This is a genomic window from Alphaproteobacteria bacterium, assembly GCA_040218575.1.
Taxonomy (GTDB): domain Bacteria; phylum Pseudomonadota; class Alphaproteobacteria; order JAVJRE01; family JAVJRE01; genus JAVJRE01.
Genome location: JAVJRE010000005.1, coordinates 164,811 through 353,242, shown reverse-complemented (window position 1 = coordinate 353,242; position 188,432 = coordinate 164,811). Strand labels below are relative to the sequence as shown.

176 protein-coding genes, 2 tRNA genes, 5 pseudogenes and 1 riboswitch (1 of these 184 only partly in view) are annotated in these 188,432 nt (G+C 66.1%); of the genes and pseudogenes, 81 read left to right on the top strand and 102 right to left on the bottom strand.

From position 1 onward, the window contains the following. Window positions 1–123 precede the first annotated feature (123 nt). The 6 genes and pseudogenes from RIE31_07685 to RIE31_07660 all read right to left on the bottom strand — a co-directional run bounded on the left by RIE31_07685 (window position 124) and on the right by RIE31_07660 (window position 5,755). Window positions 124–597, bottom strand: coding sequence for a DUF2924 domain-containing protein (locus RIE31_07685; GenBank protein ID MEQ8640465.1), 474 nt, complete (start codon window positions 595–597; stop codon window positions 124–126). Between the two features lie 2 nt (window positions 598–599). Continuing rightward, the gene (locus RIE31_07680) at window positions 600–1,163 is read right to left on the bottom strand and encodes a DUF3489 domain-containing protein (GenBank protein ID MEQ8640464.1); all 564 of its coding nucleotides are present in this window, start codon (window positions 1,161–1,163) and stop codon (window positions 600–602) included. A gap of 139 nt (window positions 1,164–1,302) precedes the next feature. Then, complete coding sequence (gene terL, locus RIE31_07675; protein MEQ8640463.1) at window positions 1,303–2,814, bottom strand: phage terminase large subunit; 1,512 nt, start codon at window positions 2,812–2,814, stop codon at window positions 1,303–1,305. Continuing rightward, window positions 2,795–3,307 (bottom strand): DUF5681 domain-containing protein, encoded by a 513-nt coding sequence (locus RIE31_07670; protein MEQ8640462.1) that lies wholly within the window; start codon window positions 3,305–3,307, stop codon window positions 2,795–2,797. The genes terL and RIE31_07670 overlap by 20 nt, the downstream gene beginning before the upstream one ends. Beyond that, window positions 3,297–4,631 carry a DNA methyltransferase gene (locus tag RIE31_07665; protein ID MEQ8640461.1) on the bottom strand — a complete coding sequence of 445 codons (1,335 nt, stop codon included), beginning with the start codon at window positions 4,629–4,631 and terminating at the stop codon, window positions 3,297–3,299. The genes RIE31_07670 and RIE31_07665 overlap by 11 nt, the downstream gene beginning before the upstream one ends. 1,013 nt (window positions 4,632–5,644) lie before the next feature. After that, window positions 5,645–5,755 (bottom strand): annotated as a pseudogene (locus RIE31_07660) (DUF4357 domain-containing protein). A gap of 241 nt (window positions 5,756–5,996) precedes the next feature. On the opposite strand from RIE31_07660, the gene RIE31_07655 reads away from it, so the two are divergent. Then, window positions 5,997–8,213: a tetratricopeptide repeat protein gene (locus RIE31_07655; protein MEQ8640460.1), complete on the top strand. Its 2,217-nt coding sequence runs from the start codon at window positions 5,997–5,999 to the stop codon at window positions 8,211–8,213. Window positions 8,214–8,251: 38 nt separating this feature from the next. On the opposite strand, the gene RIE31_07650 is transcribed toward RIE31_07655, so the two are convergent. Both RIE31_07650 and RIE31_07645 read right to left on the bottom strand, forming a co-directional pair. Continuing rightward, a complete protein-coding gene (locus RIE31_07650; protein MEQ8640459.1) occupies window positions 8,252–9,130 on the bottom strand; it encodes a nucleotidyltransferase in 879 nt (292 codons plus the stop codon). Window positions 9,131–9,140: 10 nt separating this feature from the next. After that, entirely contained in the window at window positions 9,141–10,103 is a 963-nt protein-coding gene (locus RIE31_07645) for a patatin-like phospholipase family protein (GenBank protein MEQ8640458.1), read from the bottom strand. Between the two features lie 48 nt (window positions 10,104–10,151). Between RIE31_07645 and RIE31_07640 the strand changes: the two genes are divergently transcribed. The 10 genes and pseudogenes from RIE31_07640 to RIE31_07595 all read left to right on the top strand — a co-directional run bounded on the left by RIE31_07640 (window position 10,152) and on the right by RIE31_07595 (window position 21,029). Then, the gene (locus tag RIE31_07640; protein MEQ8640457.1) at window positions 10,152–11,987 is read left to right on the top strand and encodes an N-6 DNA methylase; all 1,836 of its coding nucleotides are present in this window, start codon (window positions 10,152–10,154) and stop codon (window positions 11,985–11,987) included. Further along, entirely contained in the window at window positions 11,984–13,261 is a 1,278-nt protein-coding gene (locus RIE31_07635; GenBank protein ID MEQ8640456.1) for a restriction endonuclease subunit S, read from the top strand. The genes RIE31_07640 and RIE31_07635 overlap by 4 nt, the downstream gene beginning before the upstream one ends. Continuing rightward, window positions 13,258–16,209, top strand: a complete 2,952-nt coding sequence (locus RIE31_07630) for an HsdR family type I site-specific deoxyribonuclease (protein ID MEQ8640455.1) — start codon at window positions 13,258–13,260, stop codon at window positions 16,207–16,209. The genes RIE31_07635 and RIE31_07630 overlap by 4 nt, the downstream gene beginning before the upstream one ends. Then, on the top strand, window positions 16,196–16,513 hold the full coding sequence (locus RIE31_07625; protein ID MEQ8640454.1) for a M48 family metallopeptidase: 318 nt from the start codon (window positions 16,196–16,198) through the stop codon (window positions 16,511–16,513). The genes RIE31_07630 and RIE31_07625 overlap by 14 nt, the downstream gene beginning before the upstream one ends. Before the next feature lie 87 nt (window positions 16,514–16,600). After that, window positions 16,601–16,708 (top strand): annotated as a pseudogene (locus RIE31_07620) (IS6 family transposase). Further along, window positions 16,702–16,825 (top strand): annotated as a pseudogene (locus RIE31_07615) (integrase core domain-containing protein). Before RIE31_07620 ends, RIE31_07615 begins: the two co-directional pseudogenes overlap by 7 nt. Before the next feature lie 143 nt (window positions 16,826–16,968). Beyond that, the gene (locus RIE31_07610; GenBank protein ID MEQ8640453.1) at window positions 16,969–18,303 is read left to right on the top strand and encodes a macro domain-containing protein; all 1,335 of its coding nucleotides are present in this window, start codon (window positions 16,969–16,971) and stop codon (window positions 18,301–18,303) included. Continuing rightward, a complete protein-coding gene (locus tag RIE31_07605) occupies window positions 18,304–19,935 on the top strand; it encodes an adenylosuccinate synthetase (GenBank protein ID MEQ8640452.1) in 1,632 nt (543 codons plus the stop codon). It begins immediately after the preceding gene. Next, window positions 19,932–20,600 (top strand): hypothetical protein, encoded by a 669-nt coding sequence (locus RIE31_07600; protein MEQ8640451.1) that lies wholly within the window; start codon window positions 19,932–19,934, stop codon window positions 20,598–20,600. Before RIE31_07605 ends, RIE31_07600 begins: the two co-directional genes overlap by 4 nt. A gap of 107 nt (window positions 20,601–20,707) precedes the next feature. After that, a pseudogene (locus RIE31_07595) lies at window positions 20,708–21,029 on the top strand (transposase). A gap of 86 nt (window positions 21,030–21,115) precedes the next feature. On the opposite strand, the gene RIE31_07590 reads toward RIE31_07595, so the two are convergent. Beyond that, window positions 21,116–22,315, bottom strand: coding sequence for a hypothetical protein (locus RIE31_07590; GenBank protein ID MEQ8640450.1), 1,200 nt, complete (start codon window positions 22,313–22,315; stop codon window positions 21,116–21,118). A 797-nt stretch (window positions 22,316–23,112) separates the two neighbouring features. Here RIE31_07590 and RIE31_07585 point away from each other — a divergent pair. The 3 genes from RIE31_07585 to RIE31_07575 are packed head-to-tail and all read left to right on the top strand — an operon-like array spanning window position 23,113 to window position 27,044. After that, window positions 23,113–25,416 carry an AAA family ATPase gene (locus RIE31_07585; protein ID MEQ8640449.1) on the top strand — a complete coding sequence of 768 codons (2,304 nt, stop codon included), beginning with the start codon at window positions 23,113–23,115 and terminating at the stop codon, window positions 25,414–25,416. Continuing rightward, entirely contained in the window at window positions 25,417–26,124 is a 708-nt protein-coding gene (locus tag RIE31_07580; GenBank protein MEQ8640448.1) for a hypothetical protein, read from the top strand. A 29-nt stretch (window positions 26,125–26,153) separates the two neighbouring features. Next, window positions 26,154–27,044, top strand: a complete 891-nt coding sequence (locus tag RIE31_07575; GenBank protein ID MEQ8640447.1) for a hypothetical protein — start codon at window positions 26,154–26,156, stop codon at window positions 27,042–27,044. A gap of 22 nt (window positions 27,045–27,066) precedes the next feature. Here RIE31_07575 and RIE31_07570 read toward each other — a convergent pair whose 3' ends face one another. The 3 genes from RIE31_07570 to RIE31_07560 all read right to left on the bottom strand — a co-directional run bounded on the left by RIE31_07570 (window position 27,067) and on the right by RIE31_07560 (window position 29,449). Next, window positions 27,067–27,771: a DUF2971 domain-containing protein gene (locus RIE31_07570; GenBank protein ID MEQ8640446.1), complete on the bottom strand. Its 705-nt coding sequence runs from the start codon at window positions 27,769–27,771 to the stop codon at window positions 27,067–27,069. A gap of 470 nt (window positions 27,772–28,241) precedes the next feature. After that, window positions 28,242–28,544: a YciI family protein gene (locus RIE31_07565; protein ID MEQ8640445.1), complete on the bottom strand. Its 303-nt coding sequence runs from the start codon at window positions 28,542–28,544 to the stop codon at window positions 28,242–28,244. After that, entirely contained in the window at window positions 28,532–29,449 is a 918-nt protein-coding gene (locus RIE31_07560) for a TauD/TfdA family dioxygenase (GenBank protein ID MEQ8640444.1), read from the bottom strand. Before RIE31_07560 ends, RIE31_07565 begins: the two co-directional genes overlap by 13 nt. Window positions 29,450–29,665: 216 nt before the next feature. Between RIE31_07560 and RIE31_07555 the strand changes: the two genes are divergently transcribed. Continuing rightward, window positions 29,666–30,577, top strand: a complete 912-nt coding sequence (locus tag RIE31_07555) for an isocitrate lyase/PEP mutase family protein (GenBank protein ID MEQ8640443.1) — start codon at window positions 29,666–29,668, stop codon at window positions 30,575–30,577. Window positions 30,578–30,587: 10 nt separating this feature from the next. On the opposite strand, the gene RIE31_07550 is transcribed toward RIE31_07555, so the two are convergent. From RIE31_07550 to RIE31_07530, 5 genes are all read right to left on the bottom strand, one after another. After that, complete coding sequence (locus RIE31_07550; GenBank protein MEQ8640442.1) at window positions 30,588–31,112, bottom strand: peroxiredoxin-like family protein; 525 nt, start codon at window positions 31,110–31,112, stop codon at window positions 30,588–30,590. A gap of 42 nt (window positions 31,113–31,154) precedes the next feature. Further along, on the bottom strand, window positions 31,155–32,024 hold the full coding sequence (locus RIE31_07545; protein MEQ8640441.1) for a bile acid:sodium symporter family protein: 870 nt from the start codon (window positions 32,022–32,024) through the stop codon (window positions 31,155–31,157). A 139-nt stretch (window positions 32,025–32,163) separates the two neighbouring features. Further along, entirely contained in the window at window positions 32,164–32,832 is a 669-nt protein-coding gene (locus RIE31_07540) for a glutathione S-transferase family protein (protein MEQ8640440.1), read from the bottom strand. A 31-nt stretch (window positions 32,833–32,863) separates the two neighbouring features. Continuing rightward, entirely contained in the window at window positions 32,864–33,559 is a 696-nt protein-coding gene (locus RIE31_07535) for a glutathione S-transferase N-terminal domain-containing protein (GenBank protein MEQ8640439.1), read from the bottom strand. 72 nt (window positions 33,560–33,631) lie between these two features. Then, window positions 33,632–34,069, bottom strand: a complete 438-nt coding sequence (locus RIE31_07530; protein MEQ8640438.1) for a heme-binding protein — start codon at window positions 34,067–34,069, stop codon at window positions 33,632–33,634. A 156-nt stretch (window positions 34,070–34,225) separates the two neighbouring features. Here RIE31_07530 and RIE31_07525 point away from each other — a divergent pair, with 156 nt between their 5' ends. The 4 genes from RIE31_07525 (at window position 34,226) to RIE31_07510 (ending at window position 38,198) form a co-directional block, all read left to right on the top strand. Then, window positions 34,226–35,152 (top strand): methyl-accepting chemotaxis protein, encoded by a 927-nt coding sequence (locus RIE31_07525; protein ID MEQ8640437.1) that lies wholly within the window; start codon window positions 34,226–34,228, stop codon window positions 35,150–35,152. Window positions 35,153–35,240: 88 nt separating this feature from the next. After that, window positions 35,241–36,482, top strand: coding sequence for an amino acid permease (locus RIE31_07520; protein MEQ8640436.1), 1,242 nt, complete (start codon window positions 35,241–35,243; stop codon window positions 36,480–36,482). A 93-nt stretch (window positions 36,483–36,575) separates the two neighbouring features. After that, window positions 36,576–37,715: a GTP-binding protein gene (locus tag RIE31_07515; protein ID MEQ8640435.1), complete on the top strand. Its 1,140-nt coding sequence runs from the start codon at window positions 36,576–36,578 to the stop codon at window positions 37,713–37,715. Between the two features lie 51 nt (window positions 37,716–37,766). Continuing rightward, entirely contained in the window at window positions 37,767–38,198 is a 432-nt protein-coding gene (locus tag RIE31_07510; protein ID MEQ8640434.1) for a peptidylprolyl isomerase, read from the top strand. 61 nt (window positions 38,199–38,259) lie between these two features. On the opposite strand, the gene RIE31_07505 is transcribed toward RIE31_07510, so the two are convergent. The 4 genes from RIE31_07505 to RIE31_07490 all read right to left on the bottom strand — a co-directional run bounded on the left by RIE31_07505 (window position 38,260) and on the right by RIE31_07490 (window position 41,621). Beyond that, the gene (locus RIE31_07505) at window positions 38,260–39,732 is read right to left on the bottom strand and encodes an amidohydrolase family protein (protein MEQ8640433.1); all 1,473 of its coding nucleotides are present in this window, start codon (window positions 39,730–39,732) and stop codon (window positions 38,260–38,262) included. Between the two features lie 94 nt (window positions 39,733–39,826). Further along, window positions 39,827–40,330, bottom strand: a complete 504-nt coding sequence (locus tag RIE31_07500; protein ID MEQ8640432.1) for a hypothetical protein — start codon at window positions 40,328–40,330, stop codon at window positions 39,827–39,829. A gap of 4 nt (window positions 40,331–40,334) precedes the next feature. Continuing rightward, window positions 40,335–40,925 (bottom strand): permease, encoded by a 591-nt coding sequence (locus tag RIE31_07495; GenBank protein MEQ8640431.1) that lies wholly within the window; start codon window positions 40,923–40,925, stop codon window positions 40,335–40,337. Between the two features lie 159 nt (window positions 40,926–41,084). Then, window positions 41,085–41,621, bottom strand: a complete 537-nt coding sequence (locus RIE31_07490; protein ID MEQ8640430.1) for a hypothetical protein — start codon at window positions 41,619–41,621, stop codon at window positions 41,085–41,087. A gap of 356 nt (window positions 41,622–41,977) precedes the next feature. Between RIE31_07490 and RIE31_07485 the strand changes: the two genes are divergently transcribed. Next, the gene (locus RIE31_07485; GenBank protein ID MEQ8640429.1) at window positions 41,978–43,687 is read left to right on the top strand and encodes an EAL domain-containing protein; all 1,710 of its coding nucleotides are present in this window, start codon (window positions 41,978–41,980) and stop codon (window positions 43,685–43,687) included. A 37-nt stretch (window positions 43,688–43,724) separates the two neighbouring features. Here RIE31_07485 and gloB read toward each other — a convergent pair whose 3' ends face one another. Then, window positions 43,725–44,495 carry a hydroxyacylglutathione hydrolase gene (gene gloB, locus RIE31_07480; protein MEQ8640428.1) on the bottom strand — a complete coding sequence of 257 codons (771 nt, stop codon included), beginning with the start codon at window positions 44,493–44,495 and terminating at the stop codon, window positions 43,725–43,727. Window positions 44,496–44,717: 222 nt separating this feature from the next. On the opposite strand from gloB, the gene RIE31_07475 reads away from it, so the two are divergent. Next, a complete protein-coding gene (locus tag RIE31_07475; protein MEQ8640427.1) occupies window positions 44,718–45,761 on the top strand; it encodes an NAD(P)-dependent oxidoreductase in 1,044 nt (347 codons plus the stop codon). A 37-nt stretch (window positions 45,762–45,798) separates the two neighbouring features. Beyond that, complete coding sequence (locus RIE31_07470; protein MEQ8640426.1) at window positions 45,799–46,578, top strand: methyltransferase domain-containing protein; 780 nt, start codon at window positions 45,799–45,801, stop codon at window positions 46,576–46,578. On the opposite strand, the gene metW is transcribed toward RIE31_07470, so the two are convergent. Further along, on the bottom strand, window positions 46,547–47,182 hold the full coding sequence (gene metW / locus RIE31_07465; GenBank protein ID MEQ8640425.1) for a methionine biosynthesis protein MetW: 636 nt from the start codon (window positions 47,180–47,182) through the stop codon (window positions 46,547–46,549). The two genes, RIE31_07470 and metW, sit on opposite strands and share 32 nt — an antisense overlap. Continuing rightward, window positions 47,179–48,402, bottom strand: coding sequence for a homoserine O-acetyltransferase (locus RIE31_07460; protein MEQ8640424.1), 1,224 nt, complete (start codon window positions 48,400–48,402; stop codon window positions 47,179–47,181). Before RIE31_07460 ends, metW begins: the two co-directional genes overlap by 4 nt. 276 nt (window positions 48,403–48,678) lie before the next feature. Between RIE31_07460 and RIE31_07455 the strand changes: the two genes are divergently transcribed. Continuing rightward, a complete protein-coding gene (locus RIE31_07455) occupies window positions 48,679–49,833 on the top strand; it encodes a histidinol-phosphate transaminase (protein MEQ8640423.1) in 1,155 nt (384 codons plus the stop codon). Next, the gene (locus RIE31_07450) at window positions 49,830–50,768 is read left to right on the top strand and encodes a prephenate/arogenate dehydrogenase family protein (protein ID MEQ8640422.1); all 939 of its coding nucleotides are present in this window, start codon (window positions 49,830–49,832) and stop codon (window positions 50,766–50,768) included. Before RIE31_07455 ends, RIE31_07450 begins: the two co-directional genes overlap by 4 nt. Here the strand turns inward: RIE31_07450 and RIE31_07445 are convergent. From RIE31_07445 to ftsE, 6 genes and pseudogenes are all read right to left on the bottom strand, one after another. Then, window positions 50,716–51,783: a DUF2125 domain-containing protein gene (locus tag RIE31_07445; protein MEQ8640421.1), complete on the bottom strand. Its 1,068-nt coding sequence runs from the start codon at window positions 51,781–51,783 to the stop codon at window positions 50,716–50,718. The two genes, RIE31_07450 and RIE31_07445, sit on opposite strands and share 53 nt — an antisense overlap. Before the next feature lie 196 nt (window positions 51,784–51,979). After that, a pseudogene (locus tag RIE31_07440) lies at window positions 51,980–53,764 on the bottom strand (adenosylcobalamin-dependent ribonucleoside-diphosphate reductase). Then, the gene (locus RIE31_07435; protein MEQ8640420.1) at window positions 53,733–54,473 is read right to left on the bottom strand and encodes a lysophospholipid acyltransferase family protein; all 741 of its coding nucleotides are present in this window, start codon (window positions 54,471–54,473) and stop codon (window positions 53,733–53,735) included. The pseudogene RIE31_07440 and the gene RIE31_07435 overlap by 32 nt, the downstream one beginning before the upstream one ends. Window positions 54,474–54,483: 10 nt before the next feature. After that, entirely contained in the window at window positions 54,484–55,146 is a 663-nt protein-coding gene (locus tag RIE31_07430; protein ID MEQ8640419.1) for a YdcF family protein, read from the bottom strand. 10 nt (window positions 55,147–55,156) lie between these two features. Continuing rightward, window positions 55,157–56,068 (bottom strand): hypothetical protein, encoded by a 912-nt coding sequence (locus RIE31_07425; GenBank protein ID MEQ8640418.1) that lies wholly within the window; start codon window positions 56,066–56,068, stop codon window positions 55,157–55,159. A 3-nt stretch (window positions 56,069–56,071) separates the two neighbouring features. Then, a complete protein-coding gene (ftsE, locus tag RIE31_07420) occupies window positions 56,072–56,788 on the bottom strand; it encodes a cell division ATP-binding protein FtsE (protein MEQ8640417.1) in 717 nt (238 codons plus the stop codon). 464 nt (window positions 56,789–57,252) lie between these two features. Between ftsE and RIE31_07415 the strand changes: the two genes are divergently transcribed. Then, a complete protein-coding gene (locus RIE31_07415; GenBank protein MEQ8640416.1) occupies window positions 57,253–57,909 on the top strand; it encodes a DUF3426 domain-containing protein in 657 nt (218 codons plus the stop codon). Window positions 57,910–57,953: 44 nt separating this feature from the next. After that, window positions 57,954–58,319, top strand: coding sequence for a response regulator (locus RIE31_07410; protein ID MEQ8640415.1), 366 nt, complete (start codon window positions 57,954–57,956; stop codon window positions 58,317–58,319). Between the two features lie 51 nt (window positions 58,320–58,370). Here the strand turns inward: RIE31_07410 and RIE31_07405 are convergent, their stop codons facing one another. The 4 genes from RIE31_07405 to argH are packed head-to-tail and all read right to left on the bottom strand — an operon-like array spanning window position 58,371 to window position 64,030. Further along, complete coding sequence (locus RIE31_07405; GenBank protein ID MEQ8640414.1) at window positions 58,371–61,019, bottom strand: TIGR02302 family protein; 2,649 nt, start codon at window positions 61,017–61,019, stop codon at window positions 58,371–58,373. After that, complete coding sequence (lysA, locus tag RIE31_07400) at window positions 61,016–62,368, bottom strand: diaminopimelate decarboxylase (protein ID MEQ8640413.1); 1,353 nt, start codon at window positions 62,366–62,368, stop codon at window positions 61,016–61,018. The genes RIE31_07405 and lysA overlap by 4 nt, the downstream gene beginning before the upstream one ends. Further along, window positions 62,361–62,588 carry a hypothetical protein gene (locus RIE31_07395; GenBank protein ID MEQ8640412.1) on the bottom strand — a complete coding sequence of 76 codons (228 nt, stop codon included), beginning with the start codon at window positions 62,586–62,588 and terminating at the stop codon, window positions 62,361–62,363. Before RIE31_07395 ends, lysA begins: the two co-directional genes overlap by 8 nt. Further along, window positions 62,588–64,030 (bottom strand): argininosuccinate lyase, encoded by a 1,443-nt coding sequence (gene argH, locus RIE31_07390; protein MEQ8640411.1) that lies wholly within the window; start codon window positions 64,028–64,030, stop codon window positions 62,588–62,590. Before argH ends, RIE31_07395 begins: the two co-directional genes overlap by 1 nt. An 18-nt stretch (window positions 64,031–64,048) precedes the next feature. On the opposite strand from argH, the gene RIE31_07385 reads away from it, so the two are divergent. Then, on the top strand, window positions 64,049–64,630 hold the full coding sequence (locus tag RIE31_07385; GenBank protein MEQ8640410.1) for a TlpA disulfide reductase family protein: 582 nt from the start codon (window positions 64,049–64,051) through the stop codon (window positions 64,628–64,630). 3 nt (window positions 64,631–64,633) lie between these two features. On the opposite strand, the gene RIE31_07380 is transcribed toward RIE31_07385, so the two are convergent. From RIE31_07380 to gluQRS, 7 genes are read right to left on the bottom strand one after another with little or no spacing between them, the layout of a single operon-like run. Beyond that, window positions 64,634–64,870: a hypothetical protein gene (locus tag RIE31_07380; protein ID MEQ8640409.1), complete on the bottom strand. Its 237-nt coding sequence runs from the start codon at window positions 64,868–64,870 to the stop codon at window positions 64,634–64,636. A gap of 17 nt (window positions 64,871–64,887) precedes the next feature. Further along, window positions 64,888–65,778: a 3-hydroxybutyryl-CoA dehydrogenase gene (locus RIE31_07375; GenBank protein ID MEQ8640408.1), complete on the bottom strand. Its 891-nt coding sequence runs from the start codon at window positions 65,776–65,778 to the stop codon at window positions 64,888–64,890. A gap of 31 nt (window positions 65,779–65,809) precedes the next feature. Further along, window positions 65,810–66,823 (bottom strand): electron transfer flavoprotein subunit alpha/FixB family protein, encoded by a 1,014-nt coding sequence (locus RIE31_07370; protein MEQ8640407.1) that lies wholly within the window; start codon window positions 66,821–66,823, stop codon window positions 65,810–65,812. 4 nt (window positions 66,824–66,827) lie between these two features. Then, window positions 66,828–67,580: an electron transfer flavoprotein subunit beta/FixA family protein gene (locus RIE31_07365; protein MEQ8640406.1), complete on the bottom strand. Its 753-nt coding sequence runs from the start codon at window positions 67,578–67,580 to the stop codon at window positions 66,828–66,830. A 13-nt stretch (window positions 67,581–67,593) separates the two neighbouring features. Further along, window positions 67,594–68,178, bottom strand: a complete 585-nt coding sequence (locus RIE31_07360) for a cob(I)yrinic acid a,c-diamide adenosyltransferase (GenBank protein MEQ8640405.1) — start codon at window positions 68,176–68,178, stop codon at window positions 67,594–67,596. An 8-nt stretch (window positions 68,179–68,186) separates the two neighbouring features. After that, window positions 68,187–68,381 carry a twin transmembrane helix small protein gene (locus tag RIE31_07355; protein MEQ8640404.1) on the bottom strand — a complete coding sequence of 65 codons (195 nt, stop codon included), beginning with the start codon at window positions 68,379–68,381 and terminating at the stop codon, window positions 68,187–68,189. Then, window positions 68,378–69,316: a tRNA glutamyl-Q(34) synthetase GluQRS gene (gene gluQRS / locus RIE31_07350; protein ID MEQ8640403.1), complete on the bottom strand. Its 939-nt coding sequence runs from the start codon at window positions 69,314–69,316 to the stop codon at window positions 68,378–68,380. Before gluQRS ends, RIE31_07355 begins: the two co-directional genes overlap by 4 nt. A gap of 12 nt (window positions 69,317–69,328) precedes the next feature. On the opposite strand from gluQRS, the gene RIE31_07345 reads away from it, so the two are divergent. Genes RIE31_07345 through RIE31_07335 form a run of 3 tightly spaced genes read left to right on the top strand, consistent with a single transcriptional unit; the run spans window position 69,329 to window position 71,363 of the window. After that, window positions 69,329–70,030, top strand: a complete 702-nt coding sequence (locus RIE31_07345; GenBank protein MEQ8640402.1) for a DNA-3-methyladenine glycosylase 2 family protein — start codon at window positions 69,329–69,331, stop codon at window positions 70,028–70,030. After that, the gene (locus RIE31_07340) at window positions 70,027–70,695 is read left to right on the top strand and encodes a dienelactone hydrolase family protein (GenBank protein ID MEQ8640401.1); all 669 of its coding nucleotides are present in this window, start codon (window positions 70,027–70,029) and stop codon (window positions 70,693–70,695) included. The genes RIE31_07345 and RIE31_07340 overlap by 4 nt, the downstream gene beginning before the upstream one ends. Next, window positions 70,692–71,363: a dienelactone hydrolase family protein gene (locus tag RIE31_07335; GenBank protein ID MEQ8640400.1), complete on the top strand. Its 672-nt coding sequence runs from the start codon at window positions 70,692–70,694 to the stop codon at window positions 71,361–71,363. Before RIE31_07340 ends, RIE31_07335 begins: the two co-directional genes overlap by 4 nt. Here the strand turns inward: RIE31_07335 and RIE31_07330 are convergent. Beyond that, a complete protein-coding gene (locus RIE31_07330) occupies window positions 71,345–72,610 on the bottom strand; it encodes an adenylate/guanylate cyclase domain-containing protein (GenBank protein ID MEQ8640399.1) in 1,266 nt (421 codons plus the stop codon). The two genes, RIE31_07335 and RIE31_07330, sit on opposite strands and share 19 nt — an antisense overlap. 167 nt (window positions 72,611–72,777) lie before the next feature. Between RIE31_07330 and RIE31_07325 the strand changes: the two genes are divergently transcribed. Continuing rightward, a complete protein-coding gene (locus tag RIE31_07325; protein MEQ8640398.1) occupies window positions 72,778–73,338 on the top strand; it encodes an HNH endonuclease in 561 nt (186 codons plus the stop codon). Here RIE31_07325 and RIE31_07320 read toward each other — a convergent pair. The 3 genes from RIE31_07320 to RIE31_07310 form a co-directional block, all read right to left on the bottom strand. Then, entirely contained in the window at window positions 73,335–73,841 is a 507-nt protein-coding gene (locus tag RIE31_07320; protein MEQ8640397.1) for a demethoxyubiquinone hydroxylase family protein, read from the bottom strand. The two genes, RIE31_07325 and RIE31_07320, sit on opposite strands and share 4 nt — an antisense overlap. Before the next feature lie 71 nt (window positions 73,842–73,912). Continuing rightward, entirely contained in the window at window positions 73,913–74,407 is a 495-nt protein-coding gene (locus tag RIE31_07315; protein MEQ8640396.1) for a disulfide bond formation protein B, read from the bottom strand. After that, window positions 74,407–74,985 (bottom strand): YqaA family protein, encoded by a 579-nt coding sequence (locus RIE31_07310; GenBank protein ID MEQ8640395.1) that lies wholly within the window; start codon window positions 74,983–74,985, stop codon window positions 74,407–74,409. Before RIE31_07310 ends, RIE31_07315 begins: the two co-directional genes overlap by 1 nt. Window positions 74,986–75,240: 255 nt before the next feature. Between RIE31_07310 and RIE31_07305 the strand changes: the two genes are divergently transcribed. Both RIE31_07305 and RIE31_07300 read left to right on the top strand, forming a co-directional pair. Then, window positions 75,241–76,587, top strand: a complete 1,347-nt coding sequence (locus RIE31_07305) for an MATE family efflux transporter (GenBank protein ID MEQ8640394.1) — start codon at window positions 75,241–75,243, stop codon at window positions 76,585–76,587. Window positions 76,588–76,651: 64 nt separating this feature from the next. Continuing rightward, window positions 76,652–76,738, top strand: a tRNA-Leu gene (locus RIE31_07300). A gap of 22 nt (window positions 76,739–76,760) precedes the next feature. Here the strand turns inward: RIE31_07300 and hisIE are convergent. From hisIE to RIE31_07260, 8 genes are read right to left on the bottom strand one after another with little or no spacing between them, the layout of a single operon-like run. Continuing rightward, entirely contained in the window at window positions 76,761–77,405 is a 645-nt protein-coding gene (gene hisIE, locus RIE31_07295; GenBank protein ID MEQ8640393.1) for a bifunctional phosphoribosyl-AMP cyclohydrolase/phosphoribosyl-ATP diphosphatase HisIE, read from the bottom strand. Beyond that, window positions 77,402–78,169 carry an imidazole glycerol phosphate synthase subunit HisF gene (hisF, locus tag RIE31_07290; protein ID MEQ8640392.1) on the bottom strand — a complete coding sequence of 256 codons (768 nt, stop codon included), beginning with the start codon at window positions 78,167–78,169 and terminating at the stop codon, window positions 77,402–77,404. Before hisF ends, hisIE begins: the two co-directional genes overlap by 4 nt. Beyond that, window positions 78,163–78,909, bottom strand: a complete 747-nt coding sequence (locus tag RIE31_07285; GenBank protein ID MEQ8640391.1) for a HisA/HisF-related TIM barrel protein — start codon at window positions 78,907–78,909, stop codon at window positions 78,163–78,165. Before RIE31_07285 ends, hisF begins: the two co-directional genes overlap by 7 nt. After that, window positions 78,906–79,502 (bottom strand): imidazole glycerol phosphate synthase subunit HisH, encoded by a 597-nt coding sequence (hisH, locus tag RIE31_07280; protein ID MEQ8640390.1) that lies wholly within the window; start codon window positions 79,500–79,502, stop codon window positions 78,906–78,908. The genes RIE31_07285 and hisH overlap by 4 nt, the downstream gene beginning before the upstream one ends. Before the next feature lie 32 nt (window positions 79,503–79,534). Continuing rightward, on the bottom strand, window positions 79,535–80,746 hold the full coding sequence (locus RIE31_07275) for a bifunctional histidinol-phosphatase/imidazoleglycerol-phosphate dehydratase (GenBank protein ID MEQ8640389.1): 1,212 nt from the start codon (window positions 80,744–80,746) through the stop codon (window positions 79,535–79,537). After that, window positions 80,743–82,053 carry a histidinol dehydrogenase gene (hisD, locus tag RIE31_07270; protein MEQ8640388.1) on the bottom strand — a complete coding sequence of 437 codons (1,311 nt, stop codon included), beginning with the start codon at window positions 82,051–82,053 and terminating at the stop codon, window positions 80,743–80,745. The genes RIE31_07275 and hisD overlap by 4 nt, the downstream gene beginning before the upstream one ends. 3 nt (window positions 82,054–82,056) lie before the next feature. Further along, entirely contained in the window at window positions 82,057–82,941 is an 885-nt protein-coding gene (gene hisG / locus RIE31_07265) for an ATP phosphoribosyltransferase (protein MEQ8640387.1), read from the bottom strand. After that, window positions 82,938–83,285, bottom strand: a complete 348-nt coding sequence (locus tag RIE31_07260; protein ID MEQ8640386.1) for a YerC/YecD family TrpR-related protein — start codon at window positions 83,283–83,285, stop codon at window positions 82,938–82,940. The genes hisG and RIE31_07260 overlap by 4 nt, the downstream gene beginning before the upstream one ends. Window positions 83,286–83,422: 137 nt before the next feature. Between RIE31_07260 and RIE31_07255 the strand changes: the two genes are divergently transcribed. Beyond that, complete coding sequence (locus tag RIE31_07255; protein MEQ8640385.1) at window positions 83,423–84,235, top strand: hypothetical protein; 813 nt, start codon at window positions 83,423–83,425, stop codon at window positions 84,233–84,235. Between the two features lie 10 nt (window positions 84,236–84,245). Here the strand turns inward: RIE31_07255 and RIE31_07250 are convergent, their stop codons facing one another. Further along, window positions 84,246–85,640, bottom strand: a complete 1,395-nt coding sequence (locus tag RIE31_07250; GenBank protein ID MEQ8640384.1) for an amidohydrolase family protein — start codon at window positions 85,638–85,640, stop codon at window positions 84,246–84,248. Between the two features lie 88 nt (window positions 85,641–85,728). On the opposite strand from RIE31_07250, the gene RIE31_07245 reads away from it, so the two are divergent. The 3 genes from RIE31_07245 to RIE31_07235 are packed head-to-tail and all read left to right on the top strand — an operon-like array spanning window position 85,729 to window position 89,440. Beyond that, window positions 85,729–86,442, top strand: a complete 714-nt coding sequence (locus tag RIE31_07245; protein MEQ8640383.1) for a ferredoxin — start codon at window positions 85,729–85,731, stop codon at window positions 86,440–86,442. A gap of 14 nt (window positions 86,443–86,456) precedes the next feature. Beyond that, window positions 86,457–87,908 (top strand): amidase family protein, encoded by a 1,452-nt coding sequence (locus RIE31_07240; GenBank protein MEQ8640382.1) that lies wholly within the window; start codon window positions 86,457–86,459, stop codon window positions 87,906–87,908. Next, window positions 87,905–89,440: a fused MFS/spermidine synthase gene (locus RIE31_07235; protein MEQ8640381.1), complete on the top strand. Its 1,536-nt coding sequence runs from the start codon at window positions 87,905–87,907 to the stop codon at window positions 89,438–89,440. Before RIE31_07240 ends, RIE31_07235 begins: the two co-directional genes overlap by 4 nt. Window positions 89,441–89,473: 33 nt before the next feature. Here the strand turns inward: RIE31_07235 and RIE31_07230 are convergent, their stop codons facing one another. Genes RIE31_07230 through RIE31_07220 form a run of 3 tightly spaced genes read right to left on the bottom strand, consistent with a single transcriptional unit; the run spans window position 89,474 to window position 94,097 of the window. Further along, entirely contained in the window at window positions 89,474–89,887 is a 414-nt protein-coding gene (locus tag RIE31_07230; GenBank protein ID MEQ8640380.1) for an HIT family protein, read from the bottom strand. Beyond that, a complete protein-coding gene (locus RIE31_07225) occupies window positions 89,884–92,991 on the bottom strand; it encodes an efflux RND transporter permease subunit (GenBank protein MEQ8640379.1) in 3,108 nt (1,035 codons plus the stop codon). The genes RIE31_07230 and RIE31_07225 overlap by 4 nt, the downstream gene beginning before the upstream one ends. After that, the gene (locus RIE31_07220; protein MEQ8640378.1) at window positions 92,991–94,097 is read right to left on the bottom strand and encodes an efflux RND transporter periplasmic adaptor subunit; all 1,107 of its coding nucleotides are present in this window, start codon (window positions 94,095–94,097) and stop codon (window positions 92,991–92,993) included. The genes RIE31_07225 and RIE31_07220 overlap by 1 nt, the downstream gene beginning before the upstream one ends. Before the next feature lie 175 nt (window positions 94,098–94,272). Next, window positions 94,273–94,488: riboswitch (cobalamin riboswitch) on the top strand. A 181-nt stretch (window positions 94,489–94,669) separates the two neighbouring features. Between RIE31_07220 and RIE31_07215 the strand changes: the two genes are divergently transcribed. From RIE31_07215 to RIE31_07195, 5 genes are read left to right on the top strand one after another with little or no spacing between them, the layout of a single operon-like run. Next, on the top strand, window positions 94,670–96,754 hold the full coding sequence (locus RIE31_07215; GenBank protein MEQ8640377.1) for a TonB-dependent receptor: 2,085 nt from the start codon (window positions 94,670–94,672) through the stop codon (window positions 96,752–96,754). A 2-nt stretch (window positions 96,755–96,756) separates the two neighbouring features. Next, complete coding sequence (locus RIE31_07210; protein ID MEQ8640376.1) at window positions 96,757–97,653, top strand: ABC transporter substrate-binding protein; 897 nt, start codon at window positions 96,757–96,759, stop codon at window positions 97,651–97,653. Next, window positions 97,650–98,669: an iron ABC transporter permease gene (locus RIE31_07205; GenBank protein MEQ8640375.1), complete on the top strand. Its 1,020-nt coding sequence runs from the start codon at window positions 97,650–97,652 to the stop codon at window positions 98,667–98,669. Before RIE31_07210 ends, RIE31_07205 begins: the two co-directional genes overlap by 4 nt. Next, on the top strand, window positions 98,666–99,469 hold the full coding sequence (locus RIE31_07200; protein ID MEQ8640374.1) for an ABC transporter ATP-binding protein: 804 nt from the start codon (window positions 98,666–98,668) through the stop codon (window positions 99,467–99,469). The genes RIE31_07205 and RIE31_07200 overlap by 4 nt, the downstream gene beginning before the upstream one ends. Then, window positions 99,469–100,275, top strand: coding sequence for an energy transducer TonB (locus tag RIE31_07195; GenBank protein MEQ8640373.1), 807 nt, complete (start codon window positions 99,469–99,471; stop codon window positions 100,273–100,275). The genes RIE31_07200 and RIE31_07195 overlap by 1 nt, the downstream gene beginning before the upstream one ends. Before the next feature lie 72 nt (window positions 100,276–100,347). Here RIE31_07195 and RIE31_07190 read toward each other — a convergent pair whose 3' ends face one another. Together RIE31_07190 and RIE31_07185 are read right to left on the bottom strand one after the other, a co-directional pair. Further along, window positions 100,348–100,584 carry a hypothetical protein gene (locus RIE31_07190; protein MEQ8640372.1) on the bottom strand — a complete coding sequence of 79 codons (237 nt, stop codon included), beginning with the start codon at window positions 100,582–100,584 and terminating at the stop codon, window positions 100,348–100,350. Window positions 100,585–100,718: 134 nt separating this feature from the next. Continuing rightward, window positions 100,719–100,955 (bottom strand): hypothetical protein, encoded by a 237-nt coding sequence (locus tag RIE31_07185; protein ID MEQ8640371.1) that lies wholly within the window; start codon window positions 100,953–100,955, stop codon window positions 100,719–100,721. Window positions 100,956–101,508: 553 nt separating this feature from the next. Between RIE31_07185 and RIE31_07180 the strand changes: the two genes are divergently transcribed. Then, window positions 101,509–102,141 (top strand): PA14 domain-containing protein, encoded by a 633-nt coding sequence (locus RIE31_07180; GenBank protein ID MEQ8640370.1) that lies wholly within the window; start codon window positions 101,509–101,511, stop codon window positions 102,139–102,141. A 7-nt stretch (window positions 102,142–102,148) separates the two neighbouring features. On the opposite strand, the gene RIE31_07175 is transcribed toward RIE31_07180, so the two are convergent. The 4 genes from RIE31_07175 to RIE31_07160 form a co-directional block, all read right to left on the bottom strand. Beyond that, window positions 102,149–103,522 (bottom strand): MFS transporter, encoded by a 1,374-nt coding sequence (locus tag RIE31_07175; GenBank protein ID MEQ8640369.1) that lies wholly within the window; start codon window positions 103,520–103,522, stop codon window positions 102,149–102,151. Next, the gene (locus RIE31_07170) at window positions 103,519–104,469 is read right to left on the bottom strand and encodes a DMT family transporter (GenBank protein ID MEQ8640368.1); all 951 of its coding nucleotides are present in this window, start codon (window positions 104,467–104,469) and stop codon (window positions 103,519–103,521) included. The genes RIE31_07175 and RIE31_07170 overlap by 4 nt, the downstream gene beginning before the upstream one ends. Beyond that, the gene (locus RIE31_07165) at window positions 104,462–105,499 is read right to left on the bottom strand and encodes a glycosyltransferase (GenBank protein MEQ8640367.1); all 1,038 of its coding nucleotides are present in this window, start codon (window positions 105,497–105,499) and stop codon (window positions 104,462–104,464) included. The genes RIE31_07170 and RIE31_07165 overlap by 8 nt, the downstream gene beginning before the upstream one ends. Before the next feature lie 136 nt (window positions 105,500–105,635). Further along, window positions 105,636–105,893 (bottom strand): hypothetical protein, encoded by a 258-nt coding sequence (locus tag RIE31_07160; GenBank protein ID MEQ8640366.1) that lies wholly within the window; start codon window positions 105,891–105,893, stop codon window positions 105,636–105,638. 251 nt (window positions 105,894–106,144) lie between these two features. On the opposite strand from RIE31_07160, the gene RIE31_07155 reads away from it, so the two are divergent. The 10 genes from RIE31_07155 to RIE31_07110 all read left to right on the top strand — a co-directional run bounded on the left by RIE31_07155 (window position 106,145) and on the right by RIE31_07110 (window position 117,970). After that, window positions 106,145–107,116 (top strand): bifunctional riboflavin kinase/FAD synthetase, encoded by a 972-nt coding sequence (locus tag RIE31_07155; GenBank protein ID MEQ8640365.1) that lies wholly within the window; start codon window positions 106,145–106,147, stop codon window positions 107,114–107,116. Window positions 107,117–107,171: 55 nt separating this feature from the next. Continuing rightward, window positions 107,172–107,333, top strand: coding sequence for a hypothetical protein (locus RIE31_07150; protein MEQ8640364.1), 162 nt, complete (start codon window positions 107,172–107,174; stop codon window positions 107,331–107,333). A gap of 114 nt (window positions 107,334–107,447) precedes the next feature. Beyond that, window positions 107,448–110,294, top strand: a complete 2,847-nt coding sequence (gene ileS, locus RIE31_07145) for an isoleucine--tRNA ligase (GenBank protein ID MEQ8640363.1) — start codon at window positions 107,448–107,450, stop codon at window positions 110,292–110,294. Beyond that, window positions 110,294–110,800: a signal peptidase II gene (gene lspA, locus RIE31_07140; GenBank protein ID MEQ8640362.1), complete on the top strand. Its 507-nt coding sequence runs from the start codon at window positions 110,294–110,296 to the stop codon at window positions 110,798–110,800. Before ileS ends, lspA begins: the two co-directional genes overlap by 1 nt. Window positions 110,801–110,873: 73 nt before the next feature. Next, window positions 110,874–111,467, top strand: a complete 594-nt coding sequence (locus RIE31_07135; GenBank protein ID MEQ8640361.1) for a DUF3035 domain-containing protein — start codon at window positions 110,874–110,876, stop codon at window positions 111,465–111,467. 175 nt (window positions 111,468–111,642) lie between these two features. Next, a complete protein-coding gene (locus RIE31_07130; protein ID MEQ8640360.1) occupies window positions 111,643–112,971 on the top strand; it encodes a pitrilysin family protein in 1,329 nt (442 codons plus the stop codon). Continuing rightward, complete coding sequence (locus RIE31_07125) at window positions 112,968–114,317, top strand: pitrilysin family protein (GenBank protein ID MEQ8640359.1); 1,350 nt, start codon at window positions 112,968–112,970, stop codon at window positions 114,315–114,317. The genes RIE31_07130 and RIE31_07125 overlap by 4 nt, the downstream gene beginning before the upstream one ends. Window positions 114,318–114,366: 49 nt before the next feature. After that, on the top strand, window positions 114,367–115,716 hold the full coding sequence (locus RIE31_07120) for a glucose-6-phosphate isomerase (protein ID MEQ8640358.1): 1,350 nt from the start codon (window positions 114,367–114,369) through the stop codon (window positions 115,714–115,716). Continuing rightward, window positions 115,713–117,578, top strand: coding sequence for a DNA mismatch repair endonuclease MutL (gene mutL, locus RIE31_07115; protein MEQ8640357.1), 1,866 nt, complete (start codon window positions 115,713–115,715; stop codon window positions 117,576–117,578). Before RIE31_07120 ends, mutL begins: the two co-directional genes overlap by 4 nt. 8 nt (window positions 117,579–117,586) lie before the next feature. Continuing rightward, window positions 117,587–117,970: a hypothetical protein gene (locus tag RIE31_07110; GenBank protein MEQ8640356.1), complete on the top strand. Its 384-nt coding sequence runs from the start codon at window positions 117,587–117,589 to the stop codon at window positions 117,968–117,970. A gap of 19 nt (window positions 117,971–117,989) precedes the next feature. On the opposite strand, the gene rsmD is transcribed toward RIE31_07110, so the two are convergent. Further along, window positions 117,990–118,619, bottom strand: a complete 630-nt coding sequence (gene rsmD / locus RIE31_07105; protein MEQ8640355.1) for a 16S rRNA (guanine(966)-N(2))-methyltransferase RsmD — start codon at window positions 118,617–118,619, stop codon at window positions 117,990–117,992. After that, the gene (locus RIE31_07100; protein MEQ8640354.1) at window positions 118,576–119,451 is read right to left on the bottom strand and encodes a pseudouridine synthase; all 876 of its coding nucleotides are present in this window, start codon (window positions 119,449–119,451) and stop codon (window positions 118,576–118,578) included. The genes rsmD and RIE31_07100 overlap by 44 nt, the downstream gene beginning before the upstream one ends. 228 nt (window positions 119,452–119,679) lie before the next feature. On the opposite strand from RIE31_07100, the gene RIE31_07095 reads away from it, so the two are divergent. Beyond that, window positions 119,680–120,162: a nucleoside deaminase gene (locus RIE31_07095; GenBank protein ID MEQ8640353.1), complete on the top strand. Its 483-nt coding sequence runs from the start codon at window positions 119,680–119,682 to the stop codon at window positions 120,160–120,162. Window positions 120,163–120,186: 24 nt separating this feature from the next. Here RIE31_07095 and purD read toward each other — a convergent pair whose 3' ends face one another. Further along, on the bottom strand, window positions 120,187–121,461 hold the full coding sequence (gene purD, locus RIE31_07090; protein MEQ8640352.1) for a phosphoribosylamine--glycine ligase: 1,275 nt from the start codon (window positions 121,459–121,461) through the stop codon (window positions 120,187–120,189). Window positions 121,462–121,558: 97 nt separating this feature from the next. On the opposite strand from purD, the gene xseA reads away from it, so the two are divergent. Beyond that, entirely contained in the window at window positions 121,559–123,076 is a 1,518-nt protein-coding gene (gene xseA, locus RIE31_07085; GenBank protein MEQ8640351.1) for an exodeoxyribonuclease VII large subunit, read from the top strand. Window positions 123,077–123,083: 7 nt separating this feature from the next. Here xseA and RIE31_07080 read toward each other — a convergent pair whose 3' ends face one another. The 6 genes from RIE31_07080 to RIE31_07055 all read right to left on the bottom strand — a co-directional run bounded on the left by RIE31_07080 (window position 123,084) and on the right by RIE31_07055 (window position 130,529). Continuing rightward, window positions 123,084–123,992 carry a lysophospholipid acyltransferase family protein gene (locus tag RIE31_07080; GenBank protein ID MEQ8640350.1) on the bottom strand — a complete coding sequence of 303 codons (909 nt, stop codon included), beginning with the start codon at window positions 123,990–123,992 and terminating at the stop codon, window positions 123,084–123,086. Further along, window positions 123,992–125,038, bottom strand: a complete 1,047-nt coding sequence (gene lpxK, locus RIE31_07075; protein ID MEQ8640349.1) for a tetraacyldisaccharide 4'-kinase — start codon at window positions 125,036–125,038, stop codon at window positions 123,992–123,994. Before lpxK ends, RIE31_07080 begins: the two co-directional genes overlap by 1 nt. Then, on the bottom strand, window positions 125,025–126,323 hold the full coding sequence (locus RIE31_07070; protein MEQ8640348.1) for a glycosyltransferase N-terminal domain-containing protein: 1,299 nt from the start codon (window positions 126,321–126,323) through the stop codon (window positions 125,025–125,027). Before RIE31_07070 ends, lpxK begins: the two co-directional genes overlap by 14 nt. Next, window positions 126,320–127,036: a lysophospholipid acyltransferase family protein gene (locus tag RIE31_07065; GenBank protein MEQ8640347.1), complete on the bottom strand. Its 717-nt coding sequence runs from the start codon at window positions 127,034–127,036 to the stop codon at window positions 126,320–126,322. The genes RIE31_07070 and RIE31_07065 overlap by 4 nt, the downstream gene beginning before the upstream one ends. After that, the gene (locus tag RIE31_07060) at window positions 127,033–128,880 is read right to left on the bottom strand and encodes an ABC transporter ATP-binding protein (GenBank protein MEQ8640346.1); all 1,848 of its coding nucleotides are present in this window, start codon (window positions 128,878–128,880) and stop codon (window positions 127,033–127,035) included. The genes RIE31_07065 and RIE31_07060 overlap by 4 nt, the downstream gene beginning before the upstream one ends. 302 nt (window positions 128,881–129,182) lie before the next feature. Next, window positions 129,183–130,529: a TldD/PmbA family protein gene (locus RIE31_07055; protein MEQ8640345.1), complete on the bottom strand. Its 1,347-nt coding sequence runs from the start codon at window positions 130,527–130,529 to the stop codon at window positions 129,183–129,185. 152 nt (window positions 130,530–130,681) lie between these two features. Between RIE31_07055 and RIE31_07050 the strand changes: the two genes are divergently transcribed. After that, window positions 130,682–131,539, top strand: coding sequence for a hypothetical protein (locus tag RIE31_07050; GenBank protein ID MEQ8640344.1), 858 nt, complete (start codon window positions 130,682–130,684; stop codon window positions 131,537–131,539). Here the strand turns inward: RIE31_07050 and ubiA are convergent. Beyond that, window positions 131,536–132,537, bottom strand: coding sequence for a 4-hydroxybenzoate octaprenyltransferase (gene ubiA, locus RIE31_07045; GenBank protein ID MEQ8640343.1), 1,002 nt, complete (start codon window positions 132,535–132,537; stop codon window positions 131,536–131,538). The genes RIE31_07050 and ubiA overlap by 4 nt on opposite strands. A gap of 59 nt (window positions 132,538–132,596) precedes the next feature. On the opposite strand from ubiA, the gene RIE31_07040 reads away from it, so the two are divergent. The 3 genes from RIE31_07040 (at window position 132,597) to RIE31_07030 (ending at window position 135,198) form a co-directional block, all read left to right on the top strand. After that, complete coding sequence (locus tag RIE31_07040; protein MEQ8640342.1) at window positions 132,597–133,391, top strand: 16S rRNA (uracil(1498)-N(3))-methyltransferase; 795 nt, start codon at window positions 132,597–132,599, stop codon at window positions 133,389–133,391. Between the two features lie 71 nt (window positions 133,392–133,462). After that, window positions 133,463–134,827, top strand: coding sequence for a glutamate--cysteine ligase (locus RIE31_07035; protein ID MEQ8640341.1), 1,365 nt, complete (start codon window positions 133,463–133,465; stop codon window positions 134,825–134,827). Between the two features lie 23 nt (window positions 134,828–134,850). Continuing rightward, a complete protein-coding gene (locus tag RIE31_07030; GenBank protein MEQ8640340.1) occupies window positions 134,851–135,198 on the top strand; it encodes a chorismate mutase in 348 nt (115 codons plus the stop codon). Here RIE31_07030 and tldD read toward each other — a convergent pair. Then, on the bottom strand, window positions 135,195–136,634 hold the full coding sequence (tldD, locus tag RIE31_07025; protein ID MEQ8640339.1) for a metalloprotease TldD: 1,440 nt from the start codon (window positions 136,632–136,634) through the stop codon (window positions 135,195–135,197). The genes RIE31_07030 and tldD overlap by 4 nt on opposite strands. A gap of 422 nt (window positions 136,635–137,056) precedes the next feature. On the opposite strand from tldD, the gene coxB reads away from it, so the two are divergent. The 10 genes from coxB to RIE31_06975 all read left to right on the top strand — a co-directional run bounded on the left by coxB (window position 137,057) and on the right by RIE31_06975 (window position 146,350). After that, complete coding sequence (gene coxB / locus RIE31_07020) at window positions 137,057–137,923, top strand: cytochrome c oxidase subunit II (protein ID MEQ8640338.1); 867 nt, start codon at window positions 137,057–137,059, stop codon at window positions 137,921–137,923. A 24-nt stretch (window positions 137,924–137,947) separates the two neighbouring features. Beyond that, window positions 137,948–139,546, top strand: coding sequence for a cytochrome c oxidase subunit I (gene ctaD / locus RIE31_07015; protein ID MEQ8640337.1), 1,599 nt, complete (start codon window positions 137,948–137,950; stop codon window positions 139,544–139,546). 147 nt (window positions 139,547–139,693) lie between these two features. Then, the gene (locus RIE31_07010; GenBank protein MEQ8640336.1) at window positions 139,694–140,548 is read left to right on the top strand and encodes a heme o synthase; all 855 of its coding nucleotides are present in this window, start codon (window positions 139,694–139,696) and stop codon (window positions 140,546–140,548) included. Further along, complete coding sequence (locus RIE31_07005; protein ID MEQ8640335.1) at window positions 140,545–140,682, top strand: hypothetical protein; 138 nt, start codon at window positions 140,545–140,547, stop codon at window positions 140,680–140,682. The genes RIE31_07010 and RIE31_07005 overlap by 4 nt, the downstream gene beginning before the upstream one ends. Window positions 140,683–140,685: 3 nt before the next feature. Beyond that, a complete protein-coding gene (locus RIE31_07000; GenBank protein ID MEQ8640334.1) occupies window positions 140,686–141,315 on the top strand; it encodes a cytochrome c oxidase assembly protein in 630 nt (209 codons plus the stop codon). A 23-nt stretch (window positions 141,316–141,338) separates the two neighbouring features. Then, window positions 141,339–142,169: a cytochrome c oxidase subunit 3 gene (locus tag RIE31_06995; GenBank protein ID MEQ8640333.1), complete on the top strand. Its 831-nt coding sequence runs from the start codon at window positions 141,339–141,341 to the stop codon at window positions 142,167–142,169. 60 nt (window positions 142,170–142,229) lie between these two features. Further along, entirely contained in the window at window positions 142,230–142,946 is a 717-nt protein-coding gene (locus RIE31_06990; GenBank protein MEQ8640332.1) for an SURF1 family protein, read from the top strand. 109 nt (window positions 142,947–143,055) lie between these two features. Then, on the top strand, window positions 143,056–144,465 hold the full coding sequence (thrC, locus tag RIE31_06985; GenBank protein MEQ8640331.1) for a threonine synthase: 1,410 nt from the start codon (window positions 143,056–143,058) through the stop codon (window positions 144,463–144,465). Further along, complete coding sequence (locus RIE31_06980) at window positions 144,462–145,751, top strand: pitrilysin family protein (GenBank protein MEQ8640330.1); 1,290 nt, start codon at window positions 144,462–144,464, stop codon at window positions 145,749–145,751. Before thrC ends, RIE31_06980 begins: the two co-directional genes overlap by 4 nt. Next, entirely contained in the window at window positions 145,739–146,350 is a 612-nt protein-coding gene (locus RIE31_06975) for a GNAT family protein (protein ID MEQ8640329.1), read from the top strand. The genes RIE31_06980 and RIE31_06975 overlap by 13 nt, the downstream gene beginning before the upstream one ends. Before the next feature lie 17 nt (window positions 146,351–146,367). Here RIE31_06975 and RIE31_06970 read toward each other — a convergent pair whose 3' ends face one another. Then, a complete protein-coding gene (locus tag RIE31_06970; GenBank protein MEQ8640328.1) occupies window positions 146,368–146,952 on the bottom strand; it encodes a YqgE/AlgH family protein in 585 nt (194 codons plus the stop codon). A gap of 136 nt (window positions 146,953–147,088) precedes the next feature. Here RIE31_06970 and RIE31_06965 point away from each other — a divergent pair, with 136 nt between their 5' ends. Both RIE31_06965 and RIE31_06960 read left to right on the top strand, forming a co-directional pair. Further along, window positions 147,089–149,317: a protein-disulfide reductase DsbD family protein gene (locus RIE31_06965; GenBank protein ID MEQ8640327.1), complete on the top strand. Its 2,229-nt coding sequence runs from the start codon at window positions 147,089–147,091 to the stop codon at window positions 149,315–149,317. A gap of 100 nt (window positions 149,318–149,417) precedes the next feature. After that, a complete protein-coding gene (locus RIE31_06960; protein ID MEQ8640326.1) occupies window positions 149,418–149,900 on the top strand; it encodes a peroxiredoxin in 483 nt (160 codons plus the stop codon). Here RIE31_06960 and rnhA read toward each other — a convergent pair. The 3 genes from rnhA to ispH are packed head-to-tail and all read right to left on the bottom strand — an operon-like array spanning window position 149,897 to window position 152,324. Next, window positions 149,897–150,409 carry a ribonuclease HI gene (gene rnhA / locus RIE31_06955; protein MEQ8640325.1) on the bottom strand — a complete coding sequence of 171 codons (513 nt, stop codon included), beginning with the start codon at window positions 150,407–150,409 and terminating at the stop codon, window positions 149,897–149,899. The genes RIE31_06960 and rnhA overlap by 4 nt on opposite strands. After that, entirely contained in the window at window positions 150,406–151,365 is a 960-nt protein-coding gene (locus RIE31_06950; GenBank protein MEQ8640324.1) for a homoserine kinase, read from the bottom strand. Before RIE31_06950 ends, rnhA begins: the two co-directional genes overlap by 4 nt. A gap of 14 nt (window positions 151,366–151,379) precedes the next feature. Then, window positions 151,380–152,324 (bottom strand): 4-hydroxy-3-methylbut-2-enyl diphosphate reductase, encoded by a 945-nt coding sequence (gene ispH, locus RIE31_06945; protein ID MEQ8640323.1) that lies wholly within the window; start codon window positions 152,322–152,324, stop codon window positions 151,380–151,382. Window positions 152,325–152,467: 143 nt separating this feature from the next. On the opposite strand from ispH, the gene RIE31_06940 reads away from it, so the two are divergent. Together RIE31_06940 and RIE31_06935 are read left to right on the top strand one after the other, a co-directional pair. Next, complete coding sequence (locus RIE31_06940; GenBank protein MEQ8640322.1) at window positions 152,468–152,716, top strand: CDGSH iron-sulfur domain-containing protein; 249 nt, start codon at window positions 152,468–152,470, stop codon at window positions 152,714–152,716. Window positions 152,717–152,749: 33 nt separating this feature from the next. Then, entirely contained in the window at window positions 152,750–153,277 is a 528-nt protein-coding gene (locus tag RIE31_06935) for a hypothetical protein (GenBank protein MEQ8640321.1), read from the top strand. A gap of 97 nt (window positions 153,278–153,374) precedes the next feature. Here RIE31_06935 and RIE31_06930 read toward each other — a convergent pair whose 3' ends face one another. The 8 genes from RIE31_06930 to RIE31_06895 all read right to left on the bottom strand — a co-directional run bounded on the left by RIE31_06930 (window position 153,375) and on the right by RIE31_06895 (window position 160,890). Next, entirely contained in the window at window positions 153,375–153,872 is a 498-nt protein-coding gene (locus RIE31_06930; protein ID MEQ8640320.1) for a F0F1 ATP synthase subunit B, read from the bottom strand. Between the two features lie 5 nt (window positions 153,873–153,877). Next, window positions 153,878–154,366 carry a F0F1 ATP synthase subunit B' gene (locus RIE31_06925; protein ID MEQ8640319.1) on the bottom strand — a complete coding sequence of 163 codons (489 nt, stop codon included), beginning with the start codon at window positions 154,364–154,366 and terminating at the stop codon, window positions 153,878–153,880. A 53-nt stretch (window positions 154,367–154,419) separates the two neighbouring features. Next, window positions 154,420–154,647 (bottom strand): F0F1 ATP synthase subunit C, encoded by a 228-nt coding sequence (locus RIE31_06920; GenBank protein MEQ8640318.1) that lies wholly within the window; start codon window positions 154,645–154,647, stop codon window positions 154,420–154,422. 48 nt (window positions 154,648–154,695) lie between these two features. After that, complete coding sequence (locus tag RIE31_06915; protein MEQ8640317.1) at window positions 154,696–155,457, bottom strand: F0F1 ATP synthase subunit A; 762 nt, start codon at window positions 155,455–155,457, stop codon at window positions 154,696–154,698. Between the two features lie 45 nt (window positions 155,458–155,502). Further along, window positions 155,503–155,742 (bottom strand): AtpZ/AtpI family protein, encoded by a 240-nt coding sequence (locus RIE31_06910; GenBank protein MEQ8640316.1) that lies wholly within the window; start codon window positions 155,740–155,742, stop codon window positions 155,503–155,505. A gap of 268 nt (window positions 155,743–156,010) precedes the next feature. Further along, the gene (smc, locus tag RIE31_06905; GenBank protein MEQ8640315.1) at window positions 156,011–159,484 is read right to left on the bottom strand and encodes a chromosome segregation protein SMC; all 3,474 of its coding nucleotides are present in this window, start codon (window positions 159,482–159,484) and stop codon (window positions 156,011–156,013) included. A 23-nt stretch (window positions 159,485–159,507) separates the two neighbouring features. After that, on the bottom strand, window positions 159,508–160,167 hold the full coding sequence (locus RIE31_06900; GenBank protein ID MEQ8640314.1) for a DsbA family protein: 660 nt from the start codon (window positions 160,165–160,167) through the stop codon (window positions 159,508–159,510). A gap of 72 nt (window positions 160,168–160,239) precedes the next feature. After that, window positions 160,240–160,890 carry a DciA family protein gene (locus RIE31_06895; GenBank protein ID MEQ8640313.1) on the bottom strand — a complete coding sequence of 217 codons (651 nt, stop codon included), beginning with the start codon at window positions 160,888–160,890 and terminating at the stop codon, window positions 160,240–160,242. A gap of 16 nt (window positions 160,891–160,906) precedes the next feature. Here RIE31_06895 and mutY point away from each other — a divergent pair, with 16 nt between their 5' ends. Further along, entirely contained in the window at window positions 160,907–162,019 is a 1,113-nt protein-coding gene (mutY, locus tag RIE31_06890; protein ID MEQ8640312.1) for an A/G-specific adenine glycosylase, read from the top strand. 22 nt (window positions 162,020–162,041) lie between these two features. On the opposite strand, the gene RIE31_06885 is transcribed toward mutY, so the two are convergent. The 8 genes from RIE31_06885 to RIE31_06850 form a co-directional block, all read right to left on the bottom strand. Then, window positions 162,042–163,187 carry a site-specific DNA-methyltransferase gene (locus tag RIE31_06885; GenBank protein ID MEQ8640311.1) on the bottom strand — a complete coding sequence of 382 codons (1,146 nt, stop codon included), beginning with the start codon at window positions 163,185–163,187 and terminating at the stop codon, window positions 162,042–162,044. A gap of 65 nt (window positions 163,188–163,252) precedes the next feature. Then, entirely contained in the window at window positions 163,253–163,897 is a 645-nt protein-coding gene (locus RIE31_06880; protein MEQ8640310.1) for a ribonuclease HII, read from the bottom strand. Next, on the bottom strand, window positions 163,890–165,200 hold the full coding sequence (locus RIE31_06875; protein ID MEQ8640309.1) for a cation:proton antiporter: 1,311 nt from the start codon (window positions 165,198–165,200) through the stop codon (window positions 163,890–163,892). The genes RIE31_06880 and RIE31_06875 overlap by 8 nt, the downstream gene beginning before the upstream one ends. 161 nt (window positions 165,201–165,361) lie before the next feature. Further along, the gene (locus RIE31_06870; protein ID MEQ8640308.1) at window positions 165,362–166,492 is read right to left on the bottom strand and encodes a PA0069 family radical SAM protein; all 1,131 of its coding nucleotides are present in this window, start codon (window positions 166,490–166,492) and stop codon (window positions 165,362–165,364) included. A 56-nt stretch (window positions 166,493–166,548) separates the two neighbouring features. After that, window positions 166,549–167,604 carry a phosphotransferase gene (locus tag RIE31_06865; protein MEQ8640307.1) on the bottom strand — a complete coding sequence of 352 codons (1,056 nt, stop codon included), beginning with the start codon at window positions 167,602–167,604 and terminating at the stop codon, window positions 166,549–166,551. 40 nt (window positions 167,605–167,644) lie between these two features. Next, on the bottom strand, window positions 167,645–168,178 hold the full coding sequence (gene moaB / locus RIE31_06860; GenBank protein ID MEQ8640306.1) for a molybdenum cofactor biosynthesis protein B: 534 nt from the start codon (window positions 168,176–168,178) through the stop codon (window positions 167,645–167,647). 9 nt (window positions 168,179–168,187) lie between these two features. Further along, window positions 168,188–170,038, bottom strand: coding sequence for a lytic transglycosylase domain-containing protein (locus RIE31_06855; protein ID MEQ8640305.1), 1,851 nt, complete (start codon window positions 170,036–170,038; stop codon window positions 168,188–168,190). A gap of 203 nt (window positions 170,039–170,241) precedes the next feature. Beyond that, window positions 170,242–171,117: a uracil-DNA glycosylase gene (locus RIE31_06850; GenBank protein ID MEQ8640304.1), complete on the bottom strand. Its 876-nt coding sequence runs from the start codon at window positions 171,115–171,117 to the stop codon at window positions 170,242–170,244. A 359-nt stretch (window positions 171,118–171,476) separates the two neighbouring features. Here RIE31_06850 and RIE31_06845 point away from each other — a divergent pair, with 359 nt between their 5' ends. Both RIE31_06845 and RIE31_06840 read left to right on the top strand, forming a co-directional pair. Continuing rightward, the gene (locus RIE31_06845) at window positions 171,477–173,162 is read left to right on the top strand and encodes a tetratricopeptide repeat protein (GenBank protein ID MEQ8640303.1); all 1,686 of its coding nucleotides are present in this window, start codon (window positions 171,477–171,479) and stop codon (window positions 173,160–173,162) included. Beyond that, entirely contained in the window at window positions 173,159–174,067 is a 909-nt protein-coding gene (locus RIE31_06840) for a 4-(cytidine 5'-diphospho)-2-C-methyl-D-erythritol kinase (GenBank protein MEQ8640302.1), read from the top strand. Before RIE31_06845 ends, RIE31_06840 begins: the two co-directional genes overlap by 4 nt. A gap of 31 nt (window positions 174,068–174,098) precedes the next feature. Here the strand turns inward: RIE31_06840 and RIE31_06835 are convergent, their stop codons facing one another. The 3 genes from RIE31_06835 to RIE31_06825 form a co-directional block, all read right to left on the bottom strand. Then, entirely contained in the window at window positions 174,099–175,772 is a 1,674-nt protein-coding gene (locus RIE31_06835; protein ID MEQ8640301.1) for an SEL1-like repeat protein, read from the bottom strand. A gap of 80 nt (window positions 175,773–175,852) precedes the next feature. Further along, window positions 175,853–176,416 carry a hypothetical protein gene (locus RIE31_06830; protein ID MEQ8640300.1) on the bottom strand — a complete coding sequence of 188 codons (564 nt, stop codon included), beginning with the start codon at window positions 176,414–176,416 and terminating at the stop codon, window positions 175,853–175,855. Beyond that, window positions 176,413–176,595 (bottom strand): hypothetical protein, encoded by a 183-nt coding sequence (locus RIE31_06825; GenBank protein ID MEQ8640299.1) that lies wholly within the window; start codon window positions 176,593–176,595, stop codon window positions 176,413–176,415. Before RIE31_06825 ends, RIE31_06830 begins: the two co-directional genes overlap by 4 nt. Before the next feature lie 258 nt (window positions 176,596–176,853). Between RIE31_06825 and gmd the strand changes: the two genes are divergently transcribed. From gmd to RIE31_06805, 4 genes are all read left to right on the top strand, one after another. Then, complete coding sequence (gene gmd, locus RIE31_06820; GenBank protein MEQ8640298.1) at window positions 176,854–177,924, top strand: GDP-mannose 4,6-dehydratase; 1,071 nt, start codon at window positions 176,854–176,856, stop codon at window positions 177,922–177,924. Next, the gene (locus tag RIE31_06815) at window positions 177,921–178,934 is read left to right on the top strand and encodes a GDP-L-fucose synthase (protein ID MEQ8640297.1); all 1,014 of its coding nucleotides are present in this window, start codon (window positions 177,921–177,923) and stop codon (window positions 178,932–178,934) included. The genes gmd and RIE31_06815 overlap by 4 nt, the downstream gene beginning before the upstream one ends. Before the next feature lie 32 nt (window positions 178,935–178,966). Beyond that, window positions 178,967–179,041 (top strand) — tRNA-Gln (locus RIE31_06810). Between the two features lie 83 nt (window positions 179,042–179,124). After that, window positions 179,125–179,850, top strand: coding sequence for a TerC family protein (locus RIE31_06805; GenBank protein MEQ8640296.1), 726 nt, complete (start codon window positions 179,125–179,127; stop codon window positions 179,848–179,850). A 12-nt stretch (window positions 179,851–179,862) separates the two neighbouring features. Here the strand turns inward: RIE31_06805 and RIE31_06800 are convergent, their stop codons facing one another. From RIE31_06800 to RIE31_06780, 5 genes are read right to left on the bottom strand one after another with little or no spacing between them, the layout of a single operon-like run. Further along, complete coding sequence (locus tag RIE31_06800) at window positions 179,863–181,149, bottom strand: adenylate/guanylate cyclase domain-containing protein (protein MEQ8640295.1); 1,287 nt, start codon at window positions 181,147–181,149, stop codon at window positions 179,863–179,865. Then, the gene (locus RIE31_06795; protein MEQ8640294.1) at window positions 181,149–183,230 is read right to left on the bottom strand and encodes a hypothetical protein; all 2,082 of its coding nucleotides are present in this window, start codon (window positions 183,228–183,230) and stop codon (window positions 181,149–181,151) included. Before RIE31_06795 ends, RIE31_06800 begins: the two co-directional genes overlap by 1 nt. A gap of 2 nt (window positions 183,231–183,232) precedes the next feature. Then, window positions 183,233–185,983 (bottom strand): DUF4159 domain-containing protein, encoded by a 2,751-nt coding sequence (locus tag RIE31_06790; GenBank protein ID MEQ8640293.1) that lies wholly within the window; start codon window positions 185,981–185,983, stop codon window positions 183,233–183,235. Between the two features lie 4 nt (window positions 185,984–185,987). Next, complete coding sequence (locus tag RIE31_06785) at window positions 185,988–186,896, bottom strand: DUF58 domain-containing protein (protein ID MEQ8640292.1); 909 nt, start codon at window positions 186,894–186,896, stop codon at window positions 185,988–185,990. 28 nt (window positions 186,897–186,924) lie between these two features. Then, the gene (locus RIE31_06780; protein ID MEQ8640291.1) at window positions 186,925–187,956 is read right to left on the bottom strand and encodes a MoxR family ATPase; all 1,032 of its coding nucleotides are present in this window, start codon (window positions 187,954–187,956) and stop codon (window positions 186,925–186,927) included. 150 nt (window positions 187,957–188,106) lie between these two features. Between RIE31_06780 and RIE31_06775 the strand changes: the two genes are divergently transcribed. After that, window positions 188,107–188,432, top strand: partial view of a CoA pyrophosphatase gene (locus tag RIE31_06775; protein MEQ8640290.1) — the 5' end (the start) only. The gene runs 427 nt beyond the window's last position; only the first 326 of its 753 coding nucleotides appear in the window; it begins with the start codon at window positions 188,107–188,109; its stop codon lies off the right edge, out of view.

Here is a 188,432-nt window from a genome sequence, read left to right as displayed (position 1 = left end):
CCTTCGCCCGCCTGGCTCCTGATATAGGCCGCGCAGGCCTCGCGCTGGGCGTCCAGGGAGTTGAAGTCCTGCTCCAGCCCCTCTTCGGAGGACTTACGGGTATAGACCGCACAGCGTCGGAGCTTAGGCGCGGTCATCACGCCGGCCCTTCAGGCCGAAGAACAATGGCCCGGACCAGCGGCTGCCGGTGATCTCCCGGGCCACGGCAGAGAGCGAGGCCCAGGTCCGGCCGCGGTACTGCACGCCGGTCTCCAGCACGATCACCTCATGGGTGGCACCCTGCCACTCTCGCAGTAGCCGCGTGCCGGGCTTGACTGTAGTCGGGGAGCGAGGCGGCGGGCGGCCGGCGGCGATCTCATCGGCGGCCCGGGCCAGCCGGCGACGGGTCACCGGCCGCAGGCCTCCGAATGCCTGTTCCTGCAGGCGGTAGGCCACGGCTCGGGTCATAATGGCGCGCCCCAGCCGTGACGGCGGCGGAGACCCGTACAGGTCCTGCCACCGCTGTTTGAGCCCGTCGAGCGGCAGTTCGGGCAGGGCCGCCAGGTCCTTGGCAAGGACCTGGCCGGCACCTTGTTTTCGCACCATGCGCCGCCGCACCGTCAGTTCCGTCCAGCGATGCGGTAGACCCGGCCGCGGCCTTCGATCCTCTCCGAGATCACTGCCAGGCCCAGCTTCTTCTTGAGGCTTCCGCTGATGGCGCCGCGAATTGAGTGCGGCTGCCAGCCGGTGGCTTTGACCGCGTCGGAGATTGTAGCGCCGGCCTTGCGCTTTAGCAGGTCGATCAGCAAGGCCTGCTTGGTGCCGGTACGCATACCGGTGGTTGCTGACAGTTTGGTGGTCTTCTTGCGCGGCTTCTTCGGCTTCGATTGGGTCGTGGGATTGGCTGCTTCGGCCGTATCGCCCGGCGTCACGCCGATCGCGTCAAGTCCCGCATTGGTGATGGCAAGTGTAAGGCGCTTGCCGTTGTCCTCTTCGCGCCAGGCCTCTGTACCGGGAGTGGCCGGGTGCTCTTCGACCAGCCCCTTCTTCAGCAGGCTCTGCAGGACGGTCTTGGCCGCTCCGGGATTGAGGGAAAGTGAGGCGGGCATAGGCAGGACGGCGCCATCATCGCGCCTGGCGGCATGGGCCAGGATGACCCGCTGGGTATCGGTGAGTTTGGACATGGGGTGGTTCCTCGTGTCTGGGCCATGGACCACCATGGCCTCCCACCACTCCGAGCCCGGAGGTCCGGGCGGACCACCATGCATGCTTGCTAAACCGTGGAAGTCCAGCCCGAACAAGGCTCCAGGATCTGGTGCCCTGTCAGTACACGTCTCGCACGGGATCACGGTGTAGAAAGAATTCCATTTCATCCCGCCAGTGCGGGTCGTAATAGCGCCCCATGACGGACTCCCGCAGGACGTACGAGCCGGACATATCAACCGGTTGGGCTTTCACGACGTTCCCGAGATACTGCGACAGGCTGTCGACCTGATCGTCAAAGCGCCCGTCGGGGAACTGCAGGACTTCAGTCCGGAAGGTGTCCAGCCAGGGCGCATCCTTCGGCAGATACACGTCGCCGTTTTCGATCTTCAGCGACTGGCCTGCCATGCGGGTCACCTTGTCCGCCTGGGGGTTGATCGCGATGACCCGCATGGTGTTACTGTTGCGCAGATCCTGAATCAGCTGCGTGCCCGAACCCTTGTCTTCAATGAATACGGTGTCTGCCGTGAACGTGGCCTTCAGCTCGCTGATCTTCTTGAGGAGATAGGGATATTCGACCCGACCGCGCCAGACATGAAGCAGGTAGTGCTTTCCGTCTCGCAGCAGCCAGGTGGTACAGACCGACCAGTCGTTGAACTCCGACGCCTTGGACGCCGTATCCCAGCTTTGAATGACCACGTCGCCAGCCACGCGCTCCGGTGCCTGGTCGTAGGACCTGAACCACGCCCAGCGGATCATATTGCCTTCGATGGGTAGCGGGTTCTGCTGGTACTGGGCAGAGAAGTTGTAGCTCCCCAGGCTCCGTCGTATCCGGTCCAGGGTGTCACGCGATTCCCGGTCCTCATGGAGGACCTCTCCCGCGTATCGGCCAAGCGTTCTGCCGTCACTCAGGACAAAGTTCTCGTCAACTTCGGCAATGGCCGGCAGGGAGATGTGCTCCCAGTCCTCGTCGGACTCGAGGAGGTGGCCGACGAGGTCGTTCATGTGCAGACGCTGGGTGACGACGATGATGACATCATTGGCCTTGTCGTCGAGGCGGGAATAGACGGTCCCTGAGAACCACTGGTTGACGGCCGACCTCTGCGCTTCGGACTGGGCGTCGTCGGCCTTCAGGGGGTCGTCGATGATGATGACGTTCGCACCGCGGCCCGTCAGCGTGCCGTTGACCGACGTGGTGTAGCGGTATCCCTGGCGGGTGGTGGTGAAGTCCAGCTCGGCAGAGCGCTTTTGCGACAGGCGGGCGCCAGGGAAGACGCGTTTGTACCAGCCAGACTCCATGACAGAGCGGCAATCACGGGCATGCTTTGCCGCCAGATCGATCGAGTACGAAGCGCAGATAAAGCGCAAAGCGGGATTGTGTCCAAGAAGCCAGGCCGGAAACGCCACTGAAGTGATAATCGACTTCAGATATCGGGGCGGCATCGTAATGATCAGGCGATTGCAGTCACCTGCCGCGCAGCGCGTCAGTGCGTCCGCGACAAGGTCGATGTGCCAGTTGAACAGATAGGCGTCTTTCGGCGATACCGTCTGGAACACACGCTGGACGAAGGTCGCGAAGTCATAGCGGGCGGTCTCGTCCAGGGCGCGGCGGCTAAGGAGATCGACGGGCACGGCGGATGCCTGACCTTGCCTTCCGGGTCTTTGCTTTCGGCGCCTTGGGCTTCGGTTTGTCATGGTGCGGTTTGTCATGGAATGATTCCTTCCTCTTTGATCGACGATTGTTCCCCGCCATCAGATCGGCGAACCTTGTTCTGAGACTGTCGATGAGCGCCTGCTCTTCGGCAGACAAGTGTTCCTGCTCGACCTCCGGCTCGCCATAGCCCGTGACCCGGCCGATGAGGTCGAGGACGCCGTGCAGGGCGCGCAGGTCGCCTTCCACCGCCTTGTTCACATGACGTTTGACGAGGGCCTGCTGCTTGCGGATACGCTTCTCCCTGCCGCCTTCACGTACCGTGATCTGGGCATTCAGCTCTTCTTCCAGGTCAGTGCGCAGGTTGCGGCTCCGCTTCGGCCGGCCGGCCGGGTTGCCGGAACGGCCCTTGCGGAACCGGGTGTGTTTCGGCGGCTTGCCGTAGCCCACCTCATAATCGTCGCTAGTCGCCATGGCTTGCTTCCAGGGTGTGTTCGGATTGGCGGCGATCCCTGACCTCGGCGAAGGTCTGGTTGGTGGTGACGAGCCGTGCCTCTTGCCCGCTCTGGGCCTCCCAGCGGCGGATGATGGTGTCCACATAGGCCGGATCCAGCTCCATGGCGGCACAGCGCCGCCCGGTGATTTCGGCGGCGATGACGGTCGTGCCACTGCCGGCGAAGGGGTCGAGGACGAGATCGTTGGGTCGGGTACAGTCGCGGATCGCATCGCTGACCAGAGCGGTCGGCTTTACCGTCGGATGCATGGCAAGATCGTTCGCTCGACCGGCCCGGAAGGTATTGGCGCCGGCATACTCCCAGACATTGGTGCGATAACGCCCGTGCTTGCCGAGCTGGATAGTGTTGGTGTGGGGGTCAGCGCCGTTCCTGTAGACGAACACCAGCTCGTGCCGGGAGCGGTAGAACGAGCCCATGCCGCCGTTCGACTTGACCCAGACGCAGAGGTTCACGGGCACAAGCTCCGTCTGACGTGCTGCCGCCACCAGCGGGTATTGATGGCGCCAGTCCATGCAGACATAGAGAACGGCACCGCGACGGCAGCGCTGCTTGATCAGACCGAGAGTGGCAGCGAGGAAGTTGGTGAACTCGGCTTCCGAGAGCTCTCCCGAGGCCATGGCGAACTCACGGTGCCGGGCCTTCCCCAGGCCGGAGACATGCCCTTGGACCGGAACGTTGTAAGGTGGATCGGTAAAGCACGCATCGGCCAGGTCTCCGTCCATGAGGCGGGCATAGTCCTTGGCTTGCAACGCATTGCCGCAGAGCAGGCGATGCTTACCGAGCCGCCACAGGTCGCCCACATAGGTGACGATCCTTGCGCCCGGTTCTCCTGCCGGCAGGGAGTCGACATCCGGTTCCGGCTCATCGCCGTCAAGAAGGAGGCGGTCGATCTCGGCAATCTCGAAGCCTGTGAGGGAGAGATCGAAGTCGGTCTCGACCAGGGATTCGAACTCCAGGGCGAGCAGCCTCTCATCCCACCCGGCTTCCGCCGCTATGCGGTTGTCTGCAAGCACATAGGCCCGCTTCTCGGCCGGGCTCAGGTGCTCTATGCAGATCACCGGTATTTCGCTCAGGCCGAGCAGTTTTGCGGCCGCCAGGCGACCGTGGCCCGCCAGGATCATATTGGCATCGTCCATGATCAGTGGGGCCCCGAAGCCGAATTTCTCCAGGCTTCGGGCCAGTTTCTTGATCTGGCTCGGGCTATGGGTTCGCGGGTTCCCGGGATTCGCTTTCAGCAGATCCACAGAAACCATTTGGACTTGGTGATTTTGGCGGTTGAGCATGCATCAACGGATATCGCTCCAAAGCGATGTCCGTCGACTAGGCAACCCTGTCATTTGCATAGACGGAGGAAAACCGATGGAAACTCGTAGTTTCTACAATGCACTGCCGCCCGATACGTTGATTTGTACGATGGAAGACATCGCGAGGTTTTGGGGGGTCTCTTTGTCTACAGCCCACCGCTGGCGCCGTCGGCCGGAAGGTCGATTTTTCGAAACTAAAACGTACCCCAATGCGGGCGGTGGACTTGGTAGGATCGTATGCAGTCGTGCGAATTCACTACAGGCGTATAAGGACGACATGGTCGCTATGACAAGTGAGGCGAGACGCGCCGCCGCCCATCAGCGTTGGGATTCTTGCAACGTGAGTTCCGGGCATGCCTGGAACTACAACGATTGACGATGCCAGGGGCTAGTGTGCTAGCCGTCTTATGATCGCTACAGGATCGGCCCCTAGGACCTTGGCGATTTCCAGGAAATGGTCAACCGAAATTGCCATCACAAATCGGCGGTTGTTATACAAGCAGGGATGGATCACTCGCCGGACACAGGAGCTGCCTAGGAATCGTATCGAGGAGATCAATCTTAGGCAGTCGATCTTGGACCGCATATGGGGAACGGGCCGACTGACCGTCTCTGGCACAGGCGGTGACAAGCCCATAAGGCTCCCCACCATCGATGATCCGATCGCTTTTCGTCGCGCGCTGATGGACGAGATGCCTTAGAACGGTGGACAGATACAACGAGAACTTTGATGGAAGTTCCCAATTCAGCTGATCTGCGGGCCGCTTCGCTACTATAGGGGAAGCCTGGCCTTAAGCAGGGTTCTAGTGTTGCCGCTGCAACGTCACTCGGAATCCAGTGCGCTTGGCTATCGACCGCCGGCGCTACAAGCCAGGTTGCCCCACCCTGCTGTGCCGCCCTACGCTCCGCTTCGGACGGCCCTGCACGGTGGGCCATGACCGCCGGACTCCAACTTAACCGGTGGACCACTCCACGGGGGCAGGTCAGGCCTCCTAGTCGGCATACTTCCGGCCATCAAGCGGTTTCCAACGTATCCACCTGTTCGCGCTTGCTCCGATTACGGTCGCAGCTGCGGCCGAGGCGGAAGAAAAGCCGTAGTCGCTGGTGAAGACAAGTGGTCTGCGCCCGACGGAAGGTTACTGAGTGGATTTCCTTGGGATGGCACGCATGCGAGTCTCGGTGGCATGCGCACCGGGATCTCCATCATCGTCTCGCCGCCGGATCGCGCTACGCTAGTGTGAACGCGAATGTGAGGAGAGCGCATTGGGGCTGTTCGAACATCTCTTCGGCAAGGGGCGTCATCCTACCCCTCCTCGGAAAGCAACACCACGCGTTGTAAGGCAGGTGTGCGTGCCAGGAGATGTCTTGTGCGATGATTACGTGGTCAGGCTCCTCCTTGGACAAGGCGGGATGGGAGAGGTCTATCTCGTCGAACATGTGTCTTCGGGCGATTTGCGCGCTGCCAAGGTCATGCGGATTCGCAGCGGCGCGACCGATGCCGATCTGGTCGGTTTTCGGCGGGAGGCGCTCTCACTGCTGAATCTCGGCAACCACTCTATGGTCGTTCGGCTATTCGACGTGCGGGAAGACGGGCGGGACATCATCTTACTGATGGAGTTTGTGGCTCCTGAGTCCGGCTGTACGACGCTTCAGGACCGCATTGCCAGAACCCAGGACTACAATGACCGCCTCATCGGGGTGTGGTCGGTACAGTTCTGTGTGGGAATGGAACATGCCTTAGCATGCGGGGTGGCGGCGCACCGGGACATTAAACCCGGAAACCTGCTGGTGGGCTCCAGCCCATTTCTTAAGGTGGCGGACTTCGGCCTCGCGCTAGCCGCAAGCCACCATCCTGCGGTTTTTGACGACACGCCCAAACGGGTGTCGCAACTACAATGGCTGAAATCCGCGGACGGTCGCCAGACCTGCGGGACGCCGGGATACATCGCCCCTGAACTGTTCGCGGGAGGCAAGGCATCACCGCAAAGCGACATGTTTAGTTTTGGCGTGACACTGTGGCAATTGGCAGCCAGGTCGCTTGCTCCACCGTATGAGGTCAGTGTCGGTGGTGATCTCATGGAGTACCAGCACGCGATTCTCAAGAAGGCGCATGCTTATGCGGTGAGGCGGGTCGACTCGCCGTACTTTGAAGTCATTCGCCGCTGTCTCGCGCCCGACCCGGAGCGGCGTTATCCCGACTTCCCCGCTTTGCGCGAAGCAATCAAAAGCGCGGCGAAGGCTGCGGGTGTCGGAGCAATGGATTTCATTGTCGCCCCCGGATTTCGCGGAAGCCTAGAGGAATACGTAAACCGGGGGCGATCCTACCTTGTCCTCGGGCGCTATGAACGGGCGTTGCGTATTGTTGAGCAGGCGGTGAAGCACAAGCCGGATTCGCCGGAAGCTCTGGTGGCACAGGGGGAGGCCCTGATTCATCGCGGACAATTCAGACAGGCGTTGCGCGCCTATGAGTCCGCTCATCGTCTAACTCCGGACACCGATGCGCCGTTGACGGGACTCGCATTGGCATGGCTGAACATTGGTAATACGGCGCAGGCTCGCGCCGCGCTTGACCGCGTGCTTTCTCGTCACCCGTCCAATCTCGATGCGCTGCTATTGCGCGCGCGCGTGATGGGCGCGGAAGGAAACAATCGCGGCGCGCTCCGCGCTGTAGAAAAAGTGCTTGCCGCCGACCCACAGGACTGGCGGGCGCACGACTATCACGGGCGCGCATTGTGGAGTTTAGGAAAGCCTGCCGAAGGTGCGAATGCTTTCAGTACGTGCCTGCGCATCAATCCGCTGGCGCTTGACGCGCGCCTAGCGCTTGCATCGCTATTTACCGAGCAGAAAGACCTTGCGGCAGCCGACACCGAATACCAGCTCGGAATTCATCTTTTCAAAGGCAATGTCGAAGCACTCAACAAGATAGCTGCGCATATGGCCGAACACAGCCACGCGAGGAAAGCGATAGACCTATTTCAAGCCATTGCCGCTGCCGAGCCTGACTCCCGATCCATCATGCTGGTGAATATGGGGAATGCTCATCTTCGTTTGGATGACAGGCAATCTGCTATCGACTCTTTTCAGCGGGCAATCAAGGCAGACCCCCAGAACGCGTTGGCCTACAGCCGGCTGGGTGACATGGAGAACGAGAATGGTCGGATAGAGAAAGCAGCCGGCTATTTTGGGCGCGCTTGCGCGCTTGAACCCGAAAATTCCAGCTATCACGCAAGCGCGGGAACGGCCTATATGCAATTAAAAGACAATGACCGGGCCGCGACGCATCTGCGTCGGTCGACTGAGCTTTTCCCGGAGCAACCGCTCACTCTCTACAACCTTGCGGTGGCGCTGCTGTTGACCGACTCTGAAGACGCCGCCATCAAGGAACTAACCAAAGCCGTGCTTATCGACGAAGGATACGCACGGGCATGGTATCTGAAAGCGCAGGTCGAGAAACGCCTGGGACGAACTGGCGACGCGACGGCCTCGGCCCGCCGTGCGGCTGCGAATATCTCAAACCTGGACTCTCACGAGCGAGAAGGATTACGCGCGCTGCTTGGGTGAGAACAATGCGCCCAAACTGCTATGAGTAGCCTGGGCGATCAACTCTCCCAGTACTTTTTGAGCGCGGCGGTGAAGGTCGCGAAGTTCGCCGTAGGCCAGCACACCGACGAATTGTCGCGCACAAGCCAGTAAAGGTCATTCGCGCAAGCGAGGTTCGACGCGTCGGCATTTACAATCCAGTTGTAGCAGGCGACGAACATATCCCCGTAGTCGCCAGTGAAATTGTCGGCCGGGACGTTCCAGAGCATCCCTTCGATGAAATACGAGGGGGCCACGCCGTCGGTGAGGTAGCCCTTCTCAATCATCGTGTTCCGCATTTTCTTGAAGACGCGGACCATCGGCTTGAAGTTTCCGTTGGTCGCTTGGTGCTTCGAGGTGCAGTTCGCCGAGTGCTGTTTAGGGAAGTTGTCGATGCGATTTCCGCCGGAGAAGAACGCCACGCCTTCGTGATAGCGTATATCGCGAGGTTCGTAAGCAATATAACGGCGGAACTGCTGGCAGACGAGAATGTCCGCATTACGGCGTCCGTTGTTACCTGGAACGAACACGGCCTTTCTGACTTGGACACCATTGTAAAGGCGCTTGATGTATCCTTCGGCGTGCGCCTTAAACTGCTCGTAGTCGTACTGAACCCCGCCTCCCGACGCGCGTTCAAAGTTTGCCTTATGCTCTGGCGAAAGTTGGCTTAGATCGAAGTAGTAGGCTCCAGTGTGCCTAAGCACGATGTCCACATCGCTGTCGGCGTAGACGTTCGTGTCGTTGCCGTATGAACCCTGAAGAAAAACTTCAGTATCGGCGATTGGGTACGGCGCACCCGCGTCCAGCAAGTGCCCGCGAATGATGTTGTAGGTGCCGGTGAACTGACCCGTCGGGCCCTGCTTCGCCCACGTCTCAAGCTGCTTTTCCGCGATCGCCACCATACTCTCCCTACAGCAAGAATTTCTTCAAATCGGCCTCCAGATCCCGAGCAGAATCGCGCCCGCGCTGCCACAGCAGGCCAAGCTTCTCCACGTCCACTTCAAGCATGTCCGTCGCAAGCTCCGGCTGCGTGTACTTGTTATGGATGCGGATGGTTGGGACCTCACGGAAGAGCACTTTCCGGAGTTGGTCCATCGACTGCGTACTTATCTCCATCGTCTTCTGGAGAAAGACCATGGAGGGGAGCTTGCTCAGCCACTTTCGCAGGTTCCATGCCGGGAGCTTCGGCGCGGGATACTCGCCGACGCCGATGCTCACCACGCGCACCTCCTTGCGCGCGAAGCCCATCGACTCCGTCGCGTCGACGATGGCGTAGAGGGTCGGGTTGTTTGCCACGAAGCCGCCATCACGGACTTCGATGCGCTCGCCGCGGCTCGTGGTGACAAACTTCTTCTTGAAGAACGGATACGCCGAGCAGGACCCGACCACCGCGTCGCTGATGGTGCAGCCGAAGCCCGGCTCGAAGGTCGACTTGCCGAGGAATGCCTGCCGCCGGTTTGTCTTAAAGATGATCGGCCGCTCTTCCGACCAGCGCGTGCCGACGATGCCCATGTCGGTCTTGAACGCATCGAACTTCAGCTCGCCAAAGACCCGGGCCGCGAGCGCCTCGAGCGCGCCGCTCTTGTTGCGCGGTAGCCAGCGGGACATCACCGCGACGACGTGCGTGCGGTAGAGCTTCTCGATTTCGTCGACTGACTTTCCGAGCCCGAGCAGCGCCGCGATGATGGCGCCGGTCGAAGTCCCGTAGATCAGGTCGAACCTCTCGCAGAGACGACAGCCGACGAGCCCCTCGATCTCCTTCAGGGCGCCGAGCGTGTAGAACCCCTTGGCGCCCCCGCCGTCTAGGGCCAGAACTCGGCAAGGCTTTCCCGAGCCTGAGTTGTCCATCGGGTGCTGCTGCTCCAATCCCATCTCACGAATCGCATTGACAATCTATGCGATATAGCAAATATATCAAATATGACAAAAAAGCAAGCCTTTGCCGCTACCCTCCGCACTATCCGGGCCAAGTTGGACCTAACCCAGGAGCAGCTTGCCGAGCGGTTGGGCGTATCGTTCGCCACAGTCAACCGCTGGGAGGGAGGGACCACTATGCCCCAGAAGGCCGCCCGCGAGACCATTTCGGCCCTCGCCCGCGACGCCGGCGTTGAGCCCATCGAGGACACCGCCGAATCGCCTGGCCCGGCGGCCGATGTTACTCGCCGTCGGCGGGTGGGTGGAACTGCACCGTCCACCAAGTCCATGGAGCAGATGCTGTGGGATGCGGCCTGCTCGATCCGGGGAGAGAAGGACGCGGCCAAGTTCAAGGACTTCCTGCTGCCGCTTCTGTTCCTCAAGCGCCTGTCCGATGTATTCGACGACGAGATCGCGCGCTTGGCCGAGGAATATGGCGACCGCGAAACCGCGCTGGAGATCGCGGAGGAAGATCACGCTCTCCTGCGCTTCTACCTGCCGCCCGAAGCGCGCTGGTCCGTGATCAGCGGACGCGAGCCGTATGATTGGCCGAACGATGAGCAGGGACGCCCCACCCGGCCCAAGGACATCGGCGAGCATCTGACTAAGGCGGTTCGAGCCGTGGTGCGGCAGAACCCGTCCTTGTCTGGCGTCATCGACGTCGTGGACTTCGCAGCGGAGCGGAATGGCGAGCGCGACATCAATCCCGCCAAGCTGCGCGAGGTGGTTGAGACCTTCTCCGATCCGCGCTATCGCCTCGGCCTCGCCGACGTGCAGCCGGATTTCCTGGGCCGCGCCTACGAGTACCTACTGCGGAAATTCGCTGAAGGATCGGGCCAGAGCGCCGGGGAGTTCTTCACGCCGACCGAGGTCGGGTTTCTGATGGCGCAGATCATGCGCCCGAAGCCCGGCGAGGAATGCCACGACTACGCCTGCGGCTCGGCTGGCCTGCTGGTTAAGCTGCAGCTGGTCGCGCGCGAGCTCGACCCCACCAGCAAGGTGCCGCTCCGGCTCTACGCCCAGGAACTGACCGCCGAGAGCTACGCCGTCGCCCAGATGAACGCGATCATCCACGACATGAGCGTCGAGATGGCGCGCGGCGACACGATGATCAATCCGAAGTTCAAGACGCCGGACAGCAATATCCGCACCTACGACATCGTCGTCGCCAACCCGATGTGGAACCAGTCGTTCAACCCGGACATCTTTGCCGACGACCCATTCGACCGGTTCCGTACACAGGGCGGCGCGACCACGGGCAAGGGGGATTGGGCATGGCTCCAGCACACGATGGCCTGCCTCGGCGACCGTGGACGGGCGGCGGTCGTTCTCGACACCGGCGCGGTGACGCGCGGATCGGGGAGCAAGAACGAGGACAAGGAACGGAACATCCGCAGGTGGTTCGTCGAGCACGACCTGATCGACGGCGTGATCCTGCTGCCGGACAACCTGTTCTACAACACCAGCGCCGCCGGCGTGATCGTCGTGCTGTCGAAGCGCAAGCCCGCCGTGCGCAAGGACAAGATCGTGCTCTTGAACGCCTCGCGCCACGTGCAGAAGGGGCGGCCCAAGAACTTCATCCCCGACGACGCTATCCGCCCGCTCGCGGCGGCCTACCTCAAAGGCAAGCCGGTCGAGGGCGAGATCGCCGTCATCACACGCGAGCAGGCGGCCGAGGCGGATTACAACCTCAGCCCTAGCCGGTGGGTTGGCAGTGCTAATGAACAGGACCAGCGACCGATCGCGGAGATTATCGCCGACCTATTCAAGCTGGACGATACCGCGCGTGAGATTGACACCAAGCTCGCCAAGATGCTTGCCCCGCTGGAGGGGCGGAAATGATCCCGGACGGATGGCAGGCAATCCCGTTTTCAGGTCTTGCGGACTACAAGGCAGGCCGAACTCCGGCTCGTGCGAACCCTGTCTTTTGGCAGGGCGCCGGCGATGGCGTTCCGTGGGTCGCGATTTCTGACATGACGGAGTTCGGCACCGTCACAGCGACCAAGGAAAAGATCAGTCAAGTGGCCTTTCGAGAGGTGTTTCGCGGCAAGACCGTGCCCGCAGGGACGCTGATCATGAGCTTCAAGCTCACCATCGGCCGAATGGCGACCCTCGGTGTTGATGCCTGCCACAATGAGGCGATCATCGCAATTTTCCCGCGCAATGGGATTGACCAGCGGTTTCTGGGTTATTTTCTGGCGCAAGTTGACTATGACGGTCTCCAAGATCGGCAGGTGAAGGGCAACACGCTCAATCAAGAGAAGATCGACCGTATCGAAATCTGGCTCCCGCCAGACGATGAGCCGAAGCATATTGCTGACGTTCTGGACCTCGTGCGTCAGGCCATCCAGTTGCAGGATAATGGACTGGCCATCGCCCAGGATCTCAAGCGCGCAGCGATGTATACACTGTTCACGAAGGGCCTGCGGGGCGAGGCGCAGAAGGAAACCGAGATCGGCCCTGTGCCGGAGAGTTGGGAGCTCGGATCGCTTGGCACCCACTTCTCCGTTGTCTCCGGAGGTACCCCGTCACGTCGCAACCCGACCTTCTGGCACGGTGGCGAGATTCCGTGGGCAAAGACGACCGAAGTCAACTACTGCGTCATTCGCGAGACTGAAGAGCATATCACGCCCGCCGGCCTCATCGGATCCGCGGCGAAGCTCTTGCCACCCGGCACGCTGCTTATGGCAATGTATGGTCAAGGGGTAACGCGGGGCAAAGTTGCTATTCTAGGAATCGAAGCTGCCTGCAATCAGGCCTGTGCCGCGATCAGGCCATCTAGTGGCGCAATCGAAACGAGGTTCCTCTACCATTTCTTGGTGTCTCGGTATGAGGAAATCCGCCAGCTTGCTCATGGCGGACAGCAGCAGAACCTCAATCTCGAGATTGTCCGAGGACTTTCCATCTGCTTCCCACCTGAAAAGGCTGAGCAGAATGAGATCGTTGCTGTCCTCGACGCCATCGACCGGAAGATCGATCTGCACCGCCGCAAGCGAGGTGTGCTCGACGACCTCTTCAAGGCGCTGCTGCACAAGCTGATGACCGGCGAAATCCGCGTCGCCGACCTCGACTTCTCGGCGCTGGATGCCAAGCCGGTGGCGGAGGTGGCGGCATGAGCGAACTCAAGATCAGTGAAGCGGGCACCGTCCAGTTCCCGATGGTGGATCACGCCGCAAGCATTGGCTGGACGCCGATCACACCCGAGGTGGCGAAGCAGAAGCGCGGCGGCGAAGCCGGCATGATGCTGCGCGATGAACTGGAGGCGGCGCTCGCCAGGTTCAATCCGTGGATGACTGCCGACGCCATCCGCCAGGTGATCGAGAAGCTGGAGGCGATCCCGCCGACCATCGAAGGCAATCGCGACATGCTCGCCTGGCTGCGCGGCGAGCGGCAATGGTACGACGAAGGCGAGAAGCGACATCGCCACGTCCAGCTCATCGACTTCGAGCATCCGGGCGAGAACGTCTTTCACGTCACCTGGGAATGGAAGCTTAAGCCGCCGGCGCGCAAGAGCAACCGGGCGGATGTGATGTTCGTCATCAACGGGGTGCCCGTCTGCATCGTCGAGCACAAGAACCCCAAGGATGGCGACGCCATCGACCGGGGCGTGATGCAGCTGAAGCGCTACGAGAAGGAGACGCCCGAACTGATCGGCACGCCGCAGCTCTTCAACGTCACCCACCTGCTCGATTACTGGTACGGTGTCACCTGGAACGCCAACCGCCGCTTCATGGCGCGCTGGAAGCAGCAGCCCGAGGAGACCTACAAGTTCGCGGTGCAGGCCTTCTTCGAGCCGACCGATTTCCTGCGCACGCTGCAGCACTGGATTCTGTTTTATGTCGAGGATGGCGAGACCCGCAAATCCATCCTGCGCCAGCACCAGCGCGTTGCCGTCGACAAGATCGTCGAGCGGTGCGAGGACAAGGCCAAGAAGCGCGGGCTCGTCTGGCACACACAGGGCTCGGGCAAGACCTTCACCCTGCTTACCGCCGCACGCCTGATCCTTGAGGACAAGACGCGTTTCCAGAATGCCACCGTCATCCTGGTGGTGGATCGCACCGAGCTCGAAGGTCAGCTCAAGGGCTGGGTCGAGAAGCTGCTCGGCGAGATGCAGCAGCAGGACATTCCCGTCTGGCGGGCGAACTCAAAGACCGAGGTGCAGGATCTGCTCACGACCGACAAACGCGGCCTGATCATCTCGATGATCCACAAGTTCGAGGGCATCGACAAGGACGCCAACATCCGCGAGAACATCTACGTATTCATCGACGAGGCGCACCGATCGGTCGCCAAGGACCTCGGCACCTACATGATGGCCACCGTGCCGAACGCGACCATCATCGGCTTCACCGGCACGCCGATCGCGAAGACGGCGCAGGGTGAAGGCACCTTCAAGATTTTCGGCACCGAGGACGAGCAAAGCTATCTCGACAAATACTCGATCCGCGAGTCGATCGAGGACGAAACCACGCTCCCCATCCGCCACACTATGGCGCCGAGCGAGATGACCGTGCCCGCCGAACGCCTGGACAAGGAGTTCTTCGAGCTCGCCGCCGCAGAGGGCGTGACCGACACCGAAGAGTTGAACAAGGTGCTCGACCGCGCCATCGGCCTGCGCACCTTCCTCACCGCCGACGACCGCATCGAGAAGGTCGCCGCCTTCGTCGCCGAGCACTTCCGCGAGAAGGTCCATCCACTCGGCTATAAGGCGTTTCTGGTTGGCGTGAACCGCGAGGCCTGCGCCAAGTACAAGAAGGCGCTGGACAAGCTGCTGCCGCCAGAGTGGTCGGAGGCCGTCTACACCGAGAACGCGGCCGACGTGGTCGGCCGCCCACTGGTGGCAGAGGTGCAGCTTACGGAGGAGCGCGAGGCGGACGTACGGCTGCTATTCAAAAAGCCAAACGAGGATCCGAAGATCCTGATCGTTACCGACAAGCTGCTGACTGGCTACGACGCGCCGCTGCTTTACTGCATGTATCTCGATAAGCCGATGCGGGACCATGTTCTGCTGCAGGCCATCGCCCGGGTGAACCGGCCCTATGTCGATGCCAATGGCGTCCAGAAGCGCGTGGGCCTCGTCGTCGATTTCGTCGGCGTCCTGCGCGAGTTGAAGAAGGCGTTGGCGTTCGACAGTTCCGACGTTAGCGGCGTGATCGAGGACCTTCACCTTCTGCTCAAGGATTTCCTCGGCAGGATCGAGAAGGCAAAGGCCGATTACCTCGACGCCGGCGACGAGGGCAGCGCTGACGAGAAGCTGGAGAAGCTGGTCTATGGCCGCTTCCTTGACTCAGAGCCGCGCAAAGCGTTTTTCGAGGCCTATAAGGAGATCGAGACCTTGTGGGAAATCCTCTCGCCCTCGCCCGAGTTGCGCGACCACATTACGACCTTCAAACGGCTGGCGCAGCTCTATGCCGCGGTGCGGAACGCTTATGCGGACCATGTCGGCTATCTTGCCGACCTTGCTTACAAGACCCGCCGGCTGGTCGAAGAGAGCGCGACGCAGGAAGGTCTTGGCAAGTTGACCAAGACCGTCACCTTCGACGTTAGGACGCTGGAAGGGTTGCGCGGCGAGCCGGGTTCAGACGAGGGCAAGGTGTTCAACCTCGTGCGCGGGCTCCAGAAGGAGATCGAGGACGAGCCGGATGCCGCGCCCGTCCTGCAATCGTTGAAAGACCGTGCCGAGCGGATCCTCAAGGATATGGAGAACCGGAACACCACGGGCCTCGCCGCCATGGACATGCTTGCCGCGCTCGCTGCGGAAAAAGACGAGGCGATCAAAGCGGCGAAGTACAGCGGCCTGTCGACACGGGCGTTCGGCGTCTACTGGAACCTCAAGGACGACGAATCTCTGCGCGATACCGGCATCTCCGCAATGGAGTTGGCGCGCGACGCCGAGACTGAGATGCATCGGTTCCCGAATGCCCGGGTCAATGACGATGAGCGCCGAAAGCTGCGGGCTACCCTCTACCGCCCACTGCTGGGGCTTGGCAAAGAGGACCGCGGCCGGGTTGTCGATGTGGTTCTGGCGATCCTGATAGACGGCGATCACGATGCGGGCGAGTGAGGATCGCCGGACCCAGCTTCGTCACCGTGTCGAGTACTGGTCCGAGCGTCTGAAAGCGGCGCCCCGCATCGTCCGGATCCAGCGGATGACCCTCAAATGGGGCTCATGTTCGACCAGCGGCATTGTTACGCTCGCCGAGGATCTTGCCGATCAGGAGACGAGTTTCCAAGACTTTGTCATCGCCCACGAACTGCTGCATCTGCGGGTTCCCAACCATGGCAAGGTCTTCAAGGCGCTGATGAGCGTCCATGTGCCGGATTGGCGGGCCCTCGAAGTTTCACGACGTAAGCAGCGCGATGTCTAGTTGTCGACTGGATCAGCCAAACAATGCTGTACGTTGGGCATTGTCAGACCAAACCGGCTTGGGTCTGACAGGGTCGCCGCATAGCCTTTGCGGAGGAAAAACCCGTTTCGCTGTTTCAACTCTTTGCCCGAGATTATCCGTCTGGCGGCGATGCTGTACATCCGCTATCCGCTGTCACTGCGGCAGGTGGTGGACTCCGAGACGAACTCCTGAACATGGAAATCTTCTACACGCTGAAGGAGGCGAAGGTGCTCATCGAACGCTGGCGACAGCGCGACAACACCATCCGACCCCCGCAACTCCCTGGGCTAGCGACCACCAGCCCCAAAAGCTGCCTTGCCGCGCCCGGTTGTGCAGGCCTACGCTACGCTTCAGCCTGAACAACCGGGCGTTAACCCGCGCCAGACTCTCTCATAAAAGCTGGACCACCTAATGGGGGCAGATAGATAGATAAAATGTCTAACGCTCCCTCAATCAACTGGACCAACGCCTCGGTACGGGCATTTGCGAGGAATGCAGACCCACTGGCCGCAATAGAAGATGCAGCGCGCGCGCTCGTGTTGAGAGCGCGCGAGAGGGGTTGGGAAGGCCCACCATTCAACCCTCTTCGCATCGCCGAAATGCTTGAAGTGCAGATTGAGGCCAACTCTAGCGTAGCCGACGCACGACTGGTGGCGACTGAAAGCGGCCCAAAGATCGAATTCAATCCTCAGCAGCCGCGTGAGCGGGTGCGGTTCTCAATCGCTCATGAAATCGCACACCTCCTCTTTCCTGACTGGTCAGAGCAGGTTCGCAATCGCGGTGGTGATAAAGCTGCCGACGACTGGCAGTTGGAAATGTTGTGCAATTTGGCCGCTTCGGAGTTTGTGCTTCCGATCGGCAGTCTATCGGCTGTATCGGACATTCCCCCAATCGAAGACTTAATGCGTCAGCGCCGCAATTACGACGTGTCGGCCGAAGCCTTTCTGACCCGCCTAGCCAAGATATCCGAGAAGCCCATCGGTATCTTCGTTTCATCGCCAATTGTCTGCGAGAACGGTAGGCGGCACTATAAGATCGACTATTTTGTCAGCTCACCAACAGCTCCAAAGATTCGTCTGTCAGGATTGGCGATTCCAGACGAGAGTATTGTGCATCATTGCACTGCCATAGGACACACTGATCGCTCGGTTGAAAGCTGGGTGACGGATGCTCCGACCCAGATCGAGTGTGTTGGTTTGACCGCCTATCCGGGAAGCGTTTACCCGAGGGTGGCTGGGCTGGTCAGATTTGACCGGGCTCAAGAAGACCATTTTCCGATACGACTGCTCCACGGGAGCGTCCTAGAGCCTCGCAACGGCGGTAGAAAGATCATTTGTCAGCTGGTCAACGACAGGGCCGTCAAATGGGGCGGTGGAGTCGCCCGCAAGATTGCGAAGCGTTTCCCGGACGCGGAAGAGTCCTACACCGAACAAGTCATACAGATTCCGCAGCGTGATCGTTTGGGGCGCGTGATTTTTTCGGAAACGAGCGAGGATTTAACCATCGCAAGTCTGATCGGGCAGGAAGGGTTCGGTCCATCACTTTTCCCCCGAGTTAGATACGCGGCATTGCAAACCTGCCTTGAACAAGTTGCCGATCGTGCCGCATCCATTGGGGCAAGTATTCACATGCCCAAGATCGGTACAGGATCTGCAGGAGGCGATTGGTCAACTATAGGAGAGATGCTTGATGATGTGATGGTACGTGCCGGATTGTTTGTAACTGTTTACGATGTCCCGCCGAAGCGGGTGCAACTCGAGTTGCTCTAGGTGGCTATCGGGAGCGCAAATCTTCGTATCGTTCTCCTTTCCGGACCCATCTGCTCCGGCAAGTCCGCCCTGGTGCGACTGCTTAAGGAAAAGCACAGCGCCAAAATCATCAAGACACGCGAGCTAATTCTTAAGAAGGCTCCTAATACCAGGCCCGAGCGCAAATCCTTACAACGGGTGGGCCAGAGACTTGACCGAGAAGACGGCGGCGCATGGGTCGGAGAGGCCCTTCAGCGTACAGTCGACAGCTACGCGACGGGACAGACGCCAAAGGGCCTCTACGTCGTCGACTCGGTCCGCATCTTGGGTCAGATCGAGGCGATCCGACGGGCATACGGCGCCGAAGTTCATCACATCCATCTGACCGCTACAGAAGAGGAACTGCGCGAGCGCTACGAATCACGCAGTAGAGAAGACGACGAAGCGGTCGCCTATGACGAACTGAAGCGAAATCGGACTGAGCGTGCCATCGAGAAACTCTCGGCGGTCGCGGACATCGTCGTCTCTACGGACCGCTGCAGCGAAGAAGCCGTCCTCGTCCGGGCCACCGCGCTTTTGAATCTCTATCCGCGGTCTAACGACGCCCTGGTTGATGTGTTGATTGGCGGTCAGTTCGGAAGCGAGGGTAAGGGGAACATCGTCGGCCACATCGCGCCTGAATATAGTCTTTTGGTGCGTGTGGGTGGACCAAATGCGGGTCACCAGGTTTATGCGGAGCCAAAGCCAGACAAATACTATCACCTGCCGTCGGGCACACGGCGGGCTCCGAATGCGAAGTTGCTCCTAGGTCCAGGAGCTGTGATTTACCCCAAGATGCTCCTTGAAGAGATCGCGGAGCACAAGATCGATGCCGAGAGGCTTACTATCGATCCCCGCGCGATGATCATCACCGACGCGGACCGCAAGGAAGAAAGGAAGCGGTTCGGCAGCATCAGCTCCACAGCGCAGGGCGTGGGACTTGCTTCAGCGCGAAAAATGACGGGCCGGTCAGATTACAAAGACAAAAAAGAAGCGTTCCTCGCCCGCGACTGCGAGGTTCTCCAGCCTTTTCTGGGAAGCGCACGTCAGGTCTTGGCAGACGCGATGGTAGCCGGCAGGCGGATCCTGCTGGAGGGCACGCAGGGCACCGGCCTGAGCCTTCATCACGGTGACTATCCACATGTCACGACGAGGGATACGACTGTGTCGGGTTGTCTGGCTGACGCAGGTATAGCGCCTTCGAATGTGCGGAAGATCATCATGGTCTGTCGCACTTATCCGATCCGGGTGGGTGGGCCATCCGGTCCGATGGCGCACGAGGTCAACATGGCCGAAATCCATAGACGTAGCGGTATTCCGCTAGAGGAACTTGAGCGCACCGAGCGGACTACCACCACCGACCGGCCGCGCCGGATCGCGGAGTTCGACTGGCTTCAGTTTCGTGACTCCGTACAACTAAATGGCCCGACGGACATCGCCCTGACATTTGTCGACTATTTCGACGTGAATAACCGAAAGGCTTTTCGCTTTGAGCAGCTCTCGCAGGAAACGATCAGCTTTGTTGAGGAGATCGAAAGAATATCAGGCCGACCCGTTTCTCTGTTGTCGACGAATTTCAACTGGCGCAACGTCATTGATCGGAGAGCGTGGTGACCGAAGCGGAACTTGAAGAGCTGATCACTGACTGCCCCACGCTGTATCACATGGCGCAGCGGGGCTCATGGGAATCGATCAAGCAATATGGTCTGCTGAGCACCAGTGCGCTCCTGGACCACTACGCGGTTGAGCCACCAAGACGGACCGAGATCGAAAGCCAGCATCGACCGGAGAGCGTTGAAGTGACAGGCGGCGGTCTGCCTCGGGCCGTTGTGCGCGACCAAATCCCAATGAGTGATTCAAGTCTTAGAAGGGCTTTGCCCGACCGCCTTTCTCCGGCGGATTGGTACGAACTGCTGAACGCCAAAGCCTTCTTTTGGCTTTCGGAGGCGCGCCTCCACAAACTGACCAATGCCAAAGCCTATCGCGACCAGGAGCACGATGTTCTTGAAGTCGATACAAGGTCGCTGATTGATGCACATCGGGATACGATTTGGCTCTGTCCGATCAACAGCGGCTGCACCAGGCCGATGCCGCACCCCAGAGATGAGACGATTTTTGCTCGTATTTCCGACTATCCGTATGCGCATTGGCGGGAAAGGCGAGGTCGCCAAGAGCGCGTGGTTGAACTAGCCGTTGATCATTCGGTTGAAGACATCCGTGATCACGTAAGGCGTGTTGTCGTCAAGCGAGGCACTGAGGTTCTTAGCGTACTCGAATGAAGCAGCGAAACAACGCAGCCCGCGATCTCTGGGCGCTGTTTTTAGAAAGGGTGTGCCCCCCCCAATGAAGTGGTCCACCGATATGGTTAGGAAAACGGAGGGCCGACATGGCGAACAAGCGGCATAAGCCAGAAGAGATTGTCACGAAGCTTCTGCAGGTCGAGGTGATTGTCGGCCGTGGAGCGGCACGGGTCGATGCGATCCGCGAGGTTCGTATAACCGAGCAGACTTATTTCCGCTGGCGCAAGCAGTATGGCGGGATGGGAGCCGACCAACTGAAGGAACTCAAGCGGCACCAGAAGGAGAATGAACGCTTGAGGAAGGCAGTGTCGGATCTGACGCCAACAAACTGACTTTGCCGCAAGCTGCAAAGGGAAACTTCTGAGCGCCTCACGTCGTCGTGCCTGGGTTGATCATGTGCGCAGCCAGCTGAAGGGATAGATTTATCACTTTTTGTGCCGCCAACGCTGGCTCCAGAACCCGTCTGGCTCCCGTCGTGGACGGTCTCTCGAGGCTTAGTGGTAGCCTGAATCTCTGGCTGGTTCTTCCTGCCAGAGGAGATCGGTCTCCATAGCGTCGCCGCTGACCAGGGGATCGATTTCGTCGGCGTGGGATAGCGCCCATGTGCGCCAGTGTTCGACCGTGGAGTACTCAGCGGAAAGGTCATCGCTTGCCACTGCCGTGTCGACTGCAGCGACATAATCCCGGATACGGGCGGCGACTTCCCAGGCCTTGACTCTCTGACGAAGGCCAAGCTTTCGGTCACGCTCTGCCCGACGCTTGGTTTCCAGCTTTCTTGCTTCTTCTTCTCTTTCGTCTCGTCGACGTCTCGCGGCCTCGTCGGCTTCGCGCTTTTCCCGGACATAGGCGAGGTTTGTCAGCAGCCCGGCAAGGACACTGGGAAGCTGATCCTCCAGCGGTTTGTCCTCTCTGTCCTGCCAGCTCTTGGATATGTCATCGAGTGCATATCTGGAGAGCTTGAAGATGAGCTGCCCAGTCGGCTCTTTGGTCTGAGTCCATTCCTGCTTTGGATTGAAGTGTCCCGCCTTCTCTTCCTCGGTGAGGCGCCGACGACGTTGACGGATTCGTTCTGAAAACGTGAATTCGACGGCATCACGGCCCAAGCGAATCGAGAGATTGTCCTCGCGAAACTCCTCCGCTTCTACCTTACATCCACGCCGTTCAAGCTCGTGGAAAAGAGCATCAAGAATCCTGAGGCGACGTCGGCCAAGCGACGTGGCGTGTTTTGCAGTAAAGTATGTGTACCCGTGGGGTGCATCTCGCGCCTGCTGCCGATCAGCTGTCTCGCGCTTCAGCCAGCCGGCGATCATAGGGTGTGGGTTTCGGATCTGTGCCTTGACCCGGATCGACCCAATCTCCCGTAGCTGCCTTTCGAAGAATTCTTGATAAGGACTCGGCTCTGCGTCCTTGTCATTCGGACCGGGCCCGCTAGCCCTCCGGACGAAACGCAGGTCGATAACTACCTCGGGTTGCCTGGAACCATCGACATCGAGTAATGGAGAGCGTCTCACCTTGTAGCCTGCCGCTTTCCGGGCCCAGTAGCCGCGAGGTGGTACGGGGATACTATTGCGCTCGCACAACTTGCCCAGGCCACGGCCGGACATGCCAAGCTCCTTGGCAAGGGTGTCAACTGGCGTCTCCCACACAAGATCGTAGAGCTCGCGGCGAGTCAGACGTTGGATTCTCTCAGCCATTTTCTATGCTCCAGCGTTTGCAGCAGACGCTGAAAGCCTGCACCCGAGGAGCGCTCTTCGCTACATGGATTTGGAGGACAAAGACGTCCTGTTTGGTAGTTCAGGTACCCTGATCTAGGTATCGTTTTCCCTGTTATGAGGTATGAAATTCCCTGTTCGGTATGCTAGGGAATTGCTCCGTAAAACATAGGAATAGAGCCAGTATCTAGCCCGAAATAACTGTGCGGCGCTCTCAAATCGGCAAAGTTCCCTGTATCATCCCTGTTTAACAGGGAAATGCGAGAGAGACGGGTTCGCACAAGACTGCGTGCACCGCCAACTAGTCTTTTTTTTCATTGTGTTTTTGGGTAAGCAGAGAACCGGGCGCGCTGTGCCTCGGAATTTCCGGGCCTGTCGCCGGGCGGTCTCGACACAGTGAACCGGAGAATCCGGAAAAGCCGGCTTCTCCACACGTGTAGCGGTTGTATTCTCTGCCGGCGAGTCGGACGGTTCGCTTTCGTCGCGTGCGAGGGTCGGCGACTCTGCTAATTCTGCAGGTTCGCCGAAATAGCTCGCCCAGCGCAAACACGCACTACGCGCCCAACAAAAATGGACTCAGATGGGCGAAAGTTGACCAATAAGCAGGGAGAGAGTGACCTATTGCTCTTTCCCCGAATCTACGGGTTAGGATTCGACTCACCAGACTTTGAACACTCTACTTTATTCTCTAGTTGAGTTCTGCGACAAGGGATAGCGGTGTCCGACGGTATAGTTGTCTACATTCGCAGGGAAGCGTCATAGTCCGCTCGACCTGACCCATGCTAAGCGAAATCAAATTCATTCAGAACATCGGACGTTTTGAAACCGCGAAGCCCACCGCGGGGGCGGTGTTCGGGAAATGCACGCTTGTTTACGGGGAAAACGGCTGGGGCAAGTCCACGCTCGCCGATATCCTCCGCTCCCTGACGACGAACTGTCCCGCCATCCTGGCGGGCCGCAAGACCCTCGACGCCGTAGCCCCGCCAAAGGCCGTCCTGCGCCTTGGTTCCCAAAACGCCATATTCGAAGACGGGGCGTGGACGGGACCGCGCCCGGCAATCGCCGTCTATGACAGTGCGTTCGTCAACGACAACGTATTCTCCGGCGATATCGTGACAGGCGACCATTTGCGCCGCCAATACGGCCTGGTTATCGGCGAAGAGGGCGTCCGCCGTGTCCGGCGCATCGCCGAGCTGGACGAGGAAAACCGAAAGAACAACCAGGAGATCAAGTCGGCCGAGGGCGAGCTACAGGCCGTCATTCGCACGGTCGGTCCGCAATCCATGAAGGTCGAGAACTTCCTTGCCCTCGAAGCGCGGCATGACATAGACGACGCCATCGCCGCGAAGGATACGCAAGTTCAGCAGGCGCGGCGCGCCAAGGAGCTAAAGGCCGCCGCCGAGCCCTCCCTGTACCCGCTGCCAACGCCTACCGACAAATTGCGCGGACTACTGACCCGGTCCATCGACGAGATTGCCGAGAACGCGCTGAATAAGGTGCGCGCCCATATCGCCGCTCATGAGTGCGACCCGGAGGGGCAGGAGGCCTCCCATGAAGGCTGGCTGGAGGCCGGGCAGGCCTTCATGCAAACGGAGGACTGTCCATTTTGCGGCCAGCGCCTCGCCGACCGGAGCCTGGTCGATGCCTACAAGGACATCTTCAGCGACGCCTACAAGGAGCTGGCAGCGTCCGTGAAAAGGGCCCGCGACACGCTTGCCGGGTATGGCAACGGTGAGTTTCGCCAGGCGGTCACGAAGATACACGAACAAAACAGCGGACAGTTCGGATACTGGCGGGAGGCAGGCAAGCTGGACCCGCCGGACATGGAAGCGGCCGCCACTCTGATCACGCCGATGGAGGAAGCGGAAGACCGGCTGGACAAGCTATTCGCGCAAAAACAGGGCAATCTGACCGAGGCCGTCTCCGGCGGCGATATGGATGTCGCCCTCGCGGCCTGGGACTCGGGACGGGCCGCGATCGAGTCGGCCAATGCCCGGATCACGGAGTTTCTCGGACGGATCAAGGCACTGAAAGAGTCACTGGACCCGGCCGCCCTGCCGGGCCTTGAAAACGAGCTGAAGCTGCTCCAGGCGACGAAGCGGCGCCACGAGGACGACATCGCGGCCGTGGCGACCAGGCTTGCCGACTACAAAAAGAAGCGAAAGGAGATCGCAGCGGAAAAGAAGAAGCTGCGCGAAGAGCTGGACGAGCACGACAAGGCCATCACGGGCAATCTCGGCACGGCCATCAACACCTATCTCAAGCGGCTGGCGGCGGGGTTCCGGATTGACTATCGGCCGCCCGATTATCGCGGCAAGGAACCGGCCGCCAGCTACAACATCTTGATCCGGGAAGTGCCAGTATCGCCGCGCAGCGCGCCGGATGAACTCGACAAGCCCAGTTTCCGCAACACGCTTAGCGCCGGCGATAAATCGACCCTGGCGCTCGCGCTTTTTCTCGCCAAGGTGAATTCCGATCCCGATATCGACGATACCATAATCGTTCTCGACGATCCCTTCACCAGCCTGGACAGTTTCCGGCGCCAATTCACCGCCATCGAGATCAGGAAACTATGCGGCCGGGCGGCGCAGACGATCGTGCTCTCGCACGAGAAATCCTTTCTTCGTCTGCTATGGGACAAGATCGACCAGGGCCAGATGGCCTCGCTCGCCCTCCAAACCGGCGCGCCGGGCATGAGCACCATCGCGCCGTTCGACATCGCCGCGGCCACGCAGCCCCGGCATGTGACCGAGCGGATGCAGATCGAGGAGTTCGTCGAGGGCGAACCCCATAAGGAGATTTATATCCGGACACGCCTGCGCACCGTCTGCGAAGCCTTTTACCGCAACGGCGATCCCGGTCTGTTCAGCGAGGCCGCCAGCCTTGAGGAAATCATCCGCATCTTGGAAGACGCGCCGGACGATCACCCCTACAAGGGGGCGCTCGAGGATTTGCGAGATATCAATGAATATTCCCGGGGCGACAGCCACGCCGAGGTCGGCGGCAACCCGGCCGAGGAAACCAGCACAGAGGAACTGAAGGAGTTTTGCCGGCGCGTCCTCGACCTGACGAAGGGGATGTGAATGACGGACGGCCTGATCGGCGCGGCTCTCCTTGCCCTGGCCGGCTTGGCCGGATTCATGCTCCGCAAGTATGTCGGTTCCTATGCCGCCGAGAAGGGCCGTAACCTCGCAACAAAGGAGGATATCGCCGACATCACCTCTCGGCTCGAGGGCGTGAAATCGGACATTCAAATCCTCGGCCGATTGCGGACCGACTACGAGCAACAACGAAGGGACTGGCTGCTGGCGTTTTATGACGCAGCCATCGAGCTGCTGCACGACAGGCTGGCGTTGAATTTCGGGGATACTCCCTACGACGAAGGACGCTCCCTCTTTAATTACCAGCAGGAGTTTCGCGCCAACGTCGCGACGCTGGCGAAGTCATATCAGCGGATCGTCGTCTATTTCGGTCACGACGAGCCCGTCCGTGTTCATGCCGAGGAAGCCCTGAAGGCCGCGCTTGACGCGCGCAAGCTGGTCATCAAGGACATGGGAGAGCTGAAAGCAACCATGATAGAGGAAGGCGCCGCCGTCGGCTCGGGCGACAGGGCGCGCATGGAGGCGGCCGTCGCGGCGTCCAACAGGGCCAACAAGGAATACTGGGACAAGATGCATCCCGCGGCCGACGCCTTCCGGGACGCATTGAGGTCATATCTAACCGCGCTCAACAGCTTTCTGCGCCCGAATGACACATACGACCCGTCCACGGCCCTGGGCGGCCGCGACTAGGCGCGTTGTGCCGGGGACCCGGATAGGCGATGACAACGCTCAGTCTGAATGTCGACGAGGCAATTACCATGGCAACGCGGGCCGGTGACACCCGCGTCACGCGCGCGGCCATGTTGATGGCCTATGGCTGGAACTGTTCCATCGAGGCCAGCGAGGCCGATTTTCATCTCGACGGATTCATTCAGCTTATCAACGCGCCGCGCGATCCGACGCCGACGCAGATGGACGCCTTTCGCGACGACTATCGCGCCTGGATTATCGGCAACGGCTTCCGCGAATTGGTGGCCGCGCTTGAGCCGCTTCTGGACTTCGTGCACATGGTCATCGCCTATGCCGATGCGCGTATGAAAAACAAGCGAAGTAGGGACGCCAACCAGGCATGCGACAAGTTCGAGCGGCATGGCCTGGCACTAAAATTCGACCAGTTGCGCCGGCGCCACGGAATCGATACCCGCCTGTCCGATCATTTCGAGACACTCACTCAGGCACGCAACTGCCTCACCCATCGCGGCGGCATTGTCACCGATAAGGATTGCAACACCGGAGATGGATTGCGGATCACCTGGCTCGGCTTCGACTCCTCGATCACCGAGGGCGGGGGCAGGGAGCATGTTCTGACCCTGGATTCAAAAGGGCCGATCGACAGTTCGAAATTCGAGGGAGAGGATAATCCCAAACTGAATATCGAGTGGGTCAACCGCGAGGCCCTGTTTCGGCCCGGCCGGCGCATTTATCTCCCGCCGCGCACGCTCCAGGAAATCTGCCACATGGGATCACTGGTCTGCGCCGAGTTGAATCGCCACGCGATCAATTGGTTCCTTGACCATGGCGTCAATGTGAATGGCGGTGTTCCGGTCCCGCCACCCAAAGTGGAAATCTATCTGGATGCCATTGATCCGGATGACGGTAACGACAAGTAACCACGGCACTTTGCGGCGAGGGTTAGGGGAGTCGGATGACAAACCCCTTTGGCGGGGCATATAGCAGCGACCGCTTGATCTCGCCCTTGAAACCGGTCTTGGTCCTGATTTCGTCCTTGAAAGTCTCGGCCTCGCTCACCGGTAGCCTCGGATCGATCATGATCTGATCAATCAAGTCATGGGGATCGACACGATAGCGATAAAGCCCGTTCGCCCATTTCTCCTTCTTCTTCTCGAAGTACAGCAGCCTGATCTCGCGCTCATGCTTGAAGGCCCACCGCTTCACCAATAGTGACCGCGCGCATGCTTTTGGTGACAGCCCTCCCTTAAAGACTCTTTCGCTGAATTTCCTTAGCTTGCTTTCCGAGAGATATTCCACCCGGCCGACATAACATTGCATATGTGCCCACTGACCGTGGTGGACAGACAGACCTTGTCCCAGCCGTTTAATGGACGTGCGTATCCGCACCGCGTTCTTCCCGGGCGAATAGATGCGCCACATGGCGTCGGACGATTTATGCAGCGTCCAGCATTGTCCATAGAAGTCGTCATGGAACGAAAAATCGCCCCACTCGCCGGAATTCAGCTGGATCGGCGCGCGCAGGATAAAATTTTCAAACGGATCTTCCCACTTCGAAGGGGCGACCAGGACGTTCTCCCCGTTATCAAAGAGCTGGAAAAGTCGATCCCTTGAAATAATGCGATAGATGAAGCTCTTGTCGCTCAATCCATCTAAATTCAATCTGGTCCATGATTCCAACATATCGTCCCTTTATCGTTGCAAACCGTACAATCCAACAATCCATCGTTCACGAAAAATCAGTCAAACAATCTTTTTGGTACCATTTGCCGTAGTTGGGTTCATTCGCCTGCTTGAGAAAGCATCAATCGAATTGCAGCAGTGCCGTGTTGCAGCGTGCCCCCGATTTGAACCTGCAGGCCACTCGAAGAGCCGTTCCCGTTTGGCAAGTGAGATCCCTGTTCTCGTTCTAAGGGTCCCTGTTCCTTCTGGGAAATTCCCTGTTCAGTCGATTAGGGAATTGGCCGAGAATCGGCTGAAACCAGAGCTATTTCTTGCCCTCTGGACAGGCATTTCTCACTATCGACATAGAGTTCCCTGTATTTTCCCTGTTGAACAGGGAAACTCGGTCAGAGACGGGTTCGCAATAGACTGCCCCCTCCGCCAATTCTCTCTGTCTAGTCCACCTCTGCGCCGGCCAGGATGGCCGGGTGCCAGTAGGTGATCCGGGTCGTGCCGCGCAGGCCGGCTTTGGTCGCGGGGTCGGCCTGGAAGATGGCCAGGGCGTCGGCCCGGGTCGCCACGTCCAGCACCAGCAGGCTGCCGATCTTGGTGATGCCGTCATCGGCCCGCAGGCTGCCCGCCGCCAGAATCTTGTCCTTGATAGAGAGTTCGTGCGCCCAGTGCGCGTCCATCACGGCTGTATCGGCGCGCAGCGCCGGCCCCTTGGGCCCGTCCTCGCTGACAATCATCCAGGCCATGTCCTGTTCTCCTTTGTCTTTATCTGGTGGCGTTGAGCACGCGCTACACCCGCGCTGGCGATGCCATCGGCTTCGACGGCGGATGAGACGATGCTGGCCAGCGTACGCTCCTGCGCATAGGGCCAGGGCTGGCCGCGGTGCAGGGCGGCGCGCTGGTCCCAGATGAGAACATCACCGTCGCGCCAGCAGTGGCTGTATATGTCCTCGGGCCGCGTCACCGCGGCGGTCAGGTCATCCACCAGCGCCCGCCCGGCCGTCGCCGTCATGCCCACAACGGCGCACACATGGCCGCCGATCAGCAGCGCCTCCCGCTGGTTCAGCGGATTGGTCCAGGTAGAGCGCCACGGTTGATCGGGATACTTCGTGAACATCTCCTGGCGGCCGAGGACCGGGTCAATCATCTGGCGTGAATGGGCGTAGCGGTGGATAAACACCTTGTCCCGTGCTGCAGCCCTGAGGGCCGGGTCCATGGCCGCCCAGCCGTTGCGGGTGGAGGCAAACTCCGTATTGCCGCCGCGGTCCGGCAGGACGCAGGCCACCAGCACATTGGAGATGGCCGGCGTCGGCAGAAAGGTGCTGTCGGTATGCCAGATGAAATTGGCCTGAAGATTGAGTAGTTGCAGATCGTCGGCGGCCGCGACGGCGCCACTGTCCTTCAGATTGGAGACCATGGGCCTGGCCGGCGTTGCGCCGGGCGCGGCATCGGTCAGGTCTTCCGGCGGGCCGAACAATGTGGCGATGCGGCGATGCTCCGCCGCATCGAGCGACTGGCCGCGGAACAGCAACAGGGTATGCTCCTCGAAGGCGGCGCGAATCTCCGGATAGAGCCGCTTTGCGGTCACGTCGCGAAGGTCCACGTCGTGGATCTCGATACCGAAATGCTCGTGCAAGGGAGATGTGCGCATAGCGGAACGCCCGGTGACGGGGCCCGCGGCGCGGGCCGGAACAAGGCCGGACTGTGGGCAAAGGCCGGGGCTCTGTCCAGAGTGGCGCGGCGCGGTGGGCGCGGCATGGTGCGGTGGGCGCGGCGTGGCACGGTAGGCGAGGCAGACTGTTCGACCATGCCGGGACAGGCTTTACTGATGGCCGGTCCGCCGCATCCCGCCGCAAGGAGCATCGCCATGACCTCGCCTGCCCCGCCACTCGCCCGCCCGCCCAAGAGCCCGCCCGCCAGCCCGCCGGAGCGATTGCGCGCCCTGCTGGCCGGGCCGGGCCTGGAGATCATGCCGGCGGTGTGGGACGGGCTCACCGCCCGGCTGGTCAGCCGTGCCGGCTTCGCCACCGCCTTCCTGTCCGGCGCCTGCGTCGCCGCCGGCCGCATCGGCGGCCCCGATCTGGACCTGGTGGGTTATGGCGAGATGATGGACGCCCTGGCGCAAGCGCGCGAAGGCGCGCCGGAGCTGTTGATCCTGGCCGACGGCGACCATGGTTATGGCAATGCCATGAATGTGCAGCGGACGGTCAGCGCCTATGGTCGGGCGGGCGCCGCCGCCGTAATGATCGAGGACAAGATCATCCCGCACAGCCTGTCGGTGGGCGACAAGATCGTCCTGCCACGGGATGAGGCGGTTATGAAAATTCGCGCGGCCGTGCAGGCCGCCCGGGACAGCGGCATCCTGGTGCTGGCGCGGACTAATTGCCGGCCGACGCTGGGAATCGATGAGGCGGCGGCGCGCATCACCGCCTTTGCGGCGGAAGGAGCCGATATTCTGTTTCTCGATTCGCCCGGCGATGTGGACGAGATCCGCCGCGCTGTCCAGGCCGCCGGCGGCCGGCCATCCTTTGGCGTGCTGTCGCCCGGCGGGCGCAGCGCCAGCCCGCCGCGGGCGGAGGCCGAAAAACTGGGACTGAGAATCGCCGCCTATCCCTTCAGCCTGCTGGCCCCGGCCGTGGGTGCCATGCAGTCAGCGCTGGCCGCCCTGGCCGGCGGCGCGGACGAGCTGAGCGGCGAGATGACCGTGCGCCAGGTGCAGACCCTGGTCGGCTACTTCGACTATGAGGCGCGGGCGAAGCCCTTTATGGGCGGCCCGTAGGGTCAGACCCTCAGGCCGTGCCGCGCACCGGATAGTCACGGGTGATGGCCGCGTTGAGGCCGCGCAACACGGTGGACCAAGCCGGCCGGATGAACGGCGCGTTGGCGATGTCAATCAGGTGCATGGCGCCACCGGGAGCGATCGCAAAGAGGGCCGGCTCCGGAAACAGGCGGTCGGTCTCCTGCGGCGAACGCGGCGCCGACACATAGAGACCAAGCCGGCGCATGTGGTCCTCTGCCAGGTCATAGGCCACGGGGAAAGTCCAGCCGAACTCCGCCACATCGGCCTGCGCCTTGTGGGCCGGATCGGCCGAGACGGCGATGACTGACACGCCCAACGCCTGGAAGTCCGGCAGCCGTTCCTGCAATTCGCCCAGATAGTCCTTACAGATGGGACAATGGCGGCCGCGATAAACCACCAGCATCCACCAGCCATCCTGTGCGGCGGCATCAAACGTGCCGCCGCCGATGAGCGGCAGGGTCAGGGCGGGAAACGGGCCGCCCGAGACGGGACGGGCTTGCGGGCTGGCGGACATCAGGGTGGCCTCGGGGTGTGACGCGAGCCAGGCGGGCGGCAATCAGGCGGTGGCGCCGGCCGCCCGCCGGCGATTGACCGCGGCGACAAAGAGCAGCGCCGTGGCAAACATAAGCAGGCTGTAGATGGCGGCCGGCACCGTATAGGCGGAGCCGAGGCCGAGGGCGGCGATCACCGCCAGGGCCAGGGTGCCGTTCTGCAGGCCGCACTCCAGCGACAGGGCGATGCGCTGTGGCCGACGGCTGCCGATCAGGGCGGCGCCGAAGAAGGCAATCGCCATCATGGCGATGTTGAGAGCGAGTGTGGCGAGTCCGGCTTGCGCGAAGTAGGTCGTGATATTGCTGCGCTCGACCCATATGGCGGCGGCCAGGACCAGAGCGAAGAGCAGGCTGGCGACGAGCCGTGCCGCGGGCTCTATGCGGCCGGCGAAAGCGGGGGCAAGAGCGCGGATGACCATGCCGACCGCCACCGGTATGGCGACGATGGCGAACATGCTGAGCGCCACACGGGTAATCGACAGATCGGCCGTGGCGGAAGCGCCGACAAAGTGATCGAGCGCGAAGAAGACAATCAGCGGCACCGTGACGATGCTGGCCAGACTGATGACCGCGGTCAGCGACACCGACAGCGCCGTGTCGCCGCCGGCGTAGCGGGTCAGCAGGTTGGAGGTGACACCGCCGGGCGCCGCGGCAATGATAATGAGGCCGACGGCGAAGGCAGGCTGCGGCGCCCAGATCAGGGCAATGGCGAAGGCCACCAGCGGCAGGATCACCATCTGCGACAAGGCACCGGCGATAAAGTCGCGGGGCTGGACGGCGACGCGGCGAAAGTCGGCAGGGCCGAGACCGAGACCCAGACTCAGCATGATGATGAACAGGGCCAGAGGCAGGAATATCTCGGTGGCTATACCCATTGGTTCCCCCTCAGCAGGCCACTGTCCGGACCGGCCATCGCCGACCCTTGCCGTTGAAGGCTAGCGGATCCGCACCGCGAGCGGCAGGGCAGGTGGCGTGTATTGCCACGGTCACGCGACCGTATACAGCCGGCCGCGGTCAGGCCGCCGGCTGTGCCGGCGTCGGCCGGTCCAGTTGCGGCCCCTTGCCGGCAAACCAGCCCATGGCTTCGGCAACGGCCGGCCGCGCCGCCACCCGTTCCATCCAGGCTTCGACGGCGGTCAGGCCATGCAACTGAGGAAAGTCGCGCCAGGCCAGGGCGCACATGGGATAGGTGGAGATGTCGGCGACCGTGTAGTCATCGCCGACCAGCCATGTGCGATTCCTCAGATGATCGTTCAGACGACCGGCGTAGCGTTGCATGCGTTTATCGAAGAGGGCCGGCGCCTTGCCCATTTCCGGCAGCCCGGCCCATTGGAGGAAATACATGGCGGCGAAGGGCGGGTAGAGATCGGTGGCGCCGAACAGGCACCAGTCCATGGCTTCTGCCTTCAGCTTTCCGGTCGATGGGATGAAACGTCCGCACTTCTCCGCCACATACCACACAATGCCTACCGACTGAGTGAGAGTGACCGTCTCGCCGCCCGGTCCGTCATCATCCACCAGGGCCGGCACCTGACCGTTGGGGTTGATCGCCAGATAGTCCGGGGACTTGTGGCCACCGTCCCGCATGCGAATCTCGTGCAGCGTGTAAGGCAGGCCCGATTCCGCGACGATAAGTGCGCCACGCTGGCCATTGGTTGTGGGTGCGGTGTGCAGATGCAGCATGACGAAGCCGGTACCTGTTTGCGACGGGTTTCTAGTGGCGGGTGAACTGGGTCTTGCCGAACAGGTTCTCGCGCTCTTCCTTGCTGAAGGATTGCTGGCGGCGATGCTCGGACATCAGCGCCATGCCACGTTGCACCGCCGGCCGCTCCGCAATGGCATCAAACCAGCGTTTTACATTGGGATAGTCGTCGAACGTCGCCCCTTCGCGGTGCGGCGACTTGCAGCACGGAAAGAGGGCCATGTCAGCAATGGAGTATTCATCGTTCGCCACATAGTCGCGACCTTCCAGGCGGCGATCAAGCACACCATAGAGGCGGTTGGATTCCTTGGCGTAGCGATCCATGGCGTAGGGTATCTTTTCCGGCGCGTATTCCAGGAAATGGTGGGCCTGGCCGAACATGGGGCCGACGCCGCCCATCTGCCACATCAGCCACTGGATGACCTCAAACCGGCGATCCGGTTCGGCCGGGCAGAAGCGGCCGGTCTTTTCCGCCAGGTAAAGCAGAATGGCGCCGGTCTCGAAGACGGAGATGGTCTTGCCATCGGCGCCATCGCTATCAACGATGGCCGGGATCCGGTTGTTGGGGCTGATTTTCAGGAAGGCCGGATCGAACTGCTCGCCCTTGCCGATGTTTACCGGATGGGCGGTATAGGGCAGGTCGAACTCCTCAAGCGCGATATGGATCTTCTGGCCGTTGAAGGTGGGCCAGCTATAGAGATCGATCATGTGCGGTGCCTCCGACCTGTTCCCAGCATGGTGGCGACCGGCAGCGGACCGGTCAATGACCGCTGCCGGCCGTCACTCCGGCGTGTCCGTATCCGCCACCAGGCCAGCCGCCTCGATTGCCTGGATGGCGATTTCTTCGTCGTTGGTGGCATTGGCCACGCCGACCGCGCCGACCCGGCGACCGTACTGGTCCAGCGCCACCACCCCGCCCGGCGAGGCAATCAGGCGGTGCCCGGCCACCATGCCGGTGGCAGCCATCATCCAGTGATCGTGGCCGGCGATCCGTTTCTGCATGGCGCCGGTGGAGCGGCCATAGGCCATGCAACTCCAGGCTTTGTTGATGGCCAGCTCCGTCCGCAGAAAGCCGACCTCGTCCTCCCGCGCCGCCGCCACCAGATGGCCACCTGAATCGACCACCGCGATGGCGATGGGCCGGGCCGCGCACTGCCGGCGAAAAGCCAGCCCCCCGTCGATGGCGCGGCGTGCCTGATCGTGAGTGAAGTCAGCCATGATGTCTCCCTGGCACAGGTTTGTGTCGCCCCATTTTGCGGCATGGGTCCTGAACTGGGGCAATCCGCAGCCAATTAGGCGACAATTAACATCCCTCGGCTAGGCTTCCGTTCCGGCCGCCCTTGGCGGTAATCCGCAGGCAGCAGGATTTTGACCATGCCCGATGATCACGCGCCGCACAGCCGGCTGGTCGGCAGTGAGGCCACAGACGGCGCGCTGCACCGGATGACCGACGAGCTCGAAAGCCTGACCGCCGAGATCACCCGTGTCGGCGATGTCGCCAGCCAGATCCAGATGATTGCCCGGCAGACCAATCTGCTGGCGCTGAACGCCACCATCGAGGCGGCGCGCGCCGGCGACGCGGGTCGCGGATTTGCCGTGGTTGCCGGCGAGGTAAAGCTGCTTGCCGGCCAGACCGCCGAGGCGACCGCACAGATCGACGAAATCGTTGCACGGCTCGGCGAGCGCACGGCAGCCCTGGGCCGTCTGGCCATGGCCGCGCGCAATGGCCGGCCCGACGCCGCGCCGGCAGACGTGGCAGCCTCACATATCTTGCCGGGGTCGCCGGCGGCGCCACAGCGGCATGTCGAGCCAACGCCACAACCGGAAAGCGACGGGACGAATCAGGCGGCCATACTGCCAGGGGTGCCGCTCACGCGCGGTCAGGTGGCCCTGGTGCAGGACTCCTTCGCGCTGCTGCTGCCCAAGGCCGACGACGTAGCGACCCATATGTATCGCCGTCTGTTTGAACTGGACCCCGCACTGGAGCCCCTGTTTGCCAAGAGTGACATGGCTCGTCAGAAGGCCATGCTGATGGGCATGCTGCGGACGGCGGTGGAGAATCTGGATCGGCTGGACGAGCTGTCGCCGGCGGTGGAGGAGCTGGGCCGCCGTCACATCGGATATGGCGTCAAGGAAGCCGACTACGACACCGTGGGCGAGGCCCTGTTGAGCGCCCTGGAACACGGTCTTGGCGGGGACTTTAGCGACGATGTGCGGGACGCCTGGTCAGCCGTCTATGGTGTGCTGGCCATGACCATGATCGCCGCCGCCAAGGAACAGGTGGAGCGCGCCGCCGCCTGAAGCGGACTCTGGTCATGACCGGCGGTCATGACCGGCCGACCGTTGCAGGACGCTTGATTGGCGGGCCCGGCGCAGCGAAAGTAGGCCCATGGCTTCAATCCCGCCGCCGGTCGCCCTTAAACGCAGTCTCGGACTGACGTTGCTGACCCTCTATGGCCTGGGGGTCATGGTCGGCGCCGGCATTTACGTGCTGGTGGGGGAAGTCGCCGCCGCAGCCGGCGCGCTGGCGCCGTTTGCCTTTGTTCTGGCGGCGGTCCTCACAGCCTTCAGCGCGCTGTCCTATGCCGAACTGTCCACCCGCTACCCGGTCAGTGCGGGTGAAGCGGTCTATGTGGCCGAAGGCCTGCGGCAGCGCTGGCTGGCCAGCCTGGTGGGGCTGATGATCATCGCCGCCGGCATTGTCTCCAGCGCCGTTCTGGCACGCGGCCTGGTGGGCTATACGGCGACATTCATCGTCTTGCCGTCGGCGCCGGTAATCATCGCCATCGTCACGCTGCTGACCCTGCTGGCGGTGTGGGGCATCGCTGAATCGGTGTTAGTGGCGGCGATCGCCACGGTGGTGGAGGTTGCGGCGCTGGTTTTCATTGTGGTTGTCGCCGCCGACGACATCGCGCCGGGTTTCGCCGCCATGGGGCACGCGCTGGGCGAGGCCGTGCGGGCGCCATCGCCGGACTTAGCGGCAGGCATGATTACGGCCATGATCCTGGCCTTCTTCGCTTTCATCGGCTTTGAGGACATGGTCAATGTGGCGGAGGAGGTGCACGAGCCCGGACGCACCCTGCCGCGCGCCATCCTGCTGACATTGGTAATCACCACCGTGCTGTATGTGCTGGTGTCACTGGTGGTGGTGGCCTCGCCGGTAGCCGTCGCCGGCGGCGCGCCGCTGGCGCTGATCGCCGACCGGGCGCTGGAGTCGTCCGGCGCCTTTATTGCCCTGGTTGCCATTTTCGCGGTGATCAACGGCGGTCTGATCCAGATCGTCATGGCCTCACGGGTGCTCTATGGCATGGCCAATCAGGGCTGGATGCCGGCCTGGCTGGGGGTGGTCAATGCCCGCACCCGCACACCGGTCGCCGCCACCGTGCTGGTTGGCGGGGTGGTGCTGGTAGCGGCGCTGGCCCTGCCGGTGGCGGCGCTGGCCCAGGCCACCAGCTTCATTCTGTTGCTGGTCTATGCCCTGGTGAACCTGTCGCTGCTGCGCCTGCGGCGGCGGCGGGGTGCGGCGGCGGCGCCGCGCGCCAGATTCACGGTGCCGCTGGTAGTGCCTGTGCTGGGGTGTGTGGGATCCGCCAGTCTGGCCCTGGCGCTGGTTCTGCTGCATCTGGTCTGACCGGCCCGGCGCCGGTCCGTCAGATGCGCCCCACATCGCTCCGGAGCGCGCCGCCGGTTTGCCGCCGCGCCGCCACTTTGACATGATGGAGCCATGAGCCAGGACAATCCCGCCGCCGTTCCCGCGACCGCCGACACGATGGACGCGCCACCGATTCCGGTGACCGTGCTGACCGGCTTTCTCGGCAGCGGCAAGACGACGCTGCTGGCGCGGCTGTTGCGCGATCCGGCGCTGACCAACACGGCGGTGATCGTCAATGAGTTCGGCGAGGTGGGCCTTGACCACCTGCTGCTGGAGCATTCCGGCGAAGACCTGATCGAGCTGGATGGCGGATGCCTGTGCTGCACGGTGCGCGGCGATCTGATCGATACGTTGCGACGCCTGTTGATGCGGCGCGAGCGTGGCGAGGTGGCCGCGTTTGAGCGGGTCATCATCGAAACCACCGGCCTGGCCGACCCGGCGCCGATCCTGCATACCCTGATGGTCGACCCGCAGGTGACCTTCGGCTATCGCCTGGATGGGGTTCTGACGGTGGTGGATGCGGCCAATGGCGACGCCACACTGGATGGTCATGGCGAAAGCGTGCGTCAGGCGGCGGTGGCTGATCTGTTGATCATCAGCAAGGGTGATCTGGTAGCGAAAGAGCACATGGCGGCGTTGCAGGCACGACTGCGCGCGCTCAACCCGGCGGCGCGTCAGGTGCCGGCCGCCAATGGCGCGGTGGATGCGGGGGCTCTGTTCGGCCTCGGTCTCTATAATCCAGAGACCAAGAGTCCCGATGTCAGCCGCTGGCTGAAAGAGGAAGCCTATGCGGCGGCACATGCGGCTGACCATGGCGGTCACGATCACGGCCATCATCACGACGTCAATCGTCATGACGCCCACATCCGGGCCTACTGCGTTACTCTGGACAAGCCCGTCTCCGCCGCCGCCTTCACTTTTTTTCTTGAAAGTCTGATCAACAATCGCGGCCCTGACCTGCTGCGGGTCAAAGGCATCATCCACGTGGCGGAAGAACCGGATCATCCGGCCGTGATCCATGGCGTACAGCACCATTTTCATCCGGTGGTCTGGCTCGATGGCTGGCCGGATGACGACCGGCGCAGTCGTATGGTGTTCATCACTCGCGACATTCCGCAGGCGTGGGTCCAGCAGTTCTTCGATGCGCTGGAACGTGGCGAAGGCAATATCGACGTCGGGCGGGCGCCAGCGCCGCAGCCGGTCGCCGGTTGAACCGGGCGGCGCCGGCGCGTCGTCCTCATAGAAATCCGCAAGGAGAGATCAATGACGGAAGCCAAATCCGGCGACACGGTTCTTGTGCACTACACTGGCCGCCTGGCAGACGGCACACAGTTCGATTCGTCAGACGGCCGTGATCCGCTGGAGTTCACGTTAGGCCAGGGCCAGGTCATTGCCGGCTTCGAACAGGCGGTGACCGGGATGACGCCGGGCGACAGCCAGCAGGTACATATCGAGCCGGCCGAGGCCTATGGCGAGCGCGCCGACGATCTGGTGTTCCAGGTGCCGCGGGAAAACTTCCCCGATGATCTGGACATAGCCCCGGGCATGCGGTTTCGCGCGGCCGATCCCGGCGGTAATGCCATGCCGGTTACGGTGACCGAGGTGGCCGACGGTCAGGTGACGGTGGATGCCAACCCGCCGCTGGCCGGCCAGGTGCTGACCTTCGATATCTCGCTGGTGGAAATCAAGGGCTAGGCGGCCCGGTTGGTATTTCGGCCCGGTTGATATCGGGCCGGTGACCTTACACCCGGTCGCCCTACACCCGATCAACGGTCGGCAGGGAGGTGGGGAAAGCCTGATCGATGGTGCGACCAGCCCAGTCGAGCCCGGCCACCTTCGGTGCGATGGTCGCAAAGCCATCCTGCAGCCGGTCATGGGCGGCGTCGATGTCGAGGGTCAGGGACTGGCCGTCCTCGACGATTTTTGCCCCGTCGCACCATACGTCGCGCACCGGCCGCTCCTGGGCATGGAACATCATGGCGCGCAGCGGGTCGCGGCCCGGCTGTACGGTCCAGTGATTGAGGTCGACAACGGCCATATCGGCCTTTGCGCCGGGCGCCAGGCGGCCGATGTCGTCGCGGCCCAGCGCCTTGGCGCCACCAATGGTGGCAGCATAGAAGATGTCATGGGTGGTCACTGCCTGCTTCCAGCCTTCCGCCACCCGCCCCATGATCAGGGCCCAACGCATCTCCTCCCACATGTTGAGGGGGAAGCTGTCGGTGCCGATGCCCACATTGACCCCATGCTCGCGATAGGTGCGGAAGCTTTGCAGACTGCGGCCATTGTTGAACTGCACCCACGGGCAATGGGCAACGTGGGTGCCGGTGGCGGCCAGCACATCGAGATCACGCTTCGGCGCGGTCCAGTGCAACCACGGGTGATGGTCGAGAAAGATGGCGTGACCGAGGGTGGTGGTAGGCCCGAGGAAGCCCAGGCTTTCCAGCCACTGGGCCGGCGATTTGCCGTGGCGCTTCACCATTTCAAAGAACTCGACGCCGCTCTGTGAGCAGTGGGTGGTGATCGGAATGCGCCGACGGTCGGCTTCCGCCTTGGAGTCCCGCAGCAGTTCTTCGCCGCAAGTATCCACCTGGCCCGGGCCAAGCATGGCGAACAGGCGGCCCGACGGATGGGCCAGCGCCTGGTCCACCGCTTTCAGCGCTACGTCGAAACCGCGCCGGCCGCCTTCCAGATTCCATTCATAGGCCATGGTATGGCCGTCCGGCGTGGCGTGCAGGCCATCCACATACTGCGCGCCGGCGCAGGCCCTCAGGCCCGATCGGGCCAGCGTATCGATCCAGCCATCATAGCCATAGGCCAGGTCCACCACGGTGGTGCAGCCGGCCTTCATCACCTCGCCCAGCGCCGCCTCTAGTTTCGGCACCTTGTAGCCGGGGTCCATGCGGATGAGCCGGTTCCACTCAAACAGCACCGTTGAGCCCATCAGGCGGGATGAGGTTTCCTCCAGCAGGGATTTGTTTTCCAGTATGGCGGAGGCGTGCGTGTGAATGTTGACGGTGCCGGGCAGCAGCATGCGTCCCGTGCAGTCGACCGTTTCGTCCACCGGTTCGTTATGACCAGCCGCGTCACTGTGACGGCCTAGGGCGATGATGGTGTTGCCCCGAATCACCATGTCGCCGTGCGGCAGATAGTAGTGCCGGTCAGCGGCGGCATCCCAGGCGACAATCATGTCGGCGTTGGCGAAACGGATAGTGCGTCCGGCGTCGGTCATTTCTGTCTCCGATTGCGCTGCGGTGGCAAGCGTAGCAGAGCCCTGCTTGCCGGCGACAGGGGCCCTGCCCGGCGGACGGCGCCGGTGCGGCGCTTCACAAAGCGCTGGCGAAAGGCGCCACAAGGGCGGTCAGAAGTCCGGCCAGCGGCGGCAGGACGAGGCTGGCCAGCAGTCGCTGACCGACGAACCGCAGGCCCATGACCGGCGCCTCGAACATGACTGTGCGATAGAGTGCATAGACGCCCCAGCCGGTGATCAGGGCGACCACCTGCGGCGCGCCGGCGCCGGACTGCCACAGGCTCATGGCCAGTGGCCACGAGATGAAAGGCCCACCTGGCAGGGCGCCGCCGATCACCGACGCGATGAGGATGCCGCTAAGGCCGGACTCAGCGCCGACCAGAGCGGTAATCGCGGCGCGGGGCATCAGCTCGGTCATGAAGCCGGCAGCCAGCACCGCCAGCGGAATGAGAATGATGATTCGTCTGGTCATGGCCCAGGCAGCGACCATGCCGGCGGTGAACTGGCCACGACGCCAGGCGAGAACGGTCAGGCCGGCGGCCAGGGCGAACATGATCCAGGTGGCAATGTCCAGATGCATGGCGTCAGATCTTATCGGGCGGGTTGCCCTGATCGGTCGACAGAGCCGGCCGCGCCCACAGACGGGGCACCAGATGGCGCGCGGTCAGACCGGCCAGAATTGGCAGCGGCAGCGATACCAGGACGCGGATGATGACCAGTTCCGGACCGAGGAAGGGCAGCTCCCAGACCAGGATGCGGTTGAGACCCAGCAGAGCCCAACTGGTGACGAAGCAGACCAGAACGCCCATATCGGCACCGGCGCGGGACAACACCAGGACGATGGGAAATGAGGTCAGCGGGCCGCCCGGCATCAAGCCGCCGACAATGGTCGAGATGAACAGTCCCGGCCAGCCGGAGCGGGCGCCGAGCCAGCGCGACACCAGCTCGCGCGGCACCATCACCTGGACCAGCCCGGCAATCACCATGGCCGCCGCCAGGCGGGGCAGCAGGTCGAGCAGGATGGCACCGTCGCGATCCAGTGTCCCGACCAGGCCGGCCGGCCCGTCACGCCACCACAACAACCCGCCGCCGGTCAGCACGAGCAGGCCGATAATGATGTAGGAGGACAGCGCCGTGCCGCTACGCGCGGGCGAGCGCGACGAGGCCTCGCTCATGGTTGTGCGTACAGGAGCGGGCGCCGGCGAGACGGCGCAAGCCATCCGCGACGCACCGAATCATGCCGCGCAGACGGCACTATGATCATGGTGGAAGCCAGAAAGACGACAGATGGGCCGACCCTAGAACCGGCGCACGGCCGGCACAAGCGCCGGGAACTAGGCGGCGACGTCCAGCAGCAGAGGAGCGGGGCTGGCGTTGCCCGCGAAGGTGCCGGCCGCAGCCCGCGTATAACTCGACGCAGTCTCGCGATGGGGATCGAGATGAAGGCCCGTCTGCATCACCTCCTGGGCGATATGCTGGGCCAGGAAGGTAGCGGACGGCAAGAGAGGCAGGCTATCGCCATAACGGCGGCCGTAGGGCGCGCCATAGGCGCTGAACCCGCCAGCGTGAACAGGGCCCCCTGCGGGGCGCATGGTGGTGGCGCTGTTCTCGCCTTCCGCCTGTTCTGACGGATCGGCGCTCAGCCAGCGCTGCGTACGATCACTGGCCGGATGCCGGCCGGCGCCGATACGGCTGCGCGGCGGGTCGCTCAGACGGAATTCCTGCGATGTCTCTGTATCGCCCCGGGTATCGCCTGTACCGGCGGGGCGACGCGGGCCGGCGGCCTCTGGCCGGCGTTCGCCATCGAGGGTTTCCACCCGATAGCGAGCCAGCGCCCCGGCATGGGCGTGTGTTGCGGCGGCTGTAGCCATGTGACGGTCGTCGCCCTCCCGGCGCGTCCGGCGCCCCCACGCCGGTTGTCGCGACTCTACGAGATCATCAGCGAAAGACAATAAAAATATGAAAGATTTTCCGGCAATTTGAATAACAATTTATACAAATACAGTATACCTGTTAACTATGACTATTAAGGTTAACAGATATTTCAAGGTATTCTGCGGTTCAGTGTCCGGCCGCGCCCGCCGCGGGCGACAGCGTCGGTCCGGCGTTGCCGGTTTCAGCTTTCGTTAGGATTCGCCGTGGCACTGTGATGGATGGCGCAGGTAGGTCAGCGCCTTGGTTTGAACCTTCAGGTAGGAGGTGCCGGTCGCATCCGGCAATGCGCCACGTGGTCGAAGATCGCAACTCCATTGACGACTCGGAGTCCGCCGCCCTGCAGGGGCTGAGCGCGGCCGGCGACGTCGTCTATGACTGGAACCTGCTGGACGACACGATCCGCTGGATCGGTCCGGTCGAGGGGCTGTTTGATCTGGCCGACGCCGGCGAGATCGCGTCCGGCGACACCTATCACGGGCGCATCAACCCGGAAGATCTGCCGCAACGCCTGACCGTACTGGCCAACCATTTCGCCTGCGAGCGGCCCTATGACTGTGAATATCGGGTGCGCGGCCAGAACGGCCATTTCCGCTGGGTCCATGACCGCGGGCAGGCGCACTTTTCGCCGGCGGGTCGCGCCATTCGCCTGACCGGCGTCCTGCGCGAAATGACGTCGCGCAAGGTTGATGAGCAGATCCTGAGCTATGCCGCCAACTTCGATGAGCTGACCGGCCACTACAACCGCACGCGCCTGCGCGAGGCTCTGGAGCATGCCATCGCCTATGCCATGCGTTATGGCGCGCCGGGCGCCTATCTGGCGGTGGGTATCGATCAGGTGGCGCTGATGACCGACTCGTTCGACCGTCGCACTACCGACGACATCATCATCGAGATCGGCCATCGCCTGGACAGGTGCCTGCGCGTCAGTGATGTCATCGGCCGTGCCGGCAGCGACCAGTTCGGTGTGGTGCTGACGCAATGCGAGCCGGATGAGATCAGTCGCGTCACCGAGAAGATCCTGGCCGTGGTCCGCGAGTTCACGGTGCCGACGGCGACCGGCGCCATTCCCGTCACGGTGTCCATCGGCGCCGTGAGCTTTCCGGCCAGCGCGCCGACCGCTCATGAGGCCATGGGGCGGGCGGAGTCGGCCCTGCGCGATGCGACGCGCGCCGGCCACGACTGTGCCGTCGTCTACCAGCCGTCAGAGGGGCAGCAGCGCGATCACCACGTCTTCATGGACATTGCCCGCGACGTTCAGGCCGCGTTGAAGGAAGGCCGTCTGGTCCTGGCCTACCAGCCGGTGGTGCATGCCGGGACCAGTGACGTCGCTTATTACGAGTGCCTGGTGCGCATGTTGACGGAGGACGGCTCTGTAGTGCCGGCCGCCGCCTTCATCCCGGTGGTGGAAAAGATGGGGCTGATCCGGGCGGTCGACCAACAGGTACTGGAACTGGGCATTGCCGAGTTGGACGCGGTGCCGGACCTGGTGCTGGCCATTAACATCTCCGGCGCGACGGCGACCGACCGTATCTGGATGCGCAGCGTCGTCGTGCGTTTGCGTGACCGGCCGGACCTGGCCAGCCGACTGATTATCGAGATCACCGAAACCGTTGCCCTGCATGATATTGATGAGACCGCACGAATCGTCGCCGTGCTGCGCGATCTTGGCTGCCGGGTCGCGCTGGATGACTTCGGCGCCGGCTATACCTCGTTCCGCCACCTCAAGGCGCTGGACGTGGACATCATCAAGATCGACGGGTCGTTCGTGCAGGACGTGGCCAATTCCAGCGACAATCAGCTTTTCATCGGCACCATTTTGCGGCTGGCGCGATCCTTCAACCTGATGACCGTGGCCGAATGCGTGGAGACCGAAGCCGATGCCCGGGCCCTGGAGGCGCAGGGGATTCTCTACCTTCAAGGTTATCACTTTGGCCGGCCGGCGCTGACCCATGGCCGCTCGGCGTCGCTATCGCTGACTGGCCGTCACGCCGCCGCATCCTGACGCTGCCCCGACCCGCCACCACCGGCTGGCAGTGGGCCTACCACAGGTCCTTGCGTCGCCTGACTTCGGCGAAGACTTCCACCGCCGGTGCGCCGGCCATGCCCACCGCCGCCGCCACCTCCGCCGCGGTGGCCCGCAGGAAGGGATTGGTCCGTCGCTCCTCGCCCAGGGTCGACGGGACCGTCGACAGGTTCTGTGCCCGCGCCGCCGCCACTTCCGCCATCTTGCGTTTCAGATCGGCGTTGGCCGGATCAACGGTCAGGGCGAAGGCGCCGTTGTTCTGGGTGTATTCATGGGCGCAGTAGATTTGCGCCGTATCGGGCAGAGCGGACAGTTTCGACAGGCTGTCCCACATCTGTGGCGCCGTGCCTTCTGTCAGCCGGCCGCAGCCCATGACGAACAGATGGTCGCCGCAGAACAGGGCGTCGCTGTCGGAGAACCAGAACATGATGTGGCCAAGGGTGTGGCCGTGCACCTCGAACACCCTGGCGGTGGCGTTGCCAACGCGGACGGTATCGTCTTCGCTGACCCCGTGATCGAGACCCGGAATGCGGCCTTCGTCGGCGGCCGGGCCGATGACCGTGCAGCCGGTGGCGCGCTTGACCTCCAGATTGCCCCCAACATGATCCATGTGGTGATGGGTGTTGAGCAGGTGGGTAATGGTCCAGCCACGCGCCCTGGCCGCTTCCAGCGGCGGGCCGGCCACCGCCGGATCGACCACCGCCGTGGCGCCGCTTTCCGCCTCGTGGGCCAGATAGACATAATTGTCGTTCAGGACAGGCACCTGGACGATTTCGAGTCGGGCCATGGCTGCCTCCTCCGGTTCCGGGCCGTGTCCCGAGACTAGCATGGCGACGGCCCGGCGACAGGGCCGGTTGGTTGACGGTTGACCGTGTGCCGTGCCCGGACCATGGTCGCCCCCGCGTATCCTGGAGTCCCGGTGGACCCGGTCGGCAGGCCGAGGCTCACAGGCACAGGGCCCCTGCAGGCAGGGTCCGCAGGCATCTCCCTTGCACGAAAAGGACAGTCCATGACCCTTCTGGTGACCGGCGGCAACGGTTTCGTCATGAGCAATCTGGTGGAAGCGTGGCTGGCTCGCGATGCCGGGGCGAAGGTGGTGGTGCTGGACAATGCGCCGGCCGACGCCCCCATGCAGCGCATCCTTGCCGGTGGCGGCGATCGGGCGGTGTTTCTGCAAGCCGATATCACGCGCCCGGAAACCTGGCGCGACGCGCTCGACAGCCAGGCCATCACCCAGGTGGTGCATGGCGCCACCATGACTCTGTTCGCCCGCGTCCCCGGCGACGACGCGGCGGAAGCGGAACGGGCCATGCCGGCCCGGGTGCTGGAGGTCAACATCATGGGCACGGTCAACCTGCTGGACTGGGCCCGCACGGTCAGGCGGGCGGACGGCCGCCCTCTGCGGTTTCTCAATCTCAGTTCCGGGGCGGTGTATGGCGACGACGGACCGGACACGCCCGGCGACCCGCTGCCCGAAGACGGCTGGATCGATCCGCCGGAGTTCTATGGCATCGGCAAGCTGGCGACCGAACAGATCGCCGCCCGCTATGGCCAGCTGTTCCCTATGGAAACCGCGTCGGTGCGGCTGTCCTATGTCTATGGCCCGATGGATCGCCACACGCCGTCGCGGGTGCATGATTCGGCCATGCAGTCTGCCTGTCGCCTGGCCCTCCGGGGCGAGGTGGCGCGCATTGTCTCGCCGGATGTCATCGCCGACTGGATCTATGTGCGCGATGTGGCGCGCGGGCTGATGGCCCTGCTGGATACCGCATCGCTGGAGCACAAGGCCTATAACTGCTCCTATGGGGCGCCGACAGCGCTGGGGACGGTCCTTGACCTGGTCGGCCAGTTGCGTCCGGGCTTCCGCTGGGAGGTCGTGCCACTGGACCAGGCCAATGCGGTGATGATGGGCGATCCGGAAATGACCGCCGGCCGCTGGGGCGCCTATGACAACAGCCGGCTGCGCGCGGCCGGCTGGTCGCCGCGTCCCTTGCGCGACGGGATTGCCGACTATCTGGACTGGCTGGCACGGGAGACCACGCCGCCCCGCTGAGTCGCTGCTAACGGCCAGCCGGCGGAGGGACAGCACCATGTGGATGGACGTTGTTGATCTCAGAGACTTCTACGCCACCAGTCTGGGCCGGGTGGCGCAGCGCATGATCCGTCGCCGCCTGCGTGAGGAATGGCCGGACGTGCGGGGCCTTTCGGTTCTTGGCTTTGGCTATTGCACGCCCTATTTGCGGCCATTTCTGGATGAGGCCGACCGGGTGGTGGCGGCCATGCCGGCGGCCCAGGGGGTGGTTCACTGGCCGCCTGAGGCGCCGTTCCGCACGGTGCTGGCGGATGATGGCGAACTGCCACTGCCGGACCGGTCGATGGATCGGGTGCTGCTGGTCCACTCGGTCGAGTGCGGTGAGAATCTGCGCCAGATGATGCGCGAGATCTGGCGAGTGATGAGTGATTCCGGCCGCCTGCTGGCCATCGTGCCTAACCGGCGTGGTGTCTGGGCGCGGGTGGACAACAACCCGTTCGGCCATGGCCGGCCCTATACCACGGCGCAGCTTTCCCGCCTGTTGCGCGACAATTTGTTCACGCCCGTTGCGTCCGCCAATGCGTTGTTCATGCCGCCCAGTCGGTCGAGGGTCATGCTCGGCGCGGCCCAGGCATGGGAGAAGCTGGGCGCACGCTGGTTTCCGCGCTTCTCCGGCGTGGTGATGATCGAAGCGACCAAGCAGATCTATGCCGGCGCCGGGGTCAGGGCGCAACGACGGCGCAGTTATGCGGTTGTGCCGCAGGGGCTGGAGCGTCGGCTGCAGCCGCCGGCCCCGCCGCAGCGGGTCATGCCGCCCGGCGGTCGCGACGCAGAATAAAGACGCCCTGGGCCCCCAGAAGATTGGCCAGGGCGCCATCGAAACGGTAGGGCAAGGCCCGCGCCGCCGGGTTCAGAATCAGCGCGTCCTCGATGACGATGCCATCGCCGCGGCATGTCTCCACCAGATCGCGGATGGTGCACAGGTGGATGTTGGGTGTGTCGTGCCAGGCGTCCGGCAGAAGGCCGGTGGTCGGCATGCGGCCGTCGAGCGCGATTTTCAACCGGATGTGCCAGAGGCCGAAGTTGGGAATCGAGACGATGGCCCGCTGGCCGATGCGCACCAGGTGGCGCAGCACGTCCAGCGGCTGACGCATGGCCTGCAAGGTGCGGCTCAGGATGACAAAATCGAAGGCGAGATCGGGATAATCCGCCAGATCCTGGTCGGCGTCCCCTTGAATGACGCTGAGGCCGCGGCTGACGCTGTCATGCACGCCGGCCGGGCTCAGCTCCAGCCCGCGGCCGATAACCTGCTTTTCCGCCACCAGATAGGCCAGCAGCGCGCCGTCGCCGCAACCGATATCGAGCACCCGGCTGCCGGCGGTCACCAGATCAGCGATGCGCCTGAGGTCCTGGCGCAGGGGGAAGGTAGGCGGATGAGTCACGCCGCGCTGCCCGCCGGTAAATCGAGACCGGCCAGCGCCGCCGCGCCGTTGAGAAAGCCGTTGAGGGTGCGGAAGAACTCCGGCTCTTCCAGCAGGAAGGAATCATGGCCCTTATCGGTGACGATCTCGACGAAACTGACATCGGCCGCCGCGGCGTTCAGCGCCTGCACCACTTCACGCGACTCGGCCGTCGGAAACAGCCAGTCCGATGAGAAGGATATGACGCAATAGCGCACCGGTGTGTCGCGGAAGGCATTGGCGAGGACGCCGCCATGCTCCGCCGCCAGATCGAAATAGTCCATGGCCCGGGTAATGTAGAGATAGGAATTGGCATCGAAGCGGTCGACGAAGGTGATGCCTTGATGGCGCAGATAACTCTCTACCTGAAAGTCGGCTTCGAAGCCGTAAGTGACGGACTCGCGATCCTGCAACCGGCGGCCGAACTTGCGGGTCAGCGCCGCCTCCGACAGATAGGTGATGTGCGCGGCCATGCGTGCCACCGCAAGGCCGGCGGTGGGCTTCGTGCCATGCTGCAGATAGGCACCCTGGCGCCAGTCCGGATCGGCCATGATCGCCTGACGGCCGACCTCGTGATAGGCGATGTTCTGCGCGGAATGGCGCGCCGCACCGGCGATGGGCACAGCGGCGAAAACCCGTTCGGGATAGCGTGACGCCCATTCCAGCACCTGCATGGCTCCCATGGAGCCGCCGATCACACAAAACAGCCGGGCGATGCCCAAATGGTCGAGCAGGACCGTCTGCGCCCGCACCATGTCGGCGATGGTGATCACCGGGAAATCCAGGTTCCATGGCTGGCCGGTGGCGGGATTGGTCTCGGGCGGCCCGCTGGACCCCATGCAGCCGCCGATGATGTTGGCGCAAATGACAAAATAGCGGTCTGTATCCACCGGCAGGCCGGGGCCAACCAGGCGTTTCCACCAGCCGGGCCGACCGGTCACCGGATGGTCCTCCACCACATACTGATCGCCGGTCAGGGCATGACAGACCAATACCGCGTTGCTGCGCGCGGCGTTGAGTGTGCCATAGGTGCGGTAAGCAATGGTGTAGGGCGCCAGGATGCCGCCGCTGTCCAGCGCGAGCGGCCGGTCGGCAGGCACCTCCAGACGCTCGCCTGGCAGGCGGCGGGTGTCGACGGGCCGGGCCGGGCCGGGCAAGGCGGAGCCGGGAGACGTTGGGCGAGGATGTGCCGTGTCGGTCATGGTGGTCTCGGGCTAGGCGCCCTTAAGTAGTGGGGCGGAGCGGATTTGGCCGGCCGATGCGGCCGCAGGGCGGCAAGTTGGCGAGCCGGACGGCGCCAAGTCAACCGTTTGCCTGGCAGGTCGGCCGAAAGCAGCACAAGCGGGTCACCGGCACCGGGTGGCTCACGCGCCGGAGTCAGGCTTTATTTTCCCGGGGCGGACCATTACACCCAAGAGCCGGCCCCGGCAATTGCGCCAGATTGCGCCCGCGGCCCACATCGTTTCCTGGATAGGCCCATGCCGCCCGTATCAACCGACAGCCCGCCCCCTCCGTCCTCTGCGGCACGACCGCAGCCGCGTCCAGGCCTGCTGGCGATCGAACCCTATGTGGGCGGTTCATCGCGGCTGCCGGGATTCGCCCGGCCGACCAAGCTGTCGGCCAATGAAAGCGCCTTTGGTCCGAGCCCGAAGGCGGCCGAGGCGGTGCGTCAACTGGCCGGTGAGCTGCACCGCTATCCCGACGGCGATTCGACGGATCTGCGCGCGGCGATTGCCGCCGGCCACGGTGTACCGGCTGAGCATGTTCTGTGCGGCACCGGCTCGGACGAGGTGATCGGCCTGCTGGTCCGGGCCTATGCCGGAGCCGGCGACGAGGTGCTGTTCACGCGCCACGCCTTCGCCATGTATCCCATCGCCACACTGGCCGCCGGCGCGACGCCGGTGACGGTGGAGGAGCGCGACCTGCGGGCCGACGTGGATGCGCTTATCGCCGGTCAGACGGAACGCACACGCATCGTCTGTCTGGCCAACCCGAACAATCCCACGGGCACCTACATACCGGCGGACGAGCTACGCCGACTGCGGCGGGGCCTGCGCGATGATGTTCTGCTGATCATCGATTCGGCCTATGCCGAATACATTCGTCGCGCCGACTATGACGATGGCGCCAGTCTGGTTGCGGCCGGCGACAATACGGTCATGACCCGCACGTTCTCCAAGATCTACGGACTGGGAGCGGTGCGGCTCGGGTGGGCCTATGCGCCCGAAGAGGTGAGCCGCGTCTTTCATCGGGTGCGTAATCCGTTCAACGTCTCCGCCCCTGCACAAGTCGCCGGCGTGGCGGCCCTGGCCGACACGACGTTTATTGAGCAAGCGCGCGATCACAATGATGCCATGTTGCCGTGGTTCGCCGAACGGGTGGCGGGCCTTGGCCTGGGCGCGCCATCCAGCGTGGCCAACTTCCAATTGGTGCGCTTTGCCGACGCCGGCGCCGCGAGAGGCGCTTCTGAGGCGCTGGCCGGAGTTGGCATCATCGCCCGGCCTATGGCGGTCTATGACCTGGCCGACTGTCTGCGCATCACGCTCGGCACCCGGGACGAGATGAACAGAGTGGTGGATGCACTGGCCACCTTCACCCGGTCCAATTCCCGAGCCGCGCTGAAACGGTCATGAGCCGCCTTTTCCAACGGGTGGCGATCATCGGCTGCGGCCTGATCGGCTCGTCGCTGGCCCGTGTCATCCGCCGCGGCCAACTGGCCGGCCATGTGGCGGTGGCCGATGGCAGCGCTGATGTGCGGGCGGTGGTGGAACGATTGAAGCTGGCCGACAGTGTGCATGAGGATAGCGCGGCGGCGGTGGCCGGGGCCGACCTGGTTATGTTGTGTGTGCCGCCGGGGGCCATGGCCGCTGCGGCCGGGGCCATGGCCAGCGGCCTGGCGCCGGGCGCCATTGTCAGTGACGTGGGCTCGACCAAGGCCTCGGTTATCGCCGATGTGGCGCCGCTGTTGCCGGCGGGCGTCGCTCTGGTGCCGGGTCACCCGGTGGCGGGTACGGAGAACTCCGGGCCTGAATCCGGTTTCGCCGCCCTGTTCCAGGATCGCTGGTGCATTCTGACGCCGGGCGATGATGTGCCGGCGGCGGCGGTGGAGTCGGTGGCCGCCCTGTGGCGCGCGGCAGGAATGAATGTGGAGACCATGGATGCGGCCTATCACGACCGCATTCTCGCCATGACCTCGCACCTGCCGCATCTGATCGCCTATTCCATGGTGGCGGCGGCGAGTGATCTGGAAGATCACATGCGCTCGGAAGCGATCAAGTTCTCCGCCGGCGGGTTTCGCGACTTCACCCGTATTGCCGCCTCCGATCCGATCATGTGGCGCGATGTGTTCTTGAAGAACAGCGACGCGGTGCTGGAGATGATCAGCCGTTTCAGTGAAGAGCTGGTATCCTTGCGCCGCGCCATTCGCCATGGCGATGGCGAAATGCTCCATGCCTTCTTCAGCCGCGCCCGCGAATTGCGCCGCGGCGTCATTGCCGCCGGCCAGGCTGGCCGCTTCATTCCGACGGAGACTGAACCCAGCGCAGACGCGGCAAAGTCAGAAGACTGACGGGGCCCAGGCGGACGCGGCCGTCCTGCAGACTAAGTGGCGCTTCCAGACGGCGCTGGCCATTACCGTCCGGCCGGGTGAGGAAAGCAAGCGCCAGCTTGACGGTCTGGGCGTCGCGCGGGTTCATAAGAGAGAGACGCACCAGAAGATCAATCAACCGGTCGGGATTGATCAGACTGAGGGAGAGCGCTCCTACCGGCTGCATGGCGCCATCCAGCGCCAGACTGCCGGCCGCTGTCATCGTGAAGTCGCCAAAGACAAGCTGCAGGGTGTCGATCTCTATAGTGCCGCCTTCCTCACTCCAGCGGGCGAGCGATGCCGGCGGCGGGCCTGACGACAGAGCGCCGAGCAGCCGGCCCTCCATGACCAGGCGCGTCAGCCCGGCGTCGTGCAACGGGCCGGCGGCAGGCGGCAGCACAAGGCCATCAAGATGCAGGGCGAGGCGGCCGGTCTCACCGCGGTGCGGGTCGTCGGCCGGCGGCGGCGCTTCCTCCCGGCTCACCACGGTGAGGTCCAACACAGTCCAGGTGACGCGCTGCTCCTCGCTCATCAGCGTGCCATCAGCGGTGGTCAGGCGCATGGCGCGGGTTGCTCTGCCACCGCCGGCGCCAAGACCGGTAAGCACGATCTGCCCGTCCCGGAGGCGCGCGGTGCCATGGCTCGCCTGGCCAACCGGCCCCAACAGGCTGACCTGCTGCTCGGCCGGCAAGGTCAGCGTCACCCGGTCCAGGCGCGGCACGGCGACGCGCGCTTGCAGGGTGGGGAAGACCCCGGCGACGCGGCCGGCCGGCGTATCCAGCGACAGGCGTACGGACTCGGCCCTGGCCATAAGGGTGAAGGGAAAACCGCTAAGGGTCAGGCTGCTCCAGGCCGCGTCATGGCCGCTGGACTGGCGGAGAGCGGCCCAGTCGTTCAACGCTGTGCGGGCCTGACCGGCCAGAACGAACCAGCCGGCGGTCCAGCCCGTGGCTGCCAGCAGGACGATGACCCCGGTGGTGACAAGGGTTCGGCGCATGGCCGGCCGCCGGCCTGAAGAGTCGTCAGGCACAGGCGGAGAACCCGCATTGGGCGCACACCGCGCAGCTTTCCAAATGCTGAATCGCGGCCTCGCCGCAACGGGGACAGACCGCCGTCGCTACCGGCGGTATGGGCGGCGGCGTACCAGGCGGCGGCACGGCATGGGGGTCGTCAGCGTCGTCCTGGTCCACCGGACTGGCTGTCAGGACTGCACCGGTAATGTCGTTCGGGCGATAGGTGGTGCACCCTTTGCATCCCAGTTCGTGGGCCAGCAGGTAGACATCCTTGAACGCCGCGAAGGACATGGTGCGCGGCACGTTAATGGTCTTGGAGATGGAGCTGTCAATGTGGCGCTGGGCAACCGCCTGCATACGCACATGATCGGCCGGGGCAATATCTTCTGCGGTGACCAGGCCAGGCGGGTCGGCGGGCTGAGCGGCCGTGCGGGTCTGGCGCCACAGACGCCAGGCAAAGTCCTCCACCACGGTCTCGCGCGCCTGGCCGGGGCTTTCCAGTATGCGGCGGCGGTAGCTGCGGCTGAAGACCGGCTCGATGCCCGACGACACATTGCCGGCCAGAAGCGAGATGGTTCCGGTCGGCGCGATGGAGGTGAGCAGACCGTTACGCAACCCCTTCGCCGCCACCGCTTCGCGCACATCCGATGCCACCCCCTGCTCTTCCAGCCGGGCCAGATGGGCATCGCGGTCGAACAGGGGAAAAGATCCCTTCTCCGCCGCCAGATCGGCGGAGGCGAGATAGGCGGCGCGGCTCAACTGTGCGAGCCAGTCGTCGGCCAGAGCGCGTCCCGCTTCGCTGTCATAGGCCTGGCCGCATAGTACGAGCGCGCTGGCGAGGCCGGTGACGCCGAGCCCCATGCGCCGCTTGGCGTGGGCTTCCGCCGCCTGCGCCGGCAGGGGAAAGCGCGACACATCAATGATGTCGTCCAGCAGCCGCACGGCGGTGGTGACGGCGTCGGCCAGGCGCTCATGATCCAGCCGCGCCCGTGGCGTGAAGGGGGCGTCGACCAGTTGCGCCAGATTGATTGACCCCAGCAGGCACGCGCCGTAGGGCGGCAGAGGCTGCTCGCCACAGGGATTGGTGGCGCGGATGGACTCGCAATAGCCCAGTCGGTTCAGGTGGTTGACCCGGTCGATGAAGATCACGCCCGGCTCGGCATAGTCGTAGGTCGCCTGCATGATGCTGTCCCACAGGGCGCGGGCGCGCACCGTTCGCCAGGTGCGACCGCCGAACCGCAGGGGCCAGGCGCGATCAGCTCTTACCGCATCGAGAAAATCATCGCCCGCCAGAACCGACAGGTTGAACATGCGCAGGCGGCCCGCTTCACGCTTGGCCTGGATAAATGCCTCGATGTCCGGGTGGTCGGCGCTGAGGGTGGCCATCATGGCACCGCGCCGGCGGCCAGCACTCATGATGGTGCGGCACATGGCGTCCCAGACGTCCATAAAGGACAGCGGCCCCGAGGCATCGGCGCCGATACCGGCAACGACCGCGCCGCGTGGCCGCAGAGTTGAGAAGTCATAGCCGATGCCGCCGCCCTGCTGCATGGTGAGCGCGGCTTCCTTCAGATGGTCGAAGATACCGGCCATGTCATCGGGAATGCGGCCCATGACAAAACAGTTGAACAGGGTTACGTCACGGCCGCTGCCGGCCCCGGCCAGGATGCGTCCGGCCGGCAGGAAACGCCCGTCGGCCATGATGGCGTGAAAGCGCTCTGCCCACAGAGTCTGGTCGGTTTCGACCGTGGCGGCGGCGCGGGCCACCCGTTTCCAAGTGTCACCTGGTGTGGCGTCCAGCGGTTGACCATCGCTGTTGCGCAGGCGGTATTTCAGATCCCAGATGTGCCGGGCGAGAGTATTGTCGCTGGTCTGCACAGAGAGTGGGGCCGTCACAGACGTTCTCCTGCGGAGGCGGCGGATGCGGAAAGCGTCAAGTATAGGCTTTCCCGGGCGCGGAGCCATGCGGCGCATGGACCGGCGCCAGGGCGGCGACACCGGCTTCCAGTTCGCTGGCCAGACGGTGCTGAAAGTCACGGCGGGTAAGGCCCGGGGGAATCGCCGGCAGGTAGCGGATCGTGATACGGCCCGGCCGCCGCAGGAAGCTGCGTCGCGGCCAGAACCACCCGCTGTTCAGCGCCACCGGTATGACCGGCAGGTCAAGGGCGGCGTAGAGCGCGGCGATACCCGGATGATAGGGCCGCGTGTCGCCCGGTGTGGTGCGGGTGCCTTCGGGGAAAATGACAATCACACGATTTTGCCGGCTAGCCGCCCGCCCCCGGCGCAGCAGATCCCGTAGCGCCGAGGCCCCCGCGCCGCGATCCACGGGAATGGCCCCGGTCCGCGCCAGGAACCAGCCATAGAGGGGAATCCACAGCAGTTCCCGTTTCACCACCACCGCGAAGTCCCGCGCCAGAAGACCCATAAGAATGGTTTCCCACGCGGACTGGTGCTTGACCGCCAGAATAGCCGGCCCCTGCGGCGGCGTACCCTCAAACCGTGTGTCGAGCCCGGCCGTACACCGCAGCAGCCACAACTCCAGCCAGGCCCAGGCGCGCGCCAGCCACAGTACGCTATCGCGGGGCGCCGCCAGCAACGGCGCACAGATCAGGGCGAACACCGCCGTGGTGCCATAGAAGAGGGTGTTGAACAGGACCGAACGCAGCCAGAGCATGACAGGGTGGCTAGGGCGAGGATGCGGGCAGCAGATCGCGCAGGATCGCGGTCGCGCTGGCAATCAGAAACTTGCTGTATTCGATCGCCAGCAGTCGCGTGGCGCGCCAGGTCCGCCACCACGGCCGACCGGACATTTCCGGTGGCACAATGGGATTGGCGATGACGGTCACGTCGCCGAGGGCGCGACGGAACTCCAACAGACTGCGGCGCATGTGATAGTGCGCGGTGACCAGGCGCAGGCTGTTCAGGTCCTGCGCCGCGATCCAGCGTGCGGTTTCCACAGCATTGCCGCGCGTGTCGGTCGCGGTATAGCCAAGGGTGATGCAGCAGGCGACCTGCTCCGGACTGTGACGCTGGCTTTGCAGTAGCTCGACCACGTCAACGCCGCGATAGACGCCGGATACAAACAACCGCTCGGCCGCGCCGGCCGCCAGGAGGTCGAGCCCGGCTTCCAGGCGACCGCCGCCGCCGGTCAGCACCACGATGGCTTGTGTATGAATGTCGCTGTCGGCATCGGCCGTGGGCAGGGACTGGGCGAACCAGAAGAACCCGGCAAGCCAGACCAGGGCCGCCGCGAGGGCAGCCAGAGCCAACCGTCGGGCATGGCGCGCCCGGCGACGGCGACTAAAACGGCGCAGGCGCGCGCGCCGCTTCAGGGGGTTCAGCGCCATCCGGCCGGCCTCAGGGCAGGCGCCGCAGGGCGCGCTGAACGGTGGTGCGGGCGGTGACCACGGCGATGACCACGGCAACCATGGGCACCGTCAGCAAAGCCAGCACATGGCCGAACCCGAAGAGGGATGCGGGCAGATCACGGTCGGCCATACCGGCCGCCACTGCTACCGCCATCAGGGTCACGACGCTGAGCGCACCGCCCAGCGCCGCCCCTTTGAGGCCGAGTTTCAGGGCATGCAGAGCAAACTGGCGGACAACATAAGTATCTGTGGCACCCATGTGATGGAGTAGGGCAATCACAGGACGGTGCACGGCAAGCCCGGCTCGTACAGCGAAACTGACCGCCAGCACCGCCGCCGCCGCCACGGCGGCGACCACGGCCAGGGCCGATATCTGAATAGTGCGGGCAAAGCGCAGCAGGTCCGCCAGCCAGCGGCCGTGATCGTCCACGCTGACGCCCGGCGCTATGGTGGACAGGGAGGCCCGCAGCGCCTCCAGGTCAACCCTGGCGCCGGGTGTGGTGCGCGCATCAAACAGCAGCGGTACCGGCAGTAGGGTCAGGTCCGCGCCCTGGCCGAGCCAGGGAGTCAGCAGGGCGCTGACTTCCGCCGGAGTGAAGTTGCGGGCGCTGGCGATGCCCGGTGTCTGGCGCAGGGTGCGCAGGACGGCCTCGGCCAGCGCAGCGGCCGACCCGCCTGACGCGCCACTGTCGCTGTCGCCGGCGTTCGCCGTCGGTTCGGCCGGCACCTGTATGGTGAGGGTGCCGGCGGCGCCGGCGCGCCACTGGCTGGCGACCACCGATACGGTCAGGCTGACCGCCAGGGCCAGCGCCGCAAGGAAGACCATCAGGGCGACCAGCCACGGCAGAAAGCGACCGCTGTCATCACGATCGAAGGGTATGTCCGCGCGCGGCCAGGCCACGGGTCAGCCCGGCTCCGGGTTGGCCGGCGCGACCGCGCCATCCGCCGCGGCATCTGACGGCGCCTGGGCGAGGGTCAGTTCGCCCTGGCGCAATGCCAGCCGGGGGTGGGGAAAGCGCCGCAGCAACATGGGATTGTGGGTGGCTATAAGAATAGTGGTGCCAAGCTTGTTCATTTCCTCGAACAGATAGAGCAGGCGCAGTGCAATCTGATCGTCCACATTGCCGGTGGGCTCGTCGGCCACCAGCAGGTCAGGGCGATTGATGACGGCGCGGGCAATGGCGACGCGCTGCTGCTCACCGCCGGACAGGGTTGCCGGCAGGGCATCGATCTGGTTTTCCAGGCCTACCCATTCCAGCAACTCCGTCACGTGGCGACGGATGCGGTCCTCGCCAGCCCCGGCCAGACGCAGCGGCAGGGCCACATTGTCGAAAGCCGTGAGGTGGGAAATCAGCCGGAAGTCCTGGTAGACGACGCCGATTCGCTGACGGATGGCCGGCCAGGTATCGCGCGGCGCGCTACCCATGTCGCGGCCGAATATTTCAACCGAGCCGCGGGTCGGCCGCCGCGCCAGATAGATCAGACTGAGCAAGGTGGATTTGCCGGCGCCGGACTGGCCGGTGAGGAAATGGAACGACCCCTGGTCGAGAAAGAAGCTGATATCCCGCAGCACTTCCGGCCCTATGCCATAGCGCATACCGACATTTTCGAACCGGATCACAGATCAGCACCCGTGCAGTCACCATCCATCATGGAGTATCTTCAGTCGTGCAAGGGCCGGCCAGGTCGGCCCGCGCAGGCTTTGGCGGCCCATCCACCAGGCCTTCCGGTCCGGGCGCCGACCATGGCACAGGGCCAAACGGCGCGTCCAGCGGCGGGCCGTCGCTCCCGGCGTAGGGGCGTGGATACAGTGCCAGTAGTGTGCGAATGGGGCGGGAAGTGGAAGGGGTGGCCGATCCGGCCGCTTCTTGCCGCGACGCCGGGTGCCTTTTATAAGTGCCAGACCGTGTCAGGACGGCGGACCGCATGATTCTAGAGTGCCCCAGTTGTTCGGCTCGGTTTATCGTTGATCCCCTGCAATTGGGACCGACCGGCCGGCGTGTGCGCTGTGCCCGCTGTGCCCATGAATGGCAGGCCACACCGGACAAGCCGACCGCGGCGGCCAAGCGGCCGGCGGCCCCGGCTATGCTGCGTGAAGGTCGGGAGGATGCGCCGGGAGCCACCGCAGGGGCGGCGGCGGACGATCCCGTATCACCGGGCCAGGCCGGCGATGATTCAGATATCGACGACGCCGACTTTGACGACGATGACATGGCCGACGGGCCGCTCGATGTTGACCTGGCGGCGACAGCGCAGCGGCGGGTTAATCTGCCGGCTTTGCCGCGCCGCCGCTCGCGTGGATTGGCCTTCGGCTGGCTGGCTCTGGCGCTGGTGGTGCTGTCGCTGGTCGGTGGCGCATGGTTCGGCCGAACCTGGGTGATCGCCACCTGGCCTGCCGCCGCCAGCCTCTATGGCGCGGCAGGGGTCGCCGCGCCGGTGGTGGGGGCCGGGCTTGAACTACGCGACGTCACGGCGACGCGGACAGGGGCGACGGAGGCGACGGACGGCGAAGAGTTGGTCATTACCGGCCTGATCGCCAATGTCAGCGATAATGTGGTCGACGTGCCGTGGCTCCGTGGCTCGTTGCGGGGGCCGGGCGGCGCGGAGGTTCGGGCCTGGACGTTCCGGCCCGAGACCGGACGTCTGCTCCCGGGCGAGACCGTGACGTTTGAGACGCGGACTCCGGCGCCCTCGGACGAAGCGCGTGACCTTGCGATCATTTTCGTCCTGACGCCGTCGTAAGGCGCGGCCGGAGCAGGGCGACGGATCAGGGCTGAGGCGGACACATGGCGCGCATTCTGATTGCCGAGGACGAGCTGCCGGTGCGCGAGTTTGTTCGCCGCGCCCTGGCCAGTGACGGCCATGAGGTGGAGGCGGTGGACGATGGGCTGGCGGCGCTGGCGCGGCTGGGCGAAAGCGATGGTGATTTTGATCTGCTCATCACCGACATCGTCATGCCCGGCATGGACGGCATCGCCCTGGCCCTCAAGCTGAGCGCGACGCGGCCCGACCTCAGGATTATCCTGATGACCGGTTATGCTCCCGAACGTCAGCGCGCCCACAACCTGGATGCGCTGATTCACTCGGTCATCGCCAAGCCGTTCAGCCTGCGGCAGATTCTCGATGCGACGCAGGATGCGCTCGCCGCCTGACCGGCGGCCTGCCTGGCCAGGGCATAGCCAGCGCAAGGTTGCACAGTCCGTCTAGAAGCGGCGCAGCAAGCGCTCCAGATAGTCGCGCTCGGGCGTCGGGCGGCTGCGTTCTGCAGCGCGGCGGCGCAACTCATCCAGGATTTCGCGGGCGCGTTTCAGCGCGGCATCATCCAGGGAACCGACGGTACCGGTGCGTACGGCGCCGACGCCAAGCCCGTCGCGACCCAGCGGGTCGCGGCCCAGGCGGCCATCGGCCTGTGAGCTCTGGACCTCAGAATCCGCCGCTTCTCCCGCCTGGTTGGCCATGCGGCTCAACACATCGCGGGCGCCTTCCTGCAGTTGCTGAATGGCGTCGCTTTGTGGCTGCAACGCGGCCTGACCCTGACTGCGCGATAAGGCGTCGCTGGCCCGGCCCATGGCCTGTTCGGCCTGGCGCAGTTCATTGGGAATGGTCATGCCGCCATCGGCAAAGCGGGACATGGCCTGGCCCAGGCGGCGACGGAGGTCTTCCTGCGCGGCGCGCAGGGCGCTGGCCTCGCCAGGGTCAATGACATCGGGATTGTTGGCTGGCGTCAGGTCAAAGGGATCGCCCAGCAGGCTGCCGCGCTGATTGCGTGGTGTGCGTTGTAGCTCCAGACGTGCACCTTCCTCCGGAATGCCCTGGCGGGCATCGGAGTCGGGATCGAGCTGTGCCGCGCGCCGGCGAATCTGGCTGAAGGTGCTTTCCTGTATGTCCTCCTGCTCGGCCAGCAGGCCTTGCAGCTCCCGCAGCATGTTGGTCAGGGCGTTGGCGCCGGGATCGCCCGGCCCTTCTTCACCGGCTTCCAGAACAGTTTCAAGATTCTCCAGCAGGTTTTGCAGTTCCGCCAGCAGCTCTTCTGCTTCCTCGCGGGCACCGGCCGCCGCCAGATCACGGATGCGGTCCAGCAGGGCGCCCAGGTCTTCGCTGTCCAGAGCGTTGGCCAGAGCTTCCGGCGGCGGGCCGCTCTGGCCTTCTTCCTGACGGCGCTGCAGGTCCGCGGCCTGAGCGGCGAGAAAGCGGTCAAGAGCCTGGCGCAGCTCTTCGGTCAGGCGGGCAATCTCTTCAGGCGGCGCATTGTCGGCCAGCGCCCGCATGAGCTCTTCCTGCAGGGCGCGCAGGGCCTGTTCCGCCGCTGCCAGCTCACCGCCGTCCAGGGCCAAAGCCATGCTCCACAGCATGGCGGCGACATCATCCGCTTTGTCGGGAACCTCGCCGGCCAGGCGCAGAATGGCCACCCGCAGACCGAGAAATATCGAGTGGTCGAAGGCATAGCCGGCGGGATCGGCGCCGATGCGGGCAAGAGCTTGAAGCACTGTCTGCACGGCAGTGTCGTCCAGCAGCAGGCGACGACGTTCCGCCACCAGCGCTATGGCCACCGGGTGGCTGAAGGCGCGTTCGGGCAGGACCAGGTCCACCGCCGGGCTGTGGCCAGCCTGGCCGGCCAGGTCCGTTGCGCTTAGAGACAGTCGAACCGCCAGTCCGGCCCAGGGGTGCTCCGCCAGGTCGCGGAACAGTGTGCCGGCGCCGTGCAGACGGTCGCCGTCCGGCGAGCGGGCCAGCACGGGAATCGGCAGATCAATCAGCAGCGGCGGGTGAAGCCGCTCCGTCGCCGGACGCAGGGTGTCGGGCCGACCGACAGTTGCGGACAGGCTGGTCAGGCCGTAGTCGTCGCTTGCGGCATAGTCGAGACGCAGCGCGCCGCGCCGGGTTTCTTCCGGCGGTGCGGTGAGGGCCACGGTGGGTGGCGTGTCGGGGGTGAGGGCAATGGGCCAGACGATGGCGTCGCGGCCGGGCACGGTCAGGCTGAGCGATCCGTCGCCATTCAGCGGGGCGTCCACCATATAGCCGCTGGCGGCTGAGTCGGCGAGAGCGAGGCGCTGGCCATCGAAGGTCATGACCGGCGGCGAGGCGGGGCCGCTGACGCGGCCGGCCAGCCGACTGCCGGCCGGCGCCGTGACATGGCCGCCGGCCGGATCAAGGAAGAGAGGCGCCGTCGCCGTGTAGTCCGGCGGTGTAATCCACAGATCGAGTGCCAGAATAGCACCGCTTTCGGCGCGCACCGGTCGCAGCGCCTCAGCCAGACGCTCCGGTGCGGCCGGGCCGACGGCAACAACCGCCGCCGCAAGCCCCAGCAGAACCAGACCGCGCAGGGCCAGCGGATCGCGACCGGCCAGGCGCGGGTGGGGCAGCCCGGCGCGGACGCGGCCGAGGTGGGCGACGGCGCGACGCACATGCGCCCGCCAAAGGGCGGTCTGCTCATGGGGATTGCCGGGCAGCAGGGCCGGCTGGTCGGTGAGTGTGGCAAGCGGCCGGTGAGCGTAGCCGCTTGTCTTCTCCACCCGCCGTTCGGCGGTATCGCGCGTCGGCCAGCGGAAAGCGCGTGTACCGCCATAGACGGTGACCACAAAGATACCGGCCATAAGCAGCAGGGCGATGCCATGCAGCGCCAATGGCAGGCGCGGCAACACGCCGGACAAAGCAAGCGCCAGAAACAGGCCGCTGGCCGTCAGCGGGCCGACCGCCGCGCGCCAGACCTGTTCCCACAACAAGGCTAACCAGGCGCGCCGCCGCGCCCAGGCGATACGCACCAGCAGACGGTCCGCCACCACCGCCGCATCGGCCGGATGGCGCCTGAGCGAGGGACGGCCGGGCTCTGCCGGGTGACGGTGGCGTGTCATGGCCCGGCGCTGCCCGGGTCCAGCCACGGCGGCAGCGACTCAGCGGCGATGAGATCGGCGATGCGGCCGCGCGGCCGGACCACGGCAAACGCCTGGCCATGGACCATGACTTCCGGGACCAGCGGCCGGCTGTTGTAGGTGGAGGCCATCACCGCGCCATAGGCGCCGGCGCTCATGACCGCCAGCAGGTCGCCCGCCCGGTGCGGCGGCAGGGAAATGTCCTCGGCAAGATAGTCGCCGGTCTCGCACACCGGGCCGACCACGTCACAGACGATTGACGCGGTGTCGTCCGGCGCACCGGCCGACGCATCCACCAGAATGGGGTGGCGTGCGCCATAGAGAGTCGGCCGGATCAGGTCGTTCATGGCCCCGTCCACAATGGCGAAACGCTTGCTTTCGGTCTCCTTGACGTAGAGGACGCGGGTGACCAGGCAACCGGCTTCGGCCACCAGGGCGCGGCCCGGTTCGATGGTGATCTCGCAGCCCAGATCGGCCAGATGATCGCGCGCCACGCCGGCGATGGCCTCAGGCGTCGGCAGATCGTCCGCGCCTTGCCTGCCGCTGGCGGAGAGGCCCTCGGCCGGCGGATCATAAGAGGCCGGAAAACCGCCGCCGAGGTCGAGCCGGGTGACCGTATGGCCAGCCGCGCGCAGGCTGGCCACCAGCTCTGCCAGGCGGGAATAGGCGCTGGCGAAAGGAGCGAGATCCTGAATCTGCGAGCCGATATGGACGGCAATCCCCATGAACGAGAGGCCCGGCGTGACGGCAATCTCTGTGGCCAGCGCCGCCAGACGGTTCCAGGGAATCCCGAACTTGGTGTCGCCATGGCCGGTCGCGATCTTGTGGTGGGTGCCGCTCGCCACATCGGGGTTGATCCGCACCACAACCGGCGCGGTGACCCCCAGTTCCTGCGCCACGCCGGCCAGGGCCCGCAGCTCCGGCTCCGATTCCAGGTTGAACTGGTGAATGCCGCCGCGCAGTGCCAGAGCCATTTCGTCGCGCGTCTTGCCAACCCCGGCAAAGACTATGCGTTCGGCTGGTATGCCGGCGGCCAGGGCGCGCTGCAACTCACCGCCGGACACGATGTCGGCACCGGCGCCGAGGCGGGCGAAAGTGGCGATCACCGCCTGATTGCTGTTGGCCTTGAGGGCGTAGCAGATGCGGCCGCCGAGCGGCGCAAAGGCCCGGGCAAAACGGTTGTAACGGTCTTCCAGGACCGCGCTGGAGTAACAATAGAAGGGCGTTCCTACCGCCTCGGCGATTGTCGCCAGCGGGACTTTCTCGGCCAGCAGCCGGCCATCGCGGCGGCTAAAGCCCGGCACCGGCGGGTGGGCGGTGCCGTCAGCCATCGTGCGACATGGCCGCCGCGCCCGCAGGCACGCCGGCAGCCGGGGCCCGGCCCGGTCGCTGGCCTGACTGTTGCAGGTCCTTGGGCGCGCGCGGCGCATCTTTTTTGCCGCAGGCAACCAGCAGCAGACCGATTCCGCCCAGCAGCAGCGCACGGCGCGGCAGGTGTGCGGGCGCGGCGGCGGCCACAGCGGGGGCCGGCAGGGTCGGGCGGATGGTCATTACAGATACCTCTTTCGGGCGGCCTGCACCTGACGGCGAACCTCGGCTGGCGCGGCGCCGCCAAAGCTGCGGCGGCTGGCCAGTGACCGTTCCACCGTCAGCACGTTCCGCACGTCAGCGGTAATCGCCGGCTCGACCTTCCGCATGGCGTCCAGCGACAGGTCAGAGAGCGTGCCGCCGGCGTCGTCGGCCATGCGCACCAGCCGGCCCACCACCTGATGCGCCCGGCGGAAGGGCAGACCCGCTTCGCGCACCAGCCAGTCAGCCAGATCGGTCGCCGTGGCGTGGCCCTTGCCGGCGGCGGCGGCCATGGCGGCAGAATCAACCTGCATGTCACGCACCATGCCGGCCATGGCGGCAAGCGACAGGGCCAGGGTGTCGGCGGCGTCGAACACCGGCTCCTTGTCTTCCTGCAGATCCTTGGAATAGGTCAGCGGCAGGCCCTTGACCGTGGTCAGCAGGCTGAGCAGCGCGCCGACGACGCGCCCGGTCTTGCCGCGCACCAGCTCGGCCGCGTCGGGATTGCGCTTCTGCGGCATGATGGAGGAGCCGGTGGTCCAGGCGTCGGACAGGCGGACAAAACGGAAACCCTCGCTCATCCACAGGACGATTTCTTCCGCCAGCCGCGACAGGTGCACCGCCACGATGGCACCGGCGGCAAGGAACTCCAGCGCAAAGTCGCGGTCTGATACCGCATCCATGGAATTGACCATGGGCCGGTCAAAACCCAGCGCCTTCGCCGTCTGTCGCCGATCAATGGGAAAGGCGGTGCCGGCCAGGGCCGCCGCCCCCAGCGGCGACTCGTTGAGGCGCGCGCGAGCATCGGCGAAGCGGCCGCGATCACGGCCGAACATCTCCACATAGGCCAGCAGGTGGTGACCGAAGGTGACCGGCTGGGCCGATTGCAGATGGGTGAATCCCGGCATCACCGTGGCGGCGTGGGCGGCGGCCTGATCCAGCAGGTCCGACTGCAGCGCCTGCAGACGGGCATCGAAGCCATCCAGCGCGTCGCGCACCCACAGGCGAAAGTCGGTCGCCACCTGGTCGTTGCGCGAGCGCGCCGTGTGCAGCCGTCCGGCCGCCTCGCCGATGCGGTCGGCCAGGCGCGCCTCGATATTCATGTGAATGTCTTCCAACGCCGGATCAAAGACAAAGCGACCGGCCTCGATGTCCGCGGCCACCCCATCCAGGCCCTTGAGGATGGCCTTACCGTCACGGGCGGTGACAATGCCGCGATCCATCAACATGCGGCAGTGGGCCCGGCTGCCGGCAATGTCCTGTGCCCACAGCCGCCGGTCAAAGGCGATGGAGGCGTTGATCGCTTCCAGGTCAGCCGACGGAGCGGTGGCGAAACGACCACGCAGATGTGTGCCTGTTTTGCTTGACCGGGCGGTGCGCTTTCCTCTCCCTTTGGAGGCGGTAGTCTTTGACGCTGCTGCCATGATCGGAAGGTCCTGCTGATGCCCGGGAAACGATTACGGTTTGTTGCTCTTGGTGCGGCCGTGGTGGCCGCCGCCGGTATTGTCGTCTGGGCCCTGTGGCCCGCCGCGCCCGGCACCGGCGGTCAACCACCCATTGCCGGCCATGTTAGCACGTTCGAGCCGGCGGATTCCGTCCGCCCGGCGCCTGATATCGCCTTTCTCGACGGCGCGGGCAATGCGGTCAGGCTGGCGGATTTCAAGGGCCAGGTGGTGCTGCTCAACTTCTGGGCCACGTGGTGCGGGCCGTGCCGCCGTGAGATGCCGTCGCTCGACCGGCTGGCGGCAGCGGTGGCGGAGGAGGACATCACCGTGCTGGCCCTGTCTATTGACGCCCGGGGGCTGGAGGTTATCCGGCCATTCTATGACGAGCGCGCCATCGCCAACCTGCCGATCTATATGGACCCGGACTCCGGGGTCTATTCGGCGTTTGGCGTATGGAATATGCCGACCACCGTGGTGATCGACCGCGACGGTCGCGAGGCCGGCCGCCTGATCGGCCCGGCGGAGTGGGATTCGGCCGACGCCCTCAGGCTGCTGCGCTGGTACGCGGCCAAGGGGTAGTCCCTAGCGGGAAGAAGTCCGCCTGGCGGCCTCAATCAGATTGTCGAACGCACGGACACCCATGGCGTTGATGTGGGGCCGGCCCAGCCATGCATTGATCCTGAGACGCAGGTCACGCGCGTCGGCGCTGGCCAGGTCGGCGAACCGGGCATAGCCGATCTGTTCGAGATAGTCCGCCGTCCTGGGCCCGCACAGCGGGACGGCCAGGATGCGCTGCCGGTCTTCAGCGGAAAACGGCATGCAGGTTTCGGTTGCCCCTACCGTGTCGGCACCGGGGTGTCGCCGGTATAGTCATAGAAGCCGCGGCCGGTTTTCTTGCCGAGCCAGCCGGCGTCCACATACTTCACCAACAGCGGGCACGGCCGGTACTTGGTGTCGGCCAGGCCCTCATACAGCACCTGCATGACGGCGAGGCAGGTATCCAGCCCGATGAAGTCGGCCAGCTCCAGCGGCCCCATGGGGTGGTTGGCGCCCAGCTTCATGGCGGTGTCTATGGCTTCGACGCTGCCTACGCCCTCATAGAGGGCGTAGATCGCCTCGTTGAGCATGGGCAGCAGGATGCGGTTGACGATGAAGGCGGGAAAATCCTCCGACACCGCTGCTGTCTTGCCCAGGTCGCGGATCAGTCGGGCGACACGGTCGAAGGTATCGTCGGTGGTGGCGATGCCACGAATCAGCTCCACCAGTTGCATGACCGGCGCCGGCTTCATGAAATGCACGCCCATGAACTGGCCCGGCCGGTCGGTGGCCGCGCCCAGCCGGGTGATGGAGATGGACGAGGTGTTGGTGGCCAGCAGTCCGTCCGGCTTCAGATGGGCGCACAGTTCCTTATAGACTTGGCGCTTGACCGCCTCGTCCTCGATCACCGCCTCGATAACCAGGTCGCAGTCGGCCAGGCCCTTTAGAGTCGGGACAGTGGTGACGCGACGCAGCGCCGCGTCGCGGGCGGCGGCGTCAATGCGTCCGGCCGCCACCTGACGGTCCAGATTATGCCGGATGCGATCACTGGCCCGGGCCAGAACCTCCCGGCTGCTGTCGGTGATGAGCACCGGGTGGCCGCCCAGCGCGCAGACATGGGCGATGCCATGGCCCATCTCGCCGGCGCCGATGACCCCGACCTGCCCGATGACTTGTGCCGTATCCGCCATGCAACCCTCCTGCCGGTTCACCCTGTGCAGGCTAGTCGGATTGCAGGGCCGCCACCAGCCGCGGCAGGAGGTCCTGATAATCGCCGAGCAGGGCGAAGTCGGCCTGGCGCAGGATGGGCGCCATGGGATCGCGATTGATGGCGACCACCACTTTGCTGCCCTTCATGCCGTCCACATGATGCACCGCGCCGGAGATGGCGACGGCCACATACAGCTCCGGTGCGACCCTGGCGCCGCTTTGTCCGACCAGCGCCGACAATGGCGCCAGACCGCCGTCTATGGCGGTGCGGCTGGCGCCGACCTCGGCGCCCAGAGCTTCGGCCAGACCCTGCAGCAGGGCCCAGTCATCGGCCGAGCGGAAGCCGCGCCCACCGGCGACAATGGCGCGGGCCTGGGTCAGATCGCTCCTGGCCGCGGCCGGGCGGGCGCGGGAGATGAGACGGGCGCGGTGATCAGGCGGCGGCGGTTGAATGGCTTCCACCGGTGCGCTGGCTGATGATGCCGGCAGTTCGGCCGTCGGATCGAAGGCGATTGACCGCACGGTGGCAATGACCGGCACGGCTGCCGTGCGGCACGGCACCAGCATCTGGCCGGACCGCTCCGGCCGGACGAAGCGGTGAGCGCCGCGCACCTGAACAATGTCGCTGACCATGGGGCGCTCGAGCAGGCCGGCAAGGCGCGGCAGAACATCCTGACCAAGGCTGGTGGCCGGCGCCAGCACATGGCTGTAGCGAGAACTCTCGCGTGCCAGCAAGGCCGCCAGCGGGCCGGCCAGCCGCCAGGAGTCACCCGTTCCGCCGGCCGTTCCGCCGGTTGTCCCGCTGTCGCTGCCGTTGGCGGCGCCGTCATCGCCAAAGCGGTTCACCCGGTCAACGCCGGTCAGACGGCGCGCCATGGCCACCGCATCGCCGGCGCGAAACCCCGGGACCAGAACAGTCACCGTCGTCGCTGCGGCGTCGGCGATGGCCCGGGCGGCAGTGATCGTCGAGCGGCTGGGCCGGCTGATGACGCCATCGTCGTGCTCGGCGAGAACCAGAACGGTCACGGCCTCAATCCAGCACGGTTGTGGAGTCGCGCAGCCAGCGCACCAGCTCGGCGGGATCGCGGGTGGTCCGCGCCGGCGGCCGGCCTGGTGGCGCGAATGCGTCCTCCGGCACAACGCCGGCAGCCAGCGCAGCCGCGTCCACATCCAGGTCAAGGGTCTCGACCGGCATCTGCCGCGCCTTGTTGTAGTGCGGCGCCGTCACATAACGCGGCGTCGCCATCAGCACGTCGCAGGTGATGACCGCTGGCGGCACCAGCTCCAGCAGTTCGGTGCCGTGTTCTATGCGGCGGGTGACGCGCAGACGGTCGGGCCGGACGAGGATGGAGGTGGCCGCCGTCGCCTGGGGCCAGTCGAGCAGGGCAGCCAGCATGGCGCCGGTCTGCCCGTGGTCGCCGGTGGCGGACTGACGGCCGGTCAGTATCAGGTCGGGGGTTTCCTGTTGTGCCGCCTGGCGCAGCAGGCGGGCGACGGCCAGTGGCGACAGTTCCGCCGGGCCCGGCACATGAATGGCGCGATCCGCCCCCATGGCCAGCGCCGTATAACAGGTGTCGAGCGCATCCGGCTGGCCGATGGTGAGGGTGGTGACGGAGCCGGCGCGGCCGCGTTCGCGCAGTTGCAGCGCCATTTCCAGCGCCACCTCGTCATAGGGATTGATGGCGCGTTCCAGATGGGCCTGCTCGCCACCGCCGCCGGTGACGCTGATGCGCAAGGTGTGGCGATACTCCACCGCGTGCTTGACGGCGACCAGGATCTTCACCGGGATCGCCTGGTCAGCCGTTGGTATCGCGGGTGGCGCCGGGCTGCCACAGCACGTCAGCCGCACCGTGATCGTTCAGGACACGGGCCAGAACGAACAGATGGTCCGACAGCCGGTTGAGGTAGTGGCGGGCTGCGCTATTGACGGTGTCGCGGCGGGCGAGCGTCACAACCGTCTGCTCTGCCCGCCGGGTTATGGTGCGGGCCATGTGCAGCGCCGCCGCGGCCGGTGCGCCGCCGGGCAGGATGAAGCTGGTGAGCGGCTTCAGGGATTCGGTCATGGCGTCGATTTCCCGCTCCAGCCGGGTCACCTGATCCGGTGTGACGCGCAGGGCCCCTTCGTTCCTGCGCCCGCTCTGCGGTGTCGCCAGATCGGCGCCCAGATCGAACAGATCGTTCTGGATACGGCCAAGCATATGGTCGTCATCGGCGCCGGCGGCTGTCATCTGGCAGCGAGCTACACCGATGGCCGCATTCAGCTCGTCCACGGCGCCCATGGCGATGAGGCGCAGATCATCCTTGGCGACCCGGCTGCCGTCCACCAGGCCGGTCTCGCCACCGTCGCCGCCGCGGGTATAGATACGATCCAGTCTGACCATCAGCGCTCCTAACGACCCAGCAGAAACAGCAGCCCCAGAAGGATGATGGCGGCGAGCTGAAAGCCCACACGAAACTGCATGGCCCGATTGCCGTGCCGCGCGGAGAGACCGCCGCGCCGCGTCATGGTGAAAACGCCAAACAGCAGTGACGCCACCGTGGCCGCCATCGCCACCACGAGCGCGATAGTGAGAAAGCCGCTCATGGCCCCTGTATAGCCGTCGCCAGGCCGGCGGCACAGCGGGCTTCCCCATCCTCCAGCAGGGTCTTGATGTGCTGCGCCGTCATGTTCCGGGCTCGCAGGGCAGCGAGCGAGCGGGCGTCGTCGCGCTTGGCCAGCCGCTTGCCGCGGCCGTCCACCACCAGCGGATGGTGCAGATAGTCAGGTACCGGCAGGCCGAGCAGCGCCTGCAGCAGACGGTGGATGTGGCTGGCGGCGAACAGGTCCTCGCCGCGCGTCACCAAGGTGATCCCCTGCGCCGCGTCATCCACCGTTACCGCCAGATGGTAGCTGGCGGGGATGTCCTTGCGCGCCAGGACGATATCGCCGAAGGGGGCGGGGTCGGCCACTTGCTCGCCCCGGCGGCGATCGTGCCAGACCAGATGCGGCCCGGCTTTTGCCAGGGCCTGGTCCATAGGAAGGCGCAGAGCGTGGGGTTCGCCGGCGGCCAGGCGGGCTGCCCGCTCGCTGGCGGCAAGGGCGCGGCATGTGCCGGGATAGGGCGGTGTCATACCATCGCCAGAGCCGTCTCCGGCGCTTCCTTCGCGGCCAGCGGCCGGATGGGGCGCGCTGCCGGCGCGGTCGATCTCCGCCCGGATTTCCGCGCGGGTGCAGAAACAGGGATAGAGCAGATCCATACCGGCGAGCCGATCGAGCGCCGCCTTGTATGCCGCCATGCGTGTCGACTGGCGCAGAACCTCCCCATCCCATGGCAGGCCGAGCCATGTGAGGTCGTCGAGAATGGCCTGCACATAGGCCGGCCGCATGCGAGGTCCGTCAATATCTTCCAGGCGCACCAGAAAACGACCACCCGCCTGTCGCGCGGCGCGCCAGGCCACCAGGGCGGCATAGGCATGACCCAGATGCAGCGCGCCGGTGGGGCTGGGGGCGAAGCGGGTGATGACGGGCGTGACGGGCATCGGTGGGGTAGTATGCCAGAGATGCACAGCAAGGCCGAGACGACCGCAGCCGGCGCCACGCCATGTCCTGATCTGACCCCCGGCACGGCCATCCGCAGCCGGGCAATTCTGGCCCGGGCGCTGGCCGCACTGGCGGCGGATGATCGCCCGTTGAGGGTTGCCCTACAGGCGCTTGGTCCGCCGCCCCTGCGCTGGCGCGGCACTGGTTTTCCGGCGCTGGTGTCGATCATCCTCGGCCAGCAGGTGTCGCTGGCCTCCGCAACGGCGCTGCGGGCCCGCTTGCTGCGGGCGGCGCGGCCACTGACGCCCGGCGCCGTCCTTGACCTGGGTGAGGACAGGCTGCGCGCCATCGGGCTCAGTCGGCAGAAGGCTGACTATGTGCTGGGACTGGCCACGGAGATCGCCGACGGCCGCCTCAACCTGCAAGGCCTTGCGCGCATGAGCGATGGAGACGCCCAGGCCAGGCTCATGGCGCTCAAAGGGATTGGCCGCTGGAGTGCAGAAGTCTATCTGCTGTTTGCGCTCGGCCGCCCCGACATCTGGCCGGCCGACGATCTGGCGGTGCAGGATGGGGTCGCCCGGGTGCTGGGGCTGTCCAGCCGGCCGGACGCGGCGGCGACCCGCCATCTGGGCGAGCGCTGGCGACCGTGGCGCAGCGCCGCCGCCCGCCTCATGTGGCATACCTATGGCAAGGGACAGTGGGAGAGATCATGAGCACGTCATCCATACGACTGGATGGGCCTGAGCGCCTGCCGCAGGGCGCGGTCAGCCGCGTCGTGGTTCTGCTGCACGGCTATGGCGCCGATGGCGAAGATCTGATTGCCCTTGCGGATGAATTGACCGATGCCCTGCCGGGCACGGCATTTCTTTCGCCGCACGGGCCGGAGCCCTGTGAAGCGGCCGGCTTCGGCCGCCAGTGGTTTGGTCTGGCCGAACGAACGCCGGCGGAATTCGATCGCGGGACCGATGGCGTAGCGCCGGTGATCGATCGCTGGCTGGACCGGGTGCTGGCGCGTTTCGGGCTATTGCCGTCGGCCCTGGCCCTGGTTGGCTTCAGCCAGGGTGCCATGCTGGCCATGCATGTGGCCGTGCGCCGGCCGTCACTACTGGCCGGTGTTGTGGGCTTCTCCGGCCTGCTCCCGGCGCCCGGCCGTCTGGCCGCCGAAATCCGCACCCGGCCGCCGATGCTGCTGATCCATGGGGCGGCGGACGAGGTGATTCCGGTGGCCGCTCTGGACCTGGCCGAACGCTCCCTCAAGGACGTGGGGGTGGCGGTGCAGGCGGTCCGGCGGCCCGGTCTCGGCCATGGTATTGACGGGGCGGGTCTGGACCAGGCGCGCCGGTTCCTGCGTCACGCATTCGCCCTCTCCGACGCATGATTGCGGAGCCCGATGACATCTGTTTCGGCCCGGCAGGCGGCGGCGCGCCGGCCGCACTGGTGCTGTTGCTGCACGGCTATGGCCATACAGCAGCGGAGATGGCGAGCCACGCGCCGGCCCTGGCGCGGCATCTTCCCGAGGCCAGGTTTATCGCCGTCAACGGCTTCGACCCGTGCCCCACATGGCCTATCGGCCGGCAGTGGTGGCCGGTCGGCCGGCGGGCGGCGGACGAGCGACCGGCGGCGGTGGCGACGACCCTGGCGCTATTGAACCAGCGGGCCGACGGCTGGCTCAAGGCGCTCGGCCTGTCTGGCCACCGGCTGGTGGTGATGGGCTTCAGTCAGGGAGCGATTCTGACGCTGGAGTTCGGCCTGCGCCGGAGCGTGACGCCGGCGGCGCTGGTGTCCTTTTCCGGCAAGCTTCTGGATGACACACGGATTGCGCAGGATGTGGCGACGCGACCGCCGGTGCTGGCGCTGCACGGCGACCTGGATCGTGCTGTGGCCGTGTCGCGACTGGCGGAGACGGAGGCGGCGCTGACGGCGCTGGATGTGCCGGTCACGGCGCGGCGGATCGCCACCCTTGGCCATGTGATGGATGAGGAGGGCATCGCCGCGGCCGGACGCTTCGCGGCCGTGGCGCTGGCTGCTCAGGCGGTGTCGCGGTAGCGCTTCAGCGTGAACAGCAGACGCGGTGTGCGCACACCGCGCAGGCGCACCCGGCCGATTTCCGACAGGCGGGCGCCGCAATGGAGCGCCGCGCGGGCAAAGGTCTCGCTGATGAGGACGGGGTAATCGAGCGTACCGCTCAGCGCCTCAATACGGGAGGCTTCATTGACCGTCGGGCCGATGACTGTGAAGTCCAGACGGTCGGCCGCACCCACATTGCCATAGCGCACCTCGCCCAGGTGCAAGGCCATGTCCAGTCCCATGATGTCCTGACCACGCTCCATGCGTTTGGCATTGAGGGCCAGCACACGATCCTGCGCGTCCTCCACCGCATCCAGCGCCGTGCGGCAGACATCGGCATGATCGCGGTCGGCCAGTTGAAAGCTGGCCAGCATACCGTCGCCTGTAAACTTCAGCACTTCGCCGCCGCGCGATGTAAAGGGCAGCGCCATGCAATCCATATAGGCGTTGATGGTTGTGACCAGATCTTCCGCCGACAGGGTGTCGGACACCGCGGTAAATCCACTGAGATCGGCATAACAGATGGCGGCATCGATGGTGTCGGTGGTGCCACGGATGATTTCGCCGCTGAGCACGCGCTGCGCCGCGTCCGGCCCGAGATAGGTTTCAAGCGCGCTGGTCGCGACCGTGCTGGCGACCGCCGCCCGCACACCCAGCGCCAGGGTCGGCAGCAATGAGTCCAGCAGACCGATCTCCGCATCGCGAAAGCCGCCGGGCCGGTCGGTAGCGAAGGAGATGCTCATGGCGCCGGCCTGGCCGCTGCGCCAGCTTTCCCACACGCTGCGGCCGCCCTGATTGCCAAGCGGTACTGACCAGGCGGCATAGTCGGTCGCCCCTTCCTCGTGGCCCAGGCGCCGCACGATATCGAAGGGGTGGTCATCTTTGATCGGGTCGAGGCGCAAATGGCGCTTGTCATTCATGAGCATCCAGACGAAGGGATTGCCGGCCTGACCCGAATCCGCGGTGTCTGCCGCTCCTACATGGGAAAAGGCGTCCTGCGGCGCCAGACCGGTGGCGCGGCGCCAGACATTGAGATGGCCACGCCAGATGGGATGCAGGGTCGGTGAGCCGAGGCTGACCCGCAGTAACAGCATGCCCTGGTCCGTCAGGCGAGCGGCGAGCCCGCCAAGCAGCGCCGGCACGGTGGCACCGGCAAGGCCCTCACGGATCAGCCAATGTGAGAGTTCGGCCGGGTCCGGCAGAGGCGGCGGCGGGGCGTCGTTCATGTGGGCAGTATGGCACGGCCATGCGGCGGGCGGCAGCGATCCGGCCGCGGGCCGCCGCTGCGGCGCGATTGTCACGTCTGCGGCACAGCCACCAGCCATGAGGTGCCGGAGACTTGCCGACAAATACCCCTACAGATAGAGTCGCAGCACCAGACGGAGGCTATATCTTGTCGCTATCCGAAGGCCAGAACCCGGCGCTCGTCCTCAACGCGGACTTCCGTCCCCTGAGTTACCTGCCCCTGTCGCTGTGGTCGTGGCAGGACACGGTCAAGGCGGTGTTCCTCGACCGGGTGAGCGTGGTGTCGGAGTATGACAAGGTTGTGCGGTCGCCGCGCTTCGCCATGAAGCTGCCGAGCGTCATAGCCCTTAAGCAGTATGTGACGCCGGTATCGCGGCCGGCCTTCACGCGCTTCAACGTCTTTCTGCGCGACGGATTCTGCTGTCAGTACTGCGGTGACGCCCTGCCGGCGCACGAACTGACCTTCGATCATCTGGTGCCGCGGGCCCGTGGCGGCCAGACCCTGTGGGAAAACGTCCTGACCGCGTGCGAGACCTGCAATATGGAAAAGGGCAGCCGCATGCCCGCCGAGGCCGGCATGCACCCCATGCGTCGGCCATGGCGACCGACGGTGTGGGAGTTGCAGGAGAATGGTCGCGGCTTCCCGCCCAACTACCTGCATCGCAGTTGGCGCGACTTCCTCTACTGGGATAGCGAGCTGGAACCCTAAAGGCGCGTCGACAACCGGATGGCCAGACGGGTCGCGCCCCGAATGGCGCCGCTCAGCAGGCGGTAGCCCGGAACCTCGGCCGCACCGGCGGCCAGCGCCGTATCGCGGTGTTCCAGTTCCTCCGCGCGAAACGCTGCGATGCGTTCAGCCAGTGGCTTCTCGCTGCGGGCCAGGGACTGGTCGGCGGCGATTTTCTCCTGCTGCTCGCGGTAGTGACGGTCAATGACGTCCTCTACGGCGACGGTGCAGGCCATGGCCGCTTTCGGTCCCAGCGCCGCGGTGGCGACTCCCAGCGCGTAGCCCGCCACGTGCCACAGCGGCTGCAGCACCGTCGGCCGCACCCGGCGCTCCGCCACCATGGCGTTGAAGGCGGCGAGATGCGCTTCCTCCTGCTGCAGCATGTGGCGCAGGGGCTCGGCCGCGGGCGTGTCGCCAAGCACCGCCAACTGGCCTGAATAGATGCGCACCGCGCCATACTCCCCGGCCTGGTCGACACGGATCATGGCCGCCACCTGCGGCCCGGCCGGCGGCGACGGGGCGGCGGATTTCTTTCTGCGAGGACGGGCGGGACGGGTCATGACGGCCTCCGGCCGGTTGTCAGGCGCTGGCCGGCGGCAAGCAGGGCGAACAGGGCCAGCCCGGCCGACAGCAGCCCATTGTAGGCCGCCATGCTGAGCCCCAACAGGGACCAGGCCACCTGATCACAGGATGCCGGCTGGCTGGCCAGCGCCTGGGCCAGTTCCTCCACCGTGGCGCCGGCCGGTGCGGCGGTGCAGGCGGCCAGCCCTGGCCACCAGCCTTGCTCCACGCCCACATGAAAAAAGGCGATGCCGACGCCGGCCGCCAGGACGCCACCGGCAGCGAGAAGGACGACCGCCGCCGCCGTGCGGCGGCCGCTGCGGTCGAGCAGGAATGCGCCGAGGGCCAGGATGATGACCGCGCCATGCGGCCAGCGCTGCCACAGGCACAGCGGGCACGGATCAAGCCCGCCGAATATCTCAAAGGCGAAGGCGCCGCCCAGCAGCGAAAGGCTGGACAAAGCGAGCAGGAGGGGTGCTGCGCGCAGCATCAGACGAGCCGCCAGACAATGATCAGGGCCAGCACCACCGCAAAGGCGATGGCCGTGACCGTGCCCAGCCGTCGCTCCACAAAACGCCGCGCCGGCGGACCGGCATAGCGCAGCAGCGCTGCCTCGGCAAAGAAGCGCAGGCCACGCCCGGCGACGGAAGCGATGGTGAAGAGAACGGGATCCAGGGCCAGCGCACCGCTGGCGATGGTGATGATCTTGTAGGGAAAGGGGGTGAGGGCGGCACCGACCACGAACCACAGCCCCCACACGGCGTAATAGGCCTGAAACGCCGCGAAGCCATTGCCGCCGCCGAAGATGGACAGGATCCACTGGCCGACCGTGTCAAACAGCGTGGCGCCGATGGCATAACCCAGCAAGCCGCCCAGAACGGAGGCGATGGTTGCGATTGCGGCAATTCGCCAGGCGCGGCCAGGCCGGGCCAGCACCATGGGCACGATCATGACGTCGGGCGGCACGGGAAAGACGCTGCTCTCGACAAACGAGACGATGGCCAGCGCCGGCTCGGCCCGCCGGTGGCCGGCCAGAGCAAGCGTACGGTCATAGAGGGGTCGCAGCATGGGGAGTCGGCGCGGCATGGGGCTCCGGCGGTTGTGGCGGGGGCACGCCGGTGGCGGTCCAGCCTGACTCGGCCCGGCGGGGTGTATCAGCCGCACCGGCCAGCCGCAAGCGGCGGGCGGCGGCCGGCGGGGCGGTTCGACAGACGGTGGCCGGCCGGGCAAAGTCCGGTGATGTCCGAAGGACCGCCAGCATCCGCCCCCGACGCCGGGGCCCGTGCCGACCTGCCGCCGGCATGGCGCCCGGCCGGACCTTTGTTGCCGCGGCTGCGTCGGCACGTCCGCCAGATTGTGATCCTGTCGTTGCCGATCATTGTCGCCCGGGCCGGCCAGTTGGTTCTCAACTTCGCCGATACGGTGATGGTCGGCCGCGCCGGTCCGGCGGAGCTGGCGCGCCTCGGCTTTGGCCTGTCGCTGTCCATCACCTTCATTGTCGCCGGCGTCGGTTTGCTCATGGGCACGCTGGCCATGACGGCGCAGGCGCTGGGTCGCGGCCAGAGCGCAGAGGCCGGGGCGGTGTGGCGGCGCTCTCTGCCCTTTGCCCTGATTGTCGGTGTGGCGGCGGGCGGGCTGACGGCGGCGAGCCAGCTGATCTTTCCGTTCTTCACTGACGATGCGGCGCTGGTGGCGGACTCCGGTCGGGTGGCGCGCATCTTCGCGCTCGGTCTGCCGGCGGTGATGCTCTACGCCGCGACCTCCATGTTCCTTGAGGGGCTGCGGCGACCGGTGGCCGGCATGGTCATCATGATCGCCGCCAACGGGGTCAATGTGCTGCTCAACTGGGTGTTCATCTTCGGTCACTGGGGGGCGCCGGCAATGGGCGCGGAAGGGTCCGCCCTGGCCACCTCCATACTCCGCTGGCTCATGGTGCTGGCGATCCTGGCGTGGGTCTGGTGGGCGCCGACCCTCAGACGCTATGGCGTACGCCATGGCGGACCGGCCAGCTGGGCCGATGGCCGGGCACAGCGCAAGCTGGGCTATGCCGCCGGCGCCAGCATGGCCTTCGAGCTGTCGGCCTTTTCCCTGTTGACCCTGTGGGTCGGACGTCTCGGCGAGGTGGCGCTGGGGGTCCACACCATCGCCATGAACCTGACGGTGCTCGTCTTCATGGTCGCCATCGGGCTCGGCTTCGCCACGGCAGTGCAGGTGGGTGAAGCGAAGGGCGCGGAGCAACCGCATGAGATGCGGCTGGCTGGCTGGACCGGTCTCGCCCTGACGACCATTACCATGACGGCGGGTTTGATCCTCTTCCGTCTGGCGCCGGACGGGCTGGCGGCGTTCTACAACGATGATCCGGCGGTGCTGGCGCTGGCCGGCGGAGTCATCGCGTTTGCCGCCTGGATCCTGATTTTCGACGGCGGGCAGACCGTCATGCATTCGGCCCTGCGCGGTCTTGGCGACACCTGGGTGCCGACGCTGTGCCACTTCACCAGCTATTATGTGGTGATGCTACCGCTGGCCTGGCTGCTGGCTTTCCGGCTGGAACTGGGCCTGGCCGGCGTGTGGCAGGCCTATCTGGTCGGCAGTATGCTGTCCGTGGCCTTGCAGGCCGGCCGTTTCCGCTGGCTGACCCGTCCGCCGAAGGCGGACAGAGTGGCGTTCTAGCCCGGCCTAGTGGTTCCGTGGCGCGGCGAATACCGCTAGGCTCCGCCCGGCATGACGCCCGGATGCCCCTGTGGCGGAATTGGTAGACGCGACAGACTCAAAATCTGTTGTCCGCAAGGACGTGCTGGTTCGAGCCCGGCCAGGGGCACCACCGCCAATACAGTCCGGTTTTGTCAGGCCGGACGACTGCCATGCCGTCCGGCCAGCTCCCGCGCCACATGGGCAAGTGACAGATGGCGCGCGCGCAGCAGCACCATCAGGTGATAGAGCAGATCGGCGGCCTCGGCGGTGAGCGCCGCATCGTCCTGGCCGGCGCCGGCCAGTGCCGTCTCCACGCCTTCCTCGCCCACTTTCTGGGCGGCGCGGGCAACGCCTTCGCGCAACAGGCGGGCGGTGTAGCTGGTGGCCGGATCGGCCCCCCGCCGCTGCTCGATGGTGGCGTCGAGGGCGGCCAGGAAAGCCAGTGCCGGGCCCGGATCATCGGCGAAGCAGGTGCGGCTGCCGGTATGGCATGTGGGACCGGCCGGCACGGCGCGCACCAGCAGGGTGTCACCGTCGCAGTCGGCGTGGAGGGAAACCAACGCAAGGACGTGGCCGGAGGTCTCGCCCTTGCGCCAGAGCGTGTTCCGGCTGCGGCTCCAGAAGGTGACCTGGCGGGTGTTCAGGGTGGCGTCCAGGGCATCGCGGTTCATATAGCCGAGCATAAGCACATGGCCGGAACGCGAGTCCTGAACGACGGCCGGCAGCAGGCCGCCGCCCTTGGCCCAGTCCAGTGCATCGGCATCCACTGTAAAGGCGGGTTCAGACGTTTCGCTCATTGGCGCACCTCCACGCCGGCTTCGGCCAGCGCCTGTTTGAGATCGGGAATGGTAATTGCGCCGCTGTGAAAGACGCTGGCGGCAAGGGCGCCGTCCACACGGGCTTGCCGGAAGACGTCCGTGAAATGGGCCATCGAACCTGCGCCGCCGGAGGCGATCAGCGGCACCGGACAGATGGCGCGGACGGCGGCAAGCTGGTGGATGTCATAACCCTGGCGCACACCGTCCTGGTCCATGCAGTTGAGGGTGATTTCGCCGGCGCCGCGATCCACGGCTTCGGCGATCCAGTCGAGCGTCGGCCTGGCGGTGGCTGCCGCGCGGTCGGGGTCACCGGTGTTGGTATGGGTTCGCCATTGGCCATCGACCAGACGCGAGTCGATGCCGACCACGACGCACTGGCAGCCGAACTCGCTTGCCAGCTCCTCAATCAGGGACGGGCGGTCGAGCGCCGGCGTGTTGACGGAGATCTTGTCGGCGCCGGCAAACAGGCGGGCCTGGGCGTCGGCAACGCTGCGGATGCCGCCGGCGACGGTGAAGGGTATGTCGAGTCGGGCGGCGACGCGACCGACCCACTCCGCCGCCACCGTGCGGCCGGCCGGACTGGCCGCAATGTCATAGAACACCAGCTCGTCCGCCCCGTCAGCCGCATAGCGACTGGCCAGGGCCTCCATATCACCGACGTCGCGGTGATTGCGGAAGCGAACGCCTTTGACCACGCGGCCGTCACGCACGTCCAGGCACGGGATGATGCGACGGGCTAGCATGGCGCGGCTTCGTCCAGAGTCCGGGCCAGGGCTTCGACCAGGGTGAAACGGCCTTCATAGAGGGCGCGGCCGATGATCGCGCCACTGAGGCCGGCATCACGCAGGCGCGCCAGATCGGCCGTGTCGGCGATACCGCCAGAGGCTTGCCAGGCGATGTGCGGCCATGTGCGGACCAGGCGGCGGTAGAGGATGTCATTAGGGCCGGCCAGCATGCCGTCCCGGCCGATATCGGTGACCAGGGCGTGGGCCAGGCCGGCGCCGGCATAGGTCTCCACCAGACCGTCCAGAGTGACGCCAGCACACTCCGTCCAGCCGGCGACCCGCGGCCGGGCTTCTCCCTGTTCCAGTGTCACATCAAAGGCCAGGGTCAGGCGATCCGGGCCAAATCGCTGCAGCCAGCGGGTGACGCGGGCCGGGTCTGTCACGGCCAGGCTACCGACTACGGCGCGGGCGGCGCCGGCGTCGAGGATGGCCTGCACATCGGCGGCGCTTCTGACCCCGCCGCCGGTCTGCACCTTCAGTCCGGCACCGTTGATGGATTCGACTGTGGCAGCCTGGCGTCGGGCGCCATCACGTGCGCCGGACAGATCCACCAGATGCAGCCAGGTTGCCCCGGCCGCCGCATAGGCCCGGGCCGTGGCCAGGGGGGCCTCGCCATAGTCGGTGACTGCGGCGAAATCGCCTTTGGCAAGGCGCACCACGCGACCATCAAGCAGATCAATCGCCGGATAGAGGATCATGGCTGAGCCAGAAAGTTGGTGAGAATGCGGGCGCCCACGGCGCCGGACCGCTCCGGGTGAAACTGGCAGCCGGCCACATTGCCGGATCGCGCTACGGCAGTGATGGTCTCGCCGTAGGTGGTGGTGGCGCGGCTCCAGGAGCCGGCGGGGGCGTAGTAGCCGTGGACGAAATAGACATGCGCGCCGACCGGTACACCGGCCAATAGCGGTTCGTCCGACGCCACAGTGTCCAGGGTGTTCCAGCCCATATGCGGCCAGGGGCCCGCCGCTCCGGGTTCAAGCCGCTGGATGGCGGCCGGGATACGACCCAGCAGAGGCACGTCGCCTTCCTCAGAGTGGGCGAACAGGAGTTGCATACCAAGACACAGGCCCAGCAGCGGGCGGCTCTCGCCAGCCAGCGCCTCGGCCCAGCCGCTCGCGGTCAGATGGCCCATGGCCGGGCCGGCGGCGCCGACCCCCGGCAGGATCAGACGGCGCGCGCCACGCGCCGCCGCCGGTGTCGCCGCCACTACGTAGTCGGCGCCGAGACGCTGCAGGGCGAAGCGGACGGACGCCAGGTTGGCGGTGGAGGTGTCGATGAGGGCGGTGGTCATGGGCGTAATTCCAGGGCGCCGTCGCGGGCTGCCTACAACACGCCTTTGGTGGACGGCAGCGTATCGCCGGCGACGTGCAGCGCCTGGCGCAGGGCCCGGCCCAAGGCCTTGAAACAGGACTCGATCATGTGATGGGCGTTGTCGCCGCTGACCTGCACATGGATCGCCGCTTGCAGGCTGTCGGCCAGCGAGCGAAAGACGTGGCCTGTCATTTCCACCGGAAAATCACTTACCCGCTCGCCGGGGATTTCGCCCGCGAAACGGCAGTAGGGCCGGCCCGACAGGTCAATCCACACGCCGGCACGGGTCTCGTCCATGGGCAATTCAAACCCGAAGCGGCCGAGGCCACGCTTGTCGCCCAGCGCCTGGCGCAGGGCCTCGCCCAGAGCCAGCGCCACGTCCTCCACCGAATGATGGACGTCTACCGCCACGTCCCCGACACAGGACACGTCCAGGGCAAAGCCGCCGTGCCGGGCGATCTGCGCCAGCATGTGATCATAGAAGGCGACACCGGTAGTGATGGTGCCGCCGCTCCGCTCCAGATCCACCACGACCGTCACGTCGGTTTCTGCCGTGGTGCGGCGCACATGGGCGCTGCGGCCTGCGGCGCTAAGCCCCATGTGACGGGCCAGGCGACGGGCCTCGGCAGCGGTGGCAACGGCGGCGGCGAAGGTGTCACCGTGGCGGGCCATGACCAGGCCCATGGCAGTCAGCCGGCGGGCCAGAGTGTCGCCGTCACGACCGGTAAGCAGAAGCCCATCGGCCGCAATGGTACAGGCGCTGACAGCGGGCTCTGCCGCAAGCAGGGCGTACACCGGCTGCAGGGCCCGGCGGCGTTCGTGTGCCGCCGCCTCCGCCGCCAGCAGGGCGCCCGGCGACAGGGCATCGCCGGCGGCCGATACCAGGCAGGCGGCCGGTGGTGACAGATGGTCCCTGATGCGTCCGGCGGCGGCGCTATCACCGGCGACAATGACCACCAGCGGTGCGTCAACCGGTCCCAGCCGGTAGAGGCAGGGTGCAGCCGCAGATGGACGGGCGACCGCAAGCGGCCCGTCTGCCGCGCGGTCCGCCGCCAGTGTCACGCCGGCGGCGGTGCAGGCGCGACGGGCATCCGCCGGACTGCTGGCCAGCACCAGTTGGTCCACGGCCAGGTTGAGCAGAGCGGCAGCCCGGCCGAGCAGCTCGGCGCGCGCCTCCGCGGCGTGGTCGTCAGGTGATCGCGACAGGTCCAGACGCGCCGTCATGGCGCGGCCTTTTCGCGTCTGAGCCGCATGGCCAGCCCATGAGCCTGCAGCCCCTCCAGGGCGGCCAGCCGCTCCACGGTGGGGGCCATGGCCGAAGCCGCCGCGGCCGACAGATCCAGCACGGTGCAGGTGCGCTGAAACATCTCCACCGTCAGTCCGCCATAGGCGCGCGCCGCGCCGCCGGTCGGCAGTACATGGTTGGGGCCGGCCGCATAATCGCCGGCCGCCTCCGGCGACCACGGCCCGATGAAGATGGCGCCGGCCCGGTCTATGGCATCGGCAAGGGGGCGTGGGTGAGTGGTCTGAATAATCAGGTGCTCGGGGCCGTATGTGTTGGCAACGGTCACGGCGGCAGCGTCGTCGGCGACGATGATGGCGCGGCCGTGGCGCAGGGACGCACGGGCGATGGCGGCGCGCGGCAGGTCGGCCAGGAACCGGTCGAGGGCGTCGTCCACGCGGCCGACAAAGTCAGCGGAGCGGGCGACCAGCAACACCTGAGCCAGCGGGTCGTGCTCCGCCTGGCTCAGCAGATCGGCGGCGATGAAGTGGGCATCGGCCGAATCGTCGGCGATGACCATGACTTCGCTGGGACCGGCCGGCAGGTCTATGGCCGGTCCGCCTGGCTCCTGCGCCACCAGGGTCTTGGCAGCGGCGACCCAGGCATTGCCGGGGCCGAAAATACGGTCGGCTCGGGGCAGTCCGGCCGCGCCATAGGCCAGCGCGGCGATGCCGTGGGCGCCGCCCACCGCATAGACTTCGTCAAGGCCGAGCAGGGCCGCCGTCGCCAGAACGGTCGGGTGGATTCCGCCCGAATCGTATGACCCGCAAGGCGGGCTCAACACGATGATGCGCGGCACACCGGCCAGCAAGGCCGGCACCGCCAGCATCACCAGGGTGGAGATCAGCGGCGCCGTGCCGGCCGGCACATAGAGGCCGGCGACGCCAACGGGCATGACCCGGCGTTCGGCCCGGCCGCCGGCCCAGGGTTCGCTCTCGTAGGGTTGGTAGCCCTGCGGAGCATGAAAACGGCGCACCGCACCGGCGGCGGCCAGGATGGCGTCGCGGTCGGCCGCCGGCAGGGCCGCGCCGGCGGCCTCAAGCGCCGCCTCCGGGACGCGAAAATCAGCGGCGTCATAGCCGTCGAGACGACGGGAATACTCATGCACCGCTACGCTGCCGCGCCGGCGAACATCCCCCACAATGGCCGCTGCGTCGGCCATGGCGTCGGTCGTGGCGGCGGGCCTGGCAAGGGCGGCGGCGCGCTCCTTAGCGTCGGCCTTGTCCCAGTGCAGTCGGTTGAGGCGCATGGGTCAGGCCAGCATTTTCTCGATGGGCAACACAAGGATAGAGCGGGCGCCAGCGGCCTTGAGCTGTTCCAGCGTGGTCCAGAAGACCTCCTCTGTGCACACCGCATGCACCGCAACCATGTCGTCGCGGCCGACCACCGGGGCGACGGTGGGCGCATCGGCACCGGGCAGGGTGGCGCGGATCTCGTCCAGCCGGTCGCGCGGCGCGTTGAGCAGAATGTATTTGGTCTGGCGCGAGGCGATGACCCCTTTGAAACGCTGGATCAGCAGGTTTGCGGTCTGCGCCACCTCGCCGGTGCCGACACCGGGCGCGTGAATCAGCACCGCCTCGCTGTGGCGCACGGAGGCGAAGGGCACAAGGCCATTGGCCTCCAGCGTGGCGCCGGTAGACACCAGATCGCAGATGGCATCGGCAATCCCCATGCGCGGTGCGACTTCAAGTGAGCCGCCCATCTCGACGATTTCCGCTGCGACACCCTGGCTATCGAGGAAGGCGCGGGTGAGACCCGGATAGGTGGTGGCGACCGCGCGCCCGTCCAGATCACCAATGTCGCGCACCGCACTGTCGCGTGGCGCCGCCAGCTTCAGGCTGCAACGGGCGAAACCAAGGGGCAGGGCCACCTCCAGACGGGCGATGCGGGGCGACCGCGTTGCCGCTTCGGCCAGAACATTCTCGCCGACGATGCCATAGTCACATGCGCCGCTGGCAACAAAACTGGGAATGTCGTCGTCGCGAATCAGCATCAGGTCGAGAGGCAGATTCTCAGCATGGCGGCTTAGCGCGTCACGGGTATAGGCGAAACGCACGCCGGCCCGCTCCAGCAGGTCGAAGCCGCCATCGGCCAGCCGGCCGCGGCGCTGCACCGCCATGGTCAGGCGGGCGCTCATGACCGCCGCCGTTTCAGGCGGTCCAGCACCAGGCGATAGCCCTGGTGCGGCTCCTGACCGAGAAAGCGGGCGACCCGCGTGACCGTAGTGGTGGAGACGCCGGTCTGGCCGGAAATGTCACGATAGGACTGGCCGCCCTCGTCCAGCATACGAGCGACGCGCCAGCGCTCCGCCATGGCCTGGCGCTCGCCGGGAGTGGAGAGGTCCAGCAGGAAACGGCGCATCTCGTCGGGCGTGCGCAGCATCAGAAGAGCGGTGCACAGCGCCGCAAAATCGCTGTCGGGCTGGACCAGGTCCGGAGCGGACGGCGGAGCAGGTGCGAGGCGCGTGGCAGTTCGGGTCATCATGGTCTCCAATGAAGTCCAGCGCACTATAGTGTATTATCATGCTAATACAATAGGCGTTGATGTCATGGGTAAGGCTGGACCAGCCGCCACGCCGGGGTGGCTGCCGCGGGCCGCGTTCGACGCTATGCTGCGGCATGACCAGCCACCATAAGGTGCCGGCCGACCTGCCGGCCGACCTGATAGACCTGGACCGCTGGCCGGTGGCAGATCCGGCATCACCGCCCGCTGCGGCGGTGGTCCGGCGCGCCCGGTCCGCCCTGGCCGACCAGGGCTTTGCTCTTCTGCCGGGCTTTCTGCGGCCACAAGCCGTGGCGCGGCTGCGGGCGGAGGCTGATGGCCTGATGGACCGGGCCCATGCGGTGAATCGCTTCCGGCCGGCCGGTCAGGTGTGGCCCGATAGCCGTGGCGACTGGCGGCTGCCAGCGGATTATGTGCAGCGCTACGCGTCCGTTCCCTATGACGCCATGGCCGCAGACTCTGGTGCCCGACGCCTCTACCAGTGGAGCGGGCTGACGTGCCTGATTGGCGCCATCATCGGCGACGAGCCGCTCTATCCCATGGACGATCCGGCCTTTGCCTGCCTGCTTCATGTGATGCGGGCGGATGACCGGCTGGACTGGCATTTCGATCCCAACGATGCAGTGGCGACGCTTACTCTGGACGCGCCGGCGAGCGGCGGCGAGTTTGAGATCGCCCCTGGCGTACGCGACGGTGGAGAGGAGACGCCGGCCATGGCGGCGCGCCTGCAGGACGTGGTGAGCGGCCGCTGGCCCGCTATTCACCAGGTGGCGCCGCGGCCTGGTGATCTTCTGGTGTTTCAGGGGCACATGGCCATGCACCGGGTGAGAGAAATCGGCGGGGCGGCCGCCCGTCGCAATCTGGTGTGGTCCTACACGTCACTGGTCGGCGAAGGCTTCACCGGCGACCGCACCGCCTATGGTGCGTGAGGCGCGCGACCTACGCCCGGCCGCTGGCGGCAGGATCGAAACCGTTGGGCAGATGAACGTCCGGGTGAGAGTCATACATACGCCGCCACAGCGCGACGCCCGTGGACTGCGCCTCGGCCAACAGGGCGTCCTCGTCCATGGTCAGCACCCGGCCGTCGCGCATGATCCAATCGCCGCCGACCATGACGGAACGGACGTCGGCGGCCTGCCCGTTGTGAACGAAGGCGGAAACCGGGCGCACCACCGGCACCAGATGGGCCCGGCGGGCGGCCACCATAATGAGGTCGGCCAGCCGGCCTTGTGCCAGGACACCGCCATCGGTGACGCCCAGCGCGCGATAGCCGTTGGCTGTGGCCCAGCCCAGCGCCTGGTCCGGCGTCGGGTGGGCGCCGTCCTTGCGCCGCACACGCTCCATGAACATGGCGGTACGCATCACTTCCACCATGTCCTCGGCCATATTGTCGGTGCCCAGCGCGATGGTGCAGCCGTGCGAGTCCAGATCGGCGATGTTGGGTGACAGGCCGCGCCTGGCCGCCATGCACGAATTGAAGGCAACGGAAATACCGGCCTTACCGGCAATCTCTTCCTCCGCCGGTGTCATGCAGCGGCAGTGCGCCGCCACCAGCCGCTCCGACAGGAACCCGGTGGACGCCAGGTATTCGGTGGGCAACATGCCGCGATTGGCTTTGACCGCCGCCACCTCGCCCCATACCTGGTTGAGGTGGCAGGTGGCGACCGTATCGAGGCGGTCCTGCAGATCACGCAGGTCGCGCAGCAACTCGGGCGAGCACAGGTCCGGCGCCCAGGCGGAAACGGCAACGCTGATGCGTCCGTCCTCGGCGCCGTGCCAACGCTGATGCAGGCGTTCGATGCGGCCCAGCCCCTCCGCCGCCATCGCCGGGTCGCGCTCGAACGCGCCCTGGGCGCCGACCGTGCCGTTGGCCCGATCGGCGGCCCGTTCGGCGACCACCAGGCGCAGGCCGGTGGCAACCAGCCCTTCCATGGTTTCGTCATTGCCGATGGAATCCTCCATGGCCAGCGTTGTACCGCTGCGAATCGCCTCCAGCGCGCCAAGCTGGCCCATCAGGCCGCGCTCGGCGGTGGTCCATGCCGGCATGGGCGGCCGCCCCACATCGTCGAAGGGTGGGTGGGCGTAGGTGGGATAGTCTTCAAAGATGCCGCGGGCGATGGTGGCCGTCAGATGGGTGTGGCAGTTGGCAAAGCCGGGCATGACCAGCATTCCGACTCCGTCGACGCGCTCGGCATCGCCGTAGCGCGCCTTGAGCGCGTCGCTGGGGCCGACCGCCGCGATGCGCTGGCCGTCGATGGCAATGGCAGCATTGAAATGCACCGTGTCATCGGCATCGGCGGTGACGATGGTGGTATCATGGATCAGCATGACCATGGATGGGCTCCGCAAGGGCACAGGGTGTTGTCTGTGGCTACTATTTCACGGGTCAGACGAACTGGCGAGGCAGCGCGCGGTGGCGACAGTGGCGGATAGTATGGCCGGGGAGCGGGGCTGGCACGACGACCTGGCGCAGCGGCTGGCAACGCACGGCCTGCAGGTGCGTGGCGCCATGCACCCGGCAGCGGGCGACGGTGCGCCGGCTCTGGCCAGTGGGGCGCCGGCCCTGACCCTGGTGCTGGTGGGCAATGCCGGGGCCGACATGTGGACCCGTTTCGCCGATGGACCCGAGGCCGGCGACGGGGCGCCTCATCCGCTCAATCGCTGGACCCGTCGTGTGGTCGGCGAAATAGCGACGCGGTGCGGGGCGGATGCGGTCTATCCGTTTGACGGACCGCCGTGGCCCCCCTTTCTGGCCTGGGCGCGCCAGGCCGACCGGGTGTTCCCGTCACCGCTGGGCCTGTTGATCCACGCCGACTATGGCCTGTGGCACGCCTATCGCGCCGCCCTGCTGTTCGCCGAACGCCTCACCGAGCAGCCGGCGATGCCGCGGCCGGCACCGGCCGAACGGCCGTGCGACACATGCGCCGGTAAGCCGTGCCTGAGCGCCTGTCCGGTCGGCGCCTTCGATGGCCGGACCTATGACGTGGCGGCATGCCGTGATCATCTGCACACGGTCGAAGGCAAGAGGTGCATGAGCGGCGGCTGCCTGGCCCGCCATGCCTGTCCCATCGGGCCCGAGTGGGCCTATGGTCGCGATCATGCGTCTTTTCACATGACGGCGTTTCGACGGGGTTGAGCGGATGGGCGGCCATGACCAGTGAAGCGGGGACAGCCGGCGCCGCCGCAACGGCGCTGGCCATGCGCCGTGGAACGCTGGACCCGGTAGCGGAAACGGAGCGGTGCCTGGCGCGGATCGCCACCGTTAACCCGCACCTCAACGCCTTCTGTCATATGGACCCTGACAGTGCGCGGTCGGCGGCGGCGGCCAGTGCACAACGACTGGCGGCGCAGCGCCTGCACGGTCCGCTGGATGGGATTTGCGTGGCCATCAAGGATGTCCTTGACGTGGCCGGCTGGCCAACCCGTCACGGATCGCTGGCTACCGATGACGCGCCGGCGCCATCGGACAGTGTGACGGCGGCACGGTTGCGCGCCGCAGGCGCGGTGCTGGTCGGCAAGACAACGACCACCGAATATGCCTGGCTGACCGATTCCGTCTCACCGCTGACCGGCCGTACGGTTAACCCCTGGCACCCGGCCCTGTCGGCCGGCGGTTCATCGTCGGGCAGCGCCGCCGCGGTGGCGGCTGGCCTGGTGCCGCTGGCCATCGGCACGGACACCGGCGGTTCGGTGAGAATCCCGGCCGGCTTCTGCGGCGTCACCGGCTTCAAGCCCAGCGCCGGTCGCATTCCCGCCATGCTCGATGATGGCTATGGCGCCATGACCCACATCGGCATCTTCGCCCGTGACGTGCATGACGTGCGTCTGGCCTATGACGCGTTGGTCGGACCGGATGCTGCTGACCCTTTCGCCCTGCCGGGCGAAAGCACCGGCGCCCTATTGACGGGACCGGATGAATCGCCGGCCGTTCTGGCCGGCTGCCGGGTCGTGGTGTCGCCGGGTCTGGGGGTGGTGGCGCTGGAGGGTGCGGTCGCCGCAGCGGTGGAACAGGCGGTGGATGCGCTGGCCTCTGCCGGTGCCCATGTGGAGCGCCGCGACCCACCCATCGGCGACCTGGGTCACGCGTTCACGGCCTATAACGGGCCCATCGCCCGCTGGATGCTTGACCGGCTTTCGCCAGAGGCGCGCCAGCGGGTCGGCCCCGATATCCACGCCACGGCCATGGCCGGTGACGCCATGAGCGCCGCAGACTGGGTGGCGGCGCAGTCGATCCACCGCCGGCGGGCGGCGGATATCGGGCGGTTCATGGCGGGGTCCGACCTGCTGCTCTCGGCGACCACCTCAATTGCGGCCTTTGCCAGCGAGACGGGACCGCCGGCCGGGTGGGCCGAGTCGGCAGACGGCTATGGCTGGGCGACGCCGTGCTTCGTCTTCAACATGACCGGCCAGCCGGCCATCAGCCTGCCGGCCGGCCGCACCGCCGACGGCCGACCGCTGGCGGTGCAGCTTGCGGCGCCACGCTTCGCCGACCGTTTTCTGCTGCGCGCCGCGGCGGCGCTGGCTGCCCTGCTGCCGGCGACCGGCACACCGGACCTGACGTGGTGCGCTGCCGGCGCCGGATCAGGACTGATCAGGTCATGATGGTCCGGGCCATGCAGACCGGTTTTGGCGCCGCGGTCACCGTGGCCGCGGCCGGCGTTCTGATTGTCGAGATCGTCGCCATCCGTCTGATGGCGCCGCTGGTGGGCATGACCATCGAGACATGGAGCGCGGTCATCGCCGCGGTCCTGGCCGGGCTCAGTCTCGGTCACTGGTGGGGCGGTCGCCTGGCGGAACGCGCATCGGCGGCGGCTGGTCAGCGGGTTCTGGCGTGGGCCTTCATCGCCGCCGCTGCCGGCAGTCTCTTGCCCCTGCTGCTGCTGGGGCCGGTCATGGCGCTGCTGTTTGCGGGTCTTGGCCGACTGGGCGCGACACTGGCCGGCAGCCTGCTGTTCTTTGCCCCGCCGGCGGTGGCCGGCGGCATTGTCGCACCACTGGCGGCCAGGCTGGCGATCGACGCAACGCCGGACCAGCGCGGTCGTATTCTTGGCCGGCTCTATGCTCTGGGCGCCGCCGGCAGCATTGCCGGCGTGCTGCTGGCCGGATTCATAATGCTGGCGTGGCTCGGCTCGGCCCTGTCGCTGGTCGCCGTTGCCTTGGTGTTTTCCGCCATGGCCGTGGTGCTGTGGGCGGCGGCGGGTGGCGGCCGCGGACGGATGCTGCCGGCGCTGGCGCTGGCCATGCCGCTGGCGGGCCTGGCGGTGGCGATGGACGGTGTGCCGGGCAGCGTCGCCGGCTGGTGCGACATGGAAAGCCGCTATTACTGTATCCGGGTGATCGCCGACGAGACGCGTGGGCCGGCCACGCGCCTGCTTCTGCTCGATGGTCTGGTTCATTCCGCCAGCGACACCCTGAACCCGGCCGCTTCGGCAATCGAACCGCACCGCTTTGCGGATGCGGTGGCGCGTCAGGCTTTTGCCGGACGCGACGATGTGCGGGTGTTTGTTCTGGGCGGTGGTGGTCTGACCGTGCCGGACCTGTGGCGACAACGCTATGCCAGCGGGCGCATCGTCGCGGCGGAGATCGATCCGGTCGTGACGGCGACGGCGGTGGCGGCGCTGGGCGTCCGGGTGGCGCCGCCGCTGTCGGTAGTTCACGCCGATGGCCGCATGGCGTTGCAGGCGAACAGCGGTGAGCCGTTCGACATCATCTTCGCCGACGCTTATGGCGGGCTGACCGTGCCGCCGCACCTGACAAGTCTGGAGTTCGCCCGGCTGGTGCGCCTGCGCCTGACGCCGCAGGGGGTCTATGTACTTAACCTGATTGATGACCGGACGGAGCCACGCTTCGCCGCCGCCATGGTCCGCACCTTAGGCATGGTGTTTGAGTCGGTGGCGGTGTGGACCCATGACGGACCCGTCATCAGTCGCCAGCAGCACTTCAATGTGGTGGCCGGTGCGACCGCGGCGTTGCCCGACGCCATGGCCGATGTGCGGGCCGAAAACAGTGACGCCACAGCCGGAACGGGCTGGCACAGGATGTCGGCGGAGGCGTTGCTGGCCATGGCGCCGGGTGGGCCGATCCTGACCGACGACTATGCGCCGGTGGACCGGCTGGTGGCCGGCCGCTGGTAGGCCGCTGGTAGGCCGCAACCGGGCGGCGATGACTCAGAGAGCGTCGGCCAGCATGGTCTGCATCTCGGCCACGCGGGCGGCGCGGCCCGCATCGTCATAGGGTTCCGCCGGCCCGGCCAGCCACACCGGACCCGGCCAGGCGGCGTCGGACGGCCAGCGGGCAATGACGTGGATGTGTAGCTGCGGCACCTGATTGCCCAGCGCCGCCACATTCATCTTGCGGGCGCCGAACCCGGCCAGAAGGGCGGCCGAAGCAGCGCAGACCTCCGTCATGCAGACATGGCGGTCGGCCGGCGTCAGATCGTGCAGATCCCGCAATTCCGTTCGTTTCGGCACCATGACCAGCCATGGAAAGCGTCTGTCATTTTCCAGCAGGATGAGATTGAGCGGCCAGTCGGCGACCAGCGTCAGACGGGCCAGAGCGTCATGCAGGATGAAACTACTCATTCGCCGGCTGCCGGATGCTCCAGCTCGAGGCGCGCCAACCGCTCGGTTACGGCGTTGGCCGGCTTGCTGAATCGGGCCAGGCAATTATACAGAACCGGAATGACATAGAGGGTGAGGACCGTCGCAAAGCCGACGCCCGCCAGCACGACGATGGCCAGAGCGGCGCGGCCCTCCGATCCGGCACCACCGGACAGAACCAGCGGCACCGCCCCCAGCATGGTCGACAATGTGGTCATGACGATGGGGCGCAGGCGAATTTCCGCCGCCTGGCGGATGGCGCTTCGCACACTGGCGCCGGATGCCCGCAACTGATTGGCGAACTCCACCATCAGAATGCCATTCTTGGCCATCAATCCGACCAGCAGGATCATGCCGATCTGACTGAACACATTGAGGCCGACACCGAAGGCGGTCAGGCCCAGCAGGCCACCGGTCACCGCCAGCGGCACGGTCAGCATGATGATCAGCGGGTGGACGAAGCTTTCGAACTGGCCGGCCAGAACCAGAAAGACGATCAGCACCGCGAGGGCGAAAGTGATGAGTATGGAGCGGTTTTCATCAAGGAAAGCGCGCGCCTTGCCGTCAAAGCTCAGCTGGGCTTCAGGCGGTAGCACCTCGCGCACCAGATCGCGGGCTTCCTCGATTCCCTCGGCAATGGACACCCCCTCGGCCAGCGGGCCGGACAGGGTTATGGACGGCGTACCGTCGGTCCGTCGAAGCCAAAGCGTGCTGGAGCCTTCTTCCAGGGAAATGACGCTGGCCAGCGGCACCAGTTGGCCGGTGGTGGCGGAACGCACGAAGATGTTGGCCAGGTCCGATGGCCGCTGGCGGTCGACGCCGGCCGCCTGCAACAGCACATCATATTCCTGACCACGGTCGGGGAAACGGGTGATGGCGCGGCCGCCGATCATCACTTCCAGGGTGCGGCCGATCTCCGCCAGGTCAACACCGAGATCGGCGGCGCGTCGGCGGTCGACCCTGAGGCGGATTTCCGGCTTGCCCTCGGCCCAGTTGGTGCTGAGCCCGGTGATGCCGCCAGTATCTGACTCGATGCGGGCGATGAGCCGCTCCGACCAGTCCTGCAGCGTCAGCGTATCGGCGCCGCCCAGAACCATTTCCAGCGAATCGCTGGGCGCGCGCTGGCCCAGGGTGCGTGGCGGAAAGACAAAGGCGCGCATACCCGGCAGGGCGCTGAGCTGCGGGCGCACTTCCGCGATCAGATCCTGCTGGCTGGCCCGCCCGCTGCCCCAGTCGTTCAGGCGCAGGACGATGAAGGCGCGATTGACCTGTGACGGGCCAGAGAAGGATGGCGCAAGAAGGGTATAGACGGACTCCACATCGCCTCTGTCCACCAGCGGTGTAAGGATCGCTTCGGCCGCCGCCACCTGGCGCCGCGTATAATCCAGGCTGGAGCCTTCGGGCGCATTGATGCTGACGAAGAAGACGCCGCGGTCTTCGCTGGGTGCGAAATCACGGTCGATATTCTGAAACAGACTGACCGCCAGGGCGGAAATCAGCACGGCGATGCCGATGACGATAACCGGCTGACCAAGCGCGAACTCCACGCTCCGGCCATAGGCGCGGGCAATGCCCCGGAAGGCGCGCTGGCCGGCATCGGCCCGCCCGCCACCGCCGGCTGCCAGCAGGCGCGAGGCCATCATCGGCGTCAGGGTCAGGGCGACGAATGAGGAAAAGACCACCGCCGCCGCCATGGCGATGCCGAACTCGGTAAAGAGACGTCCCGTCGCCCCTTGCATGAAGGAGATGGGGACGAACACCGCCACCAGAACCAGCGTGGTTGAAATGACAGCGAAGGTGATCTGCCGCGCGCCGCGCTGTGCGCCAAGCAGTGGCGCTTCGCCATCCTCTACCCGGCGGTGGATGTTCTCCAGAACGACGATGGCATCGTCCACCACCAGGCCGATGGCCAGAACCAGCGCCAGCAGTGTCAGCACATTGATGGAGAAGCCAAGCGCCGCCAGCACCGGCAGGGTGGCGATGATCGAGACGGGAATCGCCACGGCCGGGATCAAGGTGGCGCGCAGCGAGCGCAGGAATATGAAGATGACCGCGACCACCAGCGCCAGCGCCACCAGCAGCGCACGCACCACCTCATTGATGGACGACCGGACAAAGACGGATTCATCATAGCCGATGCGGACGATCACATCGTCCGGCAGGGTCTGGCGGATCTCTTCCACCTCGCGCTGAATGCCGTCCGACACCGCAAGCGCATTGGCGCCGGACTGGCGGACGACACCGAGGCCGATGGCCGTAGCGCCGTTGATGCGGGTTTCACTGCGCAGCTCATAGGCGCCCAGTTCCACCTGCGCCACGTCACCCAGGCGCAACTGGGTGCTGCCTTCGTCGCGGATCACCAGATTGGCGAAATCCTCGGCTCCGCGCAGGCGTACGTCCGTCCGCACGGCGAACTCACGAGCCTGGCTTTCCAGGCGGCCCGCCGGCAGCTCCACATTGCCGCGCCTGAGCGCCTGTTCGATGTCGGCAACGGTGATCTGGCGCGCCGCCATGGCCTGGCGATCAAGCCAGACCCGCATGGCCAGCCGCTGATCGCCGCCGATAGAGACCGAGGCGACGCCGGGCACCGCCGACAGACGGTCAACCACGAAGCGTTCGGCCAGGTCGGTCAGCGCCCGGTTGTCCCGCCTGGGGCTCGACAGGGACATGTAGAGCATGGCATTGGCGTCGGAATCAGCCTTGGCGATACGCGGCGTCCCGGCCCCCTCCGGCAGAGACGACACGACCCGCGAGACGCGGTCGCGCACGTCATTGGCCGCCGCCTCCAGGTCATGACCAAGAGCGAATTCCAGACGCACACTGGCCTGTTCATCACGCGTCCAGGAGGTGATGCGCGTGATGCCGGCAATGCCCGAGACGGATTCTTCCACAGGTTCCGTTACCTGGCTTTCCACCACCGGCGAGGAAGCGCCGGGATAGGTGACGGCAATGCTTATATTGGGCGGGTCAATGTCGGGCAGCTCACGCACCGACAGGCGTGACAGCGCGGCCAGACCAACCACCACCAGAATCAGGTTGATGGTGATGGCCAGCACCGGCCGTCGGATGGCGATGTCGGACAGCATCACGCACCACCCTCGCCGGTCCCGTCGGCGCTTGTCGCGCCGCCACTGCCGGTGGCCTCCTGCAGGACCACCGCCCGCCCGTCGCGCACTTTCTGCAGGCCTTCAACGACGACCAGCTCGCCGGGCGACAGTCCGGCCTCCACCTGCACGATGCCGGGTTCGCGCCGGCCCAGAGTCACCTCCGTACGGATGGCCTTGCCGTCGCTCACCACATAGACGAACTGGCGAACGCCCTGGGGCAGGACCGCTTCTTCCGGCACCAGAATGGCATCGCGCTGGACGCCGGTTTCAAGCTGGACCGTGAGAAACATGCCGGGACGCAGGCGCTCTTCGGTGTTGGGAAAGGTTGCGCGGACGGCGACGGAGCGGCTGACCGGGTCAACCCGGGTGTCGATCTCATCGAGCTGGCCGATAAAGATGTGATCGGGCCAGGCCGGCGTCAGCGCGACCACCGGCAGGCCAGGGACCAGCGCGCCGATGGCAATCTCCGGCACGGAAAACTCGATCAGGATGGGGTCGGTATCGTCCAGGGTGGTGATGGGTGTGCCGGGCTCCACCTGGGCGCCGGGGCTGACCTGGCGCAAGCCCACACGACCGGCGAAGGGCGCGCGGATGGTGTATTCGGCGAGACGCGCCTGGGACGCGGCGAGGCGTGCATCGGCGGCCCGCACCTGATCGCGCAGCTCGTCCACACGGGCCTGCGGCACGGTGCCCCGCTGGGCCAGAGATACCGCCCGGTCGAGGCCACGCTGCAACTCGTCCCGCTGGGCCCGCACTTCGTCCCGTTCGGCCTGTTCCACCGTCGCCTCCAGCGAGGCCAGCACATCGCCGGCGGCAACATCGGCGCCGGGCGTGAAGGCGATGGTGTCTATGGTGCCGCGCTGGCGCACCGTGATGATAACGGACTCGGCCGCCCGCGCCGTGCCGACCGATTCGATACGGTCGGTGATCGGGCCGAGCCGGGCGGCCACCGCGACCACCGGCACTGGCGGTGATTCCCGTCTGCCGCCTTCCTCGCCGGCCGGCTCACGGTTGAGCACATACCAGCCGGCGACGGAGACAATGACAATGAGGGAAAGGAGGGCGGATTGCCGCAGAAGGCGCATGGCGGCAGAGATTACGCGGCCCGGGGCGGGCTGCCTACCTCCCGGCGCAGACGCCGCCTGTCACGCCAGCGCGAGGCGGCATCAGGTGGCGCCGGGCCGGTACAGGGCCGGCGCACGGCCGGCACGGGGTTGGGGCGCTCCGGCCGCGCGTTGACATGGCGGCAGGGGCAGACCGATACTCCCGCCTGGTGGTGGTTTCGGCCCCTTCGGGGGCGGAACGACAAGAGGGAATACGGTGCGCCCGGCTCAACCGGGCAATTCCGTGGCTGCCCCCGCAACTGTAAGCGGTGAGCCTGCGCCAGAGTGACCACTGGACCCAAGGGTCTGGGAAGGCATGGCGTCGGGCGGTGAACCGCAAGCCAGGAGACCTGCCCCACCAGCGTCACCCAACCGTCGATCGGGGATTGTCGATGGTCCGGAACTCCGTTCGCGGTGACGCACGAACGAGTGCGCCGTTGGTGGAAACCGGTCGGGTGACGTCATGACCTGTGCAATGTCAATTCACAGCCAGACTCCGTCTGTCGGGATTCCCCTGCGGCATCGTGCAGCAACCGCCTGGGGAGACCACAGACATGAGGAAAAGCCGTATACGCGCTGTTGAGCGCCTTGCCTTTCGACGGACGCGTTTGGCTGGTGCGGGGTTCGCCGCCCTGATGCTGGCCGCTGTGCTTGCCGGGCCGGGCATCGCAAAGAGCAATGACCAGGACGAGGACGGGGCCGTCATCGTCACCGGCAGCCGTATTGAGTCCGGCGCTGCCGGCACGTCCACCACCATCATCACGGCGGCGGACATAGAGGCCGCTCCGGCCAGCACCGTGCCCGGAGTGCTGAGCTATTATGCCGGTATCCAGGTGCGCGATCTGTATGGCGGGGTGGGCAGTGCGCGCTCCACCGTGGACATTCGCGGCTTCGGCGCCACGGCGGTGTCCAACACGCTCGTCCTGATCAATGGCCGGCGGCTCAACGACATAGACGTTGCGGCCATCGACTGGTCGAACATTCCGCTGGACGCCATCTCACGTATCGAGGTGATCCGCGGCAATTCCGGCGCCGTGCTCTATGGCGATGGCGCGGTCGGTGGGGTCATCAACATCATCACCCACTCGCCACTGACGGTGGAACCGATGGTGGATATGTCGGTAGGGCTCGGCACCCTCAATCATGACGAGGCGGCGGTTTCGACCGTGCAGCACTATGGCGACACGGCGGTGAGCTTTTTCACCAACACCCAGTCCAGCGACGGCTATCGCGACAATAACGATTTCGACCAGCGGAACGGCGTGTTCGAAGTGCGCCATGATTTTGGCGACGGCGAGCTCTATGCCAGCGTCTCAGCCGATGATCAGACCCTGCGCCTGCCCGGCGTTCGGCGGGTGACGCTGACCTCGAACCTGCTCGCAAGTGACCGCACTGGCGCGACGACACCCTTCGATTATGCCCTGCAGAACGGCCTGTCCGGCACGCTGGGCGGCACCTGGGCCGTCGCGCCGGGCGCCGACCTGATCGTCGATGGTGGTGTCCGCCGCAAGGATCAGGACGCGGTCTTTATTTCCGCCTTCGGCGCGGCGTTCGATTCCCACGTGGACACCGACCTGACCACCTGGTCGCTGACGCCGCGGGTCAATCTCGCGGGCGATTTCGGGACTTTGCCATCGTCATCCACTGTCGGCGTCGACCTCTATTACGCCGACTACAATTCCGACCGGAAAAACCATCTGGGCGACCCGCCGATCAAGCGCTACGATGCGCGGCAGCGGAGTGTCGCGCTCTATGGTCAGACGACCATCACCGTCAGCGGCGACACCACGGCGCATGCTGGCGGCCGGGTACAGCAGATCAACACCGTGGCCGACGACGTGCTTGACACCACGGCGCCCGGCTATTCGGCCTTTTCGCACACCAATCTGGCGCTGCTTGACAAGTCGGAAACCGAACTGGCGGCCAGTGTCGGCGTAGAGCATCAGCTGACCGCCGGGCTCGGCGTGTTCGCACGCGCCGCGCGCAGCTTTCGCTCGCCCACGATCGATGAGCGAATCGGCACCGGCGGTGCGACGTTCAATCTTGAAACTCAGACCAGCTATGACGTGGAGGCCGGTGTGCGGTCCGGCATCGCCGGCGGCATGTTGGTGACCAGCGCCTATGTCATGGATCTGGAAGACGAGATCGCCTTCGATCCGGTCAACTTCATCAACCGCAACCTGGACCCGACACGGCGCTACGGGGTCGAGGCGCAATACACCGTGCCTGTGGCCCATGACCTGTCGCTCAGCCTGAACGGCGCCTACACCCGCGCGGTGTTCCGTTCCGGCGCCAACGAGGGCAATGACGTGCCGCTGGTCGCCAGGTGGACCGGCAGTTCGGCCCTGACCTGGCAGCATGCCGAATGGCTGTCGGCCACGGTTGTGGCGAGCTATGTGGGCGAAAAACGGCTGGACAATGACGCGGCCAATTTTCAGCCGATGATTCCGGCCTATTCGGTGGTCGATCTTCGCCTTGGCGGCGAGTATGGCGGCTTCTACTGGGAGGGTATCGTCAACAACCTGTTCGAGGAGGAGTATGTGACCTACGGGGTGGCCAGCGCCTCCACCTTCGGCACCTACAACGCCTATCCCATGCCGGAGCGGACGGTGCTCGCCCGGTTCGGGGTGCGGTTCTAGCCATGGCAGGGTGTCGCCGCCGGTTCGCCGGCATCCTCCGCCCGCTGGCGGGGCTGATGCTTGGCGTGCTGGCGGCGATGCCCGACGCGATGGGTCAGTCGGCGGCGTCAGCTCCGCAGCGGGTGGTATCGCTGAACGTCTGTTCCGACCAGCTGCTGCTGCAACTGGCGCCGCGCGACGCCATCGCCTCGCTCAGTTTTCTGGTGGCCGATCCGGCGGTGAGCGCCATGGCCGACGCGGCAGCCGGCGTGTCGCTCAACCACGGTCTGGCGGAGGAGATCCTGCCGTTGCAGCCGGACCTGGTTTTCGCCGGCGCTTACGGCGCGCGGCCGGCGGTGGCTCTGTTGGAGAATAACGGCGTGCGGGTCGAACGCATGGGCCTGGCCCTGTCGCTGGACGATGTCATGAGCCACATCGAGCAGGTGGCCGCGGCGCTGCGGCGGCCCGCCGCCGGCCAGGCCCTGGCGCGGCAGGTGCAGGAGCGGATCGCCGCGGCGGGCCGCGGCGCGGCACCACGGCAGGACCGGCCGCGCGCCATCACCTATCATGCCAACGGGCTGACCGCCGGCAGCGGCACCCTGACCCACGACATCATAGAGGCGGCGGGCTTTGTCAATCTGGCGGCGGAGCTCGGGGTTGATGGCCTGCGCCCGCTGTCCATCGAGGCCCTGGTGGACGCCGCACCGGACCTCATCATCCTGGGCGCGGCGCGCGAGGGTCCGCCATCGCTGGCTACCGCGCTGCTGCGCCATCCGGCCCTGGTCGGCCTGCTGCAGCGGGCGCGAACCCTGGTCATCGCCGAGAGCGCCCTGGCCTGTGGCCCGCCCGGGGTGACGGCGGCGCTGGACCAGCTCGGCGCCGTGCGCCGACAGATGACGGCGCGGGGCAGCGGCTCATGAGCCGGCCCGCGCTTTTGCCCTATGGCCTGCTGCTGGCGCTGCTGGCACTGGCCGCGGCGGCGGCGGGCATCGCCTCTCTGCTGGTCGGGCCATCGTCGGTCGGCATGGCCGACCTGCTGGCGTGGCTGAGGGGGGCCTGGCCGGGCGGCACGGATGATCCGGCGGCGCGTCTCATTCTGGCAGAGGTGCGTCTGCCGCGCGCCATACTGGGGCTCGCCATCGGTGCAATTCTCGGCCTGTCGGGCGCCGCGCTGCAGGGATTTCTGCGCAACCCCCTGGCCGAGCCAGGGCTGATCGGTGTGTCCGCCTCGGCCGCGCTGGGGGCGGTTCTGGTCTTCTATTTCGGCCTGGCCGGCCTCGCCTTTGCCGTGCCGCTGGCCGGCATGGCCGGCGCCATCTGTGCGGTGGTCCTGGTGCAGCTACTGGCCGGGCGTGAGTCCGGCAGCATGGCGCTGATCCTGGCCGGCATTGCCGTCACCAGTTTTGCCGGGGCCATGACCAGCCTGGCGCTGAGTCTGGCGCCCAGCCCCTTTGCGGCCTTCGAGATCGTCTTCTGGCTGCTGGGATCGCTGGCTGACCGCAGCATGTCTCATGTGACTCTGGCCCTGCCCTTCATGGTGGCCGGCGCAGTCATGCTGCTTGCCCTGGGGCGCAGTCTCGATGGGTTGAGCCTCGGCGAGGACGCAGCGCGCAGCCTCGGCATCAATCTCAGGCTCAGCCGCAACCTGCTGGTGGTGGGCACGGCGCTGGGGGTCGGTGCGGCCACATCCGTCGCCGGGGTCATCGGTTTTGTCGGTCTGGTGGTGCCGCACTTGTTGCGGCCGCTGGTCGGTGGCCTGCCGGGCCGCCTGCTGCCGGCCAGCGCCCTTGGCGGTGCTGCGCTAACGGCGCTGGCCGATGTGGCGACGCGGGTGCTGGGCGGCGGCAGTGAGCTGAAGCTGGGGGTGGTGACGGCGCTGGTCGGCGCTCCCTTCTTCTTTGCCCTGGTCTTGCGTGAGCGGCGGCGGCTGGTATGAGCGACCACCTGATAAACGCCCTTGCCTGTCATGATCTGTCGCTCAGCTTCGGCGCGCGGCCGGTGCTGCGTTCCGTCAGCCTGTCGGTTGCGGCCGGTGAAATGGTTGCGCTGGTCGGCCCCAATGGCGCCGGCAAGACGACGCTGCTGCGGGCGTTGTGTGGGTTGCTGGCGGCCGACAGCGGCGGTGTGACGGTCGAGGGTAGAAGCCTGGATCGCCTGGGCCGCCGTTCGCTGGCGCGACGTCTTGCCTATCTGCCGCAGAACGCCGCCAGCCACTGGCCCCTATCGGTAGAGGCGGTGGTGGGGTTGGGTCGCCTGCCGCACCGCAGCGCCATGGCAGCGCCGTCTGTAGCGGATCGTGCCGCCGTTGCCCGGGCCATGGCGACGGCCGATGTGGTGCATCTGGCGGCGCGGCCGGTCAATGAGCTTTCGGGCGGCGAGCGGGCGCGGGTGATGCTGGCGCGGGCGCTGGCCGGTACGCCGGCGGTGCTGCTGGCCGACGAGCCGGTGTCGGGCCTCGACCCTTATCACCGGCTGGACACCATGGAATCCCTGAAACGCCTGAGCCGCGAAGGAGCGGCGGTGGTGGTGGTGCTGCATGACCTGACGCTGGCCGGCCGCTATGCCGACCGGCTGGTCCTGCTGGATGGCGGCCAGGTGGCGGCGGACGGCGCGCCCGATCAGGTCCTGACCGCGGAACGGCTGGCCGGCGTCTATCGCATTGCCGCGGTCACCGGCCGCCATGAAAACGAAAGCTATGTTCTGCCATGGCGACGGCTGGGCGGAGGGGACCGGTGATGGGCCGGTCGGCTGCCGCACTGGCGGTGCTTGCCTCTGTGCTGGCCCATGGCGCGCTTGCGGCCGGGCTGGTGCTGCTGCGTCCGGCCCCGGCATCAACGCCGATGCCGGAGAGCGGCGCCATCCATCTGGTGATGGTCAGCGTGGTGGATGGCAGCGCCGCCGCCGGCGCACCGGTGCCGGCGACGGCAGCGGCGGTGTCCACGACCGCGCCGGATGGCGCCGCGGCTCGTCTGGCGGGAGCGCCGACAATGACGTCCGCCGCGATGTCTGTCGCAACAGACGCCACGCCAGATGTGTTGCCGGATATGACCGCCCAGTCCGCGCCAGCCGTGGCCGAGGCGCGCGTGGTTGCGCCGGACCTGTTGCGGCGGCCGACCGAAACGCCAGTGGCGCAGGCCGCGGCGGCGAGCAGCGATGCAACGGGCCGGCAGATGGCAGCTTTGGCGCCGGCGGCCGGCGGCACGGCGGAAACGGCCGGCACCGTGGAGGCGCTCACCACCTCCGCCACCGCCGGCGATGAGCCGTCCAGCGCCAGTCGCGGCGATGGTGTGCCGGCGCCGGCCGCCGGCAATCCCCGGCCCGACTATCCGTGGAGCGCCCGGCGCAACGGCATCGAGGGACGGGTGGTGCTGCGGGTGGAGGTGCTGCCGTCCGGCATGGTCGGCCAGGTAGTGGTGGCGGAAAGCAGCGGCTATGGGATTCTCGACCGGGCGGCGCAGCGCACGGTCGCCTTGTGGCGCTACGACCCGCCGCGGGGGCGGGTCACCACCCGGGTGCCTGTGGTCTTCCGCCTGGAGAACTAAGTCCCCGGCTATCAGCGCAAAGAAAAACCGGCGCCCCGAGGGACGCCGGTTTGTACTGTGGGCCCGGTGCGACTAGCGCAGCGAGCGCTTCGAGAACAACCAGACGATGACGATCGCGGCAAGGATGCCGGCGAAGCCGCCATTGCCCAGTGCCTGGACGAAGTCAGTGAATGACTGGACGACGCCTGTGCCAATGAACGGAACGTCCGCCCCGAACAGAATTGTAAACACGATGGACAGGGCAATCAGCAACAGGCCGACCTCTGTCAGGCGCCACAGCCACGTCTTTACTGTTTCAAACCAAGACATTTCGGAACCTCCCGGGACGCGGCCTGGAGCCGCCTGTTGGTAAACTCGTCAGCGCAGAGCTCCCGAGCCTGCATCAGAAGTTCCGGACCCGGTGGCGGACTTCACCACCGGGCCCGGGGATGCACAGGCTGGCGCTAGCTGATCCGCCGGCCAGTGAACAGCCAGAGAACCACACCCAGCGCGATCAGGCCAACGAACCCACCACTGCCGAGACGGCTGATCAGATTCATGATGTTCTGAACGATCGAACCGGTTTCGAAGAATGTCGCGGTACCTGGAAACAGGACCTGAACGACGATGCCGAGTGCAATCAGAACCAGACCAACTTCGGTCAGGGCACCGATCCACCGCTTGACGGTATCAAAGGACATGCATGCCTCCCAAGGCAGAGTCAGCGTAAGGAACCCGCCCCCAGGCGAATTCGGTGCGTCATGCCGCAATAATTCGACACAATTGTCAAGAGTATTTCGAAATGATGGCCATATGTGGCGAGGACTCGCCCGGCCGGTCCACGAAGTCAGGCAAGGCGGAGGGCGGTGATTATTGAGTCTCCGGGGCGGAGTCCTGGACTCCCATCAAATCCCGGGCGCCAAGGACTTGAAATCCGCCGCGAGTCCTGAAAATGGCCGTGTGTTTGTCTTTAACCATGCGGTTCTATGGTGTTCCGCCGGCTGTTGGGCAGTGTTTTCCGGGCACGGTCCGGTCCGTCGGCCCGTCTGATAGCCCGTCTGATGGCTGGGCCTGGCGCGGGTTCGGGTGGCCGGTGGAAGCCGCGCGGTCAGACCCGTCATCAGACTGGTGTGATGTGGTCATAAGGCCGCTTGGTGAACATGCGGCAAATGAATTAATCTGGCGGGTGTCACCCATCTGCAACAATTCTGGAGATGGATAAACGCCGGATTCAGTCCCGGCAGCGGAGGGAACATGGCACACGCACACCACAGGAGCGGTTTAACAGGGCGCTGGACAGCAGCCGGGCTGGCCCTGCTGACGGCGGTATTGCTGACCGCCGGTCTGGCCGGACAGGGGCGTGCCGGCAGTGCCGTGGAGGTGGCCGCCCTGACGCCGCAGCCGGCTACGGTGCAGCCGGGGCTTGCGGTGCGTTACCGGTTCGACCGCTTCGAGCACATCGACACGGTCATCAGCGCCTTTGACCGCTGGGGCGGTGAGTCGTCCGACGTTCTGCCCGGACTGGACTATGGCGCCGGCGATGGCCTGGTACTCACATCGGATCAGACGATCTATGTCGGCGCCATTATCGAGGGCGTGATCCATCTGGAGCAGGCCGGCGCCTATGAGTTCATGCTGCTGTCCAATGACGGGGTGCGGCTGGAGATCGGCCGTCAGCTCGTTTTCGAGGATCCGCTGATTCACAGCGATACCTGGTCGCCGGCGTTGATGGTGACGGCGGCCGAGGGCGGCTGGCACGACTTCTGGTTGGCCTACTACCAGAAAAAGGGCACGTCCGCCTTGCAGCTTACCTGGAAGCGGCCGGGCGATACGGAGTTTACGGTGGTTCCGCCTGTGGCCTTCGGCCATCTGGCCAGCGCTGAATAGCGGCGGGCTATTGCGCCGGCCGCGGCCAGCGGCGGTGGCGATCATCGATCACGAAGTGATGGCTGTGCCGGACGGTCTGGCCGGCGACCACCCCGGCGGTCAGCGGTGCGAGCCCGGCATGGTCGCCTGCATCACCGACTGAATGGTCTATGGGGTGGCTGTGCTCGATCATGCCGGGGTCGCGGGCCGGCCAGAGCAGCGCCGCCGCAAACACTGCTGCCGCGCTGACCCCCGCCAGAATGAGAAAGAGCGGCGCCGTGGCGAGACGGGCGCCAAGGAAGCCGACCAGCGGATAGGCCATCAGCCAGGCGCCGTGGCTGAGGGCAAATTGCGCAGCGAAGAAGGCCGCGCTGTCACCCGGATGACATGAGCGGCGGATCAGCCGGCCGGCCGGGGTCTGGATCACCGACAGGCCAATGCCCAGCAGGAACCACAGTCCCAACAGGCCGGCGAAGTCCGGCGCCATCGCCCCAGTCGCCAGGGCCGCCACCAGCAGCACGCCACCGGTCAGCATGACCGGCCGGTCGGCAAGGCGATCCAACAGGCGGGGCAGAAGCAAGGCCGCCAGCATGGAGCCGCCGCCGGCGGCCATCATGGCCTGGGCCACGGCGACCTGGCTGAGACCGAGACCGCTCCGCACATAGGTGACGGTGTGAATGATGGTCAGCGAGCTGGCCATCGCCACCACCACATAGAGCGCCAGCAGGCCACGCAGGCGCGGCGTGCGCAAATAGGCGCTGACCCCGAAGATCGTGTTGTGCCACAGGCCCTGGCTGCGCCGGGTGGTGGCCGCCGCCGCCGGCACCGCGGTGATCAGCACCAGCAGGGCCGAGATCACAAAGCCGCCGGCGTTGAACAGGAACAGCCCGGAGAAGCTCATGAACAGGAGCGCCAGGGCCGCCAGGCTGGGGCTCAGGAGGTTTTCCAGATCATAGGCCAGGCGCGACAGAGACAGGGCACGGGTGTATTGCCGTTCATCCGGCAGCACGTCCGGGATGGTCGATTGGAATGTCGGGGTGAAGCCGGCGGCGCAGATGCTGAGAACAAAGATCAGCACATAGATCTGCCACACCGCATCGACGAAAGGCAGCAGCACGACGATCCCGGCACGGGCCAGGTCGAGAGCGATGAGCAAAGGTTTGCGCGGCAGCTTGTGGACCATGCCGCCGATGACCGGTGCGAACAGCACATAGGCGATCATCTTTATGGCCAGGGCCGTGCCGAGCACCACGCCGGCGTCACCGCCTGCAATATCAAACGCCAGCAGGGCCAGCGCCACCGATGTCAGGCCGGTGCCGATCAGGGAGATGATCTGGGCCGACAGAAGATTGCGATAGACCGGATTGGCCAGTGGATTGAGACGGATGGCTGGCGCGCTCATGGGTTCACTCCGCCGCCCGGCGTTACGGCCGGGGCAATGCCCCGTCGGGCCTCGCGCCGGGCGATATAAAATGTGCTGGCAATGATGATGGCGGCACCGACTCCTGTCCACAGGTCCGGCACCTCGCGGAACACCAGATACCCGAGGATCGTCGACAGAATCAGGCGGGAATAGTCGAAGGGAGCGACCACGGAGGCCTCGCCCGCCCGGTAGGCGCGGATCAGCATGTACTGACCGGCAACCCCGCCAAGACCGATGGCCGCAAGCCAGGGCAGGTCGCTCCAGCCGGGCATCTGCCACACCCACAGGGCCGGCCCGACGCCGGCGATGCCAGCGACAATGGCGAAGGAGGCCATCAGCGTCACATTGTCGTCATGCACGGTCAGCCGCTTGATAAGAGTCATGGCCGTAGCACCGAACATGGCGCCGAGGATGGCCACCAGTGCCGCAGGCTCAATCGCCGCCTGTCCCGGCCGCATCATCACCACCACACCCACAAAACCGATTGCCGTTGCCGTCGCGCGCCGCCAGCGAACGCTTTCCCCCAGGAACAGCGCCGCCCACACCACCATGAACAATGGCGTGGCGAAGCTGAGCGATACGGCATCGGCCAGCGGCAGAAACTGGATGGCGATAAGAAAACAGATAAAACCGGAATAGCCACACAACGCACGGACCACATGCATAACCCGGCGACCCCGTGGCAGCAGCGGCCGGCCGGCCGCCAGGGCCACAGGCACGACGATCACCAGGGCGACCACCTGTACCGCCCAGGTGATCTGCAGCGGATCAAACGTGGCGCCAAGGATTTTGCCAACCACGGTCATCAGGGCGAACATGCTGGCGGCACCGATCATCCACAGTGCACCGCGCACGTTCGGCGGCAGGGCGTTCAGGCGCGCCCGCCGGCTGAGGCGCCGCGTGCCGTCTTCGGCATGGTCAGTCATGCGGCGCGATGCGGTGATACAGATCGAGATAGGCGGCGACCGCGGCCGGCTCGCTGTATTCCGCCTCATAGCGTTCACGGCCGCGGGCAATCAGGGACTGTCTTAGATCCGGCGTCGCCAGGATCCGCGCCAGAGCGGCGACCAGGGCGCCGGCGTCGTCTATGGCCACCAGCAGGCCATCTTCGCCGTGGCGGATGGTGGCGCGCGGCCCGTCGCTGGCTGCCGCGACGATGGGGGTGTCGTGGGCCCAGGCTTCCACTGTCACCGTGCCGAAGGGTTCGTAACGGGACGGGAAGGCGCACACATCGGCCGCTTTCAGCAGGGCGCCACGGTCCGTGCGCCAGCCGAGAAAACGCACGCGATTCCTTAGGCCAAGCCGCTGGCACAGGGTCTCAAGCTCACTGCGCAGTGGCCCTTCGCCAGCAAGCCAAAGGAAGGCTTGTGGCAGGTCCACCATGGCGTGCAGCAGAACGTCGAGACCTTTCTTCTGGTGCAGCCGGGCGAGTGCAACGATCAGCGGTGCGTCGGCCGGCGTATCCAGACTCGCGCGATCCACCGGCGGGTCGCTTTCGCGGACGGCGAAGGTGCGCAGCACATGGGCCCGCTCCGGCGGCCAGCCGGCGGCGGTCAGGTGGTTGCGGATGGCCTCCGTGACGCCGGCCAGATGATGGCAATGGCGATAGGCTCGTAGCCCGTAATAGCCGCCAAGCCAGCCAAGATGAACAAAGCCGGCACGCTCCGCCGGCGGACAGAAGCGGGTGGCGCGCTGCATCCAGGTCTGTACGATGGTTGGCCTGAAGTCGCTGACGGCGCGTCGAAAGCGTCGCCGCGTGGTGATGTCGACGAGACCGCCAAAGGGTGCCGTGCCGGTTGCAATGCCGCCCGCCGCCATCTGCGCCTGACGTTCGGGCCAGGGCCGGATCAGCGTCTGCTGCGACAGCCCATGGCGGGCCAGGGCGAGGACCGTATCGCTGAACGCTGTTTCGGCCCCGCCATGGCGGGCGCCGGCCATGGCCTGCAGAACGCGCACCTGGCGTCTCCATCTCGCTGCAATCGCCAGACGGTTGATAGAGGCGCGGGCGTGGCTTGGCAATCAGCAGGACAGACGGCCGGTCAGGCGGCAGGCGGATGGTTGGGCCGCGCTCGGGCGGCGGTGCGCAGACCGCTCAGACGCCAGGATGGTCGTAGGGCACCACCTGGGTCACCGCGTTCTTGTTGATCAGCCGAATCTGCCCCGATTCGTCGACAAAAGGGAAAAAGTCGGTGGGCCCGTTCAGCAGGTCCTGTATGCGGCTGGTCGCTTCGATGAAGACGTGGCCGCGCATGACCGTGCCGCCGGATAGCGAAATCTCGGCGAATTCCTGCACCTTGGGAATGCGGCGCAGGTGGTTGCCGGTATTGAAGGCCTGACGGGACTTGAGCACGACGAGTCTCCATGAACGGCACACGAACGGCGCGAACCCGCACATCACGGGCCCCTGGAACCGACAGCGGCTCCTGCCAGCCAGTTTCCCGGCTGGGCCTTAAGAGAGGGTTAGCGGCAGTTGCGTCAGAGGCGGCGGCCTGGCCACCCGGTCGGATCGGTGCGTTGCCAGGCCGGTTCATCGCCAGATCCGTCCATTGGGCGGGCTTGCTGGTTGCGACTCCGCCCGGCGCGCCGTATGGACACATCGTCATGCGAATTGTGCGCAGTTTCACTGGCCTGGCGGCGGCGGACCGTGGCGCGGTTGTTGCCATGGGCAATTTCGACGGCGTCCATCTGGGCCATCAGTCCCTGATCGCCGCTGCCGGCGCCATAGCGCGCCAGGCCGGCCGGCCGCTCGCCGTGATGGCTTTCGAGCCTCATCCGCGCCGATTCTTTCAGCCGGATGGCCCGCCCTTCCGCCTGACCTCGCCGGCCGGCCGGGCCCGGGCGCTCGCCGGGCTGGGGGTGGAGCTTCTCTACGAGCTGACCTTCGACAGCCCCTTCGCCGCCCGTACCGCCCAGGAGTTCGTGCAGACCGTTCTGGTGGACGGTGTCGGCGTGGCCCACCTGGTGACCGGCTACAATCTTCGTTTCGGCAAGGCCCGCGGCGGTGATGTGAGGTTGCTGGCGCGGTTGGCGGCGGTGCACGGCTTTGGCCATAGCGCGGTCGATGCGGTGACCGATAGCGCGGACCAACCCTATTCGTCCAGCCGGGTACGTGACTGTGTGCGGGCCGGCGATATGGCCGGGGCTGCTGCTTTGCTGGGCCGGCCCTGGGAGGTCGAGGGCGAAGTCATCGCCGGGCAACGGCTTGGTCGCACCCTGGGCTATCCCACAGCCAACATAAACCTTGGTGAATACTGCCCGCCGCGCCATGGCATTTATGGGGTCCGGCTGGCGCCTGGCGAGGCCGGCGACGGTCTGTCCGACCATGGTGTCGGCTGGCTGGACGGGGTCGCCAGCTTCGGCACCCGGCCGACGGTCAAGGGCGACCACGAGCTGCTGGAAGTCCACCTGCTGGGGCGCACCCTGGACCTGTACGGCCGCACGGTACGGGTGCGTTGGTACGACTTTATCCGGCCGGAAGAAGCCTTCGCCGACCTGGAGACACTGCGCGAGGCCATTGGCCGGGACTGCCAGTCCGCGGCCCGGCTGCTGGCGGCGTGGCCGGTGGAGCCGTGAGTCGGGCCCGCCGATTCCTTGATTCAGCCGGGTCCAGCCCATAGGATCGCCCGCCATGAGCGAGCGAACCGTGGCCACAGGCGCCACCATCAGCATAGGACGGCCAGACGGGCGAATTATCGACCCGGCCCCCCTGCCGGGCCGGGACGTCCGCATTGCAGCCCTGTATCCCCGTAAGGATTTCGCCCGCCATGACATTTCGCCCCACCTCACCTGAACCCGCCCCACAGGCATCCGCCCCACAGGCATCCGCCCCACACGCATCCGCCCCACACGCATCCGCCATGACTGGCCGACCGGTCGCCGCCGGCCGTTGCGACGGGGTCTGACCATGGCCCGCGACTGGCGCGATACCCTGTTTCTGCCACAGACCGAACTGGCCATGCGCGCGCGCCTGCCGGAGCGCGAGCCGGATATTCTGGCAATGTGGCAGAAGCTCGATCTGTATGGACGTCTCAGACGGGACTCGGCGGGCCGTGAGAAATTCGTTCTGCATGACGGGCCGCCCTATGCCAATGGCCACCTGCACATGGGCCACGCTCTCAACAAGATTCTGAAGGACGTGGTCAACCGGTCGCAGCAGATGCTGGGCAAGGACGCAAACTATGTGCCGGGCTGGGACTGTCACGGCCTGCCCATCGAATGGAAGATCGAGGAGCGTCATCGCGAGGCCGGGCGTGCCAAGGAAGACGTGCCGGTGGCCGATTTCCGGCGCGAGTGCCGGCAGTTCGCCGAGCACTGGGTCGGCGTACAGGCGGCGGAGTTCCGCCGGCTGGGCGTTGTTGGCGACTGGGACAGCGCCTACACCACCATGAGCTACGATGCCGAGGCCAGCATTGTCCGGGAACTCGGCAAGTTTTTGCTCAATGGCGGGCTCTATCGCGGGGCCAAGCCGGTCATGTGGTCGGTGGTGGAGAAGACCGCACTGGCCGAGGCAGAGATCGAGTATCACGACCATACGTCCACCATGTGCTGGGTGCGCTTTGCGCTGCAGTCGCCGCCGCGCCCGGACCTGGCCGGCGTGTCGGCGCTGATCTGGACGACGACGCCGTGGACCTTGCCGGGGAACCGCGCCATCGCCTATGGCCAGGATTTCACCTATGTGGTGATGGACGTAACCGCCATCGGTGATGACAGCCGCGCGCGCATAGGCGAAAAACTGCTGGTTGCAGAATCGCTGGTGGCGGCTGTGGCGTCGGCCACGGGCATCACCGGGCACGAGGTGACAGCGCGTCTGAGCGGAGCTGAACTGGCGGGACTGGTAGCAGCGCATCCGCTGGCCGGCCAGGGCTATGACTTCGCGGTGCCGTTGCTGGCGGGCGACCATGTGACGCTGGAACAAGGCACGGGCCTGGTCCATATCGCGCCTGGCCATGGTGCGGAGGACTGGGAACTGGGTCGGTCCCACAACATCGCCGTGCCCGATACGGTGGATGGTGACGGCACCTATTTCGCCCATGTGCCGCTGTTTGCCGGCCGCGCCGTCTATCGCCCCGACGGCAGGACCGGCGACGCCAACGATGCGGTGCTGGAGGCTATTGCAGCGGCGGGCGGTTTGCTGGCCCGGGCGCGTCTGGTCCATTCCTACCCCCACTCCTGGCGTTCGCGGGCGCCGCTCATTTTCCGCAATACACCGCAGTGGTTTATCTCCATGGAGACGAATGACTTGCGGGCCAAGGCCCTGGCGGCGATTGATCAAACCCGCTTCGTGCCGCCATCGGGGCACACCCGTCTACGCGGCATGATCGCCAACCGGCCAGACTGGTGCGTGTCGCGCCAGCGCGCCTGGGGCGTTCCGATCACGGTCTTTGTTCATAAGGAAACCGGCGAGCCGTTGCGCGACGCCGCGGTCATGGCGCGAATCGTCCAGGCGGTGGCGGAAGACGGTGCCGATGCCTGGTTTGACCGGCCGGCCGAGAGCTTCCTCGGACCCGATCATGCCGCCGACCAGTACGAGCAGGTAAGCGACATTCTCGACGTGTGGTTCGATTCCGGGTGCAGCCACGCCTATGTGCTGGAGACGCGGGATGATCTGGCCTGGCCGGCGTCCTTGTATCTGGAAGGCTCCGACCAGCATCGCGGCTGGTTTCATTCCTCGCTGCTGGAATCCTGCGGCACCCGCGGTCGCGCGCCCTACAATGAAGTGCTGACACATGGCTTTGTCATGGACGAGCACGGCCGCGCCATGAGCAAGAGTCTGGGTAACGGCATGGCGCCGGAAGAAATCATCCAGAGCCACGGCGCGGATATCCTGCGTCTGTGGGTGGTGGCCTCGGACTATTCAGCCGACCTGCGGATTGGCCCGGAGATCCTCAAGCACCAGGCCGACGCCTACCGTCGCCTGCGCAATACGCTGCGTTTCGTTCTCGGCAACCTTCATGGTATTCGCCCTGGTGAACGGTTGTCGCCGGCGGAAATGCCGGACCTGGAACGCTGGGTTCTGCATCGGCTGTGGGAGATAGACCGGGTCGTGCGTCAGAGCGTCGCTGACTATGATTTCCATACCCTATACACCGCACTGCACACGTTTTGCGCGGTGGACCTGTCGGCCTTCTATTTCGATGTTCGCAAGGACGCGCTTTATTGTGATGGTGTCGAGTCGATGCGCCGCCGCGCTTCGCGGACGGTGCTGGCGATTGTGTTCGACTGTCTTACGGCCTGGCTGGCGCCGATTCTGTGTTTTACGGCCGAAGAGGCCTGGCAGTTACGTTGTGATGACGGGTCGGGCGACAGAGGACCGGACAGCGTCCATCAGCGCCTGTTTCCTGACCTGCCTGATGACTGGCGCAATGATGATCTGGACCGGCGCTGGAGCCGGATCCGGGCGATCCGCCGTGTGGTGACGGGAGCGCTGGAAGTGGCGCGTGCGGACAAGACGATCGGCGCCAGCCTGCAGGCCCACCCGGTGCTGTATGTGAGTGCGGCGGATGCGGCTTTGCTCGACGGGCTGGACATGGCCGAGCTGGCGATCACGTCGAACCTGAGCGTCAGTTGTGATCGGCCGGCCGCAAACGCCTACGCACTGGAAGACGTGCCCGGCGTGGCGGTGGCGATGGACCTGGCCGCCGGCGACAAGTGTGATCGTTGCTGGCGGGTTCTGCCCGATGTCAGTGCCGACGACGAGGGGCTGTGCGGGCGATGCCGCCAGGTCGTGGACGCCCGGGAGCCGGTTGCCTGATGGCTGAAGCCCGGCCGCTCAGTGGCGCCCGGCGCGGGCGCCTGACAGGGGTGCTTGTGGCGGGGCTGGTGTTCATCGCTGACCAGGTGAGCAAATGGCTGGTCTTCCATCTGGCGGCGGACCAGCCCATGCGGGTGGCCGTAGCGCCGTTTCTCAACATTGTCACGGCGTGGAACACTGGCGTCAGCTTCGGCCTTCTGGCCTTCGATCAGGGGGTGTGGGCGCTGGTTCTGGCGCTGCTGGCGCTGGCTATCTGTGCAGGCCTGGGGTTGTGGCTGTGGCGCAGCGACACCCGGCTGCAGTCGCTGGCGCTGGGGCTGGTCATCGGTGGCGCGCTGGGCAATGTGGCGGATCGGCTGGTCTTTCTCAAAGTCCGCGATTTTATAGATGTCCACGTCGGTGGCTGGCATTGGCCCGCCTTCAATCTGGCGGATTCCGCCATTACGGTCGGCGCCGTCATCCTGATCGTCCTGGCCTTCCGGCCTCATCGGGGCCATGGTAATTAGCGCGGTGTGGGCTGCGCTCAAGGTGCGGTGTCACAGGCGGACCGGGCCTGGCCCAGGGAAAGGCGATGCGAAGGTGACCATTCAGACACGCAATCAGCCATGGCGGACCGGGTCCCGCACGGGTGCTCGTCTCGCGGTCGTGCTGGCCGGTCTGATGCTTCTGGCGGGATGCGGTGGTGTACGTCAGGCCATCGGCATCGGCGTCAAGAACCCACCGGACGAGTTCCAGGTGGTGCGCCGCGCGCCGCTGGTGCTGCCGCCTGACTATAGTCTGCGTCCGCCGGTTCCCGGCGCGTCCAGGCCGCAGGAGGGCACGGCCCAGCAGCAGGCGGCACGGGCGTTGACCGGCAGCGACGGGACGACCGCGTCTGAACCCCTGCAGTCCGGCGGCACCGAGGCGATCCTGGCCCGCGCCGGAGTGGCCTCGGCCGACCCTGATATTCGCCGGACCGTGGACCAGGAAACCGTCGAGCTGATCGAAAACAGCGGCCGTTTCTTTGACGCGCTGATCTTCTGGCAACCGCCGGCCGATCCGGCGGTGACCCTCGATGCGGAGGCGGAGGCGGTGCGTCTTCGCCGCAATCAGGCGCTGGGTCTGCCTCTGTCGGAAGGCGAGCTGCCGACCATCACGCGCAAGCGCAAGGCCGTCTTTGAAGGTATCTTCTAGCGGCCTCCGGACGCCCGGCTTCTAGCGTCCTCCGGACGCCGGCGTGGCTCCGCCTCCGCCTCTTGTGACCGACTGTGGCGCGCTGCGCCGTAGACCGTTGGCGGCAAGGGCCTATCATCAAGCCATGCGGTTGCAGACTCTGTCTCTCCTTCACGCCGTGTGGCGATGCCTTGGCGTGCTGTGCCTCGTTGCACTGCTCGCCGCACCGGCGGCGGCCAGCGACCCCTGGTTGCCGGCGCAAAGCGCCACTCTCGACAATGGCCTGACTCTCGTGGTCGTACCGATGCATCGCGCACCGGCGGTGACTCACATGGTGTGGTACCGGGTGGGTGCCGCGGACGAGCCGGCCGGGAGCAAAGGTATTGCCCATTTGCTGGAACATCTGATGTTCAAGGGCACGCCGGCCAATCCCGACGGCACATTTTCACGGCAGGTGGCGCGTGTCGGCGGGCGCGAGAACGCCTTCACCAGTCAAGACTACACGGCCTATTTTCAGACCGTGGCGGCGGACCAGTTGCGACTGGTCATGACACTGGAGGCTGATCGCATGGCCAATCTGGTGCTGGACGACGATACCGTAGCGCCGGAGCGTCAGGTGGTCCTCGAGGAGCGGCGCCAGCGGGTCGACGCCAGCCCCGACGGCCGGCTGGCCGAACAGATGGACGGGGCACTCTATGCGACCCATCCTTACAGCATTCCGATCATCGGACCAGCCGACCAGATCGCCGCCCTTACGGCGGCCGACGCCCTGTCCTTTTACCGACGCTGGTATGACCCGGCGAATGCGGTGGTGGTGGTGGCCGGCGACACCACGCTGGACGAGGCTCTGAGCCTGGCCCGACAGACCTACGGGCAGGTGGCAACGCGCTATGGACCAGGCGGCGCGCCGCCGCGCCAGCGTCCGCAGGAGTCCATGGCCAGCGGGTCTGCAACGCGGGTCAGCGTAGAGGATGCGACGGTCGGTCAGGCCAGTTGGCGGCGGCGCTATCTGGCGCCGGCCTATAGTCAGGGGGCTGCGGCACCGGCCCTGGAGGTGGCGGCCTATGCCCTGGGTGGGGATACGGCCAGCCTGCTGCATCGTGTGTTGGTTCTTGAGGAAGGCCTCGCCCTCAGCGCCGGCGCCAGCTACACCGGCGAGCAACTCGACAGCGGCACATTGACCCTGTACGCGACGCCGGCCGATGGTGTCAGCCTGGATCAGGTTGAAGCGCGCATGGACCGGCTGCTGGAACAGGTGGTGCGGGACGGCTTTACGGACGATCAGGTCAGGCGCGCGCAGCGCCGGCTGGTGGACAGCACCGCCTATGCTCTGGACAGCTTGTTTGCACCGGCCCGCATTGTCGGTAGTGCCCTGATGACAGGGCAGAGTCTGAGCGATGTGCTGGGCTGGCCGGACGCCATCCTGGCAGTCGACCGGCCGTCAGCCGAAGCGGCCTTCGATCAGGTGTTGCAGCACAACCGCAGTGTCACCGGTGTGCTGTTGCCGGCGGCGACAGGACCATGAGTCGCGCTCGCCGGATGCTGGCGACGGTCGTGTCTGGTCTGGTCGTGCTGGTGGCCCTGTCCGCCCCGGCGGCGGCAGAGCCTATCCAGGTGTTGCGCTCGCCGGGCGGGCTGGAGTTCTGGCTGATCGAAGATCATGCCATCCCGGTGGTTTCCCTGACGGTCACCTTCCGGCGCGGTGGTGCGGCCGGCGATCCGGACCCACTGGCCGGCAGGGCGGAGCTGGTTTCGACCCTGCTGGATGAAGGCGCCGGCCACATGGATGGCCCCGCGTTCCAGGAAAGGATGCGCGACCTGGCGGCGGAAATGCGCGCCCGTGTCGGCCTTGATGAGTTTTCCGTGTCGCTGCGCATGCTCAGCCGCAACCGGCAGGAGTCGGTGAAGCTGTTGCATCTGGCCCTCAGCCGACCGCGTTTCGATGACCAGGCGGTTGACAGGATGCGGGCCCAGGCTTTGGCCGGGCTGCGGCGCGAAGCGACACGTCCCGCCGCAATCGCCCGGACCCTGTGGTATCGCACCGCCTTTCCCGATCATCCCTATGGTCGGCCGGTGTCCGGCAGCGAGCAGACTCTGAACGCCATGACGGTGGCGGACCTGCGCGCCTTCGTTGCTGACAGGCTGACACGGGACAGACTTGTCATCGGTATCGCCGGTGACGTGACGCCGGACGAGGCGAGGGGTCTGGTTGATCTGGCCTTTGGCGACCTGCCGGCACATGGCGCCGGTGACCCTCTGCCGCCGGCCGCGGTGGCGGCTGCCGGCCAGACTCTGATCGTCGACCACTCCTCGCCGCAGGCAACGATCCTTACCGGTCAGTTGGGGCTCCGTCGCGATGATCCGGATTGGTACGCGGCCCTGGTCATGAACCACATACTGGGCGGCGGCAGCTTCACCTCCCGCCTCTATTCCAGCGTGCGGGAAGAGAGTGGCCTAGCCTACAGCGTGGACAGTTATCTGGTCGCCTTCGACGAGGTCGGCGTATTGCAGGCCACCGCCGCCACCGCCAATGCGACCGCCGGCGATGCGCTGAACCGCATGCGGGCCGAGTGGCGGCGGCTGGCGACAACGCCGCCAACGGCAGAGGAGGTGGAGGCCGCACAGGATTTCCTGGTGGGCTCGTTCCCGCTCACTCTGACCTCCACCACGCGTATCGCCGCTACCCTTGCTGGTCTGCAGATCGAGACGCTGGGCGCCGATTATCTGCAGCGTCGCGAGGGTCTGATCCGTCGGGTGACGGCGGCGGACGTGGCGCGCGTGGCGCGTCGCCTGTTGCAGCCGGACCGTCTGCTGACCGTGGTGGTGGGGGCACCGGCGGGCGTCACCGGCGAGGTTGTGGACAGCGACTAGGGTTTAGCGGCGGCTGGCCGCGGACGGCCAGCCAGTGCTACCACTAGACATGGCATCCGACAGCGATTTGCCCTACCGCCAGAGCCTGGACCCCTGCTTTGACATGGCTGTCGGCGAGGGCGGGCTCGACCATGACCTGTTCCGGCGCTGGCTGGCACGGACCGGGGACGGGCTGGCCGAACTTCGGGCCGCGGCGGCGTCCCGCACCTGGCCTTTGCTGACCCTGCCGTTCGATGACAGCGATCTGGCCGACCTGGCCGCCGTGACGCGCCATCTGGCCAATACCTGCAGTGACGTGGTGATCGCCGGCATGGGTGGTTCCAGCCTCGGCGGTCGGCTGTTGGCCGGACTGGCAGACCCGCCAAGCCTTTCAGAGCCAGCGGCGGCGGTCAGCGGCCGGCCGCGCCTGCACACCCTCGACAATATTGATCCCTGGACCGCCGATGCCCTGGTGGCGCGGCTCGATCCGGCGACCACCGGCTGGATCCTGGTCTCGAAGTCGGGCGGCACGGCGGAGACCCTGATCCACGCTCTGGCGGTGCGCCGGGCCGGGCCGGGCCGGGCGGGTCCTGTGGTGGTCGTCACCAGCCCCGGCGATTCGCCGCTGGCCCGCTTCGCCGACGCAACCGGGGCAATCCGTCTGGCCCATGACCCGCACCTGGCCGGCCGCTATTCCCTGCTGTCGGTCAGCGGGCTGCTGCCGGCCATGCTGGCCGGCGTGGATGGCCGGGCCGTGCGCGACGGCGCCCGCGCGGTGCTCGCTGAGGTGACCAGCGCCCGCGCGCCGGAGCAGGTGGCGCCGGCGCTGGGGGCGGCGCTCAACGTGGCAATGGCCGAAGAGCGCGGCGTTTCGCAGACCATCATCCTGCCCTATGTGGACCGGCTGGCGCCCTTCGCCCTGTGGTATCGCCAGTTGTGGGCGGAGAGCACCGGCAAGAGCGGCAAGGGAACAACGCCGGTGGACGCCCTGGGGGCGGTTGACCAGCACAGCCAGTTGCAGTTCTGGCTGCATGGTCCGGCAGACAAGCTCTTTACGGTGATCACCGCAGACGTGGCCGGCCTCGGTCCGGCCGCCGACCCGACGCTGGCGCGGGCAGTCGTGGCGCCATGGCTGGCCGGCCGCACGGTTGGCGACCTGATGGCGGCTGAACAGGAGGCTACGGTACAGACGCTGACGGGCCACGGCCGACCGGTACGACGGCTGACCATTGCCCGGCCCGATGGCCGAACGGTCGGGGCGCTGGCCATGCATTTCATGCTTGAGACGGTTCTGGCCTGCCGCCTGTGGCAGGTGGACCCGTTCAGCCAGCCGGCGGTGGACGAGGGCAAGGCGCTCGCCCGCCGCATACTTGCCGGAGAAGACGGCGATGACGAGTCCGGGTCCGGAGGTGGTGTATGACCATTCGCCGATTGCCGGAAACTCTGGTCAACCGTATTGCCGCCGGCGAGGTGGTGGAGCGGCCGGCTTCGGCCGTGAAGGAGCTTGTGGAAAACGCGCTGGACGCCGGCGCCCGCCACATCACCATCCGCCTGCGCGATGGTGGACGCAGTCACATCTCTGTTGCCGATGACGGCGCCGGTATGACGGCGGATGAGCTGGTGCTGGCCATTGAGCGTCATGCCACGTCGAAACTGCCGGATGACGATCTGCTGCGGATTCACACGCTCGGCTTTCGTGGCGAGGCGTTACCCAGCATTGGTGCGGTCAGCCGGCTGACCATCACCAGTCGGCCGTGCGGCAGCGACGAAGCGTGGCGCCTGGCGGTTGATGGTGGTGTCGTGCGCCCGCCGACGCCGGCGGCCCACCCGCCCGGTACCACGGTGGAGGTGGATGACCTGTTCTTCGCGACACCGGCCAGGCTCAAGTTCCTGAAATCGGCGCGGGCCGAGCAGATGAGTGTCATGGACACGGTGCGCCGCCTGGCCATGGCCTTTCCACGGGTGACTTTCCATCTGGAGGCCGATGGCGGGCGTCGGCTATCCCTGGAGGCGACGGATGATCTGGCCAGCGCAGCGGATGACGGCGCCGGCCACGGATACGGCCGGGCCATGGTGGAGCGTCTGGCGGCGATCCTTGGTGTTGAGTTCACCGACAATGCACTGGCGATTGATGCGCTGCGCGACGGACACCGCCTGCACGGCCACATCAGCCTGCCCACCTACAACCGGGCCAGCCCGCAGCATCAGTATCTTTTCGTCAATGGCCGTCCGGTGCGCGACCGGATGCTGAACGGCGCCCTGCGCGGTGCCTATCAGGATGTGCTGGCGCGCGACCGCCATCCGGTGGTGGCGCTGTTTCTCGACGTGCCGGAGACGGAGCTGGACGTCAATGTCCACCCCATGAAGTCGGAAGTGCGTTTTCGCGACGCGGCGCTGGTGCGGGGTCTGCTGGTGGGCGGTCTGCGCCATGCACTGGCGGACGCCGGTTTTCGCGTCTCGGGCAGCGTCGCGGGCCAGGTGCTGGCGGCGTTCCGGCCCGGCGGTGGTGGTGCCGGTAGGGGCTTTGCCTCCGGCGCGCCGGCCTATGGCAGTTTGCGTGAGGAAGCAGCGGTGTTTCAGGCGCCACTGCCGGGCGAGTCGTCAGGTCGCGATCAGGCGGCCGCTCTGTTCAATCCGCCACCGGCGGCGCGCACTCTGGGTGACGATGCGCGGGCCGCCGCCGACAGTGTTGCGGCGGCGGACTTCCCGCTTGGCGTTGCCCGCGGCCAGCTGCACGAAACCTACATCGTGGCGCAGACCGATGACGGGCTGGTTCTGGTGGATCAGCATGCGGCGCATGAACGCCTGGTCTATGAAAGGATCAAGGCGGCACTGGCGACGCAGGGCGTGGCACGCCAGGGTTTGCTGATTCCCGAAGTGATCGAAATGGCGGACGACGCGGCGCAGCGTGTGCTGGTGCGACAGGAGGAGCTGGCCGAGCTGGGCCTGGTGGTGGAGCCCTTCGGCGACGGCGCGGTTGTTGTGCGGGAAGTTCCGGCCCTGCTGGGTGTCACGGATACGGTCGGGCTGGTCAGGGATCTGGCGGACGAGCTGATGTCTTTCGACGAGGCGCTGAGCCTGCGTGACCGGCTGGAACTCGTATCGGCAACCATGGCTTGCCATGGCAGCATCCGCGCCGGCCGTCGCCTGTCGCTGGATGAAATGAACGCTCTGCTGCGCGAGATGGAAGTGACCCCCAATGCCGGCCAGTGCGGCCATGGCCGACCGACCTATGTGGCGCTGGGGCTCAAGGATATCGAACGCCTGTTTGGCCGGCGATGACGGGGCCGATGGTTCCGTGGCCCGGTACCGCCGCCGACTGGCTGCCGCGCACTTTTATAGCCACGCGCGCCCAGACGGGAGATGACCCGGCGGCCGCCGCCGCCTGGCGTCAGGCAATCTGCCAGGCGCTTACGCTCTATGACGGAATTGCCGAAGCGGACGACCTGTCCGGTTATGTCTTTGATGTAACGCTGGAGGTTCATGTGGCGGCAGCGGCTGGCGCGGCAGAGGTCACGCTGGACCAGGTGGTGGACCAGGTAGTGGCGGCCTTGTGTGACCGGCCGGATGGCATAATGCCGAACCGCGCCAGCATCTGGCGGCTGGTAGCGGAAAAACGCGCTGTCGCGGCGACGGACGAAGAAGGGCTGTGGCTGACGATTCTGCGCTACTGAGCCAGGACTCGCCGAATGCTCAGAGGGTGGAGTCCGGTCGCGACCAGCGCAGGATCACCACGTCCGCCGCGCCGTAGCGTCGGCGGCGCAGGACGCCGTAGCCAAGGCTGGTCGCCGCCGCTTCCCAGCCGGTGTCGCCTGTGGCGCATTCCACGGCAATGACCGCCACATCCGCCAGCCAGTCTGCAGCGACGAGCGACGACAGGGCCGGAGCCACCAGCCCCGTATCATAGGGCGGGTCGAGAAAGACCAGGGTCGCCGGCGGCAGATCCGCCGGCCGCCGCCGTAGCCGGCTGGCGTCACCGGGCATGACCCGGGTGCGGACAGAGTCGCCCAATGTGGTGATATTGGCGCGTAACGCCTCCAGCGCCGGGGCCGCCTGTTCGATAAACACAACATGGGCGGCGCCACGGGACAGGGCCTCCAGCCCCAGCGCGCCGGTGCCGGCAAACAGGTCCACGACATTGGCGTCCCGCAGCATGTTGCCTGGTATGTCGCTGGCCAGCTCATGGCCGCCATGGGCCAGCATGTTGAACAGGGCCTGGCGCGCCCGGTCTGCCGTAGGCCGTACGGTCAGGCCGGGCGGCACCGCCAGACGACGGCCCTTATGTCGACCGGCGGTGATCCGCACGCCGGCCTCGCCTGCCATCGGCGCCGTCACTGTCGCCCGCCCGGTTCATGTCAGTGCGACCGGTATCACTAAGATCGCGCGCGGCTTCGCCCAACAGCCGGCCCACTTCCATGGCCAGCCGGCGCGACGAGATTTCCCGCACCTCGCCCGGTTTCAGGCTGCCCAGAGTCCAGGCACCATAGCCGGTGCGGATGAGGCGATTGACCTGCCAGCCGAAGTGTTCGCAGATGCGACGGATTTCACGGTTCTTACCTTCGTGCAGAACCATGGTGAGCCAGGCGTTGGTCCCCTCCTGGCTGTCGATCTTTGCTTCAATCGGCGCATAGCGCATGTCATCGACGGTAATGCCAGCGGCCATCAGGGACAGTTCCGCCGGTGTGACGCGGCCATAGACCCTGACCCGGTAGGTGCGGGCGGCGCCGGTGTCCGGCAATTCCAGATGGCGCGACAGCCGCCCGTCATTGGTCAGCAGCAGCAGACCTTCGGAGTTGATGTCCAGGCGACCGACGGTTACCACCCGCGGCATATGGTCGGGCAGCGCGTCGATCACCGTCGGTCGTCCGTCGGGATCGTTCTCACTAACCACAAGACCAACCGGCTTATAGTAGCTCCACAGACGCGGCGCTTCCGGTGGCTTCAGGGGCTCGCCGTCCACCAGAACCCGATCCTCCGCGCCGACAGTCACGGCCGGTGTGGTCAGCACCTGACCGTTGACCTGGACCCGTCCCTGGGCGATCCAGCGTTCGGCCTCGCGCCGGGAGCAGACTCCCGACCGCGCCATGAGGCGGGCGATGCGCTGGCGGGCGCCGGACTCCGGCGCCGACAAAGCCATTTCAGTTTCGTCGCTCATGGTCACTCCCGGCAGAAGGTTTATCTGTCACTACCATCAGGCCAGCTAGCTTCTTATTATCAAGAAAAGGCTGATTTCCGGCGTTTATTCGGCGCTACCATTAGCGCTACCGGTAGGGCTGGTCGGCGTCCGCCGATGGCCCGGCCGGGCTCTACGCCAGCCTGCGGCCGGGGCTAGCCTGCGGCAGCCGTCGGTGAGACACAAGGGCCCACAGGAGAGGCACACTGTATGACCGCGAACATCCCGGACAGCTCCGACAACAACCATCCTATGGCGCTGGCCCTGGCCGAGGCGCGAAGCGCGGCGGCAGCCGGCGACGTACCGGTCGGTGCCGTGCTGGTGGCGCGCGACGGCCGTATCCTGGCCAGCGCCGGCAACCGGGTCGAGCAGGACAGCGATCCCACGGCCCATGCGGAGCTTGTGGTGCTGCGCATGGCGGCGGCGGCCGGTGGCCGACCGCGCCTGCCCGGGGGCACTCTCTATGTGACGCTGGAGCCGTGCCCCATGTGTGCCCAGGCGATCAGCTTCGCCCGCCTGCGGCGAGTGGTCTTCGCCGCCTATGACCCCAAGGGCGGCGGCATCGAGCATGGACCGCGCCTCTATACCCAGCCCACCTGCCATCACCGGCCCGAGGTGGTGGGCGGTGTGCGGGAAAGCGAAGCGGCACAGTTGCTCAAGGATTTCTTTGCGCCGCGTCGTAGCCAGGCATGACCCGAACCGCGGACCGCTGCTCGATTAGTCCTCGCCCAGTGCCCGCCAGCCGATATCCCGGCGGCAGAAACCGTCCGGCCAGTCCAAACGATCGACCGCGTCATAGGCCCGATCCCGCGCCTGGCGAAGCGTGGCGCCGGTGGCACAGACATTAAGGACGCGCCCGCCATTGGCCAGCAGGCGCGCGCCGTCACGCCGGGTGGCAGCATGGAAGATGGTGATACCTTCGCCAGCCGCCGCCGCGTCGAGGCCGCGGATTTCACTGCCCTTGTGGTAGGCGCCGGGATAGCCATCGGTGGCCATGACGACAACCATGGCGGCATCATCGTGCCAGCGCAGGTCCACATGGTGCAGGCCGCCTTCGGCGACGGCCAGAAGAGCCACCAGCAGATCGCTTTTCAGCCTGAGGCACAGAACCTGAGTTTCCGGATCGCCGAAGCGGACATTGTATTCCAGCAGGTAGGGACCATCGCTGGTGATCATGAGGCCGGCATACAGAACGCCCTGGAAAGGCCGCCCGGCGGCGACCATGGCCCGGGCCGTGGGCCGGATGATGGTCTCGAGGACAGTCTCGGCCATGGCCTCGCTGACCACCGGCGCGGGGGAATAGGCGCCCATGCCGCCAGTGTTGGGGCCGGTGTCGCCCTCGCCCACCGCCTTGTGGTCCTGGGCGGAGGCCAGCGGCAGCACGGTTTCACCGTCCACCAGGGCGAAGAAGCTGGCTTCCTCGCCAGCCAGGAAGGCCTCAACGACAATATCCTGTCCGGACCGGCCAAACTGGCCATCCACCATGCACTGGCGAACGGCGGCCTCGGCCTCGGCTTCGGTCATGGCGATGGTGACGCCTTTGCCGGCGGTCAGTCCGTCGGCCTTGATCACCAGCGGCGCGCCGTGCCTGCGCACATAGTCGAGCGCCGCGGCGGGGTCGTCGAACGTCTGCCATGCGGCAGTGGGAATGCCGGCCTGGCGGCAGATAGTCTTCATGAAGGTCTTGGACCCTTCCAACGCCGCGGCCGCGGCGGAAGGCCCGAACACTTTGATGCCGGCCGCCCGCAGGGCGTCGGCCAGGCCAGCCACCAGCGGATCTTCCGGGCCGATCACCACCAGATCCATGGCTTCGCGTTTGGCAAAGGCGGTCAGCCCGACCAGGTCATCGGCGGCAATGGCGACGCATTCGGCCTGTTCGGCGATTCCCGCATTGCCCGGCGCACAAAACAGGCGACTGGTCAGTGGCGACGCGGCAATGGCCCAGGCCAGCGCGTGTTCGCGACCACCGCTGCCGACGATCAGAACTTTCACGGGCCGGACCGTTGAAGATGCACGCGGGACAGATCGTTCATGGATCGGGCAGGGCGGGTTGGATGCGGGGCAGGCGGAATGCGAACATAGCGCGGCCATGACCGATGAACCACCACCCGGCGCGCCCGCCAACGACGATGATCGCGCCGTGCCCAATCTGCCGGAACTGACGGTCAGCGAACTGTCCCAGGCGTTGCGCCGCACGGTTGAGCAGACCTTTGACCGCGTGCGGGTGCGGGCGGAGATCGGCCGTGTGGTACTCGCTCGCTCCGGCCACATGTACATCACCTTCAAGGACGAGGCGGCAGTGCTGGACGGCGTGTGCTGGCGCGGCACCGTGGCCGGTCTGGCCATGCAGCCGGCGGAAGGGATGGAGGTGGTTGTTGAGGGTCGTCTCACCACCTACGCCGCACGGTCGAGCTATCAGATCGTCGTCGAGCGCATGGATCTGGCGGGCGAAGGCGCGCTGCTGCGCATGATCGAGGAGCGACGCAAGCGCCTGGCCGCCGAAGGGCTGTTCGATGAAGGGCGCAAGCAGCCCCTGCCGTGGCTGCCGGCGGTGATCGGCGTCGTCACCTCGCCGACCGGAGCGGTCATCCGCGATATCCTGCACCGTCTGGCCGACCGCTTCCCGCGGCACGTTCTGGTCTGGCCGGTCAATGTGCAGGGCGAGCGGGCGGCCAGTGAGGTGGCGGCGGCCATTGCCGGGTTCAACGCCCTGCCGCCCGGCGGGCGGACGGCCCGTCCGGACCTGCTGATCATTGCCCGTGGCGGTGGCAGCCTGGAAGATCTGATGGCGTTCAACGACGAGGCGGTTGTGCGGGCGGCGGCGGCCTCGTCCATACCGTTGATTTCGGCCATCGGTCACGAGACCGATACCACGCTGATTGACTATGCCGCCGACCGCCGGGCGCCGACACCCAGTGCGGCGGCGGAAATGGCGGTGCCGGTCAGGGCCGATCTGGCGGTGCGCCTCGCCGAAGACGAGGCGCGTCTGGCCGGCGCCGCCAGCCGTCTTGTGGCCCGCGCCGGCCGCGACCTCGCCGGGCTGGCCCGCGCCCTGCCGGCGCCCGGCCGGGTGCTGGACGGGCTGGTACAGCGGCTGGACGATCTTGATCGCCGATTCGCAGGCGCCAGCGCCGCCGGGCTGCAGCGACGGGCCGAGAGCCTGGCCGGCGGCGACCGTCTGCTACAGGCGGCCATGCGCCGGGTACTGCAGAGCGAGAAGGAGCGCACGGCCCGTGCCGCTGGCGATGTGCAGCGCCTGTGGCGCACGGCCGGCACGGCGCTTGGCCGCCATATGGATCGGCTTGAAGAGCGGCTGGCGCGCGGCGACCGCCTGGCACAGAGCTTCGACCCGCGGCAGGTGCTGCAGCGCGGCTATACCTATGTTTCCGATCAAGCCGGCCATGTTGTGATGAGCGTAACCGGCGCGCCCGTGGGGAGCGGTCTCGATATTCATTTCGCCGACGGCGCGGCGGCGGTACGGGTTGTCGCCACCTCAGGGAAAAGGGACGGACCGCCACCACCGCCAACCGGCAAGCCGGGCGCGGCCCGTTCCGAATCGACCGGTCCCAAATCGGCCGCGCGCGGCAGGCAAGGCCGTCTGTTTTAGAGGAAAGTCAGTCCGACCAGCGCTTGTGCACCCAGAGCCAGTCGGCGGGACGCGCCCTGATCCAGTCCTCGAACAGAGTATTCATCCACACCAGGACGGCCTTCATGTCGGCCCGCCGATCGCCGGTAGCCACAAAGCGCCGTGGCGGATGGATGGTGACTCTGGCCTGCACGCCGCCCTGCCGTTCGACCTGCACCGGCACAATCGGACAGTCATAACGCAGGGCCAACTGGGCCATGGCGGAGGCGGTCATGGCGTCACGGCCGAAAAAGGGCACGGCCATGCCGTCATTCATTTTCTGATCGGTCAGCATGCCCAGCGATCGTCCGGCGGCCAGACTGCGCATGGCGGCACGGGCGCCTTCGCCGCCCTTTGGCGCAAAGCTGTTGAGGGGGTGACGGCGCAAGCCGCGGACGATGGCGTCGACCATCGGGTTGCTGGCGTGACGATAGATGATGGTGAGCGGAATGCCGTGGGCGGCGATGACCAGGGGCGCCAGCTCCCAGTTGGCGAGATGGGCGGTGATGAAGATACAGTGCTGACCACTCTCGCGCAGACACTCCAGATGTTCGCCGCCGACAATCTGCAGCCGGTCCGGTTCGTCCAGCACCCGACGCCGGTTGAGCTGAGTGTTCTCACCGACGGCGCGGCCCAGATTATCCCACATGGCACGCAGGGTGCGGTTGATCCAGGCGGCATCGCGGTCGGCGAAGGCGCGGCCCAGGTTGCGCCGCGCCGTGCCATGGGCGCCGGTCATGGGGCCGATCAGTCTGGCCAGACCGCCGCCGACCGCCGAGGCCCAGGTCAGCGGCAACCATCGGCAGATGGCAACCACGGCAAGCACCGCCAGGGCCTCCAGCGGGTAGAGGATCCAGCGCGACAGAGCCTGACGGATGGTCGAGCGCGGCTTCGCCATCAGTCTGCCGTCATGGTGGCTGGTGTGCCGAGGCGCGCGAGCAGTCCGCCGAGCGCCAGGTCATCGCACCAGCGCACTTCCACATCCACCGCGCTCACCTGAGCCTGCGCTGCCGCCGGCAGGCGCACATGATCCTTGGCGGTGGTGACCAGCTGGGCGTTGTGGCGTTTCGCCAGGCTGACCAGGTGCTGCATATCACCATCGCTGTAGACATGATGATCGGCGAAGGCGCGGGTTGCCACAACACGGCTGCCGACTTCCTCCAGCATGCGAAAAACCTTATGGGGCCGGCCGATACCGGCGAAGGCGACAATTGTTTCCCCGGCCAGCGAGCGCATGGCGTGGTCAGGCTCCAGTCGCGCCCGCAGCCGCGCAAGTTCCGGTGACAGATGTGGCGCGATGGTAAAGCGGTCGTCGCCCAGTATCACCACGCCATCGGCGCGGACAAGACCATCAGCAACCGGCTCTCGCAAAGGCCCGGCCGGGATCAGCCGGCCGTTGCCGAAGCCGCTTTCGCCATCAATGACGATCAGAGACAGGGTTTTGGCCAGGGCAGGATCCTGAAATCCGTCATCAAGCAGCAGGACGCCGGCGCCATCGGCGACGGCCGCCCGGGCCAGCGCAACGCGATCACGGCCGACCCATGTGGGTACGACCCGCGCGTGCAGCAAGGCTTCGTCACCCACATCGCGGGCATTGTGGCGGGACGGATCGACCCGTACCGGGCCTCCCATCCGACCGCCATGACCGCGCAGCAGCACATGGGGCAGAGCCGCCGGTGGCGTCGCGGCGGCTGATTGACTGTGGCCGCCATGGAGCAGGGCATGAGCCAGCGCGCGAACTACCGGCGTTTTGCCGGCGCCGCCGGCAACCAGATTGCCGATACAGACCACCGGCACCGGCGCCGACCATTGTGGGTGTTGGGCGGCGCGACGACGGGCCGCTGCCGCCCACAGCCATGACGCCGGGGTCAGGGCGAGGGTAAGGGTGCGGGCACCCAGCGTCGTCCCGCCCGGTGCGGGATACCAGAACTCAGGCGTTCGCATGGTGTGCGTCCGTCCCGCCGGGTGTGTCCAGGTGATGCAGATAGGGCTGCAGCGCGACCAGCGCCAGATCCAGAGCGCGACCGGCGTCATCGGCTATCAGCGCTGCCTGGCGGGCCAGGGCGGAGCGCGCCTGGGGATCGCTCAGCAGGTGGCCGATGTGTTGTTCCAACGCCGTGTCGTCGCCGGCCTGCAGCGCGCCGCCAGCGGCGAGCAGACGGGTGACGGTGTCATGCTGCCGACTGGTGTGCGGGCCAATCACGATGGCGCAGCCAAGGCGCCCGGCCTCCAGCGGGTTGTGGCCACCGATCGGCGCCAGCGTGCCGCCGACCACAGTGATTTCCGCCAGACGATAGAACAGGCCGAGCTCCCCCAGGGTGTCGGCGATATAGAGCTCATGGTCGGCAATACCGTCGCCGCGGCTACGCAATCCGGCGGCATATCCCGCTGCGGCGAGCTCCGCCAGAACGGCCGCGCCGCGCGCTGGATGGCGCGGCGCCAGAATGGTCAGCAGGCCCGGGTGGCGGGGCGTCAGCGCGCGGTGGATGGCGGCAAGGCGTAATTCTTCGCCCGGATGGGTGCTGGCGGCGACCAGCACCGGGCGCTGGCCGATTGCGTCACGGGCGACAGCGAGAGCGGCCGTGTCCACTGGCAGGGGGGCCGCCGCAAGCTTGAGATTGCCACCGACGGACACCTGGTGGGCGCCGAGCCGGCGGAAGCGTTCGGCCGCATCCGGGTCCTGCGCCTGTATCACAGAAAACCGGCTGAGCAAGCGGCGGGTCAGCACGCCCCCCCAGCGCCAGCGGCGGGTCGAGCGAGGAGACATGCGGCCGTTCAGAAGAAACATGGGGATGTTGCGACGCGCGGTTTCCGTCAGCAGCGCCGGCCACAGTTCCGATTCGATCCAGATCGCCATGTCAGGCTGCCAGTGATCGAGAAAGCAGCGCACCCAGGGCCGGTGATCGAGAGGGGCGAACTGGTGCATCGCCCGCGGCGGCAGGCGATCCGCCAGCACATGGGCGGAGGTCACGGTGCCGGTGGTGACCAGGACCGACAGATCGGCCCGCCGGGTCTGCAACGCGTCGATCAGAGCCAGGGTGCTCATGGCCTCGCCCAGACTGGCACCGTGAATCCAGATCAGCGGACCGGCCGGCCTGGCCAGGCCGGCGATGCCCCGCCGCTCGCCAAGGCGACCGGCAATCTCCTTGCCCGCGGCCACCCGTTGTCGCAGGGCGCGATTGATCAGTGGCAGGGCGAGCGTGGTCGCGGCGGCGTAGAGACCCATCATGGGACCGGTTGATTGTGCGCCCCGGCGGGCGCGGCCGGTGTCAGGCCGGCCAGGCGATCAGCATCGGCGGTGGCGGCGGTGATGCGCTGTTCCAGGTCGCGGCGCGCCTCTTCCAGGGTCTCTGCGGATGCATCGCGTGGAATACGCAGCGGTTCGCCCCAGGCAAAGGCGGCACGGGAGAAGGGAAAGGCCATCTGAAAACTGTCCCAGGTAGGCAGAAGCCGCCGCCGGCCGACCGCCACCGCGGCCGGCACCAGCGCTGCACCGGACAGGCGGGCGAGGGTCAGTGTGCCGTCAGTCACGCGCCTGGCAGGGCCACGCGGTCCGTCCGGCGAAATGCCGATACTGTCGCCCGCTTTTAGGGCCTGGAGCATGCGGCGCAGGCCGGCGGCGCCACCGCGGGTACTGGAACCGGCGATGGTCTCCATACCGAGCCGGCGAATGGTTTGGGCGATAAACTGACCATCAATGTGGCTGCTGATGAGAATGTGGATGGTCGGGCCGGCCGGCCAGATCTTGGGCATCATCAGCAGTCGGCCGTGCCAGAAGCACAGGACGAACGGCTCCCGCCGCTCCCAGAAGGCTTGGGGTATGTGCCGGTTGGCGGTCTGCCAGCGTGAGGTGGCGAAGACCAGCCGGATGTACTGGGCACAGAGGAAACAGAACAGCCAGCGCACTACGGGGTGGCGCAGGATGCGCTTGTGTACCCTCACGGGCGCGACTCCGGCACGCGTCCTCCCGCGCCGCCGCTCTGCAAGGCATGCAGGCGGGCATAGACGCCGCCGGAACGGACAAGCGCGTCATGACTGCCGCTCTCTACCACACGGCCCCCTTCCACCACGTGGATGATATCGGCGTCGGCGATGGTAGTCAGACGATGGGCTACGACGAGCGTGGTGCGGCCGGCCATCAGACGCTTGAGGGCAGTCTGCACCTGGCGTTCGGTTTCCGTATCGAGCGCGCTGGTCGCTTCGTCCAGCAGCAGAATCGGCGCGTTCTTCAGCATGGCACGGGCAATAGCCACGCGCTGGCGCTGACCGCCAGACAGCCGGACACCATGCTCCCCGACCGATGTGTCGTAGCCCGCCGGCAGCTCCGTGATGAAGCTGTGTGCGCCCGCCGCTTCTGCTGCCTGCATGATGTCCTGCTGGCTGGCGCCGGGTCGGCCATAGGCAATGTTCGCGGCGACGGTATCGTCGAACAGGCTGACTTCCTGGCTGACCAGGCCGATGGCGCCGCGCAGCGACGACTGAGTGACATTGCGTACGTCTTGACCGTCAATCGACACACGGCCGTCCTGCACATCGAAGAAGCGCGGGATCAGGTTGAGGACCGTGGATTTGCCGGCGCCTGACGGCCCGACTAGGGCGACCGTCGCGCCGCTGGGGACCTCGAGCGTGAAGTCGGTCAGGGCATCACCGTCACCGCCATAGGCAAACCGCACATGGTCAAAGCGAATGGCGCCACCGGTCACCTGCAAGGGTGCGGCGTCGGACCGCTCGACAATCTCCGGCCTGAGATCCAGCAGGGTGAACAGGCGCTCGGCTGCCGCCAGGCCCTGTTGCAGGGTGGTGTTGAGGGTGGCCAGGCTGCGTACCGGCTGGTAGGCCATGATCAGGCTGACGATGAATGATGTGAACTGCCCCGCGGTCATGTCGCCGTCCAGCACCAGGGTCCCGCCATAGGCAATGGCCAGCGCTACGGCGATGCTGCCGATAAACTCCATCAGCGGGCGAACCCGGGCACGCACCCGCTCCGCCTTGAGGTTGAGACCGGCCAGACCATCAATCTCGCGCCGGGCGCGGTCTTCCTCGTGCGCCTCCATGGCATAGGCCTTGATATGGCGGGCGCCGGTAAAGGTCTCGTTGAGCAGGGCCGACAGCCGGCCGGTCTGTTCCTGCGTCGAGGTGGAAACGCGGCGCATACGCCGGCCGATCAGGATGATCGGCGCCAGCGCCAGCGGGAAAATGAAGATGGACGCCAGAGACAGCTGCCAGCTCTGCCAGAACATGTTGCCGATCAGCGCCACCACCATCAGTGAATCCCGGGCCATGCCGCTCATGGCCCGGGTCAGGGCCTCGCGCAGGAACTGGGTGTCGTTGGTCAGCCGGGCAATCAGCAGCCCGGTGGTGTGGGTGTGGAAAAAGCGCAGGTCAGCCCGCATCAGATGACCGAACAGATTGGACTGGATGGTGGCGATAATCCGCTGGCTGACCGTGTTCATGAGAACCACCTGGCCATAAGAGCAGATGCCCTTGGCCAGGGCGGTCAGCAGAATGGCGGCCGGGACCAGCAACAGCATGCGCCGGTTGCCGGCCACCAGCACATCGTCAAGGGCTGGTTGAATCAGCCAGGCATGGGCGCCGGTGGCCAGGGCAACCACGACCATGCAGGCGATGGCGAGGACCAGGCGGCGTCGATGGGGATGCAGATAGTCGGCGGCCAGGCGGCGCACCAGCAGCCCGCTTGAGGCATGCTCCGGCAGGGGCGGACCCGCCGGTGCGGCATCGGTTGCTGTGGTGGTTGACCCGGCAACCCCGGCCGGGGGAGGAGGCATGCCCGCCATGACATCAGCCCTCGCCGGAACGGGACGACGGGTCAGCGAAAGCGCGTACCGGCACTAACTCCGCGCCAGACACGCGGCGGCGCGATTTAGCTGGTCGTCGCGATGACGAACAGGACCAGCGCCAGTACGACCAGCGGGCCGATGAAGAAGGGGAAGATATTCCGCAAGAAGAACCGCATGACGTATGATTTGGAATCCGGTTTTCACTGAGGCTTCGGGTCAAGGCGCGCAGACTAGGGGCCTTTCGTCGGCCGGGCAACGTGCCTCGCCGGGCCACGAATTTGGCGGATTCCCTAGCTCCCGGCCAGGGACATGCCATCAATGCGCACGGTCGGCGAGTCGATGCCATAACGGAAAACCAGATCGCTTGCCGGTTCCAGGCGACGCAGCATGTCCTTGAGATTGCCGGCGATGGTGACTTCTGTCACAGGTTTCGTAAGCTGGCCGTTCTCGATCAGTATACCGGTAGCGCCGCGACTATAGTCGCCAGTCACCATATTGACGCCCTGTCCCATGAGGCTGGTGACATAGAGGCCGTACCTGGTTTCGCCGATCATCTCCTCGGGCGAGCGCGATCCCGCCTCCATATAAAGGTTTGACGGCGACGGCGAGGGTGGACCGGATGTGCCGCGACTGGCGTGACCGGTGCTGGTCAGGCCGAGCTGGCGGGCCGAACGGAGATCCAGCAGCCAGGTGGTCAACTGCCCGTCGGCGATGACGGCGCGGCGGTGCGGTGGCAGCCCCTCTCCATCAAAGGCGCGCGACCGCAGACCACGTCGGCGTAGTGGGTCGTCAATCACATTGACGCCATCGGCAAAAATCAACTTGCCGAGGCTGTCCTTCAGGAAGCTGGTGCCGCGGGCCACCGCCGGACCGGTGATGGCGCCCGCCAGGCTGCTGAGAAATCCGCCGGCGATACGTGGCTCAAAAATAACCGGCAGGCTGGTAGAGGGAATGCGCTCAGCCCCCAGCCGTCGCACGGTGCGTTCGCCGGCCCGTCGGCCGAGTTTCGCAGGGTCGGGCAAGTCGTCGGCGAAAATGCTGGTGGCGTAGTCATAGTCCGCTTCCATGCTGGTGCCTTCGCCGGCCAGTACGGAGACACCGAGGCTGCGATGCGACGATGCATAGGACTGCGCAAAGCCATTGGAGGTGACCAGAGCGACGGTGGTGCGGCCCCACGACGCCGACGCCCCTTCGGAGTTGGTGATCCCCGGCACGGCGCGGGCGGCGTCCTCCAGGGCGGCGGCGAGCCCGGCCAGGTCCTGCGGCGCAGGCTCCGCCGGATCATCCAGATCGAGGTCGGGGATTTCCTGCGCCAGATCCGCGGCCGGGGCCAGGCCGCAAAAGGCGTCTTCCGGCACGACCCGCGCCATGAGGACGGCGCGCTCCGCCAGCAGATCAAGGGCAGCAGGCGCGGTATCGCTGCCGGAGACAATGGCCTGGCGCTGGCCGACAAAGACGCGCAGGCCGATATCCTCTCCTTCGCTGCGCTCTACCCCGTCGGTCTGGCCGAGTCGTTGATTGTGCGACAGCGAGACGCCCCGCACCGCCACTCCATCGGCGGCGTCGGCGCCGTGCGCCCGGGCCCGGCGGACAAGGTCGTCGAGGATGGATAGGGGGTCGGGCGGGATGGCAGCCATGGCCCGGCCACTCTAGCAAGGCCGGAGACCGCCGTCATGGTTTGACCACCGCCGTGGCTGCCGGCCGTGCGGGCCCGTGGTTTTCCCGTCTCTGCAGGGTATCGCGGTGCGTCCCTGTGGTGATGGCCGGAGACCGGCTACACTTGCCGGCCATGACACAGCGCCATGCTCACGCCAGAGCCTATCCTTTCGCCATTCCGCAAGAGGATTTCCTCTATGCGGACGGCACGGCACTGCCGCTGCGCGCCGCTGGCAGCAACCCCATGCAGGACAGCCAGGTTCGGTTTGGCGACGGTTGGCGGCCAGTCGGCGAGGTGCTGGACCATCTGGGCGTAGCGGATCGTTCGCCACGGCTTCCCCTCATCGGCTATGGGTCCAACCGCTCGCCTGAGCGGTTGAAGCAGAAGTACGGGGCATGTCCGGGACCGACCGTGATGGCCGTCACGCGGGCCTGGCTGGAGGATTTCGACACCGCCTATGTGGCCCATTTCGCCCACTACGGGTCGGTGCCGGCGGGGCTGCAATACCGTCCGGGCACACGCGTTCAGGTTAGTGTGCTGTGGCTGGATGCGGCGCAGTTGGAGCGCATGCACCAGACCGAATCGGTTGGCGACCACTATGGCTTCGGCCGGCTGTCGCCACTGCGCCTGACGTTGCTGGATGGCGTCCGGCTTGATGCGGCGTGGACCTATGTGCCGCTGCACGGCCTGGTGCCGGCGCCGGCCGGTCTTCACCACGTCGGGGCCGGGGTCGGGACCGGTGACGGCTGTGCGGTGGCGCTGCGGGCGGTGACGGCGGAACGGCGCACCTTGCCGGCATTGAGTCAGGGCGAGATGCTGGATGTCGTCGCGGCGCGTCTGGCGCCGGGCCGTGACACCGATCAATTCATCGCCCGTCTGCTGGACGATGGGCCATGGCGGCATTCCATGACGGAGCGGTTGCGTGAGGGCGCCATCGCCTTCGCCGGTGGCCATCTGTTTGAACGCCACATGGTCACCGGTGAGACCTAGGCGGCCATCCAGTCGAGCCACAAACCGGCGGCGAGGGCGAGGCCGGCCAGACGATTGGCCAGGAACATGGCACGGCAGCTCGTCGCTGACTCAAGATCGACGGCTGCGGCCTGGCGCAGCAGCAGCAACCCCATGGCGGTGATGCCGCCATAGGTGGCCAGTCCGGCGCCGGCCAGCCAGGCGGCCAGGGAAAATCCGCCGACCGCTGTGGCGTAGAGCAGATACAGCCACCGGCGCGTCGCCTGACCGAACAGCAGAGCCGTGGATTTGACGCCGATCAGGGCGTCGTCCTCACGGTCCTGATAGGCGTAGATCGTGTCGTAGCCGATGGTCCAGGCGATGGCGCCGCCATACAGGGCCAGGACCGCCATCCCCGGCAGGTCCGTCCCAGGCAGGCCTGCCACAGCGGCCCAGCCTACCAACACACCCCAGTTAAAGGTGAGTCCAAGAAAGGCCTGGGGCCAGTATGTGATGCGCTTCATCAGCGGGTAGAGAAAGACCAACGGCACAGCGCCAAGCCCGACCCAGATTGCGCTGGCCGGCAGGGACACCAGGACGGCCAGCCCGGCCGCCAGCTGCAATCCAAGAAATACGACGGCGGCGGGAACGCTGATGCGGCCGCTGGCGACGGGGCGGTCGGCGGTACGCGCGACGCGGCGGTCAATGTGGCGGTCAACGATATCGTTGAAGGTGCAGCCGGCGCTGCGCATGACCATGGCGCCCACCGCAAGCAACAGGGCCAGACGAAGCGCGCTGCCCAGGTCGAGGCCGCCTGGCAGGGCGATGCCAGCCAGACCGATGCCCCACAAACAGGGGATATAGAGCAACCAAATGCCTATGGGACGGTCAAGGCGGGCCAGCACCAGCCATGGATGAAGGCCAGCCGGGGTCAGACGAATCAGCAGGCTATGGCGCACGATATCGGAGTGATCGGCGGCGCTATCCGCCGGCAGCGACCGTGCGGCTGTCGCGTCGGGGGTCTTCTTGTCGGCTGACATGGGGCTAATGTGCGGCGAGGGCGCGCAGGGGGCAAGCCGCCCGACGACAGGAGGCCGTGATGGCAGCACGCGGTAGACACCATTCGCCGTCCACAACCGGCACAGCCCGACGGCTGTATTGTCCCGAGATGCTGGTTGGCGGAGCGGAGGTGGCACTGGACCCTGGTCAGGGGCACTTTCTGCGCAATGTGATGCGTTTGGCGGCGGGCGATCAGGTGCGTCTGTTCAATGAAGCGCACGGTGAGTGGGGGGCAGAGATCGTCGTCCTGTCACGCGACAGGGCGATCGTTCGTTGCGACCAGTGCGTACGCTCGCCCGCCAGCGATGGCGGTCCGTGGCTCTTCTTTGCGCCGGTTCGCCGCGAGCGGGTGGAACTGACCGTCGAAAAGGCAACGGAGCTTGGCGCCGCCGTCCTGCAACCGGTATCGACCCGCTTCACCCGGCCAGGTACGCTTCGTGAAGACCGCCTGCGGGCCATCGCCCGGGAAGCGGCGGAGCAATCGAATCGTCTGAGCGTACCGCAGATACGGCCAGCGGCCGCTTTAGACCGGGCCCTTGCCGAATGGCCGGCGGACCACCCTCTCCTGTGGTGCGATGAAACCGGTGGCGGCGCGGACATGGCCAGCGTGCTGGCCGGGTTGGTCCGCCACAAACCAGCGGAATTGGCTATTCTGGTGGGGCCGGAGGGCGGCTTCGCGCCCGACGAGCTTGACCATCTGGCCAATCTGCCGTTTGTTATCCGGGCGGGTCTGGGCCCGAGGATTCTGAAGGCGGAAACCGCCGCCATTGCCGCCCTGACTTGCGTTCAGGCCATAGTTGGAGACTGGCAGACCGGCGGCCGGCCGGCTGGGTAATGCTTTCCTAGCGCCGCGGTATTTGTCCGCTACCCGGTTGGCTGACGCACGCTATTCACGAGGAGACTGACATGGCTGCACCACCTTCCGGGCCGGGCGAGCCGATCACCAGCAAGGCGCAGATGATCGAGTATTTCGCCGCCGGCGCGAAGCCGAAGGCGGAATGGCGTATTGGTACGGAGCACGAGAAGTTCGGCTTCACCTGGAGCGATCTGCGTCCCATGCCTTATGACGGGCAAAGCGGCATCCGCGCTCTGCTCGAAGGACTGACCCGTTTTGGCTGGGAGCCCATCATCGAGAATGGTCGGCCTATCGGCCTGACCCGCAAGGGCTGTTCCATCACGCTGGAACCTGGTGGCCAGTTCGAGCTGTCGGGCGCGCCACTGGAAACCCTGCATGAGACCTGTGACGAAGTGCACACCCACCTGCACCAGGTAAAGGTGGTGGGGGAGGAGCTGGGAATCGGCATGCTGGGCACCGGGTTCAGGCCGCTGTGGACGCGCGAGGAAACCCAGTGGATGCCCAAGGGCCGCTACCGCATCATGCGCGACTATATGCCCAAGCGCGGCAATCTCGGTATCGACATGATGACCCGCACCTGCACGGTCCAGACCAACCTCGACTTTTCCAGCGAGGCGGACATGGTGAAGAAGCTGCGGGTCGGTCTCGCGCTGCAACCGATCGCGACGGCCCTGTTTGCCAATTCGCCTTTCGTCGAGGGCAAGCCGACGGACTATCTGAGCTATCGCAGCCATGTATGGAGCGACACTGATCCCGATCGCTGCGGCATGATGCCGGAAGTGTTTGAAGATGGGTTCGGCTTTGAGCGTTATGTGGACTGGCTGCTTGATGTGCCGATGTACTTTGTCTACCGCGACGGCGCCTATCTGGACGTGGCCGGCCAGTCGTTCCGCGATTTTCTCAAAGGCAAGCTGCCGGGCCGCCCGGGCGATACCCCCTTCATGGGCGACTGGGTTGACCATTCGACCACGGTCTTTCCCGAGGTGCGGCTCAAACGCTATATCGAGATGCGTGGCGCCGACGGCGGCCCGTGGGAGAGACTGTGCGCTCTGCCGGCGCTGTGGACCGGGCTGCTGTATGACGATAGCGCCCTGGCCGCCGCATGGGACCTGTGCAAGGACTGGACCGAGGCGGAACGCGGCACGCTGCGCAGCGATGTGACTCGTCAGGCCCTGCATGCGCGTATTCGCGACACCAGCGTCCGCGACCTGGCTCGCGAAGTGATTGCGATCGCCAGATCAGGCCTGGAGGCGCGCAATCGTCGTAACAAGAGCGATCAGAATGAGACGATTTTCCTGGCGCCATTGCAGCAGGCGGTTGATGCCGACCAGTGTCCGGCCGAATGGCTGCTGGAGCAGTTCAACGGACCGTGGGCCGGCGACATGCGTCGCGTCTACCAGGACTGCGCCTACTGACCTAACCGGGTAACGTTTTAGCCATGACCGATGCTGTGAACCGTCGCCACACCGCTGCTGAATGCCGCACGATGGATGATGTGCGATTCGAGATTGACCGGCTGGACCGGGTGATTGTGCCGCTGCTGGTGGAGCGCGCGACCTATGTGGCGCAGGCGGCGCACATAAAACCGCGGCGCGATCTGGTTTTGGATCGACCGCGTATTGAGGATGTGGTGGAAAAGGCGCGAGCGCACGCTGCACGGGCCGGCGGCGACCCGGACCTGGTAGAGCACATCTACCGGGCCATGGTGGACATCTACATAAGCGATGAGGACGCTCGTTTCGTCCGCCGCGTCGCGCCGCAACCGGACGCCGGGTCCGGCGACTAGGCCGCCAGGGCTGTCCCGCCAACCGTCAGGCGGTCCACCTTGAGGGTTGGCTGGCCAACGCCAACAGGCACGCCCTGGCCTTCCTTGCCGCAGGTGCCGACCCCGTCATCCAGCTTCATGTCATTGCCGATCATACTGACGCGGGTCAGGACGTCGGGACCATTGCCGATGAGGGTGGCGCCTTTGACCGGTTCGGCCACCTTGCCGTCACGAATGCGATAGGCCTCCGTACAGGAGAAGGTGAACTTGCCGTTGGTGATATCCACCTGGCCGCCGCCGAAATTCACCGCATAGAGCCCGTTCTTGACGCTGGCGATGATCTCCGCCGGATCATGGCTGCCGGCCAGCATGTAGGTATTGGTCATGCGCGGCATGGGGTGGTGGGCATAGCTTTCGCGCCGGCCGTTGCCGGTTGGTCGCATGCCCATAAGGCGGGCATTCAGGCGGTCCTGCATATAGCCGGTGAGGATGCCGTCCTCGATCAGCACGGTCTGGCTCGACGGCGTGCCTTCATCGTCGATGGTCAGCGAGCCGCGGCGGTCGGCCAGCGTTCCGTCATCAATGACCGTCACCCCCGGCGCCGCCACCCGCTGCCCCATCAGGCCGGCGAAGGCCGAGGTTTTTTTGCGGTTGAAATCACCTTCAAGACCGTGGCCCACGGCCTCGTGCAGCAGGACGCCGGGCCAGCCGGGGCCAAGCACCACGGGCATGTCGCCGGCCGGTGCGTCCACCGACTGCAGGTTGGTCAGGGCCTGGCGCAGGGCTTCGTCCACCTGGTGGCGCCACTGATCGGGCTGAATCCAGAAATCATAGGCGGCGCGGCCGCCGCCGCCGTGGCTGCCGGTCTCCTGGCGGTCTCCATCGCCGACCATCACCGTCACATTGAGCCGCACCAGAGGTCGCACATCGGCGGCGACGGAACCGCCGGCACGACGAATCTGCACCGCCTGCCAGCTGCCGGCGAGCGAGGCCATGACCTGACGGACCCGGGGATCCCTGCCGCGGGCATAGGCGTCAATGGCTTCCAGCAACGCCACCTTGTCGGCAAAGGGCAGGGCCGGCAGCGGGTTGGCGTCAGTATAAAGGAAGTGGTTGGTGCCGACGGGCGACTCGGCCACCGTGCCACTATGACCGCTGGTCACCGCCTGCACCGTGCCGGCGGCGCGCAGCAGCGCTGCGTCGCTCAGCTCACTGCTATGGGCATAGCCGGTGGCCTCTCCCGCCAGCGCGCGCAAGCCAAAACCGACGGATGTATCGAAACTGGCGCTTTTAATGCGGCCGTCATCGAGGGACACCGCTTCGGACTGGCTATACTCCAGGAACAGCTCGCCGTCATCGGCACCGGCCAGCGCGTCATGCAGCCGGCTTTCCACCCGGCCCTCGTCGAGCCCCGCCTGGTTGAAGAACAGATCGTCGGTGGTGGCGCGGTGGTTCATGGTCAGGCATCCCTCATCTCGTCTCTCGGCAACGTCACATACAAAAACCGGACATCGGCAAAACAGGACATAGGCCGGCCGCGGCCGGGCGGCCAGCCGGCAGCCGCCGGATGCCCCGTAACTCCGGTGTTCTTGCGACATTACGTCACAGATTCCGGCACGAGTCATCGGCTGGCTATCACAGTGCCGGGTGGGCGCGCCGGAAGAAGCCCGGTGGCGGCCCCCATAGCGGGCCCGGCACAGGGCCACAGTGTTGCCGATTCATCCGTCCTGTGGGATACCCGTGCCCGTATCGCCCGCCGCAGGGGCGGCGATCAGGGACCCTCGGAGCCCGGCACCATACGGTCTGAGCGGTTCTTTCTTTGTGAGTGATTTCTGACGTTGCAGTGACACGAACTCCGGCAGGTCGAGAGATGACACGGATGAAGCAGTTCCGAGGCGCCCGCTGGGCGGGTTTGACCGCACTTGCCGGGTTGGCAGGGCTGGTCCTGGCACCGGGCGCGGCCAGCGCGGCTCAGCCGCATCCCTGGCAGCTCGGCTTTCAGGAGGCGGCGACGCCATTGATGGAGAGCGTTGTCAGCTTTCACAATCTTCTGCTGGTGATCATCAGCGTGATTACCGCGTTTGTGGCGCTGCTCATGCTCTATGTGGTGATCCGCTACAACAGCCGGACCAATCGCGAGCCGACGCGGACCAGCCACAACACGGTGCTGGAAATCCTGTGGACGGCGGTGCCGGTGCTGATCCTGCTGGTTATCGCCATCCCGTCTTTCCGCCTGCTGTTTCAGTCCGACATCATTCCCGAAGCGGACATGACGGTGAAGGCTACCGGCCACCAGTGGTACTGGTCGTATGAGTATCCCGATCACGGCGCCTTCGCCTTTGACGCTTTCCTGGTGGAGGACGAGGATCTGCAGCCGGGTCAGCCACGTTTGCTGGCGACCGACAATCACATTGTGGTGCCGGTCGGCGCCGTGGTGCGTCTGCAGGTGACCGCCAGCGACGTCCTGCATGCGTGGGCGGTTCCCGCCTTTGGCGTCAAAATCGACGCGGTGCCCGGACGGCTCAATGAAACCTGGTTCCAGGTCACTGAGCCTGGCCTTTACTATGGCCAGTGTTCGGAGCTGTGCGGGGTGCGCCACGGCTATATGCCGATTACCGTGGAGGCCGTCAGTCCGGCGGCGTTTGATGCGTGGGTGGCGGAGACCCAGGCGCGGCTGCTGCCCGCGGAATCCCTTCCCGACGATGCCGATACGGACGCCGCCGTTCGTCTCGCCAGCAACAACTAGCCTTCAGGCCAACGAGGACTCGCCATGACCTATTCCTCCGCCGTCGGCGATCACGACGATCACCACGACCACAAGCCGCCTTTCCTGCGGCGCTGGCTGTTCTCGACCAACCACAAAGACATCGGGACTCTGTATATCGTGTTCTCGCTGGTCGCCGGCATTATCGGCGCCCTGTTCTCGGTCCTGATGCGGGCGGAGTTGCAGTCGCCGGGACTGGATTTGGCGGCGGACGGCCAGGTGTGGAACGTGTGGATCACGGCGCACGGCCTGATCATGGTCTTCTTTCTGGTCATGCCGGCCCTGATCGGCGGTTTCGGCAACTGGATCGTGCCGTTGATGATAGGCGCGCCGGATATGGCCTTTCCGCGCCTCAACAATATCAGCTTCTGGCTGCTGGTGGCGGCGTTCGCGCTGCTGATCGTCTCGCCCTTTATCGGCCAGGGCGCCGGTACCGGCTGGACGGTCTACCCGCCTCTGTCGGCCGCAGGATCTCATCCCGGGCCGTCGGTGGACCTGGCGATTTTCGCCCTGCATCTGGGTGGCGCCTCATCCATTCTGGGCGCCATCAACTTCATCACGACCATCTTCAACATGCGCGCGCCGGGCCTGACCCTGCATCGTATGCCGTTGTTCTGCTGGTCGATTCTGGTCACCGCCTTTCTGCTGTTGCTGGCCCTGCCCGTGCTGGCCGGCGCCATCACCATGCTGCTGACGGATCGCAATTTCGGCACGTCGTTCTTTGATCCGGCCGGCGGCGGGGATCCACTGCTGTTTCAGCACCTGTTCTGGTTCTTCGGCCACCCGGAGGTCTACATCATGATCCTTCCGGCCTTTGGCATCGTCAGCCAGGTGATCTCCACTTTTGCCCGCAAGCCCGTGTTTGGTTATCTGGGCATGGCTTATGCCATGGTCGCCATCGGGGCCATCGGCTTCATCGTCTGGGCCCACCACATGTTCACGGTCGGTCTGGATGTGGACACCAAGGCCTATTTCGTCGCCGCCACCATGGTTATTGCGGTGCCGACGGGCATCAAGATCTTCAGTTGGATCGCCACCATGTGGGGCGGCTCCATGCGCTTTACGACGCCGATGCTGTTTGCACTCGGCTTCATCATCCTGTTTACCATCGGCGGTGTGACCGGTGTCGTTCTGGCCAATGCCGGGATCGACCATGCCATGCACGACACCTACTATGTGGTTGCCCACTTCCACTATGTGCTCAGCATGGGCGCGGTGTTCGGTATTTTCGCCGGGTTCTATTACTGGTTCCCGAAGATGACCGGCCGGACCTACAGCGAGATGCTTGGCAAGCTGCATTTCTGGCTGTTCTTCATTGGCGTCAATGTGGCCTTCTTCCCGCAGCACTTCCTGGGTCTCGCCGGTATGCCGCGACGTATCCCGGACTATCCCGACGCTTACGCCGGGTGGAACGAGGTGTCGTCATGGGGAGCCTATCTTTCGGCCCTGTCGACGGTCGTCTTCCTCGCCATGCTGGTTCATGCTTTTGCTGCGGGCCGCAAGGCGCAGGGCAATCCGTGGGGGGCCGGCGCGACCACTCTGGAATGGACCCTGCCGTCGCCGCCCCCGTTCCATCAGTTTGAGGAACTGCCACGCGTCCGCTAGGCGCACGGAGGTCATGATCGCCGTGACACCCCTGTCTTCCTTTCCGGCTTTGGCAGCCCAGCCATGAGCGGCGCGTTTGACACCGGTCTGCCGGCCGCCCGGGATGGCGGGCTGTGGTCGGTGCCATTGGCTATCGGTCGGCGGCTTATGGACTATGGCCGGTTGCTGAAACCGCGGGTCATGTCGCTGGTGGTGTTCACCGGTCTTGTCGGGCTGGTGGCGGCGCCGGGCACCGTTGCGCCGTACACGGCCCTGATCGCCATCGCCTGTATCGCCATCGGAGCCGGGGCGGCCGGCGCGCTGAACATGTGGTACGACCGCGACATTGATTCGGTAATGGCGCGGACCCGCAACCGCCCCCTGCCGGCCGGCCGGGTGAGCGCGGCCGAAGCACTGGTTCTGGGGTCTGTCCTGGCAGCCGGCGCCGTTGCGGTCATGGCCATTACGGTCAACGGACTGGCGGCCGCCCTGCTGGCGGTTACGGTGCTGTTCTATGTTCTCGTCTACACCATGTGGCTGAAGCGCCGCACACCACAGAATATCGTCATCGGCGGCGCTGCCGGCGCCCTGCCGCCGGTGATCGGCTGGGCCGCTGCCACCGGCGCTATCGGGCTGATGCCACTGGCTCTGTTTGCCATCATTTTCCTCTGGACGCCGCCGCATTTCTGGGCACTGGCTCTGGTCCGGTCCGGCGACTATGAGCGGGCCGGGGTGCCCATGATGCCGGTTGTCCGGGGGCGTCAGGCCACCCGCCGGCAGATCATGCTCTATGCCGTGCTTCTGGCCCCGGCCAGCCTTGCGCCGCTGGCGCTGGGCGCTGGCTGGTTCTATGGGGCCAGCGCCGTAGTGCTCAATCTCATGTTTATCCGGGCGGCGTGGCGTATCTGGCGGACCGATGATGCGGGCCATGCCCGACGGCTGTTTGGCTTTTCGATCCTGTATCTGTTCCTGATCTTCGCCATTCTGATGGCCGAGTCGCTGGTTTCCGGGGGGGTGGCATGATGGCCAGGACCGCGTCGTCAGAGTCTGATCGGGACGACGCGGTGCGGCTTCGCCGCCGCAACCGGCGTGTGCTGGCGGTCCTGGTTTTGATCGTTGTCGGCCTTTATGTGGCCGGCATGGTCAAGATGGCCTGAGCGATGACCGGTCGCCGCTCCTTGCCTGCGAACCGGCGCCTGATGGTGCTGCTGCTGGGCGTCGCCTTCGCCATGGTCGGCGCGTCCTTCGCCGCAGTGCCGGCCTATAATGCGTTCTGTCGTCTGACCGGCTTTGGCGGCACACCGCAACGGGCCGATGCGGCGCCGGCGGCGCCGACCGGCGATGGGCCGGTGGTTACCGTGCGCTTCAATGCGGACGTGGATCCGGAACTGGCCTGGACCTTTGAAACGCCGGATGCGCCGGTCCATTTGCGACTCGGCGAATCGCGGCTGGTCGCCTACCGCGTGCGCAATACCTCTGACCATACACTGATCGGCACAGCCGCCTTTAATGTAGCGCCGGCCAAGGCAGGGCTCTATTTCAACAAGGTGCAGTGCTTCTGTTTCAGCGAACAGCGGTTGGAGCCTGGTCAGGAGGCGGAAATGCCGGTGGTGTTCTTTGTCGATCCGGCCATCGCCGACGACAACCGCACCTACGATGTGACCACCATCACCCTGTCCTACACATTCTTTCTGGCTGAAGATCTGGGCCCGCCGGATGGCCAGCCATCCCCTGCCGATGTTGCCCGCGTCCGGACGACGGACCAGGCAACAGTCGCAATCACGAACTGACGCCCAAACGAGGGACGAGAGACATGGACCACGCCGAGCTTTCCTACGAATCCACAGGGCGCAAGCATCCCTACCATTTGGTAGAGCCGAGCCCGTGGCCGCTGGTCGGCGCGCTGGCGGCCGGCCTGACCGCTGCCGGGCTGGTGGTGTTCATGCACACCGGCGCCTTCTGGTTGTTGATAATCGGCGGCTTGCTGGTCGCCGCAACCATGATCGTGTGGTGGCGCGATGTGGTGGAAGAGGCGACCTTCCGCCGCTTGCACACCAAGGTGGTGCAGATCGGCCTGCGCTATGGCATGGCGCTGTTTATCGCCTCTGAGGTCATGTTTTTCTCCGCCTTTTTCTGGGCCTTCTTCGGCGCCAGCCTGTTCCCCACAGAGGCGATTGGCGGGGTGTGGCCGCCGGAAGGGATGACGGTCTTCCGCGCCTTCGACATACCCTTCCTCAATACGCTGATCCTGCTTACCTCCGGCGTGACGGTGACCTGGGCCCACCACGCCATTCTGGAGGGGCATCAGCGCTCTGCCGTGCAGGCGCTGGTGCTGACCGTCGTGCTGGGCATGACCTTCACTGCCTTGCAGGTTTTTGAATACGGGGTAGCGCCCTTCGGCTTCACAGATGGCATCTATGCCTCGGTCTTCTACATGGCGACCGGCTTTCATGGCTTTCATGTGCTGGTGGGCACCATCTTCCTTGGCGTCTGTCTGTTCCGGGCCAAGGCCGGCCATTTCAAGCCGGACCAGCACGTGGGCTTCGAGGCCGCCGCGTGGTACTGGCACTTCGTTGATGTGGTCTGGCTCTTCCTCTTCGTCTGCGTTTATTGGTGGGGCAACGCTGGCGGCATTTATCACTAGCCGCCGTCTGGCGCACGCCGCCGACAGGCCGGTCGCGCACCAGCGCCGGGCCTGAACGGCGTGGGGCGGTTCGCTGGATTTATCGCCTTCATGGCCATCGCCATGGTGCTGTTTGTGGCGCTTGGTCTATGGCAGGTGCAGCGTCTGGCCTGGAAGCAGGAGGTGATCGCCGACCGTGCGGCGGTCCTTGCCGCCGCGCCGCTGCCGGTGGAGCGTCTGGCCGCCCTGCAGGTCACGGCGGCGGATTTTCATCCGGCCACCGCCAGCGGTCGCTACCTGCAGAGTGCGGACCTTCTGTTGCACGGTCAGGTGCTGGGCGGTCAGCTCGGTGTCCGCGTTCTGACGCCACTGGTTATGGCCGATGGGCGCGCGATTCTGGTGGAGCGCGGCTGGCTGGCGCAGGGGACGCGGACAACCGACAGCATTGCCGTTCCGCCGCCGCCGGACGGGCTGGTTCTGGTCGATGGACGCTATCGGGTCCTGCGGCCGGCGACCGGCCTGGCCCGCCAGTTCCGGCCCGACAATCAGCCGGACGCGGGCATCTGGTATCATGTGGACACCACGGCCATGGCGGCGGCGACACGGACCACCCTTCTACCAGGTGTCCTGCTGGCCGATGGCGGCGCCCCCGGCGTTCTGGCCCGGCGCGTCGCGGTCGACCCGTCCCTGCCCAACAATCATCTTGGCTATGCGCTGACCTGGTTTGGCCTGGCCTTGACCACCCTGGTTATGACCGTGATCTCGATCATTCGCCGCCGCCGCGGCGGCGCTGCCTGAGCATGGCGGCCGGCGGCCAGCCGCATGTCCCGGTGGATGGACCACCCCGGCGGATAGCGCTAAGAGAGGGGCTGTGCGTGGCCGGGGTCGCGCGCCCAGGAGGACCGATTTGCGCTATGTGAGCACCCGGGGCCAGGCTCCGGTTCTGGATTTCTCCGAGGTATTGCTGGCCGGTCTCGCCCGTGACGGCGGTCTCTACCTGCCTGAATCCTGGCCGCGCCTTAATGCCAGCCAGATTTCCCACTGGCGCGGCCTGTCCTATGGCGCCCTGGCGAAGGCCGTCATGACGCCCTTTGTCGGCACGGCCATTGCCCCGGCGACGCTGGAGAGAATCGTTGATGAGGCCGTAGCGGAGTTCGGCCACCCGGCGGTGGCGCCGCTGGTGCAGCTCGATGCCAATCTCTGGCTGATGGAGCTGTTTCACGGCCCGACGCTTGCCTTCAAGGACTATGCGCTGCAACTGGTGGGGCGCCTGTTCGACCATGTGCTGGCGGAACGTGGCCGACGCATCACCATCGTCACGGCGACTTCCGGCGATACGGGGTCGGCGGCCATCGAGGCGTGCCGTGATCGCGCGGCCATCGATATTTTTGTGCTGCACCCCAAGGGCCGGGTCAGCGAGGTGCAGCGACGGCAAATGACCACCGTTGACGCGCCCAATGTCCACAACATCGCCATCGACGGAACCTTCGACGATTGCCAGGACCTGGTCAAAGCGCTGTTCGCCGACCTGGCGTTCGCGGACGAGGTTGGCCTGAGCGCCGTCAATTCCATTAACTGGGCCCGGATCATGGCCCAGATCGTCTACTACGTCTGGGCCGGCCTTGCTCTCGGCGCGCCGGACCGGCCCGTTGCCTTCGCCGTGCCTACCGGTAATTTCGGCAATGTCTATGCCGGCCACGTAGCGGCGCACATGGGTTTGCCGGTGAACAGGTTGATCATCGGCAGCAACCGTAATGACATCCTGGCGCGCTTTCTGACAAGTCAGGGAAGAATGGAGACGCGGCCGGTCGAGCCCAGTCTCAGCCCCAGTATGGACATTCAGGTGTCGAGCAATTTTGAGCGCCTGCTGTTTGAAACGCTGGATCGCGACGGTACGGCGGTCGATGTGACCATGAAACAGTTTCGCACCGATGGCCGGCTCGACGTCTCTGCCGACCGCTTCGAGGCGATCCGCCGTGAATTTTCCGGCGCGCGTGTCAGCGACGAAGAGACTCTGGCCACGATCCGTCGGGTTCATGATAAGAGCGGCATCTTGCTCGATCCGCACACGGCGGTCGGGCTGGCCGCCGGTCTTGCCTGCCGCCCGGCGGCGGACATTCCGGTTGTGTGTCTGGCCACGGCCCACCCGGCCAAATTTCCCGATGCGGTAGAGAAGGCGACCGGTGTGCGCCCGTCGCTACCGCCGCGTCTGGCCGATCTTTTTGAGCGGGCCGAGACCTGCGACAGCCTGGCCAATGATGTGGACCGGCTGCGCCGGTATATCCGCAGCACACTCGGCTGCAGCCGGGCGGCATGACCGGCGCGTCGGAATCCATTGAGGTTTCGCGCCTCGATAATGGTCTGGTGGTGGCTACCGATCACCTGGACAGCGTCGATTCCGTGGCGCTTGGACTATGGATCGGCCGCGGTACCCGTGACGAAACGGCGGATGTTTGCGGTGTTGCCCATCTTGTGGAGCATATGGTGTTCAAGGGTACGGAGCGGCGCACCGCCCGCGATATCGCCGAACAGATCGAGGCGGTCGGCGGATCGCTGGACGCCTATACATCCCGTGAGCACACCTCTTTTCAGGCGCGTATCCTGCGCGACGATGTGGACCTGGCGCTTGATCTGATTGGCGACATGGTCTGTCACAGCCGCCTGACGGAAGCCGATCTGATGGTGGAGCGCACGGTCGTACTGCAGGAGATTGCACAGGTTGCCGACACGCCGGACGACATTATCGGCGATCATTTTCACCAGGCGGCGTTCGCCGGACAGTCCTTCGGCTGGCCGATCCTGGGCAGCAGCGCCAGCGTGTCGGCGTTGGACAGGTCGGCCGTCGCTGGCTTTGTAGCGCAACATTATGGCGCCGATGTTTCAGTTGTCGCGGCGTCGGGTCGTATCGACCATGAGGCGTTCCGCCGCTCTGTCGAACGCACCATCGGCGCCATGCCGTCCGCCCGGCCATCGCCGTCGACGCGCGCGCACTACACCGGCGGGAACTTCCGTCAGGACGATGCGCTGGAGCAGGTGCAGCTTGCTATTGGCTTTCCCGGCCTTGCGGCCCGCGACCCGGACCGGGTGGCGCTTGGTCTGTATGCCGCGCTGCTGGGCGGCGGCATGTCATCCCGTCTGTTCCAGGAAATCCGCGAGGAACTGGGCCTGGTTTACGCTATTTCCAGTCACCATTCGGCCTATTCCGACTGCGGTATGCTGTCGATCCACGCGGGAACCGACGCCGCCGATCTGCCGCGGTTGATTCCGGCACTGGCCGACAGTGTGCGGCGAAGTCTGGATGATTTGGGCGACGCGGAGGTCGAGCGGGCCCGGGTGCAGGCGCGGGCCGGCCTGCTGATGAGTCTGGAAGGACCGGGCGGGCGGGCTGACCGCCTGGCCGGACATGTGCTGACCTTTGGCCACGTGCTGAGCAAGGATGACATGCTGGGGCGCCTGGCGGCGGTGACCAGGGATGACATCTTGCGGGTTGCCCGGCGGACGGTGGCGCAGCCCATGACGTTTGCCGCACTCGGGCGAATCGGTGGGCTTGAGCCCTATGACCAGATCCGCGAGCGGATGGGAGCAGCGTCGTGCTTCGCCTGATTCGCAGCCCGGCGCCGGCGATGCCGGATCTGCGTCTGGTATGTGGTCACACCTATATCCGACCGCCGCATGATCGTGACTGGTCGGCCTGGGCAGAACTGCGCAATGGGTCGCGCGCCTTTCTTATGCCGTGGGAGCCCACATGGCCGGCGGACGCGCTCAGTCGTGACTATTTTCGTCGCCGCCTGCGCCAGCAGACGCAGGACTGGCGCGATGACCTTGCCTACAGCTTCTTCCTGTTCCGGGTGGAGGATGACGCGATCATCGGTGGCATCAATGTTTCCAACGTCCGTCGCGGTGTCGCCCAGACAGCAAGCCTCGGCTATTGGGTCGGTGCCGCCCAGGCCCGCAACGGTCACATGTCACGGGCCCTGGCCGCGGTCATCCACTACAGCTTCGACCGGCTGGCCCTGCACCGGCTGGAAGCGGCGTGCCTGCCGGACAATGAGGCCAGCGCCGGCCTGCTGCTGAAGTGCGGCTTCAGGGAAGAGGGGTTTGCGCGACGCTATTTGCGGATCAATGGTGCGTGGGCCGACCATCGCCTGTTCGCATTGCTGGCCGATGATCCCCGTCCGCCAGGCAAAGTGATAATGGCCTGAGCGGCCACCGGCAGGTCTCAGGCGTGGCCCGCCTCGCCGGACAGGGCGGAGGGCGAAATGCCGAGCGTGGCCAGGGCCGCGGTCCACTTGCGATCATCATCGGCGTTGAAGACCAGGCTGGCGTCGGCTGGCACTGTCAGCCAGCCATTGGCCTGCAGTTCCGATTCCAGTTGTCCCGGCCCCCAGCCGGCGTAGCCGAGCGCCAGCAGGTGCTGACGTGGACCAGCACCGGTGGCGATAGCCCGCAGGATGTCCAGCGTCGCGGTCATGGCAATGCCGGTGCCGACGACCATCGAGCTGTCCTGTACAAAGTCGTCGCTGTGCAGCACGAAGCCGCGACCGGACTCGACGGGTCCGCCGAAGTGGACCCGGATCTGGTCATTGATGGCGCCACTGTCAACATCGAGCTGTTTCAGCAAATCGCGGAATGTGAGGTCTTCCAGCAGGCGGTTGACCACAACGCCCATGGCGCCATCCTTGGTGTGCGCGCACATGTAGATCACGGTGCGTTCAAAACGGGGGTCGCCCATCTGGGGCATGGCCACCAGAAGCTGGCCGACTAACCAGCCAGGCTCGGCCTGGCTATTGCGTGAATCCGGCATGGGGACCTCCCTTCGCTATGGCGTCGGTACAAGGCCTTTCCGGTGCCCGCTGCGGCGGGCCCGACGGTTCGCTCGCGAACGACTAACGGAGAACTGATCTCCTGACTCCACATCCTGACTGATAGACTATAGGACGATGGTAAACAAACTCTCCATATGCCTGGTTCGCTGGGTGGCCGGGGCGGCGCTGGCGTTGCTCGTGTCCGTATCCGTCGCCTACCCTGCGGTGGCACAGGACAGCGCGCAAGCCGGCGAGCAGACCGGCATAGGCGGCCTGGCGCCAGTGGCGCCATGGCCGGCCGCCACATCGGCTGACAGCGCGCCGGCGGTCGGCCCATGGGTCAGCTTTGACGAAAGTCGCGTTCGTCTGGTGTCCGCCGTAACCGGTACGGGTGCGGCGCAAGAGCTGCGCTTTGGCCTGCAATTTGAACTGGCCAGCGGCTGGAAGACCTATTGGCGCACACCGGGCGATGCGGGCTTTCCGCCGCAGCCGGACTGGTCCGCGTCGCGCAATGTGGAGACTGTCGCCTTTCATTGGCCGGCGCCGGAGCGCTTCTCGGTCCTTGGACTGGAGACCCTGGGCTATAAGGACGCGGTGGTGTTTCCGCTTCGGGTGCGGCCGCTCACAATTGGCGATGCCGTCACTCTGGCGGCGGACGTGCGCTATCTGGCCTGTGACGAGGTATGCATCCCGCGTAGCGCCAGCCTGTCCCTTCACCTACCCGCGGCGCCGGCCGATCCCGGTGTGGCATTCCGTGACATTGGCCGGGCCGAGGCGCGGCTGCCGGTGCCGCCGGAAAACGCCGGCCTGACGGTCGATGTGCTGCAGGCGGTAGAGGCAGCGGGCGCACTGCGGTTGCAGGCGGTCGTGCGATCGGCAACGCCGCTGGTGGCGCCGGACCTGTTTGTTGAGGGACTGGCCCGGCCGGTCTTCAGCCGGCCTGACATCCGCTTTGGCGAGGGTCGCCGCTCGGCCCTGCTGGAGCTGGACCTGCCCGCCGGCGCCCTGGCGGACGACGCCACCCTGTTTGTGACCATGACCGATGGCGGTCGGGCGGTGGAAACCGAACGCCAGGTGGTGCTGGCGGCGACTCCGGTGGCCTTCGCCGGCGCCTCACTGGCCACTGCATTGCCCGGCATCGGTCTGCTGGCCATCGCCTTCCTCGGTGGCCTCATTCTCAATCTCATGCCGTGCGTCCTGCCGGTCCTGTCCATCAAGGTTGCCGGGGTGGCGCGCCACGGCGGCGGGTCAGGGGCGGAGGTGAGAGCCTCTTTCCTGGCAACGGCGGCCGGCATTGTCCTGTCCTTTCTGGCGTTGGCCGGTCTTGCCCTTGGCCTGCGCCAGGCCGGGCTGGCGGTTGGCTGGGGGATTCAGTTTCAGCAGCCGCTGTTTCTGATTGCCATGGCGGTCATCGTCACGCTGTTCGCCGCCAATCTCTGGGGGCTGTTCGAAATCCGTCTGCCGGGCGGCATGTCCGGCGCCATGGCGCGGGCCGGTGGCAAGCCGGGGCTGGTCGGTGATACGGCCACCGGCGCTTTCGCCACCTTGCTGGCGACGCCGTGCTCGGCGCCCTTTGTCGGCACCGCTCTCGGATTTGCCTTGAGCGGCGGCGCCGCCACCATCTTCCCGACGTTCTTCGCCATGGGCCTCGGCCTGGCCACTCCGTATCTGCTGGTGGCGGCCCTGCCACGGCTGGTGACAGCTCTGCCCAAACCGGGCGCGTGGATGGTATGGTTGCGGCGCATCATGGCTGTGGCCCTGGCCGTCACGGCGGCGTGGCTGCTCAGTGTGCTGCAGGCACAGGCGGGTCCGCTAGCGGCCATCGTTGTGACGAGCTCTCTTATGGTCATGGTCGGCGGTCTCGCGCTCTGGCGCTGGTTTGCCGGGCGGGACAAAGGCCGGGGTCTGCGCCTGGCGGCCGTGGCCGTCGCCGCCATTGGTTTGGCCGGGGCCTTTGCGGCACCGACCGTCGAGTCCCGGCCGGCCGCGCCGCCCACAGGTGTGCTGACAGCGGCCACGTGGCAATCACTGGATCTGGTTGAAATCCGCTTCCTGGTGGCCGAAGGCAAGTTGGTCCTGGTGGACGTCACGGCCGACTGGTGCATCACCTGTCAGGTCAACAAGGCAACAGTTCTCGATCGTTCGCCGATTGTGGATATTCTGGCCGATGGTTCGGTTACTGCCATGCGGGCGGACTGGACCAGTCCAAACCCCGCTGTATCGGACTATCTGGCCAGCTTCGGTCGCTATGGCATTCCGTTCAATGCGGTCTATGGACCGGGAGCGCCGGACGGGTTGGCTCTGCCGGAGCTGCTGACGCCGGGGATCGTCACGAATGCCCTGGCCGAGGCGGCGGGCGGCTGAGAGTATTTTTCGTCCCTACTGGACGATGGCGCGGCACGATCTATCTTCCTGATGTCCATCAATGGCCGGCACGCCCGGCTGCTATCCAGGGAGTGGCCGAATGATCAAGCTTGGCGAGTCTGTTCCCGACGTGACCGTGCGCCGCATGGGCGCCGATGGCCGGCCCGAAGCGGTTTCGGTCAAAGACCTGCTGGGACCGGGCAAGTCTGTTCTGTTTGCCGTACCGGGAGCCTTTACGCCGACCTGCTCCAACCGTCATCTTCCGGGTTTCGTTGCCCAGGCCGACGCCCTGAAGGCCAGGGGCGTTGACCACGTGATCTGTATGTCCGTCAATGATGCTTTCGTTATGGATGCGTGGGGTCGCGCCCATCAGGCCGACGGCAAAGTGGAGATGGTTGCCGATGGCAATGCCGATCTGGCCCGCGCTCTGGGCCTGGCGGCGGATGCCAGCGGCTTCGGCATGGGGCAACGGGCGCAACGATTTGCCATGATCGTCGACGGTGGCAAGGTGACCCATCTGGCGGTTGATGCACCCGGTACCTTCGAGGCGTCCAGCGCAGAAGCGGTGCTGCGAGCGCTTTAGTCGCCCTGATCGCCGGACCCGGCGGAGGTTGTGGCCGGGGACTCCGGCCAGAGAATAGCGGCGCGGGCCAGAGCGTCCGCCCGCTCGTTCTCGGGATGGCCGGTGTGGCCACGGACCCAGCGCCAGGTCACCGTGTGATGGGCTATGGCCTGCTCCAGACGCTCCCACAGGTCGCGATTGCGCACGGGCTGGCGCGACGCTGTGCGCCAGCCATTGCGCTTCCAGCCGGTAAGCCATTTTGTCATGCCGTCGCGCAGATAGGTGCTGTCGGTGTGGATCACAACCGTCACCGGCCGGCTCAGAGTCTCAAGCGCCACAATGGCCGCCATCATCTCCATGCGATTGTTGGTGGTCGCGGTCTCGCCGCCGGACATCTCGCGTTCATGAGAGTTCCAACGGAGGATGGCACCCCACCCACCGGGTCCGGGATTGCCGCTGCACGCCCCATCGGTGAACACATGCACGACGCCGGCCGGCGCGCCGTCAGTGTCAGGTTGATCGGTGGTCACAGGCCGTAGGCGTCCGGGCCGGCGACTGTCTGATGGAATGCCAGCCGGGCCACATAGTCGAGCGGGTCCTTGGGCTGGACGAAGGCGCCGGGCGCGTGATTCAGCCAGTCGAACAGACGCGTCAGCAAAAACCGCAGGGCGCTGCCGCGGGCCAGCACCGGCATGGCGGCCGTCTCGGCCTCGCTCAGCGGGCGCACCGCGCCATAAGCGTGCATAAGCCGGCGCGCCCGCCCGGCGACAAATTGATGGTCGGCGTTAAAGCACCAGGCATTGAGGCAAATGGCCAGGTCATAGGCCAGGAAGTCGTTGCAGGCGAAGTAGAAATCGATCACGCCGGATATCCGGCCATCGAGAAAGAAAACATTGTCGGGGAACAGGTCGGCGTGAATGACACCAGCCGGCAGGTCGGCCGGCCAGTGTTGCGACAGCCATGAGAGTTCGTCGTCGATCATCCGGGCGAGGCCCGGCCGCACCGTATCGGCGCCGGCGGCGCAGGCCGCGGCCAGATCGGCCCAGCCGGCGAGAGACAGGTCGTTGGGTCGTTGCATGGTGAAACCCGCGCCCGCCTGGTGCAGGCGCGCGACGGCGGCGCCCACTTCCGCACAATGGCCGCAGTCGATGGATCGTGGCCACACACCGGGCAGGAAAGTGACGATCGCCGCCGGCCGCCCGGCAAGTGTGCGCAGGGCCTGGCCATCGCGACCGTGTACCGGAGTCGGGCAGGCAAAGCCCTGTTCCGCGAGATGGTCCATCAGAGAAAGGAAGTAGGGCAGATCGGATTGACGCACCCGTTTCTCGTAGAGGGTGAGGATGTAGCTGCCGCGGTCGGTTTGCAGCAGATAGTTGGAGTTTTCCACACCTTCCGCGATGCCCTTGAAGGCGACCGCCCCGCCCAGGGCATAGTCGCGCAGAAAAGCCGCCAGGGCATCGTCAGTGACTTCGGTATAAACGGCCACGTCGCCGATCCGGTTCAGTCAGCCAACGCGCGCGGCAGCCTGAAGTGCACGTCCTCGCGGCGGACCGTGACCTCTTCTACCGTGACCGCATAGCGCTCGCGGCAGGCGGCAAGCAGCTCGCTGACAAGCCATTCCGGCGCCGAGGCGCCGGCAGTAACGCCAAGTATGGTCACGCCGTCAAGTCGCGACCAGGGCATATCGGCGGCGCGCGGCACCAGGAAGGCATCGGCACCAGCACGCCGGGCCACCTCTACCAGGCGCACGGAATTGGATGAGTTGCCGGCGCCGATGACAGCTATGGCCTGGGCCCGTCCGGCAATCGCCTTCACCGCCTCCTGGCGGTTGGTGGTGGCGTAGCAAATGTCTTCACGGCGCGGCCCGGTGATTGCCGGAAAGCGCCGGTGCAGAACGGCGACAATGTCCGCTGTGTCGTCCACCGACAGGGTGGTCTGGGTCGCATAGGCGACGGCCTCAGGGTCCGGCACCGCAACGGTCTCCGCTGCCGCCACGCTGTCCACCAGGGTGACCGCACCCGGTGGCAACTGGCCGGTCGTACCGACCACTTCAGGATGGCCGTCATGACCAACCAGGATCACATGACGACCGGCCGCATGGTGGTGCTCTGCTTCGCGGTGGACCTTGCTGACCAGCGGGCAGGTGGCGTCAAGATAGAATATCTTGCGTCGTTGCGCTTCGGCGGGCACGGCCTTGGGTACGCCATGGGCGGAAAAGACCACCGGTGCGTCACCATCCGGCACCTCGTCCAGTTCGTCGACGAACACCGCCCCCTTGGCCGCCAGGGCATCGACGACGGCGCGGTTGTGGACAATTTCGTGGCGCACATAGACCGGCGGGCCATAACGCTCCAGCGCCCGTTCGACGATCTGGATGGCGCGGTCCACGCCGGCGCAGAAGCCGCGCGGAGCGGCCAGATGAATGGTCAGGGATGGTCGGATCATGCCGGCGGTGATTTGGGTCCAGGTGGCGCCACGGGCCGGACGCGCCTCGGCTTGTAGGGGGCGGGCGGCCTTTCTAGACTGACCTGCAGGCCGGTTCGGTCACCGAGCAAGCTAACCCAAGCCCCCGAAGGACGAAAGCAGCCATGTCCGATCCCGTCATCGCTCAGCGCGGCCCCTATGCTGTGCCGGTTCAGGCCGGTCAGCGCTATTTCTGGTGCCGCTGCGGCCGCAGCACCAAGCAGCCGTTCTGTGATGGCTCCCATGCCGGAACGGCGTTTACACCGCTGCCCTATGAGGCCAAGGACGACAAGACCCTGTATTTCTGCGGCTGTAAGCGCACCGCGAACCAGCCACTGTGCGACGGCAGCCACAACACCCTGCCGGCGGCCTGACCGGTGGCGGCATCTGGGACAGGGCGGCGGCCCATGCGGATGGTCCTTCTGGGGCTGGCCGCCGCAATCCTGACAGCCTGCTCCAACCTGCCGCTGACCGGAAAGGCATCAGAGGACGTTGTCTGTCCGGACGTGCTGATCGTACCGGATGCTGGGACTCTGGTTCTTTTTACGGTGGGCGGTGGGCCGGATCTGACCGATGCGGTGCTGCTGGGCCAGATGCGCAATTTTTCCGGCAACTGTGTCACCCAGGCCAGTGAGGGCCGCCTGGTCCTGGACATGACGGCGCGGATCGGCCTGGAAAAGGGGCCGGCCCACACCGGTGCGCCGGCGTCATTTTCCTATTTCGTTGCCGTGGTCCGCAAGGACGGCACCCTGCTCAACAAGGCGGTGTTTGAGAGCGAGGTAACGTTCGGCGAATCCAACGTGATGACAGCCGTAGAAGAGCTGGAGCAGATCATTCCCCTGGCCGACCTGTCGACCGCCGGCCAGCTCTCTGTCCTGATCGGATTTCAGTTGACGCCGGAGCAGCTCGAATACAACCGGTTGCGCGGCGGCTGAGGGCCCGGTGGCAGGATCGCCGCCGCCCGGTAGCCCGGAGTGACCGCTACACCGCGAGCCAGGCGCCCAACTCAGCCCACCCGGTCAAGCTACCCGGTCAGGCCGCCGTGACCCGGTCCGGCAGCTGGCTGATGGTCTCGCGGACCAGGCTCCGGTCAAGCTGCGCGGCGGCTTCTGCCGCCAGCAGCGTGCGGGCGGCATCCACCGCCAAATCAATGGCGGCCGCACGAACATGCTGGCGCGCTGCGTCTTCGGCCTGGGCGATGCGGTCCCTGGCCTGCGCCTCCCGTCGGGCCAGGCTGTCTTCCATCTGGCGGGTCAGGCGCTCCTGCAGGCGGCCGGCCTCTTCAGCGGCCTGAGCGACAATGGTCTCCGCCTCGCGCGCCGCATCGTGCTGCCGGCGCTGATATTCCGCCAGGGCATGCTGGGCTTCCTCGCGCAGTTTGCGGGCGTTGTCGATCTCGCTGCGGATGGCTGCCGTCCGGGTGTCAAGGAAGCCGAGAATGGCCCTCTTTCCCGGTCGCCAGACAATCAGCAGGAAGATGACAAAGCCGATGGCGACCCAGAATGAGGTGTCGTGCAGCAGGGCGTCCATGGTGCTCAGACCCCGCCCGCCGCCTGGGCAACGGCCCGCCGGGCGTCGTCATCTGATGGCGTAGCCCCCCCCAGACGCTGCACCACATCCTGGGCAATGCCGACGGCGACGGAGCGGATTTCGCTCATGGCGGCGTGGCGCGCCGCGGCGATGCGGGCTTCCGCCGCGGCTGTTTCCTCGGCCAGTTTTTCGCCCAGGGCATGCTGGCGCCGGGTGGCCTCGGCTGTGGCCTGTTCCATGGCCTGGGCGATCTTTGCCTGGGCCTTGGCGCGGGCCTCGTCCAGCAACTGCTCATAGGCGTGGATTGCGGCTTCGGCGTCTTCGCGCAACTGCGCCGCCTTGTCCAGATCGCCGTCGATGCGGTTGCGCCGATCTTCCAGCACCATGCCGATCCGGGGCAGGGCGATGCGCGCCATGACCAGATAGAGCAGGCCAAAAATGACCGCTGCCCAGAAGATCTGGGGCAGGAACACGGCTGGATCAAGTTGCGGCATTGTGGACCCCGCGTCTGTTCACAGGCCGATTGCCGGCCATGGCTCTCGGTTTCCTAGAAGACAAACAGAATGACGAGAGCAATCACCAGAGCGAACAGGGCGATGGCTTCGGTCAGGGCAAAGCCCAGGATCACATTGCCAAAGACTTGCGGAGCCGCGGCCGGATTGCGCATGGCGCCACTGATATAGCTGGCGAAGATATTACCGATACCGACACCGGCACCGGCCATGGCGATGGCGGCGAGTCCGGCGCCGATCAGCTTTGCGGCGTCTGCTTCCATGGGAATTGTCCTTTCGACGGGTCAGGGGACGGCAGTGGCCGGCCCAGGTTAGTGATGCAGGTGGACGGCGTCATTGATGTAGATGCAGGTCAGGATGGCAAAGACATAGGCCTGCAGAAAAGCAATCAGGATTTCCAGTCCGGTCAGCGCGACAATGCCGGCGATGGTGAACAGCCCGATGGGCGCGGCGCCGGCGGCGCCCAGGCTGAGCGCGCCAATGATGAACCCGGCAAAGACCTTGAGCATGGTGTGGCCGGCCAGCATGTTGGCGAACAGCCGCACCGAATGGCTGATGGGCCGCATGAAATAGCTCAGCACCTCGATCGGCACAACCAGCAGCAAGAGGGGCGCGGGCACGCCGGAAGGTACAAAAAAGCCGAAGAATCGCAGGCCGTGGCGACCAAACCCGATGACCGTCATCAGCAGGAAAACAAACAACGCGAAGGCGCCGGTGACGGCGATGTGGCTGGTCACGGTGAAGCTGTAGGGCACCATTCCCAGCAGGTTGGCCAGCAGGATAAAGACGAACAGTGTGAAGACGAACGGGAAATAGCGACGCCCCTCGCTGCCGATGGTCTCGCGCACCATATTGGCGACAAACCCGTAAAGCAGTTCGACAATCATCTGCACCCGTCCGGGCACCATGGCGCGTCGGCCAATGCCGCCGATCAGCAGCAGGCAGGCGACACTTGCCGCAATAGCGGAAAACAGCGCGGAATTGGTGAAGGACAGATCAAAGGAACCCAGTTCGACCGGGATGATCTCCTTGATCTCGAACTGGGTCATGGGCCCGTGCGATTGTTCGGCCATACGCTTTACCTGTGCCCCCGACCCTGATCCCAACCCGTCCGCCGCCTAGGGACGGCCGGGATGATCTTTTTCGTTCTCAGTCCGGTCCGATGCATCGGGCCCGGTTACGTCAATCCGCAACTGGCGCGCGGCCCGCATGGCATTCACACCGCCGGCTGCCATGCCCATCACCAGAAGCAGCAACATCAGCCACGGCGCGGTGCCCAGCCAGCGATCAAGCGCCACACCAACCGCGGCAGAGACCGCCACCGCCACGGCCAGTTCGATCGCTACACGCCACGCCATTCCCAGAAGCCTGTGCGACGCCACGGCCGATGGACTGCTGCGTCGCTCGCCCGTTTCTCTGGCCTGTCTTGCGGTGGCCAGCCTGCGGTCGAAATCATCCAAGGATGGCGGAAGCTTGCGCTCGACCATGAAAGCCGTGCTCCTGCCGTTGCTTTGCCGGCCGCACTGCACCGCCAAGCGAGCGCACCTTAGGGGTGGGTCCGGGGGGTGTCAAGCCGGGCCGGCGGCCTATAACCTTTTGAAATAAAACACTAAATGGCGTGTCAGCTTAAGCCGCGCCGCGCAGCTCCCGGACCCCCTGCAGGTCGACGCTGACGAGCTGTGAAATGCCCCGTTCGATCATGGTCACACCGAACAGCCGGTCCATGCGGGCCATGGTCAGGCGGTGGTGGGTAATGATCAGGAACCGGGTCGCCGACTGGTGGGCGATTTCCGCAAGAAGGGTGCAGAAACGGTCCACATTCGCATCATCCAGGGGGGCGTCCACTTCATCCAGTACGCAAACCGGCGCCGGATTGGTCAGGAACACCGCAAACAACAAGGCAATGGCCGTCAGGGCCTGTTCGCCGCCTGACAGCAGGCTGAGCCGTTGCAGCCGCTTGCCCGGCGGGCTGGCGAAGATCTCCAGCCCGGCTTCCAGCGGATCATCCGCCTCGGTCAGTTCCAGATAGGCCCGTCCGCCGCCGAACAGGCGCTGAAAGAGGGTCTGGAAGTGGGTGTTGACGGTTTCAAACGACGCCAGAAGCCGCTCGCGACCTTCCCGGTTGAGACTGGAGATGCCCTGACGCAGGCGGCCGATAGCGGCCACAAGATCATCGCGCTCGCCGTGGGTCTGGCTGATCTGGTTATCCAGTTCCTCGGCTTCCTGTTGCGCCCGCAGATTGACGGCGCCCAGGTTTTCACGTTCGCGCAGCAACCGGTTGAGCCGCGTTTCAATGGCGTCAGGATCGGCCTGGGCGCCATCGTCTGCCAGCCCGGACAAGGCCAGGGTGTCCTCCGGCTGACACTCCAGCCGCTCGGCCACGCGCTCCTCGATGGTGCGCTGTTCCTGGCCGGTGCGGCTGACATCGGCCTCCGCACGTACGCGGTCTTCACGGGCCTGGGACAGGGCGCTGTCGGCGTCTCGCTGGGCGGCAACCAGGCGATTGAGTGTGCTCTCTGCGGTGGCCAGCGCGTCGCCGGCGTCGCGCCGCCGGATTTCTGCCGCGCTGATCAGTTCGGCCAGACGGCCGCGCCGCTCTGCAATGCGTCGCGGTTCGGCCTGCAGTCGGCTACGCTCGTCGCTTGTGGCGTGGCGCCGTGTGGCAAGTTCGGCCAGACGACCGGCCGCGCCGGCAGCGCGTTCACGCCACAGCGCCTCTTCCGATTCCATGGCGCGAAAACGATCCAGCCGGGCTGCGGCTTCGCGTTCCAGACGATCAGCGTTGCCGCGCGCCTCCATATAGGCGGTGCGGCAATCGGCCAGGCCGGCGCGGACCAAGGCAATCTCTTCCCTGCGGGCGACAATGGCGGCCGGGTCCACCGGAGCATTGTCCAGCTCGTCCAGGCGGGCTTCCACATCGGCCAGCTCGCTGTGCAGGCGCTCCAGGGTTCCGGCAACGGCGGTCAGCAGGGTGCGGCTTGCGGTCAGTTTGTGATCGAGCTCAGCGTGAACATCGCGCGCCCGATCCCGCGTGGCGAATGCCTCCTGCATGGCCTGGCGGGCGGCGCGCTCCGCTTCCGCCGCCGCCGTGTCACGTGCCTGGGCTGCGGTGTACTGGGCTTCTGCCTCAGCCAGAACGCTTTCGGCCTGGCCGATACGGCCCTTCAGTTTCTCCAGGCGGTTACGCTGATGCAGCCGCGTCGCCGCCGCCGTCGGCGTACCGGGGGCAACCGTAAAGCCGTCCCAGCGCCACACGCCGCCATCCAGCGTCACCAGTCGCTGCCCGGGCAGCAACTGCGGCGCAAGCATGGCCGCGGTGACATTGTCCGGCGCCAGGCCGATCTGCGACAGACGGCGGGCCAGCAGGGCCGGTGCCCGCACATGATCGCTCAGGGGTTCGACACTGGCCGGCAGGGCCGGTGCGGGGTCCAGCGCCGGCAGCGCGCGCCAGTGGGTCGGCGCGTCACTGTCGCCCGGCGCCACAAGATCGTCGCCGAGGACCGCGCCCAGCGCCTTCTCCAGGCCCGGCGCCACGTCCACCTGATCGATGATTGGCTTCCAGCGAGGATCGGCGCTGTCCGGCATGGCAACCACCATGTCTTCCAGGGCCGCCCGCTCGCCGTGCAGCTTGTCACAGGCGTTGCGCATTTCCTCGGCGGCGGACCGTGCCTGGCTCTCCGCCTCGCGGGACAGTGCGCGTTCGGCCTCCGCCGCCTCGGCGGCGGCGCGCGCCGTGTCCAGCCGCATCTGGGCGTCCTGCAGGGCGGCCTGGGCCGCACTGACAGCGCCATTGCCGGCAGCTTCCTCGCTCAGGCGGCCATGCTCCTCCGTGACGCTGCTCAGCCGGTCGTGCAATTGGCGGCGACGCTCGCCAAGCGCCTCCACTTCGCGCCGGCGGGCGGCTTCGTTCGATTCCACCGCCAGCAGATCATCGCTCAACTGGCTGAGCCGTGCCTCGCGAGTGGTCACCGACTGGGTCAGTTCCTCACATAGGGCGGCCGCTGCGCGGCGCATCCCTTCGGTCTGCTCGGACGCCATGGCCAGGCTTTGGCGCTCGTCCGCCAGGGCAGCCAGCGCGCTATGGGCATCGCTGGCCAGGGCCTGCTCGCGCTGGGTGTCGGCGGCGATCTGGCCGAGCCGTTCGTCAAGCCCGGCGATGGCGGCGACGACGCGCGCTTCTTCCGCTTCCAGGCCATCGCGCTCTACCACCAGCCGATGCAGCTCGGCCGCCACTTCCGCTTCTTTCTGGCGCAGACCGGGCAGAACCGCTTGCGCCTCGGCCACGGCGGTGGCGGCGCGGGCGGCAAACCGGGTGCGGTCGGAGACCATCGATTCGGCCTGCGCCATATTGGCTTCGGCCAGGGCCACGGCTTCCCGTGCCGCGGTCCAGCGCAAATGCAGCAGGCCGGCCTCGGTGCGGCGAATCTGGTCGGAAATCGTGCGATAGCGATTGGCCTGACGGGCCTGCTTCTTCAGGCTTTGCAGTTGCGCTTCCAACGTGGTCAGCACGTCTTCAAGACGCTGCAGATTGGTTTCCGCCGCGCGCAGGCGAAGCTCCGCTTCGTGGCGGCGCGTGTGCAGGCCGGTGATTCCGGCCGCCTCTTCCAGCAGAGCGCGCCGCTCGACCGGCTTGGCGGCAATGATGGCGCTGACCCGCCCCTGGCTGACGATGGCGGTAGAACGCGGGCCGCTGGCCAGGTCGGCAAACATCAGATGAATGTCGCGGGCGCGGACATCACGTCCGTTGACCTTGTAAAGGGAGCCCTGGCCACGCTCGATGCGGCGGACGACCTCCAGCTCTTCATCGTCGTTCAGGCTGGCCGGTGCCGTTCGCGCCCTGTTGTCCATATGGATGGCCACTTCCGCCAGATTCCGCGGCGGGCGATTGGCCGTGCCGCCAAAGATGACGTCGTCCATTTCGCCGCCGCGCATCTTCTTGGCGGATGTTTCGCCCATGGCCCAGCGCAGCGCTTCCACCAGATTGGACTTGCCGCAGCCGTTGGGACCGACGATGCCGGTCAGACCCGGCAGGATGTCGAGTTCGGTCGGGTCAACGAACGACTTGAAGCCGGTCAGGCGCAGGCGAGAGAACTGGATCAAGGATGGGCTCCCATCAATCCGGGTCAGGACCCGGCGGCATCGTCAAGGATGCGGTTGAGATCGTCGTAGGACAGGTCGCCGACGACGCGGCGGCCATTGACGAAGATAGTCGGTGTGGAGGCTACGCCCAGCGCATCGCGTGCGGCGATCTGGTGGCTGAGGATGTCGTTCTGCAGGTTGCGGTCGGCCAGACAGCCATCGAGAGAGGCCGCGTCCATGCCGGCGGTGGCGGCAACGCGGCTGACGAAGGCGACGGGGTCCTCGCTGGACAGCCACGCCTCCTGCTCGCGGAACAGCAAAGCGACAAAGGGATAGTATTGCGGCTCCGGCAGGCAGCGGGCGGTCATGGCCGCCATCAGCGCCAGTTGGTCGCCGGGAAAATCGCGGAAGATAAAACGGGCGCGGCCGGTCGTGATCCAGTCTGTCTCGACCTGCGGCAGGGTCCGGGTGTGGAAACTGCCACAGTGGGGGCAGGTGAATGAGGCATATTCGATGATGGTCAGCGGCGCGTCCGCGGCGCCCAGGACACGGTCACCGGGCCGTGGGGCCAGAACCGGGTTATCGCTGGCAAAGACCGTATCCACCCCTTGCGGCTGGCCGCCGCCGCGCAGCGCCAGCCATGCGCCGCCGGCGATGACGGCGACAGCCACGGCGGCGATAATGGCAAGGGTGGTGCGATTCATGGCGCCATCCTAACCACAACATGTTGTGGGGAACAGGCCAATTCCGTCTAATTGCGGCAGATATTCCGTCCCTCAGGAGCGGTTCTGCGGGTCTTTGCAAGCCGGTGGCGGCGGCGGCGGTCCATCGGGCTCCGCCGTGGGCGGTGCCGAACGTGTGCCGAGCCTGCCACCAAGGCGGGCCAGCGCGTCACGCAGGGGCCCCGGCGCCACTGGCGCGAGTCGTTGCCCAAGCTCGGCATCCGGCGTCGGCTTGGCCGGCGGCTTCGTGCGGGACGGGTGGCGGACCGGGACCCGGCTGTCGGGCGGCGCCTGCAGAAAGCTGATGCGGGCGACGGCGCGATAGCCGAAATAACCGTTGATCCGGCCGATCAGGGTCGGCGTCATGTGTTGCAATTGCAAAGCCATAGGGCCACCGGCGCGGATCAGCAGTTCGCCGCCCGGGCGGCCATTGCCGGCTTCGTCCGGCAACGCCGCCCGTGGCCCGGCGGTATAGCGTGCCGGGCTGCTGGCCCGGGCTATGTCCGGCCCGACAATGCGTGGCCAGTCGGTCACCAGCTCACTGACGGTCAGACCGCGGGCGCGCCGGGCCGGTCCGGTGATACGATCCACCACTTTGCCGATGGCGCGGGCGCCGCCGCCGCGGCGCACCTTTTCGCCCGGGCTGCGGTCAGGGGGGCTGGATGCGGGCTTGGCCATGGTTGGACAATAGGCCTTTCGTGCCATTGATCACGAGTCCCATATGACCGGCAAAACCCGGGACCTGCCTGAACAGACCGTGGGCGCGACCATGCGGGCCGGCCACCGCCGTCGCTTGCTGGCCTGGTACGACAAGGCCCGCCGCACTCTGCCGTGGCGCGCGGCGGCGGGCGACACGCCGGACCCCTATCGGGTGTGGCTCAGCGAAGTCATGCTGCAGCAAACGACGGTGGCGACCGTCGTCCCTTATTTCAAGGCCTTCGTTGCCCGCTGGCCGGATGTGACGGCGCTGGCCGCCGCACCGCCGGACGAAGTGCTGCGCAGATGGGCCGGGCTTGGGTACTACGCCCGGGCCCGCAACCTTCATCGCTGCGCCGTCCATGTGGCGACGGTCTGTGACGGCGTCTTTCCGTCCGACGAATCCTTACTTCGCCGGCTGCCCGGTATCGGCGTCTATAGCGCAGCGGCCATCGCGGCCATTGCTTTCGACCGGCCGGCGACAGTGGTGGATGGCAATGTGGAGCGGGTGGTGGCGCGCCTGTTCAGGGTCAGCGACCCGTTGCCCGCGGCGAAGCCCCGTCTGGCGGTCCTCGCTGCCGCTCTCAGCCCGCGCCGGCGATCGGGTGATTATGCCCAGGCGATGATGGATCTGGGCGCCACCGTGTGCCGCCCGCGCAATCCCGACTGCCCGGCCTGTCCGCTGGCCCGCCAGTGCCTCGCCTATCGTGACGGCGTGGCCGGCACTCTGCCGCGCCGCGCGCCGCGTGCGGTTCGCCCGCTACGCCATGGCCATGTCTACTGGCTTGAGGATAGTGACGGCCGCATCCTGCTGCGTCGAAGGCCGGCCAGCGGCCTGCTCGGTGGTTTACTGGCCTTCCCCGGGGGCGACTGGCGGCCGGGCCATGAGGCGGCGGACGATACCCTGCCCACCGGTCTGCCGCGCCGCGTCCGCTGGCGCCGGCTGCCCGGTCAGGTGGAGCATGTGTTCACCCACTTTCGTCTGAGCCTGACGGTCTCGGTGGGTGGACTGACGGCAACAGGGTCGCCTACATCGCCGGCCGGCGACTGGTGGCCGGCTGATCGCCTCGACGAAGCGGGACTGCCGAGCCTGATGATGAAGGTCGCCGCCCATGTGGCGGCTGCCGGTGCCGTGTAATCCGCCCGTTCTGGCGGCGGCTCTAGGCGGTGCTTCCGGCCGGCTCGATCTCGGCCCGCAACTGCTCACGCAACATGTCGATCGGCACGCTCCGGTTTTCGATCCTGACGTGCCAGTAGGTCCAGCCGTTGCAGGCCGGCGCGTTCTGCAGGCCGGCCGCCACCTGATGGATGGAGCCGCGATGATCGCCCAGTGGTCCGGATGTGGCGATGGTGCCGTCTGCATGGACCCTCGCGGCGTTGCGGCCGTCGGGGCTGTGCAGGATGGCGCCCGGTTCCAGCAGGCCCCGTTCCACCAGCCAGCCGAAGGGAATGCGCGGCCGGTCGCGCTTGCCGGGGGAGGAGACCAGCGCCGGATCCGCCGGCGGGCGTATATCGGCCAGCCGGCGGCGGGCTACCTCGGCATAGCCAGCGTCGCGCTCGATGCCGATGAAATGACGACCCAGCTGGCGCGCCGCCGCCCCGGTTGTGCCGGTGCCGAAGAACGGGTCCAGGATCACCTCGCCGGCCCTGGTGGAGGCCAGGATCAACCGGCGCAGCAGCGCCTCGGGCTTTTGCGTCGGATGCGCCTTGCGGCCGTCGGCGCCCTTGATTCGCTCCTGCCCGGTACACAGCGGCAACAACCAGTCGCTGCGCATCTGGCGGTCATCGTTCAGGCTTTTCATGGCGTCGTAGTTGAAGGTGTATCGCGAATCGGCGTCACGGGCGCACCAGATCATGGTCTCGTGGGCGTTGGTAAAGCGCCGGCCGCGGAAGTTCGGCATGGGGTTGGACTTGCGCCAGACAATATCGTTGAGGACCCAGAAGCCCAGATCCTGCAATGCCGCGCCCAGGCGGAAGACATTGTGATAGCTGCCAATGACCCAGATGGCGCCGTCCGGCTTCAGCAGTCGGCGACAGGCCGCCAACCAGTCGCGGGTGAACCGGTCATAGGCCGCCATGGATGAGAAGCGGTCCCAGTCTTCGTCGACGCCATCCACCACGGTGTTGTCCGGCCGCAGCAGATCGCCGCCCAACTGCAGGTTGTAGGGGGGATCGGCAAAGACCAGGTCAATCGAGCCGGCCGGCAGCCCTTGCATCAGGGCAAGGCTGTCGCCGACGAGGATTTCGTCAACAGGAAGAGATGCAGGCGACGCGTCGCGTCCCCGGCGCGGTCGGCCCGTGCTCATGCCCGGATGATGCTGCGGCCGGACTCCTGCGTCAATCTTTGTTTTGAATCAAAGGATTATGAAATCTATCCCCAGGCTGGTCCGGCCCCGGCCCGGCCCTGACCGAGCACACCAACCGGGCGAAAGCTGGTGCGGTGATGTGGCGTCGGGCCAAGCGCCCTCAGGGCCGCCAGATGGGCCGCCGTGCCATAGCCCATATTGCGCTCCCAGCCGTAGCCGGGGCAGGTGCGCGCCAGGCGGACCATCAGCCGGTCGCGGCAGACCTTGGCCACTATCGAGGCGGCGGCAATGGACAGTGAGCGATCATCGCCACCGATAATGGTCCGGCCCGGCACAGCAAGGTCCGGCCAGTCATTGCCGTCTACCAGAACGCCGTCGGGCGCCCCATGATCGCGCACCAGGCGGGTCAGTGCCCGCTGCATGGCCAGGTGACTGGCCCGGCGGATATTCAGCCGGTCAATCTCTGCGACGTTCGCGGCGGCGCGCGCGATAGCGATTCCGGGCACGGCGCGCAGCAGACGGGCTACCGCCAGACGTTCAGCCGCGGACATGCGCTTGGAGTCGCGGATGCGGCGGCGCAGGCCCGCCGGCAGACGCGGCGGCAGGATGACCGCAGCCGCCACCACCGGGCCGGCCAGCGGGCCGCGCCCCACTTCATCGATGCCCGCTACCCGCCCGCCCAGATCGCGTTCCAGGCGGAAGTCAGGCATCGGGGCGAGGCCCGCGACGCGATCGGCGGGTGCTGCGACGCGTCTTGCCGCGGCGGACCGCCCGCCGGGTCATGTCGGTTATGACGCGGCTGTTCAGCGTGTTGGACTCGTAGAGCAGGCGAAACATTTCCAGGCTGGAACGGACCGATTGCAGGGCCGGCAAATGCAGCCGTCTGGCCACCGCCAGCCAGGCCGGGCCGAACAGCAGGGACAGGGCCGCCACGGCCACCACCAGATCGCCATCTTCGCCGGTGATCAGTCCGGCGCCGACACCGGCCGCTGCCAGCAGAAAGGAGAACTCGCCGATCTGCGCCAGCACCAGGCCGGACAGAAAGGCGCTTGGCCACGGCTCGCCCAGGGCGCGCATGATGAGGACGTTGAAGGCTGTCTTGAACAGGATGATCAGCAGCAACAGCGTCACTACCAGGCCCAGATTGTCCCATATAAGGGCGGGGTTGATCAGCAGGCCGATGGACACGAAGAAAACCATCATCAGGATGCTCTGGATCGGCCGTGTTCTCTCGATCGTCGCCTCGCGTTCGCGGCTGGCACCGATGACCAGGCCGGCGAGAAACGCGCCATAGGCTGGCGTCAGGCCGGCGATACCGGCCAGGGCGGCGGCGCCGAAGCAGAACGCCAGCGACATCAGCGGCAGCAAGTCCGCGTGACCGGCGATGAAGCGGCCGAAGGGCAGAGAGAAACTGCGGCCCGACAGGATAAAGATGACCGCGGCCAGCAGGGCGATGGCGAGGGCGAGCTGCAGGATGCCGACGGCGTCGAAACCGCCGCCGGACAGGTTGGCCACCACCAGCATCATGGGCACGAAGGCCAGGTCCTGGGCGATCAGGACACCGACGATCAGGCGCCCTGTGCCGCTTTCCACCTCGCCGATGTCTTCCAGCATCTTGATGGCGACGGCGGTGCTGGACAGCGCGATGACAAAGCCGAACAGCAAGCTCTGCGCCAGCGACCAGCCGAATAGTCCTGAAATCAGACCGGTGACAAGCAGCGCGCCGACAACCTGCAGCACGGTCGCCAGCGCCGCCCGTGCCAGGATCGGCCTGAGCGCGCGCAGGTCGAACTCCATGCCGATAAGAAACAGAAGCAGCAGGACGCCAAGCTCCGCCAGCAGTTCGATCTGTTCGCGGCTTGTGACCAGGCCGAGGATAGCCGGCCCAAGCAACAGCCCGGCCAGGATGTAACCGACGACCGGCGGCTGGCGCAGCCGCGCCATGGCGACACCACAGACCAGCGCCGCCAGCGCCACTACGGCCAGTCCGGTCAGGTCGTCGGCGTGGAACATCAGATACCGTCCGGGCAATACCGTCGGGGGCGACGGCTTGTCCTATCCTGTCGCGGCAATGGCCATTGGCGCAATGGCCACGTTTGGGTGTGGATGAATAGATGGCGACAGACGCGCCAGAGTCCGACGCGGCTGCCGCTTCGGCGGGCCGGTGGAGTGATCTACAGCAGCGACATCTGGCGGCCGTCTGCGGCTGGTCGTTCGAACTGCGTGCAGTCGAGCGGTTCGTGTCGACGGCTGAGACCAAGCCGGCCACAGGCCAGGGCGAAACGCCGCGCCAGCAAATCCGCCTCCTGGCCTTCACCACGCATGCGCCGGCCGAAGGCAGAGGTATTAAGCCGGCCGCCGCGCAGGGCGCGGATGCCCGACAGCACCCGTCCGGCCCGGCCCGGTTCATGGGTGTCCAGCCACTCCCTGAACAGATCGGCGATTTCCAACGGCAGGCGCAGCATGACATAGCCGGCGAAGGAGGCGCCGCGGTCGGCGGCGGCGGACAGGATGGATTCGCTTTCATGGTCGGTCAGTGCCGGAATGACCGGCGCCACCATGACGCCGGTGGGTATGCCGGCCGCACTGAGCTGCCCAACGGCGTCCAGCCGGCGGCCGGGGGTCGGCGCTCGCGGCTCCATATGACGGGCCAGGCTGCGGTCGAGCGTAGTGATGCTGACGGCGACGCGGGCCAGCCCGCGTGCGGCCATAGCCGACAGGATGTCACGATCACGCACCACCAGATTGGATTTGGTGACAATGGTCACCGGGTGATTACAGTCGTTGAGCACCTCCAGGATGCGGCGGGTGATCTCATAGCGGCGTTCGATCGGTTGATAGGGATCGGTATTGGTGCCAAGGGCTATGGCGCGGCACACATAGCCCGGCCGGGCCAGTTCGCGGCGTAACTGCTCGGCCGCATCGGGCTTGGCGAACAGTCGGCTTTCAAAATCCAGCCCCGGCGACAGGCCGAGCCAGGCGTGAGTCGGCCGGGCATAGCAATAGACGCAGCCATGCTCACAACCGCGATAGGGATTGATCGAGCGGTCAAACGGGATATCCGGCGAGGCATTGGTGGAAATGACGCTGCGGCTACGGTCAATCTGGACCGTTGTTACCAGGTGCTGCGTAGCGTCGTCCGCTGATTCGTTCCAGCCATCGTCGAAGGGCTGGCGCACCTGCACCTCAAAACGACCACTGGCATTGCTGACCGCACCGCGACCACGCCGTGCGCCTGGTTTGGTGCGGGTATTGCTGGTTGAACCGGGCGCCAGATCGCGGCCGGTCTGGTGAGTGGGCGACATGCCTGCAGTCTATGACTCGGGCGTAGAACAAAACAAGAACATTCAGCGGTCCGCGTCTATACAAGATCGGCCAGGCGGTCCTCCAGCCACTCGCTGCGGATCGCGGCAATCCGCGGCGCACTCAGGAAATCGGCCACTTGCGCCAGGGCATCCGGCGTGGCGGCCGGATCGTCGGCGGCGCGTCGCACGCTCCAGCTTGCCGCCCAGGTGGTCGTGCGCAGCCATGTCAGGCGACGCAGCGGCAGGCACCAGGGACGGATCGCCCTGGCCAGGCCGGCGGGTAGCCGGGTCATGTAGTGGCGATAGAACTGCTGCGTCTGGTCGGTGGACAGAAAGGCGTTGGGGCCGCCGGCCCAGGTGGTGGAGGTGTAGAGCGTGGCGTGGGCTAGATCGATGGCCGGTGCGCCATAGAGTGCTTTTTCCAGATCGACGATGAAGGCCTGACTATCCCCCTGCGACACGTCGCCCTGCGGCACGTCGCTGTGCATCACATAGTTACCGGGGTGGGTATCGGTGGCCACCAGGGTGACGGGCTGCTGTTTGCCGGCGCACGTTTCGGCAAAGCGGCTGGCCCACGCAAGCTCGCTGGTCAGGTGGGCCTGTGCTTGACGGCTGACGCCAGCGTCGCCAAGGTCGCTGGCCTGGCGGCGGATCACGCTCATGGTGGCGGCCACCGGATCGTCATGGCTGGCCAGCGGCGCGCGCGCCGCCATCACCGGGACTGGCAGGCAATGCAGAGCCGCCAGGCACTCGGCTATGGCGGGCATATCCGTGTCCAGTCGCACCGGCCGCCCGTCGATATAGTCGACGATCAGACCGCCCATGGGCATGTCCCCGGCCGGCGGCAGGACTCCGTGCAGGCGGGGCGCATGTCCGCTTGCCGCAGCGCGTTCAAAGCATGCCGCCTGATAGATCAGGTTGTCGTGCGGGGTCAGACCGAACTGGCTGAGGCGCGGCAGACGCAGCAGATGACGGGTGCCGGCAATACGCACATGGTCGTGGGCAATACCGGTGCCTGCCAGAGGCACCAGGTCATGCAGGGACACGTCGTCATAGCCGCCGTGGCGGTATAGCGCGGCAAGCAGGGCTGGCAGGTTCAGCGCATGGGCCATGGACGGGCTGGCTGGACGGGCTGCACGGAGCCGGCCGCTCTCACGCCAGGTGTTCGGTCAGACGCGGCATGAGCTCGACGAAGTTGCACGGCCGGAACCGGTTATCGAGCTGGCTTGCGAGGATGCCATCCCAACCGTCGCGGCATGCGCCCGGCGATCCCGGCAGAGCAAAGAGATAGGTGCCGCCGGCGACGCCTGCGGTGCACCGTGACTGGATGGTGGAGGTAGCGATCTTGGCGAAGCTCAGGTGGCGAAACAGCTCGCCGAATCCGGGAATCGCTTTTTCATAGACCGATTCGAACGCCTCCGGCGTGACATCGCGACCGGTCACTCCGGTGCCGCCGGTGGCGATCACCACGTCGATTGAGGAATCGGCGATCCACGTCCGCAACTGCCCGACAATGGCGGGGATTTCATCCCGTACGATTTGACGGGCGGCGATTTCGTGCCCGGCCGCTTCTACGCGATCCGCCAGGACCGTACCGGAACGGTCATCCGCTGCCGTCCGCGTGTCCGAAACGGTCATGATGGCGATGCGAACCGCTATGAATGGCCGACTCTCGTCAATGGGCATGGCTGGGTCTCAGGGGGCTGTAGCTATTTCCTGGCCGTCCAGCCCGGTATAGGCCGGCCACACGCCGGCGGCAATCGCATCAAGAGACGGGTTGGACTGTCCCATGCGCTGGCGATAGATCCACAGATTGGCCAGCACCCGCTCGATGAAGATGCGGGTCTCGCGCGACGGTATGGACTCGATGAACAGCAGCGGGTCATTGCGGAAGTCGGCCGCCTGTACCCAGCGACGGAGGTTACCCGGCCCCCCGTTATAGGCGGCGGTGAGCATGAAGAGATTATCCCCGACCGCGTCATTAGCCTGCAGATACTGGATATAGCGCTGGCCCAGTTCCAGGTTGAGGTCAGGCTCGGAAAGGCGGTCCAGTCCGTCGCCCCGAAGACTGCGGTCGCGGCCGATGTAGCGCGCCGTCGCCGGCATCAGCTGCATCAGGCCCAGCGCACCGGCGGGGCTGCGGGCATCAGTGTTGAAGCCGGATTCCTGACGGGCGAAGGCAAGGATCAGCGCCCGGTCGACGCGATAGCCGTCCTGCGGCTGCCAGGCCACCAGCGGATACAGGCCGGCCGGAATTTGCTCGCCATAGGTCGCCTCTATCAGGTCCGCCAGTTTCAGCGACAGAGCCGGCATGTGCGCCCGTGTGGCGATGGCCAGCAGCGGTCGCCACAGGTCGGCCCGCGCCGCGCGGGCCAGGCGCGTCAATTCCTCTTCCGCCAGATCATCCTGACCGGCTTGCAGCAGGGCCAGGACCCGGCGCGTTGCCGGGATGTCCAGCAGCAGGTCGCGGGTGGCGGCGGTAAGCGGCACGGGCGACCAGTCCAGCGGCGTCTCCATGCCGAGATTGCGGCGCGCCAGTTGGCCATAGAAGGTCAGCGGATAGTCGGCCGCCACCACCAGCCAACTGCGCACACGCTCTGGGCGGCCGGCCTGCAGGTGGGCGCGGGCGGCCCAGAAAGCGGCGGCTGAAATGGTCCAGGGGTCGGCCCCGTCAGCGCCAGCGAAGGTCTCGAACTCTAACGCGGCGTCATCAATCCGGCCCATGCGCCAGGCGGCCAGCCCGGCGATCCAGTGACCGATCGCGGCATATTGTGGGGAGGCGTTGCCCGCCGCCTTTCCCTGGGTGAAGGCCTTGTCATCAACACTGGCGAGAAAATAGCCCTTGGCGATTAGAGCCCGGGCCATGGCCTGCTCCACAGGGTCGAGCAGCCGCTGCGCCTCATTCCCGTCAAGGATCGCCAGGGCGCCGGTTGGCCAGCCGTCCGCCACCCGGGCGTTGATGGTCCGGGCGATGGAACGGACCTGCCGGCCAACCGCGGCGTTGCGGCCGCGCGGCGACTGATAGACCTCCGACGGGGCGACATATTCCCCATCGGCCGCCGTATAGTCGCCGGCGCTGAGCGGTCGGGGCGCCTCCGGCCGGCCGGCGTTGGCGGGTTTGCGGCGCAGGGCAAGGGCGTGGATGCGGTCGGCTTCGGGATGGTCGGCATAGGTCGCTAACCAATCACGCAGTTCGACGAAAGTGGAGCGGTGCGCCGTCGGATGCATATAGCGTTGCGACTGCACATACCCCATCAGAACAGGGTCGGTAATCTGGCCGATCAGCCGATCAGCCGCCGCCATGTCACCAGCTTCTTGCAGGACAAAGACCTGCCGATAGCGGGTAGCATCCTCCGCGCCCAACACAAGCGGCAATTCCGCCGCCAGCGCCGCCATGGTCGCTTCCAGATCGGACTGGGACACTGGCGCGGCAGCCGCTGGACGCACGTCAGGCGCAACAAGGACGACCAGCGTCGCCAGCATCAGCGCCGCACAGGCAGCGAACCGCCGCCATGCGCCGGACGGTCTATGGCCGATCCATATCAATTCGTTTCTCCCGACCCCAGTGAAAGTCATCGTCGCGGGATAGCGGACTCTAGCAGCCGCAGGGGCCGCCGCCGAGGGGATCCCCAACATCCCTCAACATCTTGGCCCAACACCTGATAAGACAGCTTACAGCCAGCAGATAAACAAAGGTTAAGTGCCGGATTCCCGGGCCGGACGCGGTTGTCGCCATGGCGCCGTTGCCATCAGCCGGCGGCCGGGGCCTGGTCCAGCCGTGCCTTCAGCATCAGGAAGTCCCGCCATACGTCGCGCTTCTTTTCCGGCGTACGCAGCAGATAGGCGGGATGATAGGTACACAGCACGTCCGCAGGCCGGTCCATCTGGTCATTCACATAAGTATGCCAGCGTCCGCGCAGACGTGAGATGCCATCGGTCCGGTCAAGCATGGTCCGCGCTGCGGTCGCGCCCAGCAGAACCAGTACATCAGGCTGCACCAGTGCGATGTGACGCTCGACAAACGGCAGGCATGCTGCCCGCTCCGCCGGTGTCGGATCACGATTGCCCGGCGGCCGCCAGAACAGCGTATTGGTGATACGCACATCGTCGCGCCGCAGGTCTATGGCGGCGAGGATGCGATCGAGCAGGTGCCCGCTTTGGCCGACGAAAGGCACTCCGGTGCGGTCCTCTTCCGCGCCGGGCGCTTCGCCGATCAGCATAATCCGGGCATCGGCCGGGCCGTGACCGAACACCGTCGTGGACGCTGTCTCTTTCAGGGGGCAGCCGTCAAAGGCACGCACGGTTGCTTCCAGAGCCGTCAGGTCCGTCGCCGCCAGCGCCATCTGTCGGGCGCCGGCACTGGCGGGCGTCGCCACCGGTGCTGCAGCGCCGCTCCGCCGGGTCACCGTCGTTGCTTTCGTCGCCGGCGTCGCCGGATTTGCGACCGGGAGCCCGGCCGCAGGATCGACACCGGCCGGAGGACTACCCGCTGCGTTGACGGCCGCCGATTGCGCGGCCAGGCGCATCACCGGATGATCGCCCATCGGGGTTGTCACGCCTGCGGCCTCATACCAGGCCATGACGGCGGCAGCGTATGCGGCGGGTTCGTTGGACGGATCGGCCATGCGCCCTGCTGTGCCTCCGGGTTTGTTCCGGCTATTGTGGCGTCCGGCCATGGCCTTGTCAGCACGGCATACAGGGTCAGCACGGCATACAGGCGCTTCCGTCGCCAGTCCTGCCTCCAGCCTCGCCCGGTCCCCGCCCGGCTTCCACCCGGTCTAAGCGCATGGCGCAGTGCCGCAGGCGGCTGAAGCGAGTGTGATGGCCGGCTGGTGGCCCGGCCCGGGTCGGCATGTTGTAGTATCGGCCAGAGGCGGCGTCGGTCAGCCGCCGCACGCAGGTTTCGGGAGCGGTCATGATCGCACGTCGGCATAGTTTTCCCTGCATGAGGCCGCGGTCAGCCGGCCCTGTGCCCGGACTGGCATTGGTTCTGGCTCTGGTCCTGGCCCTGGGCGTGGTCGCCGGCCCGGGCGCCATGTCGCGCCCCGCCCTGGCGCAGGAGGCGGGCGCCACCACCCCGTGGGGGGACTATCTTGCGGCGCGCCATGCCGAGCAGATCGACGACTTGGCGACGGCGGCCCGCTTGCAGCGGCACCTGCTGACTCTTGCCCCCGACAATCTGTCCTTGCTGAACAGTGCCCTGGTTCTCAGCCTCAGCAATGGCGATCACGAGCTGGCCCGCGACATTGCCGGGCGCATTGTCGCCACCGATCAGGTGGATTTCGTCGCTCCCCTGGTTCTGGCGGTGGCGGCCCTGGCCGATGATGATCCGCGGCGGGCCGAAGCCTGGCTGGCGCAATTGCCTGATGCCGGCATCAATCGTGTGGTTGGCCCGCTGGTCCTGGCCTGGACCGAGGCTGCGAACGGTGATCTGGAGGCCGCTATCAGGACGGTGGGCGCTCTGGCAGACGACCAGAATGTGCCGGCCTTGTCCGGATTGCACTTCGGCCTGTTGCTGGAGCTGAGCGGCGATGCGGCAGCCGCAGAAGCTGTCTATGTGCGTCTGCTGGCGGAGCTTGACCGTCCGCCGTTACGGGTTGTTCACGCCCTGGCGGCGCTGCTCTCCGCCAGCGACCGGCATGATCAGGCACAGGATCTGATGGCCACATACGTTGCGGCGGACGAAGGCCGGCTGGTGATTGGCCCGGCGGCGGCTGAGTACGGCGGGCCGGACCAGTTTCTGCCTCTTGCCCCGACGGCGAAGGATGGCGTGGCCGAGGTCCTGTTCGACATCGCGGCGGCCCTGCACGACGACAACGGCAGCCGCCAGGCTCTGCCGTTTCTGCAACTGGCGCTGATGGTGCGGCCGGACTTCGACCTGGCCTTGCTGCTGCTGGCCGATATTCATGAGACCCTGGGACGCTGGCCGGACGCCGCCGCCGCCTATGAGCGTATCGACGGGGAATCCGGCTGGTCGTGGCTGGCCCGGGTCCGGGCGGCGCAAATCCCCTTTGAGCTGGACCGGCTGCATGAGTCGGAGGCGGCCTTGCGCCAGCTTGCGAAAGAGCGCCCCGACAGTGCGGACCCATGGATTGCACTGGGCGACCTGTTCCGTCGCTCAGACGATTTTCGCCGGGCGGCGCGGGCCTACGAGGAGGGCTTCAACCGGCTGGGCGCGCTGGAGCAGCGTCACTGGCGGATCCTCTATGTATCGGCAATCGCCTATGAACGGTCGGACGAATGGTCGGCCGCCGAGGCGCAATTCCTCCAGGCTCTGGAGTTCGTGCCGGAACAGCCACAGATCATGAACTATCTTGCCTACTCGTGGGTTGATCAGGGGCTGGAGCTCGACCGCGCCCTGCCCATGCTCACCCGGGCGGTAGAGCTGCGGCCGCGCGACGGCTACATCCTCGACAGCCTGGGCTGGGTCTATTACCGCCTGGACGATTTTGACAATGCGGTGTTGTGGCTGGAACGGGCGGCGGCATTGACGCCAGGCGACCCGACCATCAACGACCATCTGGGCGATGCCTATTGGCAGGTCGGTCGTCTGCGCGAGGCGCGGTTCCAGTGGCGCCGCGCCCTGGCCTTTGAACCGGAGCCGGACGTGGAGAGCGCCATTCAGCGCAAGCTGCGCCAGGGGCTGGATCGCGCGAACACCGGGCCTTGAGTGATCCTGCGACGCAAAGTCTGAGTGTCACCGCCGCGGCCAAGCTCAATCTCTGGCTGCGTGTGCTGGGCCGCCGGGACGATGGCTACCATTGCCTCGACAGCCTGGTCGGTTTTGTCGAGTGGCACGACACCCTGACGCTGCACCCGGCTGCTGCGGTTGAACTGACGGTGTCAGGCCCCGAAGCCGCCGGACTGGCGGCTGGTGACGCCACTGGCGACAATCTGGTGCTGCGCGCCGCCCGCGACCTGCGCGCCCTCTGCGGCGTTACGGCGGGCGTACGCATCCATCTGGACAAACACATACCCGTGGCGGCCGGGCTTGGCGGCGGTTCAGCCGATGCGGCGGCGGTGCTGCGCGGTCTCTGCCGGTTGTGGCGCATAAGCCCGCCAGCCCCGGCGCTCGACGCAGTGGCCCTGGCCCTGGGGGCCGATGTCCCGGTCTGTCTGCGGGCACGGCCGGCCCGGGTCGGCGGAACAGGCGGTTCAGTCGTGACCGGGCCGGACCTGCCAGGCGCCTGGGTCGTGCTGGTAAACCCTCGCCTGCCGGTGGCCACGGCCGCTGTATTCGCCGCATATCAGCCGGCTGCCGCGACGCCGGGCGGGGCCGTGACAAGAGAACCCCTGGCGCCCGCCGGAACCGTCGCCGAACTGGCGGCGCAGTGCCGACGGATCGGCAACGACCTTACGGCGGCGGCAATCGCGGTTGCGCCGGCAATCGGCACGGTACTCAGCGTGTTGGCAGAAGACCGCCATGCCCTGATCAGTGCCATGACCGGCAGTGGCGGCACGTGCTTCGCACTCTATGAGTCGGCAGCGGCGGCAGAGGCCGCCGCCGCCGCGATTCACGCGGCCCATGCCGGATGGTGGGTTGTGGTCTCGCGCCTGGCTACGCCGGCGGGCTGATCGGCTCGCGCGGCGGTGTGGCCGCCGGGGTTCAGGGTCCGGCCAGGTCGCGCAGGCTGCGCAGCAGATCGCTATCGGCTATGCCGGTCACGGGCAGGTCCGCCACTTTCTGGAACTCACGGATGGCGGCCTCGGTTGCCGGACCCACCTGGCCATCAGTCGACCCCGGGTCAAAGCCGAGAGTGGCCAGCAGGGTCTGCATCTCCACCACGTCCTCGCGGCTGAGGCGGGCCGTGCCGGGCCCGGAGTCAAGCGGGATGGAGTCGCCGCTGGCGAGAACCATGGCGCGGTCAAGGTCGGCCGGGTTGAGTTTCGCCATCACCGCCTGCGCCCGGATCCCGGCATCGGGGTGGCCGGCTTCCGCGGCCCGGCTGAACCAGGCATAGGCCTGTACCGGGTCGGCCGCGCCGTTCAGGCCGGTATCGTATATGGCTCCCAGATTGAACTGGGCGGTGGCCAGACCCTGGGCGGCGGCGCGGCGGAACCACTTGACCGCCTGGTCCATGTTCTGCGGCACGCCAATGCCACGACTATAGGCGACGCCCATGTTGTGCTGGGCTTCCGCGTGGCCGATCTCCGCCGCGCTGAGAAACCAGATAATGGCTTCCGTGGAGTCTTGCCCAACGCCCAGACCGTTCTGATACAGAACGCCCAGGCTGAACTGAGCATCAGGGTGTCCGGCCAGCGCCGCTTCACGGAACCAGCGGGCCGCCTCGTCATAATCCTGCGGAATGCCGTCGCCCGTGGCATACCGGCTGGCCAGCAGATACTGGGCGTCTGCACGGCCGTCGCCTGCCGCCGCCAGCAGCGAGGCAATGCCCGGTGTCGACGGGTCGATCACGGCTGGCGCCGGCGGTGCGGGAACGGGCACGGACTGGCCAGACGCCGCGGCGCTTGACCCGGCGGCGGGTTCAGTCGCCGTGGAATCCTGGGTCAGATCCTGGTTGAGGGCAGGCGGTTCACGGCTGTCGGCCAGCCACATCACCAACGTGATGGCGGCGACGGCGACAACAACAGTAAACAGGATCATGGCGATGCGCCGGAGCCGGCCGCTATCCCCGTCATCGCCTCCGCGGCGGTCGGGCGGCTGGCCACCGCCCGCCATCTTGTCTGCAGACCGGGTCGCCGCTCCGGCGACCAGCGGGTTCATGCGTGGGTCATGCTGTCCAGGGGGCGCGGCGGCCGGCGGCGCACCGGCCGGGCTCGCCGCCGCGGAAGGCGACGCAGTGGGCCTGGCGGCAAGGGAGTGCTCCAGGGCGTCAATGGCCGCGTCCAGCGGTCGGACCGCCTGCTCTATCTGGTCACCGGATCGGTCGAGCTGGCGGTTCAGTGCATCCAGGGCCGCGACCAGACGCGCTTCTTCGTCCGGGTCCAGATCATCGTCCCATGACTCCTCGCCGTCGCTGCCGTCCCAGGGCTCGGGTTCCGGCCACCCGCTCTCCGCGCCGCCGGCATGGCCGAATGGCGGGCCGCCATGGTCGTCGCGGAACGGGTCGCCACGAAACGGATTGTCGTCGGCTGGTGACGGCGGTGTCTGCGCGGCGGCGTTGGCGCCGTCTGCCTGACCGAGTTGCCGCAGAATGGCCCGGTCGATCCACACCCCGATGGCCAGGCCCTCTCTCTCAGCGGCATCTCGGGCCAGTTCACGGGTCGTCGGATCAATGCCCTTGACGCTCCAGGATGTGCTGCGCGGTGATAGCGCCATTTCTTTGCAGATGCCTCATATGGCGCCGCAGGTCAGCACCCACCGGGTGCCCGATCAGCGGCCCCGATCAGCGGCCCCGATCAGCGGCCCATGACGCGGGCGAAAAAGCCGCTTCTACGCGCGACCTCTGGCTTGCGATTGCTTTCAAGACCGTCGAGGCGGTCGGACAGGCGCATAAGGGCGCGCTCCAGCGGAGCCACGGGTGGCGCCGCCGACTCTCTCACGTCTTCAACGCGCTGACTGAGTTGATTCAGTTTGTCGGCAAGCGGGCGCAGGGCGTCGGCGGTACGGGCCTCGCTGTCTTCTATGCGGTTGGCAAGGCGCTGAATGCTGTCCAGCACCGCATCCATGGTCAGGGCCGGCGCGCGCCCACGGCTGGTCGTATGGCGTGGCGCCGACCAGGACCGGTTCGGCGCCTGGTCGCCACGACCGCCGCGCGACAGTTCGCGGGCAGCGGCGCTCAGGATCGACTGGCTGAGCCACTGGTCGAGTGTGAGGTTGGCCCGGCGGGCGGCGATCTTCGCGGCCTCACGTGCTTCCGGGTCGACCCCGCCGGCTGGCCACGGATCACTGCTGCCCGGTGCGCTACTATGGTCGGGATTTTGTGCCGTCGCGGTCTGACGGCGGTTGCTGGCGGCGCTCATCGGTCCGACCCGGCCTGGGCCGCACGATTGTCCGCAGGGCCAGCATCGGCCGCCTCGCGACGGATTATCTCGCTAAGGAGATCGCCGGTCGTGCGTCCGCGACGTCGCGCTTCACTGCGCAAAGCCAGGCGGGCCTCGTCACTGATGCCCTTGATGCTCCAGGGAGGTTCCGCCGCCACCGTGCTTTCTCCGTCCTGTGGTTTGGCCCGACTGTTCCGTCTGCCGTGTGAACCCGGTAGGCCCAGCAGCAATACCGGTAGGCCCGTTGGTAATACCGGCGCGGAGTATAGGGAAAAACCTGGGCAGGGCAAGGATTCTGCTTCTCTGCTGTCTGGGGCTGTCTGGGGCTCCCCGGGGCCGCCCCGGACAGGTCAGGGACGTTGTTCGGCCGGCGGGAAATGCCTATTGATAGCCGCGGAACAGGGAAGAGGGGCACGATGGCGCAGCGGAAAGTCGCACTGATTACCGGTGTCACCGGGCAGGATGGCGCTTACTTGGCGGAATTCCTGCTGGCCAGGGACTATGAGGTGCATGGGGTCAAGCGCCGATCCTCGTCGTTCAACACCGGCCGGCTGGACCATCTCTATGTGGACCCTCACGAATCCCATGTGCGTTTTCGCCTGCACTATGGCGACATGACCGATGCCACCAACCTGATCCGCCTGGTGCAGGAGACACGACCGGACGAAATATACAATCTGGCGGCCCAGAGCCATGTGCAGGTCAGCTTCGAGACGCCGGAATACACCGCCAATGCGGACGGCCTGGGGGCCCTGCGTTTGCTGGAGGCCATGCGTATTCTCGATCTTGGCCACAGAACGCGCTTCTATCAGGCGTCCACCTCGGAGCTCTATGGCGACACGCCTGTGGTACCACAGGACGAGACCACGCCCTTTCGCCCGCGCAGTCCCTATGCGGTGGCGAAGCTCTATGCCTACTGGACCGTGGTCAATTATCGCGAAGCCTATGGTTTCCACGCCTCCAACGGCATTCTGTTCAACCACGAAGGTCCGACCCGCGGCGAGACATTTGTCACCCGCAAGATTACGCGGGCGGTCGCCGCCATCTCTCTCGGGCTGCAGGACGTGGTCTATCTCGGCAATCTGGACGCCCGCCGCGACTGGGGTCATGCCCGCGACTATGTGGAGGGCATGTGGAAAATTCTGCAGCATGACACTGCCGATGACTTCGTCCTGGCGACCGGCGAGTCCCACACGGTGCGGGAATTCGTCGAACTGGCCTTTGCCGAGATAGGCCAGACCATCGTCTGGCGCGGCGAAGGGCGCGACGAAATAGGCTTTGACGCGGATAGCGAAACACCACGGGTGCGTATTGATGCGCGCTATTTCCGGCCAACCGAAGTGCCGGTGCTGGAGGGTAATGCGGCCAAGGCCCGTCAGGCTCTGGGCTGGGCGCCCAGAATCGGCTTCGATCAACTGGTCCGTGAGATGGTCGCGGCGGACATTGAGGCCATGCGGCGCAACGGTGTGCGCAATGCCGTCGAATGACCGGTAGCGCCGGTACACCCATGACCGGCGGCGCCGGCACGGCGTCCTTCTCCCTCGCCGGCAAACGCGTCTGGGTTGCCGGTCATGGGGGCATGGTCGGCGCGGCTCTCTGTCGGCGGCTGGCCAGTGAAGACTGCCACATTGTCACGGCCGGACGCCAGGACGCGGACCTGACCCGTCAGGCGGAGACGGAGGCGCTGATCGGCCGGCTGCGGCCCGACGTGGTTTTTCTCGCGGCGGCCCGGGTTGGCGGCATCCTGGCCAATGATCGGGCGCCCGCCGATTTCCTGTATGACAACCTGGCCATCGAAACCAACGTCATCCATGCGGCATGGCAGGCCGGCGTTGCCAAGCTGGTCATGCTGGGCTCGTCCTGCATCTACCCGCGGCTGGCGGACCAGCCGATTGCCGAGGCCTCCCTGCTGACCGGCCCGCTGGAGCCGACCAACCAGTGGTATGCCATCGCCAAGATCGCCGGGGTCATGATGTGCGATGCCTATCGCCGCCAGCATGGCGCCGACTTTATCTCTGTGATGCCGACCAATCTGTATGGCCCGGGTGACAATTTCGACCTGGAGAAGAGCCATGTGGCCGCGGCCCTGATGGTCCGCATGCACATGGCCCGGCTGGCCGGTGACAGAGTGGTCACCATCTGGGGCAGCGGGCGGCCGCGTCGTGAGCTGATGCATGTGGATGATGCTGCCGATGCCATTGTCCATGTGACGCGAACATATTCCGGGCCCGGACCGGTCAATATCGGAACCGGCCACGATGTCACCATTGCCGAGCTGGCAGCGATCATCGCCAGGGTCACCGGATTCGACGGGGATTTCACATTCGATGGGTCGCGGCCTGACGGCACGCCGCGCAAGCTACTGGATGTGAGCCACCTCAACAGGCTGGGCTGGACCGCCCGCATCGGCCTGGAGGACGGGCTGCGCCAGATGTACGCATGGCTGCTTGACCACCCCGATCACTTGCCCGCGGCGGCCGGCCGGGCGTATCAATAGCCGCCACCGCGCAAGCGGACGACGGCAGCGAGTGGGGCGTAGCCAAGTGGTAAGGCAGCGGTTTTTGGTACCGCGATTCGCAGGTTCGATCCCTGCCGCCCCAACCAGCCACAAAGGGTGCTGATCTCAGTGCTGCGCCGCTTCGACCGCCATCCCGTTTCCTGCTATCCTCTTTTAGGAGTCGCCCCGGATGGCATGGCTGTTTGAACCCGAGATTATCATCGCGTTTCTTACGCTGTCGGCGCTGGAGATTGTCCTTGGCATCGACAACCTGATTTTCATTTCGCTCATCGCCCTGCGCCTGCCGCAGGAAAGGCGGCGGCAGGCCCGGGTTATCGGTCTCAGCCTGGCACTGGGCATGCGGCTTGGGTTGCTGGCGGCCATAGCCTGGCTGGTGGGCCTGACGCGGCCTCTGTTCAGCCTGTTGGACCTGACCTTTTCATGGCGTGACCTGGTGCTGATCGGCGGTGGCCTGTTCCTGCTGGTCAAGGCCACCATGGAAATTCATAGCGAAGTGGAGAGCCCGCCAAAGGGGTCTGTCGCGGCTGCCGCCGCGACCACCACCTTCGCCATGGCGGTGGCCCAGATCATTGTCCTCGACATGGTTTTCTCGCTGGATTCCATCATCACCGCCATCGGCATGGTGGACCACCTGCCGGTCATGATCGCAGCGGTGGTCGTCGGCATTCTGGTCATGCTGTTTCTGTCAGAGCCACTGGGCGCCTTCATCGAACGCCACCCGACAGCCAAGATGCTGGCCATGAGTTTTCTGCTGATTGTCGGCATGGCGCTGGTGGCCGATGGCCTCGGCTTCCACATTCCCCGTGGCTATCTCTACTTCGCCATCGCTTTTTCATCCGGTGTGGAGGCGCTCAACATACTGGCGCGTCGTCACCGGCAGGGGCGGTCGGCCTGACCGCCAGCGGGTCTATGGCGACCGGTTGTTGCTGTCGGCCGCCTCGCCATACAGCGTAAAAAGCGCCTGTGGCGCCTTGACGCCACGCAGGCCATAGCGGCCGAGCGGCAGAAGACGCGCCCGGTGGCGGCCACAGGCGTCGGCAAAGACGTTGGAAATCAGGATGTCGCGATCGAGCGCGCGGCACATGCCTTCGATGCGACTGGCCTCATTGACAGCGGGCCCTATGACCGTGAAGTCCATGCGGTCGGCGCTGCCAACATTGCCGTACTGAACCTCACCCAGGTGCACCGACGTATCCAGTTCCATGACCGGCTCGCCGGCGGCGGCGCGGGTCTGGTTCAAGGCGTGGACCTCGCGGCGCATCTCCTCCATGGCCGTCAGGGCGCTGCCGCAAACGGTCTCCGCCGACGCCGTATCGTCGAGCGGGAAAATGGCTAGAAGCCCGTCGCCCATGAACTTCAGAACCTGGCCGCCGTGCCGGCTGATGGGTTCCACCATGGGTTTGAAATAGGCGTTGAGGACGCGCACCGTCTCGTCGCGTGGAATACGGTCGGCGATGGCCGTGAAGCCCCGCAAATCCGTAAAGACCAGCACGGCGGTCAGGCTATGGGCGCCGCCCACGGTGATCTGCCCGGCCAGAACCCGGCCGCCGGCGTCGGCGCCCAGATAGGTGGTGGCGATATTGCGGGCGATTTCGGCGTTCTTGGCCGCCTGCACGGCAAGGGCCAGGGCCGGCATCAGATCCGTCAGAGTCTGGATATGGCCATCGGCGAAACCGCCCGGGCGATCAGTCAGCCAACTGGATACCATGCCGTTGGCCTGACTGAGATCATTCGGCGCCAGGCCGAAGGCGGTGGCCATGGCGTAATAACCGGTGCCGCCGGCGGCGTGCAGATCGCGGAAGATCGGAAACTCGGCGATCTCTTCTTCGCTCTCCAGCCGTCGCCGCAACGTCGGCGTGGACGAGTAGAGCATGCGGGCGAAAGGGCTTTCCTCAAACCCCGGGCCGTTGCCTCCTTCCCGTGGGAAGTCCATCGCCACGGAATCGCGGTTGTGCCACCAGGCGTAGCTGCGGCTGCCGATGCTGGGATGCAGTGTATTGAGGCCGATACTGCCTCGGATCAGAGGCAGACCCTGGGCCCGGATGCGGACACACAACTCTGCCAGTAGCGACTGGATCGGGCCCTGCTGCAAGGCCGCCTCCAGGATCCAGCCGATCAGGCTGGCGGCGGCTTCGCGCTGTTGCTCTTCGCCCCCCATGGGATGCTCCGTTTCGTCAGCCGTTTTCGCGCTCACTATGCTGACTCCCGTCGCCAGGCGAAAACAATGCCACCCATGATGAGAGCCAGCACCAGCCAGGGCGGCGCCAGCGGCACACGGGTCAGGCCGGTGACCACAAAGTCGCGATTGGCGACCAGGCCCAGCCACGTGCCGCCGGCGGCGGTGCGTCCGCGGCCAACGCGGCGGATGGCGGGTTCGGCGGTTTCGGCGAGCCAGAGGGCGCCGCCGCCGCTGGCATTCATCACCGTGGCCAGCGGTTCCGGCGTGGTGCGGGCGTCCTGAAACTCCAGCGGGTTGAGGGCGCCAACCGCTACCAGGGTAGAGCGGGTGCCGTCTTCCACCCTGAAGACACCGGTCTCGACCACCGCCAGTTCGGTCGTTGCCCTGCCGTCTTCACCGGGTTCCAGCCGCAGATCGGTGACCGCGCCGGCCGGCGAGGTCAGCCGAACCCGGGCCGGATCCGGCGACAGGCTGCGCCGTTCCACGGTCAGACGGTTGCCATCGGCGGTGGCCCGTAGATCTTCCTCTTCCAGCGCCGGCTCCTTCATCAGCCAGTGGGCCATGCGGCGCAGCAATTCGCTGGCCGGGCCGCCGCCTTCGAAGCCGCGACTCCAAAGCCAGAAATGGTCGCTGTTGAGCAGGGCGACGCGCCCATTGCCCTGGCGGCTGACCACCAGTAATGGCGCCTCTTCAGCGCCGGTCATCAGCGTTTCGCCATCGCGCACCCGCACACTGACCTGGCGGAACCAACGGCCCCACAGGGGTCCACTTTCGACTGTGCCCGCCCCTTCCAGCCCGGCGGTCACCGGGTGCCGCCGGCCCACCGCGCTCAGGGTTGCCCGAAATCCACCCTCCAGGACGTCGCCGGTTGGCGTCACCGGCAGAATCGAGTCGAGCGGCGTACGGTACAGGCTGAGCGGCGTGGCAAAGCTTTCGTCAGTGGCCACCAGAACGGCGCCACCGTCACGCACATAGCGGGCCACGTTCTCGATATAGGTTGATGGCAGGACGCCACGCCGACGATAGCGGTCGAAGATTATAAGATCGAATTCGTCCAGTCGGTCCTGAAACAATTCACGTGTGGGAAAGGCTATCAGCGAAAGTTCCTCGACCGGCGTGTTGGCCTCCTTTTCCGGCGGACGCAGGATGGTGAAGTGAACAAGGTCGACCGATGGATCGGCCTTCAGCAGGCTGCGCCAGGTGCGTTCGCCCGGATGCGGCTGGCCGGACACCAGCAGGACACGCAGACGATCACGCACGCCGTTGATGACAAACACCGCCTGATCGTTGCGCGCGGTTAGCTGACCGTCCCGCCCATCGACCGCCAGCTCGACAATTGTCGCGCCCGCATGGTCGGGGGTGATTTCAATGGCCCGATCGCGACCGGTCTCCGTCAACAGTGCCGGCAACAGACGATCATCCTGACGCAGCGTCAGTCGCACCGGTGTGCCGTCTGGCACCGTATCGTCTTCCACCCGCACCACCACAGTGACGGGCCGGTCGACCAGGCCGTAGCCCGGTGCTTCCACCACAACCAGGCGACGATCATTCTCGTCGCGCTCGCCGCTCAGCAGTACATGGACCGGCGCGCCCAGGCGCTCTGCCTGCGCTGCTGACTGCGGGGCGTCATGCACCTGACCATCGCTCAGCAGGACGATGCCGGCGCGCCGGGTCGGCGCCACGTCCGCCAGGCTCTCGGCCACCGCATCGAACAACCGTGTGCCGTCATCGCGGGCATGTTCCTCTGCCCGACCGCCGACCCTGACCACCCGCAGCTCAAGCGTTGTGTCGTCCACGGCCTGCGCCTGCAGGGCGGCCAGTGCCCGCTCGCTGCGGGCGCGTCGCTGGCCAATGCCCTGGCTGGCGGAATCGTCCACCACCACCAGCGCCACATCGGGTAGCGCGGTCCGCTCCTCCTGCACCCACGCCGGATTAAGCAGTGCCGCCAGCAGCCCGGCCATGGCCAGCAGGCGCCATCCGGCACCGCGCGCCCGGCGCATCATGGCCAGCGCCAGCAGGGCGCCGGCCATGACCGCCAGCGCGACCAGAACCGGCCACGGCAACAGCGGCGCCAGGGTGAGTGTGCCGGGGGCCATGGCTATTGACCCAGCCGTTCAAGAATGGCCGGCACATGCACCTGATCGGACTTGTAGTTGCCGGTCAGGGCATACATCACCAGGTTGACGCCGAAACGATAGGCCATTTCCCGTTGGCGCTCGCCGCCCGGATTAACCGGTAGCAGCGGATTGCCGTTCAGGTCCGTCGCCCAGGCTGCTGCATAATCGTTGAAGCCAATGATGACGCCGGACACCCCGTCATTGATCTGTTCGCTGGTCCGCTCGACCCACAGCGCACCGCCCTCATAGCGGCCGGGAAAGTGCTGCAGCAGATAGAAGGACCGCGTCAGGACATGCTCTTCCGGCAGCGCCATTAAGGGCGGTACGTCCAGCCCGTCCGCCATCTTCCTGAGGCGCGCCACGCCGGGCGTCACATTTGCCGTCGTTGCCAGATTCTGGTCGCGGGTGTCGAACAGGATGGTTCCGCCGTTTCGCATATAGGCGTTGATGCGGCCAATGGCGGCGGCGGACAGGATGGCCTGGCGCTCAGTGACCGGCCAGTAGAGCAGCGGAAAGAAAGACAGGTCGTGGTGCTCCAGATCAACCGCCAGCGGGTCCAGAGGCTCCACCCCGGTGCGTCGCGCCAGCACCAGACTGAGGCCGTAAAGGCCGGCCCGGCTGATGGCGTCCACCGCATCGTCACCGGTCAGGACATAGGCCAGCCGGGTATCGAGTGTGGCGGCCAGGGCAAAATCATCGTCGCTCAGGGTCTGGCTGACGGCGGAGTCCGGTGTCAGGGCGGCGGCCAGCCACAGCGCCATTGCCAGCCCGGCGCTACGTCGCACGCCGCCACCGGCCGGGCTCAGCAGGCCACGGGCGTGGAGGGATATGGCCAGGTCAGCCAGCAGAAGCACAAAGGCGGCGGTCAGCAGCCAGGGCATCAGCCGGATGGATCGGGCCAGGCTATAGCCCTCGACGGCCAGTCCCGGCGGCAGTGAGGACAGGGTTGCCAGCGGTTCAACCGCGCGATTGAGGTTAAGGGCAAACCGCGTGTCTGCGGCGCCATAATAGCCCGGCGGGCGGGTCGCTCCCGGCACAGCGCCGTCAAACTCGCTGGTCGCAATGCCGTTGCTGCCGGTCGGCGGCGGGCCGAGCCGGCCGAGACCGTCCAGGGTGACAATCGGCTGCAGGACGCGGTCCGTCTGACCCAGCCCGGCAACCCCGGCGCTAAGCCCGATAACACGGCGCAGCATGTCCACGAACAGACCCGACAGGGCCAGGTTGGACCAATCCGTATTGGCCGTGGTGTGAACCAGCACCAGCCAGCCCTGACCCCTCTGCTCACCGGTGACGAGCGGTGTTCCGTCGGCCAGCCGCGCCCAGGTCCGCTCGCTCAGCGCCGGGTCGGGCTCGGCCAGGACCTGGCGGCGCACGGTGACGTCGGCCGGCACGGACAGGCCGCTGAACGGCGAATCCCCGGCAAACGGTGCCAGAGGTTGCGGTTGATCCCAATTGAGGGCGCCACCCAGAAAGCGGCCGCCACGGCGCAGGCGCACCGGCAGCAGGTCATCGCTGCCCTCGGTCAGCCGTTCGCCGGCGAAGCGAAGCAATACTCCGCCCTGTTCGATCCATGCCGCGGCCCGGCGCGATTCATCCGGCGTCAATGTGCCGATGTCGGGCAGGACGATAACCGACAGGGAATCCTCGGTCAGGTCGCCCAGCTCACCGCGCCGGATGTCACTGAACGGCTCCAGGGCCCGCCCAAGATAGAAGGTTTCGGCAAGAAGCGGCTGGTCGCGCTCCACTGACTCGCTGGCGACCAGCCCGACCGGTCGCCGCCGCCACTGTTCGTCCAACAGGTGAACCGCGCCGGCGCCGGCACGACCGGCGATGGCGATTCTTTCCAGCCGGTTTCGCAACTCCAGCGGCAGAAGAAACTCGGCACTGGCAATCTGCTCGCCTGTGGCAAAGGTGATCGGCGCTTCCGCGACAATGCGGCCGTCAGGCATCTGGGCGATTGCCGAAATGGCGACGGGACCATCGGCGTTGGCGCGTTCGACAACCGCCTGGAGGGCGTTGCCCCGTGCCTGCGGCGGCCGCATCAGCATGGCCGCCGAATCGGCCTCCGGCAGAACCATGCGGAAGCTGCCGATTCGCCGCAGGCGGGTGGCCAGGCCAGCCATGTCAGCCCGTTCCAGCCCATCGCTCAACCAGACAATAGCGCTGCCGGCCAGCAGCCGGCCGGCTTCCGTCGCGCCATCAAGCTGGCGTTCAAAGGCGGCCAGGTCACTGTCCCAAGGCCGTGGCACAATGGCCTGGGCGCGCCGTCGTGCCTCTTCTGCCGGCACGAACCCGGCTACCGTCCCGACGCCACCGGGTGGTGGTGCCGTTTCCAGCAGGAGGACCGCGCGCTCGTCACCTTCGGCCGCGGTCAGCAGTCGATCCATCGTCCTCAGGCGGGCTGCCCAGTCGCCCGCCGCGGCCCAGCCATTGTCCACGATCAGGATCAGCGGACCATTGCCGGGCAAGGGCGGTGGCGGGTTCAGGACCGGCCCGGCCAGGCCGATGATTACGGCGGCGGCGGCGGCGAAACGCAGCAACAGAAGCCACCACGGCGAACGCGCCGCCTGATCTTCGGTGCGCATAAGACCCTGAAGAATACGCAGGGCCGGAAAGGGCCGCCGCCGCGGCGCCGGCGGGACAAGCCGTATCAACCACCAGAGCGCCGGCAAGGCGACCAGCGCGGTCAGCACCCACGGCGAGGTAAAGGCCAGCGCGTCGAGCAGCGCCATCGCGTCAGTCGCCTGCCAGCGCCATGCTCAGCGCAAGCAATGCCGGTTCCGGACGATGGTCGGTGCGGTGGCGGGTGTAGGTCCAGCCATGGTGGCGGGCCATGGCCACAAGGCTGTCCATGCGCGCCGCCATGGTGCGGCGATAAGGCTCCTGCAGAGATTCGGCCCGGCCGACCAGCAAGGCGCCCTCATTCTCCAGGCCCTGAAACCGCGTCCGCCCGCTGAACGGCAGCAACTCTTCAGCCGGGTCAAGGATGTGCACCAGATGACAGCGCGCGCCCATGGCGGCGAACTGTCCCAGACGATCCTCTATGGCGGACAGGTCATCGAGGAAATCGCCGATCAGCAGTACATCGCAACCGGCCGGAAGCGGTGTCGCCACCGGCAGGCCGGCGAGTGCGGAAGTCTGCGCGCCATTGTCCGTCGTTGATGGTGCGACGGCGGACGCTGTCAGATGTTCGGCCAGACGGGGCATGGCGAACTGGCCGGCCAGCGCCGGGCCGCTGCGACCCAATAGAGCGACCCGCTCGCCGCCGCGAAGCAGCAGGCTGGCCAGCGCCAGAAGCAGGACTTCCGCGCGCCGCGCCTTGCTCGGCAGGTCGTCGCCGGAGGCATAATCCATGGACGGTGACGTGTCGCGCCACAGGCGAACGGTGGCGGCGACCGCCCATTCCCGTTCGCGCACATAGAGTGTGCGGGTGCGGGCCGAGCGCCGCCAGTCGATGGCGCGCGCCGGATCCCCCGGCCCGTATCGGCGAAACTGCCAGAAAGACTCACCGCTGCCGGGCCGCCGCCGGCCGTGCACGCCAAACGCCACATTGGCGGCGATGCGCCGGGCGGCAATCACCAGCCCGGGCAGGGTGTCACCCAGGGCCTGAGCGTCCAGAACGGTGCGCGCCGCCCCGCTGCTCATGGCTGGCTCCGCCTTCCGGCCGGCGGTGTCAGGCGATCCTGGCGCACAGACGCTCGACAATGTCTGCCAGGGTGATTCCTTCCGCCCGGGCCGCGAAGTTGAGCGCCATACGGTGGCGCAGGACCGGCCCGGCCAGCGCCACCACATCGTCGACCGACGGGCTGAGCCGGCCCTGCAGCAGGGCGCGGGCACGGCATGCCAGCATCAGGGCCTGACTGGCCCGCGGCCCCGGCCCCCAGGCGACGTTGCGGCTGACCTCGGGCAGGTCCGACTCCTCGGGCCGGCCCGACCGCACCAGGGTAAGAATGGCGTCGACCACCTGCTCGCCGACCGGAATGCGACGCAGCAATTGCTGCGCTCGTATAAGGTCCTCCGGCGACATGGCCGGTTCGGGCGGCGCTTCTTCTGCGCCGGTGGTCGCCAGCAGGATGGTCCGTTCGGCGTCACGGTCGGGAAAGCCGATGTCGATCTCCAGCAGAAACCGGTCAAGCTGGGCTTCCGGCAGAGGATAAGTGCCTTCCTGCTCAATCGGATTCTGTGTCGCGAGAACGTGAAACGGGCGGGGCAGGCGGTGGGTCTCGCCGGCGACGGTCACTTCCCGCTCCTGCATCGCTTGCAACAGGGCGGACTGGGTGCGCGGACTGGCCCGGTTGATTTCATCCGCCATCAGAAGCTGGGTAAAAACGGGTCCGGGTATGAAGCGGAAATGGCGGGCGGCGGCGGCATCCTCGTCCAGCACTTCGCTGCCCAGAATATCCGCCGGCATCAGGTCCGGCGTACACTGGATGCGGCGGTTGTCGAGACCCATGACCGCGCCGAGGGTGTCCACCAGCTTCGTCTTACCGAGGCCGGGAACGCCGACAATCAGCACGTGGCCGCCGGCCAGCAGGGCGACCAGGGTTTGCTCGATGGTTTCTTCCTGACCGAAAATCACCCGGCCGATATGGTCGCGCGCGCGCAGGATCTGTCCTGCCAGGGCCTCAATCTCGGCCACCGGATTGCCGCCACTGCCGCCGGTCGGTGTGCGGATCGGATCCACGGCTGTGTCACTGGCGCTCATCATCATCTCCTGAGGCGTGTCCGGGGCATGATGGGGTAGGATACCAGCGGGACCATGGGAATACCGAGTCCGCGCACGGACAGTTGAAGGGCTGGTCGCAATCGCCAGCCGGCCAGGGCGAACGGCCAATAGGCAGACTCAGGAGGCGGTGTGGCCAAGGAAGGACGGATCATAACAACAACCGGGGCCACAGGCAGGATACAGGTTGGCGCGCCGGCCGCTGCCGATCCGGTCGGCGCCGATCCGTTTGTCCGCATCCGGCGCTGCCTGGCCGGCCCGCCGGGCCGCCCGTTGGGCGGTCCGTGGGGCGATTCCGCCATCGAAGCGTCGGCCGCCGGCGGATTGGGCCAGAGGCCGGACGGCGACGGCGTGGCCGGCGTTATTGCCGCCGCTGTCCTTGTTGGTCTGATTGCCCGCCCGCATGGTGTGGCGATCCTGTTGACCCAGCGTACGGCAACTCTGGCGGATCATGCGGG

Bases quoted from the DNA above. Each gene is read 5' to 3' on its own strand.
- RIE31_07680 (MEQ8640464.1), bottom strand. From the start codon at position 1,163: ATGTCCAAACTCACCGATACCCAGCGGGTCATCCTGGCCCATGCCGCC.
- RIE31_07670 (MEQ8640462.1), bottom strand. From the start codon at position 3,307: ATGGCGACTAGCGACGATTATGAGGTGGGCTACGGCAAGCCGCCGAAA.
- RIE31_07665 (MEQ8640461.1), bottom strand. From the start codon at position 4,631: ATGCTCAACCGCCAAAATCACCAAGTCCAAATGGTTTCTGTGGATCTG.
- RIE31_07645 (MEQ8640458.1), bottom strand. From the start codon at position 10,103: ATGGGATTGGAGCAGCAGCACCCGATGGACAACTCAGGCTCGGGAAAG.
- RIE31_07640 (MEQ8640457.1), top strand. From the start codon at position 10,152: ATGACAAAAAAGCAAGCCTTTGCCGCTACCCTCCGCACTATCCGGGCC.
- RIE31_07635 (MEQ8640456.1), top strand. From the start codon at position 11,984: ATGATCCCGGACGGATGGCAGGCAATCCCGTTTTCAGGTCTTGCGGAC.
- RIE31_07630 (MEQ8640455.1), top strand. From the start codon at position 13,258: ATGAGCGAACTCAAGATCAGTGAAGCGGGCACCGTCCAGTTCCCGATG.
- RIE31_07625 (MEQ8640454.1), top strand. From the start codon at position 16,196: ATGCGGGCGAGTGAGGATCGCCGGACCCAGCTTCGTCACCGTGTCGAG.
- RIE31_07610 (MEQ8640453.1), top strand. From the start codon at position 16,969: ATGTCTAACGCTCCCTCAATCAACTGGACCAACGCCTCGGTACGGGCA.
- RIE31_07590 (MEQ8640450.1), bottom strand. From the start codon at position 22,315: ATGGCTGAGAGAATCCAACGTCTGACTCGCCGCGAGCTCTACGATCTT.
- RIE31_07585 (MEQ8640449.1), top strand. From the start codon at position 23,113: ATGCTAAGCGAAATCAAATTCATTCAGAACATCGGACGTTTTGAAACC.
- RIE31_07580 (MEQ8640448.1), top strand. From the start codon at position 25,417: ATGACGGACGGCCTGATCGGCGCGGCTCTCCTTGCCCTGGCCGGCTTG.
- RIE31_07575 (MEQ8640447.1), top strand. From the start codon at position 26,154: ATGACAACGCTCAGTCTGAATGTCGACGAGGCAATTACCATGGCAACG.
- RIE31_07565 (MEQ8640445.1), bottom strand. From the start codon at position 28,544: ATGGCCTGGATGATTGTCAGCGAGGACGGGCCCAAGGGGCCGGCGCTG.
- RIE31_07560 (MEQ8640444.1), bottom strand. From the start codon at position 29,449: ATGCGCACATCTCCCTTGCACGAGCATTTCGGTATCGAGATCCACGAC.
- RIE31_07555 (MEQ8640443.1), top strand. From the start codon at position 29,666: ATGACCTCGCCTGCCCCGCCACTCGCCCGCCCGCCCAAGAGCCCGCCC.
- RIE31_07550 (MEQ8640442.1), bottom strand. From the start codon at position 31,112: ATGTCCGCCAGCCCGCAAGCCCGTCCCGTCTCGGGCGGCCCGTTTCCC.
- RIE31_07545 (MEQ8640441.1), bottom strand. From the start codon at position 32,024: ATGGGTATAGCCACCGAGATATTCCTGCCTCTGGCCCTGTTCATCATC.
- RIE31_07540 (MEQ8640440.1), bottom strand. From the start codon at position 32,832: ATGCTGCATCTGCACACCGCACCCACAACCAATGGCCAGCGTGGCGCA.
- RIE31_07535 (MEQ8640439.1), bottom strand. From the start codon at position 33,559: ATGATCGATCTCTATAGCTGGCCCACCTTCAACGGCCAGAAGATCCAT.
- RIE31_07530 (MEQ8640438.1), bottom strand. From the start codon at position 34,069: ATGGCTGACTTCACTCACGATCAGGCACGCCGCGCCATCGACGGGGGG.
- RIE31_07525 (MEQ8640437.1), top strand. From the start codon at position 34,226: ATGCCCGATGATCACGCGCCGCACAGCCGGCTGGTCGGCAGTGAGGCC.
- RIE31_07520 (MEQ8640436.1), top strand. From the start codon at position 35,241: ATGGCTTCAATCCCGCCGCCGGTCGCCCTTAAACGCAGTCTCGGACTG.
- RIE31_07515 (MEQ8640435.1), top strand. From the start codon at position 36,576: ATGAGCCAGGACAATCCCGCCGCCGTTCCCGCGACCGCCGACACGATG.
- RIE31_07510 (MEQ8640434.1), top strand. From the start codon at position 37,767: ATGACGGAAGCCAAATCCGGCGACACGGTTCTTGTGCACTACACTGGC.
- RIE31_07505 (MEQ8640433.1), bottom strand. From the start codon at position 39,732: ATGACCGACGCCGGACGCACTATCCGTTTCGCCAACGCCGACATGATT.
- RIE31_07500 (MEQ8640432.1), bottom strand. From the start codon at position 40,330: ATGCATCTGGACATTGCCACCTGGATCATGTTCGCCCTGGCCGCCGGC.
- RIE31_07495 (MEQ8640431.1), bottom strand. From the start codon at position 40,925: ATGAGCGAGGCCTCGTCGCGCTCGCCCGCGCGTAGCGGCACGGCGCTG.
- RIE31_07490 (MEQ8640430.1), bottom strand. From the start codon at position 41,621: ATGGCTACAGCCGCCGCAACACACGCCCATGCCGGGGCGCTGGCTCGC.
- gloB (MEQ8640428.1), bottom strand. From the start codon at position 44,495: ATGGCCCGACTCGAAATCGTCCAGGTGCCTGTCCTGAACGACAATTAT.
- RIE31_07475 (MEQ8640427.1), top strand. From the start codon at position 44,718: ATGACCCTTCTGGTGACCGGCGGCAACGGTTTCGTCATGAGCAATCTG.
- RIE31_07470 (MEQ8640426.1), top strand. From the start codon at position 45,799: ATGTGGATGGACGTTGTTGATCTCAGAGACTTCTACGCCACCAGTCTG.
- RIE31_07460 (MEQ8640424.1), bottom strand. From the start codon at position 48,402: ATGACCGACACGGCACATCCTCGCCCAACGTCTCCCGGCTCCGCCTTG.
- RIE31_07455 (MEQ8640423.1), top strand. From the start codon at position 48,679: ATGCCGCCCGTATCAACCGACAGCCCGCCCCCTCCGTCCTCTGCGGCA.
- RIE31_07450 (MEQ8640422.1), top strand. From the start codon at position 49,830: ATGAGCCGCCTTTTCCAACGGGTGGCGATCATCGGCTGCGGCCTGATC.
- RIE31_07445 (MEQ8640421.1), bottom strand. From the start codon at position 51,783: ATGCGCCGAACCCTTGTCACCACCGGGGTCATCGTCCTGCTGGCAGCC.
- RIE31_07435 (MEQ8640420.1), bottom strand. From the start codon at position 54,473: ATGCTCTGGCTGCGTTCGGTCCTGTTCAACACCCTCTTCTATGGCACC.
- RIE31_07430 (MEQ8640419.1), bottom strand. From the start codon at position 55,146: ATGGCGCTGAACCCCCTGAAGCGGCGCGCGCGCCTGCGCCGTTTTAGT.
- RIE31_07415 (MEQ8640416.1), top strand. From the start codon at position 57,253: ATGCTGCGTGAAGGTCGGGAGGATGCGCCGGGAGCCACCGCAGGGGCG.
- RIE31_07410 (MEQ8640415.1), top strand. From the start codon at position 57,954: ATGGCGCGCATTCTGATTGCCGAGGACGAGCTGCCGGTGCGCGAGTTT.
- RIE31_07405 (MEQ8640414.1), bottom strand. From the start codon at position 61,019: ATGACACGCCACCGTCACCCGGCAGAGCCCGGCCGTCCCTCGCTCAGG.
- lysA (MEQ8640413.1), bottom strand. From the start codon at position 62,368: ATGGCTGACGGCACCGCCCACCCGCCGGTGCCGGGCTTTAGCCGCCGC.
- RIE31_07395 (MEQ8640412.1), bottom strand. From the start codon at position 62,588: ATGACCATCCGCCCGACCCTGCCGGCCCCCGCTGTGGCCGCCGCCGCG.
- argH (MEQ8640411.1), bottom strand. From the start codon at position 64,030: ATGGCAGCAGCGTCAAAGACTACCGCCTCCAAAGGGAGAGGAAAGCGC.
- RIE31_07385 (MEQ8640410.1), top strand. From the start codon at position 64,049: ATGCCCGGGAAACGATTACGGTTTGTTGCTCTTGGTGCGGCCGTGGTG.
- RIE31_07380 (MEQ8640409.1), bottom strand. From the start codon at position 64,870: ATGCCGTTTTCCGCTGAAGACCGGCAGCGCATCCTGGCCGTCCCGCTG.
- RIE31_07375 (MEQ8640408.1), bottom strand. From the start codon at position 65,778: ATGGCGGATACGGCACAAGTCATCGGGCAGGTCGGGGTCATCGGCGCC.
- RIE31_07360 (MEQ8640405.1), bottom strand. From the start codon at position 68,178: ATGGTCAGACTGGATCGTATCTATACCCGCGGCGGCGACGGTGGCGAG.
- RIE31_07355 (MEQ8640404.1), bottom strand. From the start codon at position 68,381: ATGAGCGGCTTTCTCACTATCGCGCTCGTGGTGGCGATGGCGGCCACG.
- gluQRS (MEQ8640403.1), bottom strand. From the start codon at position 69,316: ATGCCCGTCACGCCCGTCATCACCCGCTTCGCCCCCAGCCCCACCGGC.
- RIE31_07345 (MEQ8640402.1), top strand. From the start codon at position 69,329: ATGCCAGAGATGCACAGCAAGGCCGAGACGACCGCAGCCGGCGCCACG.
- RIE31_07340 (MEQ8640401.1), top strand. From the start codon at position 70,027: ATGAGCACGTCATCCATACGACTGGATGGGCCTGAGCGCCTGCCGCAG.
- RIE31_07335 (MEQ8640400.1), top strand. From the start codon at position 70,692: ATGATTGCGGAGCCCGATGACATCTGTTTCGGCCCGGCAGGCGGCGGC.
- RIE31_07330 (MEQ8640399.1), bottom strand. From the start codon at position 72,610: ATGAACGACGCCCCGCCGCCGCCTCTGCCGGACCCGGCCGAACTCTCA.
- RIE31_07320 (MEQ8640397.1), bottom strand. From the start codon at position 73,841: ATGATCCGTGTCGACCAGGCCGGGGAGTATGGCGCGGTGCGCATCTAT.
- RIE31_07315 (MEQ8640396.1), bottom strand. From the start codon at position 74,407: ATGCTGCGCGCAGCACCCCTCCTGCTCGCTTTGTCCAGCCTTTCGCTG.
- RIE31_07310 (MEQ8640395.1), bottom strand. From the start codon at position 74,985: ATGCTGCGACCCCTCTATGACCGTACGCTTGCTCTGGCCGGCCACCGG.
- hisIE (MEQ8640393.1), bottom strand. From the start codon at position 77,405: ATGAGCGAAACGTCTGAACCCGCCTTTACAGTGGATGCCGATGCACTG.
- hisF (MEQ8640392.1), bottom strand. From the start codon at position 78,169: ATGCTAGCCCGTCGCATCATCCCGTGCCTGGACGTGCGTGACGGCCGC.
- RIE31_07285 (MEQ8640391.1), bottom strand. From the start codon at position 78,909: ATGATCCTCTATCCGGCGATTGATCTGCTTGATGGTCGCGTGGTGCGC.
- hisH (MEQ8640390.1), bottom strand. From the start codon at position 79,502: ATGACCACCGCCCTCATCGACACCTCCACCGCCAACCTGGCGTCCGTC.
- RIE31_07275 (MEQ8640389.1), bottom strand. From the start codon at position 80,746: ATGACGGCGCGTCTGGACCTGTCGCGATCACCTGACGACCACGCCGCG.
- hisD (MEQ8640388.1), bottom strand. From the start codon at position 82,053: ATGCGCCTCAACCGACTGCACTGGGACAAGGCCGACGCTAAGGAGCGC.
- hisG (MEQ8640387.1), bottom strand. From the start codon at position 82,941: ATGAGCGCCCGCCTGACCATGGCGGTGCAGCGCCGCGGCCGGCTGGCC.
- RIE31_07260 (MEQ8640386.1), bottom strand. From the start codon at position 83,285: ATGACCCGAACTGCCACGCGCCTCGCACCTGCTCCGCCGTCCGCTCCG.
- RIE31_07255 (MEQ8640385.1), top strand. From the start codon at position 83,423: ATGACCAGCCACCATAAGGTGCCGGCCGACCTGCCGGCCGACCTGATA.
- RIE31_07250 (MEQ8640384.1), bottom strand. From the start codon at position 85,640: ATGGTCATGCTGATCCATGATACCACCATCGTCACCGCCGATGCCGAT.
- RIE31_07240 (MEQ8640382.1), top strand. From the start codon at position 86,457: ATGACCAGTGAAGCGGGGACAGCCGGCGCCGCCGCAACGGCGCTGGCC.
- RIE31_07235 (MEQ8640381.1), top strand. From the start codon at position 87,905: ATGATGGTCCGGGCCATGCAGACCGGTTTTGGCGCCGCGGTCACCGTG.
- RIE31_07230 (MEQ8640380.1), bottom strand. From the start codon at position 89,887: ATGAGTAGTTTCATCCTGCATGACGCTCTGGCCCGTCTGACGCTGGTC.
- RIE31_07225 (MEQ8640379.1), bottom strand. From the start codon at position 92,991: ATGCTGTCCGACATCGCCATCCGACGGCCGGTGCTGGCCATCACCATC.
- RIE31_07220 (MEQ8640378.1), bottom strand. From the start codon at position 94,097: ATGCGCCTTCTGCGGCAATCCGCCCTCCTTTCCCTCATTGTCATTGTC.
- RIE31_07215 (MEQ8640377.1), top strand. From the start codon at position 94,670: ATGAGGAAAAGCCGTATACGCGCTGTTGAGCGCCTTGCCTTTCGACGG.
- RIE31_07210 (MEQ8640376.1), top strand. From the start codon at position 96,757: ATGGCAGGGTGTCGCCGCCGGTTCGCCGGCATCCTCCGCCCGCTGGCG.
- RIE31_07205 (MEQ8640375.1), top strand. From the start codon at position 97,650: ATGAGCCGGCCCGCGCTTTTGCCCTATGGCCTGCTGCTGGCGCTGCTG.
- RIE31_07200 (MEQ8640374.1), top strand. From the start codon at position 98,666: ATGAGCGACCACCTGATAAACGCCCTTGCCTGTCATGATCTGTCGCTC.
- RIE31_07195 (MEQ8640373.1), top strand. From the start codon at position 99,469: ATGGGCCGGTCGGCTGCCGCACTGGCGGTGCTTGCCTCTGTGCTGGCC.
- RIE31_07190 (MEQ8640372.1), bottom strand. From the start codon at position 100,584: ATGTCTTGGTTTGAAACAGTAAAGACGTGGCTGTGGCGCCTGACAGAG.
- RIE31_07185 (MEQ8640371.1), bottom strand. From the start codon at position 100,955: ATGTCCTTTGATACCGTCAAGCGGTGGATCGGTGCCCTGACCGAAGTT.
- RIE31_07180 (MEQ8640370.1), top strand. From the start codon at position 101,509: ATGGCACACGCACACCACAGGAGCGGTTTAACAGGGCGCTGGACAGCA.
- RIE31_07175 (MEQ8640369.1), bottom strand. From the start codon at position 103,522: ATGAGCGCGCCAGCCATCCGTCTCAATCCACTGGCCAATCCGGTCTAT.
- RIE31_07170 (MEQ8640368.1), bottom strand. From the start codon at position 104,469: ATGACTGACCATGCCGAAGACGGCACGCGGCGCCTCAGCCGGCGGGCG.
- RIE31_07155 (MEQ8640365.1), top strand. From the start codon at position 106,145: ATGCGAATTGTGCGCAGTTTCACTGGCCTGGCGGCGGCGGACCGTGGC.
- RIE31_07150 (MEQ8640364.1), top strand. From the start codon at position 107,172: ATGAGCGAGCGAACCGTGGCCACAGGCGCCACCATCAGCATAGGACGG.
- ileS (MEQ8640363.1), top strand. From the start codon at position 107,448: ATGGCCCGCGACTGGCGCGATACCCTGTTTCTGCCACAGACCGAACTG.
- lspA (MEQ8640362.1), top strand. From the start codon at position 110,294: ATGGCTGAAGCCCGGCCGCTCAGTGGCGCCCGGCGCGGGCGCCTGACA.
- RIE31_07125 (MEQ8640359.1), top strand. From the start codon at position 112,968: ATGAGTCGCGCTCGCCGGATGCTGGCGACGGTCGTGTCTGGTCTGGTC.
- RIE31_07120 (MEQ8640358.1), top strand. From the start codon at position 114,367: ATGGCATCCGACAGCGATTTGCCCTACCGCCAGAGCCTGGACCCCTGC.
- mutL (MEQ8640357.1), top strand. From the start codon at position 115,713: ATGACCATTCGCCGATTGCCGGAAACTCTGGTCAACCGTATTGCCGCC.
- RIE31_07110 (MEQ8640356.1), top strand. From the start codon at position 117,587: ATGGTTCCGTGGCCCGGTACCGCCGCCGACTGGCTGCCGCGCACTTTT.
- rsmD (MEQ8640355.1), bottom strand. From the start codon at position 118,619: ATGGCAGGCGAGGCCGGCGTGCGGATCACCGCCGGTCGACATAAGGGC.
- RIE31_07100 (MEQ8640354.1), bottom strand. From the start codon at position 119,451: ATGAGCGACGAAACTGAAATGGCTTTGTCGGCGCCGGAGTCCGGCGCC.
- RIE31_07095 (MEQ8640353.1), top strand. From the start codon at position 119,680: ATGACCGCGAACATCCCGGACAGCTCCGACAACAACCATCCTATGGCG.
- xseA (MEQ8640351.1), top strand. From the start codon at position 121,559: ATGACCGATGAACCACCACCCGGCGCGCCCGCCAACGACGATGATCGC.
- RIE31_07080 (MEQ8640350.1), bottom strand. From the start codon at position 123,992: ATGGCGAAGCCGCGCTCGACCATCCGTCAGGCTCTGTCGCGCTGGATC.
- lpxK (MEQ8640349.1), bottom strand. From the start codon at position 125,038: ATGCGAACGCCTGAGTTCTGGTATCCCGCACCGGGCGGGACGACGCTG.
- RIE31_07070 (MEQ8640348.1), bottom strand. From the start codon at position 126,323: ATGATGGGTCTCTACGCCGCCGCGACCACGCTCGCCCTGCCACTGATC.
- RIE31_07060 (MEQ8640346.1), bottom strand. From the start codon at position 128,880: ATGCCTCCTCCCCCGGCCGGGGTTGCCGGGTCAACCACCACAGCAACC.
- RIE31_07055 (MEQ8640345.1), bottom strand. From the start codon at position 130,529: ATGGCTGCCATCCCGCCCGACCCCCTATCCATCCTCGACGACCTTGTC.
- RIE31_07050 (MEQ8640344.1), top strand. From the start codon at position 130,682: ATGACACAGCGCCATGCTCACGCCAGAGCCTATCCTTTCGCCATTCCG.
- ubiA (MEQ8640343.1), bottom strand. From the start codon at position 132,537: ATGTCAGCCGACAAGAAGACCCCCGACGCGACAGCCGCACGGTCGCTG.
- RIE31_07040 (MEQ8640342.1), top strand. From the start codon at position 132,597: ATGGCAGCACGCGGTAGACACCATTCGCCGTCCACAACCGGCACAGCC.
- RIE31_07035 (MEQ8640341.1), top strand. From the start codon at position 133,463: ATGGCTGCACCACCTTCCGGGCCGGGCGAGCCGATCACCAGCAAGGCG.
- RIE31_07030 (MEQ8640340.1), top strand. From the start codon at position 134,851: ATGACCGATGCTGTGAACCGTCGCCACACCGCTGCTGAATGCCGCACG.
- tldD (MEQ8640339.1), bottom strand. From the start codon at position 136,634: ATGAACCACCGCGCCACCACCGACGATCTGTTCTTCAACCAGGCGGGG.
- coxB (MEQ8640338.1), top strand. From the start codon at position 137,057: ATGAAGCAGTTCCGAGGCGCCCGCTGGGCGGGTTTGACCGCACTTGCC.
- ctaD (MEQ8640337.1), top strand. From the start codon at position 137,948: ATGACCTATTCCTCCGCCGTCGGCGATCACGACGATCACCACGACCAC.
- RIE31_07010 (MEQ8640336.1), top strand. From the start codon at position 139,694: ATGGACTATGGCCGGTTGCTGAAACCGCGGGTCATGTCGCTGGTGGTG.
- RIE31_07005 (MEQ8640335.1), top strand. From the start codon at position 140,545: ATGATGGCCAGGACCGCGTCGTCAGAGTCTGATCGGGACGACGCGGTG.
- RIE31_07000 (MEQ8640334.1), top strand. From the start codon at position 140,686: ATGACCGGTCGCCGCTCCTTGCCTGCGAACCGGCGCCTGATGGTGCTG.
- RIE31_06995 (MEQ8640333.1), top strand. From the start codon at position 141,339: ATGGACCACGCCGAGCTTTCCTACGAATCCACAGGGCGCAAGCATCCC.
- RIE31_06980 (MEQ8640330.1), top strand. From the start codon at position 144,462: ATGACCGGCGCGTCGGAATCCATTGAGGTTTCGCGCCTCGATAATGGT.
- RIE31_06970 (MEQ8640328.1), bottom strand. From the start codon at position 146,952: ATGCCGGATTCACGCAATAGCCAGGCCGAGCCTGGCTGGTTAGTCGGC.
- RIE31_06965 (MEQ8640327.1), top strand. From the start codon at position 147,089: ATGGTAAACAAACTCTCCATATGCCTGGTTCGCTGGGTGGCCGGGGCG.
- RIE31_06960 (MEQ8640326.1), top strand. From the start codon at position 149,418: ATGATCAAGCTTGGCGAGTCTGTTCCCGACGTGACCGTGCGCCGCATG.
- ispH (MEQ8640323.1), bottom strand. From the start codon at position 152,324: ATGATCCGACCATCCCTGACCATTCATCTGGCCGCTCCGCGCGGCTTC.
- RIE31_06940 (MEQ8640322.1), top strand. From the start codon at position 152,468: ATGTCCGATCCCGTCATCGCTCAGCGCGGCCCCTATGCTGTGCCGGTT.
- RIE31_06935 (MEQ8640321.1), top strand. From the start codon at position 152,750: ATGCGGATGGTCCTTCTGGGGCTGGCCGCCGCAATCCTGACAGCCTGC.
- RIE31_06930 (MEQ8640320.1), bottom strand. From the start codon at position 153,872: ATGGACGCCCTGCTGCACGACACCTCATTCTGGGTCGCCATCGGCTTT.
- RIE31_06925 (MEQ8640319.1), bottom strand. From the start codon at position 154,366: ATGCCGCAACTTGATCCAGCCGTGTTCCTGCCCCAGATCTTCTGGGCA.
- RIE31_06920 (MEQ8640318.1), bottom strand. From the start codon at position 154,647: ATGGAAGCAGACGCCGCAAAGCTGATCGGCGCCGGACTCGCCGCCATC.
- RIE31_06915 (MEQ8640317.1), bottom strand. From the start codon at position 155,457: ATGGCCGAACAATCGCACGGGCCCATGACCCAGTTCGAGATCAAGGAG.
- RIE31_06910 (MEQ8640316.1), bottom strand. From the start codon at position 155,742: ATGGCGTGGCGTGTAGCGATCGAACTGGCCGTGGCGGTGGCGGTCTCT.
- RIE31_06900 (MEQ8640314.1), bottom strand. From the start codon at position 160,167: ATGAATCGCACCACCCTTGCCATTATCGCCGCCGTGGCTGTCGCCGTC.
- RIE31_06895 (MEQ8640313.1), bottom strand. From the start codon at position 160,890: ATGGCACGAAAGGCCTATTGTCCAACCATGGCCAAGCCCGCATCCAGC.
- mutY (MEQ8640312.1), top strand. From the start codon at position 160,907: ATGACCGGCAAAACCCGGGACCTGCCTGAACAGACCGTGGGCGCGACC.
- RIE31_06885 (MEQ8640311.1), bottom strand. From the start codon at position 163,187: ATGAGCACGGGCCGACCGCGCCGGGGACGCGACGCGTCGCCTGCATCT.
- RIE31_06880 (MEQ8640310.1), bottom strand. From the start codon at position 163,897: ATGCCTGACTTCCGCCTGGAACGCGATCTGGGCGGGCGGGTAGCGGGC.
- RIE31_06875 (MEQ8640309.1), bottom strand. From the start codon at position 165,200: ATGTTCCACGCCGACGACCTGACCGGACTGGCCGTAGTGGCGCTGGCG.
- RIE31_06870 (MEQ8640308.1), bottom strand. From the start codon at position 166,492: ATGTCGCCCACTCACCAGACCGGCCGCGATCTGGCGCCCGGTTCAACC.
- RIE31_06865 (MEQ8640307.1), bottom strand. From the start codon at position 167,604: ATGGCCCATGCGCTGAACCTGCCAGCCCTGCTTGCCGCGCTATACCGC.
- moaB (MEQ8640306.1), bottom strand. From the start codon at position 168,178: ATGCCCATTGACGAGAGTCGGCCATTCATAGCGGTTCGCATCGCCATC.
- RIE31_06850 (MEQ8640304.1), bottom strand. From the start codon at position 171,117: ATGGCCGATCCGTCCAACGAACCCGCCGCATACGCTGCCGCCGTCATG.
- RIE31_06835 (MEQ8640301.1), bottom strand. From the start codon at position 175,772: ATGGCGCTATCACCGCGCAGCACATCCTGGAGCGTCAAGGGCATTGAT.
- RIE31_06830 (MEQ8640300.1), bottom strand. From the start codon at position 176,416: ATGAGCGCCGCCAGCAACCGCCGTCAGACCGCGACGGCACAAAATCCC.
- gmd (MEQ8640298.1), top strand. From the start codon at position 176,854: ATGGCGCAGCGGAAAGTCGCACTGATTACCGGTGTCACCGGGCAGGAT.
- RIE31_06815 (MEQ8640297.1), top strand. From the start codon at position 177,921: ATGACCGGTAGCGCCGGTACACCCATGACCGGCGGCGCCGGCACGGCG.
- RIE31_06805 (MEQ8640296.1), top strand. From the start codon at position 179,125: ATGGCATGGCTGTTTGAACCCGAGATTATCATCGCGTTTCTTACGCTG.
- RIE31_06795 (MEQ8640294.1), bottom strand. From the start codon at position 183,230: ATGGCCCCCGGCACACTCACCCTGGCGCCGCTGTTGCCGTGGCCGGTT.
- RIE31_06790 (MEQ8640293.1), bottom strand. From the start codon at position 185,983: ATGGCGCTGCTCGACGCGCTGGCCTTTACCTCGCCGTGGGTGCTGACC.
- RIE31_06785 (MEQ8640292.1), bottom strand. From the start codon at position 186,896: ATGAGCAGCGGGGCGGCGCGCACCGTTCTGGACGCTCAGGCCCTGGGT.
- RIE31_06780 (MEQ8640291.1), bottom strand. From the start codon at position 187,956: ATGAGCGCCAGTGACACAGCCGTGGATCCGATCCGCACACCGACCGGC.